At 70.2% G+C, this 225,413-nt stretch carries 228 protein-coding genes and 1 tRNA gene (2 of these 229 only partly in view); 132 read left to right on the top strand and 97 right to left on the bottom strand.

Features of this window, described 5'->3' with window-relative positions:
• From PIR02_19555 to PIR02_19530, 6 genes are all read left to right on the top strand, one after another.
• Positions 1-183: the 3' end of a heparan-alpha-glucosaminide N-acetyltransferase domain-containing protein gene (locus tag PIR02_19555; GenBank protein ID WZH36918.1), read on the top strand. It extends 939 nt beyond the left edge of the window; 183 of the gene's 1,122 nt are visible here — the last part of the coding sequence; the start codon falls outside the window, past its left edge; it ends in the stop codon at positions 181-183.
• A 59-nt stretch (positions 184-242) separates the two neighbouring features.
• The gene (gene argH / locus PIR02_19550) at positions 243-1,673 is read left to right on the top strand and encodes an argininosuccinate lyase (protein WZH36917.1); all 1,431 of its coding nucleotides are present in this window, start codon (positions 243-245) and stop codon (positions 1,671-1,673) included.
• A gap of 50 nt (positions 1,674-1,723) precedes the next feature.
• Entirely contained in the window at positions 1,724-2,371 is a 648-nt protein-coding gene (locus PIR02_19545; protein WZH36916.1) for a SatD family protein, read from the top strand.
• On the top strand, positions 2,368-3,234 hold the full coding sequence (locus PIR02_19540) for a hypothetical protein (GenBank protein ID WZH36915.1): 867 nt from the start codon (positions 2,368-2,370) through the stop codon (positions 3,232-3,234). The genes PIR02_19545 and PIR02_19540 overlap by 4 nt, the downstream gene beginning before the upstream one ends.
• Positions 3,235-3,345: 111 nt before the next feature.
• Entirely contained in the window at positions 3,346-4,659 is a 1,314-nt protein-coding gene (tyrS, locus tag PIR02_19535; GenBank protein ID WZH36914.1) for a tyrosine--tRNA ligase, read from the top strand.
• Position 4,660: 1 nt separating this feature from the next.
• Positions 4,661-5,467 (top strand): DUF4184 family protein, encoded by an 807-nt coding sequence (locus PIR02_19530; GenBank protein ID WZH36913.1) that lies wholly within the window; start codon positions 4,661-4,663, stop codon positions 5,465-5,467.
• 106 nt (positions 5,468-5,573) lie between these two features.
• On the opposite strand, the gene PIR02_19525 is transcribed toward PIR02_19530, so the two are convergent.
• A complete protein-coding gene (locus PIR02_19525; GenBank protein ID WZH36912.1) occupies positions 5,574-6,326 on the bottom strand; it encodes an SDR family oxidoreductase in 753 nt (250 codons plus the stop codon).
• Positions 6,327-6,566: 240 nt separating this feature from the next.
• On the opposite strand from PIR02_19525, the gene PIR02_19520 reads away from it, so the two are divergent.
• The 8 genes from PIR02_19520 to PIR02_19485 all read left to right on the top strand — a co-directional run bounded on the left by PIR02_19520 (position 6,567) and on the right by PIR02_19485 (position 13,798).
• Positions 6,567-7,469 carry a ParA family protein gene (locus tag PIR02_19520; protein WZH36911.1) on the top strand — a complete coding sequence of 301 codons (903 nt, stop codon included), beginning with the start codon at positions 6,567-6,569 and terminating at the stop codon, positions 7,467-7,469.
• Between the two features lie 115 nt (positions 7,470-7,584).
• Positions 7,585-8,352 carry a ScpA family protein gene (locus tag PIR02_19515; GenBank protein ID WZH39049.1) on the top strand — a complete coding sequence of 256 codons (768 nt, stop codon included), beginning with the start codon at positions 7,585-7,587 and terminating at the stop codon, positions 8,350-8,352.
• A complete protein-coding gene (scpB, locus tag PIR02_19510; GenBank protein WZH36910.1) occupies positions 8,342-8,998 on the top strand; it encodes an SMC-Scp complex subunit ScpB in 657 nt (218 codons plus the stop codon). The genes PIR02_19515 and scpB overlap by 11 nt, the downstream gene beginning before the upstream one ends.
• Positions 8,995-9,747: a pseudouridine synthase gene (locus tag PIR02_19505; GenBank protein ID WZH36909.1), complete on the top strand. Its 753-nt coding sequence runs from the start codon at positions 8,995-8,997 to the stop codon at positions 9,745-9,747. The genes scpB and PIR02_19505 overlap by 4 nt, the downstream gene beginning before the upstream one ends.
• Positions 9,748-9,799: 52 nt before the next feature.
• A complete protein-coding gene (locus PIR02_19500; protein ID WZH36908.1) occupies positions 9,800-10,933 on the top strand; it encodes a prephenate dehydrogenase in 1,134 nt (377 codons plus the stop codon).
• Complete coding sequence (gene cmk, locus PIR02_19495) at positions 10,926-11,663, top strand: (d)CMP kinase (protein WZH36907.1); 738 nt, start codon at positions 10,926-10,928, stop codon at positions 11,661-11,663. Before PIR02_19500 ends, cmk begins: the two co-directional genes overlap by 8 nt.
• Positions 11,653-13,176, top strand: a complete 1,524-nt coding sequence (der, locus tag PIR02_19490) for a ribosome biogenesis GTPase Der (GenBank protein WZH36906.1) — start codon at positions 11,653-11,655, stop codon at positions 13,174-13,176. Before cmk ends, der begins: the two co-directional genes overlap by 11 nt.
• Before the next feature lie 178 nt (positions 13,177-13,354).
• Positions 13,355-13,798 (top strand): DUF805 domain-containing protein, encoded by a 444-nt coding sequence (locus PIR02_19485; protein ID WZH36905.1) that lies wholly within the window; start codon positions 13,355-13,357, stop codon positions 13,796-13,798.
• Positions 13,799-13,851: 53 nt separating this feature from the next.
• On the opposite strand, the gene PIR02_19480 is transcribed toward PIR02_19485, so the two are convergent.
• Positions 13,852-14,265, bottom strand: a complete 414-nt coding sequence (locus tag PIR02_19480) for a GNAT family N-acetyltransferase (GenBank protein ID WZH36904.1) — start codon at positions 14,263-14,265, stop codon at positions 13,852-13,854.
• Positions 14,266-14,396: 131 nt separating this feature from the next.
• Here PIR02_19480 and PIR02_19475 point away from each other — a divergent pair, with 131 nt between their 5' ends.
• Positions 14,397-15,299, top strand: a complete 903-nt coding sequence (locus PIR02_19475; GenBank protein ID WZH36903.1) for an NUDIX hydrolase — start codon at positions 14,397-14,399, stop codon at positions 15,297-15,299.
• Between the two features lie 138 nt (positions 15,300-15,437).
• On the opposite strand, the gene PIR02_19470 is transcribed toward PIR02_19475, so the two are convergent.
• Both PIR02_19470 and PIR02_19465 read right to left on the bottom strand, forming a co-directional pair.
• Entirely contained in the window at positions 15,438-15,821 is a 384-nt protein-coding gene (locus PIR02_19470) for a S4 domain-containing protein (GenBank protein WZH36902.1), read from the bottom strand.
• A 42-nt stretch (positions 15,822-15,863) separates the two neighbouring features.
• Positions 15,864-16,442, bottom strand: a complete 579-nt coding sequence (locus PIR02_19465; GenBank protein WZH36901.1) for a GNAT family N-acetyltransferase — start codon at positions 16,440-16,442, stop codon at positions 15,864-15,866.
• A 180-nt stretch (positions 16,443-16,622) separates the two neighbouring features.
• On the opposite strand from PIR02_19465, the gene PIR02_19460 reads away from it, so the two are divergent.
• Both PIR02_19460 and PIR02_19455 read left to right on the top strand, forming a co-directional pair.
• Positions 16,623-16,696 (top strand) — tRNA-Pro (locus PIR02_19460).
• A 696-nt stretch (positions 16,697-17,392) separates the two neighbouring features.
• Positions 17,393-18,202, top strand: a complete 810-nt coding sequence (locus tag PIR02_19455) for a hypothetical protein (protein WZH36900.1) — start codon at positions 17,393-17,395, stop codon at positions 18,200-18,202.
• 394 nt (positions 18,203-18,596) lie between these two features.
• Here the strand turns inward: PIR02_19455 and PIR02_19450 are convergent, their stop codons facing one another.
• The 4 genes from PIR02_19450 to PIR02_19435 all read right to left on the bottom strand — a co-directional run bounded on the left by PIR02_19450 (position 18,597) and on the right by PIR02_19435 (position 21,306).
• A complete protein-coding gene (locus tag PIR02_19450) occupies positions 18,597-18,899 on the bottom strand; it encodes a putative quinol monooxygenase (protein ID WZH36899.1) in 303 nt (100 codons plus the stop codon).
• A 199-nt stretch (positions 18,900-19,098) separates the two neighbouring features.
• On the bottom strand, positions 19,099-19,404 hold the full coding sequence (locus PIR02_19445; protein ID WZH36898.1) for a YciI-like protein: 306 nt from the start codon (positions 19,402-19,404) through the stop codon (positions 19,099-19,101).
• A gap of 89 nt (positions 19,405-19,493) precedes the next feature.
• Positions 19,494-20,105 carry a GNAT family N-acetyltransferase gene (locus PIR02_19440; GenBank protein WZH36897.1) on the bottom strand — a complete coding sequence of 204 codons (612 nt, stop codon included), beginning with the start codon at positions 20,103-20,105 and terminating at the stop codon, positions 19,494-19,496.
• A complete protein-coding gene (locus PIR02_19435; GenBank protein WZH36896.1) occupies positions 20,098-21,306 on the bottom strand; it encodes an MFS transporter in 1,209 nt (402 codons plus the stop codon). The genes PIR02_19440 and PIR02_19435 overlap by 8 nt, the downstream gene beginning before the upstream one ends.
• Before the next feature lie 69 nt (positions 21,307-21,375).
• Between PIR02_19435 and PIR02_19430 the strand changes: the two genes are divergently transcribed.
• A complete protein-coding gene (locus PIR02_19430) occupies positions 21,376-21,750 on the top strand; it encodes a MerR family transcriptional regulator (GenBank protein WZH36895.1) in 375 nt (124 codons plus the stop codon).
• A 66-nt stretch (positions 21,751-21,816) separates the two neighbouring features.
• On the opposite strand, the gene PIR02_19425 is transcribed toward PIR02_19430, so the two are convergent.
• Positions 21,817-22,683, bottom strand: coding sequence for a LysR family transcriptional regulator (locus PIR02_19425; protein WZH36894.1), 867 nt, complete (start codon positions 22,681-22,683; stop codon positions 21,817-21,819).
• 116 nt (positions 22,684-22,799) lie between these two features.
• Between PIR02_19425 and PIR02_19420 the strand changes: the two genes are divergently transcribed.
• Positions 22,800-23,747: a DMT family transporter gene (locus PIR02_19420; protein ID WZH36893.1), complete on the top strand. Its 948-nt coding sequence runs from the start codon at positions 22,800-22,802 to the stop codon at positions 23,745-23,747.
• A 113-nt stretch (positions 23,748-23,860) separates the two neighbouring features.
• Complete coding sequence (locus PIR02_19415) at positions 23,861-24,274, top strand: hypothetical protein (GenBank protein WZH36892.1); 414 nt, start codon at positions 23,861-23,863, stop codon at positions 24,272-24,274.
• 13 nt (positions 24,275-24,287) lie between these two features.
• Here the strand turns inward: PIR02_19415 and PIR02_19410 are convergent, their stop codons facing one another.
• Entirely contained in the window at positions 24,288-24,866 is a 579-nt protein-coding gene (locus tag PIR02_19410; GenBank protein ID WZH36891.1) for a TetR family transcriptional regulator, read from the bottom strand.
• Between the two features lie 75 nt (positions 24,867-24,941).
• On the opposite strand from PIR02_19410, the gene PIR02_19405 reads away from it, so the two are divergent.
• Positions 24,942-25,349, top strand: coding sequence for a VOC family protein (locus tag PIR02_19405; GenBank protein WZH36890.1), 408 nt, complete (start codon positions 24,942-24,944; stop codon positions 25,347-25,349).
• Between the two features lie 19 nt (positions 25,350-25,368).
• Here the strand turns inward: PIR02_19405 and PIR02_19400 are convergent, their stop codons facing one another.
• Positions 25,369-25,791 carry a hypothetical protein gene (locus PIR02_19400; GenBank protein ID WZH36889.1) on the bottom strand — a complete coding sequence of 141 codons (423 nt, stop codon included), beginning with the start codon at positions 25,789-25,791 and terminating at the stop codon, positions 25,369-25,371.
• A 33-nt stretch (positions 25,792-25,824) separates the two neighbouring features.
• Here PIR02_19400 and PIR02_19395 point away from each other — a divergent pair, with 33 nt between their 5' ends.
• A complete protein-coding gene (locus PIR02_19395; GenBank protein ID WZH36888.1) occupies positions 25,825-26,415 on the top strand; it encodes a DUF6264 family protein in 591 nt (196 codons plus the stop codon).
• A gap of 64 nt (positions 26,416-26,479) precedes the next feature.
• Positions 26,480-26,815, top strand: coding sequence for a hypothetical protein (locus PIR02_19390; GenBank protein WZH36887.1), 336 nt, complete (start codon positions 26,480-26,482; stop codon positions 26,813-26,815).
• Between the two features lie 105 nt (positions 26,816-26,920).
• Here PIR02_19390 and PIR02_19385 read toward each other — a convergent pair whose 3' ends face one another.
• From PIR02_19385 to PIR02_19365, 5 genes are read right to left on the bottom strand one after another with little or no spacing between them, the layout of a single operon-like run.
• Positions 26,921-27,940 (bottom strand): ABC transporter substrate-binding protein, encoded by a 1,020-nt coding sequence (locus PIR02_19385; protein WZH36886.1) that lies wholly within the window; start codon positions 27,938-27,940, stop codon positions 26,921-26,923.
• On the bottom strand, positions 27,937-28,749 hold the full coding sequence (locus tag PIR02_19380; GenBank protein ID WZH36885.1) for an ABC transporter ATP-binding protein: 813 nt from the start codon (positions 28,747-28,749) through the stop codon (positions 27,937-27,939). Before PIR02_19380 ends, PIR02_19385 begins: the two co-directional genes overlap by 4 nt.
• The gene (locus PIR02_19375; protein ID WZH36884.1) at positions 28,746-29,855 is read right to left on the bottom strand and encodes an iron ABC transporter permease; all 1,110 of its coding nucleotides are present in this window, start codon (positions 29,853-29,855) and stop codon (positions 28,746-28,748) included. Before PIR02_19375 ends, PIR02_19380 begins: the two co-directional genes overlap by 4 nt.
• Positions 29,852-31,537 (bottom strand): prolyl oligopeptidase family serine peptidase, encoded by a 1,686-nt coding sequence (locus tag PIR02_19370; protein ID WZH36883.1) that lies wholly within the window; start codon positions 31,535-31,537, stop codon positions 29,852-29,854. Before PIR02_19370 ends, PIR02_19375 begins: the two co-directional genes overlap by 4 nt.
• Positions 31,534-32,742, bottom strand: a complete 1,209-nt coding sequence (locus PIR02_19365) for a hypothetical protein (protein WZH36882.1) — start codon at positions 32,740-32,742, stop codon at positions 31,534-31,536. Before PIR02_19365 ends, PIR02_19370 begins: the two co-directional genes overlap by 4 nt.
• A 49-nt stretch (positions 32,743-32,791) precedes the next feature.
• On the opposite strand from PIR02_19365, the gene amiA reads away from it, so the two are divergent.
• From amiA to PIR02_19330, 7 genes are all read left to right on the top strand, one after another.
• On the top strand, positions 32,792-32,956 hold the full coding sequence (gene amiA / locus PIR02_19360) for a streptamidine family RiPP (GenBank protein ID WZH36881.1): 165 nt from the start codon (positions 32,792-32,794) through the stop codon (positions 32,954-32,956).
• 77 nt (positions 32,957-33,033) lie between these two features.
• A complete protein-coding gene (locus PIR02_19355) occupies positions 33,034-33,837 on the top strand; it encodes a hypothetical protein (GenBank protein WZH36880.1) in 804 nt (267 codons plus the stop codon).
• Positions 33,834-34,808, top strand: a complete 975-nt coding sequence (locus PIR02_19350; protein WZH36879.1) for a CocE/NonD family hydrolase — start codon at positions 33,834-33,836, stop codon at positions 34,806-34,808. Before PIR02_19355 ends, PIR02_19350 begins: the two co-directional genes overlap by 4 nt.
• Positions 34,805-36,196 (top strand): YcaO-like family protein, encoded by a 1,392-nt coding sequence (locus tag PIR02_19345; protein WZH36878.1) that lies wholly within the window; start codon positions 34,805-34,807, stop codon positions 36,194-36,196. The genes PIR02_19350 and PIR02_19345 overlap by 4 nt, the downstream gene beginning before the upstream one ends.
• Positions 36,197-36,206: 10 nt before the next feature.
• Positions 36,207-37,244: a hypothetical protein gene (locus PIR02_19340; GenBank protein ID WZH36877.1), complete on the top strand. Its 1,038-nt coding sequence runs from the start codon at positions 36,207-36,209 to the stop codon at positions 37,242-37,244.
• A complete protein-coding gene (locus PIR02_19335) occupies positions 37,241-38,902 on the top strand; it encodes an ATP-binding cassette domain-containing protein (GenBank protein WZH36876.1) in 1,662 nt (553 codons plus the stop codon). Before PIR02_19340 ends, PIR02_19335 begins: the two co-directional genes overlap by 4 nt.
• A complete protein-coding gene (locus tag PIR02_19330) occupies positions 38,899-40,566 on the top strand; it encodes an ABC transporter ATP-binding protein (GenBank protein WZH36875.1) in 1,668 nt (555 codons plus the stop codon). The genes PIR02_19335 and PIR02_19330 overlap by 4 nt, the downstream gene beginning before the upstream one ends.
• A 33-nt stretch (positions 40,567-40,599) precedes the next feature.
• On the opposite strand, the gene PIR02_19325 is transcribed toward PIR02_19330, so the two are convergent.
• A complete protein-coding gene (locus PIR02_19325; GenBank protein ID WZH36874.1) occupies positions 40,600-41,076 on the bottom strand; it encodes a MarR family transcriptional regulator in 477 nt (158 codons plus the stop codon).
• A 90-nt stretch (positions 41,077-41,166) separates the two neighbouring features.
• Here PIR02_19325 and PIR02_19320 point away from each other — a divergent pair, with 90 nt between their 5' ends.
• Complete coding sequence (locus PIR02_19320) at positions 41,167-42,603, top strand: MFS transporter (protein WZH36873.1); 1,437 nt, start codon at positions 41,167-41,169, stop codon at positions 42,601-42,603.
• Positions 42,604-42,754: 151 nt separating this feature from the next.
• Here the strand turns inward: PIR02_19320 and PIR02_19315 are convergent, their stop codons facing one another.
• Complete coding sequence (locus PIR02_19315) at positions 42,755-43,825, bottom strand: signal peptidase I (GenBank protein WZH36872.1); 1,071 nt, start codon at positions 43,823-43,825, stop codon at positions 42,755-42,757.
• Between the two features lies 1 nt (position 43,826).
• Positions 43,827-44,441 (bottom strand): hypothetical protein, encoded by a 615-nt coding sequence (locus PIR02_19310; GenBank protein WZH36871.1) that lies wholly within the window; start codon positions 44,439-44,441, stop codon positions 43,827-43,829.
• A gap of 215 nt (positions 44,442-44,656) precedes the next feature.
• On the opposite strand from PIR02_19310, the gene PIR02_19305 reads away from it, so the two are divergent.
• Positions 44,657-45,124 (top strand): MarR family transcriptional regulator, encoded by a 468-nt coding sequence (locus tag PIR02_19305; protein WZH36870.1) that lies wholly within the window; start codon positions 44,657-44,659, stop codon positions 45,122-45,124.
• Between the two features lie 78 nt (positions 45,125-45,202).
• Here PIR02_19305 and PIR02_19300 read toward each other — a convergent pair whose 3' ends face one another.
• The 6 genes from PIR02_19300 to PIR02_19275 form a co-directional block, all read right to left on the bottom strand.
• Positions 45,203-46,138 carry a helix-turn-helix domain-containing protein gene (locus PIR02_19300; GenBank protein ID WZH36869.1) on the bottom strand — a complete coding sequence of 312 codons (936 nt, stop codon included), beginning with the start codon at positions 46,136-46,138 and terminating at the stop codon, positions 45,203-45,205.
• 217 nt (positions 46,139-46,355) lie between these two features.
• Complete coding sequence (locus tag PIR02_19295; protein ID WZH36868.1) at positions 46,356-47,861, bottom strand: LuxR C-terminal-related transcriptional regulator; 1,506 nt, start codon at positions 47,859-47,861, stop codon at positions 46,356-46,358.
• Positions 47,862-48,351: 490 nt separating this feature from the next.
• A complete protein-coding gene (locus tag PIR02_19290; protein WZH36867.1) occupies positions 48,352-51,072 on the bottom strand; it encodes a hypothetical protein in 2,721 nt (906 codons plus the stop codon).
• Between the two features lie 161 nt (positions 51,073-51,233).
• A complete protein-coding gene (locus PIR02_19285) occupies positions 51,234-51,821 on the bottom strand; it encodes a helix-turn-helix domain containing protein (protein WZH36866.1) in 588 nt (195 codons plus the stop codon).
• On the bottom strand, positions 51,818-52,492 hold the full coding sequence (locus tag PIR02_19280) for a DUF998 domain-containing protein (protein ID WZH36865.1): 675 nt from the start codon (positions 52,490-52,492) through the stop codon (positions 51,818-51,820). Before PIR02_19280 ends, PIR02_19285 begins: the two co-directional genes overlap by 4 nt.
• Before the next feature lie 44 nt (positions 52,493-52,536).
• A complete protein-coding gene (locus tag PIR02_19275; GenBank protein WZH36864.1) occupies positions 52,537-54,273 on the bottom strand; it encodes a 2-isopropylmalate synthase in 1,737 nt (578 codons plus the stop codon).
• Positions 54,274-54,436: 163 nt separating this feature from the next.
• Here PIR02_19275 and PIR02_19270 point away from each other — a divergent pair, with 163 nt between their 5' ends.
• A complete protein-coding gene (locus PIR02_19270) occupies positions 54,437-55,105 on the top strand; it encodes a FadR/GntR family transcriptional regulator (protein ID WZH36863.1) in 669 nt (222 codons plus the stop codon).
• 31 nt (positions 55,106-55,136) lie between these two features.
• Here the strand turns inward: PIR02_19270 and PIR02_19265 are convergent, their stop codons facing one another.
• The 3 genes from PIR02_19265 to PIR02_19255 form a co-directional block, all read right to left on the bottom strand.
• Positions 55,137-55,472: a hypothetical protein gene (locus PIR02_19265; protein WZH36862.1), complete on the bottom strand. Its 336-nt coding sequence runs from the start codon at positions 55,470-55,472 to the stop codon at positions 55,137-55,139.
• Between the two features lie 156 nt (positions 55,473-55,628).
• The gene (locus PIR02_19260; GenBank protein WZH36861.1) at positions 55,629-56,087 is read right to left on the bottom strand and encodes a hotdog domain-containing protein; all 459 of its coding nucleotides are present in this window, start codon (positions 56,085-56,087) and stop codon (positions 55,629-55,631) included.
• 29 nt (positions 56,088-56,116) lie between these two features.
• A complete protein-coding gene (locus PIR02_19255; protein WZH36860.1) occupies positions 56,117-57,037 on the bottom strand; it encodes an oxidoreductase in 921 nt (306 codons plus the stop codon).
• Between the two features lie 97 nt (positions 57,038-57,134).
• On the opposite strand from PIR02_19255, the gene PIR02_19250 reads away from it, so the two are divergent.
• The 3 genes from PIR02_19250 (at position 57,135) to PIR02_19240 (ending at position 59,517) form a co-directional block, all read left to right on the top strand.
• The gene (locus tag PIR02_19250; GenBank protein ID WZH36859.1) at positions 57,135-57,665 is read left to right on the top strand and encodes a hypothetical protein; all 531 of its coding nucleotides are present in this window, start codon (positions 57,135-57,137) and stop codon (positions 57,663-57,665) included.
• A gap of 7 nt (positions 57,666-57,672) precedes the next feature.
• Positions 57,673-58,737 carry a histidine kinase gene (locus tag PIR02_19245; protein WZH36858.1) on the top strand — a complete coding sequence of 355 codons (1,065 nt, stop codon included), beginning with the start codon at positions 57,673-57,675 and terminating at the stop codon, positions 58,735-58,737.
• Between the two features lie 87 nt (positions 58,738-58,824).
• Positions 58,825-59,517: a response regulator transcription factor gene (locus PIR02_19240; protein WZH36857.1), complete on the top strand. Its 693-nt coding sequence runs from the start codon at positions 58,825-58,827 to the stop codon at positions 59,515-59,517.
• An 8-nt stretch (positions 59,518-59,525) separates the two neighbouring features.
• Here the strand turns inward: PIR02_19240 and PIR02_19235 are convergent, their stop codons facing one another.
• Complete coding sequence (locus PIR02_19235) at positions 59,526-60,515, bottom strand: putative zinc-binding metallopeptidase (GenBank protein ID WZH36856.1); 990 nt, start codon at positions 60,513-60,515, stop codon at positions 59,526-59,528.
• 148 nt (positions 60,516-60,663) lie between these two features.
• On the opposite strand from PIR02_19235, the gene PIR02_19230 reads away from it, so the two are divergent.
• Both PIR02_19230 and PIR02_19225 read left to right on the top strand, forming a co-directional pair.
• Positions 60,664-61,647, top strand: a complete 984-nt coding sequence (locus PIR02_19230) for a hypothetical protein (GenBank protein WZH36855.1) — start codon at positions 60,664-60,666, stop codon at positions 61,645-61,647.
• A 52-nt stretch (positions 61,648-61,699) separates the two neighbouring features.
• Positions 61,700-62,053, top strand: coding sequence for a YnfA family protein (locus PIR02_19225; GenBank protein ID WZH36854.1), 354 nt, complete (start codon positions 61,700-61,702; stop codon positions 62,051-62,053).
• Between the two features lie 70 nt (positions 62,054-62,123).
• On the opposite strand, the gene PIR02_19220 is transcribed toward PIR02_19225, so the two are convergent.
• Both PIR02_19220 and PIR02_19215 read right to left on the bottom strand, forming a co-directional pair.
• The gene (locus PIR02_19220) at positions 62,124-63,422 is read right to left on the bottom strand and encodes an FtsX-like permease family protein (protein ID WZH36853.1); all 1,299 of its coding nucleotides are present in this window, start codon (positions 63,420-63,422) and stop codon (positions 62,124-62,126) included.
• Positions 63,419-64,126, bottom strand: coding sequence for an ABC transporter ATP-binding protein (locus PIR02_19215; GenBank protein ID WZH36852.1), 708 nt, complete (start codon positions 64,124-64,126; stop codon positions 63,419-63,421). The genes PIR02_19220 and PIR02_19215 overlap by 4 nt, the downstream gene beginning before the upstream one ends.
• Before the next feature lie 132 nt (positions 64,127-64,258).
• Between PIR02_19215 and PIR02_19210 the strand changes: the two genes are divergently transcribed.
• From PIR02_19210 to PIR02_19200, 3 genes are read left to right on the top strand one after another with little or no spacing between them, the layout of a single operon-like run.
• Positions 64,259-65,527 (top strand): histidine kinase, encoded by a 1,269-nt coding sequence (locus PIR02_19210; protein ID WZH36851.1) that lies wholly within the window; start codon positions 64,259-64,261, stop codon positions 65,525-65,527.
• Entirely contained in the window at positions 65,524-66,189 is a 666-nt protein-coding gene (locus PIR02_19205) for a response regulator transcription factor (protein ID WZH36850.1), read from the top strand. Before PIR02_19210 ends, PIR02_19205 begins: the two co-directional genes overlap by 4 nt.
• Positions 66,190-66,221: 32 nt before the next feature.
• On the top strand, positions 66,222-66,446 hold the full coding sequence (locus PIR02_19200; GenBank protein WZH36849.1) for a hypothetical protein: 225 nt from the start codon (positions 66,222-66,224) through the stop codon (positions 66,444-66,446).
• A gap of 8 nt (positions 66,447-66,454) precedes the next feature.
• Here PIR02_19200 and PIR02_19195 read toward each other — a convergent pair whose 3' ends face one another.
• Entirely contained in the window at positions 66,455-66,895 is a 441-nt protein-coding gene (locus tag PIR02_19195) for a DUF2000 domain-containing protein (protein ID WZH36848.1), read from the bottom strand.
• A 49-nt stretch (positions 66,896-66,944) separates the two neighbouring features.
• On the opposite strand from PIR02_19195, the gene PIR02_19190 reads away from it, so the two are divergent.
• On the top strand, positions 66,945-67,721 hold the full coding sequence (locus PIR02_19190) for an AraC family transcriptional regulator (GenBank protein WZH36847.1): 777 nt from the start codon (positions 66,945-66,947) through the stop codon (positions 67,719-67,721).
• On the opposite strand, the gene PIR02_19185 is transcribed toward PIR02_19190, so the two are convergent.
• Positions 67,718-68,620: a hypothetical protein gene (locus PIR02_19185; protein WZH36846.1), complete on the bottom strand. Its 903-nt coding sequence runs from the start codon at positions 68,618-68,620 to the stop codon at positions 67,718-67,720. The two genes, PIR02_19190 and PIR02_19185, sit on opposite strands and share 4 nt — an antisense overlap.
• A 210-nt stretch (positions 68,621-68,830) precedes the next feature.
• Between PIR02_19185 and poxB the strand changes: the two genes are divergently transcribed.
• The 3 genes from poxB to PIR02_19170 all read left to right on the top strand — a co-directional run bounded on the left by poxB (position 68,831) and on the right by PIR02_19170 (position 71,179).
• A complete protein-coding gene (gene poxB / locus PIR02_19180) occupies positions 68,831-70,555 on the top strand; it encodes a ubiquinone-dependent pyruvate dehydrogenase (GenBank protein ID WZH36845.1) in 1,725 nt (574 codons plus the stop codon).
• A gap of 8 nt (positions 70,556-70,563) precedes the next feature.
• A complete protein-coding gene (locus tag PIR02_19175; protein WZH36844.1) occupies positions 70,564-70,953 on the top strand; it encodes a ribonuclease inhibitor in 390 nt (129 codons plus the stop codon).
• Positions 70,954-71,041: 88 nt separating this feature from the next.
• Complete coding sequence (locus PIR02_19170) at positions 71,042-71,179, top strand: hypothetical protein (protein ID WZH36843.1); 138 nt, start codon at positions 71,042-71,044, stop codon at positions 71,177-71,179.
• A 244-nt stretch (positions 71,180-71,423) separates the two neighbouring features.
• Here the strand turns inward: PIR02_19170 and PIR02_19165 are convergent, their stop codons facing one another.
• The 10 genes from PIR02_19165 to PIR02_19120 all read right to left on the bottom strand — a co-directional run bounded on the left by PIR02_19165 (position 71,424) and on the right by PIR02_19120 (position 82,798).
• Positions 71,424-72,293 carry a siderophore-interacting protein gene (locus PIR02_19165; protein WZH36842.1) on the bottom strand — a complete coding sequence of 290 codons (870 nt, stop codon included), beginning with the start codon at positions 72,291-72,293 and terminating at the stop codon, positions 71,424-71,426.
• A gap of 68 nt (positions 72,294-72,361) precedes the next feature.
• Complete coding sequence (locus PIR02_19160; GenBank protein ID WZH36841.1) at positions 72,362-73,195, bottom strand: ABC transporter ATP-binding protein; 834 nt, start codon at positions 73,193-73,195, stop codon at positions 72,362-72,364.
• The gene (locus PIR02_19155; GenBank protein WZH36840.1) at positions 73,188-74,222 is read right to left on the bottom strand and encodes an iron chelate uptake ABC transporter family permease subunit; all 1,035 of its coding nucleotides are present in this window, start codon (positions 74,220-74,222) and stop codon (positions 73,188-73,190) included. Before PIR02_19155 ends, PIR02_19160 begins: the two co-directional genes overlap by 8 nt.
• The gene (locus PIR02_19150; GenBank protein WZH36839.1) at positions 74,219-75,271 is read right to left on the bottom strand and encodes an iron chelate uptake ABC transporter family permease subunit; all 1,053 of its coding nucleotides are present in this window, start codon (positions 75,269-75,271) and stop codon (positions 74,219-74,221) included. Before PIR02_19150 ends, PIR02_19155 begins: the two co-directional genes overlap by 4 nt.
• Positions 75,268-76,200, bottom strand: a complete 933-nt coding sequence (locus PIR02_19145) for an iron-siderophore ABC transporter substrate-binding protein (protein WZH36838.1) — start codon at positions 76,198-76,200, stop codon at positions 75,268-75,270. The genes PIR02_19150 and PIR02_19145 overlap by 4 nt, the downstream gene beginning before the upstream one ends.
• A gap of 183 nt (positions 76,201-76,383) precedes the next feature.
• On the bottom strand, positions 76,384-77,103 hold the full coding sequence (locus PIR02_19140; GenBank protein ID WZH36837.1) for an ion channel: 720 nt from the start codon (positions 77,101-77,103) through the stop codon (positions 76,384-76,386).
• Between the two features lie 58 nt (positions 77,104-77,161).
• Positions 77,162-78,262 (bottom strand): NAD(P)-dependent alcohol dehydrogenase, encoded by a 1,101-nt coding sequence (locus PIR02_19135; GenBank protein WZH36836.1) that lies wholly within the window; start codon positions 78,260-78,262, stop codon positions 77,162-77,164.
• Entirely contained in the window at positions 78,259-79,725 is a 1,467-nt protein-coding gene (locus tag PIR02_19130; GenBank protein WZH36835.1) for an aldehyde dehydrogenase family protein, read from the bottom strand. Before PIR02_19130 ends, PIR02_19135 begins: the two co-directional genes overlap by 4 nt.
• Entirely contained in the window at positions 79,722-80,438 is a 717-nt protein-coding gene (locus tag PIR02_19125; GenBank protein WZH36834.1) for an alpha/beta fold hydrolase, read from the bottom strand. The genes PIR02_19130 and PIR02_19125 overlap by 4 nt, the downstream gene beginning before the upstream one ends.
• Before the next feature lie 125 nt (positions 80,439-80,563).
• Complete coding sequence (locus PIR02_19120; GenBank protein ID WZH36833.1) at positions 80,564-82,798, bottom strand: LuxR C-terminal-related transcriptional regulator; 2,235 nt, start codon at positions 82,796-82,798, stop codon at positions 80,564-80,566.
• A 186-nt stretch (positions 82,799-82,984) separates the two neighbouring features.
• Here PIR02_19120 and PIR02_19115 point away from each other — a divergent pair, with 186 nt between their 5' ends.
• The 5 genes from PIR02_19115 (at position 82,985) to PIR02_19095 (ending at position 87,602) form a co-directional block, all read left to right on the top strand.
• Positions 82,985-84,181, top strand: a complete 1,197-nt coding sequence (locus PIR02_19115) for an ABC transporter substrate-binding protein (protein WZH36832.1) — start codon at positions 82,985-82,987, stop codon at positions 84,179-84,181.
• Positions 84,178-85,017, top strand: coding sequence for an ABC transporter ATP-binding protein (locus PIR02_19110; GenBank protein ID WZH36831.1), 840 nt, complete (start codon positions 84,178-84,180; stop codon positions 85,015-85,017). The genes PIR02_19115 and PIR02_19110 overlap by 4 nt, the downstream gene beginning before the upstream one ends.
• Positions 85,017-85,691 carry an ABC transporter ATP-binding protein gene (locus PIR02_19105; GenBank protein ID WZH39048.1) on the top strand — a complete coding sequence of 225 codons (675 nt, stop codon included), beginning with the start codon at positions 85,017-85,019 and terminating at the stop codon, positions 85,689-85,691. Before PIR02_19110 ends, PIR02_19105 begins: the two co-directional genes overlap by 1 nt.
• Positions 85,692-85,773: 82 nt before the next feature.
• Positions 85,774-86,628: a branched-chain amino acid ABC transporter permease gene (locus PIR02_19100; protein WZH36830.1), complete on the top strand. Its 855-nt coding sequence runs from the start codon at positions 85,774-85,776 to the stop codon at positions 86,626-86,628.
• A complete protein-coding gene (locus tag PIR02_19095; GenBank protein WZH36829.1) occupies positions 86,625-87,602 on the top strand; it encodes a branched-chain amino acid ABC transporter permease in 978 nt (325 codons plus the stop codon). The genes PIR02_19100 and PIR02_19095 overlap by 4 nt, the downstream gene beginning before the upstream one ends.
• A gap of 39 nt (positions 87,603-87,641) precedes the next feature.
• Here the strand turns inward: PIR02_19095 and PIR02_19090 are convergent, their stop codons facing one another.
• The 6 genes from PIR02_19090 to PIR02_19065 all read right to left on the bottom strand — a co-directional run bounded on the left by PIR02_19090 (position 87,642) and on the right by PIR02_19065 (position 96,443).
• The gene (locus PIR02_19090; protein ID WZH36828.1) at positions 87,642-88,505 is read right to left on the bottom strand and encodes a HEAT repeat domain-containing protein; all 864 of its coding nucleotides are present in this window, start codon (positions 88,503-88,505) and stop codon (positions 87,642-87,644) included.
• A 54-nt stretch (positions 88,506-88,559) separates the two neighbouring features.
• Entirely contained in the window at positions 88,560-89,507 is a 948-nt protein-coding gene (locus tag PIR02_19085) for a hypothetical protein (GenBank protein WZH36827.1), read from the bottom strand.
• A 57-nt stretch (positions 89,508-89,564) separates the two neighbouring features.
• Positions 89,565-90,539 (bottom strand): alpha/beta hydrolase, encoded by a 975-nt coding sequence (locus PIR02_19080; protein ID WZH36826.1) that lies wholly within the window; start codon positions 90,537-90,539, stop codon positions 89,565-89,567.
• A 185-nt stretch (positions 90,540-90,724) separates the two neighbouring features.
• The gene (locus PIR02_19075) at positions 90,725-92,473 is read right to left on the bottom strand and encodes a Na+/H+ antiporter (protein ID WZH36825.1); all 1,749 of its coding nucleotides are present in this window, start codon (positions 92,471-92,473) and stop codon (positions 90,725-90,727) included.
• Between the two features lie 115 nt (positions 92,474-92,588).
• Complete coding sequence (locus tag PIR02_19070) at positions 92,589-94,847, bottom strand: hypothetical protein (GenBank protein ID WZH36824.1); 2,259 nt, start codon at positions 94,845-94,847, stop codon at positions 92,589-92,591.
• Positions 94,848-94,994: 147 nt separating this feature from the next.
• Positions 94,995-96,443, bottom strand: a complete 1,449-nt coding sequence (locus PIR02_19065; protein ID WZH36823.1) for a PLP-dependent aminotransferase family protein — start codon at positions 96,441-96,443, stop codon at positions 94,995-94,997.
• Positions 96,444-96,462: 19 nt separating this feature from the next.
• Between PIR02_19065 and PIR02_19060 the strand changes: the two genes are divergently transcribed.
• Entirely contained in the window at positions 96,463-96,786 is a 324-nt protein-coding gene (locus tag PIR02_19060) for a hypothetical protein (GenBank protein ID WZH36822.1), read from the top strand.
• Positions 96,787-96,885: 99 nt separating this feature from the next.
• Here the strand turns inward: PIR02_19060 and PIR02_19055 are convergent, their stop codons facing one another.
• Positions 96,886-97,278 (bottom strand): DUF3021 family protein, encoded by a 393-nt coding sequence (locus PIR02_19055; GenBank protein WZH36821.1) that lies wholly within the window; start codon positions 97,276-97,278, stop codon positions 96,886-96,888.
• A 200-nt stretch (positions 97,279-97,478) separates the two neighbouring features.
• Between PIR02_19055 and PIR02_19050 the strand changes: the two genes are divergently transcribed.
• Both PIR02_19050 and PIR02_19045 read left to right on the top strand, forming a co-directional pair.
• Complete coding sequence (locus tag PIR02_19050) at positions 97,479-99,551, top strand: DUF222 domain-containing protein (protein WZH36820.1); 2,073 nt, start codon at positions 97,479-97,481, stop codon at positions 99,549-99,551.
• A 252-nt stretch (positions 99,552-99,803) separates the two neighbouring features.
• Positions 99,804-100,514, top strand: a complete 711-nt coding sequence (locus PIR02_19045) for a hypothetical protein (protein WZH36819.1) — start codon at positions 99,804-99,806, stop codon at positions 100,512-100,514.
• Between the two features lie 270 nt (positions 100,515-100,784).
• Here the strand turns inward: PIR02_19045 and PIR02_19040 are convergent, their stop codons facing one another.
• The 4 genes from PIR02_19040 to PIR02_19025 all read right to left on the bottom strand — a co-directional run bounded on the left by PIR02_19040 (position 100,785) and on the right by PIR02_19025 (position 107,045).
• A complete protein-coding gene (locus tag PIR02_19040) occupies positions 100,785-104,138 on the bottom strand; it encodes an ATP-binding protein (GenBank protein ID WZH36818.1) in 3,354 nt (1,117 codons plus the stop codon).
• Complete coding sequence (locus PIR02_19035; GenBank protein WZH39047.1) at positions 104,135-104,806, bottom strand: DUF4194 domain-containing protein; 672 nt, start codon at positions 104,804-104,806, stop codon at positions 104,135-104,137. The genes PIR02_19040 and PIR02_19035 overlap by 4 nt, the downstream gene beginning before the upstream one ends.
• Positions 104,807-104,900: 94 nt before the next feature.
• On the bottom strand, positions 104,901-106,376 hold the full coding sequence (locus PIR02_19030) for a DUF3375 domain-containing protein (GenBank protein WZH36817.1): 1,476 nt from the start codon (positions 106,374-106,376) through the stop codon (positions 104,901-104,903).
• Positions 106,377-106,421: 45 nt separating this feature from the next.
• Positions 106,422-107,045: a DUF1028 domain-containing protein gene (locus PIR02_19025; protein WZH36816.1), complete on the bottom strand. Its 624-nt coding sequence runs from the start codon at positions 107,043-107,045 to the stop codon at positions 106,422-106,424.
• Positions 107,046-107,206: 161 nt separating this feature from the next.
• Between PIR02_19025 and PIR02_19020 the strand changes: the two genes are divergently transcribed.
• From PIR02_19020 to PIR02_19000, 5 genes are all read left to right on the top strand, one after another.
• Complete coding sequence (locus PIR02_19020) at positions 107,207-108,736, top strand: ABC transporter substrate-binding protein (protein WZH36815.1); 1,530 nt, start codon at positions 107,207-107,209, stop codon at positions 108,734-108,736.
• A 97-nt stretch (positions 108,737-108,833) separates the two neighbouring features.
• A complete protein-coding gene (locus PIR02_19015; GenBank protein WZH36814.1) occupies positions 108,834-109,799 on the top strand; it encodes an ABC transporter permease in 966 nt (321 codons plus the stop codon).
• Entirely contained in the window at positions 109,796-110,794 is a 999-nt protein-coding gene (locus PIR02_19010) for an ABC transporter permease (GenBank protein ID WZH36813.1), read from the top strand. Before PIR02_19015 ends, PIR02_19010 begins: the two co-directional genes overlap by 4 nt.
• Positions 110,791-112,416: an ABC transporter ATP-binding protein gene (locus PIR02_19005; GenBank protein ID WZH36812.1), complete on the top strand. Its 1,626-nt coding sequence runs from the start codon at positions 110,791-110,793 to the stop codon at positions 112,414-112,416. Before PIR02_19010 ends, PIR02_19005 begins: the two co-directional genes overlap by 4 nt.
• 142 nt (positions 112,417-112,558) lie before the next feature.
• On the top strand, positions 112,559-113,152 hold the full coding sequence (locus tag PIR02_19000; GenBank protein ID WZH36811.1) for an XRE family transcriptional regulator: 594 nt from the start codon (positions 112,559-112,561) through the stop codon (positions 113,150-113,152).
• A 104-nt stretch (positions 113,153-113,256) separates the two neighbouring features.
• On the opposite strand, the gene PIR02_18995 is transcribed toward PIR02_19000, so the two are convergent.
• From PIR02_18995 to PIR02_18975, 5 genes are all read right to left on the bottom strand, one after another.
• Positions 113,257-113,430 carry a hypothetical protein gene (locus PIR02_18995; protein WZH36810.1) on the bottom strand — a complete coding sequence of 58 codons (174 nt, stop codon included), beginning with the start codon at positions 113,428-113,430 and terminating at the stop codon, positions 113,257-113,259.
• 217 nt (positions 113,431-113,647) lie between these two features.
• Positions 113,648-114,970, bottom strand: coding sequence for an APC family permease (locus tag PIR02_18990; protein WZH36809.1), 1,323 nt, complete (start codon positions 114,968-114,970; stop codon positions 113,648-113,650).
• A gap of 287 nt (positions 114,971-115,257) precedes the next feature.
• Complete coding sequence (locus PIR02_18985; protein ID WZH36808.1) at positions 115,258-116,652, bottom strand: aspartate aminotransferase family protein; 1,395 nt, start codon at positions 116,650-116,652, stop codon at positions 115,258-115,260.
• The gene (locus PIR02_18980; GenBank protein WZH36807.1) at positions 116,649-117,119 is read right to left on the bottom strand and encodes an Lrp/AsnC family transcriptional regulator; all 471 of its coding nucleotides are present in this window, start codon (positions 117,117-117,119) and stop codon (positions 116,649-116,651) included. The genes PIR02_18985 and PIR02_18980 overlap by 4 nt, the downstream gene beginning before the upstream one ends.
• A 164-nt stretch (positions 117,120-117,283) precedes the next feature.
• Positions 117,284-118,249, bottom strand: coding sequence for a zinc-binding alcohol dehydrogenase family protein (locus tag PIR02_18975; GenBank protein WZH36806.1), 966 nt, complete (start codon positions 118,247-118,249; stop codon positions 117,284-117,286).
• 103 nt (positions 118,250-118,352) lie between these two features.
• Between PIR02_18975 and PIR02_18970 the strand changes: the two genes are divergently transcribed.
• The 4 genes from PIR02_18970 (at position 118,353) to PIR02_18955 (ending at position 120,603) form a co-directional block, all read left to right on the top strand.
• A complete protein-coding gene (locus PIR02_18970) occupies positions 118,353-118,754 on the top strand; it encodes a MarR family transcriptional regulator (GenBank protein ID WZH36805.1) in 402 nt (133 codons plus the stop codon).
• A gap of 264 nt (positions 118,755-119,018) precedes the next feature.
• The gene (locus tag PIR02_18965; protein ID WZH36804.1) at positions 119,019-119,618 is read left to right on the top strand and encodes a hypothetical protein; all 600 of its coding nucleotides are present in this window, start codon (positions 119,019-119,021) and stop codon (positions 119,616-119,618) included.
• On the top strand, positions 119,618-120,166 hold the full coding sequence (locus PIR02_18960) for a sigma-70 family RNA polymerase sigma factor (GenBank protein WZH36803.1): 549 nt from the start codon (positions 119,618-119,620) through the stop codon (positions 120,164-120,166). Before PIR02_18965 ends, PIR02_18960 begins: the two co-directional genes overlap by 1 nt.
• On the top strand, positions 120,166-120,603 hold the full coding sequence (locus PIR02_18955) for a hypothetical protein (GenBank protein WZH36802.1): 438 nt from the start codon (positions 120,166-120,168) through the stop codon (positions 120,601-120,603). The genes PIR02_18960 and PIR02_18955 overlap by 1 nt, the downstream gene beginning before the upstream one ends.
• Before the next feature lie 88 nt (positions 120,604-120,691).
• On the opposite strand, the gene PIR02_18950 is transcribed toward PIR02_18955, so the two are convergent.
• From PIR02_18950 to PIR02_18940, 3 genes are read right to left on the bottom strand one after another with little or no spacing between them, the layout of a single operon-like run.
• On the bottom strand, positions 120,692-122,116 hold the full coding sequence (locus PIR02_18950; GenBank protein WZH36801.1) for a gamma-aminobutyraldehyde dehydrogenase: 1,425 nt from the start codon (positions 122,114-122,116) through the stop codon (positions 120,692-120,694).
• Complete coding sequence (locus PIR02_18945; GenBank protein WZH36800.1) at positions 122,113-123,498, bottom strand: aspartate aminotransferase family protein; 1,386 nt, start codon at positions 123,496-123,498, stop codon at positions 122,113-122,115. Before PIR02_18945 ends, PIR02_18950 begins: the two co-directional genes overlap by 4 nt.
• A 20-nt stretch (positions 123,499-123,518) precedes the next feature.
• The gene (locus PIR02_18940; protein WZH36799.1) at positions 123,519-125,006 is read right to left on the bottom strand and encodes a CoA-acylating methylmalonate-semialdehyde dehydrogenase; all 1,488 of its coding nucleotides are present in this window, start codon (positions 125,004-125,006) and stop codon (positions 123,519-123,521) included.
• Positions 125,007-125,102: 96 nt separating this feature from the next.
• Between PIR02_18940 and PIR02_18935 the strand changes: the two genes are divergently transcribed.
• The 3 genes from PIR02_18935 to PIR02_18925 all read left to right on the top strand — a co-directional run bounded on the left by PIR02_18935 (position 125,103) and on the right by PIR02_18925 (position 130,607).
• The gene (locus PIR02_18935; GenBank protein ID WZH36798.1) at positions 125,103-126,749 is read left to right on the top strand and encodes a PucR family transcriptional regulator ligand-binding domain-containing protein; all 1,647 of its coding nucleotides are present in this window, start codon (positions 125,103-125,105) and stop codon (positions 126,747-126,749) included.
• Between the two features lie 66 nt (positions 126,750-126,815).
• The gene (locus PIR02_18930) at positions 126,816-128,474 is read left to right on the top strand and encodes a cellulase family glycosylhydrolase (protein ID WZH36797.1); all 1,659 of its coding nucleotides are present in this window, start codon (positions 126,816-126,818) and stop codon (positions 128,472-128,474) included.
• Positions 128,475-128,591: 117 nt separating this feature from the next.
• A complete protein-coding gene (locus PIR02_18925) occupies positions 128,592-130,607 on the top strand; it encodes a glycosyltransferase family 39 protein (GenBank protein WZH36796.1) in 2,016 nt (671 codons plus the stop codon).
• 32 nt (positions 130,608-130,639) lie between these two features.
• Here the strand turns inward: PIR02_18925 and PIR02_18920 are convergent, their stop codons facing one another.
• Positions 130,640-131,437 (bottom strand): alpha/beta hydrolase, encoded by a 798-nt coding sequence (locus PIR02_18920; GenBank protein ID WZH36795.1) that lies wholly within the window; start codon positions 131,435-131,437, stop codon positions 130,640-130,642.
• Positions 131,438-131,494: 57 nt separating this feature from the next.
• Between PIR02_18920 and PIR02_18915 the strand changes: the two genes are divergently transcribed.
• The 6 genes from PIR02_18915 to PIR02_18890 all read left to right on the top strand — a co-directional run bounded on the left by PIR02_18915 (position 131,495) and on the right by PIR02_18890 (position 135,187).
• A complete protein-coding gene (locus PIR02_18915; GenBank protein ID WZH36794.1) occupies positions 131,495-132,061 on the top strand; it encodes a mismatch-specific DNA-glycosylase in 567 nt (188 codons plus the stop codon).
• A 43-nt stretch (positions 132,062-132,104) separates the two neighbouring features.
• Positions 132,105-132,527 carry a DUF2809 domain-containing protein gene (locus PIR02_18910; protein ID WZH36793.1) on the top strand — a complete coding sequence of 141 codons (423 nt, stop codon included), beginning with the start codon at positions 132,105-132,107 and terminating at the stop codon, positions 132,525-132,527.
• Between the two features lie 26 nt (positions 132,528-132,553).
• Positions 132,554-132,850: a DUF1905 domain-containing protein gene (locus PIR02_18905; GenBank protein WZH36792.1), complete on the top strand. Its 297-nt coding sequence runs from the start codon at positions 132,554-132,556 to the stop codon at positions 132,848-132,850.
• A gap of 6 nt (positions 132,851-132,856) precedes the next feature.
• The gene (locus PIR02_18900; protein WZH36791.1) at positions 132,857-133,318 is read left to right on the top strand and encodes an A24 family peptidase; all 462 of its coding nucleotides are present in this window, start codon (positions 132,857-132,859) and stop codon (positions 133,316-133,318) included.
• A gap of 80 nt (positions 133,319-133,398) precedes the next feature.
• A complete protein-coding gene (locus PIR02_18895) occupies positions 133,399-134,472 on the top strand; it encodes a YihY/virulence factor BrkB family protein (GenBank protein WZH36790.1) in 1,074 nt (357 codons plus the stop codon).
• The gene (locus tag PIR02_18890) at positions 134,465-135,187 is read left to right on the top strand and encodes an NAD(P)H-hydrate epimerase (GenBank protein WZH36789.1); all 723 of its coding nucleotides are present in this window, start codon (positions 134,465-134,467) and stop codon (positions 135,185-135,187) included. The genes PIR02_18895 and PIR02_18890 overlap by 8 nt, the downstream gene beginning before the upstream one ends.
• 91 nt (positions 135,188-135,278) lie before the next feature.
• Here PIR02_18890 and PIR02_18885 read toward each other — a convergent pair whose 3' ends face one another.
• Complete coding sequence (locus PIR02_18885; protein WZH36788.1) at positions 135,279-136,034, bottom strand: glutamine amidotransferase; 756 nt, start codon at positions 136,032-136,034, stop codon at positions 135,279-135,281.
• Between the two features lie 68 nt (positions 136,035-136,102).
• Between PIR02_18885 and PIR02_18880 the strand changes: the two genes are divergently transcribed.
• Both PIR02_18880 and PIR02_18875 read left to right on the top strand, forming a co-directional pair.
• Positions 136,103-136,330 carry a response regulator gene (locus PIR02_18880; GenBank protein ID WZH36787.1) on the top strand — a complete coding sequence of 76 codons (228 nt, stop codon included), beginning with the start codon at positions 136,103-136,105 and terminating at the stop codon, positions 136,328-136,330.
• Positions 136,327-136,971 (top strand): CYTH domain-containing protein, encoded by a 645-nt coding sequence (locus PIR02_18875; GenBank protein WZH36786.1) that lies wholly within the window; start codon positions 136,327-136,329, stop codon positions 136,969-136,971. Before PIR02_18880 ends, PIR02_18875 begins: the two co-directional genes overlap by 4 nt.
• Before the next feature lie 70 nt (positions 136,972-137,041).
• On the opposite strand, the gene lpdA is transcribed toward PIR02_18875, so the two are convergent.
• Together lpdA and PIR02_18865 are read right to left on the bottom strand one after the other, a co-directional pair.
• Complete coding sequence (gene lpdA / locus PIR02_18870; GenBank protein ID WZH36785.1) at positions 137,042-138,439, bottom strand: dihydrolipoyl dehydrogenase; 1,398 nt, start codon at positions 138,437-138,439, stop codon at positions 137,042-137,044.
• A 9-nt stretch (positions 138,440-138,448) separates the two neighbouring features.
• Positions 138,449-139,105 carry a copper resistance protein CopC gene (locus tag PIR02_18865; protein ID WZH36784.1) on the bottom strand — a complete coding sequence of 219 codons (657 nt, stop codon included), beginning with the start codon at positions 139,103-139,105 and terminating at the stop codon, positions 138,449-138,451.
• 371 nt (positions 139,106-139,476) lie between these two features.
• On the opposite strand from PIR02_18865, the gene PIR02_18860 reads away from it, so the two are divergent.
• The 3 genes from PIR02_18860 (at position 139,477) to PIR02_18850 (ending at position 141,299) form a co-directional block, all read left to right on the top strand.
• Positions 139,477-139,971 carry an FHA domain-containing protein gene (locus tag PIR02_18860; protein WZH36783.1) on the top strand — a complete coding sequence of 165 codons (495 nt, stop codon included), beginning with the start codon at positions 139,477-139,479 and terminating at the stop codon, positions 139,969-139,971.
• Complete coding sequence (locus tag PIR02_18855) at positions 139,971-140,657, top strand: MerR family transcriptional regulator (protein ID WZH36782.1); 687 nt, start codon at positions 139,971-139,973, stop codon at positions 140,655-140,657. The genes PIR02_18860 and PIR02_18855 overlap by 1 nt, the downstream gene beginning before the upstream one ends.
• A 96-nt stretch (positions 140,658-140,753) precedes the next feature.
• Positions 140,754-141,299 (top strand): MerR family transcriptional regulator, encoded by a 546-nt coding sequence (locus PIR02_18850; protein ID WZH36781.1) that lies wholly within the window; start codon positions 140,754-140,756, stop codon positions 141,297-141,299.
• Between the two features lie 580 nt (positions 141,300-141,879).
• On the opposite strand, the gene PIR02_18845 is transcribed toward PIR02_18850, so the two are convergent.
• Positions 141,880-142,692: a ParA family protein gene (locus PIR02_18845; GenBank protein ID WZH36780.1), complete on the bottom strand. Its 813-nt coding sequence runs from the start codon at positions 142,690-142,692 to the stop codon at positions 141,880-141,882.
• Between the two features lie 68 nt (positions 142,693-142,760).
• On the opposite strand from PIR02_18845, the gene PIR02_18840 reads away from it, so the two are divergent.
• The 3 genes from PIR02_18840 to PIR02_18830 are packed head-to-tail and all read left to right on the top strand — an operon-like array spanning position 142,761 to position 149,447.
• A complete protein-coding gene (locus tag PIR02_18840) occupies positions 142,761-146,168 on the top strand; it encodes a pyruvate carboxylase (protein WZH36779.1) in 3,408 nt (1,135 codons plus the stop codon).
• A gap of 46 nt (positions 146,169-146,214) precedes the next feature.
• The gene (locus PIR02_18835; protein WZH36778.1) at positions 146,215-148,959 is read left to right on the top strand and encodes a hypothetical protein; all 2,745 of its coding nucleotides are present in this window, start codon (positions 146,215-146,217) and stop codon (positions 148,957-148,959) included.
• Complete coding sequence (locus PIR02_18830; protein ID WZH36777.1) at positions 148,956-149,447, top strand: peptide deformylase; 492 nt, start codon at positions 148,956-148,958, stop codon at positions 149,445-149,447. Before PIR02_18835 ends, PIR02_18830 begins: the two co-directional genes overlap by 4 nt.
• A gap of 141 nt (positions 149,448-149,588) precedes the next feature.
• On the opposite strand, the gene PIR02_18825 is transcribed toward PIR02_18830, so the two are convergent.
• Complete coding sequence (locus tag PIR02_18825) at positions 149,589-151,415, bottom strand: long-chain fatty acid--CoA ligase (GenBank protein WZH36776.1); 1,827 nt, start codon at positions 151,413-151,415, stop codon at positions 149,589-149,591.
• A 155-nt stretch (positions 151,416-151,570) separates the two neighbouring features.
• On the opposite strand from PIR02_18825, the gene PIR02_18820 reads away from it, so the two are divergent.
• The 3 genes from PIR02_18820 to PIR02_18810 are packed head-to-tail and all read left to right on the top strand — an operon-like array spanning position 151,571 to position 154,569.
• Complete coding sequence (locus PIR02_18820) at positions 151,571-152,506, top strand: ROK family glucokinase (GenBank protein WZH39046.1); 936 nt, start codon at positions 151,571-151,573, stop codon at positions 152,504-152,506.
• Positions 152,507-152,508: 2 nt separating this feature from the next.
• Complete coding sequence (locus PIR02_18815) at positions 152,509-153,222, top strand: lysophospholipid acyltransferase family protein (GenBank protein ID WZH36775.1); 714 nt, start codon at positions 152,509-152,511, stop codon at positions 153,220-153,222.
• 9 nt (positions 153,223-153,231) lie between these two features.
• Positions 153,232-154,569 (top strand): 3-deoxy-7-phosphoheptulonate synthase class II, encoded by a 1,338-nt coding sequence (locus tag PIR02_18810; GenBank protein WZH36774.1) that lies wholly within the window; start codon positions 153,232-153,234, stop codon positions 154,567-154,569.
• A gap of 154 nt (positions 154,570-154,723) precedes the next feature.
• On the opposite strand, the gene pknB is transcribed toward PIR02_18810, so the two are convergent.
• On the bottom strand, positions 154,724-156,673 hold the full coding sequence (gene pknB / locus PIR02_18805) for a Stk1 family PASTA domain-containing Ser/Thr kinase (GenBank protein WZH36773.1): 1,950 nt from the start codon (positions 156,671-156,673) through the stop codon (positions 154,724-154,726).
• Positions 156,674-156,727: 54 nt separating this feature from the next.
• The gene (locus tag PIR02_18800) at positions 156,728-157,711 is read right to left on the bottom strand and encodes a LysM peptidoglycan-binding domain-containing protein (protein WZH36772.1); all 984 of its coding nucleotides are present in this window, start codon (positions 157,709-157,711) and stop codon (positions 156,728-156,730) included.
• 147 nt (positions 157,712-157,858) lie between these two features.
• Here PIR02_18800 and PIR02_18795 point away from each other — a divergent pair, with 147 nt between their 5' ends.
• On the top strand, positions 157,859-158,203 hold the full coding sequence (locus PIR02_18795; protein WZH36771.1) for an Rv2175c family DNA-binding protein: 345 nt from the start codon (positions 157,859-157,861) through the stop codon (positions 158,201-158,203).
• A 17-nt stretch (positions 158,204-158,220) separates the two neighbouring features.
• On the opposite strand, the gene PIR02_18790 is transcribed toward PIR02_18795, so the two are convergent.
• Complete coding sequence (locus PIR02_18790) at positions 158,221-159,312, bottom strand: polyprenyl synthetase family protein (GenBank protein WZH36770.1); 1,092 nt, start codon at positions 159,310-159,312, stop codon at positions 158,221-158,223.
• Between the two features lie 64 nt (positions 159,313-159,376).
• Here PIR02_18790 and PIR02_18785 point away from each other — a divergent pair, with 64 nt between their 5' ends.
• From PIR02_18785 to PIR02_18695, 19 genes are all read left to right on the top strand, one after another.
• Complete coding sequence (locus PIR02_18785) at positions 159,377-159,757, top strand: DUF3040 domain-containing protein (GenBank protein WZH36769.1); 381 nt, start codon at positions 159,377-159,379, stop codon at positions 159,755-159,757.
• Positions 159,758-160,087: 330 nt separating this feature from the next.
• A complete protein-coding gene (gene mraZ / locus PIR02_18780; protein WZH36768.1) occupies positions 160,088-160,519 on the top strand; it encodes a division/cell wall cluster transcriptional repressor MraZ in 432 nt (143 codons plus the stop codon).
• 96 nt (positions 160,520-160,615) lie between these two features.
• Positions 160,616-161,569, top strand: a complete 954-nt coding sequence (gene rsmH / locus PIR02_18775; GenBank protein ID WZH36767.1) for a 16S rRNA (cytosine(1402)-N(4))-methyltransferase RsmH — start codon at positions 160,616-160,618, stop codon at positions 161,567-161,569.
• Positions 161,566-162,237, top strand: a complete 672-nt coding sequence (locus PIR02_18770) for a hypothetical protein (protein ID WZH36766.1) — start codon at positions 161,566-161,568, stop codon at positions 162,235-162,237. The genes rsmH and PIR02_18770 overlap by 4 nt, the downstream gene beginning before the upstream one ends.
• A gap of 4 nt (positions 162,238-162,241) precedes the next feature.
• On the top strand, positions 162,242-164,038 hold the full coding sequence (locus PIR02_18765; protein ID WZH36765.1) for a penicillin-binding protein 2: 1,797 nt from the start codon (positions 162,242-162,244) through the stop codon (positions 164,036-164,038).
• A gap of 64 nt (positions 164,039-164,102) precedes the next feature.
• Positions 164,103-165,515 carry a UDP-N-acetylmuramoyl-tripeptide--D-alanyl-D-alanine ligase gene (gene murF / locus PIR02_18760; protein WZH36764.1) on the top strand — a complete coding sequence of 471 codons (1,413 nt, stop codon included), beginning with the start codon at positions 164,103-164,105 and terminating at the stop codon, positions 165,513-165,515.
• Positions 165,512-166,618, top strand: a complete 1,107-nt coding sequence (mraY, locus tag PIR02_18755) for a phospho-N-acetylmuramoyl-pentapeptide-transferase (protein WZH36763.1) — start codon at positions 165,512-165,514, stop codon at positions 166,616-166,618. The genes murF and mraY overlap by 4 nt, the downstream gene beginning before the upstream one ends.
• Positions 166,615-168,138, top strand: a complete 1,524-nt coding sequence (murD, locus tag PIR02_18750) for a UDP-N-acetylmuramoyl-L-alanine--D-glutamate ligase (GenBank protein WZH36762.1) — start codon at positions 166,615-166,617, stop codon at positions 168,136-168,138. The genes mraY and murD overlap by 4 nt, the downstream gene beginning before the upstream one ends.
• Positions 168,139-168,143: 5 nt before the next feature.
• Positions 168,144-169,382 (top strand): putative lipid II flippase FtsW, encoded by a 1,239-nt coding sequence (gene ftsW / locus PIR02_18745; protein WZH36761.1) that lies wholly within the window; start codon positions 168,144-168,146, stop codon positions 169,380-169,382.
• A gap of 17 nt (positions 169,383-169,399) precedes the next feature.
• Positions 169,400-170,473: a glycosyltransferase gene (locus PIR02_18740; protein ID WZH36760.1), complete on the top strand. Its 1,074-nt coding sequence runs from the start codon at positions 169,400-169,402 to the stop codon at positions 170,471-170,473.
• 259 nt (positions 170,474-170,732) lie between these two features.
• On the top strand, positions 170,733-172,139 hold the full coding sequence (gene murC, locus PIR02_18735; GenBank protein WZH36759.1) for a UDP-N-acetylmuramate--L-alanine ligase: 1,407 nt from the start codon (positions 170,733-170,735) through the stop codon (positions 172,137-172,139).
• A 2-nt stretch (positions 172,140-172,141) separates the two neighbouring features.
• Positions 172,142-173,101 carry an FtsQ-type POTRA domain-containing protein gene (locus tag PIR02_18730; GenBank protein ID WZH36758.1) on the top strand — a complete coding sequence of 320 codons (960 nt, stop codon included), beginning with the start codon at positions 172,142-172,144 and terminating at the stop codon, positions 173,099-173,101.
• A 151-nt stretch (positions 173,102-173,252) separates the two neighbouring features.
• Complete coding sequence (gene ftsZ / locus PIR02_18725; protein ID WZH36757.1) at positions 173,253-174,440, top strand: cell division protein FtsZ; 1,188 nt, start codon at positions 173,253-173,255, stop codon at positions 174,438-174,440.
• Positions 174,441-174,503: 63 nt separating this feature from the next.
• Positions 174,504-175,187, top strand: coding sequence for a YggS family pyridoxal phosphate-dependent enzyme (locus PIR02_18720; GenBank protein WZH36756.1), 684 nt, complete (start codon positions 174,504-174,506; stop codon positions 175,185-175,187).
• A 31-nt stretch (positions 175,188-175,218) separates the two neighbouring features.
• Positions 175,219-175,692 carry a cell division protein SepF gene (locus PIR02_18715; protein WZH36755.1) on the top strand — a complete coding sequence of 158 codons (474 nt, stop codon included), beginning with the start codon at positions 175,219-175,221 and terminating at the stop codon, positions 175,690-175,692.
• A gap of 6 nt (positions 175,693-175,698) precedes the next feature.
• Positions 175,699-176,001: a YggT family protein gene (locus tag PIR02_18710; GenBank protein ID WZH36754.1), complete on the top strand. Its 303-nt coding sequence runs from the start codon at positions 175,699-175,701 to the stop codon at positions 175,999-176,001.
• Between the two features lie 120 nt (positions 176,002-176,121).
• Positions 176,122-176,745 carry a DivIVA domain-containing protein gene (locus tag PIR02_18705; protein WZH36753.1) on the top strand — a complete coding sequence of 208 codons (624 nt, stop codon included), beginning with the start codon at positions 176,122-176,124 and terminating at the stop codon, positions 176,743-176,745.
• A gap of 9 nt (positions 176,746-176,754) precedes the next feature.
• Entirely contained in the window at positions 176,755-177,342 is a 588-nt protein-coding gene (gene lspA / locus PIR02_18700) for a signal peptidase II (GenBank protein WZH36752.1), read from the top strand.
• 1 nt (position 177,343) lies between these two features.
• A complete protein-coding gene (locus PIR02_18695; protein ID WZH36751.1) occupies positions 177,344-178,267 on the top strand; it encodes an RluA family pseudouridine synthase in 924 nt (307 codons plus the stop codon).
• A 6-nt stretch (positions 178,268-178,273) separates the two neighbouring features.
• On the opposite strand, the gene PIR02_18690 is transcribed toward PIR02_18695, so the two are convergent.
• Positions 178,274-178,756 carry an NUDIX domain-containing protein gene (locus tag PIR02_18690; protein ID WZH36750.1) on the bottom strand — a complete coding sequence of 161 codons (483 nt, stop codon included), beginning with the start codon at positions 178,754-178,756 and terminating at the stop codon, positions 178,274-178,276.
• Positions 178,757-178,873: 117 nt separating this feature from the next.
• Between PIR02_18690 and dnaE the strand changes: the two genes are divergently transcribed.
• The 5 genes from dnaE (at position 178,874) to PIR02_18665 (ending at position 186,848) form a co-directional block, all read left to right on the top strand.
• Positions 178,874-182,386, top strand: a complete 3,513-nt coding sequence (gene dnaE / locus PIR02_18685; protein ID WZH36749.1) for a DNA polymerase III subunit alpha — start codon at positions 178,874-178,876, stop codon at positions 182,384-182,386.
• Positions 182,387-182,494: 108 nt separating this feature from the next.
• Positions 182,495-183,943, top strand: coding sequence for a hypothetical protein (locus tag PIR02_18680; GenBank protein WZH36748.1), 1,449 nt, complete (start codon positions 182,495-182,497; stop codon positions 183,941-183,943).
• A gap of 63 nt (positions 183,944-184,006) precedes the next feature.
• Positions 184,007-185,308 carry a histidinol dehydrogenase gene (gene hisD / locus PIR02_18675; GenBank protein ID WZH36747.1) on the top strand — a complete coding sequence of 434 codons (1,302 nt, stop codon included), beginning with the start codon at positions 184,007-184,009 and terminating at the stop codon, positions 185,306-185,308.
• Positions 185,309-185,320: 12 nt separating this feature from the next.
• The gene (gene nrdR / locus PIR02_18670; protein WZH36746.1) at positions 185,321-185,812 is read left to right on the top strand and encodes a transcriptional regulator NrdR; all 492 of its coding nucleotides are present in this window, start codon (positions 185,321-185,323) and stop codon (positions 185,810-185,812) included.
• 10 nt (positions 185,813-185,822) lie between these two features.
• The gene (locus PIR02_18665; protein ID WZH36745.1) at positions 185,823-186,848 is read left to right on the top strand and encodes a quinone-dependent dihydroorotate dehydrogenase; all 1,026 of its coding nucleotides are present in this window, start codon (positions 185,823-185,825) and stop codon (positions 186,846-186,848) included.
• Between the two features lie 175 nt (positions 186,849-187,023).
• Here the strand turns inward: PIR02_18665 and PIR02_18660 are convergent, their stop codons facing one another.
• Positions 187,024-187,596: a DUF3043 domain-containing protein gene (locus PIR02_18660; GenBank protein WZH36744.1), complete on the bottom strand. Its 573-nt coding sequence runs from the start codon at positions 187,594-187,596 to the stop codon at positions 187,024-187,026.
• A 46-nt stretch (positions 187,597-187,642) separates the two neighbouring features.
• On the opposite strand from PIR02_18660, the gene PIR02_18655 reads away from it, so the two are divergent.
• The 7 genes from PIR02_18655 to PIR02_18625 all read left to right on the top strand — a co-directional run bounded on the left by PIR02_18655 (position 187,643) and on the right by PIR02_18625 (position 194,118).
• On the top strand, positions 187,643-189,037 hold the full coding sequence (locus PIR02_18655; protein WZH36743.1) for a dipeptidase: 1,395 nt from the start codon (positions 187,643-187,645) through the stop codon (positions 189,035-189,037).
• A gap of 70 nt (positions 189,038-189,107) precedes the next feature.
• Positions 189,108-189,473 carry an iron-sulfur cluster insertion protein ErpA gene (erpA, locus tag PIR02_18650; protein ID WZH36742.1) on the top strand — a complete coding sequence of 122 codons (366 nt, stop codon included), beginning with the start codon at positions 189,108-189,110 and terminating at the stop codon, positions 189,471-189,473.
• A gap of 168 nt (positions 189,474-189,641) precedes the next feature.
• A complete protein-coding gene (gene coxB, locus PIR02_18645) occupies positions 189,642-190,523 on the top strand; it encodes a cytochrome c oxidase subunit II (GenBank protein ID WZH36741.1) in 882 nt (293 codons plus the stop codon).
• Positions 190,524-190,525: 2 nt separating this feature from the next.
• On the top strand, positions 190,526-192,289 hold the full coding sequence (gene ctaD, locus PIR02_18640; GenBank protein ID WZH36740.1) for a cytochrome c oxidase subunit I: 1,764 nt from the start codon (positions 190,526-190,528) through the stop codon (positions 192,287-192,289).
• A 3-nt stretch (positions 192,290-192,292) separates the two neighbouring features.
• Positions 192,293-192,709 (top strand): cytochrome c oxidase subunit 4, encoded by a 417-nt coding sequence (locus PIR02_18635; protein WZH36739.1) that lies wholly within the window; start codon positions 192,293-192,295, stop codon positions 192,707-192,709.
• Positions 192,710-192,713: 4 nt separating this feature from the next.
• Positions 192,714-193,505: a protein phosphatase 2C domain-containing protein gene (locus tag PIR02_18630; protein ID WZH36738.1), complete on the top strand. Its 792-nt coding sequence runs from the start codon at positions 192,714-192,716 to the stop codon at positions 193,503-193,505.
• Positions 193,506-193,629: 124 nt separating this feature from the next.
• A complete protein-coding gene (locus PIR02_18625) occupies positions 193,630-194,118 on the top strand; it encodes a hypothetical protein (GenBank protein WZH36737.1) in 489 nt (162 codons plus the stop codon).
• A gap of 72 nt (positions 194,119-194,190) precedes the next feature.
• Here the strand turns inward: PIR02_18625 and PIR02_18620 are convergent, their stop codons facing one another.
• The 5 genes from PIR02_18620 to PIR02_18600 form a co-directional block, all read right to left on the bottom strand.
• Positions 194,191-194,601, bottom strand: coding sequence for a rhodanese-like domain-containing protein (locus PIR02_18620; protein WZH36736.1), 411 nt, complete (start codon positions 194,599-194,601; stop codon positions 194,191-194,193).
• Positions 194,602-194,754: 153 nt separating this feature from the next.
• On the bottom strand, positions 194,755-196,593 hold the full coding sequence (locus PIR02_18615) for a cytochrome bc complex cytochrome b subunit (GenBank protein ID WZH36735.1): 1,839 nt from the start codon (positions 196,591-196,593) through the stop codon (positions 194,755-194,757).
• On the bottom strand, positions 196,590-197,648 hold the full coding sequence (locus PIR02_18610) for a Rieske 2Fe-2S domain-containing protein (protein WZH36734.1): 1,059 nt from the start codon (positions 197,646-197,648) through the stop codon (positions 196,590-196,592). The genes PIR02_18615 and PIR02_18610 overlap by 4 nt, the downstream gene beginning before the upstream one ends.
• Before the next feature lie 39 nt (positions 197,649-197,687).
• On the bottom strand, positions 197,688-198,497 hold the full coding sequence (locus PIR02_18605; GenBank protein WZH36733.1) for a cytochrome c: 810 nt from the start codon (positions 198,495-198,497) through the stop codon (positions 197,688-197,690).
• Positions 198,498-198,513: 16 nt separating this feature from the next.
• The gene (locus PIR02_18600; GenBank protein ID WZH36732.1) at positions 198,514-199,149 is read right to left on the bottom strand and encodes a heme-copper oxidase subunit III; all 636 of its coding nucleotides are present in this window, start codon (positions 199,147-199,149) and stop codon (positions 198,514-198,516) included.
• A 169-nt stretch (positions 199,150-199,318) separates the two neighbouring features.
• Here PIR02_18600 and trpD point away from each other — a divergent pair, with 169 nt between their 5' ends.
• Entirely contained in the window at positions 199,319-200,380 is a 1,062-nt protein-coding gene (gene trpD, locus PIR02_18595; GenBank protein ID WZH36731.1) for an anthranilate phosphoribosyltransferase, read from the top strand.
• 3 nt (positions 200,381-200,383) lie between these two features.
• A complete protein-coding gene (locus PIR02_18590) occupies positions 200,384-201,376 on the top strand; it encodes a PHP domain-containing protein (protein WZH36730.1) in 993 nt (330 codons plus the stop codon).
• Positions 201,377-201,389: 13 nt separating this feature from the next.
• Here the strand turns inward: PIR02_18590 and PIR02_18585 are convergent, their stop codons facing one another.
• Both PIR02_18585 and PIR02_18580 read right to left on the bottom strand, forming a co-directional pair.
• Positions 201,390-202,319, bottom strand: coding sequence for a 5'-3' exonuclease (locus PIR02_18585; GenBank protein WZH36729.1), 930 nt, complete (start codon positions 202,317-202,319; stop codon positions 201,390-201,392).
• 173 nt (positions 202,320-202,492) lie between these two features.
• Positions 202,493-203,437 carry a hypothetical protein gene (locus tag PIR02_18580; GenBank protein ID WZH36728.1) on the bottom strand — a complete coding sequence of 315 codons (945 nt, stop codon included), beginning with the start codon at positions 203,435-203,437 and terminating at the stop codon, positions 202,493-202,495.
• 90 nt (positions 203,438-203,527) lie between these two features.
• Here PIR02_18580 and PIR02_18575 point away from each other — a divergent pair, with 90 nt between their 5' ends.
• The 3 genes from PIR02_18575 to PIR02_18565 all read left to right on the top strand — a co-directional run bounded on the left by PIR02_18575 (position 203,528) and on the right by PIR02_18565 (position 205,049).
• Positions 203,528-203,926: a YchJ family metal-binding protein gene (locus PIR02_18575; protein ID WZH36727.1), complete on the top strand. Its 399-nt coding sequence runs from the start codon at positions 203,528-203,530 to the stop codon at positions 203,924-203,926.
• Between the two features lie 72 nt (positions 203,927-203,998).
• Positions 203,999-204,382 (top strand): PPOX class F420-dependent oxidoreductase, encoded by a 384-nt coding sequence (locus tag PIR02_18570; protein WZH36726.1) that lies wholly within the window; start codon positions 203,999-204,001, stop codon positions 204,380-204,382.
• Position 204,383: 1 nt separating this feature from the next.
• The gene (locus PIR02_18565) at positions 204,384-205,049 is read left to right on the top strand and encodes an NAD(P)H-binding protein (GenBank protein WZH36725.1); all 666 of its coding nucleotides are present in this window, start codon (positions 204,384-204,386) and stop codon (positions 205,047-205,049) included.
• Between the two features lie 107 nt (positions 205,050-205,156).
• Here PIR02_18565 and PIR02_18560 read toward each other — a convergent pair whose 3' ends face one another.
• The 3 genes from PIR02_18560 to PIR02_18550 form a co-directional block, all read right to left on the bottom strand.
• Positions 205,157-205,807: an LON peptidase substrate-binding domain-containing protein gene (locus PIR02_18560; protein ID WZH36724.1), complete on the bottom strand. Its 651-nt coding sequence runs from the start codon at positions 205,805-205,807 to the stop codon at positions 205,157-205,159.
• A 164-nt stretch (positions 205,808-205,971) separates the two neighbouring features.
• On the bottom strand, positions 205,972-207,042 hold the full coding sequence (locus PIR02_18555) for an aromatic acid exporter family protein (GenBank protein WZH36723.1): 1,071 nt from the start codon (positions 207,040-207,042) through the stop codon (positions 205,972-205,974).
• The gene (locus PIR02_18550; protein ID WZH36722.1) at positions 207,039-207,413 is read right to left on the bottom strand and encodes a helix-turn-helix domain-containing protein; all 375 of its coding nucleotides are present in this window, start codon (positions 207,411-207,413) and stop codon (positions 207,039-207,041) included. Before PIR02_18550 ends, PIR02_18555 begins: the two co-directional genes overlap by 4 nt.
• Positions 207,414-207,506: 93 nt before the next feature.
• Between PIR02_18550 and PIR02_18545 the strand changes: the two genes are divergently transcribed.
• Positions 207,507-208,367: an SDR family oxidoreductase gene (locus tag PIR02_18545; protein ID WZH36721.1), complete on the top strand. Its 861-nt coding sequence runs from the start codon at positions 207,507-207,509 to the stop codon at positions 208,365-208,367.
• Between the two features lie 160 nt (positions 208,368-208,527).
• Here the strand turns inward: PIR02_18545 and PIR02_18540 are convergent, their stop codons facing one another.
• Positions 208,528-208,902, bottom strand: coding sequence for a DUF2834 domain-containing protein (locus tag PIR02_18540; GenBank protein ID WZH36720.1), 375 nt, complete (start codon positions 208,900-208,902; stop codon positions 208,528-208,530).
• Positions 208,903-208,954: 52 nt separating this feature from the next.
• On the opposite strand from PIR02_18540, the gene PIR02_18535 reads away from it, so the two are divergent.
• The 3 genes from PIR02_18535 (at position 208,955) to PIR02_18525 (ending at position 210,869) form a co-directional block, all read left to right on the top strand.
• The gene (locus PIR02_18535) at positions 208,955-209,296 is read left to right on the top strand and encodes a TraR/DksA C4-type zinc finger protein (GenBank protein ID WZH36719.1); all 342 of its coding nucleotides are present in this window, start codon (positions 208,955-208,957) and stop codon (positions 209,294-209,296) included.
• Positions 209,297-209,324: 28 nt separating this feature from the next.
• Complete coding sequence (locus tag PIR02_18530) at positions 209,325-209,540, top strand: hypothetical protein (protein ID WZH36718.1); 216 nt, start codon at positions 209,325-209,327, stop codon at positions 209,538-209,540.
• A gap of 99 nt (positions 209,541-209,639) precedes the next feature.
• On the top strand, positions 209,640-210,869 hold the full coding sequence (locus tag PIR02_18525) for an MFS transporter (GenBank protein ID WZH36717.1): 1,230 nt from the start codon (positions 209,640-209,642) through the stop codon (positions 210,867-210,869).
• A gap of 3 nt (positions 210,870-210,872) precedes the next feature.
• Here PIR02_18525 and yidC read toward each other — a convergent pair whose 3' ends face one another.
• A complete protein-coding gene (gene yidC / locus PIR02_18520; GenBank protein WZH39045.1) occupies positions 210,873-211,604 on the bottom strand; it encodes a membrane protein insertase YidC in 732 nt (243 codons plus the stop codon).
• A gap of 135 nt (positions 211,605-211,739) precedes the next feature.
• Positions 211,740-212,018, bottom strand: coding sequence for a DUF6412 domain-containing protein (locus PIR02_18515; protein WZH36716.1), 279 nt, complete (start codon positions 212,016-212,018; stop codon positions 211,740-211,742).
• A gap of 60 nt (positions 212,019-212,078) precedes the next feature.
• Between PIR02_18515 and PIR02_18510 the strand changes: the two genes are divergently transcribed.
• Positions 212,079-212,591 (top strand): ACT domain-containing protein, encoded by a 513-nt coding sequence (locus PIR02_18510; GenBank protein WZH36715.1) that lies wholly within the window; start codon positions 212,079-212,081, stop codon positions 212,589-212,591.
• Between the two features lie 17 nt (positions 212,592-212,608).
• On the opposite strand, the gene PIR02_18505 is transcribed toward PIR02_18510, so the two are convergent.
• From PIR02_18505 to PIR02_18495, 3 genes are all read right to left on the bottom strand, one after another.
• Positions 212,609-213,214 (bottom strand): RNA polymerase sigma factor, encoded by a 606-nt coding sequence (locus PIR02_18505; protein WZH36714.1) that lies wholly within the window; start codon positions 213,212-213,214, stop codon positions 212,609-212,611.
• Entirely contained in the window at positions 213,211-213,798 is a 588-nt protein-coding gene (locus PIR02_18500) for a hypothetical protein (protein ID WZH36713.1), read from the bottom strand. The genes PIR02_18505 and PIR02_18500 overlap by 4 nt, the downstream gene beginning before the upstream one ends.
• 109 nt (positions 213,799-213,907) lie before the next feature.
• Positions 213,908-214,312, bottom strand: a complete 405-nt coding sequence (locus PIR02_18495) for a DUF3054 domain-containing protein (protein WZH36712.1) — start codon at positions 214,310-214,312, stop codon at positions 213,908-213,910.
• A gap of 103 nt (positions 214,313-214,415) precedes the next feature.
• Here PIR02_18495 and PIR02_18490 point away from each other — a divergent pair, with 103 nt between their 5' ends.
• Positions 214,416-214,868: a VanZ family protein gene (locus PIR02_18490; protein WZH36711.1), complete on the top strand. Its 453-nt coding sequence runs from the start codon at positions 214,416-214,418 to the stop codon at positions 214,866-214,868.
• On the opposite strand, the gene PIR02_18485 is transcribed toward PIR02_18490, so the two are convergent.
• Both PIR02_18485 and PIR02_18480 read right to left on the bottom strand, forming a co-directional pair.
• Positions 214,847-215,986, bottom strand: coding sequence for a HAMP domain-containing sensor histidine kinase (locus PIR02_18485; protein WZH36710.1), 1,140 nt, complete (start codon positions 215,984-215,986; stop codon positions 214,847-214,849). The genes PIR02_18490 and PIR02_18485 overlap by 22 nt on opposite strands.
• Positions 215,979-216,647, bottom strand: coding sequence for a response regulator transcription factor (locus PIR02_18480; GenBank protein WZH36709.1), 669 nt, complete (start codon positions 216,645-216,647; stop codon positions 215,979-215,981). Before PIR02_18480 ends, PIR02_18485 begins: the two co-directional genes overlap by 8 nt.
• 51 nt (positions 216,648-216,698) lie before the next feature.
• On the opposite strand from PIR02_18480, the gene PIR02_18475 reads away from it, so the two are divergent.
• Positions 216,699-217,202, top strand: a complete 504-nt coding sequence (locus tag PIR02_18475) for a metallophosphoesterase (protein ID WZH36708.1) — start codon at positions 216,699-216,701, stop codon at positions 217,200-217,202.
• A 66-nt stretch (positions 217,203-217,268) separates the two neighbouring features.
• The gene (locus PIR02_18470) at positions 217,269-217,871 is read left to right on the top strand and encodes a M15 family metallopeptidase (protein WZH36707.1); all 603 of its coding nucleotides are present in this window, start codon (positions 217,269-217,271) and stop codon (positions 217,869-217,871) included.
• A 67-nt stretch (positions 217,872-217,938) separates the two neighbouring features.
• Here the strand turns inward: PIR02_18470 and PIR02_18465 are convergent, their stop codons facing one another.
• The 3 genes from PIR02_18465 to PIR02_18455 all read right to left on the bottom strand — a co-directional run bounded on the left by PIR02_18465 (position 217,939) and on the right by PIR02_18455 (position 219,760).
• The gene (locus PIR02_18465; protein ID WZH36706.1) at positions 217,939-219,093 is read right to left on the bottom strand and encodes an acyl-CoA desaturase; all 1,155 of its coding nucleotides are present in this window, start codon (positions 219,091-219,093) and stop codon (positions 217,939-217,941) included.
• 162 nt (positions 219,094-219,255) lie between these two features.
• Positions 219,256-219,459, bottom strand: a complete 204-nt coding sequence (locus PIR02_18460; protein WZH36705.1) for a cold-shock protein — start codon at positions 219,457-219,459, stop codon at positions 219,256-219,258.
• Positions 219,460-219,475: 16 nt separating this feature from the next.
• Complete coding sequence (locus PIR02_18455; protein ID WZH36704.1) at positions 219,476-219,760, bottom strand: hypothetical protein; 285 nt, start codon at positions 219,758-219,760, stop codon at positions 219,476-219,478.
• A gap of 229 nt (positions 219,761-219,989) precedes the next feature.
• Here PIR02_18455 and PIR02_18450 point away from each other — a divergent pair, with 229 nt between their 5' ends.
• Together PIR02_18450 and PIR02_18445 are read left to right on the top strand one after the other, a co-directional pair.
• On the top strand, positions 219,990-220,340 hold the full coding sequence (locus PIR02_18450; protein WZH36703.1) for a biopolymer transporter Tol: 351 nt from the start codon (positions 219,990-219,992) through the stop codon (positions 220,338-220,340).
• A 51-nt stretch (positions 220,341-220,391) separates the two neighbouring features.
• Positions 220,392-220,883, top strand: a complete 492-nt coding sequence (locus PIR02_18445) for a pyridoxamine 5'-phosphate oxidase family protein (GenBank protein WZH36702.1) — start codon at positions 220,392-220,394, stop codon at positions 220,881-220,883.
• Between the two features lie 47 nt (positions 220,884-220,930).
• On the opposite strand, the gene PIR02_18440 is transcribed toward PIR02_18445, so the two are convergent.
• Complete coding sequence (locus PIR02_18440; GenBank protein ID WZH36701.1) at positions 220,931-221,062, bottom strand: hypothetical protein; 132 nt, start codon at positions 221,060-221,062, stop codon at positions 220,931-220,933.
• 112 nt (positions 221,063-221,174) lie between these two features.
• Here PIR02_18440 and PIR02_18435 point away from each other — a divergent pair, with 112 nt between their 5' ends.
• Positions 221,175-221,330 (top strand): DUF2256 domain-containing protein, encoded by a 156-nt coding sequence (locus PIR02_18435; protein ID WZH36700.1) that lies wholly within the window; start codon positions 221,175-221,177, stop codon positions 221,328-221,330.
• Positions 221,327-222,790 (top strand): cryptochrome/photolyase family protein, encoded by a 1,464-nt coding sequence (locus PIR02_18430; GenBank protein ID WZH36699.1) that lies wholly within the window; start codon positions 221,327-221,329, stop codon positions 222,788-222,790. Before PIR02_18435 ends, PIR02_18430 begins: the two co-directional genes overlap by 4 nt.
• An 83-nt stretch (positions 222,791-222,873) precedes the next feature.
• Here the strand turns inward: PIR02_18430 and PIR02_18425 are convergent, their stop codons facing one another.
• Positions 222,874-223,089: a DUF2945 domain-containing protein gene (locus PIR02_18425; GenBank protein ID WZH36698.1), complete on the bottom strand. Its 216-nt coding sequence runs from the start codon at positions 223,087-223,089 to the stop codon at positions 222,874-222,876.
• Positions 223,090-223,272: 183 nt separating this feature from the next.
• Here PIR02_18425 and PIR02_18420 point away from each other — a divergent pair, with 183 nt between their 5' ends.
• Positions 223,273-224,802 carry a catalase gene (locus PIR02_18420; GenBank protein ID WZH36697.1) on the top strand — a complete coding sequence of 510 codons (1,530 nt, stop codon included), beginning with the start codon at positions 223,273-223,275 and terminating at the stop codon, positions 224,800-224,802.
• A 114-nt stretch (positions 224,803-224,916) separates the two neighbouring features.
• Here the strand turns inward: PIR02_18420 and PIR02_18415 are convergent, their stop codons facing one another.
• A protein-coding gene (locus tag PIR02_18415) for a hypothetical protein (protein ID WZH36696.1) crosses the window boundary here: on the bottom strand, positions 224,917-225,413 show its 3' portion. The gene runs 91 nt beyond the window's last position; only the last 497 of its 588 coding nucleotides appear in the window; its start codon lies beyond the right edge, outside the window; it ends in the stop codon at positions 224,917-224,919.

Genomic DNA, 225,413 nt, shown 5'->3' with positions numbered 1-225,413 from the left:
GGCGACACGTCGGATCTCTGGGGGATCCGGGCGCTCGGTCTGTTCGAGCCGCTCACGCTCGGCCTGATCGTCGGCTGCACCGTGTGGGTGCTGACGGTGGGCCGCGGGCCCCTGGAGACGATGATCGACGCGGTCGTGCGGTTCGTCGTCGGGCGGGATGCCGCGACGCCAGCCACGCGCTGAGCCTGCGGGCCCGTCGTCACGGCAACGGAGGTGTCGGCGGCCCTCGGTAGGCTGGGGGGATGAGCAGCGAGACCGGTCAGGCGACGAACGAGGGAGCCCTCTGGGGCGCCCGTTTCTCGGGTGGGCCCTCTCCCGAACTGGCGGCGCTGAGCCGTTCGACGCACTTCGACTGGGACCTCGCGCTCTATGACATCGCCGGTTCGCACGCGCACGCCGCCGCCCTCGAGGCCGCGGGGTACCTCGACGCCGACGAGGCCGCCGCGATGCACGCCGGCCTCGACGACCTCGCCGCACGCGTGAAGGACGGCACGCTGGTCGCCGCCCCCGGCGACGAGGACGTGCACGGGGCGTTGGAGCGCGTGCTCATCGAGACCGTCGGTCCCGCGCTGGGCGGCAAGCTCCGCGCGGGTCGCAGCCGCAACGACCAGATCGCAACTCTCGTGCGCCTGTATCTGCTCGACCACGCGCGCACGCTCTCGCGCGAGGTGCTCCGCTTGGTCGACGCCCTCGTCGCCCAGGCCGAGGCGAACGCCGGTGCGATCATGCCCGGGCGTACCCACCTGCAGCACGCGCAGCCCGTGCTGCTCGCCCACCACTTGCAGGCGTACGGCTGGGCCTTCGTGCGCGGCCTCGAACGCCTGCGCGACTGGTCGGTCCGGGCGTCGGTCTCGCCGTACGGCGGGGGAGCGCTCGCCGGAGCGACGCTCGGTCTCGACCCGCAGCTCGTCGCCGACCGGCTCGGTCTCGCGCGCCCGGCCGAGAACTCCCTCGACGGAACCGCATCTCGTGACGTCGTCGCGGAGTTCGCCTTCATCACCGCGATGATCGGTGTCGACCTCTCGCGCCTGGCTGAAGACGTCATCCTCTGGAACACGCGCGAGTTCGGATTCGTCACTCTCGACGACTCCTACTCGACGGGGTCGAGCATCATGCCGCAGAAGAAGAACCCCGACATCGCCGAGCTCGCGCGCGGCAAGGCAGGGCGCCTGATCGGCAACCTGTCGGGCTTGCTCGCGACGCTCAAGGGCCTGCCGCTGGCGTACAACCGCGACCTCCAGGAAGACAAGGAGCCGGTGTTCGACTCGGTGCGCACGCTCGAACTCGTGCTCCCCGCTTTCTCCGGCATGATCGCGACCCTGCGCTTCCACACCGATCGCATGGCCGAGCTCGCCCCGCAGGGCTTCTCGCTCGCCACGGACGTGGCCGAGTGGCTCGTCCGCCAAGGGGTCGCGTTCCGCGACGCCCACGAGATCTCCGGAGCCCTCGTGCGCGCGTGCGAGGAGCGCGAGATCGGTCTCGAAGACGCCGACGACGCGCTTCTGGCATCCGTCTCCCCGTCGCTCACCCCGGCGGTCCGCGACGTGCTCACGATCGAGGGGTCGGTCTCCAGCCGGACCGGTGTCGGCGGCACGGCTCCCGAGCGTGTGGCGGAACAGCGCGCTGAGCTCGTGTCGCGGGCGCAGGCGGCGGCGCGCACGCTTGTGGACTGATATCAGCTTTTCGCTTATCAAATACGATTGATAAGCGATACGCTTATGTCATGACCATCGCTGTCATCGCCGACATCGTCGCCTCCCGACACCTCACCGACCGTGGGGCGGCGCAGAAGAGCATCGCCGACAGTGTCACCCGTGTCCAGCGCGATCATCCTGTCGCGACGGCACCGCTCGCGGCGACCGTCGGCGACGAGTTCCAGGGGGAGTTCCCGGCGCTCGGTCCCGCGTTGAGCTGGCTGTTGCTGTTCCGCCTGGCACTGCCCGACGGCGTCGACTGCCGCTTCGGCCTGGGCGTCGGCGAGGTGCGCCCCATCGACCTCGACGGCCGGACCATCCCCGAGGGGCCAGCCTGGTGGGCGGCCCGAACCGCGATCGAGCACATCGAGCGCCTGCAACAGCGCGCCGCGCCGCTCGCGCGCACGTGGATCGAGCTCTCCGAAGGGCAGGATGCCAGCATGGCCGACGCCCTCGCCCTCGCCAACGCGTATGCCCTCAGTCGCGATCAACTGATCTCCGCCATGAGCGAGCGTGCGCGCCGGCTCACCTACGGCCGCTGCCTCGGGCATTCTCAGCGCCGGCTCGCCGAGACCGAGGGCATCACTCAGTCGGCGGTCTCGCAGACGCTCACTGCGGCGGGCTCCGCCGCGATCGTCGAGGGCTTCGCCGTCCTGACCTCGGGGGCGACGTCGTGATCGCCGCCGGACTCCTGCTGCTCGCCGTCGGAGCGGTCGATCTGTTGCGTCAGATGGTCCGCACGAGACGCTGGCTCGCCTTCACCCTCGCGGCCGTCGCCCTGGTCGTGGTGTCGGCGGGACTGGATGCCGTCATCGCGGGTCTGCTCGCCGTCGCCGTCGCGGCGATCTGGACGTGGGTCATGCCCGAGCGGGGCTCCACCCGTGCCGGACTCTGGCCGGTCGCGCTCCTCGGGTTGACCGCGGCGGCCTGCGTCGTGATCGCTCGAGGACGCCCACGCCCCGGACCCCTTGGTGAGCTGTGGGCCACCTACCGCCCCACCGACACGGTGTCGGTCGACGTGATCGTGCTCGTCATCGGATGCCTGGTGTTCCTGCTCGAGTCCGGTAACGCCGTCGTGCGCATCGCCCTGCGGTCCGAGATGGGGGAGGGCGAGACCATGACGTCGTCGTCTTCGGGGGACGACACCGACGCTCCGTCGGATGGCGACCTCGTCGACGCCGGAGAGGGCACCGGGCCGGTCGCCGCGGACGCCGGCCCGCACCCCGCCGCGCCTGCCAGCGCCCCCGCCTCGCCCCCGCATGTCGGACCGGGCACCGCGCCCACCCCCAGCCCCGTCCTCAGGGGTGGCCGCCTCATCGGCCCCCTCGAGCGCATCCTCGTCTTCGTCCTCACCCTCGCGGGCGCGTACACGCTTATCGCCGCGGTGTTTGCCGCGAAAGGCATCGTGCGTTTCCCCGAGATCTCGGCCGACGGCAAGAGCGGCAACCGCGCGGAGTACTTCCTCATCGGCAGTCTCGTCAGCTGGGTGACCGCCCTCGCGGCCGCGTTCCTCGTGTGGTGGGGCATCAACGCAGGCTGAGCGGGGTCTCCGCCACGACGGGCGCGAGCGGGGGAACGCGCGGCCGCGAGCGGTGTGGCGGCCGCTGCTCCGGCATCCGGGGTCCGACACCCCCGCTGGTAACCTGAACGCGTGTCTGCACCGATCGACGCGGCGCCCGTGCGCGCCCTCACTCCCGCCAACGACCCGACCTTCGACAACGTCTGGGACGAGCTGGTGTATCGCGGACTCGTCCACGTGTCGACCGACGAGAGCGAGCTGCGCGAACTGCTCGGCGGCGACCCGATCGTCTTCTACTGCGGCTTCGATCCGACCGCGCCGAGCCTGCACCTGGGCAACCTCGTGCAGCTGCTCACCATGCGTCGCCTGCAGCTCGCCGGACACCGCCCGCTCGGGCTCGTCGGCGGCTCGACCGGTCTCGTCGGAGACCCGCGCCCCACGGCCGAGCGCACGCTCAACACCCGCGAGACGGTGGCCGAGTGGGTGGCGCGCCTGCGCGCCCAGGTCGAGCGCTTCCTGAGCTTCGAGGGCGACAACGCCGCCCGCATGGTCAACAACCTCGACTGGACGGCGCCGCTGAGCGCCATCGACTTCCTGCGCGAGATCGGCAAGCACTTCCGCGTCGGCACGATGCTGAAGAAAGACGCGGTGAGCGCGCGCCTGAACTCTGAGGCGGGCATCAGCTACACCGAGTTCAGCTACCAGATCCTGCAGGGCCTGGACTACCTCGAGCTCTACCGCCAGTACGGCTGCGTGCTGCAGACCGGCGGCAGCGACCAGTGGGGCAACCTCACCAGCGGCACCGACCTGGTGCGCAAGGTCGAGGGCGCCTCGGTCCACGCGATCGGCACACCGCTGATCACCAACAGCGACGGCACGAAGTTCGGCAAGAGCGAGGGCAACGCCATCTGGCTGGATGCCGAGATGTGCAGCCCGTGGGCGATGTACCAGTTCTGGCTCAACACCGACGACCGCGACGTGATCGAGCGGCTCAAGGTGTTCACGTTCCTCACCCGCGCCGAGATCGAGGAGTACGAGACCCTCGTCGAGGCGGAGCCTTTCCGCCGCGCCGCCCAGAAGCGTCTGGCCCGTGAGGTCATCACGACCGTGCACGGGGCGGAGGCGACGGAGGCCGTCATCGCCGCGACCGAGGCCCTGTTCGGACAGGGTGACGTGAAGACTCTGGATGCCGCCGTGCTGCGCACCGCGCTGGAGGAGCTGCCGCACGCGACGGTCGCGCCGGGGAGCACCGTGCTGGAGGCGCTGACCGCCACCGGCCTGAGCGGGAGCTTGAGCGACGCGCGCCGCGCGATCGCCCAGGGCGGCGTGACCCTCGACGGCGAGAAGGTGACCAGCGACGACGCGATCGTCGAAGGGACCCTCCCGGGCGGTGTCTCGGTACTGCGTCGCGGGAAGAAGACGCTCGCCGGCGTGTTCCTGAGCTGACATGCCGTTCACGGTCAGCCACGCGGTCGTCGCGCTGCCGTTCCTGCGGACACCCCTCGTCCCGGCGGCCATCGCGATCGGAGCGATGACACCCGATCTGCCGTTGTTCCTCCGCGGGGTCGTGCCGCCGTACGGCGTGACGCACGACCTCGCGTGGCTGCCCGTGACGGTGGTCATGGCCTTCGTGCTGCTCCTGGTGTGGCGGTGCGTCCTGCGCCCCGCGACGCGCGAGCTGACGCCCCGGATCATCGCGGAGCGTCTGCCCGGAGGCTGGGATGCCGGTGCCCTCGCCGCCGCGCGCGAGACCATGAGCGGAGGGGTCCGCGGCATCCTGTGGCTCGTGCTGTCGCTCGCTCTCGGGGTCGTGACGCACGTCGCCTGGGACTTCTTCACCCACGAGGGAAGGGCGGGCGATGCCCTCTTCCCGGCGCTCGAAGAGCAGTGGGGGCCGCTGCTGGGCGTGAAGTGGCTGCAGTACGGCTCGGGGGTGCTCGGGCTGGCCGGGCTCGGTGTGTTCGGTCTGTGGTGGCTGTCGAAACACGCGCGGCGGTCCGTGATCCGGGTGCTTCCGGATGCCGTGCGCCTGGCGTGGTGGCTCTCCCTGCCCGTCGTGCTGGTCGTGGCGACGCTCGTCGCTCTCGCGGTCGAGGGAGGCTTTGACGCCGACTACACCCCGACCCACCTCATCTACGGCGTGCTCGTGAAGGTCGCCGCGCTGTGGGGCGTGGCGACGCTCGCGCTCGCGGTGCTCGTCCAGGTGCGGCGCGAGCGGGCAGGCTCCCCGGGCCGCGAGACCGCGTCGCGCTGACGATTCCCGCGCGCCCCGACGCGGGGGCGGCCCGCTGCCGCGCCGAGCGGCGCCCGCGCATCCGTCGACCGCGAGGGGCGGGGCCGGGATGCCTTGGCATCCGCGGTCAGACGAATCCGCCGCTCGCCTGAATGGTCTGACCGTTGACCCATCGGGTGGGACCGAGCAGGCCCAGGATCACGGCGGTGATGTCACCCGGTTCACCGAAGCGTCCGAGCGGGGTCGCCGCGAGGATTCCGGCGCCCTGGGCCTCCCCGTCGCCCCCGCCGGACGTGAGGTCGGCTGTCATCATCGCGGTGCGGGTCGGGCCGGGGGAGACGCTGTTGACGGTGATGCCGCGCGGACCGAGTTCGCGCGCGAGCACCGTCGTCAGGGCATCGACGGCCGCTTTCGACGTGGCGTACAGGGTGTACCCCGGGGGCAGAAGCCGCGTGATGGCGCTGGAGAGGAAGACGATCGCTCCGCCGTCACGCACGTGCAGGGCCGCGAGGCGCGCAAGGTGAAGGGTGCCGGCGACGTTGGCGCGGACGACGGCGTCGATGGTCTCGGGGGTCGTGTCGACGATCGTGGCCTTGTGGAAGGCCGCGGCGGCGTGCACGACCACGTCGATCCCGCCGAATGCGCCGACGACGGCATCGAACAGCGTCGCGAGCGACGCGGGGTCGCCGAGGTCGGCGGCGAAGGCGCGAGCCTGACCGCCGTGCGCCGTGATGTCGGCGACGACGCTCTCGGCCGCCGCGGAACTGTGGCCGTAGACGACGGCGACGGCGTGCCCCTGCGCGGCGAGGGCACGAGCGACGCTGGAGCCGATGCCGCCGGAGGCGCCGGTGACGAGGGCGACGGGCGTGGTGGGGGTCATGAGGATCCTCTCGTGGGGTCGTCGCGACGTCGACGACTCGCACACGGTAGGCGGGTGGTGCGCGCGGTCGGCCCGACCGCGGGGGTTTTCATCCGCCCGCTCGGCGCACTCCACCCCGGTCCGACGCACCGGCCCCTGGTCGAGCGAAGACGGCGCGCGATCCTCGTCCCCAGCCCCGCCCGCCCCTGCCCGCGGGTCACGCGGGCGGCGAGACGGGCGGCGGCTAGACTCGACGACGTTATGACGAAGGCGGGAGACTCGGTGTCGGCGAGCACGAAGGGCCAGAAGACGGGCGCAGACGAGGTCATCCTCGGACCCACCGGTCGCCCCTACCAGGGGTTCCCCACCCCGCCGGCTCTCGACAGCCACGGCCCCGCGCGCATCATCGCGCTCTGCAACCAGAAGGGCGGCGTCGGCAAGACGACGACGACCATCAACCTGGCCGCCTCCCTCGCCGGCTACGGCCGTCGCGTGCTCGCGATCGACTTCGACCCCCAGGGCGCCCTGTCGGCGGGTCTCGGTATCCAGACGCACGACGTGCCCACCATCTACGACCTGCTCCTCGACACCAAGCGCGACCCGCACGAGGTCATCGTGCAGACGCGCGTCGAGGGGCTCGACGTGCTGCCGGCGAACATCGACCTCTCGGCCGCCGAGGTGCACCTCGTCAACGAGGTCGCGCGCGAGACGATCCTCGCTCGCGTGCTGCGGAAGGTCGCGGCCGACTACGACGTCATCCTCATCGACTGCCAGCCCTCGCTCGGCCTGCTCACCGTGAACGCGCTCACCGCGGCCCACGGCGTGCTCATCCCTCTCGAGTGCGAGTTCTTCGCCCTGCGCGGCGTCGCCCTGCTGGTCGAGACGATCGACAAGGTGCGCGACCGCCTCAACCCCGCGATCCAGCTCGACGGCGTCCTGGCCACGATGTACGACCCCCGCACGCTGCACTCGCGCGAGGTGCTCGAGCGTGTGGTCGAGGCGTTCGGCGACGACGTCCTCGAGACGGTCATCGGTCGCACGGTGAAGTTCCCGGATGCCTCGGTGTCGGGCATGCCGATCACGGAATTCGCGCCCGAGCACGCCGCAGCCCAGGCCTACCTGCGGCTGGCGCGGGAGCTGGTCGCCCGTGGCGCCGTCGCCTGACGACACCCCCCTCGCCGCGGCGTCCGCCCCCGGTGGCGTCGAGGAGCGCAGCCCCCTCGCGTCCGAGGTCCCTGGGCCTGTCGACGGGACCGGAACCGACGCCGCCGGCTTCCGCGTGACCCTTCCCGTCTTCGACGGTCCCTTCGACCTCCTGCTCACCCTCATCTCCCGCGCAGAGCTCGACATCACCGAGGTCGCGCTGAGCCGCGTGACCGACGAGTTCATCGCCTACCTTCGCGACCTCGGCCCCGAGAGCGATCTCGACGAGGCATCCGAGTTCCTCGTCGTGGCAGCGACACTGCTCGACATGAAGATCGTGGGGCTGCTGCCCCAGGGAGAACTCGTGGATGCCGAGTCCGTGGCGCTCCTCGAAGCCCGCGACCTCCTGTTCGCGCGCCTCCTGCAGTACCGGGCCTTCAAAGAAGTGTCGGCGTGGTTCGCCCGGTGCCTGCAGCGCGAAGATCGCCGCCACACCCGCGACGTGCGGCTCGAGGACAAGTACCGGGCCGCTGTGCCGGAGCTGGTGTGGACGCTCAGCCTCGACGACTTCGCGGCGCTCGCGGTCGTCGCCATGGCGCCGAAACAGATCCCCACCGTCGGACTCGACCACCTGCACGCGCCGCTCGTGAGCATCCGCGAGCAGGCCGCGATCGTGGTGACGCTCTTGCGCTCCGCGGGGACGTTGAACTTCCGCGATCTCGTCGCCGGGGTCACGGAGACGGGCGTCGTCGTCGCGCGCTTCCTGTCGATCCTCGAGCTGTACCGGCACGCCGCACTGTCGTTCGAGCAGCTCGAACCGCTGGGGGAGCTGACGCTGCGCTGGACCGCCGAGAGGTGGTCGGAAGAGAACCTCGCCGCCCTGGGAGCCGACTATGACCGCTGACCCGACCTCGCCGGACGCCGTTCCCGCCCCGGATGCTGCAGGACCCGCACCCGCGCAGTCCCCGACCTCGGCTCCGCGCCCGAGCGATGCGGCATCCGTCGCCCGTCGCCTCGAGGCGATCCTGCTCGTCGTCGACGAGCCGCAGAGCCTCGTGAGCCTCGCGGCGGCCGTCGGGGCTCCGGTTCCCGCCGTCCGCCAGGCCGTCGAGGGGCTCGTCGCCGATTACGACGGCGAGACGGGGGGACCGGTCCGCGGCTTCGAACTGCGCGAGGTCGGCGGGGGCTGGCGGCTGTACGTCCGCGAGGAGTACGACGACATCGTCGGTGACTTCGTGAACACCCAGGCGCCGTCGCGGCTGTCGCAGGCGGCGCTCGAAACGCTGGCGGTCATCGCGTACAAGCAGCCCGTCACGCGCGGACAGGTGGCATCCATCCGCGCGGTGAACGTCGACTCGGTCGTGCGCACGCTCCTGGCGCGGGGGCTCATCACCGAGGTGTTCACCGACCCCGACACGGGGGCGATCCACTACGGAACCACCGACCAGCTGCTGGTCAACCTCGGCATCAACTCGCTCGACGAGCTGCCGCATATCTCGCCGTTGCTCGACGACGGTGCTGACGGATTCGACGGAGAGGTCCTGAAATGAGTGAAGAGGGCATCCGCCTGCAGAAGGTGCTGGCGAACGCGGGGGTGGCCTCGCGGCGCGTTGCCGAAGACATGATCGTCGCGGGACGCGTGCGCGTGAACGGCGTCGTCGTGACCGAGCTCGGCTCGCGCATCCACCCCGAGACCGACCTCGTCGACGTCGACGGCACGGCTATCCAGCTCGACGAGTCCAAGCGCTACGTCATCCTCAACAAGCCCACCGGCGTCGTCAGCTCGATGAGCGACGACCGCGGGCGTCCCGACCTGCGCGAATGGGCCGACCAGTGGGACGAACGCCTCTACAACGTCGGACGACTGGATGCCGACACCTCGGGCCTTCTCGTGCTGACCAACGACGGCGACCTCGCCCACGTGCTCGCCCACCCCTCCTTCGGGGTGACGAAGGTGTACATCGCGAAGGTCGAGGGGCAGGTGCTGCCGCAGACGATCCAGCGACTGATCAAAGGCGTCGACCTCGAGGACGGCCGGATCGCGGCCGACAAGGCGCGTCTGCTCGACTCGTCGCGGGGCGAGAGCCTCGTGGAACTGACGCTGCACTCGGGCAAGAACCGCATCGTCCGACGCATGATGGCCGAGGTCGGCCACCCCGTGGTGGAGCTGGTTCGGCGGCAGTTCGGGCCGCTGCACCTGGGAACACTCCCGGTGGGCAAGGCACGCGAGTTGACTACAGTAGAACGCGGCGCCCTGCTCACGCTGTCTCGTCGGGACGGCGGCACTCCGACCGAGTGAGCCTGCGGGGCGTCTCGCGGTGCGAGGGGCGCCGCCCAGGGCAGGAGACCCGATGAGCGAACCGAACGGAACGTCCGCGCGCGCGGCCGGGCCTTTGGCGACCCGCACGAGCGGCACCGTCCGGGTCGTGGGCTCGGGGCTGCTCGGGGCCAGCATCGGTCACGCCCTCACGGCCCGCGGCGTCGACGTCGTGCTCGTCGACGCGTCTCCCTCACAGCTGCGCCTGGCGATCGACTACGGCGCCGGCCGGGCCGAACGTCCCGACGACCAGCCGTCGCTCATCGTCGTGGCCACGCCCCCCGACGTGATCGCCGATGTCGTGCAGCGCGAACTCGAGGCCTTCCCGGAGGCGGTCATCACCGACGTGGCGAGCGTCAAGCTCGAGCCGCTGCGCACCCTGCGCAACCGCGGCGTCGACCTCCGGCACTACATCGGCTCCCACCCCATGGCCGGACGCGAGCGCGGGGGAGCGATCTCGGCCCGCGCCGACATCTTCATCGGCCGCCCGTGGGTCGTCTGCCGAGACGCCGAGACCTCCGCCTACGACCTGTCCCTCGTCGAGGGCCTCGCGCTCGACCTCGGCGCCACGCTCATCGAGATGACTCCGGAGGAGCACGACGAGTCCGTCGCGCTCATGTCGCACGTGCCTCAGCTGGTCGCCAGCCTCCTCGCCGGACGTTTCGTCGAGGCGCCCGACGGCTCGCTCCGCCTCGCGGGACAGGGGGTGCGCGACACGACGCGCATCGCGGCATCGGCTCCCGAACTGTGGGTGCAGATCCTCGGCGCGAACGCGGCCCCCGTGGTCGAGGTGCTCGACCGGCTCGCCGCCGACCTCTCCGATGTCGCCGACGCCCTGCGCGACCCCGACGTCCCCGGGGCGCGCCGTACGGTGGCCGACACCATCCGTCGCGGCAACGAGGGCGTCGAGCGTCTGCCCGGCAAGCACGGCCAGAACCGCCGTTTCGATACTTTCGTCGTCATGGTCGACGACACCTCCGGCCAGCTGGGTCGCCTGTTCGGCGAACTCGGCGACCTCGACGTCAACGTCGAAGACCTACGCCTCGAGCACTCGCCCGGAGCCCCCTTCGGCCTCGCCGAGATCAGCGTCGTTCCCGACGCGGTCCGCCGGGCGGTCGACGGACTCCAGCAGCGCGGTTGGCGGATTGCGAGCACCACCCATGACTGAGTCCCGGGTGAAGCCCCCGTTCGGCGTCCCCGTCGACGGCTCCTCGGCTTCCGCCCCCGTCGTCGTCGCGATCGACGGCCCCGCCGGCAGCGGCAAGTCGAGCGTGTCGAAAGCTGCGGCCACCCGCCTCGGCTACGGCTTCCTCGACACGGGAGCCGCCTACCGCGCCCTGGCGTGGCACGCGCTCGAGCACGGCGTCGACACCTCCGACGCCACGGCCGTGCTCGAGGTCTTCGGCGACTTCGACTACGCGATCTCTCTCGACACGACCGACCGCTGGGTCCGTGTCGGGTCGGCCGACGTCACGGCCGCGATCCGGGAGCCCCGGGTGACGGATGCCGTGAGCGGAGTGGCCCGCGTCGCCCCCGTGCGCAAGGCGGTGAACGAGCTGTTCCGTCGGCTCGTGGCATCCGCTGCTCTTCCGGGCGTCGTTGTCGAGGGGCGTGACATCACGACCGTCGTCTTTCCCGACGCGCCCGTGCGGATCCTCCTGACCGCCGCGCCGGAGGTGCGGGCCGCGCGTCGCAGTGCCGAGCTCTCGGATCAGGATGCCGCCAAGGTCGCCGCTTCCCTCCACCGGCGCGACGCCGCCGATTCCACGGTCGTCGACTTCCTCACCGCCGCTCCCGGCGTGCAGGTCGTCGATTCGACCCACCTCGATTTCGAACAGACCGTCGATGCCGTGCTGAGCGTCGTCGACTCCACGATGGGAGCCCGCGATGGGCGTTGAAGATGAGTACGAAGGCGGGCCCGACCAGCTCGCCGAGAAGATGGCCGAGCTGGACGAGGTCCTCGCCGAGCAGCGGGCCGAGGCACTGCGCGCGGGCCTCGAGGACTTCGACCTCGACGAGGACGATGCGGCGCTCCTGGCCGGTCTCGCCTCGGGCGAGGGAGCGATCGAGTTCCTCCCGGCGTTGCCGGTGGTCGCGATCGTCGGGCGCCCGAACGTCGGCAAGTCCGCGCTGGTGAACCGCATCCTGGGCCGCCGCGAGGCCGTCGTCGAGGACACCCCGGGTGTCACCCGCGACCGCGTGACGTACAAGGCCGAGTGGCTCGATCGTCGCTTCTCGCTGGTGGACACCGGTGGCTGGGAGCCCGACGCGAAGGGCATCGACCGCTCCGTCGCCGCGCAAGCCGAGGTGGCGATCGACCTCGCCGATGTCGTGCTGTTCGTGGTGGATGCCACGGTGGGCGCGACCTCGACCGACGAGCACGTCGTGCGACTGCTCCGCAAGAGCAAGAAGCCCGTCTTCCTCATCGCCAACAAGGTCGACGACGCCCGCCAGGAGCCCGAGGCCACGGCCCTGTGGAACCTCGGCCTCGGCGAGCCGCACCCGGTCTCGGCCATCCACGGCCGCGGTGTCGCCGACCTGCTCGACGAGCTCATGAAGGTGCTGCCCGAGGTCTCGGCGGTCGCGAAGTACGAGATCGGCGGACCCCGCCGCGTCGCGATCCTCGGGCGGCCGAACGTCGGCAAGTCGTCGCTGCTGAACAAGGCCGCGGGCGAGGAACGCGTCGTCGTCAACGAGCTCGCGGGCACCACCCGCGACCCCGTCGACGAGGTCGTCGAACTGGGCGGCAAGCTCTGGACGCTGGTCGACACCGCCGGCATCCGTCGCCGCGTGCACCTGTCGCAAGGCGCGGACTTCTACGCGTCGCTTCGTACCTCGACCGCGCTGGAGAAGTCGGAGGTCGCGGTCGTCGTGCTCGACGTGTCGCAGCCGATCAGCGTGCAGGACCTCAACATCATCGACCTCGTGCTCGAGTCGGGCCGCGCGCTCGTGCTGGCGTTCAACAAGTGGGACCGCCTGAACGACGACGACATGGAGAACCAGGATCGTCGCCGCTACCTCGAGCGGGAGATCGAGCAGGACCTCGCGCACGTCGCGTGGGCTCCGCGGGTGAACATCTCGGCCCGCACCGGCCGTCACCTCGACAAGCTCGTGCCGGCGCTCGAGACGGCGCTGGAGTCGTGGGACACCCGCATCCCCACGGGCAAGTTCAACGCGTTCCTGTCGGAGCTCGTCGCCGAGCACCCGCACCCGCTGCGCGGCGGCAAGCAGCCCCGCATCCTGTTCGGCACCCAGGCGGCGACGCGTCCGCCGACATTCGTGCTCTTCACGACCGGGTTCCTCGACCCGGGCTACCGCCGATTCATTCAGCGGCGTCTGCGCGAGATCTACGGTTTCGAAGGAACGCCGATCGTGCTGAACATGCGTATTCGCGAGAAGCGTCAGCGCTGATTCACGGGAAGGAGAGCCCCGGTCCCCGTTTGCGGGGGCCGGGGCTTTCACATTCGTTCGCGAAACAATCGCGCGAATTCGTTCAGGAATCTCCCAGGAATGGATAAAGTGCAACAGCGGTGCGATCACGGGTACCGCGCGCGTGGCATCCCGGCCCGCGAGAACCAGGGGGAGAACCATGACGAACTCGCTGTCCGAGCCGGCGCTCGACCAGCCCTATTACGGCGCGCCGTTCGGCGTCGCCGTCCGCCGTTTCTTCAAGAAGTACGCGACCTTCAGCGGCCGCGCGAGCCGCAGCGAGTACTGGTGGTGGGTGCTCGCGTCGGCGATCGTCACCTTCGTGCTCCAGTTGCTGATCGCGCTCACCGGTGCGGCGCGCATGCGCCCCGACGGCACCTTCGAGGTCGAGGGCGGCTTCGGCGTGATCTTCGTGGTGCTGCTGGCGATCTGGGGACTCGTGACGATCGTCCCCTACATCGCTCTTCTCGTGCGTCGTCTGCACGACACGAACCGCAGCGGGTTCTGGGTGTTCATCTACTTCGTGCCGCTCGCGGGTCCCATCATCCTGTTCGTCTTCACGCTGCTGAGCTCCAAGCCCGAGGGCGCGCGTTTCGACCGCTGATCCGCTCTTCATCGTGCCCCGGCTGCCCTCGCGGGAGCCGGGGCACGACGCTGTCAGCCGACGGGCGCGGGGCGGACCATCGCCGTGTCGTCGGGTTCGGAGAAGCCGAATTGGCGGTACACCTCGTGGGCGTCGCGGGTGAACAGGACCCACCGGAAGTGCGCTCCGGGGCCTTCGTCGATCATCGTGCGGACGAGGGCGTGGCCGAGCCCCTGTCCCCGGTGCCCATCGATGACGAAGACGTCGGCGAGGTACCCGAACGACACACCGTCGGAGACGGCGCGAGCGAAGCCGACGAAGGCGCCCGAGTCGCTCTGGTAGACGCCGACGACGCGCCACGCGCTGTCGAGCTGCGCGTCGAGGTCGGCGCGTGAGCGCCACCGCCCCCAGTACGCCTCGGTGCTCAGCCAGTGCCAGACGGCGTCGCGCGGGATGCGGGCGGGATCGACGTCGAATTCGTACTCCATACGAGGATTCTCGTGTCCGCCGGCCTTTTCCGCGCCGTCCAGTCGGTGTCGCGTGGACCATCCTCGGGGATTGCGGCGTCATGAGTCGTCGCGCTGACGCCGGGGCCTCGGCGTGTGCCAGGCTGGAGGGGATGACGATCGAGCCTCCCGCCCCGGGTGAACCGCGGCGCCCGCACGGTCCCCGCGACCCCGGGGACGCGTGGGTCGTCGCGCCGACGGGGGAGAAGTACTGGGGGCGTTTCGGAGCCGCCGGGCTCCTCGCCCTCGACGCCCAGCGCGGGGTTCTTCTGCAGCACCGCGTGTCGTGGAGCCACTTCGGCGACACATGGGCTCTTCCCGGTGGCGCCCGCCACGAGAACGAATCCGCGCACGACGGCGCCCTGCGGGAATCTGGCGAGGAAGCCGGTGTCCCCGAAGACGCCGTCCAGGCGCGATTCGAGAGCGTGCTCGATCTCGGCATCTGGACGTACACGACGCTCGTCGCCGACGTCACGACACCCTTCGAACCCGTGATCAGCGACCCCGAGAGCGTGGCGCTCGAGTGGGTTCCGATCGACGAGGTCTCGTCACGCCCGTTGCACCCCGGCTTCGCAGCCGCGTGGCCTGCGCTCCGCGCCGCCCTCGCCGTGCGGCCGGCCATCGTCGTCGATGTCGCCAACGTCGTGGGATCCGTGCCCAACGGGTGGTGGAAGGATCGCGCCGGCGCGGCCGGTCGGCTGCTCACGCGCCTGTCTGCCCTCGCGTCGACGGGGATGGATGCCGAGACCCTCGGCCTCTCGGCCACGCGCTGGTTCCCGTTCGTCGCGGCGGTCCTCGAGGGTGAGGCCCGCGCCGCGGATGTCGACCATGACCTCGTCGCCGTCTGGCGGGCGACCGGTTCGGGCGATGACGAGATCGTGCAGGTGACGTCGAAGCTCGTGGGGTCGTTCGACCCGGTGATCGTCGTGACGAGCGATCGCGAGCTGACGGCGCGTGTGGAGGCGCTCGGCGCGTCGGTGCGCGGAACGCGCTGGCTGCTCGATCAGCTGGGCTGAGGCGCGGCGAACCGAGGTGGCTGAGCGTGTCGAAGCCACCGGGACCCGTGGCGCCTCTGTCCCCTCGGCGAGCTCGGTGACAGCGCTTTGACCTCGGGCAAGGTGGCTGAGCGTGTCGAAGCCACCGGTCGTGCCGCTTCAGTCGAGGTCGCGACCGCGAAGCTTCTCGATGTCGCGGCGGTCGCGCTTCGTCGGGCGACCGGCACCGCGGTCGCGGACCGGGACGAACGGCATGCTCTCGCGAGAGGGTGGCGGGGGAGTGCGGTCGTCGACAGCCTCGGCGACGAGGGCGGCGCCCACCCGCTTCGCGATCGTCTTCTTCACGACGAGGATGCGGTCGAACCCCTGGATCCGGACGCGGAGCTCGTCGCCGGGCCGCACGGGCTGCGCGGCCTTCGCACGTTCGCCGTTCACCCGCACGTGGCCCGCGCGGCAGGCGGTGGTCGCGGCCGAACGGGTCTTGTAGATCCGGACGGCCCACAGCCAGGCGTCGACGCGCGCGGTGGTCGTGGCATCCGTCATGTCAGGTCTTTCGTCGGCGAACCTCCATCGTAAGACGGGCGTTCAGTCGCGCAGCGTGAGGGAGACGAGCGCGCGGTCGGGCTTCGGGCGATCGACGACGTCGAAGCCGGCGGCCTCGAAGACGGACACGGTGCCGCGGAACAGCTGATTCGACGAGCGCTTCGCGGCGGCCGGGTCGAGTGGGTAGCCCTCGACGACGCGAGCGCCGCCGTCGCGGGCGGCGGAGACAGCGGCATCGAGGAGTTTGCCGGTGAGGCCCTCGCCCCGGTGTTCTTTCCGAACGACGAAGCACGAGACCGCCCAGACATCGTCGGCGTCGAGCGGTTCGGTGGTCGACGCGGTGACGTCGCGCGTGCGCGCCAGGCGCGGCTGCGCGGTGCGGGGCCCGACCCGCACCCACCCCGCGGGCTCGCCGTCGACGTAAGCGATGAGGCCCGGCGGGCGAGTGTCGCCGAACTCGGCGCGGAACAGCTCGGTGCGGTCGGCGACGGATGCCTCTTTCCACGGGCCGTTCGGGAGGAGCCACCACTGACACTGGCAGTCGGGTCCGTCGCCGCTGTCGAGGGCGAGTTCGGCGTCGTCGAAGCGGTCACCGGTCGCGGGGAGGATCTCGATGGTCATGGGGGCGAGGCTAATGAGGGGGTCGGACACCGGCAAGGGTGTGTCTTCGCGTGCCTCCTCGGGCGGCTGCTCGCGTGGCTCCGGGCGTGGCTCCGGGGCCGCTCACACGCCCGGGGTGCGGCCGGTTCGCGGCGGGGTCCGGGAGCGGCTAATATAGGGGAGTTGCCCGCTCGCGGGCGACGGGATGTGGCGCAGCTTGGTAGCGCACTTGACTGGGGGTCAAGGGGTCGCAGGTTCAAATCCTGTCATCCCGACAGTCGAGGCCCGATCTTCCGCAGGATTGCGGGGTTCGGGCCTCTTGTCGTTTCCGGCAGTGACGCCGTGCCTCTCATGCGTCTCCCATTGCACCGGAACGGCCGGGTGGTTCGAGGGCGGCTGTGTGTAGCAGGCGGAGCCGGTGCTGCTGCGACGGCCACGCGGCGAGGCGATGGCGCAGCGTCGCGTAGCGCACCTCTTCCGCGAGGACGCGGACCTTCTGACCGTGCCGCACGTCCCACGTCATGGCCGTGTCGGCGCGACGTCACCGCTTGATCGTGCGTATGGAGCGGCGCACCATCGGCGTTTCCTCGCGGCACGTCACGGTGGCCACTGCTCAGCCGTTCCCGTCGGCGACGATGAGGCTGTTCGCGCGGAGCGGGCGCTTCTGCCCGTCTTCGAGATCCGCGCCATCGGATACCGGGAACGCGCCCGGCAGGATGACCGCGCGCGTGGTGATGCAAGGAACGCCAGTGCCTCGCGGCAGGAAGAACGTCGGGGAGCAGCCCTCGCGGTGGCCTGTCCGGGCCATCCTGCAGGGAACGTGGACGCGGGAACGTCTTGCTGAAACGTCGTCGTACCCCCAGAGTGAGACGATGTTGACAGACTCGCGCGAGCCGATCGCGTCTGCACTCGCCGCGCTGTCCGCGTCAGGGGGGGCCGTCAGAGGTTCTGCGGGGGTTTCCCGTCGTACGGTGCTGGGCGCTGCGTGGGTCGCACCCGCTGTGGCGGTGGCCGTGACGGCCCCGCGCGCCGCGGCGAGCGAGAGCTCTCAGCCGGATGCGTCGTTCTCCTGGTCGGAACCTGAAGGGGTGCAGGGGCAGTCGTCGCTCCTGACTCTGGTTGTACCGAACCTATCGCCGGGTGTCGGCAGTACCGCCACGATCGTCCTCATCGCTCAGGACGAGGGCCCGATCCCCTCGACGATCTCGTCGGGCCGGTGGACGTACACCCCTGACTTCATCGCGGGCATCGGCATCCTCGTCTCACCCACCGCGGGCGTCACCGCCGGCGTGCGCGGCTTCACGATCGACGAGTGGGGAGATCGCTCCGGCCCCTACACCGTCATCGCGACGTACAGCAACGACAAGGAGCCAGGATCGCTTTCGGCGTCCATCACGATCGGCTTCGGCCCGGAGCCGACGATGACCTGGATACCGAACCCGGCCGAATTCGGCACCACCGCCACCCTTCGTCTCACAGTTCCGCAGAACTCGTACGCGATCGGCAATCGCGGCATCATCTTCGACTACGGCACCTACCCGATGCCCGACGTTCCTCCGCCCTTCCCGGAGGGGACGACGACGGTGCTGCCCGATGGCTGGTCATTCGAGACGGACCCGAGTAGTGGGACTGTCGGTTTCGTGAACCCGGACCTGACGGAGGGCGTCTACGACTTCGAATACCATCTCGGAGCCGGTACGACCAGCATCACACCCCGAGCGGTACTGGCGGTGGGCGCGGGCATCCCCATCGAAGCGCCGCTCACGATCGTCCCAGCCTGATCCACCGCACGCCAAGACGACCGCCCGCGCAGGCGCCCGCCCGCACGCTCGGCGTTCGGGCTCTGTTCGTCGCCGCGCCGGCGCGTGACTTCCAGCTGCTCGAGCGCGCCGCGGACACCCGGGAAGCGCTCGAGGCGCATCCCATGCTCGTACGCAGGCTGTTCCGTCAGCGAGCGCAGGCGATTGTCGCCGCGAGGGGTGACAGACGAGATTCGAGGGAATCCTCGTCGGTCGTGGCGTGGTCGATTTGCGTCCCCGGTCGTGTGGTCGGTTCGCGCGCATCGTCCCGCTCCGCGCGCCGACGGTTTCGTACCTTCGCGCCGAATGGGGAGCTGTCAGCTCGGTCGCCTTCTCCGGGGTGCCCACGCCCTGGCTGCGTGACACGGCCAGCGGTTCAGTCGCGCAGCGGTGATCCCGAGACGGCGAATCGGCTTCCGCTCATCTCGCCCGACAACAGCGGCATGGCCTCGGCGATGGCCGCGCGCACGAAGTCGAGTTGCAGCGAGGCGTGGTGGGCTTCGGGAGACGTCCAGAGCTCGGCAACGAAGACGGTGTCGGGGACGGCATCGTTGATACCGACCTCGTACATCAGACAACCAGCTTCCTCCAGCTGGGGGTTGCGACGCGTCAGGATCGCCACGACCTCGTCCCTCTTACCGGGTCGAGTCCCGAGCGTTCCCACGTTCACGAAAGTCATGGCTCCACGGTAGCTGCACCCCCGACGATATGGCCCCGAGGAGAAACGATCGTCGTCAAGGCTTCGTCGTTCTGCCGGCGCTGCCTCGGGCCCGAGAGCCGCATCACGGTGGCGGTCGCCGGTTCCCCGCAACGGCCACGATCCCGCTCGGTGAGCGACTGACGACCATCGGTCGCGGGGCGACAACCGCCCGCGTCGGTCAGGGTCGAAGGGGCGTCGCGGCGTCGACGCCGACCACGGTGGCCCACGGCCGGACGGTCCACGATTTCACCAGCCCCGACGTGACGTACGGGTCTGCCGACGCGAAGGCGGTCGCCGACTGCACCGCGTCATCCCCCTGGAAGACGAGCAGCCCTTCGTACGGCCCTGTTCCGGCTGCGCCTCCGAGCAACAGCTCCCCGCGGTCGACCGCAGCCCATGCGAGAAGCAGATGCGCCGAGCGGAACTGCTCTCGAGATTCCAGGTAGTCATCGCCGTAGGTGTACTGGAGAACCGCGTGCGTCATGACACGAATCTATCCAGAGGGTGGCTGGGGCGCGCGTGGACGAAGGCTGGAGGGGCAGCCACCTCCCGAGCCGATCGAGAGCGTCTCTCTCAGCGCCCGCGAATGGCGGTCGACGCGGGCTCGATCGTCTTCGTCACGACCCATCGGTGTTTGCCGATCGATCGGGTGCGGACGAAGCCCGCACGCTCGAAGGTGGACAGCGCGCCGTGGAAGAGGAATCCCGCGGGGACGGCGTCGGCCGGTTCGGGGTAGCCCTCGACCCTGCCGCCCCCTGCTGCGGCGATCATTCGCAGAGCGCCGTCGAGAGCAAACGCAGCGACACCCTGTCGACGATGCCCTGTCCGCGCGTAGACGCACCCGATGCGCCAATCGGGGAGGGGCCCGTCCTGCGAGGCGTCGTACTGTCTCCGATTCTTGATCCGGACGACCTCGGTTGCGGGGCCGTACTGGCACCATCCGATGCAACGCCCGTCGTCGAGCACCAGGGCCGCGTGCGCCGTTCCTGAGACGACGCGCGCGTGTTTCCGCTCACGGTTGCATGTGGCATCCCGTGTGGTGCCCTCCTCGTGGAAGCCGATGCACCAGCATCCGCTCGGGTAGCTGTTGCTCGCCACGCACAGTTCCTCGAAGGCCGCCCAGGTGGAGGCGTCGAGGGGGCGTACGGTGCGCATCGGTGGGCTCGCCTTCTCACGATCAGGCATGGAGGGAATGTACAAGCCTCGTGCTGCTGAGGGCGAGTGCCAGGGCCCCCGTCGACGCTGCCAGAAGTGCGGTCAGAACGAGCGCGGTCGACCCGAGGGGGAGAACGAGCCCGCCCAGGGTGGCGCCGACGGCGACACCGAGGTTGAGGACGGTGACGATGACGCTGCCGGCGAGGGGGCGGAATGAGGGGCTGGACAGCCTCAGCACCTGCGCCTGCAGGACCGGTGGGAAGGCGCCGATCGCGAACCCCCAGGCGATGACGCCGGCGACGAAGACGGGCGGGCGGCCCTGACTCCCGAGCAGCAGCGCGAGCCCACTCGCGATCAGTGCGGACGAGGAAACGAGGGACGCCCGCGGGAAGCGGTCGGCGGCGAGGCCGGATAGCAGGACACCCGCGCCGCCGGTCACGCCGAGCGCCAGCAGCACGGAGGGGATCGCGCCCGCCGCGAGGTCGCCGAGGCCCGTGACGAGCGAGGTGACGTAGGTGAACGCGGCGAAGTGGCCGATGAGCACGAGCCCGCCACCGGCCGCGACGAACACCACACCGCGGGCGCTGCGATCCCACCTTCCGGCGGGCTCGGGGGTGGCGCGTCTGTCTGCGTGTCGGGAGCGCGGCAGGATGAGCCACAGCGTGAGAGCTGTCAGCGCGAGCATCGCCGAGAGCCCGGCGAACACCCACCGCCACCCGGCGTGCTCCGCGATGAACGCCGCGGCGGGCAACCCCGCCAGGCCCGCGAGGGTGGGCCCCGCCAGCACGATCGCCAGGGCGCGCCCCACGCGTTGCGGTGTCACGATGGTGGCCACGTAGCTGACCACCACCGCCCAGAACAGCCCGTGTGCCGTCGCGGTGACGACGCGGCCCGCGAGCGCCACCGGGAAGTCCGGGGCGAGCGCGGTGACGAGGTTCGCGGGCGCGGTCACCGCGAGGCTGGCGATGAGCAGCACTGTCCGCGGCACGCGCAAGGTGAGACGCACGAGCGGGACGCCGACGATCGCGATGGTCACCGCCCACGCGCTGACCAGCACGCCGATCGTCCCCTCGGAGACGCGGAGGTCGCGGCTCATGGCGGGCATCAGACCGGACGGCAGCATCTCGGCGGTCACCGTCCAGAAGGTCGCCGCGGTGAGCGTCGCGAGCGTCGGCCACGTCCGTCGGACGGGCACGTGAGAGATGGCTTCGGGCGCGGGAGATGCGGTCACGCTTGTACGCTAAACATTCACATCACTGTCAAGGTCAAGCGCTCGACGGAACACGAGGGAGGGCGGAGCATGCGGATCGGGGAGGTGTCGCGACGTACCGGCGTGGCGGCGAGGATGCTGCGCTACTACGAGGAGCAGGAGCTTCTGCGTCCAGCGCGGCATCCCAACGGCTACCGCGAGTACACCGACGCCGACCTGGAACAGGTCGGCGTGATCCGTGACCTCAGCGGCGCGGGTGTGCCCACACGCTTCATCAGGATCGTCCTCGACCGGCAGACGGGCGCAACCACATGGACCAGAGCGTGCGACGACATCCTCGCGGGAATGGTCCGCGATCAGATCGTCGAACTGGATGCCAAGATCGCGTGCCTGAGTACCAGTAGGAACGCGCTGACGCAGTTCCTCGCCGATGCCGGCACACGGCGTCGCGGGTCGACGTCGTGAGGGCGGACGCTGGACGGGAGGTCGGCATACGCTTTTCGACGCGTCTGCTCGGGTCGGTCGGGGGAGTCAGGGTCCGTTCTCTTCCGTCCGGATGATCCCGCAGAGCGTGCGTACGCGGGGGTGCCACGGGCGGGTGAGGGGCCCGGTGAGCACGAGTTCGCGCGTGAGGGTGTGGATGAGGGGCGTCATCGTGAGGGATGCGGGAAGCAGGGGATCAACCAGGGTCGGCATGATCGTGATGCCGAGGCCCGCGTCGACCATGGCCATCAGGGTGGTCAATTCGCGAACGCGCTGCGCCGGTTCGTAAGCGATCTCGACCTGCCGGACGAGCTCCATGATCTGCGGTTCGCATCCTGCCGTCGACACGAGGAGAGGGTCGTCGAGGAAGTCGGCGAGCGCGACCGGCGCCATGCTGACGAGCGGGTGGTCGGTGCGGGTGACGGCGCGGAACTCGTCGCGGGCCACGACGATCTGCTCGGCCGTCGAGTCGGGATTGATGAGGATGGCTGCATCGGCGGCACCTGTCTCGAGCCAGGTCGCGACCTCCACGTCGTCGCCCTCCAGGAGGCGAATACGGATGCCGGGGACCTTGGCGCGCCAGCGCGCGAGCAGGTCGGGCACGACGCGGTACCCGGCAGTCGGGGTGATCGCGAGAGTGACCATTCCTGTCACCGGGGCGGATGACGGGGTAGCGGCTTCGAACGCGTCGGCAGCCGCGAGGGTGGCGCGCGCGTGCGGCAGCAGCCGCGCACCGTCGTCGGTGACGGTGCACGGCGCTCGATGCAAAAGGGAGGCGCCGACCTGTCGCTCGAGCGTTGCGAGTGTGTGCGAAACCGAGGACTGACTCAGCCCCAGTGCGTCGCCCGCGGCAACGAAGCCACCTTCCTCTGCGAGTGCCACGAACACCCGCAGTTGCTTCAGCGTCGCTCCCATGGATCACCTCTCACATGCATTTCCTTCATCATGCCGTGCACAGAATCTCTTTGCGTCATCGACCTGAATGGGTCGAACCTGGCCAGGGGCAACGGCAGACACGGCCAGGAGGGCAGATGGCTGAAAGAGGTGGGGCATGGGTGCCGGTGCAGTTCGCTGCGTTGGCGATGGTGTGGGGGGCGAGCTTCCTGTTCATCAGGGTCGCGCTCGACGGACTCTCGCCCGTGCAGGTCGTGTTCGGACGACTGGCGTGCGGGGCGCTCGTTCTCGCCGCCATCATGACCGCGAGTAGGCGGCGCTGGCCGCGCGGACTGCGGGTGTGGGCGCACCTGGCGGTGATCGCCGTGCTGCTGTGCGTGGCGCCCTTCCTTCTCTTCGCCTGGGCCGGGCAGCACATCGACTCGGGACTGTCGAGCATCTACAACGCCACCACCCCGCTCACCACCCTCCTGGTCTCCCTCGCCGTCCTCCCCGATGAGAGGCTGACGCGCGCCCGCACCGCCGGAGTCGTGATCGCGGCTCTCGGGATCGTCATCGTGGCCTCGCCCTGGCTGATGTTCGCGCAGCAGAAAGCGGATGCCGGGACGACCTCGCTGTTCGCGCAGGCGGCGTGCCTGGGGGCCACCACGTGTTATGGGCTCGGGTTCGTCTACAGCCGCCGCTTTCTGCGCGGCTACGGCTACGACGCGACGACGATCGCCGCCTCGCAGATCGGCGTCGCCGCGATCATCACCGCCGCCATCATGCCCATCGCCGGCATGACCCCTGTCGAGCTGACCGCGCCCGTCCTCACCAGCATCCTCGCGCTGGGTGGTGTCGGTACGGGCGTCGCCTACATCTGGAACACCCGGGTCATCCAGGTCTGGGGCGCCACCCTCGCCTCGACCGTCACCTATCTGACGCCCCTCGTGGGCGTGACGTTGGGGATCCTCGTCCTCGGCGAACGCCTGCGGTGGAACGAGCCCGTCGGCGCCGCCCTCGTGCTCCTGGGGATCATCATCAGCCAGGGCCTGAAAGGGCGCCTGGTCCGGCCGACACGGCGCGAACCCGAGCGCCTGCCGTGACTCCGGTCCGAAGCGGACCGGGTGGGGGGACGTCGACGGGGGATGGCGATCGCGAGCATCCGCGCCGCACGAGATGGCTTGAAGCGGTCCGGTGAGGGCGATTGGATGAGCGGATGGGCGGTTCAGATGAGCGACGGTTCGCGATCGATGCAGTGACGGCATTGCGAATCATCCGGGACAATGTCGGTATCGGCCGACGACATCGACTGGTGGGTCCCGCGGTGCTGCGGAGCGATGTTCTTTCTCTTCTGTACCGCGACCTCCGAGCGGGAGTACTGAGCGAGGAGGAGGCGCGCGCTCACCTCGACGGGCTTGCGACGTTGAAGATCCGTCTGCTGGGCGATCGGGTGTCTCGAGCGACAGCGTGGAAGCTCGCCCGGCGAGGGGACTGGGACGATGTCTCGCTCGCCGAGTACCTGGCGGTCGCCCTGCTGCAAGCTGACGCGCTCGTCGCCGGCGACGCCGCCATCGCCGCAGCAGCCGAGGGAGTGGTGGATCTCGCCGACTACCGTGAGCTTCATCGGTGAGCCGTTCGAGGCGTCACGAGAGGTAGGCGGACAGCATCCGGTCCAGGCTCGTGTGAGCGCGTGCGCGGGCGTGCTCCACGGCGTCTTGCGAGGCGACCCACAGTGCGAGCTCGTTCATCGCGCCGGACAACTGCGCGGTGGTCGCACCGAGGAGATCGTCGGTCACCCCCGCGTCGTGCAGTGCCTCGCGGAGGTGGGCTTCGGAGTTCTCCTCATCGAGCCGCCGCCACTCTCGCCAGCCGATCACCGCGGGGGCATCGATGAGAAGAACCTGCACGGCGGCGCCGGACGTGATCGTGTCGAGGAACGCGTGCGAGCCTGCGCGGAGCTGATCACTCGGGTCGGGTCCCGCGTTCTCGGCTGCGGCGGCGACGGCCGCGGCGATCTCGGCCTGGAGTCGGGCGGCCACCGCGGTGAAGAGTGCGGCCTTGTTCCGGTAGTGGTGATAGACCGCTCCTCGGGTGACCTCTGCCGAGCGGGCCACGTCGTCGAGCGAGACGTCGGCGAAGCCGCGGGCGGCGAACAGCGACGTGGCTGAGCCGAGGACGCGGTGGGCTGTCCGGGCGGCGTCAGCGGCGGAGGCGCGAGGCATCAGACCTTCCTTTACGTACGTTGTGTAGGTATCCTGCGACTGTTTACATTCTCATTGTACGTAAAGGAGTTCATCATGTCCGTCACCAGCGTCTACCCGGTGCTCTTGTCCCGCGACGTCGCCGCCGCGGCATCCTTCTACCGCGACCTGCTCGGCTTCGAGACCACCTTCGAGGCGGACTGGTACATCAGCTTGCGTCACGACGCGTACGAGCTGGCCCTCCTGGCTCACGACCACCAGACGATCCCGGCGGGGTACCGGGCGATTCCGCAGGGGGTGGTCGTGAATGTGGAAGTCGACGACGTCGACACCCTGCATTCCCGCCTCGCGGGCAACCCGGGAGTGGAGATCGTCCTTCCGCTGCGAGACGAGGACTTCGGGCAGCGCCACTTCATCGTCGCCGCCCCCGACGGGGTCCTTGTCGACGTCATCCAGCCGACGCCACCGGGACCCGAGTTCGCCGACGCCTACATCTCCGCGTGAGCGCGTCCGCGCGAACCAGTTAGTTCTCACTCGACGGGCAGAAGAAGTCCCAGGACATGTTCACGACCACCTCGTTGGAGCGTCCCGGGACGGTCTCTTCGGCGAGAGCGGGGTTGTCAGCAGGGAGAGCCTCGATCGAGAGGCGGTCCGCCCCCGCGGCCTTCTGGCTGCAGGTGTACTCGACGGCGGCTTCGATCTGCTCATCCGGCAGGTCGACACCGTAGCTCGCCAGGAGAGGCTGGAGTTCTGCGATGAACGTGGCCGAGTCGTTCAGCGGCGACGGACTCGCCGTCGCTCCGGCCGACGAGGTGGGGGCGGGTGTCGTCGCGACCGCAGAAGGTGTCGGCACGTTGTTCGTCGGATCGGCCTGCGGTGTCGAACTGGTGCATCCGGTAAGCAACAGCAGGGCGACCGCAGACAGGGCCAACAGTCCACGCGTCATGCGCCCACCCTATCGATCCGCTCACGCGACGAGATGGTCGGCTGTTCCACGCTCTGCGGCGTCACGCGAACGCGGCAGCCGAAACCTGCTCGACAGCCATGTTCCCTGACGTCCGCGCGGGTGCGCACCGGCGATCGAGCGCAACAGAAGAGAAGGATCGCCGCAGGCGGTTCCGCCGTCGACTTCATCGAAGCACTTCGATGCGCAGACAATGGGCACATGACGACGCCGCCGCCCCAGAGCTTCGAGCCGGACGTGCCGGGCGTTCGGCCTCCTCATTCGGGCTCCCGCGGCTCCGGGGCGCGGACGGCCGACGTGACCGCTTCCGTCATCCTGCTCATCGCGGGTGTCATCGGGTTCGCGATGCTCGCCTTCGTCTCTCTGTTCTTCGCGATGATGTCGGACGGGTGCTACGGCGACAGGTGCGACACCGGCCTCATGTCGATCGGTTGGCTGATCGCGTTGATCGCGCCCCCCGTCGTCTTCCTCGCGGCAGTCGTGTGGACGATCGTCCGCCTCGTGCGTCGGAAGCTCGCCTGGTGGCTTCCCCTCGCGGGTGCGGCTGTCGCCGTCGCGGTGTGGGTGGCCGGCGTCGCGCTCATGGATGCGGGCCTCAGAAGATGACGGTCGATGTGGGCGACCGGTCCGTCGACGCCGCACATCACCCCGGAGCGCAGAGGAGACCGTCATGACCACCACGCAACCCGTTCCGGGCGGGACGAGCTACCCGGGCAAGACGCTCGGCATCATCGGCGTGATCCTCGCCGTCCCGGTGAGCCTGATCGGGCTCGTCATCTCCATCGTCGCCCTCGTCCAGTCCAAGAGGGCCGGCTATCAGAACGTCCCCGCAATCGTCGGCATCATCATCAGTGCGGGACTCCTGCTCGTCGGTACCGCCGTCGTCATCCTCCTGGTCGTCGTGTTCGGGAACATCATCGGCCAGTGCGCCGAGCTGGGCCCGGGGACCCACTACGTCGACGGCGTGACCTACCGCTGCTCCGTGTCGTCCGACGGACTCGACTGACGAGACCGGGGCCGAAGCGGCCCCGGATTCTCTGCCGACGTCGTCCCCACCTGTCCGGCTCGCTGCGGGGCTCCGCGCGGATCTCGCGGAGCCCCGCAGGTTCCGTCAGCTGAAGGAGGCGTCGGGGTAGAGCGCTTCGGCGATCTGGCGCACCACCGAGACGTTTCCGAGGGTTCCGGGGAACATGTCCGAGCTCGAGACCGCGATCAGACGCCCGTTACGCACCGCGGGCATGTCGGGGAAGGTCGCAGTCAGGTATGCGCGCACGGCTTGCTCGTGCGCCGGGTCGGTGACCGCGAACACGAGGGCATCCGGAGCCTGTGCGGCGAGAGACTCGGGGGTGATCTCCGCCGCGAAGAAGTCGGCGAACTGGGGGTCGTCGGGCGTGTAGATCGTGTCCGCGCCGGCGTGACGCAGGATGTCGTACTCGACCCCCGCGCCGATCGCGCTGAGCGTGGTGCCGTCGACGTAGATCTGCGCGACGCGGGGCTTCGCGCGGCCCTGGATCGCCGTATCGACCGCGGCCAGCTGCGCCTGCGCGTCGGCGATCAGCGCCGCGGACTCGTCCTGCACGTCGAAGATCTCGCCGAGGTTGTTCAGGTCGACGAAGAGATCGTCGACCGTGCCGTCCATTCGGCGTGAGAAGCACCCGCCCGTCGCGGTGTACGCCGCGACGCCCGCCTCGGTGAGCTGCTCGATGCTCGCGAACCCTTGCTCGGCCGTGAACTCGTACGTCGTGGGGGCGTAGACGAAGTCGGGGTGGACGGCGAGCAGGTCTTCCCTGCTCGGGGGCGCTTCGCCGCCGATCACGGGCACGTCGGCGGCGAGGGGCGCCACGTCCGCCGGAAGCTCCTGCACGGTCGCCTGGGCCTGGCCGACGAGGAGATCCGCAAGTCCCAGGCGCAGCAGGAGCTCGGTCTGCGAGGGGTGCAGACCGACCGCTGCGGTGGGGACGTGGGTGATCGTGACCGGTGCGCCGCAGTTCTCGATGACGAGGGCGTCGCCGGTGGGGGTGGCCGCATCTTGGGGCGTCACGGCGGAGCCGCAGGCGGTCAGCGCGAGCGCGCCGAGGCCGCCGGCGATCGCCATCATCAGGCGAGCGGGTCGAAGGGAGTGCTGTGTCATTCGTTTCTCTCTGTCAGGTTGTCGGATGGGGAGGGACCGCGAAGCGGACGGGGGTGGAAGGCCATGACGCGTGCGCCCGTATCGATCTCCGTCGCCACACGCGCCGTGACGCGGAAGACGCCGCCGACCAGGTCGGGGGTGAGCACGGCATCCGGCTCCCCGACCGCGACGAGGCGGCCTTCGTCGAGGACCGCGACCTCGTCGCAGAAGGCGGCAGCGATGTTGAGGTCGTGGAGGGCGGCGATCACGGTCGTTCCGAGGCCGCTGACGACTCGCATGAGGTCGAGCTGGTGCGCGATGTCGAGGTGGTTGGTCGGTTCGTCGAGAACGAGGATCTCGCCGTCCTGTGCCAGGGCGCGCGCGAGCATCACGCGCTGACGTTGGCCTCCCGAGAGCCGGCGCACGAGCCGATCCTCGAGATCGAGCACGTCCGCGGTGCGCAGCGCGTGCGTGACGATCCGGCGGTCGTCGTCGGTGTCGCGGCTGAAGGGCGGGTGGTGTGGGGCGCGCCCGACCATCACGGTCTCGCGCACCGTCAGGTCGAACTCCGAGGGGGCGTCCTGCAGCATGACCGCGACCCGGCGGGCGAGGGTGCGCGGCGGCAGCGTCGAGACGTCGACGCCGTCGATGCATACACGGCCGGCGTGCGGGCGGCGGCCCGTGAACAGGGTGCGCAGCAGCGTCGACTTGCCGCTGCCGTTCGGCCCGAGCAGGCCGAGGATGCGACCGCGGCCGACCTGCAGCTCGACGTCGTGCAGAACGCGGCGGCCGCCGAGCTCGACGCTCACGGACTCGAAGGACACCGTCATCGGTCGAACCCCGCCCTCTCGCCGCCGCGGCGCATGAGCCACAGGAAGAAGGGCGCCCCGACGAACGCGGTGAGGATGCCGAGCGGGATCTCGGTCGGTGCGGCCACGGTGCGCGCGAGCAGGTCGGCCACCATCAGGAACAGCGCACCCCCGAGTACCGCGACCGGCACCATTCGGCGGTGGTCCGAGCCCACCAGAAGCCGCGCGACGTGCGGTACGACGAGCCCCACGAATCCGATGCCGCCGCTCACCGCGACGATCACCCCCGTGAGCAGGGAGGCGACCACGAGCAGGATCGCGCGCACCCGGGTGGTGCGCACCCCGACCGCCAGGGCGGACTCGTCGCCGGCCAGCAGGGCGTTCATCGATCGCGAGAGCCCGAACGCGGCGACCAGGGCGATCACGAGCGCGATCGCGGGGATCGTGAGCGACGACATGGTGGCGGCGGACACGCTGCCGAGGAGGAAGAACATCACGCTGACGACGTTCTGCGCGTCCGTCGTCAGCGTCAGGTAGCTCGTGACGGCGCTCAGCAGGGAACCGAGCGCGACCCCGGCGAGGATCATCCGGGTCGGTGAGAGCTCTCCGCGCGTCCGTGCCAGGACAGCGACGAGCACGCACGACCCGACGGCTCCGGCGAAGGCGGCGCCGCTCATCGTCACGCCGAGGAACGCGGCGCCGCCCGAGACGATCACGAGCACGGCGCCGACGCTCGCACCCGAGGACACTCCGAGGATGTAGGGCTCGGCGAGCGGATTGCGTACCACGGCCTGCATCATCGTTCCCGCGAGGGCGAGCCCCGCCCCCGCGAGCCCCGCGAGGAGCGCCCGCGGCAGTCGGAACTGCCACACCGCCTGATCCTGCAGCGGGGTGAGCGAGCCGTCCGTCATCCACGGCATCCCGGGCACCAGGTGTCCGATCACGATCTTCGCGGCATCGATCGGCGGAACGGGCACGGGGCCGATCGCGCCGGAGAGCACGACCGTCACCACGAGCAGGACCGCGCTGACCGTCACTGTCGCGCCGAGCGGCAGGACCCGTCCGCCGTGCCGCGCGGCGCGCGGGATCGTCCGCCCGCGCGCGGTGCGCGGCGTCGTCGCGGTCATCGGATGCCTCCGCTCGTCACGTCGGCGGCGAACTCGAGCACCGTGAGACCCAGTGCGTGCAGGTCATCGAGCGCGTTGGCTCCGTGCCCCGCCGATGGAGCGGTCCACATCCGCGCGGGCGCGCCGAGGCGCTGTAGGGCCTCGACCGTGCGGCGCGTGTCGATCGCCCGGACGCGGGTGTCACGGCCCAGGGTGATCCCCAGAAAGGCGGGGAGGCCCTCGGCATCCGCTCGGTCGTCGACGAGTGCGAGGGGGGAGAGGCGGCGGAGCCGATCGTGCGACTCGGGGCTGCCGTCGTCGCCGAACTCCGATCGCCAACCGGCCCCGAGCGGGTGCTCCGCGAGCGAGAGGAGGTCGAGCGGCGCGGCCGTCGTCACGACGCCCGCACAGAGACCGGGATGCTGGAACGCGCAGCTCGCGGCGACGACCCCGCCCAGCGACGCGCCGACGAGCACGAGGAGATCGGATCGTGTGATCCCTCGGTCGATGAGGCCCCGCGCGATGTCGGCGAGGTCGTCGACCGCCTGCTGCTTGCGCGCACCGCTGCCGGCCGCGCGCCAGCGGTCGCCGCGCTCACCGCCGCCGCGGATCTGGGCGGTGACGTACGCGCCTCCGTGCGCGACCCAGGTGGGGACGGTGGGCTCGAAGACGGGGAGGTGCGGAACTCCGAAGCCCCCGTAGCAGGCGAGCAGGAGCGGCCACGGTCCGCCACCCGCGGCGGGCGCGGTGAGGTGGGCGGTGAGGGTCTCGCCGTCTCTCGCGGGGAGATCGAGGCGGCGCGTCCCGCCCGCCGGCGCTTCGGGCGCGGCATCCGTCTCCGTGACGATCCGCGGCGGCGTGAGCGGGCCCTCGACGGCGAGATACAGGATGCCGTCGTCGAGGCGCACCCCGGTCACCGTCGTCTCGCCCACCGCCTCGGTGGTCACCTCCCGGGCGCCCGCGGCGCCGACGTGCAGGACGACGGTGCGGCCGTCGCGAACTCCCAGGATGACGATCCGGTCGCCGGCGACGGTGACATCGGTGATGCGCAGCGACTGGTCGCGAAGCGTCCATCGCGTCGCGCCGGAGGGGGCGACGGCATCCAGCCCGCCGGCATGCCAGACGAGCACGCCGTCGGGGAGCGGGAAGGCGCGGTGCAGCGCGCTCCAGTGTCCGAGCAGTCGTCCCGTGCCGCGATCGAGCAGGCTCGTACCCTCGCCGCGCGTGGTGCGGGCGAGCAGCCCGCGCGTGCCGCCGGGGAACAGGCGCGTGCGATGCGCGGGTTCCAGGGGCGTGGACGTCCGCGCGCCGGTGTCGACGTCGAGCACGACGAGCGCGTCGTCTCGGCTCGCGACGACCTCGAGGGACCGTGAGTCGTCGCTCCACAGCACGGTGTCGTAGCGCAGCCGGATCTCCGGGTGCAGGCGCAGGGCGCCGGATGCCACGTCGACGATGCCGAGGATGGCATCCTCGCTCGCGTCCTCCGCCCATTCGATCGCGATGTGTCGTCGGTCGGGGGACGGACTCATGCGGTGGATGTGCCCGTCCGGGGCGATCACAGTGCGGCCGTCGGCATGCCGGAGAGCGGGGCGGACACTACCCGCCGCGCGATCGAGGACGAAGCCGCGCACGGGCAGCCCCGGTCGGGGGTGGCGTTCATGCGCGGAGAGGGTCCCGTCGAGCGTGTCGTGCAGCGCGGTCATCGGCCCACCGGATCGGTGAAGCGCGCGGGAGGGCCGGGCCATGACAGGTGCCCGCCCTCGTCGAGGGAGCCGGGCATGCCGATCGTCGTGAGGCCGTCGTCGTCGCCGACGAGATGGACGACGCCGTCGCCGCCCGCTGTCACGGCGATGACGCCGGAGCGCGGATCGATCGCGACCGCGCGTCGCTGCGCGGGGCGTCCGTCGACGCCGTCCCACGGCATCCGGCCCGGGTGCGGCGGAGAGCCGAGCGGGGGGAGGGGCACCACGCGGGCGATGTGGCCCTTCACGCGGTCGATCACGACGAGGGCATCGCCGTCGGGATGGATCACGGTGGTCGTGGCGATCCCCTCGGCCAGGGCGAAACGGAAGACGAGGCCGTCGGGAAGCGGCACGGTGCGCGCGGCACCCGAGTGCAGGTCGATCTCGGCGAAGACGTTGGTCCACTCCGTCCAGCGCGACGGGTCCGTCGGGCCGCCGCGGAGCACGCCCGTCACACGACCGGTGTCACCCGCGCGGCGGAGGTAGTAGGCACGTCCGTCGTCCGGCCACGGAATCACCCCGAGGGCGGACGGGGTGCCATCGTCGATTGCGAACCTCTCCAGACCGCGCCCCGTGGCGACGCCGACGACTCCCGTCTCGTGGTCCACCACGTCGCCGTGTCCGTCGGCGGCGATGTCGTCGCACACGGCTCCGCGCAGCACGGGCACGTGCGCGCCGAGGGCGAGAGCGCTCGCCAGCGGTATCGCTTCGATCGCGCCGGGATCGCGGTGGCGCAGCACGATCGTCGGCCGTCCGGTGACCCGGTCGGGCGCGATCACGACGCCGGGCTCTCCCGGGTGCGTGCGGAACCGCACGGAGGAATCGTGAGCGAGATCGACGACCGTCACCACGTCGTTCCAGGCCTCGTCGTTCGCGCCGAGTCCGGGGGTGACGACGACGTGGCACCCGTCCGGTGAGGCGGCGAGGTGTTCGGCGGGGATCGCGATCGGGATGCGACGGATGCCGTGGGGGCCGCAGACGACGAGAGCGCCGCCGCGGTCATCCGCGAACGCCCAGGAGTCCCGCGCGTCAGGCGGGAGCACGAGGAAGCCGGCGTGCTCGGCGAGCCAGGCGTGCGAGGCGACGACACGCCGAGAGTGCCCGTCGAGGGAGAACACGGTTCCTGCCCGGTGATCGGCGGCGAGAAGGGATGTCGCGGGGAGCATGACGGCGATGCTACTAGATATTGAGAATCATTCTCATCTAAGGTCGGTGGTGTTCACGACCGTGAACGCCGCTCCGCACCCCGCGGAGTGGACGAAACGAGAGAAGGAGAAGGAAATGGACAAGCAGATCCTGTCCGAGATCGAAGAGACCGAGCAGCTGGCGCACCTGTCGGCGACCCACTCGAACGCGCTCGTCGAGAACCCCTTCGAGTGACCCTCGAGGTCGCGTCACGCTGACGCGACCCCCGGCCGGGCGCCTCGCGCCCGGCCGGGCTTTCGGAAAGACCCTCCATGCCTCACCACCCACGAATCACCCCCGTGCCGACCACCGGTGCCCACGTCGTCACCGTCGCCGAGGATGTGCCGCTCCTGCGACTTCGCACCGGAGACCACACCGCGATCGGCGCCCCGCCGTCGGAATTGCACGGCATCCTCGACTCACCTTCCCCGGGTTCCGCAGCATCCGCGTATCGGGATCGGCTGGTCGGCGAGATCCGGGATCGAGAGAGCGCCGATGACGAACGCCGCTGGCCCTCGGCCCGCCGCCGCATCGGCGTGGTGGGCACCGGCGTGCTCGCCGACGAGATCGCGCGTGTGCTGGGGGAGTGGGGAGCACGGGTGGGGAGGGGCACATCCGCCGCCGCGTCGCCAGACTCCGTCGCGCTCGTCATCTCGGTGTCCGACGGAGCGGCGGAGCGCCGCGATCACGCCGTGCTCGACGACCTCCTCGCCGCCGGGGCCGCCCGGTTGCGCGTGTACCGGGAAGGGGAGTGCGTTCTCGTCGATCCGCTCGCGGTCGATGTCACCGACATCACGGCGACGCAGGTTGCGCGGCGACGGATCGCCGCCAGCACCGTGCCGGGCGCTCTCGACGCGTGGCAGCTGCAGGGACCTGCGGCGGATCAGCCCATGGATTCGGCCAGCGTGACCCTCGTGACGGCGCGTGTGCTCACGATGACCCTGGCCTGGGCGCAGGATGACGAGGCGCTGTCTCGACTGCGCACCACGCTCTGGAAACTCGTGCCCGCGCTCGGCCGGGTGACCGAGCACCCGGTACTGGCCTACCCGGCGCCGCACCCGGGAGTGGGCCGATGACTCCGCCGCGGGACGCCCGCCCGCACGTCTGGCTCGCCGACGACGGTGTTGCTCTCCGCGGCTGGATCTGGGAGCGCCGAACGCCGCGCGGCATCGTCGTGGTGCGCACACCGTACGGCGCCTGGCGGCACGGCGACACCGCCCGCTCCTGGGTGCGACGCGGGTACCGCTGCCTCGTCCAGGACGTCCGCGGCCGCCACGACTCCGGGGGTGAGTGGAACCCCTATCTCCACGAGCGTCGTGACGGCGCATCCGTCGTCGCCGCGCTCCGCGCGCAGGATCCGCACCTCCCGGTCGTGCTCTCGGGAGGGTCGTACGACGCCCACGCGGCGCTGGAGTGCGCCCGTGACGTCGAGGTCGATGCCCTCGTGCTCATGGTGCCCGCCCTCGGACTCGCCGAGACCGCCTGGGATGTCCAGGGTCGCCCGCAGATCTTCGACCGGATCGGATGGTGGCATCAGCACGGCCGCGGTCCCCGCTCGTTTCCCCCGTTGACGGAGGACGAGCTGAACGCGCGGGTCGCGAGCGCCGAGCGGCGGGGCGTGGAACGGGCGGCTCGGGACTGGGGGTGGACGCCGACCGTGCTCGCGGGGTGGCGGCGGTTGTGGACGACCCCACCCGTCGACCTGGACCGCGCGTACGGGGCGATCGACGCGCCGCTTCTCCTCATCCGCGGCGACGACGACTTCTTCCACGCCGATGCGGGGCGACTCGCCGCTGCCTGGGGTTCCGACGTGCACGTCGTCGACGGACCCTGGGGTCATCGCCTCGGAGCCGACATCCGCGATGAGGAGGTACGCGCTCGCCTTCGCGACTCGGGCGGGATCGGCGGCGTGCTGGACGCCTGGCTCGCGCGAACGGGCCTGCCCTCCGGCGCGGCCGGCACCCGCCACGTCGTGCCGGTCGGCCGGCGTTCGCGGTCCGCCTTCGAGCCGCGCTCCGGCCGCTGGCTCCACGAGAGGACATCATGATCCGCGACAGCATCTCGTCCCCCGCCCCGCTTCCCGTCGAGAGCCTGGTGGATGCCGAGACGGGCGTCATCCGGTCCATCCGCCCGGTTCCGCATCCTGCGGGCGCCCCGCACCGCTACCTCGCGCTGACGGCATCCGTCTCCGATGCCCGAGCCCTCGGCGAGTGGCCGGCCGACCGGGTCTCGCTCGGCACGTCGTTCGGCGACCCCGACCAGGCCCGGATCGCGGCGATCGGCGAGGGCGTGGAGCGGTACTGCGGCAACTGGCTCCCCGAGACCCTGCCGCACGACGACCTGCGTGTCGCCACCGCCGACGAGCTGCGGGCGGACGGGCAGCCGGTGATCGAGCTCGGCGATCTGCCCCGGTTCGCCGACTGGCAGCTCGCCCGGGCGGGATTCGTCTACCGAGAACTGGATGCCGCGACCCCCGCGCTCTGGGCACGCTGCCGGGACGCCGAGGGACGGCCCGTCTGGCTGCCCGACGCGCTCGTGCACCTGAACTGGCGGCAGTCGCGCTTCCGGCACCTTCCCCGGACGCACCACCTCAACTACGCCGGTATCGCCACCGGCACGAGCGTCGACGACGCCCGCGACCGTGGGGTGCTCGAGGTCATCGAGCGCGACGCGCTCGAGGTGTGGTGGCATCTCGACGGGCCGACCTTCGGCATCGATCCTGCGAGCGTCCCCGGCCTGGTGGACGACCTACGGGGTAGCAGCCTGACCGTCTGGCTGGTGGCGATGCCGTCGGAGTTCGCGCCCGCGATCGCTGCCCTCGTATATGACGCGGATCGGGGGCTCTATGCCGCGGGCTTCTCCGTCGCGCTCGACCCCGCGAAGGCCGCGCGCAAGGCCGTGCTCGAAGCCGTCCACACCTGGATCTACACGCAGGGGTGCACGGATGCCGACGGGTGGGTCTTCCGTGCCGTGCAGGCCGGGGTCATGGCGAAAGGGCTGATGTTGGACTTCCGCCCCGACGCCGACTACCTCACCGCGGCCGGCCCGCAGTTCGAGCGGGTGATCGACCTCGGAGCCCACGTGCAGGTCTGGCTCGATCCCGCCGTGCACGGTGAGGCCCGGAGGTTCACCGCGCCCGCGTTCGGCGTGCGGCCGCTCAGCGCCGTCTCCGCGGTCACGATGGCCGAGGTCCACGACCGCCTGCGTCGCCGGGGCCATCGCGTGCTCACGCGTGACCTCACCACGGCCGACGTGCGCCGGACCCCGCTCAGGGTCGTGCGCACGCTCGTCACGGGGCTCGTCCCCAATGCTCCGGCGGCCTTCTCCTACCTCGGGATGCCGCGACTGCGCGACGCGGCACAGGAGCGCGGCTGGCGCTCGGCGTGGAGCGGCGGACCCGCCGATTTCACGCTTCTGCCCGCCCCCCACATGTGAGGCGGATGACGTGATCGATCCGCGACCGACCGACCTGTGGGGGGCCGTCGACCTCGTCGACGGTGCACTCGCGCGCCTGCTCACGACAGAACCGCCGGGGGAGCCCCTGCCGCCCGGACCGCGCGTCAATGCCTGGCATCGCGCCGGTGCGGTGACGGGGAGTCCCGGGGCGGCGCTGATCGCCCTGGCCGAGGCGCTGTGGCGTCCGGGGGAACCGCATCGCACCGCGGACGGCGTCGAGACCGGCATCCCTCGCCGACCGGTGCCGTCCGCCGGGGCGTGCTACCCCGTGCAGACGCACCTCGTCGTCGACGGCTCGCGCTGGGTCTACGACCACGAGCACGGCGTCGCCCGCCGCAGGGAACCGGAGATCGAGCGCCTCGCCGGATGGCGCGGCCCAGACGCGACGGCAGACGGCACCGCAACGCTCGTCTTCACCGTGCAGCCCGGACGATCGTTCGGCCGCTACCGGCACCGCGCGTGGCCGCTGTGGATCGCCGACGCGGCCTACGCGCTCGCGGCCGTGGAGTTCCTCCTCGGACGGCTCTCGCCCTCCGTACGATTCGGTCCCTCCGCGTCTCTCCGCGCGCTGCTCGCCGTCCCCCGTGCGGCGCAGACACGCTCGTGGACAGGTCTCGGGCTCGCCCCGGAGATCCCGCTCGTCGCCGTCGACGTGCCCCCGCGTCCCGAACTGGTCCGCGACGCCGTCGAGACCCTCGCGCAACGGCGTTCGCCGCACCTGGACCTCTTCCTCGCGCACGCCGCAGCCCGTCGCCCGACGTCGCTGGTCGAGAGCGTTGCCCGCGCCTCCGGTCAAGCGTGGGTCCGTGGCGCCGCGGCGGTCCGCTCGTGGTCGGTTCCCGTCGCGTCCTCGCCCGCTGCGCTCGCCCGGGCGTTGTGGACGGGTCATCTCGCCGCTGCCCGCCTCGCGTACGCCGGGGCGCTGCGCGGCGCGGCCTCCCGCCCCGTCTCGGGTCTCGCGGCCCACGGAGACCGGTGGATCTTCCACGCCCTCGCCTTCCTCGACTCTCCGGGAGAATGCCCATGATGATCGTCCCCGCGCTCTGGCGGGAGGCGTGGCACACCCCACGACTCCTCGCCGCGAGCGTCCTTCTCCAGCTCCTCGTGTTCGCCACGCACATCGTGCAGGCCATCGCCCTCGCGGTCGCCCTCGCGGCTCTCGTGCACGGCGACGCGAGAGGAGCTCTCGTCGGGATCGGCACGATCCTCGGAACCGGTGTCGCGCGTCTGCTGCTGGGCCTCGCCCAGCGGGACGCGGCCGTGCGTCTCGGCGGGCAGGTACGGGAAGCGCTGCGGGCGCGAGCCGTCTCGGCCGCGCTCGCGCCGGAACGCCTCCACGACGTCTCCCTGCGCGACGGCTCGACCCGCCTCACGCTCGGCGATGGCATAGACGGCACCGAGGCTTACGTGTCGAAGTACATCCCGGCCGTCGCGCAGCTCGCCGTCGGCGGCATCGGCGTCATCGTCGCGATCGCGACGCTGTCTCCGGCGCTCGCCGCGGGGATCGGCCTCGCCCTCGTGCTCGCGGTCCTCGGCCCGATGGCGTGGAAGAAGATGCTCGCGCGCCGAGGATTCGCGCACTGGGACACGTACGAGGCGCTCAGCGGCGATCTGCTCGAGGCGCTCCGGGGTATGTCGACGCTGCGCGCACTGGGCGATGTTCCCGCAACGCGCGGACGCCTTCAGGCGCGCTCGGAGGCGCTGCGGCAGGCGACCGAGCGAGTGATGCGTTCGTCGCTCGCGGAGACGGCGATCACGGATTTCGCGATCCAGGCCGGTGCCGTTCTCGCCGCGGGTCTCGCGATCGTCGCCGTGCTGACAGGGCAGGCTCCGGCGACGGAGGTGTACGTGCTGTTGCTGCTGTCGTCCGAGGCGTTCCGGCCGGTGCGCGAGCTCTCGCGTCACTGGCACGCGGGCTTTCTCGGTCTCACCGCGGTGCCGGGGCTGCGCGCACTCAGCGCGTTCTCCGACGCCGACTCCGCGGACCCTCGACACCCGGCATCCGTCCCCCCTCCGGACGACGCGAACGACGCGGGCGCAGCGGGCGCGGAGATCGTGATCGACGACCTGGCGTACCGCTATCCGGGAGCCGAGTCGCCCGTGCTGGACGGCGTGTTCCTGCGCGCGGGGCGCGGCACGGTGCACGCCATCATCGGTCCGTCGGGAGCGGGCAAGTCGACGCTGTTCGATCTCATGCTCGGGTTCCTCCGCGCCGACCGGGGGACGGTCGATCTCGACGGACGGCCGCTGCGCGCCGAGGATGTCGCGGTGGTCTCTCAGCGCCCGGTCCTGTTCGCGGCGACCGTGCGCGAGAACATCGACCTGTTCGGATCGTCGCAGGGCGAGCTCGAGCGGGCGTGCGCGGATGCCGGGATGCTCGACGAGATCCTCGCCCTGCCCGGAGGTTTCGACGCGCCCGTCGCCGAGGCCGGGGCGAGCCTCTCCGGGGGTCAGCGACAGAGGCTCGCCCTCGCCCGTGCGCTCCTTGCCCGCCGCCCCGTGCTGCTGGTCGATGAGCCGACGAGCGCCCTCGACGACGCGAACGCGGAGCTCGTCGCGCGAACCCTGGAGCGGGTCGCCGCCGACCGCATCGTCCTGATGATCAGCCACCGTCCCGAGGCGCTCCGCCGCGTCGCTCACGTGCACGTTCTCGAGGGTGGCGTCCTCGTGGAGGCGGCGTCGTGAGCGGCGGGACGGCCTCGGTCCTGGCCCGCTTGATCCCTGCGCTGCGGCCCGAGTGGCGGCGCATCGTCGGCAGCTACGTCCTCGCGACCACGAGCCTGCTCGCCCTCGCGGCGATCGGCGTGCTCGCGGCCCTGGGCGTCGGCGGTGCCGTCGTGCACGGCGAGTGGCCGCCGACGGCCTGGTGGGCCGCGATGGTCGTACTCGTGGTGCTTCGGACTCTGCTCACCTGGCGAGAGATGGACGTCTCGCACGCCCTCGCGTACCGCGTGCTGGCCCGTTTGCGGGTCGCCCTCTTCGATGCCTATGCCCGCAGTGTCCCGGCCCGCCGCCGCGAGCACTCGGGAAGGGCGGCATCGGTGGCGATGACCGACATCGAGAAGCTCGAGTTCTTCTACGCGCACACCCTCGCTCAGCTCGGTGCCTCGCTGACGCTGTTCGTGGCGACCCTCGGGGTGGCGGCGACCCTCATGCCGGCGGCGGCGCTCGTCATGCTGCTCGGTGCGGTCTCCGTCGCCCTCACCGCGTGGGCGGGGGCGGGGGCGGCGCGACGCGTCGGCGAAGAGGAGCAGGGGGAGCGCGAGCGCCTGTCGGAGCGGTTGGTGGATGCCCTCGGGGCGTTGCGTGAGGTACTCGCCTACGGGCTGCAGGACCGTGTCGTCGCCGACGCCGTCGCGGGGACGCGGCGCTCGGTGCGTACCGCTCGTCGCCGCGAGTTGCTCGCGGGCATCATCGACGGGTCGCGCGAACTGATCCTCACCGGTGTCCTCGTCGGTGTCGTCGCCTCCGCCCTGATCGTCGGAGGCGTCGGCGACCCCCGGTCGGCGGCGCTGGCTCCGGCGGTGGTCGCGCTCGCCGTCGCCGGCGTCGCGGCGATCGCCGACGCGGCGCACACGCTCTCGGAGCTGCATCCTCTCGTCGCGAGCGCGGCCCGCGTGGACCAGGGGCTGCGTCGGCCACCCGTGGTCGCTCCCGTCGTCGGCGCCCGTCCCGTGCCCGCCGGTCCGCTCGGCATCCGTTTCCGCGATGTCGAGTTCTCATACGACGATCGCACGCGAGTGCTCCGCCGCTGGTCAGCCGAGGTGCGTCCGGGCGAGCACGTCGGGATCGCGGGGCCGTCCGGTGCGGGAAAGAGCACCGTGATCGCCCTCGCCGCACGGCTCTGGGACCCCGACGGAGGCGAGATCGCGCTCATCGATGGCGACGGGCAGGGGACGCCGCTCCGCGAGGTGTCGGAGGAGGATCTCCGCGCCGCCGTGGCGGTCGTCGAGCAGGACGCGCGCCTGTTCCACGGCACGGTGCGCGAGAACCTGCTGCGGGGCACGGTCGGCCGATCGGACGCGGAGCTCGTCGGCATTCTGGACCGCGTCGGTGCGCGCGACTGGATCCGTCTCGACGACGAGCTCGGTGAGCACGGCGTCCGTCTCTCGGGAGGCCAGCGTGCCCGGCTCGCCCTCGCCCGTGCGCTCTGCCGTGAGCCGCGGATCCTGATCGTCGACGAGATCACCGCGAGCCTGGATCCCGCGACCGAGAGGGCGATCTCGCAGGTGCTCGCCGAGGTCGATGCGACCGTCATCGTCGCTTCGCACCGCCGCGAGACGCTGGCACGGCTCGGCCGCGTGCTGCGGGTGGAGTCACCGGCCGGTGCAGCCGTGACCCCCGCGTGAGGCGGCCACCGCGACGAGCACCCCTGCCGCTGACTACGGCGCGTCGACCGGTCGCTGCGCCTGGTGGTCGAGGATGCGGCGCAACGTGGTCGCGAGAGTGTCGCGTTCCTTCGCGCTCAGGGGGCCGAGGAGGTCGTCCTGGATGCCGTCGAGCACACCGCCGATGTGCTCCAGTCGACGCTTCCCGCTCTCGGTGAGGGTGACGAGGTTCTGGCGCCGGTCGGCGGGATCCTGCCGGCGCTCGACGAAGCCGCCCGCGGTCAGGTCGTTGAGGGCGGCGACCATGTCGCTGCGGTCGATATGGCACCGCCGGCCGAGCTCCGCCTGGCTGGTCGGTCCGAACTCGTCGAGAGCGGCGAGCACGGCGTAGTGATAGCGGGTCGCGCCCAGCTCTCCCAACGCCGTCGAGACGAGCCGGTGAGTCAGGGTGGCTGTCTGCGTGATCAGCCAGCTCGGGGTCTGTCGCAGTCGTGCGGGCTGCTGACCGCTGGCTCCCTCGATGTCTTCCACGCCCACAGATTATCAGAACCGTTGGCGCGACCAACGATCTGATATCGTTGGCGTGACCAACATTGGCTACGCCAACGATAGGAGGACGGGATGATGGGGGAGTCAGGGCGTCACGGCGCGGGTGTCGCGCGGTGGTGGGGCCTCGGGTGGATCTCGGTGACCCAGTTGATGATGGTCGTCGATGGGACGGTGATGAACATCGCGGTGCCGTCCGCGCAGCGTGACCTCGGCCTGTCGGACGTGGAGCGCCAGTGGGTGATCACCGTGTACGTGCTCGCGTTCGGATCGATGCTGCTGCTCGGGGGGCGTGTGTCCGACCTGATCGGGCGACGCAGGGCTCTGTCGATCGGGCTGGTCGGGTTCACTCTCGCGTCGATCTGCGGGGGTCTGGCGGTCTCGGCCGAGACGCTGATCGCGGCGCGCGCCGTGCAGGGCCTCTTCGGCGCGCTGGTCACTCCGTCCGCACTGGCCCTGCTGTCGGTGACGTTCCCCGAGGGCTCCGACCGCGTCCGGGCGTTCGGGGTGTTCGGCACCATCATGGGTGCCGGCTCAGGCATCGGAGTCCTGCTCGGTGGCGCGGTCACCGACTCGTGGGGATGGCGGTGGGCCTTGCTGATCAACGTTCCCATCGCCCTCGCTGCCGGGACCGGCCTCCTGCTGTCTCTCACGGCGGATGCGCGCGGTCGGGGTCGTATCGACCTGATCGGCGGCGCGCTCAGCGCGGTCGGGCTGACCGCCCTGACTCTCGGCCTGACGACGGCGGAGTCATCGGGGTGGGACTCTGCGCTCACGCTCGGACTGCTGGTCGGGGGCGTCGTCGTGCTGGTCGGATTCGTGATGCGCCAGCGCACCGCCGCCGAACCGCTGATGCCCCTCTCGCTGTTCACCGAACGGCTCAGGTCTGCGGCCTTCGCGGCGATGCTCGCCTGGGGTGTGGCGATTCTTCCCGCCTTCCTCTTCTTGAGTGTGTATCTGCAGCAGATCGCCGGGCTCAGCCCGCTGCTCACGGGCCTGAGCTTCCTTCCCTACACCCTGGCGATCCTCATCACGGTGCGGATGGTGAGGCTCGCCCTCCGTGTGGTCCCGCCCCGCGTCTTCCTCGCCGTCGGACTCGCCCTGCTGGCAGCCGGCTTGCTCGTTCTGACGCGCCTCGAACCCGATGCGTCGTACGGGACGCACGTCCTGCCGGTCTTCGTCCTCCTCGGCGTCGGAACCGGATGCGTCCAGCCCGCGGCCAACAGCGCTGCGACGTACCGCGCGGGGCCTGCCTCCGGGGTCGCCGGTGCGGTCGCCAGCACCTCGCAGCAGGTCGGCTCCTCGCTCGGCATGGCTCTGCTCGGTGCGATCGCGGCGACCACCACGGCGGCGTCCGTGAGCGGCGGGGTGGCGGTCGATATGAACGACGCCACTCTCGAGGGGTATCGCGTCGCGGCCGTGAGCGGCGCGGTGATGCTCGCCGTCGCCGCGCTCGGCGTGTTCCTCCTCGCCGGCCGCTCGGCGACTCACCCGCCGAAGCGGACGCCGTGATCCGCTCTTCGCGGAGCGACCGGGCAGTTGCGGTCCCTCGTCTCTCCGTTCTCGCGGCGGTCCACGTCGTCCGACCGCACCTCTGCGGAAATCGGGGGTGGCCTGCGTCGAGGATGCAGGTGAGGGAGCCGACTGGCCTCCGTGCCCCGCTTCACCCGCAGCGCGCGACCCCGACCCAGAGGAGTGTGATGGTCGTGACGTTGCGGGATGTCGTCCCGGTCGCAGTCCAGGTCGGCGTGAGGTTGGTGCGGACGCGCACGACGGAGGTCGTGCCGAAGGAGAAGGGGCTGTTGGCCCTCAGGACGATGCTCCGCGCGTCGCCTCCGAGGTTCGCGATCGAACCGTGCCCGTCGACGAGGACGTCGAAGCTGCTGGGTCGCTCGCCGGAGTACGCCCATCGGAGGGTGACCGTACCGTCGAAGTTGTTCTGACAGACCAGATCGGAGGGGGCCTGCGCCGCCCCGGCTTGGAGAGACCCGGACGACTGCGTCCGGGCGGAGAAGAATGCCGCGTGGGCAGGGGCGGTCGCGCCGACGAGAGCGACCGTGAGGGCCGTGACGAGCGCGAAGGTCCGTGGTCGCACCCGCGCTCTCCGGGGTCCGTCTGTGTGTGATCGTGCCCGGTCGTCGGTGGGCCGGCGCAGGTCGGGATGATCCTCGGGCGGATCGTTCTCGGTTCGCGCGATCGCCGGAAGGAAGGCGATCGCGATGACGGTGAGGACACCGATCAGGGTCGACGCGAGGGCGAGGGCGTCGCCGTCGCGGGCATCTCGAATGGGGATGCCGATCCAGGGGACGCGGAGCGCCCCGACGCCGAGAACGTCGGCGCGTCCCACCGGGGACGAGTCCACTTCGGGATTGGCGTCCCCTTTCGTGATGAGCTCCGAGCCGTCGACGGCGTGAAGTCGGTGAAGGCGCAGTCGGCCCTGGTGATCCGGGTCGTTGACGAGGATGACCTGCCCGGGACGAAGCTCCGCCGGGTCGATCGTCCTGCTGACGACCAGATCACCCGTCTGGATGGCGGGTTCCATGGACCCTGTCATGACGGTGGTCGTGTGCCATCCGATCAGGAGGGGTGCCACCGCCCAGAAGGTCAGTCCGAAGACGACGGCGAGGGCGGCTCGCGCCGTGATGACCGTGCAGAAACGGAGCCAGGCCCGAAACGGGCGGGCGGGTTCGACCGTGGATCGCCCGCCCGCGCCATCGACGGAGGGACTCCTCACCTCACTGATTCTGCGCTTCCCAGGTGAAGTGGAAGGTGGCGGCGGCGCCCATGATCGAGGAGGGCGCGTCCGGCGACACCGTGTAGGTGATCTGGAACGTGCGCGCCTCGGGCGTGCTTCCGCCCGCGGGGGACCAGTTCCCGACCCCGCTGCGGTAGTTCGTGGAGGTGTTCACGAACGATGTCAGGGAGTTGTTGTAGATGGAGGCGTCCGAGCCCAGCGCGGAGAACCCGCTGCAGCTGCCGTTGCCGCCACCCGTTCCCTGGGAGACCGCGATGTTCACCCAATCGCCGATTCCCTGCGTCTGGGACGCGTCTGTGGCGTAGAGCTTGACCGCGGACGGAAGCGTGCCGGTGGACGTGACGGCGATGCACGTCGTGCCGGTGGAGCCCGGCTTCAGGTTCGACGCGTTGAACGCGGCGCTGTTGGGAGAGCTGTTGGAGAGTCCGACCGAACCCATCGACCAGTTGTTCGACGGGTTCGACGTCGTCGCGGAGAAGGCCGAGTACGACGCCGTGGAAACGAGGGTTCCCGCGACGATCAGAGACAGGGGGATCACGGCGATCGTCGCGATCTTTCCGAGGCGGCGCGACGGTGTGGCGGCGTTTTTGGGCATGGGAATCAGTCCTTCGAACGGGGCGGACGAGCGGGTGTGGAGCGCGTGGTGCAGGCGTGGTGCAGGCGTGGTGCAGGCGGAGCGGTTTCCGGCGCGGACGGTCGGGAGATGACCGGGAGTGCGGTGACGGCACCTGTGTGAGTGCCTAGCTGAACTATAAGTAAGGCAAACTAGTAACTCAAAATGTGAGACAAAGTGTGGACTATTCTTTTGCCATGGGGTATGCGCAGGATCCCGCGAGGGAATCGCTGCCCTCAGCGGCTTCGGAAGCGGTCGTCGCCGCGTGGTATCGAATGCAGGTGCAGAACGCTCATCTGCTTCAGCGCTTGGCCCTCGAACACGACCTCAACCCGATCGACCTCCGGGCGGTGAAGTTCCTCGGCGTCGACGATGCCCCGAGGACGCCGAAGGATCTCGCCCGCTTCCTGCAGTCCGGCAGCAGCCTCGTGAGCGCCGTGATCGAGCGGCTGGAGTCTCGGCAGTTCATCAGTCGCGCGCCGAACCCTCGCGATCGCCGCAGCACCCTGCTGCATCTCGAACCTCGCGGCACACGCCTGGTCGAGCAGCTTCGGGGAATGTACGGACAGGCGCTGTCGGGACTGCTCGGCCACGCCGATCAGGATGCCGTGCTCGCCGCGACGAACGAGATCGAGCGGGGTTTGCGCGCGGCCGCATCCTCGTGAGGGCCCGGCGTCACCGCGAGGTGGCCCCGCGGGGCTCGCGCCGAGTCCGCGCGTGGATGTCGACGACGGACACGAGGGTCAGACGCCGATGAGTGTTCGGGTCTCGGCGGGCAGGGAAAGCGCCACCACCCGCACCGACAGGTCGGCCTCGTGAGACGAGGCGACGAGGGCGCGGAACTCCCGCCGCAACTGTCGGCGACCCGAGTATCCGAGAGAACGTGCGAGCTCGTCGATCCGCTCGGTGCGGAGGGGGACGTCGTCGTGCAGCACGATGGCGGCCCGGTGCACCCGGGCTCGGCGGATCATCCCGCTCGGTGAGTCCCCGTGATCCGACAACACGGCGCGGAGGTGTCGCTCCGAGACATGGAGCGACTCGCACAGGTCGCGTACGGTCAGTCGCTCGTCGGATGCCCCTCGTCCGACGAGGCGGACGGCCTCGTCGTAGATCCGGCGGGCGTGCGGGGCGGTCTCGGCGGGGCGGGGCGCGAGGACGTCGCGAATCGCGGAGACGAACTCCCACAACCCGAGCCGCAATCGCAGCAGGCCCGGCGCGGCGATGGCCTGCACGTTGTTGAGCACTTCGTTCACCGCCGCGATCATGAGCCGCGCGTAGACCGTGGAGTCCAGTGATCCCTGGATGGAACGACCGGTGACCTCGGGCGGCAGGCGACCGAAGGCCACCTCTATCCGCCGCGCGGGGGTCCGCGCGGTGTAGGTGAGGTTCGCGTCGTCGGGGGTGATGAGGACCTGCCCCGGAGTCAAGGTGACCTCCCCGACATCGCGGGTCTCGACGACCGCACGGCCGTCGAGCTGGAACATCACCACGACGCCGGGGGCGCGGTCGTCCGGAACGCCGCCGATGGCGCGGTGGAAGGTACCCCGGTCATGCAGGATCCGCGAGACGGCGAAGCCTTCTTCCGCGGCGCTGACGACGTCGAAGATCCCGGCCCGGGAGGCGTGTGGCATCCATCCCGCGCGTTCCAGGGCCTGGGAGGCTTCCGTCGTGGCGAGCATGTCACCCCTCCAACTCGTCTCGGAGAAGCCGGGGGTCGCGTGTGGTCGGGGTGCGTCGGCGCGTCACGTCCGCTGCGCAATCCCGTCCACGGGCGTCGTCCGGGTGCGCCCTCGCTTCTGGAATGGTCTCCTGCAAAGTAGCTTCGGGCGACTGCGTTTACTGGCCGTCCCTAGTCATCGTTGAGACATTCACCTCGGGCGAAGAGCGCACGCGTGCTCAGCGATATGCCCCGATCCGCTCCGCCAACTGCTTCTTCGTGGAGATCTCCAGCTTTCGGTAGACGCGGAAGAGGTGCGATTTCACGGTGTTGGGGCTGACGTGAAGGTGCGACGCGATGTCGACGATCTTCAGTCCGTTCATGGCGAGTTCGACGACCTCGCGTTCGCGGTCGCTGAGCAGGTCGGTTCCGTACGTCCGGGTATGCGAGGGAAGCGAAAGGATGCGGTCGCCGACATCCTCACCCGACTCGGAAAGGATCTCGGTGACGCGGTAACGGACGTCCGGCGAGCTGTACAGAAGCGGCGAGTAGTGACCGTGCCACTGTGCCAAGACCGCCGCGCGGCGAAGGAACACCTCCGCGCTCTGCGTACCGTCGGTCTCGGCGGCGAGCAGGAGAGCGGGAATGAGGATGCGCGGCCGCGAGCTCTCGACGTTCAGGAGAGGCCGGACGAGTTGCCGCGCCTGATGCACGTGTCCGAGGGTGAGGAGATGGCGCGCCTGGGTGACGGCTTGCACCTGCGGGAACAATCCGGCTCGAGGTGAGGCCGGCTGCAGACTCAGCTCCTTCATCGCCTGCTCGGGCCGTTCCAATTGGCGAAGCAGCAGGTGGCGGATGATCCCGATCGCCTCGACGTGTCCGGGAGCGGCGACGCCCCACGTCGGCCGTGAATCGAGGAAGGTGTCGAAATGGGCGAGGAGTGTCTGAGGGCCTTCCCGTCCCGCCGCAGCGAGCGTCGTGCGGGCGATGTAGTACGGCACCCAGTACGAGGGCGATTCGGACACCTCGATGCGGGCGAGGATGCGCGAGGCTCGGTCGTACTCCAACCGGTCGATGTCACGCCAGGCATGCGCGATCGCTCCCGGGACCGTTGACAGGGTCGCGTTCTCTTCGTCGAGTCCGGTCGGCACGTCCGCGAGCAGAGTCTGTGCCTCTCGGCCGCGCCCGAACACCGCGTGCATCAAGGCGGCCCCGCCGGCGGACGCCCGTGCCATGCGGTCGTCGCCCGTGTCGCGGGCGCCTTCGTGCGCGTCGATGAACTGACCCAGGGCGTCGGTGAACCGCCCCGCTTGGACGAACGTCTCCGCCCATTCGTAATGCAAGGGAGGAAGGGACTGGGTCAGGCGAGGCGAGGCCTCGGAGATGTTCCGCAGGAAGGCGGTCGCCGCATCGGCACGTTTCGCCGCGACCGTGATGCGGCCGAGGGTTCGGGCGGCCACCACCTGACGGGTGAGCGAACGAAGCTCCTCGAGAGACCCTTCGCGCGACATCGGTTCCGCCTCGGCGGGGGGATTCCGATCGAGGAGGAAACGCCGGTAGTGCACGAGCTGTGGATGAGACGTCAGTGCCTCCACCGACATGGCATCCAGCGTCAGCAGGAGTTCCTTCGGATGGTCGTGCAGCAACGCGTCCCAGTGCTCCGCGAGAACGCGCAGCACGGCTTGCGCTCCGCCGGCGTCACGCGCCGCACGGAGGTGATCGAGAGCCTGGTGCTCGGTTCTCAACGGGGCCCTCCCGGTGCGGGGAGTCGTGACGCGGCCCTGTGTTCTCGCCCCCCGACAGAGCAGGACCGCGTCACGCGCTTCCGCGGACGCTTCGCGCCGCCTCCCCCTTGTGCCGGGCGATCGCCCGGATCCTTCTCCCGCTCGCTGAGCCAGAGGTCATTTCGCGCTGCCGGCGGGTGCCGCTCCTCATCGCCGTCATGTCGCGTCCCTCAGGCCCGGTGTCGCTGTGGGTGCGGAGGGCCCCGGGGGTCGCCGGCCTCGCGACGAATGTGATCGATTGCGCCTTTTCGTCGGCCATGACGTTCCCCCTCGCTGATGCGCGGACGCATTCGTGCCCCTCTCGTCACGGTAGAACCGGCGAGGAGGGGGCACTCGGCAACGGCATGGATTGATCCGAAGATGGCGGGGATCAAGCCGATTGTGGTCGGGATGGCGTGACCGACGACCCTGCCTCCCCCCCCGGGCGGGGGAGGCATCCGCGGTCGCCGGATCAGCTGTACGACCGGAGCAAGACGAGGGCGCGCTCCGCCACCCCGGCCTCGCGCTCCGCGAGCGCGTCGATCACCGTTCCCATCCGCTCGACGCGCTCGCGCCACTCCGGTCCGCGCTGCTCCCGGCGCGGGAGGGCCTCGAGCGCTTGGACCTCGCGCCAGGCGGTGAAGAGCACCGTCTCATAGAGCTGTTGGTCGGCCTCGGCCGCCCGACCGCGGTGGTGATCGGCGGTGCCGAGGACGGCGACGGCATCCAGCCGGGAAAGATCGAGGCCCAGCGCCAGGGCGTTCAGTTTGTCGCGGAGGGCGCGCACCTCCCTCCGCGTCTGACGCGACCCGGCGTTGCGCAGCAGCAGCTGAGCGAGCGACCACAGGATCATCGCGAAGGCCTGAACGCCGGTCCAGGTCGCCAGGGCCACGACCCAGAAGAGCGCGGCCGGGGTGAGGGAAGAGGCCTTGAGGTTGTTGTACTCGAGTTGACGGGCGAGGTCGATCAGTGCCGAGGTCACGACCCAGCCCGCGGGAAGCGCCCAGTCCTCTCCCGGCTCGTTGGTGAATCGGGGCTGCGTGGCCACGAAGTCGTACGCCCCGAGACGGCTGTCCGTCCCCGTGCTCAGCGTTCCCGTGAGGGCGAGACCGACGCCGTACGAGCCGTCGTCGCGAATCCAGAAGGGGAGGATCGCGTGACCGGGACGCACGTCCCCGGTCTCGGGGTCGACGGTCCCGGGGACCTCTGCCTCCACCTCCGCCTTGATGCGCGTGTACGCCTCGAGGAGGTCGAAGTAGTCGATCTTCACCCCGTTCTCGATCTCGTCGTTCGGGAGCACCGCGACGTAGTCGTCGATGGGGAGGAGGGCGACGGCCAGGTCGAGCTTGTCGGGGAACAGTGCGTCGTCGTCGCTGCGCTCCGCGGTTCGCTCCATGGCATCCCGGACGAAGTCCAGCGACAGCGTCTCGATGTTCGGGGGTTCGCGTTCGGCATCGTTCGGGTCGTTGTAGGCGGGCAGTAGTGCGGGATCGCCGACGATCCGGAGGCTGGCGAGGGGGACGTCGTCGGTGAGCTCGCGTCCGGAGGTGGCGTCGCCGCGATCCATCGCGGACGTCGCGGTGAAGCCGGCGATCAGCGCCGCGATCACGGGGAGCCCGACGACGGCGAGGGGTGTGAAATCCGGGGCGAGTTTGTCGATCGGGATGCCGCTGCCCGCCCGCCGCGGGCGGGTGCTGCCCCTCTTTCCGCCGTCGATCGCCTCGGCGATCAGGAGGATCCGCTCCGCGTAATGGGCGGGTACAAGCCCCTTCCGGGGAGTCAGGTCGAGGGAGGCGCGGAGCTCGTCCACCGTGTCCGACGACCCGCCCGTGGCCACGCGCGTCCGATCCGCGAGGCGTTCATCGAGGACTCCGGCGGCGACGTGCGACGTCGTTCCGCGGGGGATCTTCTTCTCGAGCCGGTGTTGGATCTTCGTCAGCGCCACCGCGAGGCGGCGTTCGGCGGCGCGCCATCGCGTCATCAGTTCGGCGTGACGGACGACGATCTCGGGGCCGTCGTCGCTTTCGACGGCGGTGTCCGCCTCGCGGACGAGGGCGAGGAGATCGCCGCGCTGCCTGCGCAGGTTCTCGGCCTCCGTGGCGGAGAGGAGTTCCGGGCGGGCGAGGACGTCGTCGACGGGGAGCGTCGTGGTCAGGGCGATCTGACCGAGGATCGTGCCGCCCGCGGCGTGCCCGACGCGCAGGGACGAGGCGGCGACGAGAGCGTCGGCGCGGCGGCGGAGAGCCGCGGTGCGCTTCGCGAACGTCGAGAGGTCGAGCGGCTCCTCGGGGGCTCCTCTCTCGTGCACCCGGGTCGACGGATCGAGGAGTTCGCGCGTGAGCACCTGCTCCTCGTGCGCGAGGTCGAGGCTGTCTTCACGGATCGTGGACCAGTCCGTGCGCAGCTTCTCCTTGACGTTCTTCGCGACGTTGCGGGCGCTGCCCCGGGCGCCCCGATCCAGCTCGGCCCCCGCGATGTCGACGTGCGCTTCGAGGAGGTCGAGCTCGAGCACGACGCGGGCGAGCTCCAGTCGAGCCCGGGAGAAGATCCGCCGTCGGGTGCGTTCCCGCGCGAGGTAACGCGCCCAGAGCGCCATCATGAACAGCCCGACGAGCAGCGGCAGCGCGGCGAGCGAGACCCACAGCACGGGAGACCGCGGGCCCCCGTCGAAGGAGCGGGAGGCGGCGGTCAGGGCGGCGCCCACGACGGCGTTCGGACCGTGACCCTGCGTCAGGTTGTTGAGGAAGGTCTCCCGGATCTCGGTGGCCACTCTGTAGTGGGCCATCGAGTCGCCGTCGGCCGCCACCTTCGCCACCGAGGCGCGGGAGCCCGCGGGGAGGACGAGATCGGGGTCGTCCTGATCGACACCGACGGAGAGCATGACGTCGGCGCCGTCCGGGAGTTCACCGTCGTCGTACTCCTCCCAGGTGAGTGCGCGCTCGACGATCACGATGGTGAACGGCTCGTAGCTCAGCGCGCGCCCCCGGGCTGCGGCATCCACCTTCTCCTGGGTGATGCCGTACGGGAGGCCCTCGTCGACGACGAAGGTGATCGGCTTGTCGGGTTGCGCGAGGATCCGGGCTTGCGCCACCTGGCCGAGACCCGCGGACAGAGCCGCGAGGGCGACCGCGAGCACCGGGACCACCCACCTCGTGCGGTACAGGAAATTGGTACGCCGACGTTCGTCCCCCATGAACCGATGCTATGCGGCGGCTGTGTGGGAGACGCCTGTGCGGCACGGCTCCGGGTGCGATCGGCGCCGCCGTCTGATCCCTGCGGAGCGACGAGAGCGCGTCGAGCGGCGCAGATGGGGATCAGCCCTCGTCGAAGGTCAGCACCGCGATTCCCGTCCGCTCACCGGTCACGCTCGGGTGCGGGGAGGCCGAGCGCGTCCGCGCAGATCTCGGTGATCACGGGCCGCGCCGCCTCCGCCGTCGTCTCCTCCTGGTAGGTCAGGGAGAGTGTCACGAGCACGCCCAGGGCTCCGGTCACGCGCGCACGTCGGGCCAAGGTGCTGCGGTCGTCGAGGCGGAACATCTCCGACACGAGGTCGCCGATGCGCGCCAGGCCCGGTCGGAGCCGCTCGTCGGCGATGGGCGGGATGGATGCCAGCACCACCTGCGCCCACCCGCGATGGCGGAGAGCGAGGTCGGTGAGTCCCGCGATGCTCGCTCGATCTCTCTCGGGGCCGTCGTCCAGTTCGACGACGCGGTCGTGCACGCTCTCGGTCAGGCGCACGCACTGCTCCACGGCGGCATCGAGCAGAGCGTCCTTCGAGGGGAACCGCCGGAGCAGGCCCGTCTTGGAGAAGCCGGTGGCGTCGGCCACGGCCTGCACCGAGGTCTCGCGCGTTCCGCGTCGCGCCACCAGCGCGGCGGTGGCATCCAGGATCGCCTCGTCGATCTCCGCCGGCGTGGGGCGGACGCGGCGAACGGTGGTCACGCGCGCACCCGGTCACGGCGCTCTCGCGTCGCGAGCGCCGTGATGCCCGCGAGGGCCTCCCAGACGAGGATCGCGTAGACCGCCAGACGCTCCCACGCGCCATCGGGCAGCAGGGTGATGGCGGGGGAGTTCGAGTCGACGAGGAGCATGACCAGCCCGACGAGACCGACGACTCCGAGGGTGATCGACGCCGGGCCGAGCCACCGAGGGTTGTGCCGGCGCAGCGTGAATCCCGCCACGACGGCGGCGGCATTCCCCGCGATGATCGCCATCCCGGCCCCGAGGCCATGGAACACGATGAGCCCGTTGTCGGCGTTCGTCTGACTCCCGGGGAACACGCCGACGAGGATGATCCCGACCGCGTGGACGAGCGCCAGGGCGACGAAAGATCGGCGCGCGCCGGGTCGCCAGCCGCTGCTTCGCGCGGTGAGGAGCGCCGCCGCTGCGAAGAGCACGCCGTGCAGGATGAACGCGACGTTCATGACGACGTGCAGGGGAGAGTCGATGGCACGGCCCTGGAACGTCCCGACGTCGGGGACACCGAGGTCGCTGATGTAGTTCGTCGCGTACGAGTAGCCGGGGAAGACGGTCGCGCTCACCGCCTCCGCGACGAGGTACACGGCCGCCGCGATGATCCACAGCACGGCGCTCCTGGACTGAATTGGTCGCATGCGGACCATATTAGTCCGCTGGGACGCGGTCGATCCCCCCGCCGTCATCTCGCCGCGATTTTCCGTGCCGCCGCCACCGCGTTCGCGGCGCGCACCACCGCCTCCACTGTGGCGTCGAGCACCGACCCGTCGCGTCCGGCCGCCCACGCCGTGCCGTCGGGGTGGCGGTACTCGAGGAGGGTGAGGGCCTCGGCATCCGCTCCCGCGCGCAGCGAGGTCTGGTGCAGCGACAGGATGTCGAGCTCGATCCCGCTCGCGGAGAGCGCGCGCACGAGCGCGTCGACGGGCCCGGTCTCCGAGAGGCCGTGGTGCTCGGTGCCATCGACCGCGACGTCGACGTGCGTGCCTGCGCCATCGACCCGCAGCGACGAGAGGCGGACGGCGTCGCTCGACCCGGTCAGATACGCCCCGACGAAGATCGCCCAGACGTCGGCGGCCGCCACCTCGTCGCCGGTGGCGTCGGTGTGGCGCTGCACGTGGTGCGACAGGTCGATCTGCAGACGCCGGGGCAGCTCGACGCCGTACTCCGTCTCGAGCAGATACGCGACGCCGCCCTTGCCCGACTGCGAGTTCACGCGGATGACGGCGTCGTACGTGCGGCCGATGTCGGCCGGGTCGATCGGCAGGTAGGGCACGCGCCAGGCGATCTCGCGCTCGTCGCGGCCCTCGGCGACCGCGCGGGCGCGATGCTCGGCGAAGCCCTTGCGGATGGCATCCTGATGCGTCCCGCTGAATGCGGTGTGCACGAGGTCGCCGACGTACGGATGCCGCGCGGGCACCTCGAGGCGGTTGCAGTGCTCGACGGTCCGGCGGATCGCGTCGATGTCGGAGAAGTCGATCATCGGATCGACGCCCTGCGCGTGCAGGTTCAGGGCGAGCGTCGCGAGGTCGACGTTGCCGGTGCGCTCGCCGTTGCCGAAGATGCACCCCTCGACGCGCTGCGCCCCGGCGAGGACGGCGAGCTCGGCGCACGCGACGCCCGTGCCGCGGTCATTGTGCGGGTGCACGGAGAGGATCACCGCGTCGCGGCGGGCGAGGTGCGTGTGCATGTACTCGATCTGATCGGCGTACACGTTAGGGGTGGCGACCTCGACGGTGGCGGGCAGGTTCAGGATGACGGGGCGCTCGGGCGTGGCATCCCACAGCTCGGTCATCGCGTCGCAGACCTCGAGGACGTAGTCGGGTTCCGTGAGGGTGAAGACCTCGGGGGAGAACTCGAACCGCACGTTCGGGAGGTGGCCGGCGAGCTCCCACACGTCGTGCCCGCCGCGGAGGATGAGCTCTCGCAGCTCGTCGCGATCTTTCCCCAGCACGGTGTCACGCCACGTCGGAGCCGTCGCGGTGTAGAGGTGGATGACGACCTCGTTGCGGATGCCACGGATCGAGGCGATGGTGCGTTCGATGAGGTCGCGACGGGCCGGGGTGAAGACGACGATCGTGACGTCGTCGGGGGCGATGTCGGTCTCGGCGATGAGTCGGACGAAGTCGAAGTCGGTCTGCGAAGCGGACGGGTAGCCGACCTCGATCTCGGTGTAGCCCATCCGCACCAGGAGTTCGAAGTAGCGTCGCTTGCGTTCGGGGTCCATGGGTTCGGCAAGGGCCTGATTGCCGTCGCGCAGGTCGACGGGGACCCAGAGGGGTGCGTGGGTGATCCGCCGGGTGGGCCAGCGTCGCTCCGCATCACGCAGGGGGATCTCCACGCGTGAGAACACGTCGGTGTAGCGATGGGAGGGCATGCCGGAAGGGCGCTGCCGGTTCCAGGTGGGGGTGAGGGTGGTCATGTCGGGATTCCTTCGTGCGTCGGGGGAGAGACCGGCGCGACGTTCGGCTCCACGACGGGGAGCCGGTCTGACTAGGCCCCGTCGTGGCGACGAAGAAGGAGGAATCCGCGGAAGGACATGGGGAGACGGTAGCATAAGTCCTCAGACAAGTTGAGGAGTTTGAATGCCGGACCTCAGACGGGTGCCCCTCGCCGACCAGGCGGCCGACGTGCTGCTCGAGCGCGTCCGCGCGGGGGAGTGGGCACTCGGCGCCAAGCTCCCGGGCGAGACCACGCTCGCGCCCCAGCTCGGCGTCGGTCGCTCGACCGTGCGCGAGGCGATTCGCCAGCTCGCGGGCCGCGGTGTGCTCGACTCACGGCAGGGCTCGGGCGTCTACGTGACGGCGCTCGATGCCGCCGAGGACTGGGAACATGTCCTCCGCCGCGCCGACATCGCCACCGTCCTGGAAGCGCGCACCGCGATCGAGGTCGAGACCGCGGCGCTCGCCGCCCTTCGTCGCACCCCGGCCGATCTTCGCGCGATCAGACGTGCGCTGGCGACGAGAACGGCGCCGGGGCAGAGTGTCGAAGAACACGTGGATGCCGACATGCGCCTGCACCGCGCGATCGTCGTCGCCGCGCACAACGAGGTGCTCACCGAGATGTTCGACGGATTCGTCGCGCGCGTGCGCCGGGCGATGGTCGACATGCTGCGGCTCCGTCCCGTCGCTGATCATGCCGGTGACCACGCGGCTCACGCCGACATGGTCACCGCGATCGCGGATCGTCGCCCCGACATCGCCGCCCGGGCGACGCGCACGCACCTCGACGCCTTGAAGGCCGGATTCGCCTGAGCTCGAGGCCGCCGCCGCCTGCGCCGTTCGGTCACGGCGGTGGCGACGGGTCATCGCCCAGCAGGCGACTCACATACTCGCGGATCGAGAAGATGGCCTCTTCGCGTGTGCGACCGGCGTGGGGCCGCCGGGCGAGGTCGATCGCGATCTCGGCCATGATCGCCGTCGTCAGGAAGAGATCGGCCGTGTCGGCGATGAGCTCTTCGCCCTCACTGTGCTGCCCGACCCGGACGGCGAGCGTGGGAGAGCCCAAGACGGCCGTCACCCGGGCACGCTCTTCGGCGGTCGTCTCCCAGAACGGACCTCCCGTCGCGGCGCAGCGGTCCAGAATGTGGGCGAGGAGGTCGCGGGCGTCGTCGCGAGCCATGACGTCATCCTCGCCCGCGCGCCGACCGCCTCGCGACGCGGACTCGTCAATGGGGAGACAAGGGCTCCACTTCCGTGTGAGCAGCTTCCCTTCTGCACAGCGGTGGTCAGCCGGCGACGGGCACGGGAGGGGTGCTCCGGCCGCTGACGGAGCCGCTCAGCCCACGCGGATGCTTCCCGTGGCGGGATGCTCGCGCGGCATCCGGTCGCGGTCATAGGTGATGTCGGTGTACCCGTGCGGCGTGGGCTTGCCGTCTTCGCCGACGCTCACGAACACGAGGCGCTCGATCGTGAGGATGCGTTTGCGGGTGATCATGTTGCGGACCACCGCTCGCATGGTCAGGGACGTCCGCCCGAAATGCGTGGCCGTCAGGCCCATCTCGATGAGGTCGCCCTGCAGAGCGGAGGCTTCGAAGTTGATCTCCGAGATGAGCTTGGTGACCACCCGATAGTTGCCGAGCTGGATGATCGCGTAGATCGCGGCTTCCTCATCGATCCACCGCAGCAGACTGCCGCCGAAGAGGGTGCCGTTGGCGTTGAGGTCTTCCGGCTTGACCCATTTGCGGGTGTGGAAGTTGATGCCGTCTTCCGAGGGGTGCCACTGCGATGCCGTCACTCGACCACGCTACTCCGGCTGGCCGGGGGTCACCCGGGCCCATCGCTGGTGACGGCCAACAGGGTTGCGATGACGTCGCTGAGAGGGGTGGGGATGCCGTGGCGCCGGCCGAGTCTCGACACGACACCGTTGCGGGCGTCCCACTCCAAAGGTCGTCCGGCCTCGCGGTCGGTGAGGATCGAGGTGCTCATGTCGACGGGGAACGCCTGGAAGCGTGCCACGATCTCGGCCGGGACCGTGTCGTCGAGCTCCGCTCCCTCGGCGCGTGCGACGGCGAGGCACTCGCGAAGGTACGCCAGGGTCAACTCGGCGACGTCCGTGCGGGCGAACATGCCCGCCCGACGCCCCGTCAGCGCCATGAGTCCCGCGGCGGCGTTCTGCAACAGCTTCCGCCACGCGAGAGCGGAGAAATCGGGGGCGAGGTCGACCCGGCATCGGCTGCCGCGCAGCGCCTCGACGACACGCACCGACTCCGGTGACACCGGGATGCTCAGGTGCGGCTCGCCGCGGAGCTGCACCGTCTCGTCGGGGCGCGCCTGGGCGGGGAACCAGACCACGGAGGCGAGCGATGTCGCGCCCTCGGGAAGGAAGGGGGCGAGGGCCGCGGTCTGCTCGACTCCGTTCTGAAGGATGCACACGATCGTCCCGGGACGACACACCGCCGGAAGCCACGACGAGGCGGCCTCGGCGAGCTGGGTCGCTTTGACGGCCAGGAAGACGACATCGGCGGGCGCGGCCGATGTCGGATCGGTCTCGACGGGCCCCGGGACCCGGAGGAGTTCGCCGTCGATGCGCAGCGTGAGGTCGTCGCGCCGGGATCGCCCGTACAGACGGGGTGTGCGACCGGCCTCGTGCAGGACGGCCGCGATCGTCGTGCCGATCGCGCCCGGACCGATGACGGCGATCGTGTCCGCCCCGGTTTCCCTCGCTCGTTCGGTGTCTGCACTCACCTCGACCACGTTACCGAGGCGCCGGTCTGCTGATCTCCACCCGATCCCCACCCCCGAGGTGGAGGCGCGGGAACCGTGCGCGGACGAGTCTCGAAGCATGAACCTCGACACGCTCGCGAACATCGTCCTCATCGTCTTGCTCGTCGGCTGGCTCGGATACCGCCAGACGACATGGCGCCCCGTCGAGCAGTCGCGCCTCTGGCGAACGCCGCTGATCCTCGCGGTGCTCGGCATCGTCAACCTGGCCCGCGGTGACGTCGCGATCGGCGGCCTCGACGTCGCTGTGCTCGTGATCGAGGTCGTCCTCGCCCTCGGCGTCGGCGCATGGATGGGCGCGCTCGCGCACTTCCGTCCTCTTGATCGGCCCGTCACGGGTCGCCGCGGCGAGAGCGCGGTCGTCGAATCCCGCACCGGATGGTGGGGGCTCGCGCTCTGGGCGGCTCTGCTGCTCGTACGCATCGGCGTCGACGTGGCCGCGACCGCGATGGGCGCCCACGCGGTGACGGGTGCCGGGGTGATCCTGATGGTGTTCGCCGCCAACCGGGCCGCTCGCAACGCCGTTCTCGCCGCTCGTCTCGGACACCTTCCGGTCGCCGGTGCACGCCGCCCCGGCGCCGCCGCGCGATGATGGTGCCGTGACCGCCCGCCCGACCGCCTTCGGCGCCGCCCTGACGGCGTTCGGCGTCGCGCTGTGCGCCTGGGGTCTGCTCAGCGCGCCTCGCCCGCCGTGGGCGCTCGCCCTGGGCATCACGGCTCTGGTGGCGTGGGTGCTGCGTACGGCGCTCCTCTTCGCCCCGATTCGCGCCGCGCGCCTCACCCGCGCCGCCGCCCTGTGCGCCGTCGCCGCAGGAGCGCTCGCGGCGACGGGGACCGGGGCGAACTCGCTGATCCCGGCCGCCGTCTGCGTCATGGTGCTCGTCGCCGACGAGGAGGTGTCGCTCGTCGGGGCCGCGGTGATCGCCGGCGCAGGTGTGGCGCTGACCGCCGCGGGCGCCGTGCTGTGGCCGACGTCGGTTCCTGCGCTCGGGGGCATGCTCGCCGGCGTCGTCGTCGGCGTGCTCGCCGGGTTCAGCCGGCGTCAGGGCACGCAGGCCCGGCGCCGTGACGCCCTCCTCGCGGAGCGTGAGCGAGCGCTTCGGGAGGAGGCCGGCCGCAATGCGCTCGCGCGCGATCTGCACGACGTTCTCGCGCACACCCTGGGCGGGCTCGTCATCCAACTGGATGCCGCGGACGCCCTTCTCGAGGCGGGAGAGCCGTCGTCGGCGCGCGGCCGGGTGTCCGCGGCGCGCGAGTTGGCGGCATCCGGTCTCGGCGAAGCGCGACGGGCCGTGTCCGCTCTTCGGCAGCGGCCGGACGACGAGAGGGCAGCGGCGGAGGACACTCCGGTCGCGCCACCGGAGACCGAGAAGAGTCTCGACGAGCTCGTCGCGATGCATCGCGCCCTCGGCGGAGAGATCGCCTGGGAGACGACCGGCGTCCCCGTCCCGCTCGACCGGGCGCAGGCGACGGCGTTGCAGCGCGCCCTGCAGGAGGCCCTGAGCAACGCCCGTCGTCGCGGCGGGACGCCCCGTCACGGCGAGCCTCGACTGGCAGCCGTCGGTGGTGCGCCTCACCGTGGCGAACGAGACGTCGGAGGCTGTGCCGCCGGCGCCCTCGGACGCGGGCGTGCCGGAAGGTTTCGGGCTCCGCGGCATGCGTGAGCGCGTGGAGGCTCTTCCCCGGGGCGGAACCGTGAGGGTCCGACCCGCCGGCGGCGCGTTCGTGCTCATCGTCGAGGAGGCGCTGGCGTGACCGGCGATCCGCCGATCCGCGTGGTGGTCGCGGACGACCAGGCGATCGTCCGCGACGGGCTGGCCACGGTGCTCGACCTCTTGCCCGACGTGGAGGTCGTGGGCACCGCCGCCGACGGCGAGGAGGCTGTCGCCCTCGCCGTGCAGAAGCGTCCGGATGTCGTTCTCATGGACCTGCGGATGCCGCGCACGGACGGGGTGGCCGCGACGGCCCGGCTCGCCGTCGACGTTCCGACCGCGGCCGTGCTCGTGCTGACCACGTTCGCCGACGACGAGTCCATCGCGGCCGCCCTGGCCGCGGGGGCCCGGGGCTATCTGACCAAGGATGCCGGCCGGGCAGAGCTCGCCGCGGCCGTGCGGTCGGTCGCCCGCGGCCAGTCGACGTTCAGCGCCGAGGTGGGGGCCGCGCTCGTGGGGTCGTTCGTGCGCCCCCGGCGATCGGAGGTCGCCCCCGCGGACGAGCTCCTCTCTCGCTTCCCGCAGCTCACGCGACGCGAGATCGACGTCCTCGCGCTCGTCGCCGAGGGGCTGACGAACGGGCAGGTCGCGGAGCGGCTGTTCGTCGAAGTCTCCACGGTGAAGACGCACGTGAACGCGCTCTTTGCCAAGCTCGGCGTGCGGGATCGGCGTGCCGCCGTGGCTCTCGTCCGAGGCCGTGGTCCCGACGGTGCCGCTGCGCGCTCCGAGTGACGTCCGTTCTACGCTCCGGGCCGTGTCGACGCGACGAAATCGAGCTTGTCGAGCACGGGGTCCGGCAGGGCGAAGGGGTACAGGTCGTCTTTGCCCATCGAGCGGTTGACCATGTTGAGGGCGTTCGCCAGCGGCATCCAGATCTCCGTCACGACCGACCGGAACGAGACGGATGCCGCGTCGTCGGCGCCGTGTGAGAGACCGTACGCGTGCGCTGTCTCGACGGTGTCGGTGATGTGCAGGTAGTGCGCCCATGTCTCGGCGAAGTCTTCATAGGGGTGCATGGTGGCGTAGGTGGAGATGTACCGCTCGGGCCAGTCGGACGGCGGGCCCTCCGAGTAGTGGCGGTCGATCTCGGCCTGGTAGTCGGCCCGCTCGTCGCCGAACAGCTCGCGCGCCTCGCTGATCCGCTCCGTGCCCTCGACGAGGATCCACTCGAAGTAGTGTCCGCTCTCGTGGCGGAAGTGGCCGAGCATGGTGCGGTAGGGCTCACCCAGCTGCTTCTGCACGCGGACGCGGTAGGCGTCGTCGCTCTCGGCGAGGTCGATCGTGATGACGCCCTCGTCGTGACCGATGGTCACGTTCTCGGCGACGCTCGACAGCAGGTCGAAACACAGACCGCGCTCGGGATCCTGCGCCTTGCCGACGACCGGGAACCCGAGGCGATCGAGGTCGACGAGCAGCCACCTCTTCGCGCGTTCGGCGACCGGGTACTGCGACAGCCCCTTCGCGTCGGCGTCGTTCGGGCGCACGCGTGTGAGGTCGCACGCCGAGCACTGCCCTCCCTCGACGGGCGTGAGCCAGGTGCAGCCGGACAGGTCGAGGTTGCGGCACACGTGCCACACCCGCTCATCGGCGTCGACGTACCGACCCCGGTCGTCGACGGGGACGATCTCGCGCTCCTCGCGGGAGAAACCGAGGGGGGTGTGGCACGTGACGCACACCGAGTTCTCGAAGTACAGGGGGCTGCCGCACACACGGCATCGAAACGACTTCACGTTCCTGAGCGTGTCACGACGCCGGCTTGCCGGGGGGAGGGTTGCGGACGACGGCTCCCGGCCCCTCGGATCGATGTGAGCGCGGACCCGCTTCCCTACAATCATCAGGTCGACGCCGCCGCGTCGAGGGGACGAGCGAGGGGGAGCCGTGGCGCAGATCCCGACGCGTTCCCTCGTGCGGCGCGTGCTGGGGCACCCGGTTCTCTGGGCCGTCGTGTGCATCGTCGTCGCACTGCCGCTGCTCGGGACCGGCCACGACTTCTGGGGCTTCCTGCTGTCGTCGCTCGCGGGATGGGCGGTCGCGCACGCGGTCGTGCGTGCACTGTTCCGGACCCGCTCGACGGCTCTCTCGGTGGTCGTCCACGTCGTCCTGTCGGCTCTTGCCGGGCTGGTGCTGTTCGCGGTCGTGCAGCCCGGACCGTGGCCGGTGCCGGTCCCGCCGACGCTGCGGACCGCTCTCTCGTACGCGGCGATCACCTTTGCGGGCTGGATCTGGCTCGCCCTGATCAGCCGTGCGACCGCTGCCGTTCAGGCGGCCTCCGAGCGCCGTGCCGCTCAGCTCGTCGAACCCGAGTGGCGACGCGACGGCGACGCGTGGACGCTGCGTCTGCCGGTGGTCGCGCTGCGTCGCTCGACGTATCTCACCGTGTCGGCGATGCTCGGCGTGCTGGCGGCGAGCGCGATGGCGGTCTTCCTGCTCGTCTTCACCGATGTCGCCCAGCGCGTGGGGCCGATGGCACTGCTCCTGATCCTCGGGTGGACCGTCGGGCTGCCGGTGTCCCTCGTGGTCCGGGCGGTCGCGCGGTCACGGACGGTGGAGGTGGACGTGCGGCTCGGCCCGGGCGGCGTGCGCGTGCGCCGGACGGACGGCCGCACGCTGATCGACGCGCCGCTCAACGGCATCCGGACCCTGTTCGTGTCCTCCCTGAACGCCCCCACCAGGATCGTCGTCCGCCCGGCCGAGGGCACAGGCCTGGTGCTGCTGGTGGGGATGGCGCGTCGACCGGCGGGGTCCGCTCCGACCGTCCCGGAGCTTCCACCGCGCCTCGTGCGCATGCTCGAGGGGGCGGGCCTGGAGGTGTCGTCGGCGCGACGGAACCGGACGGGCGAGGTGACACTGGCGCGGGTGTGACGCGCGGTGGGCTGCGCCCGCCGGCGCGGGTGCTCCCGCGGATAATGGCGGGATGACCACCGCCCGGATCGTCGTCCTGTTCGTCGTGGCCGCCGTGGCCGAGATCGGGGGTGCCTGGCTGATCTGGCAGGCCGTTCGCGAGAACCGCGGGTGGTGGCTTGCGCTGCTCGGCATCGTCGCGCTCGGCGCCTACGGGTTCTTCGCGGCGCTGCAGCCCGACGCGCACTTCGGGCGCGTCCTCGCCGCCTACGGAGGAGTGTTCATCGCCGGCTCGCTGGCGTGGGGGATCGTCGTCGACGGTTTCCGGCCGACGACATGGGACTACGTGGGTTCGGCGATCGCGCTCGTCGGTGCCGCGATCATCGTCCTCGCGCCCGGCCAGCAGGCCGCGGGGGAGATCTCGTGACGGATGCCATGCCCCGGCGGTCCGCGCCGGGCGGGGCGGCAGACCCGGAGGCCCGCCGCCCGCTCCGCCGTCACTCGTAGCGCAGAGACTCCACGGGATCGGCGCGTGCGGCCCGCGCCGCCGGGAGCGTCCCCGCGAGGAACGCGATCCCCATCACCGCGAGGGTCGTCACGAGGATCGACACCGGGTCGAACGCGATGAGCTGCAGCCCCGGCAGGTCGCTGAACAGGCTCGCCGCGAGCTGAGCGCTCACCGCGGTGCCCACTCCGATCGCGATGACCGCGCCGAGGGCGCTGCCCAGCAGCCCGATGAAGATCGCCTCGAGACTGAAGAGCGAGAAGATCCGGCCGCTGCCCATGCCCATCGCCTTCATCAGGCCGATCTCGCGGGTGCGTTCCTGCACCGACATGAGCAGGGTGTTCACGATGCCGAAGCTCGCCGCGAGCAGCGCGATGATCGCGAACGCGTTGAGGACCAGCACGATGCCGTTGATCACCGACTCGAACGTGCCGAGCTGATCCGCGACCGTCGTCCCCGTGTACCCCGCGTCGCTCAGCGCGGTCTTCACCTGGTCGATCTGCGCGGCGGTCGCCGTCGACGACACCGTCGCGCTCGCCGAGGCGTAGCGGTCGAGCTGGTCGGCGGGAACCCCGGTGTTCTGCAGCGAGAACAGGGTCTTCTCGAGTGCGGAGTTCGTCGTGAGCGAGGTCGTGCCGCCGAACGCGTCCTCGGTCACTCCGCTCACCGTGGCCTCGACGAGGTGCTGCGTGCGCACCGGGTCGGTCACCGCGATCGTCACGGTCGCTCCCACGGCGTCCGCCGCGTCAGCGAAGCCGAGAGGCGTCACCAGAGCGGACGGGAGCGCGACCTGCAGGGCGTCGGAGCTGTCGTCGGGTGCGGTCCCGTCGGCGATCTGCGGAGTCTGCCCGGCGACGAGGCTCCCCACCTGGGCCACGTACGGGTCGCCGCCGGCGGCCTCGACGTAGTCGATCGACACGGAGGTCACGGGCACGACCTTCTCCACGCCCGCGATCTCCGAGATCGCCGTGATGTCCTGATCGGTGAGGGCCGTCACCTCGCCCCCGCCGCCGGGGCGTCCTCCGGTCTGATGCGCCGAGGCGACGGCATCCGGGTCGTACTTCTGCGGGCCGCTGGAGGTCGTCGCGGTCGTCTTGGTCACGGTCAGCACATCGGTGGCCCCGATCGAGGAGACGGTGCTGTCGATGAACGCGTTGATGCCCGTGCCGAGGCCGTTCGTGATCGTCAGGGTGAACGCGCCGACGAAGATCGCGAGCACGGTGAGGACGGTGCGGGTCTTGGAACGGAAGGTGTTCGCTACGGCCGTGGCGACGAGGTCGAGGGTTTTCATGCGGCGCTCCGTTCGTCGGCGACGATCACGCCGTCGCGGATCTGCACGCGCCGATCGCAGCGCGCGGCGAGGTCCTCGTCGTGGGTGACGACGATCAGGGTGATGCCGTGCTCGCGGTTGAGCCGGAACAGGATGTCCTCCACGACCGCGCCGGTGGCGGTGTCGAGATTGCCGGTGGGCTCGTCGGCGAAGATCACCTGCGGATCGTTCACGAGGGCGCGCGCGATGACCGCGCGCTGCTTCTGCCCGCCCGACAGGGCGGTGGCCTTGTTGCGTGCCTTGTCGCCCATGTCGAGCTCGGCGAGCGCTGCTTTCCCGCGGCGGGCGCGTTCCGCGCGACCCACGCCGGCGATCTTCAGCGGCAGCACGACGTTGTCGAACACCGAGGCGCTGGGCGTGAGGAAGAACTGCTGGAACACGAACCCGAACGTCCGGTTGCGGGTGCGGTTGAGCCGACGACCGCGCAGGGTCGTGGCATCCACTCCGTCGAGGCGGACGGTGCCGCGAGTCGGCGCGTCCATCAGAGCGAGCAGGTGCATGAGCGTCGATTTGCCCGATCCGCTCTTGCCGACGATCGCGACGCTCTCGCCGCGATGGATGTCGAGATCCACCCCGCGAAGGGCCTCGAAGCGCGCGGAGCCGCGACCGTAGGACTTGTGCAGATCGGTGACCGAGAGGAGCGGGGGAGGAGGGTCGGATGCCATGCCCTCACCCTCGCTCGACGGTGTGCCGTGCCGCGTCCCGCCGGTGGGGCGATCGTCTACCCCGCGTGGGGGATTCGCGAATGCCCCCGTCGGGCGATGGCCGGGGGCGGCGGGACGCGCGAGACTGGAGCAGTGAGGCCCGACGAGACGAGCGAACCGGTGCCCCGTTGGCCGTGGGCGGGCCGTCCGTGGCTCATCGATCTCGTCGTCGTGGTGCTCGTCGCCGGTCCCGCCTTCGCCCCCCTCCCTTTCGCCGAGATGCGGCCCTCCAGCCCCCTCGCGTTCGCCCTCGTCCTGCTGCCCGTCCTCGCCCTCCCGTTCCGGCGCCGCCTGCCGCGGACGGTGCTCGCCGTCTGCGTGGCGGCCTGGGCGGCGGCCCTGGCACTCGGCACGCTCTCTCCGGGCGGGGCGGTGGCCATGGTCGTCGCGACCTACGGCGTGGCGCATCGCACGCAACGTCGCCCCTCGATCGTCGCCACGGTCGCCGCCGTGGTCGCGGTGCTGTCGACGGGCGTGATCGTGTCTCTCGTGACGGGCGTGGACACCCGCGTGCTCCAGGTGGCCCTCTCGCTCGCGCTCGCCGGAGCCCTGGGCGATGCGGCCCGCTCGCGCCGCGCCTACGTCGACGCCGTGGTCGAGCGTGCCCGCCGCGCCGAAGAGACGCGCGAGTCCGAGGCGCGCCGCCGCGTCACCGAGGAACGCCTGCGGATCGCCCGCGACCTGCATGACGCCGTCGCGCACCGTATCTCGGTGATCAGTCTGAACGCCGGGGTCGCGACCTCGACGCTCGAGACTCGTCCCGATCGCGCTCGCGATGCCCTCGCCACCATCCGCACCGCCTCGCGCGACGTGCTCGGCGAGATCGGCACGATGATGAGCGTGCTGCGCGCGCCCGACGATGCGCAGGTCCTGGTCCAGCCCGGACTCGCGCGGGTGCCCGAGATCGTCGAGTCGGTGCGCGTCGCCGGGTGGGACATCGTGGTGCGCGACGAGATCGGGACGGATGCCGAAGCCGCCGGCATCCCGTTGGGTGTCGACATCGTGGCCTATCGCCTCGTGCAGGAAGGGCTCACGAACGCCCTCAAGCACGGCACCACCCGTCGTGCGCACGTGCTGCTGCGCCGCGACGGAGAGGACCTGGAGGTCGTCGTGACCAATCCCATCGACCGCATGCCCGGGCCTGCCGGCGACGACCTGCCCCCGTCGGGCTTCGGCTTGGTGGGGCTGCGGGAGCGTGTCGAGGCGGTCAAGGGCACGCTGGAGGCGGGGCTCGCTCCCGGCGGCTATCGTCTCGCCGCCCGCCTTCCCCTTCCCGCGCCCGCGGGACAGCCCGCGTCGCGGCCCCGGCGATCGCCCGAGACGTCCCCCGCGCCCGCGCCCTCGGGAGAGCAGGCGTCATGACGACCGTCATCGTCGTCGACGACCAGGCCCTCATCCGGACCGCTGTGCGCGACCTGCTCGATTCGGCCGAGGGGATCTCGGTCATCGGCGAGGCGGCCGACGGCGAGGCCGGGGTCGAGCTCGCACGGCGGCTCCGTCCCGACGTCGTGGTGTCGGACATCCGGATGCCGCGTCGAGACGGCATCGAGCTGACCGCGCTCGTCTGCGCCGATCCGGTGCTGGCCGATACCCGGGTGCTGATCCTCACGACCTTCGAGGAGGACGACTACGTCGTGGCGGCGTTGCGGGCCGGGGCGAGCGGCTTCATCGGCAAGGGCGCCGAACCCGACGACATCGTGCGGGCCGTGCTGTCGGTGCACGAGGGTGGGGCGCTGCTCTCACCCGTCGCGACCCGTGCGCTGATCGAGAAGTACGTGCGGACCACGGGTTCGTCCGACGCGCCGGCCCCCGTCACCCTGGACGGTCTCACCGACCGCGAGCGGGAGGTGCTGCTGCATGTCGCCCGCGGTCGCTCGAACGACGAGATCGCCGCGCACCTCTTCATCTCGCCGCACACCGCGAAGACGCACGTGAAGAACACGATGCTCAAGCTCGGCGCCCACGACCGGGCGCAACTCGTGATCGCGGCCTACGAGAGCGGCCTGCTCGCGCCGGGGCGGTGACAGATACGCCCGCAGGGCGCGAGACTGGCCCCATGACCATTCCCTCCGGTGACCCGACGACCCGTCTCCCCGCCGTCTTGGCGGCCATCGACGCCGACCACCCGCTCAAGACGCCCCTGCACTACAACGTGGGGCACGTCGCCCCGCGCCTCGACCGTCTCGAAGCGAAGCTCGCGTACACGGCCGAATACGTCGCTTTCCTCGAGCAGCGGATCGCCGTGCTCGAGGCGAGACTCGGCGCGGGCTCGGCGGGCTGACCCGCGCCTCACACGTGGAACCGCGCTCCCTTCGCGATCCGGTCCACCGCGTTGCGCGGCCCCCGCAGCGCGACACCCACGAGGTCGAGATCCGCGGACGGGACGGCGGCGACGGCGGCCCGGTTGGCCGCATCGTGCGAGGTCGTGAACAGCTCGCGGGTGTAGATCGCGAGGGCGACATCGCCGCGCGCCGCGGCTTTGGCTCGCACACGCGAGAGCGTCTCGGCATCCGCGGTCAGCACGATCACGGGCTGACGGAGCATCGGGGAGTACTGCGTGCCGTCGGCGTCGCCGTAGGGCTCGCCGACGAGGTCGGGAGCGCTGGTCGCAATCCCGGTCATCAGGAAGGCCGTGATGTTGAGCTCCTGCCACGGTGCGAGGTCCTCGCCGAGGACGACGACCACCTTCGTGTCGAAGAGCGGGGCGGAAGACGAAGCGGCATCGGTCATGTCTCCAGCCTCGGCCCCCGGCATGCGGGGTGTCTTGTACGTTTCTTGCATGGATGAACGGGTGCGGGCGTGGCATCCGGATGTTCCGATGCTGCGCGAGGTCTATCACGCCAGCTTCGCCCACAGCTATCCGCCGCACACGCACGACGACTGGGCCGTGATGCTCGTCGATCGGGGAGCGGTGACCTACGCCCTCGACCGCGCCGAGCACCAGGCGACCCCGACCGCGGTGACGCTGCTGCCGCCCGGGATCGCGCACGACGGGCGCCCGGCGGTCGAAGGCTCGGGCTACCGCAAGCAGGTGCTCTACCTCCGCGGCGACTGGCTCGACGCGGGCGCCGCCGCGCGGATCGCGGACCGGCCGACCCTCACGAACGCGCCCGCCCAGACCGCGGCCCAGCGAGTGCACGCCGCGCTCGCCCGCCCGGGCGACGAGATGGCCGCCGAGCACTGGCTGCTCACCGTCCGCGAGGCGGTGCTCGCGCACGCCGGTTCGTCCGCGCCCGCCCGTCACGACGCGCCCCTCGCCCGGCGCCTCCGGGCCCTGCTCGACGACCGCTACACCGAGTCGTTCACGATCGCCGAGGCGGCGGCCGAACTCGGCGCCCACCCCAGCCACCTCGTCCGGGTGTTCTCGCACACGTACGGCATCGCCCCGCACCGTTATCTCGTCGGTCGACGGGTCGATGCTGCGCGGCGTCTTCTGGGGGAGGGAGGCCGACCCGCCGACGTCGCGGCGCGAACCGGCTTCCACGACCAGGCACACCTGGCCCGGCATTTCCGGCGCGTGTGGGGCGTGACGCCTGGCGCGATCCGTGCGGCCTAGGAGCGCTTCTCGTCGCGGCGCGTGTCGGCCGTGGGGGCCAGCGCGGTCATCCAGTGCTCCATGCGCTCCTGCGCGCGACTCGTGTCGAGGTCGTCGCGGAGGTCAGGGTGCTCGGACCAGAAACGGAGGGTCGAGTACACCAGCCAGGCGTGCGCCTCGAGTTCGCTGACGGGGACGTCGAACCGCTCCACCTCCGTCGCGCCGGGGGAGCGGATGCCGAGGCGGAGCCGCGGGGTGACATTGCCGCCGCGCGCCGTGATGATCGCCTCCGGTTCGATCTCGACGATCTCGTCCCACGACCAGGTGGTGTCGAACGTCACCGCGTCGAGCGAGTACAGCGTGACCCCGGAACGGCCCACCGCGAGGCCGCGCGGTCGCCGCGCGAACCATCGCGCCCGCGAGCGGACGCCGACGGTGTTGCTCCCGGCGAGAACGACGACAGCGGCGGCGAGAGCCAGGGGGACGAGGCCGATGAGGGCGAGAAGAGCCGTGCCCCCGACCTGCAGGGAGCGTGCGATCAGGACGCCGGAGGCGATGACGCTCACTCCGCCCCCGGCGATCAGCCAGAGGGCAGAGGTCAGGGTGGGAGTGCGTTGACGGAAGAAGTACACCCACGAGTCGATCGGCTGTGTCTCGGCGCGGGTGAGTGCGAGAGCGTTGATCAACTCGGGTCGTGCCCGCTCGCCCCCGGAGCGGTCGCCGCCGACCGCCATTCCCACCGAGAGAGCGAGCAGGAACAGGACGAACACGATCGCGATGAGCGCCTGATCCGCCGCCAGGGCCACCCACAGGCCGACCGCGAGCAGCACGCACGTCGCACCGAGAAGCGTGGTGGCCGTGATGGACCGCGGCCGAGCGGGGGTCGTCCTCCACGCGCGCGGGAGCGGATAGGGATCCATCGGTGAACTCACACCTCGATTTCAGCACTCGCGGTCTCCGCGCGGCGACCAGCGCACCGGCGCGCCCGGTGCCCGGGTCGTCCACCGCCGTCGAAGATCGGGGGTGCTCGCAGGGTCCGCCCACCGCCGTCGCGGCAGGCGTAGCGTGGGGCGCGGGAGGCATCACCGACACGACCGACAGCCTCCGCACCCTCGCCGAAAGGACCAACCGTGACCACCGTCGCCGAGAACATCGTCGCCTTCCTTCGCCGTCAGAACGTCGCCCGCGTCTACGGTCTCCCCGGAGATTCGCTGAACGGCTTCACGGATGCCATCCGCCGAGACGGCGTGATCCAGTGGGCGCACGTGCGGCACGAGGAGGGGGCCGCTTTCGCCGCCGCGGCCGAGGCGGAACTGACGGGTGAGCTGGCGGTGTGCGCGGGCAGCTGCGGCCCCGGCAACCTCCACCTCATCAACGGTCTCTACGACGCGAATCGCTCGCGGGTTCCGGTCCTGGCGATCGCTGCGCACATCCCGACGGCCGAGATCGGTACCAACTACTTCCAGGAGACGCACCCGCAGGAGCTGTTCCGCGAGTGCTCCGTGTACGTCGAGTACGTCGCAGACCCGGTGCAGATGCCGCGGCTGCTGGAGATCGCGATGCGCGAGGCGATCGAGAAGCGGGGCGTGGCCGTGCTGGTCATCCCGGGCGACGTTCTCCTGGCGAAGGCGAAGAACGACCGTGTCGTCGCGATCGAGCGCGCGACCCCTCGCATCCTCCCCTCCGACGACGAACTCCGCCGGACCGCCGACGCGCTCAATGCCGCCGAGAAGGTCACGATCCTCGCCGGAGCGGGTGTGGCCGGCGCGCACGAGGAGGTCGTCGAGCTCGCCGCGCGTCTGCAGGCACCCGTCGTGCACGCGCTGCGCGGCAAGGAGCACATCGAGTGGGAGAACCCCTACGACGTCGGCATGACGGGTCTGCTCGGCTTCTCGTCGGGCTACCGCGCGATGGAGGACGCCGACGTGGTGCTGATGCTCGGAACCGACTTCCCGTACCCGCAGTTCTACCCGCAGCGCGCCACCCACATCCAGGTCGACGTCCGGGGTGCGCAGCTCGGGCGGCGGCATCCGGTCGACATCGGTCTGGTCGGCACCGTCCGCGACACGGTCCAGGCGCTGCTGCCGCTGCTGACCGAGGCGAAGTCCTCGCGCCACGCCGACGAGGCGCGCGAGCACTACCGCACGACGCGTGCGAAGCTCGACGACCTCGCGGTTCCCGCGGGGCGCGGCAAGCCGCTGCACCCGCAGTTCGTGGCGCGGACGCTCGACCGCCTCGCCGCCGACGACGCCGTCTTCATCCCCGACGTCGGCTCGCCCGTCGTCTGGGCGGCGCGGTACCTGACGATGACGCGCGAACGTCGACTCATCGGGTCGTTCTCGCACGGGACGATGGCCAACGCCGTCTCGCACGCGATCGGGGCCCAGTCGGCGTTCCCCGACCGGCAGGTCATTGCTCTGGCGGGCGATGGCGGGCTCGCGATGCTCCTCGGTGAGCTCATCACGATCGTGCAGAACAAGCTGCCGGTGAAGGTCGTCGTGTTCGATAACTCGTCGTTGAACTTCGTCGAGCTCGAGATGAAGGCCGCGGGCTTCGTCACTTTCGGCACGGATCTGAAGAACCCCGACTTCGCCGCGGTCGCCGAGGCGATCGGGCTCACGGGCTTCCGGGTCGACGAGTCGGACGACCTCGAGGCGGCGCTGTCCGCCGCGCTCGCGCACGAGGGGCCCGCGCTCGTCTCGGTGAAGACGGCGCGTCAGGAGCTGTCGATGCCGCCCTCGGTCACGCTCGAGCAGGCCAAGGGCTTCACGCTCTATGCGATCCGCACCGTTCTGTCGGGGCGCGGAGACGAACTGATCGACCTCGCCGCGACGAACTTCCGTCAGCTGTTCTGACCGGCGCCGTGCAGACGCTGCGGATCGAGGGGGCGCGGATTGATGGCATCCCGGCTCTCTACCGGGAACTGAACCGCGTGTTCATGCCGGATGAGGAGTGGACGCTGGGGGAGAGTCTCGACGCCCTCGATGACCTGCTGTACGGGGGATTCGGGGAGCTCGACGGGTCTGCTCCGGTGCGCGTGGTGTGGGCCGATCACGCCGTGTCGCGCGCCGCGCTCGGTGTCGAGACGACGCGGGAGTACTACCGCGGGAAGGTCGCGCGGCCCGCGGTGTTCGCGGTGGCTCCGGCGCAGAGAGCCCTCGACGCTCTCGACGCCGGGGCCGGCGAGACGTACTTCGAGCTCGTCCGGCGGGTCTTCGCCGACCACGAGAACATCGAGCTCGTGCTCGCCTGAGGTGTCGGCGGCGCGTTCCCCCGGTGCTGCCGAAATATCGCGGTCGACATCTTCTCCCTGTAGGCCGCTCCCGGCTGCTCTGATCCTCGTGACGCTCGCTGCGACCGGGTTCCTCGCCGAGCCCTCCGCCGAGCAGAAGCTCATCGGCCTCGCGTACGCGTTCGAGCAGCAGACGCGTCACCGCCAGGCACCGCCGCTCCTGCCGGATCTGCTGTCGGCGCCCTGAGGCGCGTCTCCCGTGCTCCGCCGTGATGCGGGCGTGCTTCCGCGCCCCGGTGGCGCGGTTGCGCTGTGCGAAACTCCTGAGAAACCGGCTCGCGGTGGCGACGCGGCGCCGCTCATCCGTTCGAGGACCCGGAAACTCAGGAGTTTCGCACGCGCTCCGCGCGGCCCCGCGCCCGCGCGCGCCCCGCCCCGCGCCCGCGCGCGCGCCCGGCCCCGCGCCCGCGCGCGCCCCGCGCCGCCCGGAGTCAGCCGACCAGCGCCCCGCCCTCGCGCCAGTACCCGAGGAACGCGACCCGCTCCCGCGGCACACCGAGTTCGCGCACGAGCACACGCCGCGAGGCGGTGACCACGCCGGACTCCCCGGCGAGCCACGCGATGTCGACGTCGGGTGAGGCCCAGGCACGCACGGCGTCCTCGGTCTCGCCCCGCCCCACGACGCGCACGTCGACCCGCGCCCCGAGCTCCGCGAGGGTGACATCGTCGTCCCGATCGCGGATCTCGACGATCGCGAGTCCGCGCGCTGCCGGCGGGAGCGAGAGCGCGATGTTCCGGACGGCGGGGATCGCCGTCTCATCCGCGACGAGGAGGAACGACGTGTACTCCTCGGGCGGCTGCCAATGGATGCCGTACCCCGTCCAGCCGTTGCGGATATCCGGGCCCGTGATCACGAGCGTCTCGCCCACGCGCGCTCCGCGCGCCCAGCGCGACGCGGGACCGTCGGGGGAGTGCAGGTAGATGTCCACGTCGAGCTCACCGGCCTCGGGGCGGATCGCGGCGGGCGTGTAGGTGCGCAGGACGTTGCGTTCGTCCGGCGGCAGTGCCTTCCACCGCGTGTACCAGTCGGCGGGGTGCGGGGTCGGCTCGGCGAGCAGACCGAAATCGGCGAGGCCGCCGCTCGGCAGAGGCAGCACGAGCTTGATCCGCTGGTCGATGCCCCACGGCGCGAAGTGCTGCAGCGCGTCGCCGGCGAAGGTGAGACGCAGGAAGTTCGGTGAGATCATCTCGCGCCGGGCCACGGCGACGGGGAAGGCACTGTACTCCCACGGACGAGGAGCAGCGGACGCCGCCTCGCCGGGAGCCTCGGGCACGGTCCCCGTCTCGGCGCGCGGAGGCATCCGGTCCCCGCCCAGCGACGAAGCCTCGGCCCGGGCCGAAACCCCGGCCCCCGGCATCCGCTCCGCGCTCACGCCTCGAGCCCCGCCGCAGCCTCGGCGGCCCGCGCCGCGAACGCCCCACCACGGAGGGGGACCACCAGCGGTCCTCCCGTGACCGGGTCGTCGATCACGACGTTCGGCAGGCCGTAGACCTCCTCGACGCGTTCGCTCGTGATCACCTCGCGCGGCGGCCCCTCGGCGACGATGCGTCCCTCGCGCATGGCGATGATGTGGCTCGCGTAGCGAGCGGCGTGATTCAGGTCGTGCAGCACCGCGACGACCGTGCGCCCGCGGGCGTTGAGTTCAGCGAACAGCTCCATCAGCTCGACCTGATGCGCCACGTCGAGGTACGTCGTCGGTTCGTCGAGCAGCAGCAGGTCGGTCTGCTGCGCGAGCACCATCGCGACCCAGACGCGCTGGCGCTGTCCGCCCGAGAGAGCATCGACGGGGCGGGCCGACAGATCCGCGGTGCCCGTGGCATCCAGGGCCTCCTCCACCGCGGCCTCGTCGGCGCTCGACCACTGCCGCAGCAGCGACTGGTGCGGGTAGCGGCCGCGGCCGACGAGGTCGGCGACGGTGATGCCGTCGGGGGCGAGAGCCGTCTGCGGGAGGAGCCCGAGCCGGCGCGCCACCTCTTTGGCGGGGTAGCTCGAGATGTCGCGCCCGTCGAGGACGACGGTCCCGTCGGTGGGGGCGAGAAGCCGGGAGAGCCCCCGCAGGAGCGTCGATTTGCCACACGCGTTCGGGCCGATGATCACGGTGAACGACCCGGGCGGGACGGCGACGCTCAGCTCGGGGACGACGGTCGTGCCGTCGTAGGCGAGCGAGACGGCACGGGCTTCGAGGCGAGAGGTTTCAGACACGGCGGCGGATCTCCGAGACGATCATGACGATGAGGTACGCGCCGCCGACCGAGACGGTGACGACGCCGACGGGAAGGGTCACCGGCAGCACATGCTGCGCGATGACGTCGGAGCCCAGGAGGAGGAGGGCGCCGACCAGCGCCGACAGCGCGAGCGACAGCGACGGCGTGCGGGCGAGCCGTCGCGCGATCTGCGGGGCGGCCAGGGCGACGAACGCGATGGGGCCGGCGATCGCGGTGGCGGCGGACACCAGCACCACTCCGGCGAGGAGCGCCAGGGTGCGCACGAGGTGCGGACGCACGCCGGAGGCCGCGGCCATGTCGTCGCCGAGTTCGAGTTGACGCAGCGCCGGGACGAGGGCGAACGCGGCGACGGCGAACGGCGCCGCGCACAGCACCACCCCGGTCACCGCCTCGCCGGTGACGCCGTTGAGCGTGCCCTGCCCCCACGCGGAGGCGAACATCGCCGTCTCGAGTTCGATGCGGAGCAGCATCCACGTGTTGAGCGAGGCGAGCATCGCCGAGACGCCGATCCCCACCACGATGAGCCGGAAGCCCTGGATCCCTCCGCGCAGCGACAAGAGCCAGATGACGGCGGATGCCACGAGGCACCCCACCAGCGCCCCCACGGCCCGCGCCGGCCACGACGCCGACACGAGCACGAGGGTCAGCAGCATGCCGGTGAACGCGCCGTTGGACAATCCCAGGATGTCGGGGCTGGCGAGCGGGTTGCGTGTGACGGTCTGGAACAGTGCTCCGGCGATGGCCAGGAGCGCACCGAGGGCGACGGCGGCGAGGGTACGGGGGAGGCGCCAGCCGACGACGATGGTGGTGTCCATGGCGTCGCCGGCTCCGAACAGCGTACGGACCACGGCATCCGGAGCCACGGGATACGTGCCCCAGCCGAGAGAGAAGACGGCGAGCACGACGACGGCCAGGAGCACCGCGGTTCCGACGACGATGCTGCGCGCGCGCACCGGCAGAGCGCCGAGCAGCACCCGGCGGTAGCCGACCTCGACCGCGGTCACCGTGCGCTCGCTCGGCGTCGGCGCGCGAGCGCGATGAGCACGGGGGCGCCCACGAACGCGGTGACGATCCCCGCGGGCACCTCGGCCGGGGCGATGATCACGCGGCCCAGCACATCGGCCAGCAGCACGACGATCGGGGCGGCGAGGGCGCTGAGCGGAAGGATACGGCGCTGGTCGGGGCCGACGATCCACCGTACGGCGTGGGGCACCATGAGCCCGACGAACGACAGGGGACCGACGAGGGCCGTTGCCGCCCCGGCGAGCACGGTGATGGCGGCGACGGATGCCACCCGCACGGTGCCCACGGGGATGCCCTGTGCCCGGGCGAGGTCGTCGCCGAGCGCGAGGGCGTTGAGCGGGCGGCCGAGCACGAACGCCGCCACGAGGCCCGCCGCGATGAACGGCGCGACCGGGAGGACGATGTCGAGGCCGCGCCCGAGGAGCGAGCCCGCGTTCCACCCGCGCATGAGGTCGAAGGCGTCGGGGTTGCTGAGCATCATGCCCGAGGTGATCCCCGAGAGCACCGCGCCGACGGCGACGCCCGCGAGCGTGAGGCGGATCGGATCGGCCGGCCCCCGCCCCGACGAGCCGACGAGAGCGACGGCGACCGTCACGACGAGAGCACCGAGGAAGGCCGGCCAGATGAGCAGGAGGGAGCTCTGGATGCCGAACACCGCCACCGTGAGGGCGACGGCGAACGCGGCGCCGGCGTTGACGCCGAGGATGCCGGGGTCGGCGAGCGGGTTGCGGGAGAACGCCTGCATGAGTGCGCCCGCCGCCCCCAGTGCGGCGCCGGCGACGATCCCCGCGATCGTGCGAGGGACGCGGAGCCCCTGAACCACGAAGTCGGTGTCGGGGGCGCCCGCTCCGGTGAGAGACGCCCACACCGTCTGCCACGGTAGGGGGTTCGCGCCGATCATCAGCGACAGGGCGACGGTGACGGCGAGGACCGCCACCAGCACGAGGGTGCCGATGGCGGTCCGACCGATCCCGGGGGATCGGGGTGCGGGGGCCGTCGTCGACACCCGCGCGGGGAGAACCCTGCTCATTTCCCCGCTGTGAGGAAGGACTCGATGTCGCCGAGCACGGACTGCGCGCCCTTCGGGCCGACGCCGGCGACCCACGTGCTCGTGTCGACGAGGGTCACGACGGGGAACGAGGCGGCGTTCTGGATGATGGCGGCCGGCACCGTGGAGGGATCGTCCACGTCGGTGGTCGTGACGAACACGGCGTCCGCGGTCGCGCTCGCGATGTTCTCGGGCGAGATGTCCGCCTGCAGGCCGTCCTCCCACTCGTGGTCGGGGATCGTGTACCCGACGCACTCGAGCAGGCTTCCCGCGAACGAGACCGGGCCGTACAGGCTGAGCGTGGTCTCGTCGCGCGGGCGGATCATCTCGGCGGTCTGCCCGGTGAGATCGTGTGCGCTCTTGATCTCGGCGCAGCGCTCGTCGACGGCATCCACCGCCTTCTGCACGTCGTCTTCGCGGCCGAGCGCTTCGCCGATGAGCGCGGCGTTGTCGCGCCAGGGATCGGCCTGCGTGGCGATGAAGACCGTCGGCGCGATCGCGCTGAGCTGGTCGTACAGCGCGGAGTGTCGCGATTCGGTACCGAGGATGAGGTCGGGCTCGAGCGCGGCGATGGCTTCGAGATCGGGCTCGCTGACGGTGCCCACGGGCGTGACGCCGTCGACGCCGAGGTAGCTCGGAACGCCGTTGACCATGTTGGCCACCGCCGCACCCACGGGGGTGATGCCGACGGAGACCGCGGTGTCGAGCTCGAGCGGTTCGAGCGTCACGACGCGCTGCGGAGCGGTCGAGACCGCCGTCGTCCCGCGGGCGTGAGAGACCTCGTGGGTCGACGCGGCGCTGGACTCGGGGGCGGCTGTCGCCCCGCCCGCGCACCCCGAGACGAGGAGGGCGAGACCGGCGACGGATGCCGCGAGGGTGAGTCGGTGCGAGGAGCGGCGGCGTGAGGGCACAGCGAGATGTCCTTTCGGGAGGGGGATGCCGGGGCGAAGGCTTAGGCAAGGGTTACCTTACTCAAGATGAGGAGAGCGCGCCGACATCGCGAACGGGACGAGCTCGCGCGGGCCCGTCCGCACGGGACCGCGCGGCCGACGTCCTGCGACCGGCGGGCTGAGGCCCGGCTCGGTCGTCGGTCTTCACGCGCGCGGGATCTCGCGCAGCATCTCCTTGAGGTCGGCGATCTCGCCGCGCAGGGCCTCGACCTGCGTCTCGGTCGCCGCGGTCGCCTCTTCCGCCTCGACCGAGACGCGCTGCACGATCCACGAGGCGAGCGTGGCGGTCACGACACCGATCAGGGCGATGCCTCCGACCATGAGTCCCACCGCAACGATGCGGCCCGTGATCGTGACGGGGTAGTAGTCGCCGTATCCGACGGTGGTGATCGTCTCGAACGCCCACCAGACGGCGTCGCCGAACGTCGAGATCGGGCCGCCACCGCCCTTCTCGGCGTCGTAGACCGCGAGGGCGGCGACGAAGACGGTCATGGCCGTGGCGCCGACGGTGAACACCGCCACGCGTCCGCGGAGCATCGTGCCGGTGTTGCGGTGGATGAGCGCGATGATCGTGAAGAAGCGCATGAGGCGCAGCGGCCGGAAGACCGGCAGCGCCACGATCGCGAGATCCAGCAGGTGACGCCAGAACCACCGCCACCGGTGCTGGGCGATCGCGAGTCGGACGACGTAGTCGACCAGGAAGACGGCCCACGTCGCCTTGAGCACGATCTCCGCCACCGTCTCGACCAGCCCTTCGGGCGTCGCGAGGATCTGGGTCGCGTACGCGGCGAGGAAGATCAGGGCCGCGATGACCAGGGGCCACTCCACCGCGCGCTCCCAGCGCGCGAGTCGTTCTCCGTACATGGGGTGATTATGGCGGGAACACGGACGCCGTGCGGGACCGCGCACGGCATCCGTGACGTCAGTAAACGATGACCGGCTTCACCGTCCGACCGTGGTGCATGTCGTCGATCGCCGCCGTGATCTCGTCGAGCGTGTACCGGTGCTCGAGCTTCTCCAGCGGGAGGCGTCCCTCGGCGTGCAGCGCGACCAGCCGCGGGATGAGCTCGCGCGGATCGGCATCGCCCATCGTGACCCCACGCAGGATCTTGCCGGTGAGGATCCCCTGGATGTCCACCGCGATCTCGGTTCCGGGCGGGGGAGCCCCGCATACCAGCACGGTGCCCCGCGCCGCCGCGGCCTCGAGCGCGGTCCGCGCGACTCCGGGGTGCCCGGTGGTGTCGAAGCCGAGCGTGACCCCGCGCCCGCCGGTGAGGTCGGCCAGGCGCGTCGCGACGTCGTCGTTCGCGGCATCGACGGTGTCGGTCGCGCCGAGCTCGCGCGCGAGGTCGAGGCGCGCGGCGACCCGGTCGATCGCGATGAGCTGGGCGGGCGTGCGCAGGCTCGCGGCCATGACGGCCGAGAGGCCGACCGCCCCGGCGCCGTACACGGCGACGATGTCGGTGGGCCCGGGATCGAGCACGTTCCACATCGAGCCGAACCCGGTCAGCACCCCGCACCCGAGCGGGGCGGGCACCGAGAGGTCCGCGTCAGCGGCGACGCGCACGACCGAGCGTTCGTCGGCGATCGCGTGGGTCGCGAACGACGACTGTCCGAAGAAGTGTCCCGCGAGGCGTTCTCCGCCGCGCGTGATACCCCCCGAGTCCTCACCGCGCATTCCCCCCAGGAGATTCCGGGGGAGCCACGTGTCGCAGTAGGCCGGGTGGGCGGACGCGCACGCGTCGCAGAGCCCGCACGAGGTGAAGCTCAGGAGCACGGCATCCCCGGGACCCACCTCTCGCACCCCCGGGCCCACCTTCTCGACGCGACCGGCCCCCTCGTGCCCGATGATCCCCGGAACGGGGAAGGGGATGCCACCGGCGAGCACCCCGAGATCGGTGTGGCAGAGGCCGGTCGCGGTGAGCCGCACGAGCACCTCGCCGTGGCCGGGCTCGGCGTACTCGACCTCGGAGACGACGACGCGCCGGTCGGCCTCGACGACGGCCGCACGCCCCGCGGTCACGCCCGACCTCCCAGGTCGAAGACGATCGAGTGCGCCTTCTGGTACGACTGCAGCGCTTCGGGACCGCCCTCGCGTCCCCAGCCCGACGCCTTCACCCCGCCGAACGGTACGGCGGGATCGAGGATCGCCCAACCGTTGACCCAGGTGATCCCCGCCCGCAGGCGCGCGGCGACCCGGTGTGCCCGGGCGAGATCGGAGGTCTGGATGCCGCTGGCCAGGCCGTACCGCGTGCCGTTGGCGAGGGCGATCGCCTCGTCGTCGGTGTCGAAGGGCTGCACGGTGAGCACGGGCCCGAACACCTCGTCGACGACGACCTCGGCGTCGGGGTCGAGGTCGGCGAGGACCGTCGGCGCGTAGTAGAAGCCGCCCTCGCGCTCGACGGCATGGCCGCCCGTGACGACGCGGGCCCCCGCGGCGCGTGCGCGATCGACCATCGCGGCGACCTTGTCGAGCTGTGTGCGGCTCGCGACGGGTCCGATCACGGTCGCCGGGTCGGCGATGTCACCGAACGGCACCTGCGGAACGGCCTCCTTCAGGATGCCGAGGACCACGCCGTAGATCGGGCGCTCCACGAGCAACCGCGGACCCGCCATGCAGAACTGCCCCGCGTTGAACACGAACGCCGAGATGACGGTGTGGATGGCGCGGTCGAGGTCGGCGTCGGCGAAGAGGATGTTCGCGGCGTTGCCGCCCAGCTCGGCGGTGAACGGCTTGAGCGTCTCTCCCGCGAGGGCCGCCGCGTGGGCGCCGATCTCGGTCGAGCCGGTGAACGCGACCTTGTCGACGTCGGGGTGGGAGACGAGGTGGTCGCCCAGCGTCGACCCCGGTCCGGTGACGACGTTGAACACGCCATCGGGGACGCCGGCGTCGCGCAGCAGCTCCGCCATCAGCAGGGCGCTCAGCGGGGTGTCGCTGGCGGGCTTGTGCACGACGGTGTTCCCCGCGACCAGGGCGGGAGCGATCTTCGTGCTCGACAGGATCAGCGGGAAGTTGAACGGCGTGATGGCCGCGACGACCCCGAGCGGTTCGCTGCGCACATAGGCGTGGGCGTCGGCGGTGATCTCGCGCACTTCTCCGTCGAGGCGGTGGCCGAGCGCGGCGTAGTACTCGTACAGCTCGGCGGCGTTGTTCACGTCGACGACGCGCGCGAACGTGATGGGCTTGCCGACGTCGAGGCTCTCCGCCTGCGCGAGCTCCTCGCCGCGTTCGCGCATGAGCGCGTACGCCCGCTGCAGGATCCGCGCCCGTTCGCGACTCGACATCCGCGGCCACGGGCCCTCGTCGAACGCGCGGCGGGCAGCGGCGACCGCCGCGTCGACGTCGGCGATCGTGCCGCGGGCGACGTCGATGATCTTCTCGCCGGTGGAGGGGGCGATGACGTCCATGCGGCCGCCGTCGGCGGCATCCGTCCACCGCCCGTCGATGAACAGCCGGCCGGGGGCGGTCGTGACTGTGAGGCTCATCGCGCCACCTCCACGGGGGCCACGATGTCGGCCAGGACTCCGGCGAACCACACCGGGTCGTCTTCGAACGGGGTGTGGCCCGTGTCGACGCGGACGACGGCAGCGCCCGAGCGCGAGACGAGGTGCTCCTGGAAGGCGGTGGGGACGAGGGCGTCGCGCTCGGTGAGGACGTAGGTCGTGGGCTTCGTGCGCCATGCCACGCGCGTCACGGGCGAGGTGTACGCGCCCAGCGACTGGGGACGGAAGAGGTCGGCGAGGCCGGTCGCGAGCGCATCGGGGGACCCCGCGGGAAGGTCGGCGGCGATCATCGCGATGCGCTCCTCGCGCGAGCGCCCCATCGAGACCATGCCGTCGGCGATTCCCCAGAACTCCGGGATGCCGCCGCCCACCGCCTGCTGGAGGGTCTCGCCCTCGTCCAAGGCGAACGCGGCGATGTAGACGACCTGTTCCACCGCCGGGTGGTCGCCCGCCTGCGTGGCCGGAATCCCCCCGTACGAGTGGGCGACGAGGGTCACCGGGCCCTCCGCCGCGTCGAGGGCCGCGGTGATCGCGGCCGCGTCGGCGTACATGTCGACGGTGTCGCCGATGCTCGGCATGGCCACGGTGTCGACACGGAACCCGCGTCGGCGCAGCTCCGCGGCGAGGCGATCGAACACCCAGGGGCCGGCCCAGGCTCCGTGGACCAGCAGGATGCGGGGAGGGGAAGGGGTCATGCGTGCGCTCCTCGAACGGGGACGACCTCGGCGTCGTCCTCGCCAGTGTCGACCGCGCAGGCAGCGGCCGGTATCCGTAGGACTACCGAACGCCGCGGGGCGTCACCGACCGAACCGGGCGCGCGTCACCGCACCGTGGACAGCGTCGACTGGAACCACGCCGCGATCTGTGCGCGGGAGGTGAAGCCGAGCTTGCCGAGGATGCGCTGCACGTGCGTGTCGACCGTACGGACGGACAGGACGAGCCGTTCGGCGATCTCGCGGTTGCTGAGGCCCTCGTGGATGCCGGCGGCCACTTCGCCCTCGCGGGCGCTCAACCCCGCGGCGGGGCGCGCGGGTGCTCCGGCGAACGCCGCCGCCTCGGCGGGGGAGAGCCGCTCACCGACGGCGGAGAGGCGCTGGAATGCCTCGTCACCCAGGCGTTGCCGCACGATCGCGACGCACCGATCGTGCTGGGCGAGCATCTGCGGGCCGTGCACCGCGATGCCCGAATCGATGCGCCGCCACCAGCTGCGCGCCGCGCCCAGCAGCACAGCCGTGCGTTCGGTCGGGGAGCGCGCCGCGTCGATCCAGCTCAAGAGCTCGAGGACGAGACAGTCGCCCACGGGGTCGTCGATGCCTTCTTCCATTGCGAGGGCTTCACGCGCGTGCCGTTCGGCGTCGTCGAGCTCGCCGTCGGCGTACAGCGCGAGACCGATCGCCCAGAGCGACAGCGAGCGCAGCCACCGTTCGCCGATCGAGCCGGCGTGGTGGAGGGCGTCACGGGCGGGCCCGAGGGTATCGGAGCGCTCCGTCTGCACGAGCGCGACCGTCAGCTGGAACTGCGCGAGCAGGGCCTCCTCGGGGTGGCCCGCGGCACGAGCGAGCCGGATGGACCGGCTCAACTCTTCGCGCGCGAGGTCACCCTCTCCCGCGAAAAGAGCCCGCGTACCTCCCAGCCGTCGAATCTCGATCTCGCACTGCTCCCGTTCCTCCGTGGCGAGCGACGGCAGCAGCGCTCGGGCTTCGTCGAGGTGCCCGTGCGCTTCCTCCAACGCCCCCTGCAGGACGCAGATCCAGGCCGCGACGAGGACCGCCGGGGTGCGAGCGGAGGCGGATCCCCCCGGCAGGGCGAGAAGCCGCCGCTTCCACCGCCGCCCCTCCGAGAGAAAGCCCCCCACCGCCCAGTGATAACGCAGGTCGGAGAACAGTTCCAGCGCCGTGTCGGCGTCGGTCGCGGCGGCGGTGCGCAGCGCCGCGTCCAGTTCGGCTCGATCTGCCCGTTGACCGGCGAGGATCCGCCGTTGCGCGGGCCCGTACCAGTGGGTGCGGGCGAGATGCGCCAGACCCCGGTAGTACTCGAGGTGGCGGCGCACGAGCTCGGGCTGTTCCCCCGACTCCTCGGCGCGGTCGCGCCCGTACCCGCGGATGGTCTCGAGCAGGTGGAAACGCCCCGACTCGCGGTCGGCCTCCACCAGCGACTGGTCGATGAGCTGATCGAGGGTGTCGACGGTTTCGGCTTCGTCGCGGCCGGAGACGGCCATGGCGGCGGGGAGGTCGAACGGACCCGAGAACACGCTGAGCGCTGCCCAGAGGGCGCGCTCGGACGGGGTGCACAGCTCGTGGCTCCAGTCGACGACGGCCCGGAGCGTCCGCTGCCGCGACACCGGTGCCCGCGAGCCCGCGCGCAGCAGGGTGAAGCGGTGGGAGAGGCGGCGGGCCAGGTCCGGCACCGACAGCGTGCGCAGCCGGCCGGCGGCGAGTTCGATCGCGAGGGGCAGACCGTCGAGCGATCGGCACAGCTGCGCCGCGGCGGCGATATCGGTGGGGGCGAGGACGAACCCCGCGTCCACGGCGCGGGCGCGCGTGAGGAGGAGTTCGACGGCCTCGGCGGGCTCGTCCCCCACGGCTTCGGTGCCGAGAGGGGGGACCGGGAAGACCTGTTCGCCGTCGACGTCGAGACGACGGCGGCTGGTGGCCACGATGGTCATGCGCGGGAGTGCGTCGAGCAGGTCGTCGACGACGGACGCGGCGGCATCGATCACGTGCTCGCAGTTGTCCAGCACCAGCAGCGCCGTCTCGTCGGTGAGGGTGTCGACGATGAAGTTCAGCGGCTCCCGGGCGGAGAGGTCGCCGAACGGCAGGGCCTGAGCGATCGCGGCCACGACGCGGCGCGGATCGCTCACACCGTCGAGCCCGACGAAGTACACCGCCGTCGAGGTGCGTCGCGCCTGGGCGTTGGCCAGGCGGACGGCGAGACGCGTCTTCCCCACCCCGCCCACGCCGGTGAGGGTGATCAGGCGGCTGCGCTCGAGAGCATCGGCGAGGGCGGCGAGTTCTCGACGGCGCCCCACGAACACGCTGCGGGGCTCTTTGATCACGGGGGCTTCCTTGCGTCCGGGAACCATCATTATCCGCCGCCGGTCGATTCATCGGAATGCTTTGCGTCGCGATTACGTGGTTTCACGGATAGACGGGACGGTCGTCGCCCCCCGAACAATGACGACCGGGCCCGTTCGGGTCTTCGTTCTCAACGATGCGTTCAACGATGAACCAGGAGAAAGTCCATGCGCAGAACCGTTCCCGTGGTCGCGGCAGCCGCCCTCGTCCTCGCCCTCAGCGCCTGTTCCGGCGGCTCGACCACCGCGGCGGGTTCGTCGTCGGGTCCCGTGAAGATCGGCATGGTCGTGCCGCTCACCGGTTTCCTCTCCGCCCTCGGACAAGGGGACAAGGAGGCCGCCGAGCGCGTCGTCGCCGACATCAACGCCGCCGGAGGCATCGACGGGCGCCAGGTGGAGCTGACGGTCGTCGACGACAAGGCCGACGTCACCGAGTCGGTCAAGCAGTTCAACCAGCTGGCATCCGATCCCTCGTACTCGGCGATGCTCGCCAGCAGCTTCGTCTCGGCTGCGACCGCCGTGGGCAGCACCGCGCAGTCGGCGAAGATCCCCACGATCGCCCTCGGCTCGGTCGACGCCTTCGCCGACGGCAGCAACCCCTACGCCTTCACCTCGCCCCCGATCCCCGCCGTGTACGCTCGCGCGCTCGTCGACTATTGGGTCGCTCAGGGCGTGAAGACCCTCGCGATCGGGTACACCGGCGGCGACCTCTACGGCACCAACGGTGACAAGGCCACCGCGCAGTACGCGAAGGAGGCCGGCATCGACGTCGTCCTCGACGAGTCGTACGACCAGACCGCGACCGACTTCACGCCGCTGATCACCAAGGTGGTCTCGGCGAAGCCCGACGCGTTCGTCGTCTGGGGTGCGGGGCCGGCTCCCGTCATCATCACCAAGCAGATCGCCGGCAAGGGCATCGACACCTACTTCACCGGGGCCGAGGCGTCGGACCTCTACCTGGAGCCGGCCGGGGAGGCCGCCGAGGGGGTGAAGGCCGCGGCCACGATCGCGCTGGGCGGCGAGGCCCTGCCCGACGGCGCGTACAAGACGAAGGTCATGGCGGTCGCCGAGCCGTGGAGGGATGCCAACGACGGGGCCTACCCGCCCGAGTTCGCGTTCGGCGGGGCTTCGGGGGTCGAACTGCTCGCCGCGGCGATCGACCAGGCCGACTCCACCGACCGCCAGAAGATCCGCGACGCGCTGGAGAAGACCGATCTGCTCACCTCGAACGGCCGCTACACGTACAGCCCGACGGACCACATGGGGCTCGATGAGACATCGCTGGCGATTTTCGAGGCGAAGGGTGGAAAGTGGGTTCCGACGGAGGCCGCGACGACGCAGTTCGCGACCGAGCTTCCGAAGTGAGCGTGCCCACCGGAGGGACCCGCGCGGGGCATGGCCCGGTCGGCACGGGCTCGGCTGGTCTCGAGCTCGCGGGCCTGTCACGCCGCTTCGGCGGCGTATACGCCAACCGAGAGGTCTCGTTCCGGGTCGCCCCCGGCGAGCTGCGCGGTGTGATCGGTCCGAACGGGGCGGGCAAGTCCACCCTGTTCGGCCTGATCAGCGGACACGTCCGCGCGCACGAGGGGGTCATCCGCCTCGACGGCCAGCGGATCGACCGGCTGCCCCCGCATCGCCGGGCGCAGCGCGGGGTCGCGATCGTGTTCCAGGGGGCGCGGCTGTTCCCGGGAATGACCGTGCTCGAGAACGTCGCTGTCGGTGCGCACGCCCGCACGCGCGCGCACGCCCGCACGCGCGCCGGGGCCCTCGACGCGGCGGTGCGCTCGCCCCGGCACCGTCGCGAGGAGAAGCAGATCGTGGCGGATGCCGAGGATGCCCTCGCCCGCGTCGGACTCGCCGACTGGGCGGGGCGCGGCGCCGAGCAACTCCCGCTCGGGCAGCAGCGTCGCCTCCAAGTCGCGCGCGCACTGACCGCGCGGCCGCGCGTGCTGCTGCTGGACGAACCGGCGTCGGGTCTGCGCGCCGATGAGCGCGACGATCTCCGCGGCCTCATCCGCGAGCTGCACGACGACGGCACGACGATCCTGCTCATCGAACACGACGTCGCGATGGTGACGGCGCTCGCCGACCGCATCGCCGTGCTCGACCTCGGCCGGCTCATCGCAGACGGGACGCCGGAAGAGATCCGCCGCGATCCCGCGGTGATCGCCGCCTACCTCGGGAGCGAGGCCGCCGCGTGATGCTCGAGGTGAACGACCTGGTCGTCCGCTACGGGGCGGCAACCGCCCTCGACGGTGTCTCCGTGCACGTCGACGCGGGGGAGCTCGTCGCCCTGGTCGGGCCGAACGGCGCCGGCAAGACCTCGCTCGTCAACGCCGTCAGCGGGCTCGTGCGACCGGCGTCCGGCAGCGTGGCCGTCGCCGGTACGGTCGCGCAGGTGCCCGAGGGGCGGCAGATGTTCGGCGACCTCAGCGTCGACGACAACCTGCGCTTGGGGGCGTGGCGACGACGCACGCGCCGCACCGACGTGATCTACGACCTGCTGCCCGACCTGACGCGGCTCCGCCGCCAGCGCGCCGACACGCTCTCGGGCGGGCAACAGCAGATGGTGGCCGTGGGACGAGCGCTCATGGCCGAGCCCGACCTGCTGGTCGTGGATGAGCTCTCGCTGGGACTCGCCCCGCTCATCGCCGCCGACCTCGTGCGTCACCTCGCCGAGCTCAACGCCCGGCGCGGGACGGCCGTGCTCCTCATCGAGCAGGAGGTGGGTCTGGCCTTCGAGCTGTGCTCGCGCGCCTATGTGCTCGACGCGGGGCGGATCGTCGCCGAGGGCCCCACCGAGCGGCTCGCCGCCGCACCCGAAGTGCGCGCCGCGTACCTCGGCGGCTTCGACGGACAGGAGAACCGATCGTGAATCACCTGCGGACCGCCCGGCACGGCGGCGGGACCGTCCCCCCGCCGTCCTCTCGCCCGACCACTCGTCAGGACCGTCTCTCGTGAGCGATCTCGCGACCTACCTGCTCAGCGGCCTGGCCCTCGCCGGGTCGTTCGCCCTCGTCGGCAGCGGCATCGTCGTGGTGTATCGCGTGACCCACGTGCTCAACTTCGCCCAGGGCTCCTTCGTCGTCTTCGGGGCCTTCCTCTCGCAGACGTTCCGTCAGCTCGGACTCCCTCCGGGACTATCCGAACTCGCCGCCGTCATCGTCACCGGCCTCATCGGCTTCGTCGTCGGAGCGATCGCGATCGGCAAGCCCGGCACGCACCCGATGACCTCGCTGCTGATCACGCTCGGCATGTCCCTCGTCTCGGCCGCGGTCATCATCGCGGTGTGGGGGCAGAACCCCGTGTCGCCCGTCGGTATCACGGGCACCGTCCGCCTGTTCGGCGCCGAGATCGAGACCCAGCGTCTGCTCACCCTCGCGGTCGCCGTCGTGACGCTCGCGGCGATGAGCCTGCTGTTCACGCGCACCGACATCGGTCGCGCGCTCACCGCCGCGGCATCCAATCCGCGTGCCGCCCGCCTCGTGGGGATCGATACGCGCGTGATGGGTCTGCTGTCGTTCACCATCGCGGGCGTCCTCGGCGGTCTCGCCGGGGTGCTGATCGCCCCGACGACCGCGGTCTCGGTGACCTCCGACCTGCCGTTCGTGCTCAGCGCGCTCGCGGCAGCGGTGTTCGGGGGGCTGCGGAGCCCCTGGATGACCTTCGTCGGTGCCCTCGTGCTGGGGGTGACGGGCCAGCTCGTCGCCGGCTACGCCAACGGCTCGTACCAGACCCAGATCGCGCTCATCATGATGCTCGTCATCATGATCGCCCGATCGCGTTCCTTCACCGCCGAGGAGGCGAAATGACCCGCATCGTCATCGTCCTGGCGGCGCTCGCCGCCGCGATCGCGCCGCTGATGCTGACCGATCAGACCTTCTTCGTGCAGACGGCTGTGACCGCGCTCGTCGTCACGGGACTGTCTCTGTTCATGGGGTACGCCGGCCAGGCGTCGCTCGGTCAGGGCGCGTTCGTCGCGGTCGGCGGGCTCACCGTCGCGGTGGGGACCGTGACCTTCGGGGTTCCGCCCCTGGTCGCTCTCCTCGCCGCTCCGATCCTCGGGGCCGCGGTCGCCGCCCTGGTCGGGTGGCCGCTTCTGCGTCTGCGGGGGCACTACCTCGCCTTCGGTTCGCTCGCGGTGCTGCTCATCATCCAGACGGTCATGGCGACCGCGCCGTTGTTCGGGGCGGGCGTGGGGATCTTCGGCATCCCTCCGCTCGCGGTCGGAGGACTGGCGGTCGCGGATCAGCGCGTGTACTCCTACCTCGCGCTCGCGGCGCTCGCTGCGGCACTCGTGGTGTGCCACAACCTCGTGCGGTCGCGGTTCGGCCGCGGCATCCGGGCCCTGGCGGGCAGCGAGTCGGCGGCGGCATCGAGCGGTGTGCCGATCCTGCGGAGCAAGCTCACGGTGTTCGCGGTCGCGGGCGGTTTCGCCGGTTTCGCGGGAGCGCTGGCCGCCTTCTTCACGCCCTACGTGAGCCAGGACACGTATCCGCCGTTCGTCTCGTTCGGCTACGTCGTGATGGCTGTCGTCGGCGGTCTCGGCTCGGTGTGGGGAGGAGTGGTCGGGACGCTGGCGTTGAGCCTGTGGCTGCAGGTGCTGAGCGCGCTGAGCGCGACGCCGGGAATGCCGGCCGCCGCGGGTCCGATCCTGCAGTACGCGGGATACGGGATCGTGCTGGTGGTGTTCCTTCTGTTCGTGCCGCGGGGGATCGTGCCGACACTCGCGGGTGTGCGGCTGCGCCGTCGTGCGGTTCCCGCGCTGGCGGTGGCACAGGGGTGAGAACGCGGACCGCGGTCGGTCGAGGCGCGGGCCGGCGCCCTACAGCAACCGCGCGAGTCGCTTCTTCGCGGTGTTCTCCCGGACGATCCACGCGACGTCGGCGTCGCTGTCATCCAGGGCCCGGAACAGGGGGAGACCGGTAGAGGGATCACCGGCGACCGCCACGCTCCAGCAGTAGCCGAGGGCTTGGCGCAGCGTCCGCCACTCCGAATCGCGCCGTGTCTCGACCGCCGTGGCGACGAGATTCGCGGTGGTCGTCCGGCACGCGTCGAGCGCGGCGGCGGCCGCGGCGGGGGAGCGCAGCAGACGCGGCTCGCAGACGGCGGCGACGGCCGCCCGCTGGACGAGCGGGTGAGGATCTCGCGCCCACGCCGCAACGATCGCGAGAAGAGTGTCGGGATCGTCGTCGCCGAGGCGTTGCAACCCGAGAGCCACTCCTTCGCGCACCCGCCACCGCGCGTCGGCCGCGAGCGCGCGAAGGCTCGGCGCGGCGTGAGGGCGGGTGTGCGCACCGGCGTCCGCGTGCGTCTTCGTCTGCGCGTGTGCGTGTGCGTCTGCGTCTGCGTCTGTCTCTGGGCCCGCGCCTGTGTCTGCGTCTGCGTCGAGCGCGAGGTCTACGTCGGCGTCTGGGTGTGCGTCCGCCTCTGCCTTCGCCTCTGCGTCCGCGTCCGCGTCCGCGTCCGCGGCGTGCCGGGCGCGGATGATGGCCCCGCACATCGCGAGGTACTCGTCATCGTCTGTGGTGAGCCGGTCGGCGAGCGCTCGGTCGCCGAGGTCACCGACGGCGCTCGCGAGCGAGAGGTTTGCGCGCGGGCCGGGGAGACCCGAGTTCTCCGTCAGGAACGTCGGCCACAGCGACGGGTCGAGCCCGCCGAGCTCGATCGCCCAGTCCCGGGAGGTCATGGCATCCCGCCCGTGGTCTGTGGCGGCATCCCCTCGCGAACGGTCACGGCATCCTCACCCCAGCCTCTGCAGGAGGCGGGCGGCGAGGTAGCGGGCACGACCGCGCGGCGTCAGCGGGTCGTAGCCGAGCTGCCGGGTCCACGTGTCGTGCCGCGCCTGCAGGCTGCTGTGGTGCAAGGAGAGACGGGCAGCGGCCGCCCGGATGCTCTCACTGTCCACGACCACGTCGAGAGCCTCGATCGTGCGCGCGTCGAGCGTGTCGAGGGCCTGGAGATCCGGATGCCGCGGGCGTGCGGCATCGAAGCTCCGGGCGAGCTCGATCAGGACGCCGAGGTCGCTCGTGTCGACGACGCGGTGCCTCTCGTCGGCGAGACGGAGTGCCAGACGGGCGTCGGCGCAGGCGCGGGGGAGGTCGTCGAGGTCGCGGGCGATGCTCGTCCCGACGGGTCCGTCCGGCGGGATGACCTCGCCGAGACCGATCCAGACGGCCCCCTCGCTCGTCACGAGAACCGTCGACGCGGTCGTGGCGTGGAGCGAGTGCGGGGGCGCGGCGATGACGCGGACGCTGCCGTCCAGTCGGAGGCGTCTCGCCGCCGCTTCCCGGTCGATGCGCGAGACGTCGGCGTCGATCACGCGTTCGACGGCGCTCGTCGTCGGATCCGCCCGGGCCACGATGATCGCGAGAGCGACCTGGGCACGGTCGACGATCATCGCGTCGTTCTGATCGGGACCGCTGTGCCGTTCAAGCCAGACGAGGGGCGCCTCGGTGTCCGGGGATCCGGCAGGCGGGTGCGGTGTGATGCGGGCTCCGTCGGCGTCGACGCCGAGAATCCGACCGCGCACCCGCGCTCCGGCGGCCACGCCGCTGAGAATGGCCGCTGCCCGTACCACGGACTCCGCGCCCGCGCCCCCGGCGACGAGGGAGTCGAAGTAGTCGATGATCTTCACCGACTCGCTCGCCGCGGGATCGAGCACCTTCAGTCGTCCCACGAGCTCCTGCATGCGCTCTCCCCTTCGTGTCGCACCGTCGTCCCGATCACAGGATAGGACGGGGGATGCTCACCCCAGCAGACGGCGGATCCAGCGGTCGCGAGCGTCGATCGCATCGTGCGAGAGAGCGGCTTGGGGAGCGAAGCCCTCGAAGGCGTGGAAGCCGCCGGGCCACACGTGCAGTTCGGCGTGCCCGCCGGCAGCCCAGATGGCCGACGCGTAGGCGACGTCCTCGTCGCGGAAGACCTCCGCGCTGCCGCAGTCGATGAAGGCCGGCGGCAGGTTCGACAGGTCGGTGGCGCGCGCGGGGGCGGCGTAGATCGACACGTCGTCGGTACCGCGCCGGTCGCCGAGGAGCGCGTTCCAACCGAGGAGGTTGCTCCCGCGATCCCACACCCCGACGCTCTCGATCTGGTGCGTCGACACGGTCGCGTCCCGGTCGTCGAGCATGGGGTACATGAGGAGCTGACCGATCAGGTGCGGTCCCTGCCTGTCGCGGGCCAGGAGGGCGACACCCGCGGCGAGGCCCCCACCCGCACTGCCTCCGGCGATGAGCAGGCGTCCGTTCTCGATGCCGAGGTCGTCCGCATGCTCCGCCGTCCAGACGAGCCCCGCATAGCAGTCTTCGACGGGATACGGATCGGGGAACTCCGGGGCCAGGCGGTACTCGACGCTGACCATGACCGCGTTGTAGCGGTGGAGCCACTCGGCGAAGCCTTCGACCGCGGTGAAGCGGTCACCGAAGATCATCCCTCCGCCGTGCGTGTGGAAGATGCCGGGTCCGCGCCCCGTGCGTCCGCGCGGCTCGATGATCGAGACCACGATCTCGGCTCCCTGGTATCCCGGGATGGTCACGTCGCGCGACTGCAGCTGAGCCGTTTCGAGGATCTCCTCGCGCGTGGGCATTACCGGCAGGGCGCCCCCTCGCATCAGCGGGATCATCTCCGCCGTCAGCGTGGAGGGGACCATCGCGCCGATGACCTCGAGCATCGTCTCGAGTTCGGGGTCGAAGGGTGGGCGGTTCCGGATGCCGTCAACGGCCATGGTGACTCCTTCGTCAGGGGCGCTTCGTCGCGCACACCTCGATTGTGCGGCCGAGCCCGCTCCGGGTGTCCCGCCATGCGGCGGGAGAACCCGGGGTCGTCACCGCCGGATGGCGGAGCGCACACGCGGCTGCGTCGTGGCGCTCGCACCGTCGCGCTCGTGCCGTGCTACCCGTGCCGTGGCGCTCAGTCGCTCGCCTTCTCGATGCCGCGCGTGCGGATCTCGTCGAGGTCGAGGTTGGCGAGGATCTTCCGGGCGACGAGGTCGTCGATCGTCCCCTCGCGACGCAGGCGCAGCAGCACCTCTCTCTTGCGGTCGAGGACCGCCAGCCGCAGGCGTGTCGCCTCCTTGTGCCGGAGGAGGGGCGATCGCTGGGTCACGTCGATGTCGTCGCTGACGGCGATCATCTCGAGTCCGCCCGCCGTCTGCCGTCCGTCGTCGTCGGACGCCGCCGGGGGCACGGGACCCATGGTCGACGAGGTCGAGCCGTCGCTGTCGTCATCGAGAGAGGCATCGAGCTCTGCGAGATCGCGCTCCTCGATCGCGCGCTGGCGGGCCACCGCGCGGGCATTGGCGAGTTCGAGGCGTTCGTACCCCTCGCGCCGTGCGCGGTCACGAACCCGGTCGCTGATCCCGTGCTCGACGGCGAGATCGTCGAGCGCCGCCAGCGCCGCGCCCGAGATGGCGCGCTCGGCGAGCTCGTACTCCTCGATCGCGGCATCGTCGTTGGGCAGTTTCGCCCAGCGGATGACGACGGGAAGGAGCGGTCCCTGCACGAGGAGGGTGAGCACGATCACGCCCGCGGTCACGAACACGACGGCGTCGCGACCGGCCACGGCCTCACCGCTCGGGGTGACGATCGGCACCGAGAGGGCGATCGCGAGCGAGACGGCGCCGCGGAATCCCGCGACAGTGCTGACCACGCGCGACCGGTGTCGCAGCGACCGGGTCGAGCCCGCCGGAGGGCGGGCGAACGGGGTGAAGAACCACTGGAACAGGTAGCGCACGACGAAGAGCGCGATCCACGCGGCGACCGTGATGAGCGACAGCATCCCGATCTCCGACGGGGAGATCTCGTGCAGCACGAGCTGCACCTCCAGGCCGATCAGCACGAACAGCGCACCGTTGAGCAGATAGACGCCGAAGGGCCAGGTGGCATCCGCGGCTCGACGCGACATCGCAGTGGTGATCCGGGGGGAGACCCAGGCCACGATGAGGCCCGCGAAGACCACGGCGAGAACGCCGGAGGCGTCGATCACCTCGGCCACGAGGAACGCGACGAACGGCACGAGCAGCATCGTCAGGTTGATGGTGAGCGTGGACTGCATGCGTCGCAGGGCGAAGTACGCCAGGGCAGCGACCGCGATGCCGGCCGCGGCGCCGCCCAGGTACGACACCAGCACCATGCCCGTGATCGACCAGGGGGTGACCTGCTCGCCTACGAGGAGAGAGACGGCGATCGCGTAGAGCACGAGCGCCGTGCCGTCGTTGGTGAGGCTCTCGGCCTTGAGCTTCATGAAGGTCTTCGCGGGCAGGAGACGACCGAGGGCCGCGACGGCGGTGGCGTCGGGCGGGGCGACGGCCGCGCCGATGACCAGGGCCGCCTCCCAGGGCACGCCCATCCAGGCGGCGACCCCGGCGACGGCGAAGGCGGATGCCACGACCAGCAACGTGCTCATCGGGATGATGTACCGCAGTGAGCGGCGGACCGACCGCAACGAGGTCGTCCACGCCTCACGGAAGAGCATGACGGGCAGGAACAGCAGCAGCACCGTTTCGGGCGGCAGCTCGATCATCCGCAGCTCGGGGATGAAACCGAGAGCGAGACCGATGACGAGCAGCACCAACGGCGTCGCGACACGCAGGCGCGGCGCGAGCACCGTGCCCACCAGCATCGCCAGTCCGAGCAGGACCGTGACTTCGAGTCCCTCCATGCCTACCGCCTTCCGCCGTGACCCACAGCACACAGCGTAGAGAGGGGCCCGGACATTCCCGAGCCCCTCTCCGAGCGACCTGTGCGCCCGGACGACCGCGCGAGCGACCCCCGCGTCAGCGGTGGGAACGCGCGCGGCGTCGCACGGCCACGAGGAGACCGGCCGCGAGCGCTCCGGCGCCGAGGAGCGACAGCGGAAGCACGGCGGACCCGTCGGATCCTGTGCGCGGGAGCTGTCCCTGGGGTCCGGGCGTGGTGGTCGCCGTCGGTGTCGGCGAGGCGGTCGGGTCGTCCGTCGGGGTCGGCGTGGGCTCGGGCGTCGGAGTCGGCTCGGGCGTCGGCGTCGGCGTGGGCTCGGGCGTCGGCGTCGGTGTGGGCACCGCGGCGAGCGTGTCGACGGCGTCGATGAGTCCGCTGCCGATCACGTTGGCGTCGACAGGCCCGGTGTAGCCGGGAGGACCGTCGATCGGCCGGCCGCTCTCGGTCAGCGCGTCGCGGATGATCTGCTGCGTCGCCTGCGTTCCGGCGACCGCGCGGGCCAGCGTCGCGACGGCGGCCGCGGTGGGCGCCGCCGACGACGTGCCCGAGAACCGGTAGATCCCGGGAGGGTTTCCCTCGGCGACGAAGAAGCTCGTGCGGACGCCGTCCACCGACACGAGGTCGGGCTTCGACGTGACCTGCGGCTCGGCGAGGGGTTCCGACGGCGTCGCGTCGGCGCGCACGGGGGCGAACAGGTACGTGGCCGGTCCGACGCTGGAGAAGTTGCGCAGCAGTCTCGGCGCTCGGACGTCGGCCGCGCCCACCGAGATCGCCATCGGGTCGGTCGCGTGACCGAACACCACAGGTCCCACCGTCACGCCGTCGCGCCACGTCGCGTACTGGAGTTCGAGCACTCCGGCGCGGCGGATCGGAAGCGTCAGCTTCGAGCGGATGTCGCTCCGCTTGTCTCCGCGGAGGAGGACGATTCGGTAGTCGCTCGTCTTGTAGACACCTTCTGCGACGCCGGTCGTCCAGGTCGCCAGGGCGACGGGCATGCCCGTGTCGACCCCGCCGCCGACGGCGATGACCGCGCCATCGGCATCGAGGACGATCGGAAGGACGCCCTGGTCCTCGGTCGAGTATGCCGGGAGCGCCCAGTGCGTCAGGACGCTCGCCGACGGGCCGTAGGTGCGGATCTTGACCTGCAACTCGGCGTTCGGCTCACCTTCGGCGGCGAAGTTCATGCAGTCCACCTCGTCGGCGGGCGCCTTCGCCGCGTCGATCGCGACCTGCGGGCACGGCATCCCGGTGAAGTGCTCCGACTCCCACGACGAGGTGAACGACCCGGCCGAGGTGCCGCCCGCCTCGCCGACCGACTGGTAGTTGCCGGCGGAGCTGAGGTACGTCGCGCCGTCGGCGACCACGTCGGCCACGGCGTTGGCGACGATCCCGCGCTGGTACATCGTTTCGCCGAAGGAGACCACGTCGTCGACGATGACGTCGGCGCCGTTGGCCCGCAGGTCGTGGATCGCGTCCGCGAAGGTGGCCTGCGTGTTCCCGACCGCAGCGAACAGGAGGCGGGCGCCGGGTGCGATGCCATGCACGTTCTGGAGCATGGCGCGACCCTCGTCTCTGCCTCCGTCCGGAGAGTCCGTCACGACGGTGACCGGGGTGGTGTACCCGCAGGGATTGCCGGCACCGGGCAGGGATCCCAGGGCGATGTCCTGATCCGGCGTGGTCGCGGCGTCGGTGGAGCGGTCGAACGAGTCCGAGATCACGCCGACGGTCACGCCGGTGCCGTCGACGCCGAAGCGCTCGCGCGCTTCGTCGGAGCGCAGCACGGGGTCGGCATCGACGGGGATCTCTCGGCAGGAGGCGGCGTCGGCGACGCGGTCCGCGTCGACGGGGGAGTCGTCGGTCACCGTCGCCAGGGGCGCGGTCTCGGTGCCGGAGTCGGGACGGATGGCGGGATCGACCGCGACCGCTCCCGGCAGGACGGCGAGGGCGGGGAAGGCCGAGGGAGGCACCTGGGCGACGATCGTGGGCAGGGATCGGGTTACGGCGGTGACCGTGCCCAGAGTCGCGACCGCGTCGACGGCGGCCCGCTGCGCGTCGGCGTCGGTGAAGCGCACCGACACGGTCACGGCGTCGCCGGTGACGATCAGGCCGCCGGGGACGTTGACCGGCAGGCCGGTGGCATCGAACACCGCTGCGGATGCCGTGGGGTCGACGCCCGCGGCGGCCAGGGCGTCGAGTCGCGCGGAGAGGACAGAACCCGGCGCGGACGGCGTGGGCGACGGTGCCGCTGTCTGCGCCGTCGCGGGAACGGCGAGAAAGAGGGCGGCGGCCGAGCCGAGCGCGAGTCCACGCAGGGCGAGGTGTTTCCAGGTGGTCATCGAATGAGTTCTCCCCCGGGCCTCGGGTGAGCCCTCAGCGGTCACATTAGGGGCACCAAGGAAACATTCAGGAATGTTCGTATGGTGCGGACGAAAAACGCCGCGTCGACGGGTGGATCGACGTCGAACACGAGTGCCCCCACCCCCTCACCCGCGAGCGCTGTAGTCAGCCCACGCCTCGCCGAGTCGCTCGATCCCCGCCTCGAGCACCCGCGTGACCGAGGTCACCGGAATGCGGATGTGGTCGTCGGCATCCACATCCGAGGCGAACTGCGCCGATCCCGCCACCGAGACGCCGAGCCCCGCGGCGTGCCGTGCGAATGCCGCAGCCGATCCCGCGGGCAGTCTCGCCCAGATACAGAGGCCGCCGCGCGGGGGCAGCCACTGCCAGTCGGGGAGGTGGGTGCGCAGGAGTTCTCCCGTGACGATGGCCGCTTCGCGGTGCACGGTAGAGACATCGCGGCGGAGCGCCGGGGCCTCGGCGAAGAGGTCGAGCGCGAGCAACTGCGACGGCACGCTGGTCGAAAGGTCGCTGCTCTGGCGGAGCCCGCGCAAGCGTCGCACGAGCACCGGGTCCGCACGCAACCACCCGACCCGCAGCCCCTCCCACGCCCACTTCGACAGGGACTCGACGACGACGATCGGCGCGTCGGGTCGCAGCGCCGCGAGCGACGGCGGGGTGAACCCGTCGAACGACACGTGGGCGAGCACACGGTCCTCGACGACCATGACGCCGTGTTCGGCCGCGAGGTCGGCGATGCGCTGGCGCACCGCCGGGCTGGTCTGCAACCCGGTCGGATTGTGGTTGTGAGGGTTCAGGGCGATGAGCACGGGGCGACGCACGACGATCGCCATCTCGAGTGCCTCGACGTCGACTCCGTCGGGGGTGAGCCGGATGCCGTGGACCTGGCCGCCGCGTCGGCGCACGGCATCCGTGAGTCCGGGCCAGGCGACCTCTTCGGTGAGGACGGTGTCGCCGGGGGAGACGAGTTCGTCGACGAGGAGGCTGAGCGCCTGTTGCGCTCCGTGCGTCACGAGGATCTGCGCCGAGGTGGTCGGGGTGCCGTCGGCGGTCATGGTCTCCGCGATCACGGAGCGGAGGCGGGGAAGGCCGGCCGGGTCGGCTTCGACCGTGGTCTCGTCGAGCACGGGACGGTGACGCTGGACGATGTCGACGGCGAGGGGAGAGATCGAGGGCACCGCGCGGAGGAGGTTCAAGCTCGACGGGAGCAGGGAGTAGAGCGCCTCGCCGCGGCCTGCGGCCTGTCGCGCGGCGGTCGGGGCGGCTCCCGCGATCCGTGTGCCGCTGCCTTGGCGGCGGTCGAGGATGCCGTCGTCGTACAGCCGTGCATACGCGCTGACGACCGTGCCGCGTGACACGGCGACGGTGGCGGCGAGGGTGCGCTCCGAGGGGAGGCGATCTCCCCCGCGAAGTTCGCCCTCGCGGACGAGCCGAGCGATACCCTCGGCGAGGCTCGCAGACAGGGTCGTGTCGGTGGCGGCCCAGCGTCCGAGCCGGATCGCGAGCTGCTCGGCCGAGACGATGGCCGTGCGATGGTCCACCAGGGCGGAAGTGGCTCTGTCGACGAGGGTCATAACCCCCGATTCTGGGCCAATGAGCCACTCCGAATCTCCCGAATCCGTCTTTGTCGGTCCACTGAGCGTCGATTGGACCATTGTCCAGTTCCTCGAGTGGATCGGTGCGGACGACGACCGCTGTCACGACGAGCGGCTGCGCGGGATTCTGAATGCCATCGACCGGGCGCTTCTCTCCGACGCATTGCGCCCGCAGGGAAGCGTGGTGACGCTCGTGCGGTCGCTCGCGATACGGGCCTCGGCGGAGCCGCGGGTGGGGGAACGGACGCTGGGGGAGTTCGTCGGGGTGCGCGAGCCCGCGACGTCTGTTCCTTCGCCGGTCGGTGTTCTCGTTCCGGCGTGATGGGTGCCCGGTGTCGGACGGGCGGCAGGGGCCGCGTGGGATTCACGGTGTCGGCGGTGGGCCTCGGGCCGGTGCGCCGCGGCGGGGGCTGTGTGAGCCTTACGGCGTGGGTCGCGGGCCGGTGCGCCGCGGCAGGATCTTCGTGAACAGCACGAAGAAGAACGCCCAGAGCAGCATGCCGGCGCCCAGGAAGGTCGCGATCACGCCGATGTAGCCCCAGGCGCTGTCGAGCGTGAACCACCCGCTCAGCAGGAGCGCCGGGAGCACCGTGACGGTCATGATCGCGAAGTGGACGAGGGTCTGCTTCCGCAGACTCCAGCCGGCGATTCGGTACACGATCGATGCTCCCGACACGGCGGCCACGATCACACCGACGGCGAGCGTCGCGCGGCCGTCGTCGGTCTTGCCCTGGGCGAGGAGCGCGACGCCGATCGCGCCCATGATCGCGAGAGGGATTCCCGCGCACAGGAGGACGGCGGGGAAGGTCTTCATCGGTTCAGCATAGGCACGGTACCTTCCGTTCTCGCAGGATGCCGCGGTGAGGCCGATGTCGGCCGGAGCGTCTGCGTTCGGTTCACCAGCTCGCTGCCGGCATCCGCTTCGTCCCCCCCGGTTGCCATCGACCGGGCCCGGATCAGGGCGCCCGCGTCCGCGCCCCGGCCGATGTCGGAGCCCCTCGCTAGCGTTGCATCATGGACACCACGGCCCGCGCGAACGACCGACAGCAGTCGGTCATGTCGCCCTGGGGCGTGCCGTGGCCGAGCGACGACGACGTGCTCGCCGAGGCTGATTCGGCCCGCGCGATCGAGAGGGGGTTCCTCGATCACGATCCCTTTTCGAGCCCGATGCCGGCGATGTGCCCGGACGACACTGCGGGTCTCGCTGTCGGGAGCGAGTCACCCTTCGCGTCAGCTGAACTCGGCCCCACCGAACTCCTCGAAGAGCTCGATCATCAGGTGCGCGAACGCCACCGCGCCACCGCCGCGGAGTACCGCCTGATCGGCTTGCTGCTGCGGTCTGCGGCGGCCGACCCCGTTCCGTGGGTCGGTCCCGACCCGACGCTCGACCTCGGGGGGAGCGACTCCCGGCGTCGCACGGCCGCTGCCGTCCGCCGCGACCGTCGTGACATGGCCGAGCGCGCCGTCGTCGCCGAGATCGCGACGCGACTCCGGCTGTCGGAGCAGACCGTCCGCACGCGAGCGGCCCACGCCGAGATGTTGCAGAACCGGTGCCCCGAGGTCTGGAAAGCCTTCTCGCGGGGGCTTCTGTCCGAGCGCCATGCCGTCGAATCGGCGCGGCTGGCGACGTCGCTTCCCGACGAGGTGTCCGGGGAGACCTCGGCGGGTTCAGACGACCCGGATCCGGATGCCACGCCGCCCGGCGTTGCCGATGATGCGGACGCCGCAGGGCTCCTCGACGGGATCATGCCTTCGCCCGCCTCGTCTTCAGACGACTCCGAGGACGCCCTATCGGATCCGGAGACCCACGAGTCGTGGCGCGCGTTCGACGAGGGCGCGCTCGACCGTGCGCTACGGCTGCCGCCCGCGCGCTTCACGGTTGCGGCTCGGGCTCTTCGTGAGCGGGTGCACAGCGAATCGATCGAGGCCCGGCATCGTCGTGCCGCGCGCGACCGCGGCGTGTGGCTCACTCCCGAGCTCGACGGAATGGCGACGTTGACCGCCCTCCTTCCCGCGGACCGCGCACACGACGCCCTCGCGCGCGTCGACCGGATCGCCCGCCATCTCCGCGTCGCGCCCGACGAACAGCGGACACTCGCGCAGCTGCGCGCCGATGCTGCCGCAGATCTGCTCACGTCCGACGCGCCGATCTCCGCGAGAGCTACCATCGGCGCGGGTGCTCCGCCTGTCGCGGGTGCCCGACCCGAGGGTGCTCCGGCTGTCGCAGATGTCGGACCTGCCGCGGGTGTTGCGCATGTCACGGGTGCCGGACCTACCGCGGGTGTTCCGCCTGTCGCGGGTGCCGGACCCGCGGCGGGTGTTCCCCGTGCCGCGGGTGCCGGACCTGCCGCGGGTGCTCCGCCTGTCGCGGGTGCTCCGCTTGTCACGGGTGCCCGACCTGCCGCGGGTGTTGCGCGTGTCATGGGTGCCGGACCCGCGGCGGGTGCTCCGCCTGCAACGGGTGCTCCGCCTGTCGCCGGTTCTCCGCCAGTCGGGGGTGACCGGGTTGCCGCGGATGCGTCCGAGACCACGGATGTTTCTGCGCCCGGCGCGGCTCATGGCGAGCCCGGCCGCGAATCGCGCATGCCGACGTCGTCCGCGGTGCGTCCGGATCGCCGCCCCACCGTCGTCGTCACTGTCCCTGCGTTGACTCTCCTCGGTGCCGGAACCGAGCCCGCGACCCTCGACGGTTACGGTCCCATCGATCTCGACACGGCTCGGCGTCTGGCCGGCGAGGCGAGATCATGGGTTCGCATCCTCACCCATCCACTCACCGGAGCGCCGCTCGCCCTCGATCGGTCGACTTATCGCGTGCCCACCGCGTTGCGAAGGTGGTTGGGGGTCACCTCCCCAACGTGTGTCTTCCCTGGGTGCGGACGGCCCGCTCGCGATTGCGACCTCGATCACCTCACCGCGTGGAGCGACGGCGGCGGGACGGATGACGACAACCTCGCACCCGAATGCCGCCACCACCATCGCCTGCGGCATGAGTCGCGGTGGGGGCCGTCCCGCGACCCCGACACGGGCGAGATGCGATGGACGTCTCCCCTCGGAGCGGAGGTCGCGGAGGATCCGCCGCCGTTCTAGCCGACCCCCTCGTCGGGCGCCGCCTTCTCGCCGATGGCTGTCAGGTCCGGCTGGGGTTCGGGTCTGACCGGGGTTCGGGTCCGGCTGGGGTTCGGGTCCGGCTGAGGTTTGGTTTGGCTGGAGTCGGGTCTGGCAGGGGATCCGGGTTCGACGCGCGTCTGGTGCCGACGCGCCAGCCCACCGCGGGTCGCCCCCGCGGTGCTCGCAGCAGGATCTGCGGAATGCCCATGCACTTCTGGCTACGCTCTTCTCATGAGTTCGCGCCCCGACACCACCGGCGCGACTCGCCCCGACCGGCTGACGGGCCGGACGCGGCTGCTCATCACCCTCATCACCGTCTTCGTCGGCGTCCCGTTGGTTCTTTTCGCCTGGATCGGCGGCGTCCTCCTCGCGGTGGCATGGGGCCTCGGGATGTCATCGACTCAGGTACTCGCCTGGATCCTCGCCGCGATCACCGGCGTCGTCATCTGGCCCCTCGCACTCCGACGTCTTCGGCGCGAGCTGTGGAGCCGCCAGAACGCGGGCGTGGTACCGACACCAGTGTTCGGAGTCGGGGGCGATGCCCCTGCGTCGGGCGCCGGACGTGCGGGCGCAGCCCCCGCACCGACGCGCGGAGAGGCGATTATCCGCGCAGTGATCGTGGTCCTCGGCGCCGTCGGCATCATCGCGTTGAGCGGCCCCCTCGACATCGTGTCCGCGGTGGCATCCGCCGGGGCGACGGTCGCGATCGGCCCGCGCGAGAACGGCTTACTCCTGCAGCTCGCCGCCACGATCGTCATCCTCTTCCTCGCGGCACCCTCGCTGATCCTCACGCAGCGCGCCCTCCGCCGAATGCCCGCCGACGACCCCCACCGGGCTCTGCTGGAAGAACGGCAGAACTGGCACTTCGCGGCGGCCACCGCGTGGGTGGTCTCGCTGCTCGTCGGCTTCTTGCTCTCTCTGGCGACGCTGATCACGATGTGAGGGCGCGAGCGCACACTGAGGACGACTCGCCTGCCTCCGGTACCTCGGGTGAACCCGGGCACGGCTCGTGAGCCCGGTCGCCCTCGTGAGCCCGGCCGCTCTCGTGAACCAGGGCGCGCCTCGTGAGCCCGGCGCCCTCGTGAGCCGGGCCCTCGTCACCCCGGCCGCCAGCACCCCCGGCACCCCGACCTCGGCACCCCGACCCCCGCACCCCGGCCACCAGCACCCCCGCACCCCGGCCGCCGCCACCCTTGGCGCCGCACCCGAGGACTATCCCTCCGCGGGCAACCCGACCTTCGCCTTCGCCCACGACCGCCCACGCGTGTCCTTGAGGATGTCGTACTCGACGTCCACGTGCGGCTCGATCGCGCTGTACTTGTCGTTCGGGGCCCCGATGACGAGCTGGAACCCGAGGCCCCTCCAGGCACCGATCGCTCGCTTCGTGAAGTGCGCGTCGGCCTTGATGAGGGCCTCGTCGAGGAACACCGGCGCGTAGCGAGGCCGCTCGGCCCCGGCATCCCCGAGCTGGTACCGCAGAGCCGCACCGACGATGAAGGCGATCAGTTCCTGCGATTCGCCCCCGGACTTCTCCCCGATGTGGTCGTACAGCGCGACGTGTTCCCCCGTGTCGGCGCGGAAGCGCTCGGCGCTGACCCGCACGTGGTTGCGTACATCGATCAGGTCGGCGAAGTCGGGAGCCGTGGGGCGAATGCGATTGATCAGTCGCGCCATCCGGCCGTAGACCGCCTCGCGCTCCTCGTCCGACGACGCCGCGTCGATCGCGGCACGCACATCGCGCAACTCGCGACGGAACCGGCGCCGCACCTCCGACTGGTTCTCGCGCGGCACGATCTGGAGGCGGTGCTCGTCGTCGTAGAACGGCAGGTCCTGCATGATGTCGTTGATGGGTGCGATGCGCTCGCGGATCTCGCGCAGCGCCCGCGTCAGCGCGGAATCGAGGTTGGTCAGGTCGTTGCCCGAGAGGCGCAGCAGCGAATCGCGCCACTCCGCCTCGAGCTCGTGCAAGCCGCTCGCCTCCAGCTCGACGAGGATCCGCTCGAAGTCGCCGAGCGACTCGTCGGGGTCGGCGAGCAGGTTCGGACTCGGCCAGCGGTCGGTGAACGCCGTGAGCGTGCGCCGCAGGCTCTCGCGCTGATCGCCCCACGTCTCCTGCGCCGAGCGCTGTTCCTCGAGCAGGAGCCGCGAGGCCGATTCGAGGGCGGCATCGAAACGCGCGAGCGACTGCGACGGAGAGGCGGAATCCCCCGATGGCGTCACGAAGAGGCTGTCCAGGTACGCCGTCTCGTCGGACGACAGCGCCATCTCGGCATCCTCCGCCCGCTCGATGCGCTCGTTGGCACCGTCCACGTCGTCCGTGATCTCCGCCCAGCGGGCGGCGAGGGCCTGCTGCTCGGTCTTGGCCCCGCCGATCTCCTCGCGCAGCCGCGCCACCCGGGCTTTCGCGCCCGAGATCTGCTCCTGCAGCTCGGCGATCCTGGGGTTTCCCGCGGTGATCTCGGTGATCGTCTCGTTCCAGCGTTCGAGATCGCGCTGAACGGATGCCACATCCACCTGGTCCCACGACAGGTCTGCGATCTTCTCCAGCGCGCTGCGTCGCTCGTCGAACGCGTCGAGCGCGGCGGACGCCTCGTCGACCGCGGCCTTCGCCGACGACAGGTCGCGGCGCACCGTGACGATCTGCTCCCCGAGCTCGGTCAGCCGCACGCGCGACGAGAAGCCCAGCACACTGTGCCGCGTCGAGCCGCCGTGCGCGCCGCGCGCACCCTGGCTCGTCTGACCCGAGATGGTCAGCGCCAGGCGATGCGCGGACAGCTCGGACGACGAATCCACGCACACGAACGCGAACTGCTGCTCGAGCCGGTCCTGGAGCCAGCCGGTGAAGGGGGAGGAGCGGTACTCCAGCCGCCCCGGCAGGGTCGCCGGATCCAGGCCCGCGCGTTCGGGCAGCCCCGTCGACACGCCCTCGAACCGCAGACGTTCCGACAGCCGGACGCCGTCGATGGCGGTGCGGAAGGAGGCCAGATGCGCGGCATCCACGAGCAACGTCGTGGCGAAGCCGCCCAACGCGAGGGTGAACGCTCCGCGCCACGGCTCGAACTCCGTGCGGACGTCGACCAGCTCGGCGACGAACGGCAGGTCGGCGGCGGTGAGACCCGCGGCCTCCGCGAGCGCTTCGCGCGCCTCGTGCAGGCGCGGAGGAATGTTGTCCTCGCGCGTCTGCGTGCGGCGGTGCTCGGCCTCGAGCGCGGACAGCTGCTGACGCAGGTCGGTGTGGTGGCTGCTCGCGGCCACGAAGGCGTCGCGCACCGCGCTCTTGGCATCCGTGTCGCCGAGGGTGCGGCGGGCTTCGTCGACGAGCGACGCGAACTGCTTCTCCGTCGTCACCTCGACCGACAACACCGCGAGAGCGGCGTCGAACCGCTCGCGATCGCGCTGCATGCCCGCGAGCCGTCGCTCGAGACCGCGGAGCTCCCGCTGGGCGGCGTCGAGGCGGGCGCCGCCCGCCGCACGCAGCACGTCGCCGAGGCCCTCGCGCTCGGCCTCGGCGGCGTCGGCGAGAGCCTGCCGCTCGCGCACGAGCGCGTCGGTCGCGTGCGTGCGCTCGCGCAGCTCGTCTTCGACGGCGCCGAGCAGGTCGACCCGCCGCTGCGCGCGCCACAGCGAGGCGCGCGACTCCGGATCGGTGAAGCGTCCGAGGGCGTCGATCAGCCGCAGGCGCTCGGCGGCCTCGTCGATACGCGTCTTCATGGCGCGGATCGGCTGCAGGGCGCGCACCTGCTGTCGCGCCTCGAGCATGCGTGTGCGCGTGCCCTCGAGGCCGTCGAAGTGCGACACGACCGCCTCGGCGACCGTGAGCGTCTCGGGCTCCTCGAGCACCATCCGCTTGTACAGGTCGTCGACCGTGGTGATCTGCTGCCCGGCTTGGATGCGGGCGAGCAGGCTCATCGCCTTCGTCCCCGCGCCCGCGGCCCCGATGCCGAGCACCGCGTGCAACCGTGCCGAGAACTCGCGGTCGGTGGCGAGCGTGTCGAGACCCGTCGCCCGCACGGCGGAGTCGGAGAGGTGACTCTGCGCCGCCCGCTCGAGCTCCCGCAGGTCGAACGCGCCGTGCACGGTGGCGCGCACCTTGACGGCGTCGTCGAGTGTGCGCGCCGTCGCCGGGATGTACCACGCGCGCACCGCGGTGAAGCGGGCCCCGTCGTGGTCGGCCCACGTCATCGCGATCGCCGTCCAGGTGTCGACGCCGTCACCGCGCAGCACACGCACCTTCGTGCCCTCGTCGGTGCGCGACTCGTCGAGCTTGCCGCGGCCGTAGGAGAGGATATTGCGCTGTTCCTGGCCGCGTGGACGCCCGACGACCGCCCCGTTCGACGCGCCGTTGAAGGGCGTGGTGTGCGGCATCATCAGCGCGACGTACGCGTCCATGAGCGTCGACTTGCCCGAGCCCGACCCGCCGCACAGCAGCGTCGCGGTCGGCGCGAAGCGCACGCGGTGCGTGCCGTCGTAACCGCCCCAGTTGATGAGCTGCAGGTCTTCGGCCACCCACTGCTGACCGCGGGACGCGGCGGGGATGAGCCCGAACAGGGTCTCGAGCATGGTCATGAGAGGAGGTCTCCCTCGGCGTTTTCGGGGGAAGCGGATGCCGGCGCCTCGGGCTCGCGTGACGTGGCCGGTCCGGCATCCGCCGTCTGTTCGTCCAACCAGTTCTGAAGCTCGCGCAGGATCTCGGCGCTGAGCACGATCTCGATCAGGGGTCCGATGCGGTAACGGCCCTCGGACTCCTCCTCGATGATGCCCTCGCGATCGAGGCGCGCGATCGCGGTGCGCACGGCACGCTGCTGACTCGCGCGCGTGCCGTCGGTCTCGCTGAAGTAGGTCAGGACGGTCTGCTCGACCTCTTCGACATCGACGCGGGCGGATGCCGTGCCCGCGGTCGTCTCGCGCTGGAAGACCGTCCGCAGGTACACCAGCACGAGCGTCTCGGCGCGTGAGTACGCCTCGTCCTTCAGCAGGATCGGGACGTCGACCTCGTCGCTGCGCACCTGCTCCTTGTACGCGACACCGCGGGCGTGGTCGACCACGAGCCGCACGAACAGGTCGTTCAGGCGGGACTCGATCATCTGCTGGTGCTCGAGCAGCAGCTTCCACTCGGCGGGAGAGTTCTCCGCCAGCAGGAAGCGGCGCTGCAGGATCCTCACGAGCACGCGCCGCACGTCGGCGTCGAGTGTGCCGCGGTCGCCGGCGAACAGGGCGTCGGGGTCGTTCTCCATCGCGACGGGGGAGATGAACGCGGGGGAAGAGCCCTCCGGGTCGTCGCCGGTGTCCCGACGGGTCTCCGGCGCTGCGGTGCTCGGGGTCGTCACGTCAGTCATCGGCATCCTGTTCTGCGAAGGTGTCTGCTCTGACCGCCCCGAACGCGAAGCGCCGTGTCGTCCCGTCGGGGCGCACGGCCTCCACGATCGAGACGTCGTCCGTCTCGGTCAAGCCGCCGCGGTGCACGATCTCGAGCAGACCGACGAGGTCCACGGGGCGCCGGGTCTCGGCATCCGCCGCCGCGAACGCTTCCGCGAGGTCGAAGCCGTCGCCCAGCCGTGCGACGTAGGCCTCGAGCTCGGCGTAATGCGGTCCGCCCCACGCGCGCGTGTCGGCGTCGACGAACTCGACGTCGGAATCTCCGGATGCCAGGGGCTCGGGCGCTCCGGGAGGGCGCACGTCACTGATCGACTGGCGCAGGTGCCCCACGTCGGCGAGCGGCAGGGTGCGCACCGGCTCGACGCGGCCGGGCGCGCGGGTCTGGCTCCAGCGGTGCAGCCCCGCCATCACGCCGCGCAAGAGATCGTCGACCTGACGGTCGCGGATCGGATCGTGCGTGCGCACCTGGGCGGTGATGACGTGGGAGGCGCGCCGCTGCGCGGTCAGCACCTCCTGCACTCCGGCTTCGACGCGCCGGGCGATGGCGTCGAGCTCGGTCCGCTGCTCCGGTGTCATCAGACGCGAGAACGGCTGGGTGAGCACGGCGTGCAGCTGGTCGGTGAGGTCGTCGATGCGCTCGGGGTCGCCGATGAGCCGCAGGGCGCCCTGAAACGCCCGGCCCTCGGGGGTCGCCTGCATCACCTGGCGGCCGCGTTCGAGGTACTCGCGCAGCACCTCGCCGGTGGGGCGCACGTCGCGGCGGAGCTCGGCGACCACGTCGCGCTGCATCGCCGCGATCGACTCCGCGACGCGCGAGAAGTCGGCGGGAAGCTCGCGCGCGAGATGGATGACGTTCTCCGCCTCCTCGAGCAGGTGATCGTCGTCCGGGGGAACGACCTCACCCTCCTCGAGCGCCGCGATCTCGGCATCCAGGGCGGCGCGCTCCGCCAGCAACGCCTCGCGGCGGCGGGCGGGGTCGCTCTCGGCGTCGCGCGCCAGACGTTCGACGGCATCGAGCAGCGTGCGCACGCGCGAGCGGGAGACGCGCGCGCGTCCGCCACCGGCTCGTCCCGCGATCTCGAGGGCGCCCACCGCGTGCGCGGAGAGGCGGTACACCTCGACGTCGTCCTCGATCTGCAGGCCCAGCCAGCCCACCCGCACCCAACCGCGGCAGATGTCGCGGGCCGATCCCGCGGGGATCCGTCGGTCGTCGTCGGTGTCATACCCCGCCGCGCGCAGCTCGTCGATCGCCTCGGCGACCTCGACGTGCGCGTCGGCGACGGCGACGGCCGGGCGATCGGGGGAGAACACCACCGACAGCACGGCGACGACGAAGGGGGCGAACCGACCGTGCAGAAGATCGAGAGTGGGGTTCTTGAACGCCGTCACCGAGCGCAGGTAGGCGGCTTCGGCGCGGGTGGTGGTCACTGAGGGGAGTCTACCGGCGCGGCGGATACCGGCCGAGCGCGCGGCCTACCGTCCGGTGGCGGGCACCCCGGTGGGGACCGCGGACAGGCGGCGCAGGCGCCGGAGCTCGGCGATCGGGTCATCATGGTCGTCGACGCGGAGGTCGAGGACCGTGTCCTCCGCAGACGCGATCAGGAGCGCGCAGCTCTGCCGGCCGCGCGCGTCGCCACCGGCGGCCTCCCCGGCCCGGAGCACCTCGATGAGTCGGTCCGCGAGGTCACCCTCGCTTCGGACCCAGGCATCGCTCATCGCCTCGAGCACCTCGGGGCCGGTCAGCAGATTGCCCGCGAACACGGCATCCGTCGTCGTCGAATCACCCGCCCAGGGGGTGATCGCGTCACCCGAGCGGGCCGCCCCGGGCGACGTCCACGCGAGCGCCGCGACCTGACGGAGCGCGTGCCCCTCGTCCCAGGAGGGGACGGATGCCACGGCGTGGGCGGCCGACCGCCCTTCGCGCATCGCGGTCAGAAGGCGCCCCCGCAACGAACGATTCGTCCATGCCTGGCTGGCGACGACCCCCGCGGCGGGGTCGACGGCGATCACCGACGCGCCGACGGCGAGGGAGCGACTCGCGGTCGCGGCACCGATCAGGCCGTGACGGGCGTCACGGGCGAGGACGGTGAAGGTCATGGATGCTCCCGAGGGGTCGACGAGGGACGGGCGGCCGGGGAGGAGCGGCTTTGTGAAGATCGTGTTTCGGGGCCGCCCCCCGCTTGTGCCCGCCCCCATGCTTGCACATACTGATCGAAACATCATCTAAATGATGACCCGCTCACCCGATTGGCATTCACATGACATCGCGCACCACACTCGGCATCGCCGGCGCGCTCGCCGCGGTCCTCGCCCTCGCCGGTTGCTCGGCGGGCCAGAGCGTCGATCTCGGCGACTCCGGCTCCGCGTCCGGCCAGACCCTCGTCGCCGCGATCGGTGGAGAGCCCGATCAGCTCGACCCGCAGAAGACGACGTCGTACTTCGCTTTCGAGGTGCTCGAGAACGTCTACGACACCCTCGTTCAGCCCGACGCGAACCTCGAGATGCAGCCGGCGCTCGCCGAGAGCTGGACCACGAGCGACGACCAGCTCACGTGGACCTTCACCCTGCGCGACGGCGTCACATTCCAGGACGGGTCGGACTTCACCAGCGAAGACGTCGTGTACTCCTACCGGCGCATCATCGACGAGAAGCTCTCCAACGCCTGGAAGTTCGCCACCGTCAGCGACGTCAGCGCCCCCGATGACAGGACCGTCGTGATCACGGTCTCGCAGCCCACCCCCAACCTGCTGTCGAACCTCGGCGGCTTCAAGGGCATGGCGATCGTCGAGAAGGCCAACGTCGAATCGGGCGAGATCACGACCGCCCCCGTCGGCACCGGGCCGTTCTCGGTCAGCGACTATGTCGCCGGCGACCACATCACCCTGAAGGCGAACCCCGACTACTGGGGCGGCGCCCCGAAGCTCGGGGGAGTGGAGTACCGCTTCATCTCCGAGCCCGCCACGGCTCTCGCCTCCCTCAAGGCCGGCGACATCGACTGGACCGACGTGGTCCCGCCGCAGCAGGTCGAGCAGCTCGAGAGCGACAGCACCGTGAACCTCGGACTCACGCCCTCGAGCGACTACTGGTACCTCGCTCTCAACGAGGCGAAGTCCCCGTGGAACGACGTGCGCGTTCGCCAGGCCGTCGCCTACGCCATCGACCGGGATGCCATCGTGCAGGCCGTCAGCTACGGCACCGCCGAGAAGAACCAGCTCGCGATCCCGAAGCAGAGCGTCTGGTACACGGAGTACAACACCTACTCCACCGACGTCGACAAGGCGAAGGCGCTGCTGGCCGAGGCCGGCTTCACCGGGGGAACCCTCGATCTGCTCGCGACGAGCGACTACCCCGAGACGGTCACGGCGGCCCAGATCATCGCCGCGAACCTCGAGCCCCTCGGCATCCAGGTCCAGATCCGGCAGCCCGACTTCTCGACGTGGCTCGACGAGCAGAACTCGGGCAACTTCGACATGCTGATGATGGGCTGGCTCGGCAACATCGACCCCGACGACTTCTACTACTCGCAGCACCACACCGACGGCGCGAGCAACGCGCAGAAGTTCTCGGACCCCGAGGTCGACCGCCTCCTCGACGCGGGCCGCGTCGAGACCGACGTCGACGCCCGCAAGGAGCTGTATGCCCAGGCCGCGACGATCATCGCCGACAAGGCCAGCTACATCTACCTCTACAACCCGTCGGTGACGCAGCTGTGGTCGCCGAAGGTGTCGGGTTACGAGACCCGCGCGGACCGCGCGATCCGCTTCGTGGGCACGAGCATCGACAAGTGATGCCCGCCGCGGGGGTGCCGGATGCCGGTGCCCCCGCGGCTTCGCCCGTCCGGACGACCCCTTCCGTCTCGTCCGTTCTCACAAGGAGAGTGATTCCATGAGGGTTGCCCCCGCTCAGATGGCGCGTTTCCTCGGCGCGCGCCTGCTCTCGTCGGCCATCGTGCTGCTGGGTGTGCTGATCGTCGTGTTCGCCCTCGTGCACCTCGTGCCCGGCGACCCCGTGCGCCTCGCCCTTGGCACGCGCTACACCCCTGAGGCGTACGAGGCGCTGCGCGCGGCATCCGGTCTCGATCGATCGCTGCCCGAACAGTTCTTCTCGTACATCGCTCACGCGCTGACCGGCGACCTCGGGGTGAGCTTCCGCAACGGGCAGGCCGTGACGACCACCCTGCTGCAGAGACTGCCCGCGACGATCTCGCTCGCGCTCGTGGGCCTGATCATCGCCCTGGTCATCTCCGTCCCGGCCGGGGTGTACTCGGCGCAGCGCGAGGGCCGCGTGAGCGACGTGATCGTTCGTCTGAGCAGCCAGTTCGGCGTCTCCATCCCCGACTTCTGGCTCGGGATGCTGCTCATCTCCCTCTTCTCGGTCACCCTGGGTCTCCTCCCCGCGAGCGGATACATCGCTTTCACCGACGACCCCGGCGGGTGGCTTCGGCAGGTGACCCTGCCGGGCATCACCGTCGGCCTCGTCGCGGGCGCCATCATGACGCGCTACATCCGCGCCGCCGTGATCGACGTCGCCTCGTCGGGGTACATCCGCACCGCCGTGTCGAAGGGCCTCCCGCGCCGGGTCGTCGTCGCACGCCACATCGTCCGCGGTGCCCTCGTTCCCGTGCTCACCATCGCCGGCATCCAGCTCGCGACCATCCTCGGCGGCGTCATCGTGGTCGAGGTCGTCTTCGCGTGGCCGGGCCTCGGCCGTCTCGTCTACGACGCCGTCGCCGCGCGCGACTACCCGCTCATCCAGGGGGCCGTGCTGCTCGTGGCCGTGATGTTCATCGTCGTCAACCTGATCGTGGACGTGCTCTACGCCGTCGTCGACCCGAGGATCCGTGCCGCATGAGTGATCTCACCCCCGCTCGCCGCCCCGCGTCCGGGCCGACGCCCGGCACCGTCGGCGACCCCGGCATCGCAGCCGCCCGCCCGCGCGTCCGGTCCTGGCGCCTCCTGGCATCCAACCCCCTCACGGTGGCCGCCGCGGTCGTCCTGGCCGTCGTCGTCGTGGCCTCCGTGCTCGCGCCGTGGATCGCCCCCTACGGCGTCAATCAGATCGACGTCGCCAACGCGCTCACCCCGCCGAGTGCCGCGCACTGGTTCGGCACCGACGAACTCGGCCGCGACGTCTTCTCGCGCGTCCTGCTCGCCGGGTCGACCTCGCTCACCATCGCGGTGATCGCCGTGGCCATCGCTCTCGTCCTGGGCCTCGCCCTCGGCGTCGTCGCGGGGTACGCCGGCGGCTGGGTCGACGCGACACTCATGCGCGTGGTCGACGTGATGTTCGCCTTCCCGGTGCTGCTCCTCGCGCTCGCGATCATCGCGATCTTCGAGCCGGGCATGCTGACCACGACCATCGCGATCGGCGTGGTCTACACGCCGATCTTCGCCCGCGTGGCCCGGGCGAGCACCCTGTCGCTCCGCACGTCGCCGTTCGTGCAGGTGTCGCGAACGATGGGAACACCTGCGCCCATGATTCTCGTGCGGCACGTGCTGCCGAACATCGGTGGGCCGATCGTCGTGCAGACCTCGCTGTCTCTCGCCTTCGCGATCCTCTCCGAGGCCGCCCTGTCGTTCCTCGGTCTCGGCATCCAGCCTCCGGCCCCGTCGTGGGGAGGCATGTTGTTCACCGCGCAGGGCTTCCTCGCGCAGGCGTGGTGGATGAGTGTGTTCCCGGGTGCGGCGATCTTCGTCACGGCCCTCGCGTTCAACCTGCTCGGCGACGGGCTCCGCGACGGTCTCGACCCGCGGCAGCGCACGATCATCGAGGCGCGGCAGGGTGAGCGTCGGCGCCGGAGAACGGGGCTGGAACGTCTGGACACCACCGAGGAGAGCTCACGATGACTGTTCTGGACGTCCGCGACCTCCGCGTCGCGATCGGCGAGACCCCCATCGTCCACGGACTCGATTTCTCGGTCGAGCGCGAGCAGACCCTCGGGATCGTGGGGGAGTCCGGCTCCGGCAAGTCTCTGACGGTGCTCGCCGCGACGGGTCTCATCGATGCTCCCGGGCGCCGGGTGACCGGCTCGAGCATTCTCAGGACGGGGCCGGATGCCGCCGGTGTCGAGCTCGTGGGAGCCGCCGACCGCACGCTCCGCTCGGTGCACGGCGACGCCGTCGGTTTCGTCTTCCAGGACCCCTCCACCTCGCTGAACCCGTTCCTCACCGCAGGGCGGCAGATCGCCGAGTCCCTCGAGGCGCACCGCGGACTCACGCGGCGGGCCGCGCACACCCGGGCGATCTCGCTGCTCGAGGCCGTCGGCATCCCGGATCCCGCCTCGCGGGTCGAGGGGTACCCGCATCAGTTCTCGGGCGGTCAGCGTCAGCGCGTGATGATCGCCATCGCCCTCGCGTGCGACCCGGCGCTGCTCGTTGCCGACGAGCCGACGACCGCGCTCGACGTCACGACCCAGGCGCAGATCATCGACCTCGTGCAGCAGCTGCAACGCGACCGCGGCACCGCCGTCGTCTGGATCAGCCACGACCTCGGCGTGATCGGGCAGGTCGCCGACGACGTGCTCGTGCTGCGTCACGGGGAGGCCGTCGAGCAGAGTCCCCTCCTCGACGTGTACGCCGACCCGCAGCACGCCTACACCCGGGAACTGCTCGCCGCTCGCCCGCGCGTGGTCGCCGGGGCCGGACCGGCTCCCGAGCCCGCCGCCGCGCCCCTGCTCGAGGTCGCCGGTCTGGACGTGCATTTCGCCGTGCAGACACCGGCAGGTCGCCGCACCGTGCACGCGGTCGACGACGTCTCGTTCGCCGTGCGCCGCGGAACGACCCTCGCGCTGGTCGGCGAGTCGGGTTCCGGTAAATCGACGATCGCGAACGCCCTTACCGGACTCGTCGCCCCGCACGCGGGCACCGCGACGATGGCGGATGCCGACGGCGCGAGCGTCCGCGACGCGCTGCGCGCGAAGCGCCGCGACCGCCGACGCATCGCCATGGTGTTCCAGGACCCGTTCGCCTCGATCGACCCGCGACGCACGGTCGCCGACGCGATCGTGGAGCCGCTGCGCGTCCACCGCCTTGGCGGACGGACCGCGGCCGCGCGCACCGCCCGGGTGAAGGAACTGCTCGACCTCGTCGACCTCGACCCGGCCTTCGCGAAGCGCTATCCGCACGAGCTCTCCGGCGGTCAGCGCCAGCGCGTGTCGATCGCCCGTGCCCTGGCTCTCGAGCCCGAGCTGGTGATCCTCGACGAGGCGACGGCGTCGCTCGACGTCTCGGTGCAGGCGCGGGTGCTCGCGCTGCTGCGCCGTCTGCAGGTCGAGCAGCAGCTGACGTACCTTTTCATCGCCCACGATCTCGCGATCGTGCAGCAGATGAGTCACGACGTCGTCGTGCTGAAGAACGGATCGGTCGTGGAGGCCGCCCCGGCGGCCGAGCTGTTCGCGCATCCCCGCAAGGAGTACACGCGCGCGCTCCTGGCCGCCGTCCCGCCCGACGGCCCGCGGGTGCGGGCGTGATCTCGCTGACGTCCGAGGGATGTGCGCCCTCTCGCTTCCGCGCCATACCTCTGCCCCCGCCCCACGGTGTCCCGGGCGGTGCACGGGGATGCGGGCGAGCGGGGCACGGGCGTGACGGCGTTCTCGATACGCTGACACGGTCATGACACGAGTCACGGATGCCGACGAACAGCGTACGGTCGAGACCCTCGGGGCCGCGGTGCGCGAAGCGCGCAAACGCCTGGGCCTGAGCGTGCAAGCCCTGTCCGAGAAAGCGGGCGTCAGCTTCGGCCTCGTCAGTCAACTCGAGCGAGGTCTGGGAAACCCCTCGCTGCAGTCGCTCCAGCGCCTCGCCGGGGCTCTCGGCATCCCGGTCACCCAGCTCCTCGATGAGCCCGCCGTTCCCCTCGCCGTCGTCACCCGCGCCAAGCGGCACGTCATGGCCGTCGCGGCCGACGCACCCCCGCACCAGCGCGCGGAGCGCGAGCTGCTCACTCCGCGTGGGGAGTCGATGCTGCAGCTGATCCGCTCGACGCTTCCGCCGGGGTTCACGAACGAGGCGAGTCCGTTCCGGCACATCGGCACCGAGACGGTGACGGTGGAGTCGGGTGTGCTGGTGGTCTGTCAGTCCGACCGCCGGGTCGAGCTCCACGCCGGTGACACGGTAACCTACGGCTGCTCGGCGCCGCACTGGTGGGCGAACGGGCACGACGCCGAGACGATCGTGCTCGGAGCGGTGACGCCGTTCGAGCGGTGATTTCGGGCGCAGACGGCAGCCGCGGTCGAGTGCGGGCGAAACTCCTGAGAAACAGCGCGCGCTGCCCCCGCCGGGTGTGCCTTCGCGGGGTTCCGCCGCAGAACTCAGGAGTTCGGCTCGCCCGCCGGAACGCGGAACGCGAAGCGATCGCCGGGGGAGTGCACGAACTCGTCGTCGCACCGGTACCCGCGCAGCCACGGGACCCCGTCGATGAGCCTCAGGGAGGAGCCCGTGGGGTACTCGTGATCGGCGCGCAGGACGGGTGACGCGACGTTCACCGAGCCCGTCGGCGCGCGACCGGTGCTCAGGATGCTGTCGGGGGCGCTCGCCTGATCGAGGGTGGCGAGGCGCAGGTACGGCGCGGTGACGGCGGGACAGAGCGCGAGACCCCGACGGGCAGCCGCGTCTGATCTCCGGAGCGCGGGACACGCAACGGCCGCGACACCCCTCGGACGGGATGCCGCGGCCGAAACGCTTTCCCGCGACGACGCCGGCTCAGATCTCCGAACGCGGCCCCGGGAGCGTCTTGTTCACGCCCGTGACCGGCTCGTTCTCATCGAACGAGGCGATCGGGCGACGGAAGCCGCGCGTGAGGATCACGAGATACACCACGCCCAGAGCAGTCCAGATCAGACCACCGATGAGGGCGTGTCCGTCGAGGTTCACCCACAGCAGGGCCGTCAGCAGGAGACCGATACCGGGCATGACGATGTAGCGGACGATGTCGCCGGGCGTCTTGCGCAGACCCTTGCGGATCGCGAACCACGCGATGACCGAGATGTTCACGAACGAGAACGCCACGAGCGCGCCGTAGTTGATGTACGCCGCGATCTGCTCGAGCGTGAACGAGATCGCCAGCAGGCTCACGACCCCGACGATGATGATCGAGAACGTCGGCGTGTGGGTCTTGGGATTGATGAACCCGAAGATCCGGCGCGGCAGCACGTTGTTGCGGCCCATGACCATGAGCATGCGCGACACCGAGGCGTGCGAAGCGAGCCACGACGCCAGCGTCGCCGCGAACCCCGCCGCCGTGAGCACAGCCTGCAGCACCGGGCCGCCGACCTGCACGCCGATCTCGGGCAGCGTGCTGTCTTCGATCGCCTCCTGCGGGAACGCGGTCGAGTCGGGGAAGCGCAGCTGCGTCACGTACGAGGCGATGAGGAAGATGAGGCCACCCACGATGAGCGTCAGCACGATCGCGCGGGGCATGATCTTGGGGGTCTTGGCCTCTTCGGAGTACATCGACACCGCGTCGAAACCGATGAACGAGAAGCACACGACCGTGGCGCCGGCCAGCACCGCGCCGAACTGCACCTCGCTGTGGGCGAAGGGGGCGATCGACACCGGGGTGCCCGCCCCCGCCCCGCCCACGAGCTGCACGACGACCATGACGACGAAGACGGTCATCACGAGGATCGAGAACACCAGCAGGATCATGTTGACGTTCGAGGTGCCGCGCATCGTCAGGTAGATCACCCCGGTGACACCGGCGGTGAAGACGACGACCCAGATCCAGCCCGGGACGTCGGGGAACAGCGCCTCCATGTAGCTGCGCAGAATCAGCGCATTCACCATGGGCAGCAGCATGTAGTCGATCAGCGCCGTCCAACCGACGACGAAGCCGACCCCGGGGTGGATCGACTCGCGCGCATAGGTGTAGGCGGAACCGGCGCTCGGGATGACGCGGACCATCTTGCCGTAGCTGATCGCGGTGAACACGAGCACGATCAGGGCGACCGCGTAGGCCGCGGGCACGACGTTGTTCGTCTTCTCGGCGACAAGACCGAAGGTGTCGAAGACCACGGTCGGGGTCATGTACCCCAGGCCGAGGCCGACGATCGACCAGAGGCCGAGGGTGCGGGCGAGCTTCGCGCCCGAGTTCGTGGGTGCCGTCGCGGCACCGAGATGATCGTTCGTGGCTCCTCCTGGAGGGTGCGGGTCACGACGCGGTCGTGACGGGAGATGGTGTCGGGTACAGCATCGGAGGCACCGCTCAGGGTGGGAGCGGGAGTGTCGGCGGGGGTGGTGCCGGGAGAGCGTGGTGTCGGTGTGCGGTGGGGGAGAGGGATGCCGACAGGGGTGGCGCCGGCATCCCTCCCGGGTCAGAGGCGGGTGGATGCCTCGGTGAGGACGGAGCGAAGGATCTGCTCGATCTCGGTGAACTCGGCAGGACCGAGGGTCAGGGGCGGGGCGAGCTGGATGACGGGGTCGCCCCGGTCGTCGGCGCGGCAGTACAGGCCCGCGTCGAACAGTGCCTTCGACAGGAAGCCGCGCAGGAGACGCTCGGACTCGTCGTCGTCGAAGGTCTCCTTCGTCGCCTTGTCCTTCACGAGCTCGATGCCGAAGAAGTAGCCGTCTCCGCGGACGTCACCGACGATCGGCAGGTCGAGCAGCTTCTCCAGCGTCGAGCGGAAGACAGGCGAGTTCGTGCGGACGTTCTCCAGCAGCCCCTCTTCTTCGAAGACGTCGAGGTTCTCCAACGCCACCGCGGCCGAGACGGGGTGCCCGCCGAAGGTGTAGCCGTGCGGGAACGACGCGTCCCCGTGTGCGAAGGGCTCGTAGATGCGGTCGCTGATGATCGTGCCGCCGAGAGGGGAGTAGCCGCTCGTCACGGCCTTGGCGAACGTGATCATGTCGGGCTGGTAGTCGTACGCCGACGCGCCGAAGTAGTGGCCCAGGCGACCGAAGGCGCAGATGACCTCGTCGGAGACGAGCAGAACGTCGTACTTGTCGCAGATCTCGCGCACGCGCTGGAAGTATCCGGCCGGGGCGGGGAAGCAGCCACCCGCGTTCTGCACGGGCTCGAGGAACACCGCGGCGACGGTCTCGGGCCCCTCGAACTGGATCATCTGCTCGATGCGGTCGGCGGCCCACAGACCGAATTCCTCGGGCGTTCCGCCCCCGAATCCCGATTCCTCGGCGCGGTAGTAGTTCGTGTTCGGCACGCGGAAGCCGCCCGGGGTGACGGGTTCGAACATGTGCTTCATCACCGGCAGGCCCGTGATGGCGAGGGCGCCCTGCGTGGTGCCGTGGTACGCGATGGCGCGCGAGATGACCTTGTGCTTGGTGGGCTGCCCCTGCGTCTTCCAGTATTGCTTGGCGAGCTTGAACGCGGTCTCGACCGCCTCCCCGCCACCGGTGGAGAAGAAGACGTGGTTGAGGTCCCCGGGCGCGAGGTTGGCCAGGCGCTCGGCGAGCTCGATCGCGGCAGGATGGGCGTACGACCACAGGGGGAAGAACGCCAGCTCCTCGGCCTGCTTCGCCGCGGCCTGGGCGATGCGCCGACGCCCGTGCCCGGCGTTGACCACGAAGAGCCCGGCGAGGCCGTCGATGTAGCGCTTGCCGGTGGAGTCGAAGATGTGGTGCCCCTCGCCCTTGACGATGATCGGGACGCCGGGGCCGTCAGTCATCACCGACTGACGGGCGAAGTGCATCCAGAGGTGGTCGCGGGCTTTCGTCTGGAGGGTCGCGTTCTGGTCTGTATCGAGAAGGGTCATCGTGTTCCCCAGTTGTAGAGCTGACGGTGGAGCTTGAGATAGACGAACGTCTCGGTCGAGACGACGTCGGGAAGGGCGCGCACGCGGTCGTTCAGCAGGTCGATGAGGTCGTCGTCGCTCTCGCAGACGACCTCGACGAGCAGGTCGAACGACCCCGCGGTGGAGACCACGTAGGTCACACCCGGGAGTTCCGCCATCTCAGCGGCGACGACGCGGGTGTCTCCCGAGACGCGCACGCCGATCATCGCCTGCCGCGCAAAGCCGAGCTGCAGCGGGTCGGTGACCGCGACGATCTGCAGGATGCCGGCATCCTGCAGCTTCTGCACGCGCTGGCGCGTGGCGGTCTCGCTGAGACCGACGGCTTTGCCGATCTCGGCGTACGAGCGGCGGCCGTCTTCCTGCAGCTGCTCGACGATCGCCTTCGACACGCGGTCGAGCGTCACGGGGCGATCAGTGGCGGAACTCATGATGGGCGACGGTATCAGCGGAACAGACGGGATATCAATGATGAATTCGGAATTTAAAGCGCCGAAACACCGCGGAAACCGTCGCGACTGAGCAGGCTTCGAGGTCGTGCAGAACCGATCGGTTTCGGACCATGCAGCAACCGACGCTGAGGGATGGATTGGCGTTAGGAGTGTTCCGGGACGATGACGAGCCGGTCGCTGCTGGTTGCGGCTTCGCGCCAGGCGGCGGTGACGTCTTTCAGCGGCACGGCGCGGGCGTTGATTTCGTAGCCGCCGTGGGTGACCTCGGCGGCAAGGCCCGGGAGTTCTTGGAGGATGTCGCGGGTGGAGACGGAGCCCTGACCGCTGCCCACGATTCGCAGGTTGATGGCGCGTAGTGCCGCAGAGGGGATCGCAGATTCACGTCCCGCGACCGATCCGATCTGAATCCAGGTCAGCGGTTGGGAGTCATCGTCGCGGGCGGGCACGATCGCGTACATCGCGGCGGTCGTGGGTGCGCCCCAGAGGTAGTCGATGACGACATCGACGTCGCGGCCGGCTGAGGCGAGGTCGCGGGCGGTGACCTCTTCGTCCTGGCCGAGATCGACGAGGGTGTCGGCGCCCAGCGCGGTGAGGGGAGCGAGCTTGTCTGCGCCGCGCCCGGCGGCAGTGACATGGGAAGCGCCGAGGCGCTTAGTGATCTGCACGGCCATCCGGCCGGCGTTGCCGGTGGCGCCCATGATCAGCACCCGGGAGCCCTGCTGGAAGTCGATCCGGCGGCGGAGGGCAATCCAGGAGGACATCGCCGGGTTCATGGCCGCGGCGATCACGACGGGGTCTACGCCCTCGGGCAAGGCGACGCTGCGCTGCGGGTCGATGAGGGTCTGCTCCGCGATCGCGCCGAGGTTGGTGTCGGGGAGGATGAAGTATCGGAGGCTGCCGTCCGCGGCACGGGCGACGCCATCTACGCCGGGGATCAGCGGGAGTTCGTCGGTGCTGGTGTAGTGCGAGCCGTCCGCTTGAGACAGGGCGCGGGGAGCGATGGCGGAAGCAACGACGGTCACGAGCTCCTGCCCCTCTGCCTGCTGAGGCGTGGGGAACTCCTGGTAGAGAGGCGGCTGGTCGAATGCGGTGACGACGGCGGCGTACATGGTGTGTCCTGTTCAGTGCTGATATAGTTGGGAACGCCAATCAAACTAGTGAGGGTTACCAACTATGTCAAGCGCGCCAGCCCACCCAGCGGGAAAAGTTGCAATGTCGGCTCCGGTAGACGAACTGGCTCGGTTGTCGTTCGAGGTGATGGGACGCCTGACACGGCTTTCAGCGGAGGGGGACATGTCGTTGACGCAGCTGCGAATGCTGGCGATACTTCGGGACCGTCAGCCGCGGATGGCGGAGCTTGCTGCCGCGCTCGGCGTCGACCGGTCGAGTGTGTCCGGGCTGATCGCGCGGGCCGAGCGCCGCGAGCTGGTTACTCGGATACCTGCTGCCGGGGATGGCCGGGGCTTCACGGTCGCGCTCACCGAGGCGGGGCAGGACTTCGCGGCGGCGCTTGAGCGCCGCACCAGCGCCGCACTCGACCCTCTCCTTGCTGATTTGGACCCGTCCGAGCGACAAGCGTTGAGTGAGCTCCTTGCGAAGGTCGTCTATCGGTAGGCCTCCGGCAGTGCGAAACCGATGGGTTCCGCGCCGTCCCCCCCCGGCTCGTTCTGCCGCGCTCCGGTGAGCTGCTGCGCCCGTCGGGAGACTGCCGGCCCTCCGCCTGTGGAGAGAGGAGCCCGAGGTCCGCCGAGACGACTCCCTCGATGACGAGCTCGCCCACGAACATGGCGCGCGGGTGTTGGACAGTTTTCTCAGCTGCGGACATGTACGAGGAAACGGTGTTTCACACGGACGATGTTTCAAACGAGGGGTGCCACCATGGATGACGACGAGCTCGAGGCACGTATCCGTGCCGCTGGACCGCGGGTGACGGCGCCGACGGGCCTCGCGGCGCATCGCTCGCAGATCCTCGCCGAGGCGCGGGGGCCTCATGGGCGCCGGTTCCGGTTCTGGACATCGGCTGCGGTCGCGTCGGCCCTTCTGATCGGGGGCGGGTCCGTGGCCGTGGCCAGTGGGGGAACGGAGACACCGTGGGGGTGGGTCGCAGACAATGTGTTCTCCATCGATCGAACAGACGGCTCCGCGTGCTTCCAGGGCATCGTCGTCCAGTGGGAGGGGCTGGCCGACGACGACCCCCTCGTCCGTGACGCGAGAGCGATCGTCAGTGGTATCGACGTGCCGACGCTGGACACCACGGCGAAAGAGGCCGAGATCCGGGACGACCTTGCGGCTTCCGAGCCCGTCCGGCAGATGGACGGCGAGGTGCGGCGCATCGAGATGACGGACGCGGAGATCACGCAGCAAGCCATTCATATGCTCGTCGCCGAGCGGATGTGGGCGGGTCTCGGCGATCGTGTGAATGAGATGCGACCGGGCCGGGAAGTGCGCCTTTCGAGTCAGACAACCGATTGCAGCTGATGCGCTCGACCACGATCCAGACGTCGACGTTCGACGAGCTCATACGCCGCAACGAGGACGACCTCGCCCGATACTTCCAACGACGCTTGCCGAACGCGGCGGACGCCGCGGACGCGTTCGGGGAACTGCTTCTCACCGCGTGGAAACTTCGCCGGAGAATACCCGTGGACCCAGGAGAAGGCCGAATGTGGCTGTACGCCACTGCGCGCAATGTGACACTCAATTCTCGCCGCACCGTCGCGAGGCGCTCCGCCGCCGTGCAACGACTGGCAGAAGAGATGCAGACCTCGCCCCCATCGTCCGCCATGGACGACACCTCGATCGACGTGAGGGCGGCTATCGCGGCGCTTCCCTCCGATGACGCCGAACTGGTGAGACTCATTTACTGGGACGGGCTTCGATCCCACGAGGCCGCGGCCGTACTCGGCTTGAACCCCTCTACCGCTCGATCCCGTCTCGCAAAAGCGAAACAGCAACTGCGATCCGTGCTCGAGGAGGAGGGTGAGATGCCGTGCCGGAAGGAACACGTCGCGTGCGAAGGCGAATAGTGGGCGTCGTCGCCGTGGCAGGACTGTGTCTGGGTTTGGCATCCTGCGCGGCAGGAGAATCCGATTCCGCCGAGGATCTCACCGCGGCTACTGCTCTGGCGGGCCGCCTGGACGCGCAACTGCGCGCGGAAGGGCGTACGCCGTACGGTGGTCTGTCCGGGGGTGGCGGGGCTGCGCGAGAGGGGACCGTTCAGATCGCCGGCGATCGGGGCACGACGTCGATCTACGCGGTATGCCACGGCCCGGCAGGCGAGGCGGGTGTCAGCGTGGACGACGGGGCTGCGACAACGCTCTCCTGCAGTGATGAGCCGCAAGCGATCGTCGTGCAGGACGATTGGGTGAGCCTGGGCGTTCGGCTGAAGGTGCGTGTCGATGGAGCGCCGGCCGGGTCAGTGTGGGCCGTGACGGCCGGCGCGTCATCGTGGGTCATCGGCTGACTCGTTCGCTCGTCGCCGCGTTCGATCTTGCCGCGCCCACGGACGCGCCGGGCGCCGGCACCGCGAGCGCGCGCTCGGGGCGCGCCGCTCAGTCCAGACTCGCCATCACGTGCTTCAGGCGCGTGTAGTCCTCGAAGCCGTAGATCGACAGGTCTTTGCCGTATCCCGAGTGCTTGAACCCGCCGTGCGGCATGTCAGAGACGAACGGGATGTGCGCGTTGATCCAGACGCACCCGAAGTCCAGGTCGCGGCTGAGACGCAGGGAGCGTCCGCTGTCGCGGGTCCAGACCGACGCGGCGAGCGCGTAGGGCACGCCGTTGGCGAGCTCCAGCGCTTCTTCCTCGGTGTCGAAGGACTGCACCGCCAGGACCGGGCCGAAGACCTCCTGCTGCACGAGCTCGTCGTCCTGGCGGACGCCCGTGACCACGGTCGGCGCGAAGAAGCACCCGGTGTCGCCCACCCGCGCCCCGCCCGTGGCGATCCGCGCGTGGGCGGGCAGCCGCTCGATGAACCCTTCGACCCGTGCGAGCTGGTCGGGGTTGTTCACCGGTCCGAAGAAGGCATCCGGGTCGTCCGGAGCCCCCACGCGCACGTGCTGCTCGACGTACGTCACGAGGCGCTCGACGAAGGCGTCGTGCAGTGAAGAGTGCACGAGGAGCCGCGTCGCCGCGGTGCAGTCTTGGCCGGCGTTGAAGAACGCGGCTTCGGCGATCCCGGATGCCGCCGCCTCCAGGTCGGCGTCGGCGAAGACGATCGCGGGCGCCTTGCCGCCGAGCTCGAGGTGGACGCGTTTGAGGTCGCGGGCGGCCGAGGTCGCGACCTGCATCCCCGCGCGAACGGAGCCCGTGATCGCGACGAGCTGGGGACTGGGGTGCTCCACGAGGGCGCGGCCGGTGTCGCGGTCGCCGAGAACGACGTTCAGCACCCCCGGCGGCAGGATCTCGGCGGCGATCTCGGCGAGCAGCACCGTCGTCTGAGGGGTCGTCTCGCTGGGCTTGAGTACCACGGTGTTGCCCGCCGCGATCGCCGGACCGATCTTCCACACCGCCATGTTCAGGGGGTAGTTCCACGGCGTCACCTGTGCGACGACCCCGATCGGCTCGCGGCGCACGTACGAGGTGAAGCCTTCGGCGTACTCGGCGGCTGCTCGACCGTTCAGCTCGCGCGCCGCCCCGGCGAAGAAGCGCAGCTGATCGACCGACTGGACGATCTCGTCGGCGACGAGGCTGGCGCGCGGCTTCCCGGTGTCCTCCGACTCGAGGTCGGCGAACTCCTCCGCCCGGGCCTCCAGCGCATCGGCGAGACGGAACAGCGCGAGCTGGCGCTCGGCGGGAGTCGCCCGCTTCCACGCGGCGAACGCGGCCGCGGCGGCGGCGACCGCGGCATCCACCTCGGCGTCCGTCGACACGGGTGCCTGCGCGTACACCTCGCCGGTCACGGGGCTGACGAGGTCGAGCAGGGCGCCCTCGGAGGCGACCGACTCGCCGCCGATGACGTTACGGAGCACTCTCACGACGCGGCTGCCTCGTCGGCGACCGTGAGCGCCTCGTCGATGATGTGGAGGCCGCGCACGAGCTCCTCCTCGGTGATGACGAGCGGCGGGGCCACGTGCACGCGGTTGAAGTGCGTGAACGGCCAGAGCCCCGCCTTCTTGCACGCGGCGGCGAATGCCGTCATGGGCGCGGCCGCGGGACCGGCGGCGTTGAACGGAACGAGCGGCTCGCGCGTCTCGCGGTCGCGCACGAGCTCGATCGCCCAGAACAGTCCCCGCCCGCGCACCTCTCCGATCGAGGGATGCCGTTCGGCCATCGCCCGCAGGCGCGGCTCCACGACGCGTTCGCCGAGGTCGCGCACGCGCTCGAGGATCCCGTCGCGGGCGAACACCTCGAACGTCGCGACACCCGGCGCGCAGGCGAGCGGATGACCGGAGTAGGTCAGCCCGCCGGGGAACGCCACCGTGTCGAAGTGCGCCGCGATCGCGTCGGAGATCACGACCCCGCCGAGCGGCACGTAGCCGGAGTTCACGCCCTTCGCGAAGGTGATGAGGTCGGGCGTGACGTCGAAGGCGTCGACGGCGAACCACTCGCCGATACGGCCGAAACCGACCATGACCTCGTCGGCGATGTAGACGATGCCGTACTTGTCGCACAGCGCCCGGACGCCGGGGAGGTAACCCGGCGGCGGAACGAGCACACCGTTCGTGCCCACGACCGTCTCGAGGATGATCGCACCGATCGTGGACGCGCCCTCGAGGATGATGGTCTGCTCGAGATGCTCCAGGGCTCGTGCCGTCTCCTCGGCCTCGTTCGCCGCGTGGAACGCCGAACGATAGGCGTACGGCCCGAAGAAGTGCACGACCGAGGCGTCGGCAGGCTCGTTCGCCCAGCGGCGCGGGTCACCGGTCAGCGTGATCGCGGTCGAGGTGTTGCCGTGGTAGCTGCGGTACATCGCGAGCACCTTGCGCTTACCCGTGACCAGGCGAGCCATGCGGACCGCGTTCTCGTTGGCATCCGCTCCTCCGTTGGTGAAGAAGACCTTCGACATGCCCGCGGGGGCGACCTCGACGATGTGTCGAGCGAGCTCTCCGCGCACGTCGTTCGCCATCGCCGGCTGGATCGTGGCGAGCTCGCCCGCCTGCCGCTGGATCGCGGCGACGAGGTCGGGGTGCTGGTGCCCCAGGTTGAGGTTGACCAGCTGCGACGAGAAGTCCAGGTAACTGTTTCCCGCGTAGTCCCAGAACGTGGCACCCGAGCCGCCGGCGACCGGCAGCGGGTCGATGAGCGCCTGAGCGCTCCACGAGTGGAACACATGCCCGCGGTCGTTCGCGCGGACGCGGGCGTCGGCTTCGGGGTCGGGGGTGAGGCCGGCCGAGAGATCGGGGGTCGTGAGGGTCATGGTGGTTCCCTTTCCGGTTCTCAGTGGTTGCTGGGGAAGCCGAGGCTGATCTGGCTCTCGCTGGGGTCGGGCCAGCGGGTGGTGACGACCTTGCTGCGCGTGTAGAAGTGGATCGACTCGGGGCCGTAGATGTGCGAGTCGCCGAAGAGCGAGTTGCGCCAGCCACCGAACGAGAACGCGCCCACCGGCACCGGGATCGGCACGTTGACGCCGACCATACCCACCTCGATGTCGAACTCGAACTGCCGGGCCGTGCCGCCGTCGCGCGTGAACACCGCGGTGCCGTTGGCATAGGGGCTCGCGTTGATGAGGGCGACGGCCTCGTCGTAGCTCTGCACGCGCACGACCGAGAGCACGGGGCCGAAGATCTCGTCGTCGTACACCTTCATTCCCGGGGCCACGCGGTCGACCAGCGAGACGCCGACGAAGAAGCCGTCGCCATCGAACTGCTGTGCCGTGCCGTCGACGACCACCTCGGCGCCCTCGGCGGCAGCACCGGTGACGTAGGAGGCGACCTTGTCGCGATGCTCGCGGGTGATGAGCGGACCCATCTCGCTCGCGGCATCCGTTCCGGGACCGATGGTGAGGCCCGAGATGCGCGAAGAGACCTTCTCGACGAGGGCGTCGGCCACCTCGTCTCCGACCGCGACGAGCACCGACACAGCCATGCAGCGCTCGCCGGCTGAGCCGTAGGCGGCCGATACGGCGGCGTCGGCTGCGGAGTCGAGGTCGGCGTCGGGCATGACGACCATGTGGTTCTTCGCACCACCGAGGGCCTGCACGCGCTTGCCGTTCTCGGCCGCGCGCGCGTAGATCGTCTTCGCGATCGGCGTGGAGCCGACGAAGCTCACCGCGCGCACCGCGGGGGAGTCGAGCAGCGCGTCGACGGCGACCTTGTCGCCGTGGACGACGTTCAGTACGCCGACGGGGAGCCCCGCCTCCTCGTACAGCTTTGCGAGGAAGAGCGCCGCCGAGGGGTCCTTCTCGCTCGGCTTGAGCACGACCGTGTTGCCGCAGGCGATGGCGGAGGCCGTCATCCACAGCGGCACCATGACCGGGAAGTTGAAGGGGGTGATGGCCGCGACCACGCCGACGGGCTGCTTGACCGAGTGCACGTCGACCCCGCGGCTGACCTGCTCGGCGTGCTCCCCCTTCAGAAGGTGAACCAGGCCCGCGGCGAACTCGACGTTCTCGATGCCGCGGCTGATCTCGCCCTTGGCATCCGAGATCACCTTGCCGTGCTCGGCCGTGATGATCGCGGCGAGCTCGTCGGTGCGCTCCACGAGGAGGTGGCGGAGGCGGAAGAAGACGTCGGCGCGCTTGATGAGGCTCGTGGCCCGCCAGCCGGGGAGCGCGGCGGCGGCCGCGGCGATCGCCTCGTCGACCTCGGATGCCGTGGCGAAGGCGACCTGCGCCTGCACCCGACCCGTCGCCGGGTCGAAGACGTCTCCGGTGCGCGCGTCGCTGCCGTGCTCGGTGCCGGCGATGTGATGGCGGATCAGGGGCATGCGAGTCCTCCTCGGCTGGGGGCGACCGGACACTCCGACCGGGCGCGCACTAAGGTGTATGGGATTGATTCTTCGGGTTTATAGGGGGGAGTGCACGTGTCTGATCGTCGCGAATCGGCCCAGACCCGGACAGATCGTCCGGACGCTGTCGAACCGGGACTGCCCACCCTCGGAGAGGCACTCGCGGTCCCGGCCCTGATCGTGGGGATGCCGGAGGTCCTCGCCGGCACGCATGCCCTCGATGAGCCCGTGCGCTGGGTGCACGTGTCCGACAGCCCGGGGGTCGCTCGTCTCCTCGACGGAGGAGAGCTCCTGCTCACCACCGCCTCCGCGTGGCCCGAGCACCCCGAAGAGCTGAGAGCCCTCATCGCCGACTTCGCCGCCGCGGGGCTCGTGGGCGTCGTGATCGAGCTCGGTGCGCACTACCGGTATGTCCCCGCCGTGGTCGTCGATGCCGCGCGATCCGCCGGACTCGCGCTCATCGCCCTGCACCGCGAAGTCAAGTTCGTCACCGTGACCGAGCAGGTGCACCGACGCATCATCGACGATCAGACGACGGCACTGCGGGCCCGGGACGAGGTGCGAACGCTCTTCATGGAGCTTGCGCTGCGGGGCGCTCCCGCCGACTACGTGGTGGAGCGCCTCGCACGCACGTTGCGCGCCCCGGTGATCCTGGAGTCCCTCGCCCATGAGGTGATCGTGGCCGATCTCGCCGATGCCGATCACACCGTGCTCGAGCGCTGGGCGGAACGCTCCCGGCGGTCCGGTCGCGAGGCCGACGAGTCCCGGTCGGTCGTGCCCGTCCAAGCGCGCGGGACGCGGTGGGGATCGCTGGTCGCCCTCGCCGGTCCTGCGCACCCCGCCGGACGCGTCGCCGTGCTCGAGCAGGCGGCGACGGCGCTCGCGCTCGGGCGCCTGGCCGACGCCGATGGGGAGGACTGGTCGCACCTGGGGCGTCGCCGGCTCGTCGACGCGCTGCTCGCCGGCCGGTTCGCCTCTCTCCCCGAGGCGGCCGCGCGCCTCGACGCCGCGGGGCTCTTCTCCCAGGGCGTCGCCGTGCTGGGGCTCGCGGTCGATGCGGCCGGGGCGGCGGAGGTCGAGGCCGCCGCCGTCGATGCCGGGGGACGCGCGCTGTGCGGGACGACCCGCCGCCCCGACGAACCGGCGGAGGGGTGGATGCCGGTGCTCCTGGCTCTCCCGTCGACCACGACGTTCGCGGGAGCCACAGTCGACCGCTTCCTCTCCGTGCTCCGCGCGGGGGGCCGACGTGCCCGCCTGGTGGTGGGGCCGCGCGTGGACCCGACGGCGGCGGACACGATGCTCGGCCACACCCTCGACTCCGCACGGGAAGCGCTCGACCTCGCCGAGACCGGTGAGGTGGGGGAGTCGGGCGTGATGTGGGTGCGGCGCCATCCCTTGCGCCGCTTCGTCGCCGCATTGCGCGGTGATCACCGGCTCCTCGCCCATGCCGAGTCGATGCTCGCGCCCGTTCTCCAGGCTCCGCCCGCGCGGCGCGACGATCTCCTCGACGCCCTCGCCGCGGTGGTGGCGCATCCGGGCAATCGCACCGCCGCTGCCGCGGCGGCGCATGTATCGCGGTCGGTGTTCTACCAACGATTGGATGCACTCGAGGAGGCGCTCGGCGTCCGGCTCGATGACGGTGAGGTGCTCTCGGCGCTGCACCTCGCGCTCGCGATCCATCGTGCGCACGCGGGACCTGCGGCATCCCTTCGGCGTCCGTGACCCCGCCCCTGTCCGCGGCGACATAAGATGTGCCGGAAAGGCGGGGGCCGGGTGCACAAACGAACGATGCGGTGGTGGCGCGCCGGCGCGCGCCTGGCGACCGCCGCGGTGGCGGCGACGGCCATGATCGCCGGAGCGGTCGTGCCCGCGGCGACCGCGGCGTCGGTGCCGGGGTGGCTCTCGACCAAGGGTGCGAGCATCGTCACGGCATCCGGGTCGCCCTACACGATCAAGGCCGCCGCCTGGTTCGGTATGGAGACCTCAAACTGCGCCCCGCACGGGCTCTGGTCGATCTCGCTCGACGAGGGGCTGGATGCCATCGCGTCGATGGGTTTCAACGCCCTCCGGTTGCCGTTCTCGAACGAGTGCCTGGCGGCGAAGACGTCCAACTCGATCAACGCCGCGGTCAACCCCGGACTGGTCTCGCTCACGCCGCTGAAGCTGATGGACACGGTCATCGCGCGAGCCAAAGCCCACGGCCTGTCTGTCATCCTTGACCGGCACCGCCCCGACTCCGCCGCGCAGAGTGAGCTGTGGTACACCGCTCGGTACAGCGAGCAGCGGTGGATCGACGATTGGAAGATGCTCGCGGCCCGTTACAAGAACGAGCCGGCCGTCATCGGTGTCGACCTGCACAACGAGCCCCACGGGCCCGCCTGCTGGGGGTGCGGCGACTCGTCGCGTGACTGGCGCGCCGCGGCGACCCGCGCCGGCAATGCGGTGCTGTCGGTCAACCCCAAGCTGCTCATCGTCGTCGAAGGCATCGAGCGACAGGGCGACGGTTCGACCACGTGGTGGGGCGGTGGTCTGAAGGACGCCCGGTCCGCCCCGATCAGCCTGTCGGTGAAGAACCGCGTGGTCTACTCACCGCACGACTATCCGTCCACCGTCTATGCACAGCCCTGGTTCTCGGCCGGGAACTATCCCGCGAACCTCGAGGGGGTCTGGGATGCCAACTGGGGGTACCTGGCCCGCGAGAACATCGCCCCCGTGCTGCTGGGGGAGTTCGGCACGAAGCTCGAGACCGACAGCGACCGCGCCTGGCTGAAGACTCTCGTCGCCTACCTGTCCAAGACGAAGATCAGCTACGCATACTGGTCGTTCAACCCCAACAGCGGTGACACCGGCGGGCTCGTCGCCGATGACTGGCGGACCCCGCAGACGGCGAAGCTCGCGGCGCTGCGCCCCATCCTCACGCCGGTGGCGGCTCCCACGCCGAAGCCGACGACGAGCCCGAAGCCGACGACGAGCCCGAAGCCGACGACGAGTCCGAAGCCCACGGCGAGTCCCTCGTCGAGTCCGAAGCCGACGTCGAGCCCGAAACCCACGTCGAGCCCGAAGCCCACGGCGAGCCCGAAACCCACGACAAGTCCGAAGCCCACGTCGAGCCCGACCGCGAGCCCGAAACCCACGACGAGTCCGAAGCCCGCGGGAATCACCGCGACGTGGATTCCGCAGAGCGCGTGGGGCGAGGGCTACGTCGCCGAGGTCGAGGTGACCGCGACGGGCACGGTCTCGCGGTGGCAGGTCTCGTTCGACGCTTCGGGAACGACCGCGGTCTCGAACGCCTGGGGAATGACCTGCAGCCTCTCCGGCACGACGGTGACGTGTCGGGGTACCGACTGGGCCGCCGCGCTCTCGCCCGGTCAGACCGTCCGTGTCGGCCTCCAGGCCACCGCGACGCGCGCGCCCTCCTCGCCGAAGCTCGCGGTCGCGGCATCCTGACGCTTCTTCCAGACGGCGCCTCGGAGAGGCCCCGAGGGTGGGCCGCGAGTCCGATCCACGCCTCGCTCATAGCTTCGGTGAAGCCTGCTGTAGTGGACGGGTGCCTACGATCCGGGCATGACCGCCACCCTCGCCCCGACCCTTCCCGTCGCTCGTGACACCACGGGGGCGGCTCGGTTCCGTCCGCGGCTCTGGGGAGCAGGGCTCGTCGCGATCGGCGCCCTCGCCCTGGTGCTCACCGGCTGGCAGGTGTGGGCGGGGGCGCCCTCCGAGTACTACGCGTCGATCGCCCTGTCGATGAGCCGCTCCTGGTCGAACTTCTTCTTCGGCGCGGTGGACCCCGCCGGCACCGTCACGCTCGACAAGATCCCCGGTTCCTTCTGGGTCCCCGCGCTCTTCGTCCGGGTCTTCGGCTACTCGGCGTGGACGGTGATCCTCCCGAACGCCCTCGCCGCCACCGCCGCCGCCCTGGTCACGGCCGTGGCCGGTCGACGGCTGGCGGGAGAGCGCGCGGGGCTCCTCGCGGGGGTGATCGTCGCCGTCACCCCGATCCTCGTGGCCGTGTCGAGGTCGAACCAGCCCGAGTCCTTCTTCGTGCTCGGTCTCGCCCTCACCGCGTGGGCGTCCGTGCGGGCGGTCCAGGAGCGCAGTCCCGGGTGGCTCGTCGTGGCGGGGGCGTTCATCGGGTTGTCGTTCCAGTTCTACATGCTCGAAGCGTGGGCGGTCTGGCCGGCTCTCGCCGCCGCCTACCTGTGCACGCGGCAGTCGTGGGCCCGGCGCGTTCTGCACCTGGCCGTCGCGGCCGCGGTGAGTGCCGTCGGCTCCCTCTGGTGGGTCGCGATCGTCGCCCTCATCCCCTCGGGGAGTCGGCCCTACATCGGCAGCACGATCGCCGACAACCCCTGGGAGATGGTCTTCGGCTACAACGGTCTGGGCCGGTTCGCGGCCACCGCCGACAGCAGCGCGTACGAGTCGTTCACCCCGCCGTTCTCCGGCGACCCCGGCGTGCTGCGCCTGTTCAACGCGGAGCTGGCGGGACAGATCGCCTGGCTCCTGCCCGCCGCTGCCGTCGGCATCGTCGTCCTCTGGATGTCGCGGCTTCCCCGCCCGATCACGCTGCTGCTGACGGTGTGGACGGCGACGTTCGTCGCCATGTTCTCCGCGGTGTCGGGGATGCACCAGTTCTACACGGCGGCTCTCGCCGTCCCGCTCGCCCTCGTCGTGGGCACGGCTCTCGCGATCTCCCACCGCGACGGGAAGACCTGGCCGCAGGTCGCGATCATCGGGGTCGCCGCGGTGACCGCCGTGGTCATCGGTTTCTCGGTCGGGGGGTACAGCATCCCCGTGTCCCTCGCGCAGGCGGTCGTCGCCGCTGTCGCGATCGGCGTGCTGATCTCGCGGCATCGTGCGCGCCTGGTCACCGTCGCCGCGACGGTCGTCGGTTTGCTGCTCACCCCGGCGGTGTGGTCGGCGGTGACGATCGCCCACCCGAACTCGATCAACCCCGTCGCCGGTGGTGTCTCGGAGATGTCGGCGGGGGGCTTCGGGGGCGCCGGGATGCGAGGCCCCGGCGGCGTCGACGGGCGAGGCTCCGGGACAGCCCCCGGTGGCCAGTTCCCCGGGACGGGTGGGCAGGGCTCCGGCCCGGGTGGGTCCGGTGGCTCGTCCGCGCAGGGTGGACCGGCGACCGGCGGTACCGGTACAGCCCCGCGGGGTGGCGGTGCCCGGGGCTTCGGTGGGGGAGGAGCGATGGGGGCGAGCACGGCGAGCGCCGACCTCGTCGCATGGCTTCAGGCCCGCGACACGGGTACCACCTACCTCGCGGCCACGTTCGGGGCACAGTCCGCTGCGTCGCTCATCCTCGCCTCGGACGGGGCGTCGATCCTTCCGATCGGCGGATTCAACGGATCCGACGCGGTACCCACGCTCGACGGGTTCATCGACCTGGTCGAGTCCGGGCAGCTGCGATACGTCATCTCGGGCCAGGATCGCGGTTCGGGAGCCTTCGGGGACGGCGGCGGTGCGGCCGGTTCGGCCTCGACGGAGACGACCTCGGCGCAGATCCGCTCGTGGGTCGGGCAAAACTGCGAAATCGACTCCTCCGCGCCCGACACGGTGTACGACTGCGGCTGAGCCTGTCGCGAGGCTCCGTGTCCGCGGTGCCGTCAGGCGTCGCGCGAGAGGAACTCCACGCCCGCCTCACGGAACGTCCGCGCGCCCGGTGCGTTGACGTGGTGGCGTCCGGGGATGTCGGAGAACTCCCCGTGCGGCAGCAGCGAGGCGAGATGCTGCGACTGGTCGTGGATGGGATCCTCGGTGCCGGTCGCGATGAGCACGGGCTGCTGCGGCGGCGACGCGGGGTCGGGATCGGTCTCGCCCAGGCGCATCCCTTCCGCGATCGCCACCAGCGCGCGCAGGTCGTTTCCGGGCACACGCTCGGCGAGGGACACGTAGCGCAGGGTCGTGGCATCCTCCACCGGGGTCCCGTGGTCGAGGAACGCCCGGGCCTGGTCGACCTTCAGCCGCGCCAGCGGCCGACCGTCCGGGATGCCACCGAGCACCGCCCTGTCGACGTGCTCGGGCGCGTCGACCGCGAGCTGCCAGCCGACGCGTCCGCCGAGCGAGTAGCCCAGGTAGCGCACCGCATCGAGGAGATAGGTGTCGAGCACGGCGACGAGGTCGCCGACGAGCGTCGGCATCGTGTACGACGCGGCATCGTGCGGCTTGTCGCTCGCGCCGTGGCCACGCTGGTCGACCGCGACGACGCGGAACCCCGCGCGCAGCAGGTCACGGACCCAGCCGGTGTTGACCCAGTTGTCTCGTGTGCTCGATCCGAAGCCGTGCACGCACAGCACGGCATCCGCGTCGGGATCGCCCCACGTGTACGTCGCCAGTCGCACGTTGTCGCCGACGATGACGAACTGCGGTGCGGGGATCTCGGTGAGCGCGGGCACGGCATCCATTCCTCCGATCCTGGCAGATGCACGGGATCGGACCGGGGTAGTGGTCATAGTGGTCTCATGGGATATACGCGCGCTGAGCTCGAGTCGTTCCGGGATGCCACGATCCCCGACCTCGTCGAACCCGGTGTCCGGCTGCTCTTCGTCGGCATCAACCCCGGGTTGTGGACGGCGGCGACCGGCACCCCTTTCTCCCGACCGGGCAACAGGTTCTGGCCGGCGTTGGGGGAGGCCGGGATCCTTCCGCGGCTGCCGGACTACACCGGGACGCTGACCGAGGCGGACCGCCGACTGATCCTCGACGCGGGAATCGGGGTCAGCAACCTCGTCGCCCGAGCGACCGCGCGAGCCGACGAAGTGAGCCGAGAAGAACTGCGGGCGGGTGCCGCCGCGCTGAGCGAGCGGGTCGCGGTCTGGCGTCCGCGTGCGGTCGCCGTGGTCGGGCTGACCGCCTACCGAGAGGGCTTCCACCGGCCGAAGGCCCTCGCCGGTTGCCAGGAGGAGGCGATCGCCGGGGTCCCCACGTGGGTGCTGCCGAACCCCAGCGGTCTGAACGCGCACGACACCGTCGCGAGCCTTGCCCGCGCCTACGCAGAACCGGCTCGCGCGGCGGGAGTGCTCGAATGACGACCGCCGCCCCCTCCCGGCGATCCGATCGCCTGGGGAGAGCATGACGGTGCGGCATCGGCGGGTCGCCGCTCTCGCCGCCCTGATCGTCGTCATCGCGGCCGGTCTGATCGTCGCGCGGGCCCTTCCCGACTCGATCGCCACCGACATCGCGGGCGATGCGTTGTATGCCGTCGCGACCTACGCGGGTCTGGTGCTGGTGTGGCCGCGCGGCCACCGCGTCGTGCTCGCCGCCGTGGCTGCGACGTGGTGCGTCGTCGTGGAGCTCCTCCAGCTCAGCGGCATCCCCGCGACTCTGGCCGAGCGTTTTCCGCCCGCGGCCCTCGTCCTCGGCACGGGCTTCGACCCGCGCGATCTCCTCGTGTACCTGCTCGCGGTCGCCTCCGCGGTTTGGCTGGATGCGCGCGTGAGCGCACTCCTCCTGCACGGGGGAGAACGTCCGCCCGGTGTCGGAGGTCCCGAGTAGGGTGGCCGCGACGAGAGGATCCCGCCGTGATCGTGAGGTTCGAGGGCGATGTCTTCCGCTGGGCGGCGCGAAGCGACAGTGACTGGTACTTCGTTGCGCTTCCGCCCGAGCTGAGCGACGACATCCGCGAGACGCAGACGTACCGGCGCGGCTTCGGCGGTGTCCGAGTCGATGCGACGATCGGCACCTCCACGTGGCGCACGTCGATCTTCCCTCAGGCGGGTGGGGTGTACGTCCTCCCGCTCAAACGGGCCGTGCGCGACGCCGAGGGAATCGTTCCGGGGGCGATCGTGCAGGTCGATCTTCTCGTCCTCGACGCCTGATTCCGGATGCCGCCGCCCCTCGCCCCGGCCCTGTCGGTGTTCGCGGTGCTCAGCGCGGTGCTCGCCCTCGTCGATGTGCGCGACCGACGCCTCCCCGACGTGGTCGTCCTGCCCGGGGGTGCGGTGGTCATCCTGCTGCTGTCGATCGCCGCGGCGGCCGTCCACGAACCATCGCGCAGCGCCGGGGTCGTGCTCGGTGCGGCCGGTGCCTTTCTCGTGTGCCTCGTGGTCCATCTCGCGCGCCCCGCCGACTTCGGTGGGGGCGACGTGAAGCTCGCCGGTGTCTGCGGGGCGGTGCTCGGGTGGGAGGGCGCCGGGGGCGTGGCATCCGGGCTCTGTGTGGGGTTCGTCGCCGGGGGCATCGCCGCGGTCGGTGCCGTCCTCGCGGGCGCACGCCGGGTGCCCCTCCCGTTCGGTCCGTTCCTGCTCTTCGGCACGTGGTGGCAGGTCCTGGCCCGACCGACGTGACGATCCGGCGACGGCTGTCTCCCGCGAAACGATGGGTCAACCCCCGAGAGGCCCTTCTCGCCCGCCGTTACGCTGACCCCATGGCCGACCTCATCCGTCGCGTCACCGCGTGGGCTTTGTCGCTCCGCCTCGTGCGCGCTTTCCTCGTCTACTCGGGTGCGCGTGGGCCCATGCTGGCTGACAGCGTCACCTATCGCACCCTGTTCAGTCTGTTCGCCGCGGTGCTGATCGGCTTCTCGTTCGCCGCGCTGTGGCTGTCGGGCAACCCCGACGGGCTGAACGCCCTCGTTCAGTCCGTGAACGGTGTGGTCCCGGGGCTCGTGGGCGAGAACGGTCTCATCGACGTGCGCGACATCGAGGCGCCGGGTGGACTCACGGTCGCGGGCATCGTGGGAACCATCGGTCTCGTCGGTGCCGCGATCGGCGCGATCGGCTCGTTGCGTTCGGCGCTGCGCCAGATCGCCGGCGTCGCGACCGACGACATGTTCATCGTGTGGGTGCTCCTGCGCAACCTCGCCCTCGCCGTCGGCATCGGCGTCGCTCTCGTCGCGGCGGCGGGTGTGACCTTTCTCGCCACGGCGGGACTCACCTTCATCCGCGACCTGCTCGGCGTCTCCGCGGATTCCTGGATCACCGCGTTCCTCACCTGGCTGGTGTCGACGGTCGTCGTGCTCGCTCTGGACGCCGCGGCGATCGCGGCGGCCTTCGCCCTCCTGTCGGGGGTGCGGGCACGAAAGGGCACTCTCATCCGCGGGGCCCTTCTCGGCGGTGTCGGTCTCGTCGTGCTGCAGCAGCTGTCGGGCCTATTCGTCGGGGGTGCGAGCAGCAACCCGCTGCTCGCGACCTTCGCGGCGTTGATCGCCCTGCTTCTCTGGCTCAACCTCTCCAGCCAGGTGATCCTCATCTCCGGGGCCTACATCACCGTCGCCACGGAAGAAGACCACGATCGTGTCCGTGCGAAGTACGGGGCGACGACCATGATCCAGTTCCGCGTGCGCCGGGCCGAGAAGGCTGTGGCGGCCGCCACGGGTGAGCTTCAGGCCGCTCGCGAGGCGGAGGAGAAGGAACGCGAGACGCTCGCGACGAACGATCCCGCCGCGGCCGAGCGTGAGACCGAGGCCGACCAGCGCGCGGGGGCGGGACGAGATGCCTGAGCCCGCGGGTTCCGCAACGCCGCGCGTCGCCGCGTACACCGCCGACGCCATCCGCGCCGCGGAGGCTCCGCTGCTCGCCGAGGGGCGTCCGCTCATGCGGTGGGCCGCGCGGGCCCTCGCCGACGTCGCCGCGGCCGAGCTCCGCGTCGCCCCCGGCCGTGTCCTCGTTCTCGCCGGGGCCGGCGACAACGGCGGCGACGCCCTGTTCGCCGCCGCCGACCTGACCCGCATCGCGGATCGCGTCGACGTCGTCCTCGTCCGCGACCGCGTCCACCGAGAGGCCCTCGATACTGCCGTCGTCGCGGGCGCACGTGTGGTGTCCGCATCGGAGGTGTGCGGGCGCGTCGGAGACTATGCGCTCGTCCTCGACGGCATCCTGGGCATCGGCCGCCTCACCGACCGTCGCCTGCGAGGAAGCGCCCGCGCCCTCGTCGAGGCTCTGCGCGCCCTCGAAGTGCGCCCGCGCGTCGTGGCCGTCGACCTGCCGAGTGGTCTCGACCCCGACGACGGGACCGCGGATGCCGCCGTCCTCCCCGCCGACGTCACCGTCACGTTCGGCGCTCTCAAGGCCGGACTCGTCCGCGGTCAGGGCCCCGAGCTCGCCGGCCGCGTGCATCTGGTCGACCTCGGCCTCGATCCCTTCCTTCGGCGCGCTCATCCCGCCGTCACGGCGGCCCTCGAGGTCGTCCGGGTCGATCCGCTCGCGCGGGCGTGAGATCTCTCCCGAGAGCCGGTCTCGGGCGCGGCGGGTCGGCGCGCCGCTCTCGGACACGGCGGAGGCAGCGCGCCGCTCTCGGACGCGGGGATCAGCGGGCGTAGCGCTCGACGAAGGTGCGCAGCAGGCGCGAGGGGGCGTGCACCGGAGCGCGACGCACTGCCGCGAGGGTGAGGTCGAGCTCGTCGGCCGCGAAGTAGCCGAACGCGGCGTAGGCGTGGATGCGCGTGACGATCCCGTCGACGTCGAGCTCCGGGTGAAACTGCGTGGCGTACACGTTCCGTCCGACCCGGAACATCTGCACCGGGCATGTCGGCGACGACGCGAGCAGCGTCGCCGCCGGGGGGAGCGTCGTGATCGCCTCCTTGTGGCCGACGAAGGCGGAGAACGTGTCGGGGAGATCGGCCGCGAGCGGGTCGGCGCGTCCTTCGGACGTGAGCGATACCTCCACCACGCTGATGGGCTCGGAGTAGGTGCCGTCGATCTCGGCGTCCAGGTGCGTTCCGAGCGTCCCGACGCCGTAGCACGCGCCGAGGAACGGCAGGTCGCGGGCGACCACCTCGTCGAGCAGCGTCGCCATCTCCGACTCGACCCGGCGCTGGACGGGAGACTTCTTCTCGAGGGGATCCGAGGCGTTGAACGGGCTGCCGCCCACGAGGATCCCCGAGATCGCATCGAGGTCCAGGTCGGGCATGGCGTCGCGCTCGAGGCGGACCCGGGTCAGCCGCTCGGGCGCGAGGCCGCTGTATCGCAGGAAGAGGGCGTACTCCTCGTCGGCCGGGCGGTCCTCGGCGCGTGTGGCGAGAAGGACGAACGGGCGATCACCGGGCAGGTCCGTCGACGTCACCCGAGCGATTCTAGGCCCGCGCTGTCAAGGTGAGGGGCGGTGTCGGACCCGCGGTCTACGCTGGCGGCATGGCTATTGCACGACTGACCGGAGGCCCGCTCGACGGGCAGGTGCTCCCGCTCGAGAACGAGTCCGATGACACGCTGATCATGCCCTACAGCGAGGGACAGCTCGTCTACCGCCGTGAGGGCGGCCTGGAGCACACCGGCGAATCCGACGGCCCCACCCAGGCCGTGTTCGCGTTCGTCGAAGAGACCGAAGACATCAACCCCGACGCCGACGGGCGCGACGATTGAGCGAAGGCTCCCACGGCGCGTCGAGCGTCGAGGTCGAGTCGAAGTACGACGTCGACGACACCACGCCGCTCCCCGACTGGTCGGGGCTGCCGGGCGTGGTCCGCGTGGGCGAACCCGAGCCGCGTGACCTCGATGCACGCTATCTCGATACCGCTGCGGCCGATCTCGCGCGTGCGGGCATCGCGGTGCGTCGCCGCCTCGGCGGTCCCGATGCCGGGTGGCACGTGAAGGGTCCGGCGCAGGGTGGTGGCCGCACCGAGACGCAGTGGCCGCTCGAGGCCGACCTCGATCCGGAGGCCGAGCCCGTTGTGCCTCCGGCGGTCCAGGATGCCGTGGCCTCGGTCGCTGCGCCCCCGTTCGTCCCGCTCGCGCGCGTGCGGAACAGTCGCACCGCGTACGCCCTGCTCGACGCGGACGGGGGAGAGGTCGCCGAGTTCGTGGACGACCGGGTCCGTGCCCGCGACGAGCGCCGCGGTGCGGAATCGGCGTGGCGCGAATGGGAGGTCGAGCTCGGACCCGCCGGCCCGGCCGACGACGACGGTCGTGCCGCGTTCTTCGCCGCGGTCGACGCGGCGGTGTTCGCGGCGGGCGGGCGGCCCGCGGCATCCGGATCCAAGCTCGCTCGCGCGCTCGGGCACTGAGACCGCCCGCGCACGAACGTCGAAGGCCCGCCCGGCGAACCGGGCGGGCCTTCGACGTTCTCTGGAGGGGTCAGAGGTTGATCATGTGTCCCGTGAGGCCGTGGAACGCCTCCTGCAGACCCTCCGACAGCGTCGGGTGGGTGTGCACGTTGCGGGCCGCCTCGAGAGCGGTGAGGTCCCACTTCTGCGCGAGCGTCAGTTCCGGCAGAAGCTCCGAGACGTCGGGGCCGATGAGGTGGCCGCCGATGAGCTCGAGCGTCTCCGCGTCGGCGACGAGCTTGACGAAGCCGACGGGCTCGCCCAGACCGTTCGCCTTGCCGTTGGCCGAGAAGGGGAACTTCGCGACCTTGATGTCGTGGCCGGCGTCACGCGCCTGCTGCTCGGTGAGACCGAACGACGCGACCTGCGGGTTGCAGAACGTGGCGCGCGGCATGTTGCGGTAGTCGCCCAGGGTCTGCGTCTCCGCGTTGCCGATGGTCTCGGCGGCCACGACGCCCTGGGCCTCGGCCACGTGCGCGAGCTGCAGCTTCGCCGTGACGTCGCCGATGGCGTAGATGTGCGGCACGTTGGTGCGCATGTGGTCGTCGATGTCGATCGCGCCGCGCTCGGTGAGCTTCACCCCGGTGTTCTCGAGGCCGAAGCCGTCGACCTTCGGGGCGAAGCCGATCGACATGAGCACGCGGTCGGCATCGATCGATCCCTGCGAGCCGTCCTTGGCGGTGTACGCGACCGTGACCTTGTCGCCGTGGTCGGTGACCGACTCGACCTTGGTCGAGGTGAGGATGTCGACGCCGTAGCCCTTGTACTGCTTCTGGATCTCCTTCGAGACCTCGGCGTCTTCGTTCGGCAGGGCACGGTCGAGGAACTCGATGATGGTGACCTTCACGCCGTAGTTCACCATGACGTAGGCGAACTCCATGCCGATGGCACCGGCGCCGACGATGACGATCGACGCGGGGAGCTCGCGGTTGAGGATCTGCTCCTCGTAGGTGACGACGTTCTCCGACAGGGTGACGCCGGGGAGCAGGCGTACGGTCGAGCCGGTGGCGACGATGACGTTGTCGAAGGTGACCTGCTGCTTTGACCCGTCGGTCAGTGTCACGTCGATGGTGTGGTCGTCGGCGAAGTACCCACGGCCCTCGTACTCGGTGACCTTGTTCTTCTTCATCAGGTAGTGGATGCCCTTGACGTGGCCGGCCGCGACGGAGCGCGAACGGTCGAACGCCTTGCCGAAGTCGAAGTGCACGTCGCCGGAGATGCCGAACAGGTCGGCCTTCGCGTGGAACGTGTGCGCGAGATCGGCGTTGCGCAGCAGCGCCTTCGAGGGGATGCAGCCGACGTTGAGGCAGACACCGCCCCAGTACTTCTCTTCGATGACCGCGACCGACAGCCCCAGCTGTGCGCCGCGGACGGCGGCGACGTAGCCGCCGGGACCCGCACCAAGAATGACCAGATCGTAATGAGGCATGAGGAAATCCTATCGTCCGGTCGTGCCCGCGGAACCGCCGCGCGAGGAGTCGCGGCGACCGCGCGCGACGAACAGCCACGCGATCGCACCGGCGACGATCACGAGCGCCACGACCAGCAGGATCCACGGGAGCGGAGAGGCGTCGGAGGTGTTCTCGGTCGGCACCGGCGTGGCATCCGGGGTCGCCGTGGCGGGAGCCGTCGTCGTCGGAGCCGAGGGGGTCGTGCTGGACGTCGTCGTGGGGGTCGCGGTGGGCGTGGGGCTCGCCGCGGCGACGGTGAACGTGAAGGTGCCGTCGATCGGGTGCCCGTCGCTGGACACGACCCGCCACTTCACCGTGACGACACCGGATGCCGACCCCGCCAACGTCTGCGTCACGTCGGCACCCGAGACGACCGGGGTCCCCTCGGTGAGGGCGGTGCCGTCTGCGTCGGTGACCTCCGCGACGGCGGTGCCGTCTTCGGTGAGGATGTCGGCGCTGTAGGTGAAGGTGATCTGGCTCGGCAGCGCGTCGAGCACGGCGTCGGCCGACGGGTCGGTCGACACGAGTTCGTCGTGCGCGAACGCGGGGGAGGCGGGCAGCACGAACAGCGCAGCCACCGCCAGGAGAAGACTCGCGAGGACGGCGGAGAGGGAGCGGCGGCGGGGCACGACGGAGGAAGTCACCCTTCGACCCTAATGACGATGGGCAGGGTGGGGGCTGGGTGTCGAACGGTGACGGTTCGCGTACGAGCTTCGCGCCCGCGGTCACGACGTGGGGCGTGAAGATGGGAGAATCTCAGACGTGCGCCTTTCCGGTCACGCGAGCGCGGCGCACCGCTTCGCTCGGGAACTGTGAACGGCGTGAGTCGACGGACTCGACATGGCCGACCTGTGATCGGTAGGTTCGAGTGTCCCGTCGGGCGATCGACGTCACTCCCGCAGCGGAGACCGGCGTCGACACAAGAGCACAGACGAAGCCCCACCACCACCGCGCGAGGCCGGTTCGACCGTTCACGTCAGAACCGGCCGGGGGTGGTGAAGAAGAAGGAGAAGCCGTGGACGAGACCCGCAGATTCGAGCGTGACGACATTCGTCGCGCGGCTGACGGCCCCGCGTCGGAGCGCTCGCACGACACGACCCAGACGTTCGGCCATGACGCCGACCTGTCGTTCGTCCCCTTCGGCGCCGACCTCACCGAGGCCGAGCTCGAGGCCATCGACGCGCTGCCCTCCCGCGTCGCGCTTCTCATCGTGCGTTCGGGTCCGACCACCGGCGCCCGGTACCTGCTCGACACCGACGTCACCACGGTGGGACGCCACCCCGAGGCCGACATCTTCTTCGACGACGTCACGGTCTCGCGACGGCACGCCGAGATCACCCGCACCGGAACGTCCTTCGAGATCGTCGACCAGCGCTCGCTGAACGGCAGTTACGTCAACGGCGAGCGCGTCGACCGCTCGGTCCTCGCGAACGGGTCCGAGGTGCGCATCGGCAAGTTCCGCTTGAACTTCTTCGTCTCGCCGGTCGATCTGCCCCCGGCAGAGCACTGATGGCGGCAGCCCCCGCCCGCGGTCGTCCGGCGGCCTCGGGGCTGTTGAGCATCGGTCAGGTACTCGCGCGCCTGACGCCGGAGTTCCCCGCGCTCACCTCCAGCAAGCTCCGCTTCCTCGAGGTGCAGGGAATCGTCTCGCCCACCCGCACCGATTCGGGCTACCGCAAGTTCTCCGCCGCCGACCTCGAGCGTCTCCGCATGGCGCTCACGCTCCAGCGCGATCACTACCTGCCCCTCGTCGTCATCCGCGATTACCTCGCCGACCTCGACGCGGGGCGCAACCCCGCTCCGCCGACCTCGATGCCGTCGATGACGGCGACGCCGCGGCGCTACCGCCGCGACGAGCTCCTCGCCACAGCAGGAGCGGGCCCGCAGCTTCTCAACGACGCCATCAGCACCGGGGTCATCACGGCCGCGGAGACGTACTCCGAACAGACGGTGTCGCTCTTGCGCACCCTCGTGGCCCTCGACCGCCACGGAATCGAACCCCGTCACGTGCGCTCGCTCCGCCAGAGCGCGGAGCGCGAGGCGGCCCTCGTGGAGTCGGCCCTCTCCGCTCTTCTGCGGCGCCCGGATGCGGCATCCCGCGCACGCGCGAGCGAACTCGCGCCCGAGCTGGCGGCCCGGCTCGACGAGGTGCGCACCCTGTTCGTCCGCGACGCGATCGAGCGGATGCTGTCCTGAACGCGACACGCCGGAACACTCCGGCCGGATGTCGTTGCCGCGGACGCATGGCTGATCTAGCGTGGGGATATCGAGCCGATGAGGAGGGACGCGAGCATGACCGCTGGCGACACAGTCGGTGAACCCCGGTTCGCCACCGAACTCCTCTTCACCGACGGTCTGCCCGAGATGGACGACGACACCGGTTATCGAGGAGCTGTGGCGGCTCGCGCGGCCGGCATCACGTACCGTCAGCTCGACTACTGGGCCCGCACCGAGCTGGTCGTCCCGACCGTTCGGGGCGCGAGCGGTTCGGGGTCGCAGCGCCTGTACGGGTTCCGCGACATCCTCGTGCTCAAGCTCGTCAAGCGTCTGCTCGACACCGGCATCTCGCTCCAGCAGATCCGCACCGCCGTCGAGCAGCTGCGGGCCGCCGGCATCCGCGATCTCGCGGGAACCACGCTGATGAGCGACGGCGCCTCGGTGTACCTCTGCACCTCCAACGACGAGGTCATCGACCTCGTGAGCCGCGGTCAGGGCGTGTTCGGCATCGCCGTGGGTAAGGTCCTGCGCGAGGTCGAGTCCACGCTCGTCGACTTCGAGTCCGCGACCGCCGAAGGCGTCGACGAGCTCGCTGCCCGCCGCGCGGCCCGTACCGCCTGACCCAGACTTCTTCGGAACCCCGGATGCCACGGCATCCGGGGTTCTTTCGTTGAGTCGGCTTCCGCCGACGGGTCGCGGGAGATTCGGGGCCGACTGACGGCCGCAGGGTGCGCCGTCGTGCGGAGTCGGTGGGCGACACGCCGGGGCGGGATGCTGCGGCTGCGGCGTGGCGGCGGGTTCTCCGCGTGACGGTACGACGGGTCTTGCCATGACCGTGCGAGCACGGTCCGCGAGGGTGTGCCGTCGTGCGGAGTCGGTGGGCGACACGCCGGGGCGGGATGCCGCGGCTGCGGCGTGGCGGCGGGTTCTCCGCGTGACGGTACGACGGGTCTTGCCATGACCGTGCGGGCACGGTCCGGGAGGGTGCGCCGTCGTGCGGAGTCGGTGGGCGACACGCCGGGGCGGGATGCCGCGGCTGCGGCGTGGCGGCGGGTTCTCCGCGTGACGGTACACGTCCGACCCTGCCGCCGTCCGACCCTGCCGCCGTCCGACCCTGCCGCCGTGCGGCCCGCGCGATCGTCCCCCCGATGGACCGTGCCCGCAGATAGGCCCTGCCCGCAGATGGACCGGGGGCGGAGGGTCAGGCCTGCGGTGTCTCGTTCTCGACCGGGATACGGCCGGTGCGAACGATCCGGTCGAGCAGGGCGTCGAAGTCTGCGGCGAGCTCCTGAGCCGAGTCGCCGGGCCACACGTGGAGCGGCTTCGCGGCGCCCTGCGCCTGCTGGAGCGAGGTGCGCTCGGGCAGCTGCGGGTTCAGCACGAGGGGGCCGAACATGTCGCGCAGCTCCTTGATGCGGAACTGGTGCTCGATCGACTGCGGGCGCACGCGGTTGACGACGACGCCGAGCGGCTGCAGACGCGGGGAGAGGCCGCGGCGGATCTCTTCGATCGCGCGCAGCGCGCGGTCGGCGGCGGCGACCGAGAAGAGCCCGGGCTCGGTGACGACGATCACCCGGTCGCTCGCCGCCCACGCGGTGCGCGTGAGGGCGTTGAGCGAGGGGGCGCAGTCGATGAGCACGAGGTCGTACTCGCTCTCGATGGTGGCGAGGGCTTCTTCGAGCTTCCACACGTCGCGAACGCTGGGGTGCGGACCGTCGAAGTTGATGGCCGACGGGCTGCCGATGAGCACGTCGATCGTGCCGGGGTGGACCTTGGCCCACCCGCTGGAGGTGATCGCCTGTCGGACGACCTTCTCCTTGGGGTTCGCCAGGACGTCGGCGATGTTGAGTCGGCCGGCGACGGAGATGTCCATGCCGGTCGAGACGTCGGACTGTGGGTCGAGGTCGACGACAAGAGTGCGAACGCCACGTGCGAAGGCGGCGGAGGCCAGCCCGAGCGTCACGGTCGTCTTGCCGACCCCGCCTTTCAAAGAGCTGACGGAGAGTACGTGCACGAGCGTCTACGTTACCGTCCCCTAGGCTGTGAGCACATTCAGCTCCGCCAGCTTGACGTGAGGTGCGCATGTTCTCGAAGATCCTGGTCGCCAATCGCGGAGAGATCGCCATCCGTGCGTTCCGTGCCGCGTACGAGGTCGGTGCGCGCACCGTCGCCGTGTACCCGTACGAAGATCGGGCCTCGCTGCACCGGTTGAAGGCCGATGAGGCGTACCAGATCGGCGAGCGCGGCCACCCCGTCCGCGCGTACCTCGACGTCGACGAGATCATCCGCGTCGCGCGCGAGTGCGGGGCGGATGCCATCTACCCCGGCTACGGCTTCCTCTCGGAGAACCCGGAGCTCGCCGAGAAGGCCGCCGCCAACGGCATCACCTTCATCGGCCCTCCCGCCGAGGTGCTCTCGATGGCGGGCAACAAGGTCACCGCGAAGGAGCACGCGATCGCCGCGGGCGTCCCTGTCCTGCGTTCCACGGCCGCGTCCGACGACATCGACGCGCTCGTCGGCCAGGCCGAAGAGATCGGCTTCCCGCTCTTCGCCAAGGCCGTCGCCGGCGGGGGCGGCCGTGGCATGCGCCGTGTCGAGAGCCTCGGCGAGCTCGCCCCGGCCCTCGCCGAGGCGATGCGCGAGGCGCAGAGCGCCTTCGGCGACCCTCGCATGTTCCTCGAGCAGGCCGTCCAGCGCCCGCGTCACGTCGAGGTGCAGATCCTCGCGGATGCCACCGGCGAGACGGTGCATCTCTTCGAGCGTGACTGCTCGGTGCAGCGCCGCCATCAGAAGGTCATCGAGATCGCGCCGGCCCCGAACCTCGACGACGCGGTGCGCCAGGACCTGCACCGCTACGCCGTCGCTTTCGCGCGGTCGATCGGCTACCAGAACGCGGGCACGGTCGAGTTCCTCCTCGAGACCGCGGGTCCACGCGCGGGCGAGGTCGTCTTCATCGAGATGAACCCGCGCATCCAGGTCGAGCACACGGTGACCGAGGAGGTCACCGATGTCGATCTCGTGCAGTCGCAGATGCGCATCGCCGCCGGACAGACTCTGGCCGAGCTGCACTTGCACCAGGATGACATCCACCTGCGCGGCGCGGCACTGCAGTGCCGCATCACCACCGAAGACCCGACGCAGGGCTTCCGCCCCGACACGGGCAAGATCACCACCTACCGCTCTCCGGGTGGCGCCGGCATCCGCCTCGACGGCGGGACGACCGCGGCCGGCTCGCAGGTGAGCCCGCACTTCGACTCGATGCTCTCCAAACTCAGCTGCCGTGGTCGCGACTTCCCGGCGGCGGTCGCCCGCGCGCGGCGCGCCCTGGCAGAGTTCCGCATCCGCGGCGTCTCGACGAACATCCCCTTCCTGCAAGCCGTGCTCGACGACCCGGCATTCGTCGCCGGCGACCTGAGCACCTCCTTCATCGACGAGCGCCCCGAGCTTCTGCGCGGGCGCGAGTCGAAAGACCGCGGGACGAAGATCCTGTCCTGGCTGGTGGACACGACGGTCAATCGTCCGAACGGCGAGAACCCGCTGACGGTCGACACGGGTTCCAAGCTCCCCGTCCTCGACCTCGTGGCACCGGCCCCCGCAGGATCGCGTCAACGCTTGCAGGAGCTCGGCCCCGCGGGATTCGCGAAGGCCCTGCGCGAGCAGACGGCCCTCGCCGTCACCGAGACCTCGTTCCGTGACGCCCACCAGTCGCTTCTCGCGACGCGCGTGCGCACTCGCGACCTCGCCCGGGTCGCTCCGTACGTCGCACGGATGACCCCGGGCCTGCTGTCGGTCGAGGCGTGGGGCGGTGCCACCTACGACGTGGCGCTACGGTTCTTGGGCGAAGACCCGTGGGAGCGTCTCGACGCCCTGCGCGAGGCCCTGCCGAACGTCGCCATCCAGATGCTCCTGCGGGGACGCAACACCGTCGGCTACACGCCGTACCCGACGGAGGTGACGGATGCCTTCGTCGCCGAGGCGGCGGCATCCGGGGTCGACATCTTCCGCATCTTCGACGCCCTCAACGACGTCTCGCAGATGCGGCCGGCCGTCGAAGCGGTGCTCGCGACCGGGAGCGCCGTCGCGGAAGTGGCCGTCTGCTACACCGGCGACCTGCTCGACCCTGCCGAGGACCTGTACACGCTCGACTACTACCTGCGCCTTGCCGAGCAGATCGTCGATGCGGGCGCCCACGTCCTCGCGATCAAGGACATGGCCGGGCTGCTGCGTCCGGCGGCGGCGGCGAAGCTCGTCTCGGCCCTGCGCGAGCGCTTCGATCTTCCGGTGCACGTGCACACCCACGACACCGCGGGCGGGCAGCTCGCAACCCTCCTGGCCGCCTCGGCGGCGGGGGCGGATGCCGTGGACGCCGCCGCCGCTCCCATGGCCGGGACCACGAGCCAGCCGTCGCTCTCCGCGCTCGTCGCCGCGCTCGCGCACACGGAGCGCGACACGGGACTCGACCTCGCGGCGGTCAGTGATCTCGAGCCCTACTGGGAGGCCGTGCGGCACCTGTACCGTCCCTTCGAGTCGGGTCTCGCCGGCCCCACGGGCCGCGTCTACCGGCATGAGATCCCGGGCGGTCAGCTGTCGAACCTGCGTCAGCAGGCGATCGCGCTCGGCCTCGCCGACGATTTCGAACTCATCGAGGACATGTACGCCGCGGCCGACCGCATCCTCGGGCGCGTCCCCAAGGTGACGCCGTCGTCGAAGGTCGTGGGAGACCTCGCTCTGCACCTGGCCGCGGTCCGGGCCGATCCGTCGGACTTCGAGCAGAACCCCGAGAAGTACGACGTTCCCGACTCCGTCGTGTCGTTCATGGCGGGAGAACTCGGCGACCTGCCGGGCGGATGGCCCGAACCTTTCCGGTCGAAGGTGCTCGCCGGGCGCGACGCGAAGACCGGAGTCACCCCGCTGACCGATGACGACACGACCGCGCTGGCGGGGGAGTCCGCGGAGCGGCGGGCGCGCCTGAACCGGCTGTTGTTCCCCGGCCCCACCCGCACCTTCCAAGAGACGCGCGAGGCCTATGGCGATCTGAGCGTCCTCGACACCGCGGACTACCTCTACGGGCTCCGCGCGGGGGGAGAGCACACGGTCGAGATCGAGCGCGGTGTTCAGCTCTTCGTCGGTCTCGAGGCGGTCGGCGAGGCGGATGACAAGGGCATGCGGACCGTCATGACCACGCTGAACGGACAGCTGCGCCCGGTGTTCGTCCGTGATCGATCCATCGACGTCGAGGCCCGCCAGGCGGAGAAGGCCGACACCTCGAAGCCCGGTCAGGTCGCCGCTCCGTTCTCGGGCGTGGTGACCCTCAAAACGTCGCCGGGCGACCGGGTCGCGGCCGGGCAGGCGGTGGCATCCATCGAGGCCATGAAGATGGAAGCCGGCATCACGTCGCCGGTGGACGGCGTGGTCGAACGCGTCGCGATCGGTAGCACACAACAAGTTGAAGCGGGAGACCTTTTGCTGGTAATCCGCCCCGCGCAGTAACCTGGGAGGGGGCGCTTTCGCGCCCTCTTCCCGTTTGGAGACTGCAGTGACCCCCGACCGCACCGACGCGAACCCCGACGAGAACGCCGAGCACGGCGTGCTCGACGAGAGCGGGAATCTCGACACGGCCAGCATCACCATCCTCGGCAGCCACATCGCGCAGGTCAGTGTCGACCTGCCTGCGGCGTCGCACGATGACGACATCGACGACGATGTCGTCGAGGACGAGGTGCCGGTCGACGAAGCCGAGATCCGATTCGAGAACATCGGCCAACCGTTCACCCTCGACGGGGGAGTCGATGCTCCCGCGCTCACCTACGTGCCGGAGCCACAGACTTCTCGGGAGCAAGCGGAGGGGGATGACGCGCACGTCGAGCATCTCCCGACCGGCGACATCATCCTCGAGCCGCGCGACGAGACCGACGCGGCATGGGACGAGGCCGAGCACGATGTGCACGAGGCCGAGCTCGTCGAAGACGTCGACGCGGACGCCGATGCGGACCGCGTTGCCGAATCCTTCGACGCCGGAGACCCCGCGCCGTCGAGTGGCGAGATCCTCGTGGCGGCCTTCGAGGAGAACCGCATCGAGCCGCAGGTGATCCTGTCGACCGACGAGTTCGATCCGACCCCGTTCGAGGAGCGCGTCGTGCTTTCGACCGATGAGTTCGCCCCCGAGGAAGCCCCCGACCGCGTGGACGAGGACGTGCCGGACGACGGTGCCGCCGACGAGATCGACGACGAGATCGGCGACGTCCCCACGCCGGAGGATTCTCCCGCGGACGACGAGTCCGTGGCGGGGGAGCCCGCCGGGGAGGAGCCGGTGGTGGCGGAGGCTGCCGACGGCGTACCGGAAGCGGCAGAGCCGGCTGAGGACGGGTTCGTGGTAGCGGACCCCACCGAGGAAGAGTCCGTCGTGGCGGAGGTCGCCGGGGAACAGCGTGCGACGGAGACGGAAGAGGCCGCCGCCGACGAGCACGAGAACGAATACGACGCCCCTGACGACTCCGACGTCGAACACGGTCTCGACGACGGACACGTCATCGACGACGCGGATGCCGACGGGACGCAGACGACCGACGACATCGCGGTCGATGAGCACGACGAGAACACGCCCCACGACGAGCACACGCCGCGTGACGATGCGGCGCCAGACGTCGAGATCTCGTCCGACGACCACGACGCCGTCGCGGGCAACGACGACGACGCCGAGCCCGCCCTGACCCGCGCCCCGTGGACCGCGCGGGTCGACGAGGCGGCGGTATCCGACGAGTCCGAGACGCGGGAGGCGCAGGCCGATTCCGTCTCCGACGCATCGGCCGAGGCGCCCGCGGCCGAGAGTGCTGCGCACGACGTTCCGTCGGAGGACGTCACTGAGGTGGAGGCCCCGGCAGACGAAGCGGCATCCGACGACGCCCCGACCGCTGAGGTCGCGGCCGAGGGGGCTCCCGCCGTCGCGGCGGAGCTCGCCTCTCCCGAGACGGACGCAGAGACAGACGCCGAGACAGGCACCGAGACCGAGGCACCTGTGGCCACCGCCGCGCCGTCCTCCACGACGGGTGCCGCCGTCACGGGCGCGGTCGCGACCACGATCGGCGCCGCTCCGACGAGCCCCGCCGCGTCGCCGGACACCGGCGCGGTCCCGACCGCCACCGGCTCGATCCCGCGCACCCGCGCGGAGCGAGCCGCGACCGGCGCCATCGGCACGGTGCCGCTCACACGGCGCGAGATCCACCAGGCAGACGAGGCGGCACGCGTGGGCCGCGCGCACGCGCTCGAACGGGTCCGCACCCCGGGTCCCGACACGACCCTCACGTCGAAGCGGTTGAGCGCGATCGATGACGCCCGCGAGAGCCCCGACCTGCTCACTGCGGACCGACTCCTCGACCCGCGCCAGGTTGCGCGACCCGAACCCGAGGGGCTGTGGCAACAGCTCGTCTACTCGATGTCGGGCCACCGCATCAACCTCGGGGACGGCCGTCGGGCCCGCCAGCGCAAAGAGCTCGACCGCCGGATCGCGGCCCCTCTCCACGGCGGCGCGCGGTTCGTGCCGGTTCTGTCGCGCAAGGGCGGTGTCGGCAAGACGACAGTCACCTCGCTCCTCGGAATGGCTCTCGCCGACGCGCGCGACGATCGGGTGATCGCGGTCGACGCGAACCCTGATCGGGGCACGCTCGCCGACCGCGTGGGTCGTCCCAACGGCCGCACGGTCCGCGACCTCGTCCGCGCCCACGACGAGGTCGACGGGTACCACGACGTCTCCTCGATCGTCGCGCGCGATGCCACGCGCCTCGACGTCCTGGCATCCGATTCCGACCCGCGTGTGTCCGAGGCGTTCAGCGACGACGACTACCGCCAGGTCGCCGATGTCGCCGCGCACTACTACTCCATCGTGCTCACCGACACCGGCACGGGAATCGTGCACTCGGTGATGGAGGCGACCCTCGAACGCGCCGACTCCCTCGTCGTGGTCGCCGGTCTCTCGGTCGACGAAGCGCGGCTGGCGTCGGAGACCCTCACGTGGCTCGAGACGAACGGCTACGCCGACCGCGTGCGCTCCGCGATCGTCGTGCTCAACTCCGCGCGCCCCGGCACGCCGCTCGTGCGCGAGAGCGAGCTGGAGGCGCACTTCCGCACGCGCGTGCAGACCGTCATCCGGATGCCGTACGACCCGCGGATCGCGGCCGGCAGTGCCATCTCGTTCCGCGACCTGCAGCCCGAGACCCGCCAGGCGGCCCGCGAGCTCGCCGCGGCGGTCGTGGAGGGCCTGCGCGCTCCGGTGGCGGCGGCATGACCGTTCGACCCATCCGCCTCTTCGGCGACCCGGTGCTGCGCGCGCCCAGCGCACCCATCGACACCATCGACGACGGCATCCACGCACTCGTGCGCGATCTGCTCGACACCGTCGAACCGCCGGGCCGCGCCGGCGTCGCCGCGCCCCAGATCGGCGTGGGCCTCCGGGCCTTCAGCTACAACATCGACGGCGACATCGGCTACGTCCTCAACCCCGTGCTCGTCGAGACGCGCGGCGAGCCGCAGCTCGTGGGGGAGGGATGCCTCTCCGTCCCCGGTCTCTGGCACGAGGCGACCCGCTATCCCTGGGCGAAGGTCGTCGGCATCGACCTCGACGGCAACGAGGTCGTGCTCGAGGGGGAGGGATTGCTGGCCCAGGCCCTGCAGCACGAGACGGACCACCTCGACGGGATGCTGTATCTGTCCCGTCTGCCCGCTGAGACGCGCCGCGAGGCGATGCGGCAGATCCGCGAGAGCGACTGGTTCTGACCCCTCGCGCATGTCAGGAGAACAGGGCGTGCGACGAGAACAGGACGTTCGAGCGCCGATCGCCCTGTCGCCGTCGCCGACCCTGTTCTGGTGACGCGAAAACGGCCCGGCCCCGCGAGGGACCGGGCCGCTCTCGTGCGCTCAGGGCAGTGAGACGTTCGTGGTGTTGATGGGGACCGCGTAGATGTCCTCGATGGCATCCGCGTAGTCCTTCACGATGACGTTGCGCTTGATGCTCATCTTGGGCGTCAGGTGGCCGCTCGCCTCGGTCCACTCGAGGGGGAGGATCGTGAACTTGCGGATGGACTCGGCGCGCGACACGCGGGTGTTCGCCCGGTCGATCGCGCCCTGTACCTCCGCGCGCACCTTCTCGTTCGTCGCCGCGTCGGCCAGCGACATGTCGGCGGGAAGACCGTTGTTGGCCAGCCACGTCGGCAGCATCTCGGGGTCGAGGGTCACCAGCGCCGAGATGAACGGCTTGTGGTCGCCCACGACGACGACCTGTCCGACGATCGGGTTAGCCCGGATCGGATCTTCGAGCGCCGCCGGCGCGACGTTCTTGCCGCCCGCGGTGACGATGATCTCCTTCTTGCGGCCGGTGATGGCGAGGAATCCATCACTGTCGAACGCGCCGATGTCACCGGTCTTGAACCATTCGCCGTCGAACGCCTCCGCGGTGGCTTCGGGGTTCTGCCAGTACTCGCGGAAGACGTTGATGCCGCGCACCTGGATCTCGCCGTCATCGGCCAGACGGACGCCCACACCCGGCAGCACCGGACCGACCGTGCCGATCTTCGACTTCGTCGCGAGGTTCACCGTCGCCGGCGCCGTCGTCTCGGTGAGGCCGTAGCCCTCGAGGATGACGACACCCAGGCTCCGGAAGAAGTGTCCGAGGCGCGGGCCGAGGGGAGCAGAACCCGACACGGCGTAGACGACACGTCCGCCCATCGCTTCGCGGAGCTTGGAGTAGACGAGCTTGTCGAACAGCGCGAACTTGATCTTCAGCAGCAGGGGGATCGACTTCCCGTCCTGGAGACGCTGCGAGTGCTCGATCGCCGCGTCGGCGGCCGCGCGGAAGATCTTGCCCTTCCCGCCGGCTTCGGCCTTCTGCTCCGCCGAGTTGTAGACCTTCTCGAAAACGCGGGGCACCGCCAGCAGGAACGTGGGCTTGAACGTGCCCAGCGCGGGGAGGAGCTGCTTCGTGTCGGGCTGATGCCCGGTCTTCACACCGGCGTGCACGTTCAGCAGGGAGATGAAGCGTGCGAACACGTGCGCGGTGGTGATGAACAGCAGCGTCGATGCGCCGGGGGTCTCGACGACCTCGTGCAGGGCCTTGGCGGAGTTGCGCGCCAGCTCGACGAAGTTGCTGTGCACGAGAACGCAGCCCTTCGGGCGTCCCGTCGACCCCGAGGTGTAGATGAGGGTGGCGACGTCCGACGCTTTCGCGAGGTGGCGGCGACGCTCGATCTCTTCGTCGGTGATGTGCGTCCCGTTCGCGACGAGGGCGTCGAGCGCTCCCGAGTACATCGCCCACACGTCGCGGAGCAGGGGCAGGTCGCTGCGCACTTCGTCGAGACGCTCGGCGTGCTCAGGCGACTCGAGGACCGCCGCGATCGCACCCGAGTCCGACAGGATCCAGGAGATCTGCGAGGGCGAGCTGGTCTCGTACACCGGCACCATGATCGCGCCGGCATAGAACAGCGCGAAGTCGACGAGCGTCCAGTCGTACGTGGTGCGCGCGATGAACGCCACCTTCTCGCCGGGCTGGATGCCCGCCGCGACGAAGCCCCTCGCCAGGGCGATCACCTGCCGCTCGAATTCCGCGGCGGTGACATCGCGCCAGCCATCGGCATCGGGGATCGCGAACAGCGGGCGATCGGGGGTGGCCCGGACACGGTCGGCGAGCAGGTCGGACGTGTTGGCGTCCGGGTCGGCTGCGACGACAGGGGGGAGGTCGAACTGGATCACGGCAACTCCTTCGGTACCGGAAAAATGTCGATCGGTCCGTCGAGTCTATCCGTACGATCACCGACACCCTCGGCGAACGCGGCGTCCCGCGCCCGCTGCCGAGGGTGGCTAGACTGCTCCGGGCCGAGCCGGGTGGCGGGCCGGAGGGGAGCACGGTGCAGAACGTCGGCATCGACATCGGAGGCACCAAGATCGCGGGCGGCGTCGTCGCCGAGGACGGCACGATCGTCGAGAAGCTGCGGGTGGACACCCCGATCGATCCGGCGGCGCTGGTCGATGCCGTCGTCGATATGGCCGACCACCTGCGCCGCGCGCACGAGATCCACGCGATCGGCGTCGCCGCCGCGGGATTCATCAGCTCCGACCGCAGCACCGTGATCTACGCCCCGAACATCGATTGGCGAAACGAGCCCCTGCGTGCCCGTCTCGAGGGTCGCCTCGACGCCCCCGTGACGATCGAGAACGACGCGAACGCCGCAGGCTGGGGCGAGTACCGCTTCGGCGCGGGCCAAGGTGTGCGCGACATGGTCATGCTGACGATGGGCACGGGCGTCGGCGGTGCCGTCGTCACCGACGGCGAGCTCTTCCGCGGCGGTCACGGCATCGGCGGCGAGCTCGGGCACATGCGCTTCGTCCGGGGCGGTCATCCCTGCGGGTGCGGACAGAACGGATGCCTCGAGCAGTATGCGTCCGGCCGCGCCCTCCAGCGCGAGGCCAACGCGATCGCCGACGAAGGCGGGATCGGTGCGGCTCTCGCCGCGGTCCGTGACGAGAAGGGCGCGATTCCCGGACCCGCGGTCTCGCGGCTGGTGCTCGCGGGCGATCCTGGCGCGATCGAGGCGTTGCGCCGCGTCGCCACGGCGCTGGGCGAGGCGTGCGGTGGGTTCCAGGCCGTCCTCGATCCCGAGCTGTTCGTCATCGGAGGGGGCGTCGCGCAGCTGGGCGCCGACCTGCTCGTGCCGGTGAGACTCGCGTACGAGACCTCCCTCCCGGGGTACGGTGAACGTCCGGTCGCCGAGTTCACGATCGCGCGATTGGGCAATGACGCCGGACTCATCGGCGTCGCGGATCTGGCCGGCAAGGAGCGCTGACGATGTTCTACTGGCTCATGAAGTACGTCGTGATCGGACCGGTCATCAAGGCCGTGTTCCGCCCGTGGCTCGTGGGCCGGCGCAACATCCCGCGCGACGGTGCCGCGATCCTCGCGAGCAACCACCTCTCGTTCTCCGACTCGATCTTCCTTCCGCTGATGATCGACCGCCGGATGGCCTTCCTCGCCAAGAGCGACTACTTCACCGGCAAGGGGCTCAAAGGCTGGGCCACGCGGATGTTCTTCACCGCGACCGGGCAGCTGCCCATCGACCGCTCCGGGGGCAAGGCCTCCGAGGCATCCTTGAACACCGGTCTGGGGGTGCTGGGGCGCGGCGAGCTGCTGGGGATCTACCCCGAAGGCACCCGGAGCCCCGACGGCACGCTGTACCGCGGTCGCACGGGCATCGCGCGCATGGCCTTGGAGGCCCGTGTCCCCGTGATCCCCGTTGTGATGGTCGACACCGGTGCCGTCATGCCGATCGGACAGCGTCTGCCGCGCGTGGGCCGCGTGGGGATCATCATCGGCGAGCCCCTCGACTTCTCCCGGTTCGACGGGATGGAGGGTGATCGGTACATCCTGCGCTCGGTGACCGACGAGATCATGGTGGCCCTCCAGCGCCTCGGCGAGCAGCGTTACGAAGACGTCTACGCCTCGACCGTGAAGGACCGTCTGGCGACCGCGCAGGCGGCGAAGGCGCCCGCGTCGCGCCACTAGACTTCAGGGGTGAATCAGCAGCTCCACGACCTCGACCACTGGCGATCCCTGCCCATCAAGCAGCAGCCGCAGTGGTATGACGAGGGCGCGGTGGCCGCGGCATCCGCAGAGTTGGCGACCCTTCCGCCGCTGGTCTTCGCCGGCGAGGTCGACATCCTGCGCGATCGTCTCGCTCGTGCCGCCGCCGGTCAGGCCTTCCTCCTGCAGGGCGGTGACTGCGCCGAGACGTTCGCCGGCGCGACCGCCGAGCAGATCCGCAACCGCATCAAGACGGTCCTGCAGATGGCCGTCGTGCTGACGTATGGCGCCTCGATGCCCGTGGTGAAGATGGGCCGCATGGCGGGCCAGTTCGCCAAGCCCCGCTCGAGCGACGTCGAGACCCGCGGGGGAGTGACGCTTCCCGCCTACCGGGGCGACATCGTCAACGGCTACGACTTCACCGAGGAGTCGCGCAAGGCCGACCCCGCCCGTCTGCTCAAGGGCTACCACACCGCCGCGTCGACGCTGAACCTCATCCGTGCCTTCACGCAGGGCGGGTTCGCCGACCTGCGCGAGGTGCACAGCTGGAACAAGGGTTTCGCCAGCACTCCCGCGAACCAGGCGTACGAGGCCATGGCGACGGAGATCGACCGCGCGATCAAGTTCATGGAGGCCGCGGGTGCGGACTTCGACGAGCTCACGCGCGTGGAGTTCTACACGGGCCACGAGGGCCTGCTCATGGACTACGAGCGACCGATGACGCGGATCGACTCGCGCACCGGACTCCCGTACAACACGTCGTCGCACTTCCAGTGGATCGGCGAGCGCACGCGCGAGCTCGACGGCGCGCACGTCGACTACTTCTCGAAGATCCGCAACCCGATCGGCGTGAAGCTCGGCCCCACCACGACGGCCGAGACCGCGCTCGCCCTCATCGACAAGCTCGACCCCGAGCGCGAGCCCGGCCGCCTGACGTTCATCACGCGCATGGGGGCGGGCAAGATCCGTGACGCCCTTCCGCCCCTGCTCGAGGCCGTCCGCGATTCCGGGGCGACGCCGCTGTGGGTCACCGACCCCATGCATGGCAACGGCATCACGACGCCCACCGGGTACAAGACCCGTCGTTTCGACGACGTGGTCGACGAGGTGCGCGGATTCTTCGAGGCGCACCGCGCGGTCGGGACGCACCCCGGTGGCATCCACGTCGAACTCACGGGTGACGACGTCACCGAGTGCCTCGGCGGGGCCGAGCAGATCGACGAGGCGACCCTCGCGACGCGCTACGAGAGCCTGTGCGACCCGCGCCTGAACCACCGCCAGAGCCTCGAGCTCGCGTTCCTCGTGGCCGAGGAGCTCGAGAAGCGCTGAGTCGCGCTCACCGCGAGCGACGCCCCCGATCCGTCGTGATCGGGGGCGTCGTCGTTGGCCGTGGGTGTGGGCCAGGGCGCGGTCATCGCACGCGATCCCGGCGCGAGAGGCCGCGCCACGCCGGTGAGGCGGCCGGTGAGGCGCTCCGCCCGCGCTACAGCGTCGGCGTCAACGTGACCGTGCTGCCCTGTGGGGCGGTCGTTCCGGCCTTCGGGTTGCTGGCGCGCACCTTGTAGATGTCCCAGTACTTGAACCCGAGGGGAAGGGTGCCGTCGTCGATCCCGGCATTGACCTCGAAACCGAGGTTCTCGAGAGTCGACACCGCGTCGCGGATCGACATGCCCACGATGTTCTCCGGGATCATCACGGGCTTCGGCCCGATCGACACACGCAGGGTCACCGTGTCGCCCGGCCGCCAGTTGCCGCCCCCGTCGCGGTCGCCGATGGCGATCACGGTGCCCGAGGCGACGGAGTTGCTGTATTCCTCGCTCGTCGTGGTCGACAGGTTCACGGCCTGGAGCTCGCGTTCCGCCTGAGCCGTCGTCATGCCGGCGACGTCCGGAACAGGCCCCAGGGATGCCATGAGTGATGCGGCGTCGCCCTCGTACACGGTGCAGCCGCCGGTGCAGTCGATCGCGTCGCCTCCGGAGCGCGGGGTGATCGACGCCGAGAGAACCGTGTTGGCCTCGGCGTCCGTGAATTCCTGGCCGACGTCTCCCACGCCGACATAGGCGGCCTCGAGGATGCCGCGCACCTCGTCGACGCTCTTGCCCGTCAACTCCGGGATCTGGTGGGTCGCCGGGCCCGCGGACACGAAGACGGTCACCACCGTCTCTTTGTCGAGGCGCGAGGTGGCCGGGGGGTCGGACCCGACCGTGGTTCCGGCCGGGATCTCGCGGTCGTTGACGTCCTGAGCCTGCGCCCGCAACTGGTTCTGGGCCAGCAGGTTCTCGGCATCCGCGAAGCTCCGCTGCGAGACGTCGGGGACCTCGACGAGCGAGCCGGGTCCGGAACCGAACCACCACCCGGTCGCGGCCGAACCGCCCGCGAGGAGGAGGACGAGCAGCAGCAGCCACACACCGCGGGCCGTTCGACGGCGCGTGCGGGCTCGCAGCCGCGCGGCGTTGTCCGTGTCCTCCGTGGGGGCGTCGGGCACGGTCGCCGTCTGCGGCAGCACCTTCGTCAGCTCGCGGGACTCCGCGGGGCTCGAGGGACCGACGGTTCCCACCGACACCGCGCGCGCGACCTGTGGGGCCAGGCCCAGCTCTTTCTCGATCTCGCGCAGACGCTGCAGCATGACACCGGCGTCGACGGGGCGGTCGTCGGGTTCGCGTTCGGTCGACCACAGCACGAGCTCGTCGAGCTGCTCGGGAACGGACGGGTTCTTCGCGCTCGGCCGTGGGACCGAGTCGGTCGCATGCTGGTAGGCGATCTGCATAGGCTGCTCGCCCTTGTAGGGCTGCTCACCCGCGAGCATCTCGTACAGCATGATGCCGAGCGAGTAGATGTCGCTGCGGGCGTCGGCGGTGCCGCGCGTCACGAGCTCGGGCGCCAGGTAGGCGATCGTGCCCATGAGCTGGGCGCCGCTGGCGGTGTTGGCTGTCGTGGCGCGGGCCAGACCGAAGTCGCCGATCTTGATGCGCCCGTCTTCGGCGAGGAGCACGTTCTCCGGCTTGACGTCGCGGTGGACGATCCCGGCGCGATGGGCGGCCGCGAGTCCCGAGAGGATGGCATCCATGATCGTCAGGGTCTGATCGACGGTGAGGCGCTTGTGCTCGCGCAGGAGCTCGCGCAGCGTGATTCCCGGCAGGTACTCCATGACGAGGTAGGCCATCTCGCCGTCCTGGCCCTGGTCGAACACGTTCACCACGTGCGGGTCGCTCAGCCGTGCGGCAGAGCGCGCCTCCTGGATGAACCGGCTCTGGAACACGGTGTCGTCGCTCAGGTGGCCGTGCATGACCTTCAGCGCGACCCGGCGCTCGAGGCGCAGGTCGGTCGCGACGTACACGGTCGCCATGCCGCCGCGCGCGATACGCGCGCGCACCCGGTACCGGCCGTCGACGAGACGGCCGATCAGCGGGTCGGCCTGCTGACTCGTGCTCACAGTCCGAGTCTACGGAGCGCCCCCTGGGAGCCCCGGGAGCGGCTCACCCTCACCTCAACCGAGAACGGCGAGCCACTCGGTGGCCGGCTGCTCCCACTGCGCGTAGCGGTCGGGGTAGGCGGAGATCTGCACGGCCTGGGCCGCGTCGGCGTAGGAGAGGTTCTCCCAGCCCGCGATGTCGAGGAGACCGCGCGTGTCCGACCCGTTGGGGTCGGCCGGGCCGCCGTAGAACACGCGGGTGGAGCGCTCGCGGTCGAGAACCTGTTCGGCGGTGCCCCAGCCGGTGCTCGGGCGCTGCTGGAACAGCCCGAGGGAGTCGCGGTCGCCCCAGTCGAGGTTGCGCAACCACGATTCCTGCATGGCGGTGCCCAGGGCGACGAGGATGCCGCGATCGGAGACGCCGAGCTCACGACCGATGCGGATGATGAGCCGGGCGTTCTCGGACTGTTCCGCATCGAGTCCCGGAGCGAGCACCGGATCGACGGATGCCGGACCGGGCGCAGCCGCGGAGGGGATCTGCAGCGATTCGCCGGGGTAGATGATCGAGTCGCGTGTCAGGCCGTTGGCGGTCAGGACCGCGTCGGTCGACACCCCGTGGGCGGCCGCGATCGCGGAGATGGTGTCGCCGGCCTGCACCTCGTACGTCGACGAGGCGACGTCAGCGGGAGGAGCAGACGGCGTCGGAGCCGCGACCCCGAGGGTCAGCACCTGGCCGGGGCGGATGATGCTGGCGCCGTCGAGGCCGTTCGCCGCCTGCAGTGCGGCGGTGTCGAGACCGTAGCGCTGGGCGATCGCCCAGACGGTGTCGCCGGACTCGACGGTATGGGTCGCGGGAGCGCTCGATGCCGGTCGGATGACGGGCGCGGACCCCGCGGTCGCGGGTGCCGGGGGGAGCGCTGTGAGGGGTGGTATGGGCGGGGCGGCGTGAGCGGCGCTCTCGCCCGTGAGTGCCAGGGCGATCGTTCCGACGATCGCGGCGGGCCACACGGCGCCCGGTCGCGGCGCGGCGGGCAGGGGGAACGAGGGGAGTCGTCGCATGGTGGGGGATTCCGTTCTTCCGACTGCCGACACCGTCGCATGCGATGGGAGAGATGTCAACGCGTGGGGCTCATGTGACGGATGTGACGGCCTCGGCGCCCGCTCCGCCTCATCCGCAGGAATCGGAGGCGATGAGATAGTGGAGGGGTGAGTGAGACTCCCCGTTATGAAACCGCGTGGCTGACCATCCCCGATCTGGTTGAGATCCTGGGAGAGTCCCACGGGCGCGTGCGCCGTCTTCTCGACGAGCAGTATCTGGTCGGTTCGCGGCGTGACGGCGTCCTGCGCATTCCTGCGGTGTTCATCGTCGACGGGCGACCGCTGGCGTCGCTGCGCGGCACGATCATCGTGCTGCACGACGCGGGGTTCGACGACGACGAGACGATCGACTGGCTCTTCACCCCCGAGGAGTCGATCGGCGTCGCGCCGATCGAAGCTCTCCTCGCGGGACGCAAGAGCGAAGTCCGCCGCGTGGCGGCGACGCTCGCCTGAGGCGTCCTGCGCGGTGTTCAGGACGAGCGCTGCGTAGCCGCTCGAGCGAGATCGCGGAGTTCTCCGACCGCGGCGTTGCCGAGGTGGACCCCCGCCAGGGCGCGATCGGCGCGTCGGGAGTAGTCGGCGATGAGATCCTCGGTGCGCGACAGCGCCCCGGTGTCGACGATCGTGTTCTGCAGGGCGCCGATTTGCGCGGCATCCAGAGTCGAGTCGCCCAGCAGTTCGTCTACCGTGCGGCGGGCCGGTGCGGGGAGCGCTTCCCGGGTGAAAGCCACGAGAACCGTTCGCTTGCCTTCGCGCAGGTCGTCCCCGACGGGCTTCCCCGTGACCGCGGTGTCGCCGAACACCCCCAGCACGTCGTCGCGCAACTGGAAGGCCATTCCGACGTCGTGGCCGAATCGGGCGAGGGCGTCGAGCTGCTCGTCGTCGGCACCGGCGAGGGCGGCCCCGATCTCGAGCGGCTTCTGGATGCTGTAGCGCGCTGACTTGTACGAGGCGACACGCAGCGCACGCTCGGCGTGCGCGTCGTCGGCGTAGACGGCGTAGGCGGATTCTTCGGCCACGTCGAGGAACTGACCGATCGTGACGTCACGCCGCATCTGCGCATACAACCGTCGCGTGGCCGCAGCCGTGGCCTGATCCGTCAGCGCGTCCTCGAGGAGGTCGTCGCTCCAGGCGACGAGCAGATCGCCGAGCAGTACCGCTCCCGAGCGGCCGAACATGCCCGCGTCGCCGACCCAGCCGGCCTCGATGTGCGCCGCCTCGAGTGCGCGATGGGCCGCGGGCTGACCTCGACGGGTGTCGGAGTTGTCGATGATGTCGTCGTGAACCAGAGCCGCGGCTTGGAAGACCTCGAGGGCGGCGGCGACCGTGATCGCCGCGGCCGTGGGCGCGACGTCGCGTGCCCCGTTCGCCTCCGCCACCGCACGCCAGCCGGTGAGGCAGAACCGCGCACGAAGACGCTTTCCGCCCCGCAGGGATGCCACGCCGGCACGACTCATCGTCTCCGCCTCCGGGCCCAAGGAGGAGGCGTAGGATAGCTGGTCAGAGAGGAACTTGTCGAGTCGCTGGGAAACAGCTTCGATCGGTTCCGGGGAGGTCACCACGGGCCTAGCCTAGTGATCCACGCCCCGCGTAGAATCGTCCGTACTTAGCAACAGAGGGGGATGCATGCCACTCTCCGAACAGGAGCAGCGTCTGCTAGACGAGATGGAACGCCATCTCATGAGCCACGACGCCGACGTCGTCACTGCTCCCGGGCGCGCCCTCAGCTATCGCAACATCGTCTACGGCTCCATCCTCGTGCTGGCCGGTCTCGGTGCCCTGGTGGCGGGAGTGTCGATCGGCTTCAACACCGGGTTCCTCGGCATCGCGATCGGTGTCGTCGGGTTCCTGCTGATGGTCGGCGGCGTCGTCCTCGCGGTCACTCCGATGAAGGGGTCGCACCGGGCAGCTCCCGCGGCGAGTTCCCCCCGAGCGCCTCGTGCGTCCGGTGCCTCGTTCATGGACCGCATGAACGACCGCTGGGATCGTCGCAACGAGGAACGCTAGAACCGCACACATCCTGCAAAGCACCGGCTCTTCGGAGCCGGTGCTTTTTCGTGTGCCCGGGAGGAGATCCGCGCGACCGCGCGGGGGAGAACCACCCGGGCGAGACGTCCTCCCTTTCCCTCCACCGGACTCGTCGAATCGTGATCCCGGCCCGGTGAACCGCGCTGTTCCGCGCCGTCTCGCGGTCTTCCCCACGCCGCCGCAGCGCGAGCGGACTGTACACGAGGGGAGAGTTCGCCCAGAAGAGGGGCGCAATCGATAGCTAAGTGGAGGGTAGTGGAGTAAAGTGGGGAAAACTTCGCAGGCCGGACGAAGGGGGTGGACACCCGAATGCTGCTCGGTACGCACACCCCCAAGCTCGACGACAAGGGTCGGGTCATCCTGCCGGCGAAGTTCCGTGACGATCTCGGCGCCGGGGTGGTGATCACCCGGGGGCAGGACCGCTGCCTCTACGTGTTCAGCACCGAGGAGTTCGAGCGCGTGCACGAGCGGATCCGCGAGGCGCCGCTCAGCAACAAGCAGGCTCGCGACTTCCTGCGCATGTTCCTCTCGGGGGCCAGCGCTGAGAAGCCCGACAGCCAGAACCGCATCACCGTTCCCCCGGCGCTGCGCACCTATGCCGGACTCGGGCGAGAGCTCGTCGTCACCGGTGTGGGCGCCCACGCCGAGATCTGGGATGCGGAGGCGTGGAACTCCTACGCCGAGAGCAACGAAGAGACGTACGCCGAGATGGAGCAGGAGGTGATCCCGGGACTGTTCTGATCCTCGGCTGTGACTCCCAGCCGCATGCCCTGACGCACTTCCCCGGCGCCAGGTCGATGCGGATGGGGATCAGAGCCGAGGAGCGGCTCCGACATCATGGACATCCGCGACATCCACACCCCCGTGCTGCTCGAGCGCTGCGCCGAGCTGCTCGCTCCGGCCCTCGAACGACCGGATGCCGTCTTCGTCGACGGGACGCTCGGCATGGGCGGGCACTCCGAGGCGTTCCTCGAGCGCTTCCCGACCGCGCGCCTATTCGGTCTCGACCGTGACACCGACGCCCTGCGGATCGCGGGGGAGCGCCTCGCGCGTTTCGGGGATCGCGTGACCCTCGTGCACACCGTCTATGACGGGATCGCCGAGGCCGTGGCATCCGCGGGTGTGGGGAAGGTCGACGGCATCCTGTTCGACCTCGGAGTGTCCTCGTTGCAGCTCGACGAGGCCTCTCGCGGCTTCGCATACGCCCAGGACGCCCCCCTCGACATGCGGATGGACCAGACAACGGGTGTCACCGCCGCCGAGGTGCTCGCCACCTACGGCGAGGGCGACCTGCGGCGCATCTTCGAGCGCTACGGCGAGGAGAAGCTCGCCGGCCGCTATGCGCGCGCCATCATCGCCGCTCGCGCGGAAGCTCCGCTGGAACGGTCGGGTCAGCTCGTCGACGTGCTGCAGGCCGCGACGCCGGCCGCCGTCTTGCGCGAGCGTCATCCGGCGAAGCGCGTGTTCCAGGCGCTGCGTATCGAAGTCAACGCCGAGCTCTCGGTGCTCGAGCGCACGATCCCGGCGGCGCTGAAGGTGCTGGGCGTCGGCGGACGCATCGTCGTGCTGTCGTACCAGTCGCTGGAGGACCGTCTCGTCAAGCGCGTGTTCGCCGAGGCCACGGCATCCACCGCTCCCCGGGGGCTCCCGGTGGAGCTGCCCGAACACGCGCCGAAGTTCCGGCTGCTCGTCCGCGGCGCCGAGCTCGCCAGCGACGCGGAACGCGCCGCCAACCCCCGCGCGACGCCCGTGCGGCTGCGCGCGGCCGAGCGAACCCAGGAGGACGCATGAGTGCACCCCAGGCCATCGATCTCCGGGCTGTCCCGACCGATTTCGAACCCGACTTCCCCGCACCGATCCGCGAGCCCCGCCGCCTGCAGGCCGTTCCGACACCCGCGCGTCGCCGGGTGCCGCGCCGCGCGTTCGGCGTGATCGCGGTAGCCGGGGCGGTGCTCATCGCGCTCGTGCAGATGGGGCTGTCGATCCTCACCACGCAGAGCTCGTTCGAGATCTCCTCGCTGACCCAGCAGCAACGTGACCTGACGTATCAGAAGCAGATCCTGTACGACGAGGTGGCCGGGCTCAGCTCCCCGCAGTACCTCGCCGCGAACGCTGCCGCCCTCGGCATGGTGATCGACGAATCGCCCACCTACCTCCGCCTGAGCGACGGAGCCGTCATCGGTTCGGGGCAGCCCGCCGAAGGCGTGTCGTCGGTCGACGCCCTCGGCCGCGGGTCGGTTCGCAACGCTTTGATCTCCGGCGTGCCGCTGGCGACCAAGCCGCAGACGCCCGCCGAGCCCGCGGCCACGCCGCCCGCCTCGGCGACAGACGCGACGGCAGGCACGACTCCCGACGCGACGACTCCCGACGCGACGACTCCCGACGCGACGACTCCGCCGGCCGGATCCGCGACACCCCCGCCGATCAGCGACGGTCTGCCGACGCCCGCGACACGATAAGCCCATGACGACCTCCCTCTCTCGCTCGCCCCGGCGTCGAACGGTGCTCGCGCTGGGCATCGTTCTCATCGTCCTCATCGCGTTCGTGGTCCGGCTCGTCGACATCCAGGTCGTCAACGCGCGGGAGCACGTGGACGACTCGCTCGCCATGGGCCTGCAGGACTCCCGCACGATCTATGGCTCACGCGGGTCGATCGTCGATGAGAACGGCGTGACGCTGGCATCCAGCGTCCACCGGTACGACGTCGACATCGATCCGAGTCTCGCCGTCCAGGGCCTGACCGAGCGCACCGAAGACGGCGGCGTGAAGGTCACGCAGACGTGGACGGAGATCGCTGCACAGATCGCGGCCATCACGGGCCAGAACGCGTCCGACGTCGAGAAGATCGTCACAGACGCCCACGAGGCGAACCCGAAGTCCCAGTGGGCCTCGGTCACCAAGAACGTCTCGACGGAGCAGTACCGTGCGCTCGCGGACCTGGGCCTGCCGTTCCTCAGCTTCCCGCCGCAGGCCGGCCGGGTGTACCCCGACGGCGCCGTCGCCGGCAACCTGATCGGTTTCGTCGGCAGCGACGGTGAGCCGCTCGCCGGCCTGGAGTCCGCCGACAACGCCTGCCTCGCGTCGACCAACGGCAAGGTCGTCTACCAGCAGGGACGCGACGGAACCGTGCTCCCGGGCACCGAGGTCGAGACCGAGCCCGCCGTCGACGGCGGGACCCTCAAGCTCACGATCGACCGCGACCTCCAGTGGTACATGAGCCAGCTGATCGCCGAGCAGGTACAGAACACCGGATCGCTGCGCGGCACCATCACGGTCGTGGAGGCGAAGACCGGAAAGGTCCGCGCTCTGGCGGAGTACCCGACGGTCGACCCCAACGACCCGGCGTCCAGCCCGGTCGCCGATCGGGGGAGCGCGGCGTTCGGGGATCCGAACGAGCCCGGATCGACGATGAAGGCGATCACCGCGGCCATCGGGTTGGATTCGGGTTCGTTCACCTCGGACACGACGGTCACCGCCTCGGGCAGTGAGACCCTCGGCGGTGAGGCCCGCGTGTCTGACTCGTTCTCGCACGGCGCGAACAATTACACGCTCACGGGTGTGCTGATCGACTCCTCGAACGTCGGCATCTCGAAGTTCGGAGAGATGATCCCGCTCGACACCCGCGTCTCCTACCTGGAGAAGTTCGGGCTCACCCAGCAGACGGCGGTCAACTTCCCGGGGGAGTCGTCGGGCATCATGCGCGACCCTTCGCAGTGGGACAAGCAGACCTTCTACAACACCACCTTCGGTCAGGGCATCTCGGTCACGGTGCCCCAGCTCGCCGGGGCGTACCAGACCATCGCGAACGGCGGAGTGCGGATGCCGCTGTCCATCGTCGAGGGCTGCACCGCGGCTGACGGCACCGTCACCGACGTTCCCGACACGCAGGGCACGCGCGTGGTTTCCGAGGATGCCGCACGCAAGGTGTCGCTCATGCTGGAGAACGTTGCCACACAGGGGACGCTCGCGAAGCAGGTCGAGATCCCGGGCTACCGGGTGGCGATCAAGACGGGTACCGGTGAGAAGACCGACCCCGACACCGGCGCCTACAAGGGCGACGCCTACTTCACCACCATGATCGGTTTCGCCCCGGCCGACGACCCGCAGTACGTCGTCGAGGTCAATCTCGACGAGCCGCGGACGGTAAAATCGTCGGCGGCCACCGCCCCCGCGTTCCAGAAGGCTCTCACGCAGGTTCTCAAGACCTATCGCGTGATCCCGTCGGGAACCACGACCCCCGAACTGCCCAAGTTCGGCTGAGACACCGCCGACGCCGGTCTCGTCTCGGTAACGAATGCGACACGGAAAGGGCGTCCGCACAGCAATGATCTCCACGAGCCTCTCCCATCTCGCCGGCGTCGTCGGCGGGCGCCTCGTCGTCCGCGGGAACGACACCTCCGACACCCTCGTCGACGGTCTGGTCGACACCGACTCGCGCCTCATCGAGCCCGGCGGAATCTTCGTCGCCAAGCCCGGCGAGACGACGGACGGACACCTCTTCGTCGGCACCGCCGTGGAGCGGGGGGCGGCCCTCGCGATCGTCGAGCGCGAACTCGACGACGACGTCAGTCAGATCGTCGTGCCCGACGTCGTGGCGGCCCTCAGCGACCTCGCCCGCGACGTCGTCGCGCGCGTGCGCGCCCGGGGAGAGCTCAAGGTCGTGGGCATCACCGGCTCCAACGGCAAGACGACCACCAAGAACCTGCTCGCGCGCATCCTCGCCGATGAGGGGGAGACGGTGGCACCCCGCGCGTCGTTCAACAACGAGGTCGGTGCTCCGCTGACCATGCTGCGCGTCACCGAAGACACCCGTTTCCTCGTGAGCGAGTTCGGCGCGAGCGCGCCCGGAGCCATCGCCCACCTGGCCGGGCTGGTGACCCCCGACATCGGCGTGGTCCTCATGGTCGGGATGGCGCACGCTGGAGGTTTCGGCGGCATCGAATCCACCTTCCACGCCAAGAGCGAGCTCGTGCGCGCCACGCGTGAGGGCGGTCTCGCCGTGCTGAACGCCGACGATCCCCGCGTGGCGGCGATGGAGCCGATCGCGCGCGAGCGCGGGCAGGACGTGCGGTGGTTCGGTCGGAGCGATCGCGCGCAGGTGCGTGCGGTCGACGTCGAGGTCTCGGCATCCGGGACCCGCGCCGATCTCCTGGTCGACGGCGAGCCCTTCACCCTCACCCTGCGGGTGCTCGGCGAGCACCACGTGATGAACGCCCTCGCCGCCCTGACCGCCGCCGTCGCCCTCGGCGTCGCGCCGGCCGAGGCCGTCGCGCGGCTGGAGACGGTCGAGATCGCCGAGAGGTGGCGCATGCAGCCGCTGGGTTCGGATCGGGTGCGGATCATCAACGACGCCTACAACGCCAGCCCCGACTCCATGGCCGCGGCTCTGCGCACCCTCGCCCAGATCACGGGACCGGGGGAGCGCACGGTCGCCGTCCTCGGCGCGATGAGCGAGCTCGGCGAGTACGCCGACGAAGAGCATGACCGCGTCGGTCTTCTCGCCGTCCGGCTGCGTATCCAGCGCATCGTCGTGATCGGCCCCGAGGCGCGACGCATGTACCTCGAAGCGATCGCGCAGGGTTCGTGGGACGGCGAGGCGGTCTTCTTCGCCGACGCCGACGCCGCGTACGACTACCTCTCCACCGAACTGCGCGACGGAGACCGCGTCCTCGTGAAGTCTTCGAACTCGGCGGGACTGCGGTTCCTCGGCGACCGTCTGGGAGAGTTGTTCGCGTGAGATCACTACTGACGTCGGCGGGGATCTCGCTCGCCTTCACCCTGTTCCTCACACCGGTGTTCCTTCGATGGTTCCGGCGGTGGGGCTGGGGTCAGGTCATCCGCACGCCCGAGAACGTGCACAACCCTTCGCACGGAGCCAAGCGCGGCACGCCCACCATGGGCGGCACGATCTTCATCTTCGGCACGATCATCGGCTACTTCATCGGCTCGTACGCCGGCAACAACCCGCCGACGATCTCGGGTCTCCTCGTGCTCTGGCTCATGCTCGGCTTCGGTGTCGTCGGGTTCATCGACGACTACATGAAGGTGAGGCTGCAGAACAGTCTCGGTCTGTCGGGATGGCGAAAGATCGCGGGTCAGATCATCGTGACGGTGCCCTTCGCCATCGTCGCGCTGAACTTCCCGAACGCGTTCGGACAGACGCCGGCGTCGGGGTACATCTCGATCTTCCGCGACATCCAGGTCCTTTCCCTCTTCGCTCTCGGTCCGATCCTCGGCTGGCTGCTCTACCTCGCCTGGATCTCGCTGATCGGGACCGCGGCATCCAATTCGGTCAACGTCGCCGACGGGCTCGACGGTCTCGCCGCGGGCTCGGGGATCTTCGTCATCGGCGTCTACAGCCTCATGGCCTTCTGGCAGAACAAGCAGATGTGTGCCGACGTCCTCGACCCGACGGTGCAGGCGGGATGCTACGCGGTGCGCGATCCGTTCGACCTCGCCATCGTCTCCGCCTCCTTCGTCGGGGCGCTCGTCGGCTTCCTCTGGTGGAACGCCCCGAAGGCGAAGGTCTTCATGGGCGACTGCGGCTCGATGGCCATCGGCGGTGTCGTGGCGGCCATGGCGATCCTCACCCGCACCGAGCTGCTGCTCATCCTGATCGCGGGTGTCTACGTGATCGCGTCGGGCTCCGTCATCCTGCAGCGCGCCTACTTCAAGATCACGCGCGGTAAGCGCCTGTTCCTCATGAGTCCCCTCCACCATCACCTCGAGATGCGGGGGTGGCCCGAGGTCACCATCGTCGTGCGCATGTGGATCATCGCGGGCCTGCTCGCGGTCTCCGGCGTCGGCTTCTTCTACGTCGAATGGCTCTCCCGCGTATGACCCCCGAACGAATGGCATCCCTCACCAGCTGGTACGCCGACTGGAAGGGCCTGCGCGTCGCGGTGCTGGGCCTGTCGATCACCGGGTTCTCGGCCGCCGACACCCTCGCCGAACTGGGAGCCGACGTCCTCGTCGTGACGGAGAAGGCCGATGAGGAGTACGCGCGTCTGCTGCCCGTCATCGGGGCACGGCTGCACGTCGGACCGTTGACGGAGCCTCCGGCCGAACTGGTCGAGTTCGCCCCGGAGGTCGTGCTGGCGTCGCCGGGCTTCCCGCCATCCCACCCGGTCATCCGCTGGGCGGTGGAGGAACAGATCCCGCTGTGGGGAGACGTCGAGCTCGCCTGGCGTGTGCGCGACAAAGTCGTGCGCCCCGACGGTTCGCCGGCGGACTGGATCCTCATCACGGGGACCAATGGCAAGACGACGACGACCCGCCTGACCGCGGAGATGCTCGTGGCGGGTGGCCTGCGCGCGGTCCCGGTCGGCAACATCGGCACCCCGGTGCTCGACGCCGTCCGCGATCCGAGCGGCTTCGATGCCCTCGTGGTCGAACTCTCGAGCCACCAGCTCTGGTACCTCAACCGACAGGCGGGCCCGCACGCGCTGTCGCCGCACGCGTCCGTGTGCCTGAACCTCGCCGACGACCACCTCGAGTGGCACGGCAGCGCCGATGCCTACCGCGACGCGAAAGCGGGCGTGTACGCGCGCACCCGTGTCGCGTGCGTCTACAACAAGGCCGACCTCGCCACGCGGCGGATGGTGGAGGATGCCGAGGTCGAGGAGGGTGCGCGCGCCATCGGCTTCGACCTGGGAGTACCCGGACCGAGCGATCTCGGTGTGGTCGACGGAATCCTGGTCGACCGCGCCTTCCTCGAGGAGCGCGCCACCTCGGCGCTCGAACTGACCACCGTCGCCGACCTGGCCGAAAGGGGCCTCGCCGCCCCGCACGTCGTGGCCAACATCCTCGCCGCGAGTGCGCTGGCTCGGTCGCTCCGCGTCTCGCCGGCTGACATCCACGATGCCCTGGAACGCTTCCGGCTGGATCCGCACCGCATCCAGGTGGTCGCCGCGCACGCGGGCGTCACCTGGGTCGACGACTCCAAGGCGACCAATCCGCACGCAGCGGCGTCATCGCTCGCGGCCTACCCCGGGGCGGTCTGGGTCGTCGGCGGTCTGCTCAAGGGCGTCGATCTCAGCGACCTCGTGCGCTCGCGCGGCATCCGCGCCCGGGCCGCGATCGTGATCGGCACCGACCGGGCCGCCGTCGTGGCGGCGTTCGAGCGACACGCGCCCGAGGTGCCGGTGTTCGAGGTCGACCACACCGAGACTGAAGACGTCATGACACGCGTCGTCGAACTGGCGGCGGATGTGGCCCAGGACGGGGACACCGTGCTCCTCGCCCCCGCGGCGGCATCCTTCGATCAGTTCGCGTCGTACTCCGATCGCGGCGACCGGTTCGCCGACGCGGTGAGGACATGGCTCGCGAACGACGGCGACGGAACGAACCGACAGATCTGAGGGGGATGCGAGTGACCACGACGGCCCCGCCGCCCCGGCAGAGTCCCGACGAGCCGTCGACGCCCGGCCTCGCCGCGCGCGTGTCGCTCGGGCGGGCGTTCCGACCGGTGTCGACCGAGTTCCTCCTGATCACCTCCGCGGCGCTCCTGCTGACCGGCTTCGGCCTCGTGATGGTGCTGTCGGCGACGTCCGCCCTCGACGGCGGGCAGAACCCCTTCGAGCACGTGCTCAAGCAGGGGGTGTTCGCCGTGGTCGGCATCCCGCTCATGTTCGTCCTCAGCCGGGCGCCGATGGCGTTCTGGAAGAAGATCGCGTGGCCGGTCCTGATCTTCGCCACGATGTTCCAGCTGCTCGTGTACGTCCCGGGCCTCGGCATCGCGTCGTACGGCAACCGCAACTGGGTGCAGATCGCCGGATTCCAGTTCCAGCCCGCCGAGTTCCTCAAGCTCGCCCTGGCACTGTGGATGGGCGCGGTCCTGTATCGCAAGCGTCGCCTGCTGACATCGTGGAAGCACGTGTTCATCCCCGTCGTCCCGGTATCGGTGCTCGTCATCGGCACGGTGCTCGGCGGGAAGGACCTCGGCACGGTGATGATCCTCGTGCTCGTGGTGCTCGGCGCCCTGTTCTTCGCGGGCATCAAGCTGCGCATGTTCATCGTGCCCGCGGTGCTGGCGACGGCGGTCGTGCTGGCCTCGGCCGTCCGCAGCGAGAACCGCATGGCGCGCATCGCGAGCTTGTTCAACCCCGATGACGCCTCGTGCTACTACACCTCCTGCTACCAGTCCCTCCACGGCGTGTGGGGACTCGCGAGCGGTGGGCTGTTGGGCTTGGGCCTCGGGAACTCGAAAGAGAAGTACGACTGGCTGCCGGCGGCGGCCAACGACTACATCTTCGCGATCATCGGGGAGGAGCTCGGGCTCATCGGATGCCTCGTGGTCCTGCTGCTCTTCGCGCTCTTCGCGGTCGGTGCGTTCCACATCATCCGGCGCACCGACGACACGTTCGTGCGGATCGTCTCGGGAGCCATCACCCTGTGGATCGTCGGTCAGGCTCTCGTGAACATCGGCGTGGTGCTGCGTATCTTCCCGGTGCTGGGCGTGCCGTTGCCGTTCATGTCGCAGGGCGGTACCTCGCTGCTGTCGGTGCTCATCGCGTGCGGTGTGCTGCTGTCGTGCGCGCGGACGCTGCCTGACCGCCGCCTCGTCGAGCCGGTCGCTCCGGCACGCGCGGCGCGACGCCGCTGACGTCTAGGCTCGAACGAGTGACGACCACGCTTCTGGCCGGCGGCGGGACCGCCGGGCACGTCAATCCTCTGCTCGCCGTCGCCGACGGGCTCCGGTCGCGCGACGCCACCGACGAGGTCCTCGTCCTCGGCACGCGCGAGGGACTCGAGGCCCGCCTCGTCCCCCTGCGCGGGTACGAACTCCTCTTCGTCGACAAGGTTCCGTTCCCGCGTCGTCCCAACGGCGCGGCGGCGCGGTTCCCCAGTCGCTTCCTCCGCGCCGTCGCCCAGGTGCGCCGGATCATCCGGGAGCGCGGGGTCGACGTCGTCGTCGGGTTCGGCGGCTACGCCGCTGCGCCCGCGTACGTGGCGGCCCGTCGCGAGCGCGTGCCGTTCGTCGTGCACGAGGCCAACGCGAAGCCCGGGCTGGCGAACGTGCTCGGCGCGCGAGCGGCGGCCGGGGTGGGCGTTGCTTTCGAGGGCACGCCCCTGCGTGATTCGCGCGTGGTGGGCATGCCGTTACGTCGCGAGATCGTCGAGCTCGACGCGCCCGCGCTGCGCGACGAGGCGGCTCGTCATTTCGCCCTGGATGCCGCGCGCCCGGTGCTCCTCGTCTTCGGGGGCTCCCTCGGTGCGCAGCGATTGAACACGGCGTTCGGCGGTGCCTGGCGCGACGTTCTCGACGCGGGCTGGCAGCTGTTGCACGTGACGGGGCAGAACTCCGACCTCCCCGACCCCGATGTCGACGGCTACGCCGTGGTGCGGTACGTCGACCGGATGGATCTCGCCTTCGCCCTGGCCGACTTCATCGTGTCGCGCTCGGGGGCGGCGACGGTCAGCGAGATCAGCGCCCTGGGTCTTCCCGCCGTGTACGTTCCGTACGCGGTCGGCAACGGCGAGCAGCGTCTCAACGCGGCGGCGTCGGTGCGCGCGGGGGCGGCGCGTCTCATCGACGACGCGGAGTTCACGCCCGAGCGCGTCCGCTCCGAGATCGTGCCGCTGCTGACCGACGAAGGAGCGCGGGATGCCATGCGCTCCGCGGCCGCACGTACCGGCATCCGGGCGGGTACCGAGAACGTCATCGCGATGATCGACGAGGCCCTCTCCCGCTGAGGCCGTTCGGCCCACGCGGGTCCGAACCTCCCGTGAGGGGGCATCGCGCGGAAGGCCCCGGGTTCGTGCCGTGCCGTCACGCGGAGTCGATCGGCGACAGGCTGCTCCGCCGCCGCCCCTCGCGGCGTGTCGGGCAGGACTTCCGCAGGACGGTGCCGGGCGCGACGGGCCGCGGACCTCCGGAGAGGTCGGACACCGGATGCCGCGCGGGCGCGCCGGGGCCTTCCCGCAGGATCGGCGACGTAAACTCGCAGACGCCATGATCAGACCCGACCTGAGCCTCCCGATCCCCGAGACCATCACCTCCGCGCACTTCATCGGCGTGGGTGGCTCGGGCATGTCCGGACTCGCCCGCATGTTCCTCGACCGCGGCATCCGGGTCTCCGGCTCCGATCGAGCCGACGGCGCGGCGCTGCGCGACCTCGCCGCCCGCGGGGCCACCGTCCACGTCGGACACGACGCCGCCCACCTCGGCGACGCGGACACGGTCGTGCACACGGGCGCCATCTGGCCGGAGAACCCCGAGTTCGTCATGGCGAAGGCGCGGGGTCTCCACGTCATCCACCGGTCGCAGGCGCTGCACTGGCTGATCGGCGGCCGACGCCTCGTCTCCGTCGCCGGCGCCCACGGCAAGACCACGTCGACGGGCATGATCGTCACCGCGCTGCGCGCGCTCGAGGTCGATCCCACGTTCGTCAACGGCGGAGTCATCGCCGACCTCGCCGCCTCCAGCGGCACGGGTTCCGACGACCTCGTCGTGATCGAGGCCGACGAGTCCGACGGCACGTTCGAGCTGTACGACACCTCCGTGGCCCTCATCACCAACGTCGACCCCGACCACCTCGACCACTACGGTTCGCGCGACGCCTTCGACGCGGCCTTCGCCCGATTCGCGGATGCCGCACGTGAGGCCGTGGTCATCTCATCCGACGACGCCGGTGCCCGCGCGGTGCGGGAGCGCATCACCCACGCCAACGTCGTGACCTTCGGCGAGGATGCCGCCGCCGACGTCCGGCTCAGCGGCATCCAGACCGACGGTCCCGTCGCGTTCACGCTCACCGCGGACGATGAGAGCGTCGATGTGCAGCTGCGCGTGCCCGGTGCCCACAACGCGGTCAACGCCGCGGGCGCCGTCGCCGTCCTGCGAGTCCTCGGCCACTCGCTCGCCGAGGCCGCGCGCGCTGTCGAGGGGTTCGGCGGAACCGTGCGTCGCTTCGAATTGCACGGCGTCCAGCAGGGCGTGAGCGTCTACGACGACTACGCGCACCACCCGACCGAGGTGGCGGCCGCCCTGTCGGCCGCGCGCACGGTCGTGGGCGAGGGGCGGATCATCGCGATCCAGCAGCCGCACACCTATTCGCGCACGCAGGAGATGTTCCGCGAGTTCGCCGAGGTGCTCGAGAGCCACGCCGACCACACGGTCATGCTCGACGTCTACGGCGCGCGCGAAGACCCGGTGCCGGGAGTCACGGGAGAGCTCGTCAGCGGCGCCTTCGCCGACCCGGCACACGTGCACTACGTGCCCGACTGGCAGGCTGCGGCGGACTACACCGCGCGCATCGCCCGCCCGGGCGACTACGTCATCACGCTGGGCTGCGGGAACGTGTACCAGATCATCCCGCAGGTGCTCGAGGCGCTGTCGCGCACCGAGGCTGCGACGGTCTGAGCATGGAACGGCCGTCACCTCTGCCGTCGCCGCCGGAGCCGCGTAAGCCCCGAGCGGCACCGAGCGCGGCCACGCCCTCCGTCACGCGCCCTCCGGTTCCGGACGAGGCGACCGCCCCGGTCCTGCCGCTCATCCCCGCGGAGACGCGGACGGACGAAGATCGGGATGCCACGCCCCCCGCAGCGACGGACGACACCGGTACCGGTCTCCGTGACGTGTGGCGCGCCTCTCGTGCGCGACGGCGCGCGCTGCGCGCCGAGGTGCGGCGTTTCACCGTTCGCCAGCGTCGACGCCGCCGGATCTGGATCGGTGCGGGCATCGCTGTCGTCGTGACGGTCCTCGCGACCGTCGGTGCGGCGTACAGCCCCCTGTTCGCTCTCGAGCGTGTGGAGGTCGTGGGGACCTCACAGCTCGACGCCGCCGCGGTGACGGGGGCTCTGGATGACCAGATCGGTACTCCTCTCGCGCTCATCGACGACAGCGAGATCAAGGCTGCGCTGGTGCGGTTCCCGCTCGTGGAGTCGTACACGCTGGAGGCGCGCCCCCCGCACGATCTCGTGGTGCGCATCGTGGAGCGCACCCCGATCGGCGTCGTGCAGACCCCGGCCGGGTTCACCGTCGTCGACGCGGCGGGTGTCGTGCTCTCCACGACGCCCGAGGCGCCCGCGGGGCAGCCCGTCCTCGACATTCCCGGCGGGACGTCGTCCGAACCGTTCCGCGCGGCCGGGCGCGTGATGCGGGCGCTGCCGGACGGCATCCGGTCGCAGGTCAGCGCCGTCTCGGCGACGACGCCCGACGATGTCACTCTGACCCTCGGTGCCACCGGGACGCGGGTGATGTGGGGGAGCGCGGACCGGTCGCCCGAGAAGGCGCGCGTGCTCGACCTGCTCATGCAGAAGAGCCCGCCCGAGGGCACCCGGGAGTATGACGTGACATCGCCCGAGGCCGGCGTCATCCGCTGATCTCGAGAGCGATCCTCGGACACGCCGCGTGTCGGGCCGACGCCGAGCAGAACCCCGCCTACTTTCGACTCAAGGAATTGCATACCGGGCAATTCTTTAACCCTCAACATGAGGTTTAGAGTTTCGGGTTCGGGGACAAACGGAGGCCGGCATGAGCCACAACCAGAACTACCTCGCCGTGATCAAGGTCGTCGGTGTGGGCGGGGGCGGCGTCAACGCCGTCAACCGCATGATCGAGCTCGGCCTGCGCGGCGTGGAGTTCATCGCGATCAACACCGACGCGCAGGCGCTGCTCATGAGCGACGCCGACGTCAAGCTCGACGTGGGCCGCGAGCTCACGCGTGGCCTGGGCGCCGGTGCCGATCCCGAGGTGGGCCGCCGTGCCGCCGAGGATCACGCCGAAGAGATCGAGGAGGCGCTGCGCGGCGCCGACATGGTCTTCGTCACCGCGGGCGAGGGCGGTGGAACGGGTACCGGTGGCGCGCCGGTCGTCGCGAAGATCGCGAAGTCGATCGGCGCCCTGACCATCGGTGTCGTCACCAAGCCCTTCTCGTTCGAGGGGCGTCGTCGTCAGAGCCAGGCCGAGGCGGGTGTCGGACGCCTGAAGGAAGAGGTCGACACCCTCATCGTCGTCCCCAACGACCGTCTGCTCGAGATCAGCGACCGTGGCATCTCGATGATCGAGGCTTTCGCCACGGCCGACCAGGTGCTGCTCGCCGGTGTCCAGGGCATCACCGACCTCATCACCACCCCCGGCCTCATCAACCTCGACTTCGCGGACGTGAAGTCGGTCATGCAGGGAGCGGGATCGGCCCTCATGGGCATCGGCTCGGCGCGGGGGGCGGATCGTGCCATCAAGGCCGCCGAGCTCGCCGTCGAATCGCCCCTGCTCGAAGCCTCGATCGAGGGTGCCCACGGTGTCCTGCTGTCGATCCAGGGTGGATCGAACCTCGGCATCTTCGAGATCAACGACGCCGCGCAGCTGGTCAAAGAAGCTGCGCACCCCGAGGCGAACATCATCTTCGGAACGGTCATCGACGACACCCTTGGCGACGAGGTGCGCGTGACCGTGATCGCGGCCGGCTTCGACGGGGGCGAACCCTCCCTGCGCATCGATGCCGTCGGCGCCCAGCGGCCGGTGTCGGCGCCGGTCGTCCCGGTCATCCCCGCCGACGACGTGGCCCGCGACCTGCACGCGGCCGAGGAGCAGAAGGCCTCGACCGAGCGGGCACCCGAGCGCAAGCCCGAGCCTGCTCCGGTCGCCGCACACGTCCCCGAGAACTCTTACGACGGCGGCTTCGCCGACGACGACCTCGACGTGCCCGACTTCCTCAAGTAACACGTATGCCTCACGCAGCGGGTCCGGCCATCGCCGGGCCCGCTGCGTCGTGAAGGAGCACCCATGGACACCTCCCTCGCCGACAGGCTCGCCGAGGTCGATGCACGCATCGCGGATGCCGCCCGCGCGGCCGGCCGTGACGTCTCCAGCATCACGCGCATCGTCGTGACGAAGTTCCATCCCGCATCGCTCGTGAGAGAGCTGCACGCGCTCGGCGTGCGCGACGTGGGGGAGAACCGTCAGCAGGAACTCACGGCCAAGCGCGAGGAGCTGACCGGTCTCGACGGGCTGCGCTGGCACTTCATCGGCCAGGCGCAGACCAACAAGGCGCGCGCCGTTCGTTCGGCAGCCGACGCGGTCCATTCGGTCGATCGCCCGCGCATCGCGGATGCTCTGGATGCCGCGGGCGACGACACCGCACTCGACGTGCTTCTGCAGGTGAACCTGACGGACGACGCGGGTCGCGGTGGCGTGGCCCCGGCTGACGTCGAGGCCCTCGCCGCCCACGTCGCGGCGCTGCGTACGCTGCGTGTTCGAGGTGTGATGGCGGTCGCGCCACTCGATGAGGACCCGGCACGCGCGTTCGAGCGACTGCGACGCAGCGCGGATGATGTGCGCACGGTCGTCCCCGATGCGACCTGGATCTCGGCGGGAATGACCGGTGATTTCCCCGAGGCGATCGCAATGGGCGCGACACACCTGCGGATCGGGTCCGCAATCACGGGTCCGAGGCCCGAGCGCGGATAGCCTCGACACAGACGAGCGAACGGAGGATGCGATGTCGAACCCGCTCAAGAAGACGATGGTGTACCTGGGACTCGCCGATGAGGAGGAGACCTATGACGAGCCCGCGCCGCAGCCGGCCGCGCGCAAGCAGCCGCAGCAGCAGACTGCTCCGGTCGAGAAGGCCGCCCCGGTGACCCCGCTGCACCGACCCACCGTGGTGCGTCAGCCTGCCGCGGGTCCGGTCAGCGAGATCCTCACGGTGCACCCCAAGCAGTACCGTGACGCGCAGACGATCGCCGAGAACTTCCGCGAGGGAATCCCGGTCATCATCAATCTTTCGCAGATGAGCGACGCCGACGCGCGTCGACTGATCGACTTCGCGAGCGGCCTGTCGCTCGGTCTCTACGGACGCATCGAACGGGTCACGAGCAAGGTCTTCCTGCTCTCGCCCGAGAACATCGCCGTCTCCGGAGACGGGGCGATCGCGCAGGCCGACCCCGAGGTCGCGCCCTTCGCGCCCCAGTAAGCGATCGTGGCCGTCCTGAGCCTGGTCGGCTCCATCCTCAGCGCGCTCCTGTTCATCTACATCGTGCTGTTGCTCGCGCGCCTCGTGCTCGAGTACATCCCGATGTTCAACCGAGAATGGCGTCCTCGTGGCGCCACGCTCGTGATCGCCGAGATCGTGTACACCGTGACCGATCCGCCGATCAAACTGATCCGTCGCTTCATCCCGCCCCTGCGCATCGGGGGTATCGCGTTCGATTTCGGGTTCGCGATCACGATGTTCCTGTGCTTCTTGCTGTTGAGTGTCACGCGGTCCCTCGCGACTCTGTGACCTCTCTTGCCGCCGCCCTTCGACACCGACGAAGGGCGGCGGCTATGCTGTTCCGAAGCGGTACGCCCCGGTGCGACACCCCAACAGTTCCAACTCAGAGCTCTCGAAAGAGGAAACACCATGGCACTGACCCCCGATGACGTCGTCACCAAGCAGTTCCAGCACGTGCGCTTCAAGGAGGGTTTCGACCCCGATGAGGTCGATGACTTCCTCGACGAGATCGTCGTCGAGTGGCGCAAGACGATCGCCGAGAACGAAGAGCTGAAGGCGAAGCTCGCGGCCTACGAGTCCGGCGAGGCCGCCCCGGTTGCCGCTGCGGCTCCCGTGGCGGAGGCTCCGAAGGAAGAGGAGCCCGTCGTCGCCGAGGTGCCCGCGGCCGCTCCCGAGGCGCCGTCGGCCGAGCCCGACACGGCTCCCGCCGCGCAGAGCGCCGGCATCATCGAGCTGGCTCAGCGCCTGCACGACGAGCACGTCGCCGAGGGCAAGGCCCAGCGGGATCAGCTCATCGGCGAGGCGCAGGCCCAGGCGGCGTCGATCGTCGCCGAAGCCGAGCAGAAGGGCCGCGAAGAGCGCGCCCGTCTCGAGAAGGAGCGCGTGACGCTCGAGGGCCGCATCACCGAGCTGCGCAACTTCGAGCGCGACTACCGCTCGCAGCTGCGCTCCTACATCGAGGGTCAGCTCCGCGACCTCGACACCACCGCATCGTCGTCGGGCTCGACGCCCGTGTCGGCGATCGGCCTGTAGGCCGACTCTTTGCGCAGTCGACCTCCTCTGCGTACGGCGGCGGCCAGTACCCTCATCGCGATCCTCGCGGTGGTGGTCCTGGCCGCCGACCAGTTGGCGAAGATCATCGCCATCGACAACCTTCCTCCCGAGCGGGTCGTCCCCGTCATCGGTGAGGCGTTGCAGCTCTACCTCGTCCGGAACCCCGGCGCCGCCTTCTCGCTCGGCGAAGGTGTGACCTGGATCTTCACGATCGCCCTCGCGGTCGTCGCCGGCGTCATCGTCTTCCTGGCTGCCACCCGCGTGCGGTCGCGTCTCTGGGCGGTGGTGCTCGGTCTGCTGCTCGGCGGCGTCCTCGGCAATCTGACCGATCGCCTCCTCCGTGAGCCGGGTTTCCCTGTCGGCCACGTCGTCGACTTCATCTCCACCCCGTGGATGATGCCGGCGATCTACAACGTCGCCGACGTGTTCATCGTGTCGATGATGATCTCGGTCGCCCTCCTGGTGCTTTTCGGACTTCGTCTGGACGGAACACGAGATACCCGTGCCTCGCGCGCGGCCGAGGCCGCGACGCCCGACGACAGCGTCGACGCCTCCAGCGACCCCGGTACCCGCTGACATGGAGTCGCGGAGCCTCCCCGTCCCCGACGGGCTCGACGGAACACGCGTCGATCAGGGCCTTGCCAAGATGCTCGGCTTCTCGCGGACGTTCGCCGCCGACGTGGCGGACGCCGGGGGAGTCACCGTCGACGGGCGAGAGCTCGGTCGCTCCGATCGTCTGCGCGCCGGGGGGTGGCTCACTGTCGAGTGGGAGCCCAAACGCGAACCCGAGATCGTGCCCGTCGCCGTGGCCGATCTCGGCATCGTCTGGGATGACGACGAGATCGTCGTGGTGGACAAACCCGCCGGTGTCGCGGCACACCCGTCCCTCGGGTGGGACGGGCCCACCGTGCTGGGTGCGCTGGCGGCCGCGGGTTTCCGGATCGCGACGAGCGGCCCGGCCGAGCGCCGCGGAATCGTGCACCGTCTCGACGCGGGAACCAGCGGATTGATGGTGGTGGCCAAGACCGAGCGCGCGTACACGCTGCTCAAGAGCGCCTTCAAGGAGCGGGAGGTCGACAAGATCTACCATGCGGTGGTGCAGGGGCACCCCGACCCTCTGGCGGGGACCATCGACGCACCGATCGGTCGGCATCCCCACCACTCGTGGAAGTTCGCCGTCACCCCGGACGGGAAGGACTCGGTGACGCACTACGAGACCCTCGAGGCGTTTCCGCGGGCCTCGCTCCTCGAGATCCATCTCGAGACCGGCCGCACGCACCAGATCCGCGTGCATATGGCTGCTCACCGACACCCGTGCGCCGGAGACCCTCTCTACGGCGCCGACCCCACGCTCTCCGCGCGGCTCGGCCTCACTCGCCAATGGCTCCACGCGCATCGCCTCGCGTTCACGCACCCGGCGACGGGGGAGTGGGTCGAGTTCGAATCGCCGTATCCCGCCGACCTCGCCACGGCTCTGGAGATCCTCCGCGACGGGATCTGACGATCGTCAGGACGGCGACGGGGCCTGCTCGAAACGGGCGGGTCCGGGAGCGAGCCCCGCGCGCACGCGTGCGCTCATCGCGGCGTCGAGGATCTCGTCGAGCCGGGCGATCGGATGCCACCCGACCTCGGTCATCTCTCCGTCGACGGGCACAGGTTCTCCCGACAGCCAACGGCACGCGAAGACCAGATCGAGGTAGTCGCTCCGGTCGCCGTTGGAGTACGTCACACGCGGGATCTGGTGGACCCAGGCGAGACGTTCCGCGCGGATGAGGACCCCCGCTTCCTCCGCGGCCTCGCGCACCGCGGCATCCGCGGGTTCTTCTCCGGGGTCGACGATGCCGGTGATGGGCGTGAGGCGGCCGTTGTCGCTGCGCCGGCCGAGGAGAACCTCATCACCGCGAACGATGACAGCGGTCACGCCGACGAGCGGCAGCGGGCGCGTCCCGACGTGGCGGCGGAGCTCGAGGACGAAGTCAGGAGTGGGCACGCGTTCACCGTAGCCGAGTGGTTCTCGAGAGGGCGGCGCGACGACGCGCGCGGTCGAACTGGGGATCACCCCTGAAGGTGCGGACGCCATGTCGGAGGCCGAACGTACACTCGATACGTGGCAGCAGACTCCTTCGTTCACCTTCACGTGCACAGCGAGTATTCGATGCTCGACGGTGCCGCGCGCATCGGTCCGATGGTCCAAGAGGCCGTCAAACAGGGGATGCCGGCGATCGCCGTGACCGACCACGGCAACACGTTCGCGGCGTTCGAGTTCTACAAGACCGCGAAAGACGCGGGCATCAAGCCGATCATCGGCATCGAGGCGTACGTCACCCCCGGCACGCACCGTTCCGACAAGACGCGCGTGCGCTGGGGCTCGCCCGAGCAGCAGAGCGACGACGTCTCGGGCTCGGGCGCCTACACGCACATGACTCTGCTGTCGGAGACGACCACGGGGATGCACAACCTCTTCCGCCTGTCGTCCCGCGCGAGCATGGAGGGCTACTACTTCAAGCCGCGCATGGACCGCGAACTGCTGCAGACGTACAGCAAGGGGCTCATCGCCACCACCGGCTGCCCGTCCGGCGAGGTGCAGACGCGCCTTCGCCTGGGGCAGTATGAGGCGGCGCGCGCGGCCGCGGCCGAGTTCCAGGACATCTTCGGCAAGGAGAACTACTTCGCCGAGATCATGGACCACGGTCTGTCGATCGAGCGTCGCGTCATGAGCGATCTGTTGAAGATCTCGAAGGATCTCAACATCCCCCTGGTCGGCACGAACGACCTGCACTACACCCACCAGCACGACGCGACCAGCCACGCCGCCCTGCTGTGCGTGCAGTCGGGATCCACGCTCGACGATCCCAAGCGTTTCAAGTTCGACGGCGACGGCTACTACGTCAAGTCGCCTGCTGAGATGCGCCAGGTGTTCCGCGACAACCTCGAGGCGTGCGACAACACTCTGCTCATCGCCGAGCGCTGCGACGTCGAGTTCGACACCTCGGCCAACTACATGCCGCGCTTCCCGGTCCCCGAAGGGGAGACCGAGGGCAGCTGGATGATCAAAGAGGTCGAGAACGGCCTCCACGACCGCTACCCCGGCGGTATCCCCGACGCGGTGCGCAAGCAAGCCGAGTACGAGACCGACGTCATCTTGCAGATGGGGTTCCCCGGCTACTTCCTCGTCGTCGCCGACTTCATCAACTGGGCCAAGAACAACGGCATCCGAGTCGGGCCCGGCCGTGGTTCGGGAGCAGGCTCCATGGTCGCGTACGCCATGAAGATCACCGACCTCGACCCGCTGCAGCACGGTCTGATCTTCGAACGCTTCCTCAACCCCGACCGTGTCTCCATGCCCGACTTCGACGTCGACTTCGACGACCGTCGCCGTGGTGAGGTCATCCAGTACGTCACCGAGAAGTACGGCGACGAGCGCGTCGCGCAGATCGTCACGTACGGCACGATCAAGGCGAAGCAGGCGCTGAAAGACGCGGGGCGCGTCCTCGGCTTCCCGTTCAGCATGGGCGACAAGCTCACCAAGGCCATGCCTCCCGCGGTGATGGGGAAAGACATGCCGCTCGACGGCATGTTCAACCCGGAGCATCCGCGCTACAAAGAGGCGAGCGAGTTCCGCACGCTCATCGAGACCGATCCCGAGGCCAAGACGGTGTTCGACACCGCGCTCGGGCTCGAGAACCTGAAGCGTCAGTGGGGCGTGCACGCGGCCGGCGTCATCATGTCCAGCGAACCGCTGATCGACATCATCCCGATCATGCGTCGCGAGCAAGACGGGCAGATCGTCACGCAGTTCGACTACCCCGCGTGCGAGTCGCTCGGTCTGATCAAGATGGACTTCCTGGGGTTGCGCAACCTCACGATCATCAACGATGCGCTCGACAACATCGAAGCGAACCGCGGTCACCCCCTGGTTCTCGAAGACCTCGAACTCGACGACGCGGCATCCTATGAGCTCCTCGCGCGAGGCGACACGCTGGGTGTGTTCCAGCTCGACGGCGGCCCCATGCGGTCCCTGCTGCGGTTGATGCGCCCCGACAACTTCGAAGACATCTCCGCGGTGCTCGCTCTGTACCGCCCCGGCCCGATGGGCGTGAACTCGCACATCAACTACGCGCTGCGCAAGAACAAGCAGCAGGAGATCGAGCCGATCCACCCCGAGCTCGAAGAGCCGCTCGCCGACATCCTCGACACCACCTACGGCCTCATCGTCTATCAGGAGCAGGTGATGGCGGTGGCGCAGCGCGTCGCGGGCTACACCCTCGGTCAGGCCGACCTCCTGCGTCGCGCCATGGGAAAGAAGAAGAAGAGCGAGCTCGACAAGCAGAAAGAGATCTTCTTCGGTGGTATGACCGAGCGCGGCTATGGCGACGTCGCGCAGCAGACCCTGTGGAAGGTGCTCGAGTCGTTCGCCGACTACGCCTTCAACAAGGCGCACACCGCCGCTTACGGGCTCGTGTCCTATTGGACGGCGTATCTCAAGGCGCACTATCCCGCCGAGTACATGGCCGCCCTCCTCACGAGTGTCGGCGACTCGAAAGACAAGATGGCGGTGTACCTCAACGAGTGCCGTCGCATGGGTATCAGGGTGCTGCCTCCGGATGTCAACGAGTCGATCCGCTTCTTCGCGGCCGTCGGTGAAGACATCCGCTTCGGCCTCGGTGCGGTGCGCAACGTCGGTGCGAACGTCGTCGACGGCATCGTGGCCGCACGCCAGGACACGAAGTACGCCTCGTTCCACGACTTCCTGGCGAAGGTGCCGATGCACGTCGCCAACAAGCGCACGGTCGAGTCCCTCATCAAGGCCGGCGCCTTCGATTCCCTGGGCTCGACGCGCCGTGCGCTGCTGGAGATCCATGAGGACGCCTGCGAAGGTGCGGTGATCGACAAGCGGCGCGAGGCGAACGGCGAGGTCGGGTTCGACTTCGACTCGCTGTGGGACGAGCCGCAGCAGGTGACCAAGGTGCCGGAACGTCCCGAGTGGACGAAGAAGGACAAGCTCGCGTTCGAACGAGAGATGCTGGGCCTCTACGTCTCCGATCACCCCCTCGCGGGTCTCGAGGTGCCACTCGCCAAGCACGCCTCGACGTCGATCCACGATCTGCTGTCGTCGGAGGACGTGCAGGACGGCGACCTCGTCACGGTCGCAGGGCTGCTGACGAGCGTGCAGCACCGCGTGGCCAAACAGAGCGGAAATCCGTACGGCATGGTGACCGTCGAGGACTTCAACGGCGAGGTCACCGTGATGTTCATGGGCAAGACGTACGCCGAGTTCGCGCCGATCCTCCAGGGCGACGCCATCATGGTCGTGCGTGGGCGCGTGTCGCGTCGAGACGACGGCCTCAATCTGCACGCTCAGTCCGCCTTCGCCCCCGATCTCGAGGGGATGGACGAATCCGGGGGACTGACCCTCGTCGTCCCGGAGCAGCGTGCGAACGAAGCTCTCATCGGAGAGCTCGCCCAGACGCTGCAACGGCACGCGGGCGATACGGAGGTGCTTCTCAAGCTCCACAAAGGTGGGACCGCCAAGGTCTTCGAGGTGCCTCTGCCCGTGCGCGTGACCGCCGACCTCTTCGGTGAGTTGAAGGGACTGCTGGGCCCCAACTGCCTGGGCTGAGCTCCCCGCATCTCCGCCGTGCTGTCAAGCCCGGGACATCCCCGAGGCCCACACGGCACGCTCGACAAAGCTGGACAGGGCACCCTGGTGCCCTCGGAAAGGACCATCGTGACCGACCGCACAGAAGACTCCTCGGGGTCCACGGCGTCCGACTCGCGCGACGAGAAGACTCCCGAGATCGACGGCTTCGACTCCTCGCCTCGCTCCGCTCGTTCGAGCGGGTTCGATGCCGGCGACGGCATTCGCCGTCAGGAGCGCGACGGTCTGGAGGCCGGACGTGACGATGCCACGCTCGACCCCGGGAACGACGACCTCGCGCGGCCCGGCCGCGACAGCCACGCCGACGCCGACGCCGACGACAGGGACGACGCCCACCGCGACGGCGCTCACCGCGGTGACGTCGGCCGCGCCGACACCGTCGACCACGACGACACCGTCGACCACCACGACGCTCGCGAGCAGGTCACGGCGCGCAACCATGTCAACGGTCGAACGACGGGGCTGACACCCACCGGCTCGCACCCCACCTCATCTCCGCGTGCGCACGACGTGTCGTACGCGGTCGGGCCGTTCTCCGTGCGGGAAGTCGCGCTGGTAGGCCTCTGGGCTGTCGCGTTCCTGGTGTCGTTCTTCCCCGACAACAACGTCGCCGGCGGGGCTCGTCTGCTGCTCGGCGGCACCAACGTGTGGCTGTCGGGGCTGTGGTGGATTCCCGCGATCGCGCTTCCCACGGTGGCCGTCGGACTCCTCGTCCTTCGCCGTCTCTCGCCGCAGGGCATCCGGCGCGTCGGCTCGCTCGGCATCGACCAGTTCGCCTCCGTCTCCTTCTCGGTCGCCGCCTTCGTCTGGGTCGCGTGGGTCTGGCAGACCGTGGCGATCGCGGCCGAGACCGGGGGATGGGTTCGCGGGTGGGTCGTCTGGGTCGAGGCCGTGCTCATGCTCGCCGGCGTCGTCCTCACGGTCGCTGCTCCCTTCATCCGACCGTTCTCGAGCGACTTCGTCGGTCGCGAAGAGGTTGCGGCCCATCGCCTCGCTCGGCCGATCCGTCCCGTCGTCCCCCGTCCCCGCGCACCCCGACCGGTACGTCGATCGGCCGCGCCTTCCGACGCGGCGACGCCCGGGTCGGCCACCCCCGACACGGCGTTGCCCGGGAGCTACACCGGATCGACCGAGGTGCCGGCGTTCGCCGACACCGCGCCTCCGACCTCGGTTCTCCCGACGCACGACGACGGCACCGGACCGGTCCGAGTCGGACGGTCGTCGCTCACGGAGCACGAGGTTCCCGGGGACGACCACCCCACCGATGTGATCGCGTCCACTCACGAGGTCGAGCGGGACACCGCCCACGGATCGAACGCGCATCCCGCGGCGCAAGCGTTCTGGGCGCTCGCCCCCGTCGAGCGCGACGTGGTCGACGACTACGGCACGCCGATCTTCCGCATCGGTCCCACAGCGTGGGCGCTCGTCATCGAGGACCGGGGGGAGACGTTCGTCGTCCGTCATGACGACGGGCGCATCGGCTACCTCCACGACGTCTCCGGCGTCACCCGCGGCTGAAGACCGTCGACGAGCCGCCCCGTTCGCGGAGGGCGGCCCGCGAGCGGCCGGTAGCCTGGACTCATGCTCCGTACCATCGATCTTCGCGGCCGTGTGCTCTCGTCCGCCGAGCTTCTCGCGGTCGTCCCGCGTGCCGACAGTGCGCGCGATGAGGCGCTCATCATCGCCGCGCGGATCGTCGACGATGTCGCCGTCCGCGGCGAGGATGCCCTTCGCGAGCAGGCGGCGCAGTTCGATGGCGTGCGCGATCACCCGATCGCCGTGCCCGCCGCGCACCTCGACGAGGCCCTTGCCGACCTCGACCCGGAGATCCGAGTCGCGCTCGAAGAGGCCATCACGCGCGTCCGCGCGGCGTCCGCCGCGCAGGTTCCGGCGCCCGTGGTCACCGACCTCGGGCCCGGGGCGCGGGTGACGCAGCGGTGGCAGCCGGTCCGCCGGGTGGGGCTCTACGTGCCAGGCGGCAAGGCCGTTTACCCGTCGAGCGTCGTGATGAACACCGTTCCGGCGCAGGTGGCGGGAGTGCGTGAGATCGCCCTGGCCTCCCCGCCGCAAGCGGAGTTCGGCGGACGGGTTCACCCGGTGATCCTCGCGGCGGCGCGTCTGCTCGGCGTCACCGAGGTGTACGCGATGGGCGGCGCCGGGGCCATCGGCGCGTTCGCGTCGGGGGTGACGAGCCTCGGACTCGATCCGGTGGACGTGGTGACGGGCCCGGGCAACAACTTCGTGGCCTCCGCGAAGCGGGCCGTTGCCGGACGCGTGGGGACCGACTCCGAGGCCGGAGCGACCGAGATCCTCATCGTCGCGGACGCCGGTGCCGATCCCGACCTCGTGGCGGCGGACCTCGTCAGCCAGGCGGAGCACGATGAGCAGGCGTCCGCCGTTCTCGTCACCGACTCTTCGACGCTCGCCGACGCGGTGCGTGCCGCCCTCCCCGCCCGCGTCGCGGCGACGCGTCACCGCGAGCGCGTCTCGGCGGCATTCGAGGGGCCGCAGTCGGCGGTCGTGCTCGTCGACGATCTGGCGCAAGCGACCGCGTTCAGCAATGCCTACGCGCCGGAGCACCTCGAGCTCCACCTCGCCGACCCGCGCCCGGAAGACTTCGTGAACGCGGGTGCGGTGTTCGTGGGCCCCTACACCCCGGTGAGCCTGGGAGATTATCTCGCGGGCAGCAATCACGTCCTCCCCACCGGTGGGCAATCGCGCTACGGGGCCGGTCTGTCGGCCGCGACGTTCCTGCGCCCTCAGCAGGTCGTCGAGTACGACCGCGATGCCCTCCACTCGGTGCACGAGGCGATCGTCACCCTCGCCGAGGCCGAGGCCCTGCCCGCGCACGGCGAGGCGGTCACCGCCCGCTTCCCCGGATAGATCGGCGACATCATGCACTGCCCCTTCTGCCGCAATCCCGATTCCCGCGTCATCGACTCGCGCACGAGCGACGACGGTCTCAGCATCCGTCGGCGACGGCAGTGCCCGAAGTGCGGCGGCCGGTTCTCCACGGTGGAGACCGCGAGCCTCAACGTCATCAAGCGGTCGGGCGTCGTCGAACCGTTCAGCCGCGAGAAGGTCATGTCGGGCGTGCGGAAGGCGTGCCAGGGCCGCCCGGTGACGGATGCCGACCTGGCGATGCTCGCGCAGCAGGTCGAGGAGGCCATCCGCCAGACGGGGTCGTCGCAGATCGACGCGAATGAGATCGGACTGTCGATCCTCGGCCCGCTCCGTGAACTCGACGAGGTCGCCTACCTCCGGTTCGCGAGCGTCTACCAGGCGTTCGAATCCCTCGACGACTTCGACGCAGCCATCGCGCAGCTGCGCGCCGACCACGCCGAGCGGCGTCCGCTCACGGACAGCAGAGTCGACGACGTCCAGTAGCCTGGCGGGGATGTATCCCCTTCTTTTCCGCGCGGTCCTCTCGCGACTCGATCCCGAGTTCGCCCACCACCTGGGCGCGATCGTCATCCGCGTCGCGGGCGTCGAGCCCGTGGCATCCGCGGTCCGTCGTCTCACCGCGCCCACCCCCGATCAGCGCGTCGATGCGCTCGGTCTGCGCTTCGACTCGCCTTTCGGCGTCGCGGCCGGCTTCGACAAGAACGTGACGATGGTGCGGGGCCTGGGCGCCCTGGGGTTCGGGCACGTCGAGGTGGGCACGATCACCGCTCTTGCGCAGCCCGGCAACCCGCAGCCCCGCCTCTTCCGTCTCCTCGTGGACCGCGCGGTCATCAATCGCATGGGCTTCAACAACCACGGTGCCGCTGCGGCGGCTGCGAAGCTCCGTCGCCTGCGACGCGCACGTCGTCGGCCCGTGATCGGTGTGAACATCGGCAAAAGCCGTGTCGTCGCCGTCGAGGACGCGACCACCGACTACGTCCGCAGCGCCCGACTGCTCGCACCGCTCGCCGACTACCTGGTCGTCAACGTGTCGTCGCCGAACACCCCGGGGCTTCGCGGGCTGCAGGCGGTCGAGACCCTCCGGCCACTCTTGACGGAGGTCCGGGATGCCGCGGGCTCGACCCCGCTGCTCGTCAAGATCGCTCCCGATCTCGAGGACGACGAGGTGCAGGACATCGCCCGTCTCGCCGTCGACGCGGGGCTCGCGGGTCTCATCGCGACCAACACGACGATCGCCCGGACGGGGCTGTCGACGAACGCCGCGACGGTGGAGGCCGCCGGGGCGGGAGGGCTGTCGGGGGCCCCTCTCAAGGCGCGGGCCGCCGAGGTGCTGCGGCTGGTCCGAGCGGCCGTGCCGGAGGAGTTCGTGGTGATCTCCGCCGGGGGAGTCGAGACCGCCGATGACGTGCGCGCGCGCCTCGCGGCCGGCGCGACCCTGGTGCAGGGATACACGGGGTTCCTCTACCGCGGTCCCCTCTGGGCGCGGCAGATCAACCGCGGCCTCGCGCGCGGCCGCTGACGACACGCCCGGACGCGGGCCTCAGCGCCCGACCCGGCGGGCCGGGCGGACGATCGAGTGCGCCCGACCCTGTCGCATCCCGGATCCGTCGATGTCGCCGCGGGCGGATGCCACGACCGTCGCCGGAGACGACGACGCGGCGCGCCCGAAGGCACGCCGCGACGGGTCGACGGACTCAGACCGGATACTGGCCGCGCTTGACCTGCGCCTTGGGCAGGCGCATGAAGCGCATTTGCACGGTACGCATCGCGGCGTACCAGCCGAGCCCCTTCTCGAGCTTGCTCTCGCCGAACTTGTCTTTCGCGGCACGCTTGACGCGGATCGACGTGATGATCATGTCGCCGATCACGAACAGGATGAAGATCCACAGGGCCACGAACGCCCAGTACTGGAAGAACTGCACCGGCAGCACGGTGAGCAGGATGACCACGAGCATGAAGGGCATGACGCCCTCGCCCAGGTGCCAACCGGCGTCCACGAAGTCACGCGCGAAGCGCCGCTGCGGACCCTTGTCGCGCACGGGGAGGTACCGCTCTTCACCGGCGGCCATGCCGACGCGAGCCTTCTCGCGCTGCGCGGCGAGGTCGGCGCGCGCGCGGGCCTTCGCTTCTTTGGTGTCGGGGACGAGGGGACGCTTGCGCGCCGCCTCCTGCTCGGCCCGCGACGGCGTCGCACGGCCCTTGCCCGAACCTGTCGCCGTCGGGTCGACGGGAGTGTCGTTGGGAGCGGGGGCGGGGGACTTGGCCACGGAAAACCTCGAGAGTTCGCTGATCGGGAGATTTAAGATTACCCGCATGACCCCCGACCTGTCCTTGCAGAATGCCGTGCGCGACGCCGCGGCCGCCGGCATCCCTTCCGCCCTCGCCGATCTCGGTGCGCTCGTGCGCATCCCGTCGATCGCCTGGCCGGCGTTCGACCAGTCCGCGCTGGTGGAGAGCGCCGACACCGTGGCGGAGCTCTTCCGCGGGACCGGGGTGTTCGACAGGGTCGAGGTGAAGCGTGCGACGATCCCGGGCACCGATGAGCTCGGCCAGCCCGCCGTCCTCGCGAGCCGATCGGCCAAGAACGGCCGGCCCACCGTTCTTCTGTACGCCCACCACGACGTCCAGCCTCCCGGCGACGACGAGCTGTGGGAGTCGCCGCCGTTCGAGCCGACGGTGCGCGACGGCCGTCTGTACGGCCGGGGCGCCGCCGACGACAAGGCCGGCATCATGGCCCACGTGGGCGCGATCCGAGCGCTGGCCGACGTCGCGGGAGATGACCTCGACCTGGGCATCGCCGTCTTCATCGAAGGCGAGGAGGAGTACGGCTCGCGCTCCTTCGCGCAGTTCCTTGCCGACAACGCCGACGCGCTGCGCTCCGATGTGATCGTGGTCGCCGACTCCGGCAACTGGGACGATCGCACGCCCGGTCTCACCGTCTCCCTCCGCGGTAACGCGCGATTCACCCTGACGGTACGCACGCTCGCCCACGCGTCGCACTCGGGCATGCTGGGCGGTGCGGTTCCGGATGCCATGCTCGCCACGGTGAAGCTCCTCGCCACCCTGTGGGACGACGACGGCGCGGTCGCCGTCGAGGGCCTGCACGTCCGCGACGCTGAGACGCCCGCCTACGACGAGGCCACGCTCCGTGCCGAGTCGGGGCTGCTCGAGGGCGTCAGCCCCATCGGTCGCGACACGATCCTCAGCCGCATCTGGAACAAGCCCTCCGTCACCGTCACGGGATGGGATGCCACACCTGTCGCGTCGGCGTCCAACACCCTCGCACCGCAGACGAGCGTCGTCATCAGCGCCCGCGTCGCGCCCGGCCAGCGCGCCGAGGAGGCCTACGCCGCCATCGAGGCGCATCTGCGTGCGCACGCGCCCTTCGGCGCCCAGCTGGAGTTCACCGACGTCGACTGCGGGGATGCGTTTCTCGTGGACACGAGCGGCTGGGCCGTCGAAGACGCGCGTGCATCGTTCGCGGAGGGGTACGGCGTGGAGTCGGTGGACGTGGGCGTGGGCGGATCCATCCCGTTCATCGCCGACCTCGTGCGGGAGTTCCCCGGCGCGCAGATCCTCGTCACCGGCGTGGAGGACCCGCACGCCCGGGCGCATAGCCCGAACGAGTCCCTGCACCTGGAGACGTTCCGCAACGCGGTCGTGTCCGAAGCGCTTCTGCTCGCTCGCTTGAACGCGCGCACCGTCTGATCGGTCCGTCGGGGCGGGACGGGCGTAGAATCGTCACGTCCCCGCGACCGAACAACCGAAGGGCATCGCCATGACCGACACCACACTGTCGTCCGCCGCCGACACCCGCGAGCACGGCGTGGGTCTGACCACCGCCGCCTCCGACAAGGTCAAGAGCCTGCTGTCGCAGGAGGGACGCGACGATCTGCGTCTGCGCGTCGCCGTCCAGCCCGGCGGCTGCTCCGGCCTGATCTACCAGCTCTACTTCGATGAGCGCTACCTCGACGGCGACAAGGTCGTCGATTTCGAGGGCGTCGAGGTCATCGTCGACGACATGAGCGTGCCGTACCTCGACGGTGCCAGCATCGACTTCAAGGACACGATCTCGGAGCAGGGCTTCACGATCGACAACCCGAACGCGCAGGGCTCCTGCGCGTGCGGCGACAGCTTCCACTGAGCGCCCACCGCCGACACCGGCAGCATTTCTGAGAACCCCTGGAAACCGCGGATCACACCGCGGAATCCGGGGGTTCTCGATGTCTCGGTGCTGGACGATTGGCCAGAGAACCGTAAGAGCTTGCTCTAGACTGTCGAGAGCAACATCCACGACCCGGAAAGGTGCATTGTGCCCTCCAAACGTCGCCTCCGTTGGGCTGCCGTCCCCGTCGGGATCGCCTCCGTCGCGCTCCTGTCCGGCTGCACCACGACACAGCTCCACGGCTTCCTGCCCGGCTTCGTCGACGACGGCACCCCCGCCACCAACCACACCGACATGGTCGCCGGTCTCTGGGTCAACTCCTGGATCGTTCTGCTCGCCGTCGGTGTCATCACGTGGGGGCTCATGCTCTGGGCGGTCATCGCATACCGCCGTCGCAAGGGGCAGTCGGGTCTGCCGGTGCAGCTGCGCTACAACATGCCGATCGAGATCTTCTACACGATCGTCCCGCTGATCCTGGTCGTCGGTTTCTTCGCCTTCACGGCACGCGATCAGAACACGCTCGAGACGCAGTACGACGACCCTGACGTGTCGATCACCGCGTACGGCAAGCAGTGGGCGTGGGATTTCCAGTACAACGGCGAGAAGGAAGACAACTCCGACGCCCTGTACTCGATGGGTGTCCAGGCCAAGGCCACGTCCGACGGCTACGACCTCGATGACGTGCCGACTCTCTACCTGCCCGTCGACAAGAAGGTCAAGATCGACCTCCGTTCGCGCGACGTCATCCACTCGTTCTGGATCATCGACTTCCTGTACAAGAAGGACATGTACATCGGTCGCGACAACGAGTGGTCCTTCACACCGACCCGCGAGGGGACGTACGAGGGCAAGTGCGCCGAGCTCTGTGGCGAGTACCACTCGGCCATGCTCTTCAACGTCAAGGTCGTGAGCCAGGCCGAGTACGAGGACTACCTCGACTCGCTCCGCTCCGCCGGTGACGTCGGCGACATCAGTGATCTGTCGCGCCTGCAGAACCTCACGACGGCCGGCGCCGAAGGGAACAAGTGATCATGGCCACGACGCTTCCGCTCCAGGAGAAGGGTGCCTCGCGCCCGACGACTCTCCCTCCGCGTCAAGCCGCACTGCTGAGCACCTCGCGTGTCGAGCAGAAGGGCAACCTGGTCGTCAAGTGGATCACCTCCACCGACCACAAGACCATCGGTTACATGTACCTGATCGCCTCGGTGGTCTTCTTCATGCTCGGTGGCGTGATGGCGCTCATCATCCGCGCGGAGCTCTTCGAGCCCGGGATGCAGATCATCCCCACGAAAGAGCAGTACAACCAGCTCTTCACCATGCACGGCACGATCATGCTGCTCATGTTCGCGACGCCGCTTTTCGCCGGTTTCGCCAACGCGCTGCTGCCGCTGCAGATCGGCGCTCCCGATGTGGCCTTCCCGCGTCTGAACGCCTTCGCGTTCTGGTTGTTCCTGTTCGGCTCGACGATCGCGGTGTCCGGCTTCCTGACTCCGCAGGGTGCGGCGGGCTTCGGGTGGTTCGCCTACCAGCCGCTCGCGAATGCGAGCTTCTCCCCGGGTGTCGGTGGAAACCTCTGGATGCTGGGTCTGGGGATCAGCGGATTCGGCACGATCCTCGGTGCCGTCAACTTCATCACGACGATCCTCACGATGCGCGCCCCTGGCATGACCATGTGGCGCATGCCGATCTTCTCGTGGAACACGCTGATCACGAGCATCCTGATCCTGCTCGCCTTCCCGGTTCTCGCTGCGGCGATCTTCGCTGCTGCGGCTGACCGCGTGCTCGGTGCCCACATCTACAGCCCCGAGAACGGCGGTGTCCTGCTCTGGCAGCACCTGTTCTGGTTCTTCGGTCACCCCGAGGTGTACATCATCGCGCTGCCGTTCTTCGGCATCGTCTCCGAGATCTTCCCGGTCTTCAGTCGCAAGCCGATCTTCGGATACAAGACGCTCGTCTACGCGACCATCGCCATCGCCGCCCTGTCCGTCGCGGTGTGGGCGCACCACATGTACGTCACGGGTGGCGTCCTGCTGCCGTTCTTCGCGCTGATGACGATGCTCATCGCGGTGCCGACCGGTGTGAAGATCTTCAACTGGATCGGAACCCTCTGGCGAGGATCGGTGACGTTCGAAACGCCGATGGTCTTCGCCCTCGGCTTCCTCGTGTCGTTCGTCTTCGGTGGTCTGACCGGCGTCATCCTCGCGTCGCCCCCGCTCGACTTCCACCTGTCCGACTCGTACTTCGTGGTGGCCCACTTCCACTACGTGGTCTTCGGCACGGTCGTGTTCGCGATGTTCGCGGGCTTCTACTTCTGGTGGCCGAAGTGGACGGGCAAGATGCTCAACGAGCGTCTCGGCATGGTGCACTTCTGGATGCTGTTCATCGGCTTCCACATGACCTTCCTCATCCAGCACTGGCTGGGCGTCGACGGCATGGTCCGCCGATACGCGGACTACGCCGCTGCGGACGGATGGACCTGGGAGAACCAGCTGTCGACCGTCGGCTCGATGATCCTCGGCGCGTCGATGATCCCCTTCCTGCTCAACGTGTGGATCACCGCGCGCAAGGCGCCGCGGGTCACGGTCGACGATCCGTGGGGTTATGGAGCGTCGCTCGAGTGGGCCACCTCGTGCCCGCCGCCGCGTCACAACTTCACCTCGATCCCGCGCATCCGTAGCGAGCGCCCCGCGTTCGACCTGAACCACCCCGAAGCCGGTATCCCGGTCGGTGTGGGCCCGGCCAAGGACGCCCCCGATACGCCCGTCGTCGACGCGGCCGCTGGAGAGGTCAAGTAAGACATGCGCACCAACGTCGGACTCTGGTGGCTCCTCGCGGGCTTCGGATTCTTCATCGCCGTCGTCTACACCGCCTGGAGCCTCATCCAGCACGGGGGCGTCGAATGGGTCGGAACGGTGGCCCTGGTCTTCCTCGGCCTCATGTCGTCGATGATTGCTTTCTACGTCGGCCGCGTCCTCAAGGCGCAGGGCGGCGAGCTCCCCGAGGACTCGCTGACGGCGGACATCGATGACGGCGACCCCGAGATGGGCGAGTTCAGCCCGTGGTCGTGGTGGCCGATCGTCCTGGCGGCCTCGGCGGCGATCGCGGTGATCGGCCTCGCCGTCGGCAGCTGGATGGTCCCGATTGGTTTCCTCGTGTTCGTCGTCGCCATCGTCGGCTGGGTGTACGAGTACTACCGCGGGTACTTCGCGCGCTGATCCTGTGCCCCTTCGGCTGAATACGGCCGCCGTCTCCGACGCCGGCGCCCACCGTCCCACCAACCAGGACGCCGCGTTCGTGGCGTCCTGGGGTGCGGCGGTGGCTGATGGCGTTGGCGGCGGACCGTCGGGAGACCTCGCCTCGGCCGCTCTCATCCATCGCCTGGTGGCGACGAGGGGAAGCGCCATCGACGCGGACGGTCTCCTCGTCCGTATCCGCGAAGCGAACTGGGACATCCGCGCTCACGTCGAACGGGATCCCGCCCTACGAGGGATGGCGACTACGTTCACCGGGCTGTTCCTCGGCACGGGTGGACAGCTGCTCCTCGCACACACGGGGGATTCGCGGGCGTACCTGCTGAGGCAGGGCGAGTTCACGCGCGAGACGCGAGACGATTCGTACGTGCAGGCGCTGGTCGATCACGGCATCATTCCTCCCGAAGCGGCGGCCGCCCACCCGCGACGCAACATCATCACCGCTTCGCTCGGTGGAGCCGAAGGCGATGTCGTTTCGGTCGCCGAGCGCCCACCGATGCTAGGCGACCGATGGGTCTTGTGCAGTGACGGACTGACCGACTATGTCCCCGAGGCGGATGTGGCACGCCTCGTCGCCGAGGCCCCTGACCCGCGCTCAGCCGCGGCGTCGGCGGTCGCCCTCGCTCTCGAGGCCGGCACGCGGGATAACGTGACGGTTGTGGTCTGTGACGTGGTCGACGACGACGAGCCCATCGTGGGCGAGCCCGTGTTCTCGGGCTCCGCGGCCCGCTGGTTCGCCGAGGACGTCGAGACGGCCTGACGCGGCCTGTCGTCGTGTTCGCCTGCTCGGACGAAGCCTGCGGGACATGAGGGGCTTCGTCGATCGCGTGACGTGCTTCGAGGGCACTGTCCGCTGGTGAGCGGCGCGGATAGAGTTCTCTCCTATGGGTTTCAGCATCATGTTCATGAGGCTGGGGGGCTCGGAGATCCTCGATGCGGATCGCGCCGGTCTGGCGGCGTTCCTGGCATCCGAGGGTCTGGTCTCTTCGGGAGGATCGGGCGAGCTCCTACGTGTGTCCGACGGTGCGCCGTTGGCGTTCGACGGCTACTGGACGGACCTGCATCTGGACGACGTAAGCCAAGAGGAACCTGTGTCCGGCGGTATCGACCACGCGACCTTGAGCCCCGACGAGGTCTCGTTCATCTTCCACCTGTGCGTCGCCGGGAAGATGCTGGTGATCAACCCGCAGGGAGACCCGCTCTACATCGTCCCTGACGGCACGCACGAACGGGACGACGTCCCTGACCCGGACGATGTCGCCTGGGTACAGACGCCGGAGGAGTTCGCCCATGCGTTGGGCGTCAGTTTCGGAGCATTCGCGAGCTTCCGAGACCGCGTTGTCGAAGGATCGGCTACCGACGCCGCAGAATGAGTCGTCCCGGCTGCGTCCTGGCGATCGGGAGACGACCGATCCTCCACGACCATCGGCACGGACGCGAGGCGATCAGCTCGCTCGGACGACCATGACGGTGGGGTCGAACACGCGATCGCAGGGCCCCTCATCGTTCTCGAAGGGCTGGCCCTCGCGGACCCAGTACTCGTAGCCTCCGATCATCTCCCGCACCTGGTAACCCAGCTGAGCGAACGCGAGCGCACCTTTCTGGCCCGCGTTGCATCCGGGACTCCAGCAGTAGACGACGACCGGCATGTCCAGAGGAATCTCGGTGGGGGCGCGTCCGGGGATCTCGCGGTAGGGCATGTGTACGGCGCCCGTCACCCGACCCTGCCACCAGGCCTCGTCGCCGCGCACGTCGACGAGGATGAAGCGCTCACCGGCCGTCTGCGCCGCGTATACGTCCGACGGGTCCGTCTCGGCGGCGAGGCGAGCGGCGAGGTACTCCTGGGTGCTGATCATGCCTCAGACGCTACGTGCCGCGCCCCACCGCGGGGGAGGGACAGGACGCCACAAACGGGCGACATCCTGCCAACCGTCGCTCTGTGCCGCGGCGAACCACTGGTTCCGGAAACGACGAAACCCCGGTGCCGAAGCACCGGGGTTTCGTGGGGATCACTCGCTCTTGTCGTCGTGAGGACGGTTCTTCTCCTCGAGACCCTTCGGAGCGGGGAACTCGACCTCGGCACGCTCGCCCACCGCGTTACGCGGACGACCGTCTTCGTCGGCGCGAGCGTTCGCGCCGACGATCTCGTCGGTCTCCTCGTGGGCGATGTGATCGAGCTCGTGGTGCTGGTGCGCCACGGCCGCGTCGACCTCGGCCTGCGTGAGCGGAGCGAGCCGGTCTTCGAAGAACCAGCGCGACACACCCGCGCGGAAGTTCGCGTACCAGGGGATCTCACCCTTCGCGTTGGGGCGGACCACCAGCGGCTCGTACGTCTCGTTGTCGATGAGCTTCCAGCGCTCGTACTCGTCGACGGGCTGGTGCACCTCGATGTACTCGCCACCGGGAAGGCGGACGATCCGACCCGACTCGTAGCCGTGCAGCGCGATCTCGCGATCCTTCTTCTGCAGCGCGATGCAGATGCGCTTGGTCACGAAGTAGGCGAGGATCGGCCCGAGGATCAGCAGGGCCTGCAGGGCGTGGATGACACCCTCCATCGTGAGGTGGAAGTGCGTCGCCATGATGTCGGACGATGCGGCGGCCCACATCACGGCGTAGAACGTCACGCCGGCCGCACCGATCGCGGTACGGGTTGCCGCGTTGCGCGGGCGCTGCGCGATGTGGTGCTCGCGGGTGTCACCGGTCACCCACGCCTCGATGAAGGGGTAGACCAGCACGAGGACGATGAACAGACCCAGGACGCCGACCGGGATGATGATGTTCCACGACCAGGTGTGGTCCCACAGGACGAACTCGAGGTGCGGCGGGATGAGGCGCAGCATGCCGTCGGCGAAACCGATGTACCAGTCAGGCTGTGTGCCGGCCGACACCGGCGACGGGTCGTACGGGCCGTAGTTCCAGATCGGATTGATCGTCACGAGGGCGGCGATCAGAACGATCACACCGAACGTGATGAAGAAGAAGCCACCCATCTTCGAGGCGTAGACGGGGAGCATCGGGTAGCCCACGACGTTGCTGTTCGAGCGGGCAGGCCCGGCGAACTGCGTGTGCTTGTTGATGATCATCAGCATGAGGTGCACGGCCAGGAGCGCGACCAGGATGGCCGGCAGCAGCAGGATGTGCAGCGTGTACAGGCGGCCGACGATCGCCGTGCCCGGGAACTCGCCGCCGAACAACAGGAACGACGTCCAGGTGCCGATGATCGGCAGACCCTTGATCATGCCGTCGATGATGCGGAGACCGTTGCCCGAGAGCAGGTCGTCAGGGAGGGAGTAGCCCGTGAAGCCCTCGGCCATCGCGAGGATGAAGAGGATGAAGCCGACGACCCAGTTGAGCTCGCGCGGCTTGCGGAACGCGCCGGTGAAGAAGACGCGGAGCATGTGCACACCGATGCCGGCCACGAAGACCAGGGCGGCCCAGTGGTGGATCTGGCGCACCAGGAGACCGCCGCGGAGGTCGAACGAGATGTGCAGTGCAGATTCCATGGCGGCCGACATCGCGATACCGCGCATGGGCTCGTACGCGCCGTTGTAGTGCGTCTCGACCATCGACGCCTGGAAGAAGAACGTCAGGAAGGTGCCGGACAGGAGCACGACCACGAAGCTCCACAGGGCGATCTCACCCAGCATGAAGGACCAGTGGTCGGGGAAGATCTTGCGGCCGAGCTCCTTGACGATGCCCGACATGCTCGTGCGCTCATCGAGGTAGTTCGCCGCGGCGCCGACGAAGCGGCCCCCGAGGGGCTTGCCGTCACGACCCGCGGGCTGCGGGCCGGACGAGACGGCGGGTTCGGTCGTGACGTTCTCGGTGGGATGAGTACCGATGCTCATTTGCGCTCCCAGAAGCTGGGGCCGACGGGCTCGTGGAAGTCACTCTGCGCGACGAGGTAGCCCTCGGCGTCGACGGTGATGGGGAGCTGCGGCAGGGGACGGGCGGCCGGGCCGAAGATGACGGCCGCACCATTGGCGACGTCGAACTGCGACTGGTGGCAAGGGCATAGGAGGTGGTGGGTCTGCTGCTCGTACAGCGCCACGGGGCAGCCGACGTGCGTGCAGACCTTCGAGTACGCGACGATGCCGTCGTACGACCAGTCCATGTTGTTGGTCTCGGGGTTCAGCTGCTCGGGCTGGAGGCGCATGAGCAACACGATCGCCTTGGCCTTCTCTTCGAGGTAGCCCTCGTCGTGGCCGAGTCCGGCGAGCTCCTCCGGGATCACGTGGAACGCGGAGCCGAGCGTCACATCGGCCGCGCGGATCGGGCGACCCGAGGGGTCGTGCGACAGGCGCGAGCCCTCTTTCCACATGGTGTGGCTGAGCAGCTTCACGGGGTCCTGGTCCTGCGGTGCCAGGCCGCGGAACAGCGTGATACCGGGGATGACCGAGGCGGCAAGAGCAGCGAAGAGCGAGTTGCGGATGATCTCGCGGCGACCGAAGCCCGAGTCCTTGTTCGCCTCCACGAAGACGTTGATCGCGCCTTCGCGGGTCTCGTCGCGTCCACGCGTGGCGTGGCGGTCCTCGATGTACTCCTTGTCGGACATGACCGACTTGCCCCAGTGAATGGTGCCGATGCCGATCGCCAGCAGCGCGAAGCCGATGCCGAGTCCGATGAACAGGTTGTTGTAGCGGATGTCGATCAGCGCGCCCGACTCGATCGGGAAGATCATGTAGGCGATGCTCGCCCAGATGCTCGCCGCGACGGAGAAGTAGAACAGCGTGTAGACCGTGCGGACCGCACGCTTCATCGCCTGCGGGTCCTGATCGGTCATGCGGTGGCGGTGTCCCGGGAGACCCGGGTTCTCCACGGAGTCGGGAACGGCGACAGCGAGCCCGGCGGAGGGCTTCCACGAAGCCCTCTCGTGCTCGAGTGCGTCTTCCTCGTGTGCCATGGTGCTCCTCGTGCGTTTACGTAATGTCGATGACGACGGTCAGTTGGACTTCGCCGTGATCCACACGGTGAGCGCGATGAGCGCCCCGATTCCGAAGATCCAGATGAACAGGCCCTCGGAGACCGGACCGAGCGAACCCAGCGAGAATCCGCCAGGGGACTCCGACTTCTGAAGGAACATCAGGTACGAGATGACGTCGCGCTTGTCTTCGGGGGTGAGGTTCAGGTCGTTGAAGACCGGCATGTTCTGCGGACCGGTGACCATGGCCGCGTACATGTTGACGGGGGTCACGGTGTGCAGGTCGGGTGCCCACTTGCCCTCGGTGAGCGCACCACCGGCGCCCGCGACGTTGTGGCACATCGCGCAGTTGATGCGGAAGAGCTCCGCTCCGTGGGACACGTCGCCCTCGCCGTCGACGAGGTCAGCGCTCGGGTAGCTCGGGCCGGGGGCCGAGGACTGCACGTACGCGGCGATCGCGTCGATCTGCTCCTCGGTGAACTGCACCGGCTTCTGCGGCGCCTGCGGGCCCTGAGCCTGCAGGGGCATGCGGCCGGTGGACACCTGGAAGTGAACCGACAGCTCACCGACGCCGAACAGCGACGGGCCCTGCTGACTGCCCTCGAGGTCGAGGCCGTGGCAGGTGGCGCAGTTGGCCTGGAAGAGCTTCTTGCCCTCTTCGACCGCCGTGGCGGACGAGGCGCTGCTCGTCGGAGTGTCGGTCGCCGCCATGGCGGCCGACGCACCGGCGTACACGCCGCCGGTGAGGAGCAGGCCGATGCCGATCAGGGCAGCGGCCGCCAGGGGACTGCGACGCCCGGAGGCGCGACGCGGCTTCTTCTCTCGTGCCATGTGAGGTACAGCTCTCTTACTTCAGGAAGTAGATGACGAAGAACAGGGCGATCCAGACGACGTCGACGAAGTGCCAGTAATAGGACACGACGATCGAGGTCGTCATCTCTTTGCGCCCGAAGTTCTTCACGGCGTAGGCACGGCCGATGACGAGAAGGAAGGCGATCAGACCACCCGTCACGTGCAGGGCGTGGAAGCCAGTGGTCAGGTAGAAGGCCGATGCGTAGGGGTTGGCGCTGATGGGCATGCCTTCCGCCACCAGCGTCGCGTACTCCCACACCTGACCCGACACGAAGACCGCGCCGAGGATGAAGGTGAGGTAGAACCACTCCACCATTCCCCATTGGACGAAGCGGAACGGCTTGCCGGTGCGGTATGGCTGGTACCGCTCGGCAGCGAACACGCCCATCTGGCACGTGACCGAGGACAGCACGAGGATGATCGTGTTGACGGTCGCGAAGGGGACGTTGAGCAGCTCGGTCTCCTGCGCCCACAGGGACGCGGACGTGCTGCGCAGAGTGAAGTAGATCGCGAAGAGGCCGGCGAAGAACATGACCTCGCTGCCCAGCCACACGATGGTGCCCACGGCGACCGGGTCGGGTCGCTTCACGGCACGCACGGCCTGGGAATACGTCGCTGAGGTCGTCACCATCCCATTATGCGCGATCCGACGGGCCGATATTCCCATCTCGAGCCTGAGATATTCCACGGTCGAGACTTAGGGAAACCTAAGAATCCGCAAGGAATCCCCGGTGCGGCCGGGGTTCCGTCGTGCGGTCCCGCGCATCCGCCGAGCAGAGGCGGTGTGGGAGGATCATGGCATGGCGGAACGCTTCACCTGGCCCGACGTGCTCACCTTGCTCCTCGAGGGGAAAGACCTCAGCGTGTCGGAGTCCACGTGGGCGATGCGGCGTGTCATGGCGGGAGAGGCAACGCCGTCGCAGCTGGCCGGATTCCTCATCGCGCTGCGCGCCAAAGGCGAGACGGTGGAGGAGATCGTGGGATTCCGCGACGCCATCCTCGAGGCGGCCGTCCCGCTGCCCGTCCGTGCGGAGGTTCTCGACATCGTCGGGACCGGCGGGGACCGGTACGGCACCGTGAACGTCTCCACGATGGCGGCGGTGGTGGCGGCGGCATCCGGAGTCCCGGTGGTGAAGCACGGCAACCGCGCCGCGAGCTCGGCATCCGGATCCTCCGACGTGCTGTCGTCGCTGGGGATCTCGCTGACCCTCGATCCCGCGCACGTCGCGGAGACCCTCGAGCGCACGGGCATCACGTTCGCGTTCGCCGCCGCGTTCCACCCCGGCTTCCGCCACGCGGGGCCGACGCGCGCAGAGCTCGGCGTGCCGACCGTCTTCAACTTCCTCGGACCGCTGTGCAACCCGGCGCGCGCCGAGGCCAACGCCGTCGGTGTGTCCCAGCTCGACCGCGTTCCACTCATCACCGGCGTGTTCCGCACCCGCGGAGCGACCGCGCTGGTGTTCCGCGGCGACGACGGACTCGACGAGTTGACCACCACCGGACACAGCCGCGTGTGGGAGATCAGCCGCGGCGACGTGCACGAGCACGACCTGGACCCCCGGGATCTCGGCATCCCCGTCGTGGAGATCGACGCTCTTCTCGGCGGGACGCCCGATCACAACGCCGAGGTGGTGCGCCGGACGTTGGCCGGAGAGACCGGTGCCGTCCGCGACATCGTGCTGCTGAACGCCGCCGCCGGGCTGGTGTCGTACCGGTTGTTCCAGGATGCCGCGCAGGTTCAGCGACCCATCCTCGAGCGGCTGCACGAGGCGATGATCGACGCGGCCGCGGCGATCGACGACGGGCGGGCTTCGGCGAAGCTCGACGCGTGGGTCGAGACCACGCGGGAGCTGGCGGAGTAGATCGTGCGCCCGCTGGATGCCCTCGTCGAGATCGCCTATCTCCTCGAGCGCGAGAGGGCCTCTCGGTACAAGTCGAAGGCGTTCCGCACAGCGGCCGCCGCCATCGAGGGGCTCAGCGACGCCGACCTGCGGGACCCCGGTCTCCGTCGGCGTCCGGGGATCGGCGAGTCGACCTTCACCGTCATCCAGCAGGCTCTCGCAGGCGAGGTCCCGGAGCGACTGGCGGCGCTTCGTCAAACGGCTCGAGCAGTGGGCGGCGATGCGTTGCGGGCGGTGTTGCGGGGCGATCTGCACAGCCACAGCGACTGGTCCGACGGCGTGACGCCGATCGAGGCGATGGTCGAAGCGGCCCGCGGGCTGGGCCACGAGTACCTCGCACTCACAGATCACTCGCCGCGCCTCACGGTGGCGAACGGCCTCTCGCCCGAGCGACTGCGTGCGCAGCTCGACGTGGTCGGGGGAATGAACGGAGGCGGGTTCACCCTCCTGTCGGGAATCGAGGTCGACATCCTCGACGACGGTGACCTCGATCAGGAAGACGCGCTGCTGGGCGAGCTCGATGTGGTGGTGGCATCCGCTCATTCCAAACTCCGCATGGAGCGAGCGCCCATGACGCGCCGACTGGTCGCCGCCGCCAGTGATCCGCGCGTCGATGTGCTCGGGCACGTGACGGGGCGTCTGGTGGAGGGCGCGCGAGGGACGCGGCCTCCCTCGGAGTTCGACGCGCGCGCCGTCTTCGCTGCGTGTGCGGCGTCGGGCGTGGCGGTTGAGATCAATGCCCGGCCCGAGCGCCAGGATCCACCCGACGACCTCATCGCCGTGGCTCTGGAGGAGGGTTGTCTCTTCTCCATCGACTCCGACGCGCACGCGCCCGGACAGCTCTCGCTCCTGGACTACGGGGCGGCGCGGGCCGAGGCGGCGGGTGTTCCACCGGAGCGCATCGTCACGACGTGGCCGCTGGAGCGATTGCGGGAGTGGCTGCAACGCCGGCGGTGAAACCGGCCCGCGTTCAGCGGGGGAGAGCCGCCACGGCGCGCGTCATCGACGTACCGAGGTTCCAGCGGTCGGCGAGCGCCGCCGCCGCGGCAGCCCGCTCGTCGTCGAGGGGGCGAAGGAGATCGTCTGCAGCGTCGAGATCGAGGTCGCGGACGACGCGCACCACCGTCGGGGCCACGGCGAGATAGTCGGCGGCCGCCAGGATCTTCGCTCGCTGTGCGGGCGTTCCCCCCGTACCGGCCTCCGCCGCCGCGAGGATGCCGTCGAGGTCGCCGTGCGCGGTCAGCAGGGAAGCAGCCGACTTCTCCCCGATGCCGGCGACGCCCGGCAGGCCGTCGGAGGGGTCACCGCGGAGCACTGCGAAGTCGGCGTACTGGGCCGCGTGGATCCCGTACTTCGCCACCACGGCCGCGTCGTCGACGAGTTCGAGGTTGCTCATGCCCCGCGCGGTGTAGACGATGCGCACACCGCTTTCATCGTCGGTGAGCTGAAACAGATCGCGATCGCCTGTCACGATGTCGACCGCGACGTCGGCCCGCGTGGCAAGTGTGCCGATGACGTCGTCGGCCTCGTGTTCGGCGGCGCCCACGACAGGGATGCCCAACGCGGCCAGCGCCTCCCGGATGAGAGGGATCTGCGCCAGGAGGAGGTCAGGGGTCTCTTCCCGGTCGGGCCCGGTGGCGACGGCCTCCACCACGCGATGCGCCTTGTAACTCGGAAGGAGTTCGACGCGCCACGCCGGGCGCCAGTCATCGTCCCAGCACGCCACGACGCGCGTCGGCTCGTAGGTCGTGACGAGCTTCGCGATCATGTCGAGGAGGCCTCGCACCGCGTTGACCGAGGTCCCGTCCGCGGCCCGCACCTTGTCGGGCACCCCGTAGAAGGCCCGGAAGTAGAGCGAGGCGGTGTCGAGCAGGAGCAGCTTTTCGGGACGGGATGCCATGTGCTCAGGGTAGTGACGCCATCGCCGATCGGGTGCGTCGTCCGGTCTCCGCTATTGCTCAGCTCAGCCAACGCCCGCTCCCGCCGCGCGTCAGCGCGAGAACACGGAGACCGATGCGGTGTCGGGGAGCAGGGGCGGTCGGTCACGCCGGCCCGTCCCGGCACGGCGCGCGCTCAACCGCCCGTCGCCCCCCAGGACACGGAGTCGCCGGAGTACAACCACACCTCGGAGCGGCCGGCCGCGGCATCCGCGATCGGGACGTCTCGCACGTCGTAGAACGTGACCGTCTCTCCGGGGGCGATCGGCTCCACCAGGTCGTAGCGGCTGGGGTAGTCGCGCATGAGCGCGGGGTCGTACACCCCGTCGGTGATGCTCCCGTCGGCGACGTAGTAGTCGGTCGAGAAGCGCAGCTGCCACCCGTCGGGGTCGATGGTCGATCCGCTGAGGTTGGTCAGTTCGATAGGGATCGCGACAAGGGAGCCGGAAAACGACACGGGGCCGGGGCTCGCTCCTGTGGCCTCGGACGTCACGTCGAGGGGAGCGAGAGCCTGTATCGACCAGACGTCGTCACCCGTGTCGGAGTCGATGATGGTCTGGGGCGTCCCCCAGCTCAGTTCCGCGGAGGACCCGACGCGGTCGTCGGGGCCGATCTCCAGGCGCTGAGCGAGGGTATAGGTGTCGGTCTCGGGGTCGGGGACCGGGTCCGCGATCGACCGCGACGACGACGTCAGTCCCGAGATGATCGCCGCGCCCAGGACGATGACGACGCCGAAGCCGACGACGACGAAGGCGATCACCGCGGGAACGCGAGACGCGCCGCGGCGCGAGACCTGGACGATCGCGAGGACGAACGCCGTGAGCAACAGCAACCAGGCCACCGTCTGCGACCCGAACGCCGACAGGGTGCCGACGCACGCGACGACGAGGGCGGTGATGCCGAGCCCCCGCCGAGGGCCGCGAGGACTCGGGGGCGCGCCGGTGCCCGGGGAGCCGGGCGTCATCTGCCAGGACGGCGAAGGGAGAGGAGCGGGAGGGGCAGCGCGGGGACCGTATCCGGCCGATGCCGGGCCGTAGGCAGCGAACGGAGGACGCTGCTCGTGCGATACCTGATTCGTCATGACGCCTCCCGGGTCCATGCTACGAAGGGCGGGGTCCGCGCGACGACATCCTGTGGAAAGCCGACGACGCGAGCGTTCTAGAGTGGCGGGATGTCCTTCGGCTCGACCTCCGCGCGCCCGTCGTCCACGGCGGCCTGCCCGTGCGGCGGGGGAGAGTTCGGCGGGTGCTGCGGGCCGATCCTCGATGGAGCGGCTGCGCCGTCGGCCGAACGTCTGATGCGCTCCCGCTACACCGCATACGCGGTCGGTGATGTCACGCACCTCGCGCGGTCGTGGCATCCGCGTACGCGCCCGGACACTCTCGAACTCGACGCCGAGACGGTGTGGGAGGGCCTCACGATCGACGAGGTGGACGAGCAGGCGGATGCCGCCGTCGTGGCGTTCCGCGCCGTCTGGCGCCTCGATGCGGAGCGTCACGTGTTGTCCGAGCGCAGCCGATTCGTGCGTCGAGCGGGCCGCTGGGTATACGTGGACGGGGACGTGACCTGAGGCCGTCAACCCGCGGGCGGGTGTCGGATGGCGCGCGTAGGGTCGGACTCGATCCCTGACGAGAGGACACGCATGATCCCCGACACGCTCCGCGATCTGCTGGAAAAGCCCTATTACGGCGCGCTGGGCACCGTTCGGCCGGACGGTTCCGTGCAGGTGAATCCGATGTGGTTCGAGTTCGACGGCGAGCACGTGCTGTTCACGCACACCGTCACGCGGCAGAAGTACCGCAATCTGCAGCACAACCCGTCGATGAGCCTGATGGTCTACGACCCCGACCAGCCCTACCGCTACATCGAGGTGCGCGGTCGTCTGGTCGACGAGGTCGCCGACCCGGAAGGCGCGTTCTACGTCCGACTCGGCCAGCGGTACGGCAATCCGGGGCAGGAGGCTCCGCCGGACCGCGCGAACCGCGTGATCCTGAAGATGTCGGTCGAGAAGGTCGGAGGGCAGTGAGATGGAACGCATCGTGATCATCGGCGGGCACGGGAAGGTCGCGCTGCATCTCGCGGGCCTTCTCGCGGAACGCGGCGACGAGGCGGTGTCGGTCATCCGCGACCCCCAGCAGGCCGCCGATGTCGAGAAGGCGGGTGGGACCCCGGTGGTCCTGGATGTCGAGAAGGCCGATGTCGATACACTCGCGGACGCCTTCGCCGATGCCGACGCGATCGTCTGGTCCGCGGGTGCCGGCGGCGGCGACGCGGCCCGCACCTATGCCGTAGACCGGGATGCCGCCCAACGCGCCGTCGATGCGGCCGTCGCCGCCGGGGTTCGACGCTTCGTCATGGTCTCGTGGATCGGATCGGTGCCGGACCACGGCATCTCACCGGACGACTCCTTCTTCGCGTATGCCGACGCCAAGCTCGCGGCCGACGATCACCTGCGCGCCAGTGATCTGGACTGGACGATCCTCGGTCCGGGAACGCTGACCCTCGACCCGCCGACGGGACGCATCACGACGGCGCCGCACGGGGCGGCGGAGGTCGGCCGTGCCGACGTCGCCGCGGTGGTCGCGGCGGTTCTGGTGCAGTCCGCGACGATCGGGCGGTTCATCCGATTCGGGGCGGGCGGCACTCTCATCGCGGAGGCGATCGTCGACGACGCGGCCCCGGGGGACGAGTAGGGCACGCCGCGGCGTCGCCGACGCATCGCCGTCGGCGGCGCCGACCCCTCGCGTGCCCGGTACGAAGACACGGCAGGCGAGTCGCAACGGCCTCGGACGACCGGCGTCTAGTCCCGGTCGTCGGTGTCGTCGTCCATCACGATGACGCCATCGGGGATGGGCTCGCTCAGCAGAGGCTCCGCGGCCAGGGTGAGGTCGATGGTCGCGCGAAGCAGTCCGCCCACGGTCGCCGACCGCAGCAGCTCGATCTGGTCGAGTTCTCCGAGAGGCGCGATCGCCGCGACCTGCCACGCGCGTTCGAGGGGGTCTTCCGAGAGCTCGATCTCGGGGTCCCACCGGCTGCCACCGAATTGGGCTGCCCGCCCGAGCACGCGTCGCACGATTCGCTCCGCCTCCTCCAGGACGGGAACGAGGGCGTCGTTCCACTCCAGGTCGGGGAGGGCGCGGACGTCGGCGCGGGGGTACGGGTCGTCGTCGAGCCACGCCACGATCTCGAATCGGTCGGTGCCTCGGGCGACGATCTGCAGGTGTTCCGCCTGCGGGAGGACGTGGCTCAGTCGCGCCATGGTGCCGATCGCGAAGCGCTGGTCGCCACCACCGGTCTCCGTACCGCGCTCGATGAGGACGACGCCGAAGGCGGGGTCGGTCTCATCGAGCAGCCGCCCCAACATCACGAGGTAACGCTCCTCGAAGATCCGCAGCGCGAGGGGCGTGTGCGGGAAGAGGACGGCTCCCAGAGGGAACATCGCGGTACCCATCGCCCCAGTCAACCAGGGTGGGAAGCGGACCGGGTCGTTGCGGGGGAAGTCACGAGGGCCTCGCAGGTCCGCGATCCGCGGGTGCGTCCCGCGGCGCGCCACGGCACCCTCGTCGCCGAGCGGGTGGGGGTGCCGTCCGACGGGCGGCTTTCGGGAGCACAGCGTCAGGCCGACTCGACGGCTTCCTCGTCGCGCAGGGTCTCGTGTACGCGGTGCAGATCCATCAGCAGCGACCCCACGAGGACCCAGTGCGCGGCCGACGGAGCGCGGATCTGCAAGGGGCGTGTCAGTGCAGGCTCTTCGGTCGCGAGGGACCGGTCGGCGCCCGTGTCGATCGTGAAGGCGCGCCGGACGTCGTGTGCCGCTCGGTGCAGCTGCTCGGCGATCGCGCGCACCGACGGCTCCTCGACGATGGTCGCGTCGTAGCCGTCGTAGACGGCCCGTGTCATGCCGATGGCCTGGGTCACCACCGGGGTGAAGCGGTCCAGCAGATCCCGCATCGCGCGCAGGTCATTCCGGTGGCGGCTGCTCCGTGGGTTGAGGGAGAGCGAGTCCGCCCCGTCCGCGATGGCGTTCGCTGCGGCGTCACGCACGGGACGCAGGAGGCGCGCTTCGAGAAGAAGCCCCTCCAACGACGCGGGGGTCTGGGGCGTCTCGAGCGCGTCGGCTAGACGTTCCAAGGCCGCCGCGAGCTCTCGCCCAAGGACCTCGAGCTTCTCCCGTGCAGGAGGAACGAGAACCGGTGGAACGAGCGCGACGTTGATGATGATGCCGACGAGCGCCCCGATCAGGGTCTCCAGCACACGGTCCAGGGCGTAGTTCGGCGTGGCGGTCCCGAGGGCGAGCACCAGGATGGCGCTGATGGCGACCTGGTTGGTCGCGCCCGGAGACATCCGCAGCGCCCACGCGATCACCAGCGCGACGCCGGCGGACAGGAGGATCACCCAGGTCGGCGTGCCGAGCGCGATGCCCAGGAGCGAAGCGATGACGACACCGACCACCACCCCGACGCTGCGCTCGATGGCCCGGGTCAGTGACTGATTGATGCTCGGCTGGACCACGAGGAGCGCGGCGATCGCGGCGAAGATCGGCGGCGGCCCCTGCACCAACCACCCCGCGACGAGCCACGCGGCCACGGTGGCGATCGCGGACTTCGCCACCTGCAGGAACGGGGCGCGGCGTTTCGTGCGGAACGACAGGCTCTCGCGCATGAGTCGAGAGTACGTCGTGGTCACGCAGGCACCGGCCGCGCCACGATCGCCGTGGCGTTGTCGGCCACCCACTCCATGAGGGGGAGGACCCGCTGCATGAGATCGCGGCCGAGGTCCGTGAGCGCGTACTCGACCCGCGGGGGCACCTCCGGGTAGGCGGTTCGGACGACCAGGCCATCTGCCTCGAGGGTCTTGAGGGTGCTGGCGAGCATCTTCTCGCTGATCCCCGAGACGTGACGTCTCAGCACGCCCCACCGTTGGGTGCCCTCCGACAGCGCCATGAGCACCAGGATGCCCCACTTGCCCATGACGTGATCCAGCACGGTGCGGGTCGGGCACCCATCGGCGAAAACTCCCGGGTGCTCGGCGCGGATTTCCGCAAGACTGACGCTCATGTGAGTACCTAACCAGAAAGTGGGTACCCACATTCCGGAATGTGGCCGACAACGCCGCGTTGTGGTGCGTGTACCGATCGAAAGGACACTCCCATGACCCTCCTCGTCACCGCCGCCTCCGGCCAGCTCGGCCACCTCGTCGTCGAAGCCCTGCTCGAGCACGGCGTCGCGGCATCCGAGATCGTCGCCGGCGCGCGGACCCCCGCCAAAGCCGCCGACCTCGCCGAGCGCGGCGTCCGCGTCGTCGAGTTCGACTATGCGCGCCCGGACACCCTCGCCCCCGCGCTCGACGGGGTGACGCGCGTGCTTCTCATCTCCGGCACCGATGCGGACCGGGTCGCCGGCCATCGCAACGTCATCGACGCAGCGCGCGCAGCGGGCGTCGAACTCCTCGTGTACACCAGCGCGCCGCGCAACGACCAGGTCGACTACGCCCTCGGCGCCGATCACAAGGCCACGGAGGCCGCGATCGCGCAGTCGGGACTGGATGCCACGGTCCTGCGCAACAACTGGTACACCGAGAACTACCTGGACACGGTCGCGCGTGCCGCCGAGACCGGTGAGATCGTCGCCGCCGTCGGCGATGCCCGCGTGGCCAGCGCGAGCCGTCGCGACTACGCCGAGGCCGCCGCTGTCGCGCTCACCGGAGACGACCTGCGCGGTCAGACGCTCGAACTCGGGGGAGACGTCGCGTGGAACTACGACGAGCTCGCCGCCGCCGCCGCTGAGGTCGTCGGTCGTCCGGTGACCTACACGGCCGTCACGGCCGAGCAGCTCACCGAGGGGCTGGAAGCAGCCGGACTGGATGCCGGGACCGCCGCGTTCGTCGCGGGTATGGACGTCGCGATCGCCCGAGGCGCCCTCGGGGAGACCGATGGAACCCTCTCGCGTCTCATCGGTCGCCCGACCGTTCCGCTCGTCGACGGCCTGCGTGAGGGTCTCGCCGCGCGCTGACTCGCGCCCGCTCCCCGCGTGAGTCGCCGGGACTCGTCGCCGCCGCCTCCGGTCGCGTCACGAATCCTGGTGACTCACGCGCGGCAGCACCCGGCGTGCTCTCGCGGGCTCAGAGGCGCACTGCGCCGACCAGCGCGCGCGGCTGCAGCGTCGTTCGCGCTCACGCGCTGCCGGACGGGAGCTCGCTGGAGGCCCCACGAGCGCGAGCGGTGAGGCGCCGCTGGCGCATCGCGAGGAACAGCGGGAACGTGAACGCGAACGCCGTGACGCCCGACAGCACGACGTACAGCCACGCGAAGCGCATGCCGAGCCTGCGCGCTTCGACGACGATGAACACGCTCCCGGCGATCGCCACGACGAGAAGGTCGACCGTGATCGACGAGACCGCGGGACCGCTCGACACGAGGTCGCCCACGAAGTCCCTCATCTGCACGATCGCGAGAGCGTTGAAGCTCCAGGTGCCGATCAGACCCGCGATCGCGAGGGCGAGCAACAACACCGCGGTCGGGGTCCAGTGACGTCGAAGCTCGCTCATGCCTCGATCTTGCCGCAGCGCCGATGTCAGGGGCAGGGGCTAGCGTCGGAGCATGGATGCCGCACGAGCGGAGCGCATGCTCGACGACCGCGAGCGCGAGGTCGATCATCGTCTCGCCCGCCTTCGCGAAGACGAGGCGAGCCTCCGGCACGATCGAGCGGATGCCACGGCCGACGACGAGCACGACCCCGAGGGGTCGACGCTGTCGGGTGAATGGGCGCAGGTCGACGCACTGCGCCGGGGCGCCGAAGCCGAGCAGGGCGAGATCCGGGCGGCGCGGGAGCGGGTGGCATCCGGAACGTTCGGTGTCTGCGAGAAGTGCGGTCGGCCGATCCCCGACGCCCGGTTGGAAGCACGGCCGTTCGCACGTCGCTGCATCGCGTGCGCGGTCTGAGTCCGGTCCCGGAACCTAGGCTGGGAGGATGGAACCCGTCCTCATCGTGCTGCTGTTCGCCAACGCCGTCTTCAATGCCGTCGTGTGGCCACGCTTCTACGTGCGGGTCGCGAAGGACCCCCGGGCGAAGAACGCCGCGGGCAAGGCGACGCCGTTCCTCATCGTGCACACCGTGCTCATCGCTCTCGCGCTGGTGCTCGCTCTTGCCTCGCTGATCGCCGCGATCGCCGCGCTCGTTTCCTGACCTTCGGTAGAATCGACGGTGCGGTTCGCCCGCCGCACGCAGTGCATCTACCTACCGGCTCGGCAAGGCGGCACCTTCCCTGCCCCCGGAGACCGTTCCATGACCCTGCCCGTCGTCACCCGCCGATCGCTGATCCAGCACACGGGTCTGTGGTACTTCCCCGCGGCGTTCGTCGCCCGTCTGCCGTTCGCCATGATGACGGTGGGGGTGCTCGCGCTCGTCGTCGCGGCGCGCGGCTCGGTGGCTCTGGGCGGACTCACTTCCGCCGCGGTCGGAGTGGGTGTCGTCGTCGCGGGCCCGGTGCTCGGGGATCTCGCCGACCGGTTCGGGCAGCGCCGGGTGCTGGTCCCGGTGGGCCTGGCCAATGGCATCCTGCTCTCGCTCTTCCCTCTGGTGGTGGCGGCGTCGGCCTCGGACGCGCTGTTGATGGCCTCCGCGGTCGCGATCGGGCTGACCGGCCCCCAGACCGCGGCGATGTCGCGGAGCCGCCTGATGGCTCTCATCGGTGAGAGGGTGGATCCGCAGCAGCGCGAACGCACGTTCTCTCGGGCGATGGCGTACGAGTCCGCCGCGGACGAGACCGCGTTCGTCATCGGACCGTTCGTCGTCGGGCTCCTGGCCGCTCTCGTCGCGCCCTGGGCGCCGATCGCCGGGGCGGCTGTGCTCAGTTTCGTCTTCGTCACGGCGTTCGCCCTGCACCCCACCGGCCGGGCCGTGCCCGAACGTGCCGAACGGGCAGCCATGGCGCCTGTCCGAGAGCTCCTGCACCCGCGACTGCTCGTGCTGGTCGCCTCGGTCTTCGGGGTGGGACTGTTCTTCGGCTCAACGCTCACCTCGCTCACCGCCTTCATGGAGGCGCAGGGCGCGCCCGAGGCCGGGGCCTTGCTGTACGGCGTCATGGGGGTCGGATCGGCCGTTCTGGCCCTCGCCGTCGCGATGCTTCCCGCGCGCTTCGCGCTGCGGTGGCGGCTCGTGGCGTTCGCGAGCATCCTCACCGCGTCCGCGGGCGCCTACACGGTCGGCGGATCGGTGCCGACCGTGACTATGGTGCTGTGCCTCATGGGCATCGGCGTCGGCCCCTCCCTGGTGACGTTGTTCAGCCTCGCCGGACACCGGGCCCCGCGCGGTCGGACCGCCTCGACCATGACGGTCCTCGCTTCGGCGCTGACGCTCGCGCAGGCGTTGTCGTCCGCCGTGACGGGTGCGATCGCGGAACGGGTGTCCGTCGAGACGGCGATGCTGCTGCCGACGGGGGCGGCGCTCCTCGTTCTCGCGATGGCCGGGGTGAACGCCGCCCGGTCCGAGCGGTGGGACCGCCGCGCAGCCTGAGCCTCACACCGGCAGCGGGTATCTCCGCCGCAGCACGACGCGCTGGACGAGCGTCCAGATGGTCGTGACGGTCAGGTACAGCGCGGCTGCGAGGGGGACGAACAGTGCCACGACCGCGGTCGTGAACTGCAGCGCCCCCACCATGCCCGTCATCCACGATGGCGCGGACGGGTCGGTCGCGGGTCGCAGCAGCCGCCGGGTGAGCTCGGCGACCCCGGCGATCACGACGACGAGGGTTCCGAAGACGGCGAGGGTCATGGCATCCACAGTTCCCGAGGTCATCGCCCCGAGCAGGGTGCTCCCGAGAGGGACGCCGAAGAGGTCATGGGTGAGCAGGGTGTTCGCGTGGCCCCCGACGGTGGGGTGGAGGAACACGGCGTAGAGCAGCCCCACGACCGGGGCCTGCGCGAGCAGCGGGAGGCATCCGGCTGCGGGGGAGGTGTTCTCATCGCGGTAGAGCTGCATCGTCTCGCGCTGGAGACGTTCGGGGTTCTTCCGCCAGCGTTCCTGCAGAGCCCGCAAGCGCGGTGCCAGGCGTGCGCGGGTCTGCTCGGCGCGAGCCTGCGAGACGCCGACCGGGATGAGGAGCAGGCGGACGAGAAGGGTGACCGCCACGACGGCGAGAGCTGCTGCCAGCCCGCCCGCGAGTGGCGAGAGGGCGGACGTGAGGGAGAGGAGAGCGGTGGTGGTGAGGTCGAGGAGGAAGGCGAGCGGGGGAAGAGCGAAGAGGTCCATGACGTGTCCGTTCGTGGCGGTGATCGAGGGATCATCGGCCACGGCACCCGGGAGCGGGGTACCGACGGCCGGCGCCACCGGCCCCTCCGGAACGGATGCCACAGACCGCCGTCGGGAGACGGCGTGGGGCGAGGGCTAGGCGGCGCGGGCCACGAATCCCGGCGCTCGAGGGCGCGGGTGCCCCGCCGCGTCGGGATCGCTCTGCGTGAGGGGAGCGGACGGATCGATCGGCCGCGGTGTGCGGGGCGACGCCCCGGCGAGAAGAGCCGGCAGCACGACGAGCACGATCGCGACGGTGACGACGACCGCCGCGGCCAGGACGACGGCGAGCAGCGGCGCTCCGGTTCCGGGGGTGAGCGCGAGCTCGGCGGTCGCGAGGAGCAGGTTCAGCAAAGCGATCAGCGATGCGATCATCGGCGTCCTCCCCTCGACGTTGCCCCCACGCTAGCAGGGGACCGTCTGTACGCTGTGGCCATGACCACCCTCGTCTTGACCGTCGTCGGCGATGACCGCGCGGGCCTCGTGTCGTCGGTCGCCGACATCGTCGATGCCCACGGCGGCAACTGGGAGAACAGCGAGCTCGCCGAGCTTGCCGGTGCGTTCGCCGGGATCGTTGAGGTGTCGGTCGGCGCCGACCAGGCCGAGGCGCTGCGCGCCGCGCTCGCGGGCATGGCCGGTACCCTCTCGGTGACCGTGCACACCGGAGCGCCCGAGGGCACGGCGTCCGCCCCGCACAGCGTGACCCTCGACGTGATCGGCAATGACCGACCGGGCATCGTACGTGAGGTCTCGGCGGCCCTCCACGCCCGCGGAGTGAGCATCGAGCGCATGTCGACGCAGACGACGGATGCCGCCATGGCGGGCGGGCGCCTGTTCGAGGCGTCCATCACCGTGGCCCTCGTCGACGGGGTCGAGGCCGATGATCTGGTCACCGAACTCGAGCGGCTCGCGACCGAGATCCAGGTCGACGTCTCGCTCGCCGACTGACCGTTCCGCGGGGATCGTCACGCGTCCTGCGCGTCGGGGCCGGACCCGCGTCGAGCATCGCGCGCGCCGGTTTCCCCGTATGCCGGGAGAGACCCCGCCCGATGCGGTGCGAGGGAGACGGCGAGGCGCTCCTTCGCCCGTCCGTAGCGTGTCCTGGCCGTGGAGGGATTCAGCCCGAGGAGCTCGGCGGCGTCGGCGAGTGAGAAGCCGTCCCAGTGGACGAGGACGATCAACTCCCGGTCCGCGGCGCGGAGACGACCGAGGGCCGCGCGCACGTCCCGATCGCGCTCCCGCTCCTCCGCCGCCACCGCGGGATCGGTCGGAGGTTGCGCGGCGACATCGACGTGTGACGTCAAGGCGTCCTGTAGGCGAACACGGCTGCGCAGCCTCCGGTGGTGTCGCCGCGAGACATTGCGCGCGACACCGAAGCTCCACATCCGCGCGTCGACGGGATTCGTGGGCAAGCCGTCGCGTCGTCTCCAGATCACGGCAAGCGTCTCGTGGAGCAGATCACCGGCGTCCCCCGGGTGTCGACGAGCGAAGTAGCGCAGGAGGTCAGCGCCGTTGTCGGCGACGACCGTCGATGCCCACGCCTCGGGTCCAGGGTCCGCGGAGCGGCTCACCGGTACGGACCCGTGCAGTCGCTGGTGCTCGCCCAGGAGGGCTTGAGAGCGACGATCTCCGGGGGAAGCCGCCGCTCGATCACGGGAGTCACCGCGATCCGGAAGGACAGGGAGTCCCGTACCTCGGGAGTGTCGTTCGTCCAGACCTCACCCGGCTGAGGGCCACGCGGATTCGCGATCGCCCTGTCGTAGATCTCCTGGCCGACGCCTTCCCAATCGGTCTGCGCCAGCGCCCGTCCGATGCGCGCGTCCTGTGCGGTGCGATCCGCATCGCCGACCCGCACGGCCCAGACGCAGTGCACGGTGACACCGCTGCGTGTCGTGTAGGTGATCGGGATCCGTGCGTCAGGATCGACGGGCGTCGCCTCCTGCCCGACGCCGAGCCAGATCGGGGCCGCCAGGGCGGCGCCCGTCGACAGGGCGACGACGGCGATACCGGCGGGGAGGACCACCCGCCCGCGCCGCCGAGGCGGTGCGGACGTCGTCGCTCGCACGCGATCCCAGATACGTGTGACGACGGCCTCGGCGCGCACGTCATCGACATGGCGCGCAGGATCCGCGCGCGGTAGTTCGTCGTCCATCATCGTCGGGGAGCACCTTCCGGGTGAGTCGGTCGTCTGTCTCTCACCCGTACCTGCCGACCGGTGCCGCGAGCGTCTCATTGTCGTCGGCCGATCGTCAGGGGGACGTGTCTCAGACCTGTCGACGGCTCCGCGACCGCAGCTGCGCAACGATCCGCGCGACCCCGCGCCACCCGATCAGGAACACCGCCAGCGTGATCGACGCGACGATCACGAACGCCACGGCAACTCCCTGGCCGTCGAAGGATCGCAGCACCATACCGACGGTGACCGTCACTGCCCACACGGGGAGTCCTGTGCGCACCGGGGCGAGCGGAGCGTGCCACGCCCGCGACACGAGCCAGCCGACGAGCAGAGCTACGAGGAACGGCCATGCGGTGCTGGCAAGACCCGAACCGGCAGGACCCAGGACGTCCCCGTCGTGCGTCGCGCGCCCGATCGCGGCGAACACCACAACGAGAACGGCGTCGACGAGCAGCGGGAGTATGGGGCGGGTGCGGGTGGTCACGGCATCCATTGTCCGTCGAGGCGGGGCATATCGTGCGCGTATGCGCGGGCGCAGACGGCGTCGCAACGTGGCGCGGTGTGGGCTGGGATCCCGAACACCTCAGGAGGTCCCCGTGTCGAACAGTCAGATCCTGACGCCCACCCGCGTCTTCGTCGCCGCCGCGGCGCTCGCCGTCGTCGGCGTGCTCACCTTGGCGCCTCGCGCGCTGGTCCGACCGGTCCAGGAGCGCGTCGTCGACGTGCTCTTCCTCGTCACCGAACGATGGGGCGGTGTGGTCCTCGCTCAGCACAGCGAGATGATGTTGAACATCGCGCTGTTCGTGCCGCTGGGGATGGCGGTCACAGCCCTTCTTCCGTCGCGCTGGGCACCCGTGACCGTCCTGTTCGGCGCGGCGGTCTCGCTGTCGGTCGAGACCGCACAGGCGCTCGTTCCCGGCCGCGTGCCCGACGTCGACGACATCGTGTTCAACACCCTCGGAGGTGCGGTGGGAATGGTGTTCGTCCTGGCCCTGCGGCTCGTGGCCCTGGCCGCCGTGCGGGCGTCTCAGCCGGTGCCGCGCGGCTGAGCCGCCACCGCACGGGGGAGCCGCACACGTGCGTACAGCCCGCCGCCTTCCCGAGGCCACAGATGGAGAGATCCCTCGTGCGCCCGGACGATGGCGACCGCGATCGCGAGCCCGAGTCCTGTCCCGCCGTCGGTTGCGCGGGTACGGCCGGCCGCGCGGACGAAGGGTTCGGGCAGGGTCGCGACGAGCTCGCGCGTGAGGACGGCGCCGGTGTTCACGACCTCGATGACCGCTCCCTCGTCGTCCGCCGTGACGACGACATGCACCTCGCGGATCGCGTCGCGCCCGTCGACGGGGGCGACCGGTCCGCTGTAGAGGATCGCGTTGTGCACGAGGTTCGTCAGCATCTGACGGACGAGCGTCTCGTCGGCGAGGGCCTCGGCGGGTCCGGTGACGGTCAGCGTGAGCCGGACGGATGCCGTGGCCGCGCCCGTCGCCTGCTCTCCGCACACGTCTGCGGCCACCGCGTCGACGGCGACGGCGGTGCGCGCGATCGCACCACCCTGCGAGGCCCGCGACAGCGCGAGGAGGGCCTCGGTCAGACGGATCGCCCGCTCGTTCGTCTCGTCGAGCCGGGCGAGAAGCCGCGCGATGTCGACGCTCTCGGGGTCGGCGCGCGCGACCTCGAGCATGGTGCGCATCGTCGCGTGCGGGGTGCGCAACTCGTGCGACGCGTTCGCGGCGAAGCGGCGCTGCTCCTGCACCGTCTCGGCGATCCGGGCGAGCATCGCGTCGAACGTGTCGGCCAGGTCGGTCAGCTCGTCGCGGCGCCCGGTGAGGCTCACGCGGTGGTCGAGGTCGCCGTCGCGGACGGCCCGGGCGGCGTCGGTGATCCGGGTGAGCGGGCGGAGCATGACCCCGGCGACGATCCACCCTCCACCGAGACCGATCACCGCGAGACCCGCCACCGCGAACCACGCATACTTCACGAACGCATCGGCGAGGTTCTGGCGCGCGGGGGTGAACAGGCCGCTGTCGGCATAGAGGTTGCCCTCCGGGAGGAAGCGGAGCACCAGGAAACCCACCGCGAAGAGCGCGATACCGACGATCACGACGAAGACGGCGTAGCTGAGGGTCAGTTTGATGCGGACCGAGAGCCCGGCCGGACGCTCACGCATCCGCGGGGCCGATGCGGTACCCGACGCCGGGGACGGTCTGGATGAGCCAGGGCTCACCGAGGCGTTTGCGCAGCGTCGAGATCGTGATGCGGACCGCGTTGGTGAAAGGGTCGGCGTTCTCGTCCCACGCGCGTTCGAGCAGCACCTCGGCGCTCACGACACCACCACTCGCACCCATGAGGACCTCGAGGACCGCGAACTGCTTGCGGGTCAGTGAGACGTATCTCCCGTCGCGGTAGACCTCGCGGCGGAACGGGTCGAGGCGGATGCCGTCGCGTTCCAGGATCGGGGGAGTCCCTGCGGCCGGACGCCGCGCCAGCGCTCGCACGTGCAGCACCAGCTCCTTCAGGACGAACGGTTTGGTGAGGTAGTCGTCGGCACCGCTCTCGAACCCGGAGGTCTTGTCATCCAGCCGGTCGGCGGCGGTGAGCATGAGGACACGCGGTGCGGCAGATTGAGCCGCGAGATGCCGGGCGATCTCATCGCCGTTCGGACCGGGGATGTCGCGGTCGAGGATGACCACGTCATAGGCCGTGTAGCCGAGCTGTTCGAGGGCGGAGTCGCTATCGCCGGCGATGTCGGCCGCGATCGCTTCGAGACGAAGTCCGTCGCGAATCGCCTCGGCGAGATAGGGCTCGTCCTCGACGATCAGCACGCGCATCCCGTCATCGTAGGCGGGCCGGCATATCGCGGGCGTATGTAGCGTGGACGTATGGCGACCCGACTGCTCCTCGTGGCCGACACACATGTGCCGAAGCGGGCCCGGACGCTTCCGGATGCCGTGCGGCGAGCGGCATCCGGGGTCGATCTCATCGTGCACGCCGGTGACTGGGTCACCGAATCGGTGCTCGACGAGCTCTCCGCTCTCGGGCCCGTGCTCGGGGTGTGGGGCAACAACGACGGCGCCGACCTGCGCGCCCGCCTTCCCGAGATCGCCCGTGCCGAGATCGAGGGCGTCCGTGTCGCGGTGATCCACGAGACCGGCGCGGCGACGGGGAGGGAGAAGCGAATGGATACCGCCTTCGCCGATGCAGACCTTCTCGTGTTCGGTCACAGCCACATCCCCTGGGACACCGTCACCCCGGGGGGTCTGCGTCTGCTCAACCCGGGGTCGCCCACCGATCGGCGACGCCAACCTCGCTGCACCATGATGACCCTCGCCCTCTCGGCGGGAGAGGTGCGGGACGTGACCCTGCACGAGGTCGATCGCGGCTGACGCGTATCGCCGGCGTATGCGTCGCACCATACGGTCTGGCAACGAGCGGGCCGATGGACTGCGGTCATGGCCGTTCTCTCACGCCCCGCTTCGCGTCACCGCCCGCTCCTGTTCCTGCTCGCCACCGCGGGTGGGATCGTTCTCCTCCTCACCGCCGTGATCGCCCTCGCCGTCACGGTGACGTTCACATCGTTCGCCTCGTCCGTGCGGCCGGCCGGGGTCTTCGTCCCGACGGAGGCCGACGGTCTCGTGCCCTCCGAGGCGCCGCTGACGGTCGACGATGACACCCACCCCGCATTGGCCCGATTGGATCCCGAGCTTCTGGAAGCCCTCCGCGGAGCGCAGGCTGCGGCGGACGCCGACGGCATCCGGTTCGACATCACCAGCGGATGGCGCAGTGTCGATCTGCAGCGGCGGCTCCTCGCCGACGCCGTACGCACGTACGGCAGCGAGGACATCGCACGCCAGTACGTCGCGACGCCAGAGACATCGAGTCACGTGACCGGCCGTGCCGTGGACGTGGGAACCCTCGACGCGCAGTTGTGGATCATCGACCACGGGCGGCAGTGGGGGCTGTGCCAGACATACGCGAACGAGCGCTGGCACTTCGAGCGGGCGACCGAAGCCGGCGGGGAGTGTCCCGCGCCCAAGCCCGACGCGCGCGGCTGATCCCGTCAACGCGAAAGGCGTCGCGACCGGGATCCCGGTCGCGACGCCCTCGACGTGGAGTGTGCGGTCAGACGCGGCGAGCCGTCGACGTGAGCGGGCACTCGAAGGGGTCGCGAGCTGCCAGACCGACCCGGTTCAGGTAGGCGATCACAATGCCGTACGACTGGAACAGCGTCGTCTCGACGTAAGGGACGCCCAGTGTCTGGCAGTGCTCGATCACGATCTCTCGTGCACGGCTGAGGTGCGGACGAGGCATGTTCGGGAACAGGTGGTGCTCGATCTGGTAGTTGAGCCCGCCCATGAGCCACGTGGCCCACCAGCCGCCGGAGATGTTGCGCGAGGTCCGTACCTGCTTGCTGAAGAAATCGAGCTTGGCTCCCGGGGCGATCACCGCCATGCCCTTGTGATTGGGGGCGAAGGAGGCCCCCATGTAGACACCGAACACCGCGAGCTGCACACCGACGAACGCGAACGCCATGCCGATCGGGAGGAAGACGAAGACCGGAGCGACGAACACGGCGAAGCGCAGCGCGATCAGCGCGAGCTCGGTCCAGCGTCCCTTGACCTCTCCCCGCGACACCAGGTGGCGAATGGCCAGCACGTGCAGGTTCAGGCCCTCGAGGGTCAAGAGGGGGAAGAAGAGCCAGCCCTGGCGCTGGGTGATCCAGCGCTGGATGCCACGGGCCTTCGCCGCGTCCTCGTCGAGGAACGAGATCGTGTCGATCTCGATGTCGGGGTCTTTCCCGACGCGGTTGGGGTTGGCGTGGTGCCGGGTGTGCTTCGATGCCCACCACGACTGGCTCATGCCGACGATGCCGTTGCCGATCCACAGTGCCAGACGGTCATTGGCGGGACCGGAGGCGAAGATCTGTCGGTGGTTCGCCTCGTGGGCGAGGAAGGCGACCTGGGTGAACAGGATGCCGAGGGCTGCAGCGATCAGCAGTTGGAACCAACTGTCGCCGAGAAGGATGAAACCCGTGACGCAACCGGCGAAGACGAGGACGATCGCGGTACCGACGAGGGCGTAGAAGACGCGCGTACGGACGAGGAGCCCGCTTTCGCGGACGACCTGGGAGAGCTCGGTATAGGCCTTCGCGATCGGGGGGAATTCGGTGGTGCCGGAGTAGGTCTGACGGACGGGGCCGAGACGGGACTCGACGATGGTGGAGGCGATGAACTGCTCCTCGGATCGGGGTGACCGGGGTCGGGAACCGGGAGGCATCCCCGGGTCAGGCCCACCCTACGTGCCCTCGTATGGGCGCTCAGGAATACGTTCACATGTGCAGGAACCTCACTGGGAATGCACATCTGAGGAAATCCGGGAGATGACGAAAGCCGGGCCCGTCGCAGTGCGACGAGACCCGGCTTTCGCGGTGGGCGGAGCTTAGAGGGGGCGGATGTTCGCCGCCTGCATGCCCTTGGGGCCCTGCTCGGCGTCGAATTCGACCTTCTGTGCTTCCGTCAGCTCCTTGAAGCCGTTGCCCTGGATCGCGCTGAAGTGCGCGAACAGGTCGGCGGAGCCGTCATCGGGAGCGATGAAGCCGTAGCCCTTTTCAGAGTTGAACCATTTCACGGTGCCAGTGGCCATCGTGTTCTTCCTTTATTCATGTTGGGCCGCAGAAGCGACCGTGGGCGCCGTTCCGACGAACGCGGAGCGGACGGGGACGCCGCGACACCGAAGTGGTGACGCGTACGCGGTGCCCGTCGACGGCGGCCTGAGCCGCCCCGACGGACGTGTGGATGCCGAGGTTCTCGCCGAGCGGACCTTGGGCTTCGTAGCCCGAGGTGGCCGCGCCGACGAAACCGGCATAGTCGGATCCGGCCGTCGCGACGAAGACGTCGAGATCGGCCTGGCGCCACGACAGTGGCGAAGGGTGAAGCGAAGACACAGAAACTTTCCGCGAGTGCGACGCGAGGACCGGAGCCGTCGAGCGACGCACGCGATGATCAGGGGTGGGATTGCTGTTCGAAACGGCTCGGCGCCGTGCGCCCGGCATCTCAACGATGAGGCGGGCGTCGATGAAGCAAGTCCCAGAACGAATATCTCTACGGTAGCACGAATGCCCCCCGCTCGCCCGGGAGATTCTCGGGGCCGCCGCGACCGGGTGCACTGGGGTCATGGCATCCGGAGAGAACAGCGACGTCCAGGCCGAACGCTGGTTGGTGATCGACGGTCGACGATGGCGGCGTACTGATCCCGCACTCCCGGAAGATCTCGCGGCGCGCCTGCGATCGCACCTCGGGCGTGCGCGGTCGGGCGTCCGCAGCGGGAAGAGGGTGGGCGACGACGACGCCGTCGCCGATGCGCGGCATCGGGTGGGGTTGGCGAAGACGGGACTCGGGGAGCGGGGACCGCGATGGTGGGACGACGAGGTCGCCGCCCGGATCGCCCGTGCGCGGGAGGCGGTCGCCGCGTTGGATCGCCTCGCGCCTCCGAGAGCAGACGACGATGCCGACGTCAATACGTAGCGCGAGACGAAGGGGGCGCGATGGGCTGAGGGCTTCGACGAGAGGAACACCATGTCATCCACTGAGTCCGCGCTCGACACGCTGAACGAACTACTGAAGAAGTTCCGCTTCGCGATGGTCACCACCCGCGCCGAGGACGGCGCGTTGCACGCCCATCCGCTGACGGTGCAGGAGACCGAGAGCGATGGCGACCTGTGGTTCATCGTCGGCACGCACGCCTCCGCGGTCGAGCACGTGCGGCGCGACCCCCACGTGGGACTGTCGTTCAGCGGCGACAGCGCCTGGCTCTCGCTCGCGGGCGAGGCCGAGATCGTCGACGACCTCGCGAAGCTCAAGGAATTGTGGTCGACGACCGTCGAGGCGTGGTTCCCCGACGGCCCCGAGTCCCCCGACGTGACTCTCCTGCGGGTGGACGCTCTGAGCGGGGAGTACTGGAGCAGCGCCGGCGGTCGCATCGCGACGGCCATCGCCCTCGTCACGTCGAAGGTCACGGGCGAGCGTCCCCGCGGAGGAGAGAACGAGAAGTTCGACCTCCCCGCGTGAGGTGATTCGAGCGGCCCCGCCCGCAAGGGCGGGGCCGCTTCGCATGTTCACCCGCCGGAGGGGTTGTCGACGGGGGTGTCGCCGTCGTCGGTCGTGTCGGGGATCTGCGGGGCGTCGGCCCTTTCGAGTTCGTCGGGCTCGTCGGCGGTGTCGTTCGTACGGTCTGATGTCGTATCCATGGCGCCACCCGACCACGAGGGCGCGGCACACCGCGCGGGCCTTGCGCGAACCCGATGGTCGTGCCAGCGCAAGCCCCCGAACGCCGGAGAGCCGTTTTGCGACGATGACGGCATGCCACGACCCGAGGTCCGCTCCAAGCCCTGTGCGTACTGCGGTCGCCCCTTCTCCGACCGCAAGCGGTGGAACGGGCGCGACCAATGGGATCAGGTGCTGTACTGCTCCCGCGGGTGCCGAGCGCACGCAGCGAAGCAGAGGCGGCGCGCATGAAGGCCGCGCTCATCCTCGCGACGCAGCAATTCGCCGAGCATCCGGCTTACGACGACGACGAGGTCGACGAATTCTTCTTCATCGAGTCGGCGCCCCGGTTCGCCAAGCTCCCGTACCACCGGCACAAGATCGTTCTCCTGATCTCGGCGATGCGGCACACGGCCGCGCGGCTCGAGGCCGAGGGCAGAACGGTGCGTCGCATCACCCTCGACGACGATCTCGGTTTCAAGGCGGGACTCGAGCGTCTCCTGACGACGCACCGGGTCACCGAGCTGACGTGGATGAGCGACCCGAACCGGCCCGTCGATGAGCGCGTCGCCCGCATCTGCGCGGACCATGACGTCGACACCGAGGTGCTGTCGGACGGGCTGTTCCTCACGCCCGAGGAAGACGTCGACGGCTGGTTCGCCGAGCACCCGACGCCGCTCATGGAGGACTTCTACCGTTGGCAGCGTCGGCGTACCGGCATCCTGATGGACGGCGGCAAGCCCGCGGGTCGCCGGTGGAACTTCGACGCCGACAATCGCAAGGCGCTTCCGAAGAAGGGTGTCGAAATCCCTTCGTTGCCGCAGATCGAGCCCGATGACCTCACTCGCACGGTGATGGCCGAAGTGGATGAGCTGTTCCCGGAGCATCCCGGCGCGGCCGAGCAGTTCTGGCTGCCGGTCACACCCGAGGACTCCCGCGACTGGCTCGACGTCTTCGTCGCGGAGCGCCTGCACGACTTCGGTCGGTTCGAAGACGCGATGAAGGCCGATGAGCCGTTCCTCTTCCACGCGATCATCTCGCCGATGCTGAACATCGGGCTGCTGACCGTCGAGGAAGTGGTCGCCGCAGCAACGCGGACCGATGCGCCGCTGGCATCCGTCGAGGGGTTCATCCGCCAGGTGATCGGCTGGCGGGAGTACATGCGCGGCATGTATCGCGCTCATCCGAAGCTCGAGCACGTCAACGCGCTGCATCTCGACGGACGCGTCGAGAAGTACTGGTACTCGGGGAAGCGGATGCCGAGCGACCTGCCGATCCCCGTGCGGACCGTCCTCGAGCGCGTGCACCGGTGGGGCTACGCGCACCACATCGAGCGGTTGATGGTGCTCGGCAACTGGTTCCTGTCGCAGGGGTACGCTCCGCGGGAGGTCAACGCGTGGTTCCTCGCGTTGTTCGTCGACGCGTACGACTGGGTCATGGTGCCCAACGTCATGGGCATGAGCCAGTTCGCCGACGGCGGTTTCGTCGCCACGAAGCCGTACGTGTCGGGTGGGGCCTACCTGCAGAAGATGGGCTCGTGGTGGCCGTCGGCACAGGACGCCAAGGACTCGGCGTTCACCGACGCGTACTGGGGGTTCCTCGAGCGGCACGAGGACGTGCTGGCGGGCAATCACCGGCTCGGGTTGGCGCTCGCGCAGATGCGGAAGCGGCGGGAGGCGCGGGACGCGGACGGCGGCGGGCCGAACTCCTGAGAAAGTCGCCGCGAACCCTGCCGCGGACCCGCATGCGGGCCGCAGCTCGCAAGATCTCAGGAGTTCGGCCCGGTCGGCGTGGCTCAGCCCTTCAGCTTGTTCAGCGCCGAGCCCTTGTGCGCCGCGGTCGAGCCCGACTTCTCCGACTTCACGATGTAGGCGGGCTCGTCGTCGGACGCGGTGAACTTCTGGCCGTCGTGCTGGAAGTCCTTCGTCTTCTTCTCGACGACCTCGCCCTGGGTCTTGCCCTGCGGGGTGTCCCAGCTGACCCGGTCGCCTTTCGACAGATTCTTCGACATGGTCTCGTTCCTCTCGTTCGGTCCCGCCATGGTGTCGAGGGCGTGCGGGACACATCGGGGGATTGACACGATCCCGGCCCTAGGCGGTCGTCGAGGGATCCGCAATGCCTCGTCGATGGCGGACCCCCCGCGTAGCGTCGTCGGTGGGCCTTTCGTTTCCCGGCCCACGACGTGAGGAGAGCCATGACCGAGCCGACCACCGCCAACAACGGAGCGCCCGTCGCCAGCGACGAGCACTCCCAGAGCGTCGGGGCCGACGGCTCGATCGCTCTCACCGACCACTACCTCATCGAGAAGCTCGCGCAGTTCAACCGCGAGCGCGTTCCTGAGCGCGTCGTGCACGCCAAGGGCGGGGGTGCGTTCGGCACGTTCCGCACCACGGGCGACGTCTCGGCGTACACGCGGGCGGCGCTGTTCCAGCCCGGCGTCGAGACCGAGATGCTCGCGCGCTTCTCGTCGGTGGCCGGCGAGCAGGGCAGCCCCGATACGTGGCGCGACCCCCGCGGGTTCTCGCTGAAGTTCTACACGACCGAGGGCAACTACGACCTCGTCGGCAACAACACCCCCGTCTTCTTCGTGAAGGACGGCATCAAGTTCCCCGACTTCATCCGCTCCCAGAAGCGCCTGCCCGGCAGCCACCTGCGCGACAACACGATGCAATGGGACTTCTGGACGCTGTCGCCCGAGAGCGCGCACCAGGTGACGTGGCTCATGGGAGACCGCGGCATCCCGGCATCCTGGCGCCACATGAACGGGTACGGCTCGCACACGTACCAGTGGATCAACGCCGAGGGCGAGCGCTTCTGGGTGAAGTATCACTTCCACACAGACCTCGGCCACAAGACGCTCACCCAGGACGAGGCCGACCAGATCGCCGGACAGGACGCCGACTTCCACATCCGCGATCTGTACGCGGCGATCGAGCGGGGGGAGTTCCCGACCTGGACCCTCAAGGTGCAGATCATGCCGTACGAGGATGCCAAGACGTACCGGTTCAACCCGTTCGACCTGACCAAGGTGTGGCCGCACAGCGACTACCCCGAGATCGAGGTGGGCACTATGGAGCTGAACCGCAACCCGGGCAACTACTTCGCCGAGATCGAGCAGGCGGCGTTCGAGCCGTCGAACTTCGTGCCCGGCATCGACGGCAGCCCCGACAAGATGCTGCAGGCCCGCATCTTCAGCTACGCCGACGCGCACCGCTACCGCGTGGGCACGAACTACCAGCAGCTGCCGGTGAACCGACCCCACACCGAGGTGCACTCGTACTCGAAGGAAGGCGCGATGCGCTACGAGTACAACCCGCCCGAGGTGCCGGTCTACGCGCCGAACTCGGCGGGAGGACCCGCGGCCGATCCACGCCGCTCCGGCGACGGCGGATGGCAGAGCGACGGCGACCTCGTCCGCTCGGCTGCGACGCTGCACCCCGAGGACGACGACTGGGGTCAGGCCGGAGCGCTGGTGCGAGAGGTCATGACACCCGACCAGCGGGATCGCCTCGTCGAGACCATCACCGGGCATGTCGGGGGAGTGACCCGCGCCGACGTGCGCGATCGCGCCGTCCAGTACTGGAAGAACGTGGATGCCGAGATCGGCTCCCGCCTCGAGGCGGGACTCCCTCCGCTCGACGGGTCGACCGCGCCGGGCGAGCAGCTCAGCGAGCCCAACCCCGACGGCGACCTCGTCGGGCGGGACGTCGCGGGCAGGATCTGATCGCGGCGGCGTGGCGTCGGGGGCGCGGTTCGCCGCGTTCCCGACCCCACGCCGACGGACGGGCGCTACCGCGACAGGTGGGGATCTCCGCCGGGACCGGCGGGAGCCCCGCCGCTAGAGCGGTGCGCGGTCCTCCCGCGTCAGACGGAACCGGGATGCCAGGATCCCGGCGACCAGGGCCCCCAGACCCCCCGCCATCATGTCGCCGATGGTGTCGTCGTACGTGACGAAGATGGCATCCGTGATGAAGCGATAGCCGAACCACTCGACCATCTCCCACACGGCGCTGAGGGCGAGGCCGCTGATCGTCGCGACGACGATGGCCGTGCGCCGGAGCTTCGAGGGAGCGATCACGCGCGCGTCGTCGAGCAGCACCAGGGCCACGGCTGCGAGAACACCGGTGCAGGCGAGGTGCACGATCAGGTCCCAGCCCGTCCATGCCCGGTAGAGATCCAGCACGTTGCTGCCGGCGGCCACGAACACCGTGACGCATGTGACGAGGTCGAGCCCCGATCGCAGGCCGATCATCCGCGAGAGCATCACCGCCGGTAGCGACATCGACAGCACCGCGAAGTCGGTGAACGGCAACGTGAACAGCGAGACGAGGACGA

This window comes from Microbacterium enclense (assembly GCA_038182865.1).
Lineage (GTDB): Bacteria > Actinomycetota > Actinomycetes > Actinomycetales > Microbacteriaceae > Microbacterium > Microbacterium enclense_B.
The sequence above is the reverse complement of the archived record's forward strand: the minus strand, read 5'-3'. Positions and strand labels throughout refer to the sequence as shown.

Excerpts from the sequence above, each read along its gene's own strand:
- argH (WZH36917.1), top strand. The coding sequence starts at position 243 with ATGAGCAGCGAGACCGGTCAGGCGACGAACGAGGGAGCCCTCTGGGGC.
- PIR02_19545 (WZH36916.1), top strand. The coding sequence starts at position 1,724 with ATGACCATCGCTGTCATCGCCGACATCGTCGCCTCCCGACACCTCACC.
- PIR02_19530 (WZH36913.1), top strand. The coding sequence starts at position 4,661 with ATGCCGTTCACGGTCAGCCACGCGGTCGTCGCGCTGCCGTTCCTGCGG.
- PIR02_19525 (WZH36912.1), bottom strand. The coding sequence starts at position 6,326 with ATGACCCCCACCACGCCCGTCGCCCTCGTCACCGGCGCCTCCGGCGGC.
- PIR02_19520 (WZH36911.1), top strand. The coding sequence starts at position 6,567 with ATGACGAAGGCGGGAGACTCGGTGTCGGCGAGCACGAAGGGCCAGAAG.
- scpB (WZH36910.1), top strand. The coding sequence starts at position 8,342 with ATGACCGCTGACCCGACCTCGCCGGACGCCGTTCCCGCCCCGGATGCT.
- PIR02_19505 (WZH36909.1), top strand. The coding sequence starts at position 8,995 with ATGAGTGAAGAGGGCATCCGCCTGCAGAAGGTGCTGGCGAACGCGGGG.
- PIR02_19500 (WZH36908.1), top strand. The coding sequence starts at position 9,800 with ATGAGCGAACCGAACGGAACGTCCGCGCGCGCGGCCGGGCCTTTGGCG.
- cmk (WZH36907.1), top strand. The coding sequence starts at position 10,926 with ATGACTGAGTCCCGGGTGAAGCCCCCGTTCGGCGTCCCCGTCGACGGC.
- der (WZH36906.1), top strand. The coding sequence starts at position 11,653 with ATGGGCGTTGAAGATGAGTACGAAGGCGGGCCCGACCAGCTCGCCGAG.
- PIR02_19485 (WZH36905.1), top strand. The coding sequence starts at position 13,355 with ATGACGAACTCGCTGTCCGAGCCGGCGCTCGACCAGCCCTATTACGGC.
- PIR02_19480 (WZH36904.1), bottom strand. The coding sequence starts at position 14,265 with ATGGAGTACGAATTCGACGTCGATCCCGCCCGCATCCCGCGCGACGCC.
- PIR02_19475 (WZH36903.1), top strand. The coding sequence starts at position 14,397 with ATGACGATCGAGCCTCCCGCCCCGGGTGAACCGCGGCGCCCGCACGGT.
- PIR02_19470 (WZH36902.1), bottom strand. The coding sequence starts at position 15,821 with ATGACGGATGCCACGACCACCGCGCGCGTCGACGCCTGGCTGTGGGCC.
- PIR02_19465 (WZH36901.1), bottom strand. The coding sequence starts at position 16,442 with ATGACCATCGAGATCCTCCCCGCGACCGGTGACCGCTTCGACGACGCC.
- PIR02_19450 (WZH36899.1), bottom strand. The coding sequence starts at position 18,899 with ATGACTTTCGTGAACGTGGGAACGCTCGGGACTCGACCCGGTAAGAGG.
- PIR02_19445 (WZH36898.1), bottom strand. The coding sequence starts at position 19,404 with ATGACGCACGCGGTTCTCCAGTACACCTACGGCGATGACTACCTGGAA.
- PIR02_19440 (WZH36897.1), bottom strand. The coding sequence starts at position 20,105 with ATGCCTGATCGTGAGAAGGCGAGCCCACCGATGCGCACCGTACGCCCC.
- PIR02_19430 (WZH36895.1), top strand. The coding sequence starts at position 21,376 with ATGCGGATCGGGGAGGTGTCGCGACGTACCGGCGTGGCGGCGAGGATG.
- PIR02_19425 (WZH36894.1), bottom strand. The coding sequence starts at position 22,683 with ATGGGAGCGACGCTGAAGCAACTGCGGGTGTTCGTGGCACTCGCAGAG.
- PIR02_19420 (WZH36893.1), top strand. The coding sequence starts at position 22,800 with ATGGCTGAAAGAGGTGGGGCATGGGTGCCGGTGCAGTTCGCTGCGTTG.
- PIR02_19415 (WZH36892.1), top strand. The coding sequence starts at position 23,861 with ATGGGCGGTTCAGATGAGCGACGGTTCGCGATCGATGCAGTGACGGCA.
- PIR02_19410 (WZH36891.1), bottom strand. The coding sequence starts at position 24,866 with ATGCCTCGCGCCTCCGCCGCTGACGCCGCCCGGACAGCCCACCGCGTC.
- PIR02_19405 (WZH36890.1), top strand. The coding sequence starts at position 24,942 with ATGTCCGTCACCAGCGTCTACCCGGTGCTCTTGTCCCGCGACGTCGCC.
- PIR02_19400 (WZH36889.1), bottom strand. The coding sequence starts at position 25,791 with ATGACGCGTGGACTGTTGGCCCTGTCTGCGGTCGCCCTGCTGTTGCTT.
- PIR02_19395 (WZH36888.1), top strand. The coding sequence starts at position 25,825 with ATGGTCGGCTGTTCCACGCTCTGCGGCGTCACGCGAACGCGGCAGCCG.
- PIR02_19390 (WZH36887.1), top strand. The coding sequence starts at position 26,480 with ATGACCACCACGCAACCCGTTCCGGGCGGGACGAGCTACCCGGGCAAG.
- PIR02_19385 (WZH36886.1), bottom strand. The coding sequence starts at position 27,940 with ATGACACAGCACTCCCTTCGACCCGCTCGCCTGATGATGGCGATCGCC.
- PIR02_19380 (WZH36885.1), bottom strand. The coding sequence starts at position 28,749 with ATGACGGTGTCCTTCGAGTCCGTGAGCGTCGAGCTCGGCGGCCGCCGC.
- PIR02_19375 (WZH36884.1), bottom strand. The coding sequence starts at position 29,855 with ATGACCGCGACGACGCCGCGCACCGCGCGCGGGCGGACGATCCCGCGC.
- PIR02_19370 (WZH36883.1), bottom strand. The coding sequence starts at position 31,537 with ATGACCGCGCTGCACGACACGCTCGACGGGACCCTCTCCGCGCATGAA.
- PIR02_19365 (WZH36882.1), bottom strand. The coding sequence starts at position 32,742 with ATGCTCCCCGCGACATCCCTTCTCGCCGCCGATCACCGGGCAGGAACC.
- PIR02_19355 (WZH36880.1), top strand. The coding sequence starts at position 33,034 with ATGCCTCACCACCCACGAATCACCCCCGTGCCGACCACCGGTGCCCAC.
- PIR02_19350 (WZH36879.1), top strand. The coding sequence starts at position 33,834 with ATGACTCCGCCGCGGGACGCCCGCCCGCACGTCTGGCTCGCCGACGAC.
- PIR02_19345 (WZH36878.1), top strand. The coding sequence starts at position 34,805 with ATGATCCGCGACAGCATCTCGTCCCCCGCCCCGCTTCCCGTCGAGAGC.
- PIR02_19335 (WZH36876.1), top strand. The coding sequence starts at position 37,241 with ATGATGATCGTCCCCGCGCTCTGGCGGGAGGCGTGGCACACCCCACGA.
- PIR02_19320 (WZH36873.1), top strand. The coding sequence starts at position 41,167 with ATGATGGGGGAGTCAGGGCGTCACGGCGCGGGTGTCGCGCGGTGGTGG.
- PIR02_19310 (WZH36871.1), bottom strand. The coding sequence starts at position 44,441 with ATGCCCAAAAACGCCGCCACACCGTCGCGCCGCCTCGGAAAGATCGCG.
- PIR02_19305 (WZH36870.1), top strand. The coding sequence starts at position 44,657 with ATGGGGTATGCGCAGGATCCCGCGAGGGAATCGCTGCCCTCAGCGGCT.
- PIR02_19300 (WZH36869.1), bottom strand. The coding sequence starts at position 46,138 with ATGCTCGCCACGACGGAAGCCTCCCAGGCCCTGGAACGCGCGGGATGG.
- PIR02_19290 (WZH36867.1), bottom strand. The coding sequence starts at position 51,072 with ATGGGGGACGAACGTCGGCGTACCAATTTCCTGTACCGCACGAGGTGG.
- PIR02_19280 (WZH36865.1), bottom strand. The coding sequence starts at position 52,492 with ATGCGACCAATTCAGTCCAGGAGCGCCGTGCTGTGGATCATCGCGGCG.
- PIR02_19275 (WZH36864.1), bottom strand. The coding sequence starts at position 54,273 with ATGACCACCCTCACCCCCACCTGGAACCGGCAGCGCCCTTCCGGCATG.
- PIR02_19270 (WZH36863.1), top strand. The coding sequence starts at position 54,437 with ATGCCGGACCTCAGACGGGTGCCCCTCGCCGACCAGGCGGCCGACGTG.
- PIR02_19265 (WZH36862.1), bottom strand. The coding sequence starts at position 55,472 with ATGGCTCGCGACGACGCCCGCGACCTCCTCGCCCACATTCTGGACCGC.
- PIR02_19250 (WZH36859.1), top strand. The coding sequence starts at position 57,135 with ATGAACCTCGACACGCTCGCGAACATCGTCCTCATCGTCTTGCTCGTC.
- PIR02_19225 (WZH36854.1), top strand. The coding sequence starts at position 61,700 with ATGACCACCGCCCGGATCGTCGTCCTGTTCGTCGTGGCCGCCGTGGCC.
- PIR02_19220 (WZH36853.1), bottom strand. The coding sequence starts at position 63,422 with ATGAAAACCCTCGACCTCGTCGCCACGGCCGTAGCGAACACCTTCCGT.
- PIR02_19215 (WZH36852.1), bottom strand. The coding sequence starts at position 64,126 with ATGGCATCCGACCCTCCTCCCCCGCTCCTCTCGGTCACCGATCTGCAC.
- PIR02_19205 (WZH36850.1), top strand. The coding sequence starts at position 65,524 with ATGACGACCGTCATCGTCGTCGACGACCAGGCCCTCATCCGGACCGCT.
- PIR02_19200 (WZH36849.1), top strand. The coding sequence starts at position 66,222 with ATGACCATTCCCTCCGGTGACCCGACGACCCGTCTCCCCGCCGTCTTG.
- PIR02_19195 (WZH36848.1), bottom strand. The coding sequence starts at position 66,895 with ATGACCGATGCCGCTTCGTCTTCCGCCCCGCTCTTCGACACGAAGGTG.
- PIR02_19190 (WZH36847.1), top strand. The coding sequence starts at position 66,945 with ATGGATGAACGGGTGCGGGCGTGGCATCCGGATGTTCCGATGCTGCGC.
- PIR02_19185 (WZH36846.1), bottom strand. The coding sequence starts at position 68,620 with ATGGATCCCTATCCGCTCCCGCGCGCGTGGAGGACGACCCCCGCTCGG.
- PIR02_19165 (WZH36842.1), bottom strand. The coding sequence starts at position 72,293 with ATGCCTCCGCGCGCCGAGACGGGGACCGTGCCCGAGGCTCCCGGCGAG.
- PIR02_19150 (WZH36839.1), bottom strand. The coding sequence starts at position 75,271 with ATGAGCAGGGTTCTCCCCGCGCGGGTGTCGACGACGGCCCCCGCACCC.
- PIR02_19140 (WZH36837.1), bottom strand. The coding sequence starts at position 77,103 with ATGTACGGAGAACGACTCGCGCGCTGGGAGCGCGCGGTGGAGTGGCCC.
- PIR02_19130 (WZH36835.1), bottom strand. The coding sequence starts at position 79,725 with ATGAGCCTCACAGTCACGACCGCCCCCGGCCGGCTGTTCATCGACGGG.
- PIR02_19125 (WZH36834.1), bottom strand. The coding sequence starts at position 80,438 with ATGACCCCTTCCCCTCCCCGCATCCTGCTGGTCCACGGAGCCTGGGCC.
- PIR02_19115 (WZH36832.1), top strand. The coding sequence starts at position 82,985 with ATGCGCAGAACCGTTCCCGTGGTCGCGGCAGCCGCCCTCGTCCTCGCC.
- PIR02_19105 (WZH39048.1), top strand. The coding sequence starts at position 85,017 with ATGCTCGAGGTGAACGACCTGGTCGTCCGCTACGGGGCGGCAACCGCC.
- PIR02_19095 (WZH36829.1), top strand. The coding sequence starts at position 86,625 with ATGACCCGCATCGTCATCGTCCTGGCGGCGCTCGCCGCCGCGATCGCG.
- PIR02_19090 (WZH36828.1), bottom strand. The coding sequence starts at position 88,505 with ATGACCTCCCGGGACTGGGCGATCGAGCTCGGCGGGCTCGACCCGTCG.
- PIR02_19085 (WZH36827.1), bottom strand. The coding sequence starts at position 89,507 with ATGCAGGAGCTCGTGGGACGACTGAAGGTGCTCGATCCCGCGGCGAGC.
- PIR02_19080 (WZH36826.1), bottom strand. The coding sequence starts at position 90,539 with ATGGCCGTTGACGGCATCCGGAACCGCCCACCCTTCGACCCCGAACTC.
- PIR02_19075 (WZH36825.1), bottom strand. The coding sequence starts at position 92,473 with ATGGAGGGACTCGAAGTCACGGTCCTGCTCGGACTGGCGATGCTGGTG.
- PIR02_19070 (WZH36824.1), bottom strand. The coding sequence starts at position 94,847 with ATGACCACCTGGAAACACCTCGCCCTGCGTGGACTCGCGCTCGGCTCG.
- PIR02_19065 (WZH36823.1), bottom strand. The coding sequence starts at position 96,443 with ATGACCCTCGTCGACAGAGCCACTTCCGCCCTGGTGGACCATCGCACG.
- PIR02_19060 (WZH36822.1), top strand. The coding sequence starts at position 96,463 with ATGAGCCACTCCGAATCTCCCGAATCCGTCTTTGTCGGTCCACTGAGC.
- PIR02_19055 (WZH36821.1), bottom strand. The coding sequence starts at position 97,278 with ATGAAGACCTTCCCCGCCGTCCTCCTGTGCGCGGGAATCCCTCTCGCG.
- PIR02_19050 (WZH36820.1), top strand. The coding sequence starts at position 97,479 with ATGGACACCACGGCCCGCGCGAACGACCGACAGCAGTCGGTCATGTCG.
- PIR02_19045 (WZH36819.1), top strand. The coding sequence starts at position 99,804 with ATGAGTTCGCGCCCCGACACCACCGGCGCGACTCGCCCCGACCGGCTG.
- PIR02_19040 (WZH36818.1), bottom strand. The coding sequence starts at position 104,138 with ATGACCATGCTCGAGACCCTGTTCGGGCTCATCCCCGCCGCGTCCCGC.
- PIR02_19035 (WZH39047.1), bottom strand. The coding sequence starts at position 104,806 with ATGGAGAACGACCCCGACGCCCTGTTCGCCGGCGACCGCGGCACACTC.
- PIR02_19025 (WZH36816.1), bottom strand. The coding sequence starts at position 107,045 with ATGACCTTCACCGTCCTCGCCCGTGACGCCCGTCACGGCCTGATCGGT.
- PIR02_19020 (WZH36815.1), top strand. The coding sequence starts at position 107,207 with ATGACATCGCGCACCACACTCGGCATCGCCGGCGCGCTCGCCGCGGTC.
- PIR02_19015 (WZH36814.1), top strand. The coding sequence starts at position 108,834 with ATGAGGGTTGCCCCCGCTCAGATGGCGCGTTTCCTCGGCGCGCGCCTG.
- PIR02_19010 (WZH36813.1), top strand. The coding sequence starts at position 109,796 with ATGAGTGATCTCACCCCCGCTCGCCGCCCCGCGTCCGGGCCGACGCCC.
- PIR02_19005 (WZH36812.1), top strand. The coding sequence starts at position 110,791 with ATGACTGTTCTGGACGTCCGCGACCTCCGCGTCGCGATCGGCGAGACC.
- PIR02_19000 (WZH36811.1), top strand. The coding sequence starts at position 112,559 with ATGACACGAGTCACGGATGCCGACGAACAGCGTACGGTCGAGACCCTC.
- PIR02_18990 (WZH36809.1), bottom strand. The coding sequence starts at position 114,970 with ATGACCCCGACCGTGGTCTTCGACACCTTCGGTCTTGTCGCCGAGAAG.
- PIR02_18985 (WZH36808.1), bottom strand. The coding sequence starts at position 116,652 with ATGACCCTTCTCGATACAGACCAGAACGCGACCCTCCAGACGAAAGCC.
- PIR02_18980 (WZH36807.1), bottom strand. The coding sequence starts at position 117,119 with ATGAGTTCCGCCACTGATCGCCCCGTGACGCTCGACCGCGTGTCGAAG.
- PIR02_18975 (WZH36806.1), bottom strand. The coding sequence starts at position 118,249 with ATGTACGCCGCCGTCGTCACCGCATTCGACCAGCCGCCTCTCTACCAG.
- PIR02_18970 (WZH36805.1), top strand. The coding sequence starts at position 118,353 with ATGTCGGCTCCGGTAGACGAACTGGCTCGGTTGTCGTTCGAGGTGATG.
- PIR02_18965 (WZH36804.1), top strand. The coding sequence starts at position 119,019 with ATGGATGACGACGAGCTCGAGGCACGTATCCGTGCCGCTGGACCGCGG.
- PIR02_18960 (WZH36803.1), top strand. The coding sequence starts at position 119,618 with ATGCGCTCGACCACGATCCAGACGTCGACGTTCGACGAGCTCATACGC.
- PIR02_18945 (WZH36800.1), bottom strand. The coding sequence starts at position 123,498 with ATGACCCTCACGACCCCCGATCTCTCGGCCGGCCTCACCCCCGACCCC.
- PIR02_18940 (WZH36799.1), bottom strand. The coding sequence starts at position 125,006 with ATGCCCCTGATCCGCCATCACATCGCCGGCACCGAGCACGGCAGCGAC.
- PIR02_18930 (WZH36797.1), top strand. The coding sequence starts at position 126,816 with ATGCGGTGGTGGCGCGCCGGCGCGCGCCTGGCGACCGCCGCGGTGGCG.
- PIR02_18925 (WZH36796.1), top strand. The coding sequence starts at position 128,592 with ATGACCGCCACCCTCGCCCCGACCCTTCCCGTCGCTCGTGACACCACG.
- PIR02_18920 (WZH36795.1), bottom strand. The coding sequence starts at position 131,437 with ATGGATGCCGTGCCCGCGCTCACCGAGATCCCCGCACCGCAGTTCGTC.
- PIR02_18915 (WZH36794.1), top strand. The coding sequence starts at position 131,495 with ATGGGATATACGCGCGCTGAGCTCGAGTCGTTCCGGGATGCCACGATC.
- PIR02_18910 (WZH36793.1), top strand. The coding sequence starts at position 132,105 with ATGACGGTGCGGCATCGGCGGGTCGCCGCTCTCGCCGCCCTGATCGTC.
- PIR02_18900 (WZH36791.1), top strand. The coding sequence starts at position 132,857 with ATGCCGCCGCCCCTCGCCCCGGCCCTGTCGGTGTTCGCGGTGCTCAGC.
- PIR02_18895 (WZH36790.1), top strand. The coding sequence starts at position 133,399 with ATGGCCGACCTCATCCGTCGCGTCACCGCGTGGGCTTTGTCGCTCCGC.
- PIR02_18890 (WZH36789.1), top strand. The coding sequence starts at position 134,465 with ATGCCTGAGCCCGCGGGTTCCGCAACGCCGCGCGTCGCCGCGTACACC.
- PIR02_18880 (WZH36787.1), top strand. The coding sequence starts at position 136,103 with ATGGCTATTGCACGACTGACCGGAGGCCCGCTCGACGGGCAGGTGCTC.
- lpdA (WZH36785.1), bottom strand. The coding sequence starts at position 138,439 with ATGCCTCATTACGATCTGGTCATTCTTGGTGCGGGTCCCGGCGGCTAC.
- PIR02_18855 (WZH36782.1), top strand. The coding sequence starts at position 139,971 with ATGGCGGCAGCCCCCGCCCGCGGTCGTCCGGCGGCCTCGGGGCTGTTG.
- PIR02_18850 (WZH36781.1), top strand. The coding sequence starts at position 140,754 with ATGACCGCTGGCGACACAGTCGGTGAACCCCGGTTCGCCACCGAACTC.
- PIR02_18840 (WZH36779.1), top strand. The coding sequence starts at position 142,761 with ATGTTCTCGAAGATCCTGGTCGCCAATCGCGGAGAGATCGCCATCCGT.
- PIR02_18830 (WZH36777.1), top strand. The coding sequence starts at position 148,956 with ATGACCGTTCGACCCATCCGCCTCTTCGGCGACCCGGTGCTGCGCGCG.
- PIR02_18815 (WZH36775.1), top strand. The coding sequence starts at position 152,509 with ATGTTCTACTGGCTCATGAAGTACGTCGTGATCGGACCGGTCATCAAG.
- PIR02_18800 (WZH36772.1), bottom strand. The coding sequence starts at position 157,711 with ATGCGACGACTCCCCTCGTTCCCCCTGCCCGCCGCGCCGCGACCGGGC.
- PIR02_18785 (WZH36769.1), top strand. The coding sequence starts at position 159,377 with ATGCCACTCTCCGAACAGGAGCAGCGTCTGCTAGACGAGATGGAACGC.
- mraZ (WZH36768.1), top strand. The coding sequence starts at position 160,088 with ATGCTGCTCGGTACGCACACCCCCAAGCTCGACGACAAGGGTCGGGTC.
- rsmH (WZH36767.1), top strand. The coding sequence starts at position 160,616 with ATGGACATCCGCGACATCCACACCCCCGTGCTGCTCGAGCGCTGCGCC.
- PIR02_18770 (WZH36766.1), top strand. The coding sequence starts at position 161,566 with ATGAGTGCACCCCAGGCCATCGATCTCCGGGCTGTCCCGACCGATTTC.
- PIR02_18765 (WZH36765.1), top strand. The coding sequence starts at position 162,242 with ATGACGACCTCCCTCTCTCGCTCGCCCCGGCGTCGAACGGTGCTCGCG.
- murF (WZH36764.1), top strand. The coding sequence starts at position 164,103 with ATGATCTCCACGAGCCTCTCCCATCTCGCCGGCGTCGTCGGCGGGCGC.
- murD (WZH36762.1), top strand. The coding sequence starts at position 166,615 with ATGACCCCCGAACGAATGGCATCCCTCACCAGCTGGTACGCCGACTGG.
- ftsW (WZH36761.1), top strand. The coding sequence starts at position 168,144 with ATGCGAGTGACCACGACGGCCCCGCCGCCCCGGCAGAGTCCCGACGAG.
- murC (WZH36759.1), top strand. The coding sequence starts at position 170,733 with ATGATCAGACCCGACCTGAGCCTCCCGATCCCCGAGACCATCACCTCC.
- PIR02_18730 (WZH36758.1), top strand. The coding sequence starts at position 172,142 with ATGGAACGGCCGTCACCTCTGCCGTCGCCGCCGGAGCCGCGTAAGCCC.
- ftsZ (WZH36757.1), top strand. The coding sequence starts at position 173,253 with ATGAGCCACAACCAGAACTACCTCGCCGTGATCAAGGTCGTCGGTGTG.
- PIR02_18720 (WZH36756.1), top strand. The coding sequence starts at position 174,504 with ATGGACACCTCCCTCGCCGACAGGCTCGCCGAGGTCGATGCACGCATC.
- PIR02_18715 (WZH36755.1), top strand. The coding sequence starts at position 175,219 with ATGTCGAACCCGCTCAAGAAGACGATGGTGTACCTGGGACTCGCCGAT.
- PIR02_18705 (WZH36753.1), top strand. The coding sequence starts at position 176,122 with ATGGCACTGACCCCCGATGACGTCGTCACCAAGCAGTTCCAGCACGTG.
- PIR02_18695 (WZH36751.1), top strand. The coding sequence starts at position 177,344 with ATGGAGTCGCGGAGCCTCCCCGTCCCCGACGGGCTCGACGGAACACGC.
- hisD (WZH36747.1), top strand. The coding sequence starts at position 184,007 with ATGCTCCGTACCATCGATCTTCGCGGCCGTGTGCTCTCGTCCGCCGAG.
- nrdR (WZH36746.1), top strand. The coding sequence starts at position 185,321 with ATGCACTGCCCCTTCTGCCGCAATCCCGATTCCCGCGTCATCGACTCG.
- PIR02_18665 (WZH36745.1), top strand. The coding sequence starts at position 185,823 with ATGTATCCCCTTCTTTTCCGCGCGGTCCTCTCGCGACTCGATCCCGAG.
- PIR02_18655 (WZH36743.1), top strand. The coding sequence starts at position 187,643 with ATGACCCCCGACCTGTCCTTGCAGAATGCCGTGCGCGACGCCGCGGCC.
- erpA (WZH36742.1), top strand. The coding sequence starts at position 189,108 with ATGACCGACACCACACTGTCGTCCGCCGCCGACACCCGCGAGCACGGC.
- ctaD (WZH36740.1), top strand. The coding sequence starts at position 190,526 with ATGGCCACGACGCTTCCGCTCCAGGAGAAGGGTGCCTCGCGCCCGACG.
- PIR02_18635 (WZH36739.1), top strand. The coding sequence starts at position 192,293 with ATGCGCACCAACGTCGGACTCTGGTGGCTCCTCGCGGGCTTCGGATTC.
- PIR02_18625 (WZH36737.1), top strand. The coding sequence starts at position 193,630 with ATGGGTTTCAGCATCATGTTCATGAGGCTGGGGGGCTCGGAGATCCTC.
- PIR02_18620 (WZH36736.1), bottom strand. The coding sequence starts at position 194,601 with ATGATCAGCACCCAGGAGTACCTCGCCGCTCGCCTCGCCGCCGAGACG.
- PIR02_18615 (WZH36735.1), bottom strand. The coding sequence starts at position 196,593 with ATGAGCATCGGTACTCATCCCACCGAGAACGTCACGACCGAACCCGCC.
- PIR02_18610 (WZH36734.1), bottom strand. The coding sequence starts at position 197,648 with ATGGCACACGAGGAAGACGCACTCGAGCACGAGAGGGCTTCGTGGAAG.
- PIR02_18605 (WZH36733.1), bottom strand. The coding sequence starts at position 198,497 with ATGGCACGAGAGAAGAAGCCGCGTCGCGCCTCCGGGCGTCGCAGTCCC.
- PIR02_18600 (WZH36732.1), bottom strand. The coding sequence starts at position 199,149 with ATGGTGACGACCTCAGCGACGTATTCCCAGGCCGTGCGTGCCGTGAAG.
- trpD (WZH36731.1), top strand. The coding sequence starts at position 199,319 with ATGGCGGAACGCTTCACCTGGCCCGACGTGCTCACCTTGCTCCTCGAG.
- PIR02_18585 (WZH36729.1), bottom strand. The coding sequence starts at position 202,319 with ATGGCATCCCGTCCCGAAAAGCTGCTCCTGCTCGACACCGCCTCGCTC.
- PIR02_18580 (WZH36728.1), bottom strand. The coding sequence starts at position 203,437 with ATGACGAATCAGGTATCGCACGAGCAGCGTCCTCCGTTCGCTGCCTAC.
- PIR02_18575 (WZH36727.1), top strand. The coding sequence starts at position 203,528 with ATGTCCTTCGGCTCGACCTCCGCGCGCCCGTCGTCCACGGCGGCCTGC.
- PIR02_18570 (WZH36726.1), top strand. The coding sequence starts at position 203,999 with ATGATCCCCGACACGCTCCGCGATCTGCTGGAAAAGCCCTATTACGGC.
- PIR02_18565 (WZH36725.1), top strand. The coding sequence starts at position 204,384 with ATGGAACGCATCGTGATCATCGGCGGGCACGGGAAGGTCGCGCTGCAT.
- PIR02_18560 (WZH36724.1), bottom strand. The coding sequence starts at position 205,807 with ATGGGTACCGCGATGTTCCCTCTGGGAGCCGTCCTCTTCCCGCACACG.
- PIR02_18550 (WZH36722.1), bottom strand. The coding sequence starts at position 207,413 with ATGAGCGTCAGTCTTGCGGAAATCCGCGCCGAGCACCCGGGAGTTTTC.
- PIR02_18545 (WZH36721.1), top strand. The coding sequence starts at position 207,507 with ATGACCCTCCTCGTCACCGCCGCCTCCGGCCAGCTCGGCCACCTCGTC.
- PIR02_18540 (WZH36720.1), bottom strand. The coding sequence starts at position 208,902 with ATGAGCGAGCTTCGACGTCACTGGACCCCGACCGCGGTGTTGTTGCTC.
- PIR02_18535 (WZH36719.1), top strand. The coding sequence starts at position 208,955 with ATGGATGCCGCACGAGCGGAGCGCATGCTCGACGACCGCGAGCGCGAG.
- PIR02_18530 (WZH36718.1), top strand. The coding sequence starts at position 209,325 with ATGGAACCCGTCCTCATCGTGCTGCTGTTCGCCAACGCCGTCTTCAAT.
- PIR02_18525 (WZH36717.1), top strand. The coding sequence starts at position 209,640 with ATGACCCTGCCCGTCGTCACCCGCCGATCGCTGATCCAGCACACGGGT.
- yidC (WZH39045.1), bottom strand. The coding sequence starts at position 211,604 with ATGGACCTCTTCGCTCTTCCCCCGCTCGCCTTCCTCCTCGACCTCACC.
- PIR02_18515 (WZH36716.1), bottom strand. The coding sequence starts at position 212,018 with ATGATCGCATCGCTGATCGCTTTGCTGAACCTGCTCCTCGCGACCGCC.
- PIR02_18510 (WZH36715.1), top strand. The coding sequence starts at position 212,079 with ATGACCACCCTCGTCTTGACCGTCGTCGGCGATGACCGCGCGGGCCTC.
- PIR02_18500 (WZH36713.1), bottom strand. The coding sequence starts at position 213,798 with ATGATGGACGACGAACTACCGCGCGCGGATCCTGCGCGCCATGTCGAT.
- PIR02_18495 (WZH36712.1), bottom strand. The coding sequence starts at position 214,312 with ATGGATGCCGTGACCACCCGCACCCGCCCCATACTCCCGCTGCTCGTC.
- PIR02_18485 (WZH36710.1), bottom strand. The coding sequence starts at position 215,986 with ATGCGTGAGCGTCCGGCCGGGCTCTCGGTCCGCATCAAACTGACCCTC.
- PIR02_18480 (WZH36709.1), bottom strand. The coding sequence starts at position 216,647 with ATGCGCGTGCTGATCGTCGAGGACGAGCCCTATCTCGCCGAGGCGATT.
- PIR02_18475 (WZH36708.1), top strand. The coding sequence starts at position 216,699 with ATGGCGACCCGACTGCTCCTCGTGGCCGACACACATGTGCCGAAGCGG.
- PIR02_18470 (WZH36707.1), top strand. The coding sequence starts at position 217,269 with ATGGCCGTTCTCTCACGCCCCGCTTCGCGTCACCGCCCGCTCCTGTTC.
- PIR02_18465 (WZH36706.1), bottom strand. The coding sequence starts at position 219,093 with ATGCCTCCCGGTTCCCGACCCCGGTCACCCCGATCCGAGGAGCAGTTC.
- PIR02_18460 (WZH36705.1), bottom strand. The coding sequence starts at position 219,459 with ATGGCCACTGGCACCGTGAAATGGTTCAACTCTGAAAAGGGCTACGGC.
- PIR02_18450 (WZH36703.1), top strand. The coding sequence starts at position 219,990 with ATGGCATCCGGAGAGAACAGCGACGTCCAGGCCGAACGCTGGTTGGTG.
- PIR02_18445 (WZH36702.1), top strand. The coding sequence starts at position 220,392 with ATGTCATCCACTGAGTCCGCGCTCGACACGCTGAACGAACTACTGAAG.
- PIR02_18440 (WZH36701.1), bottom strand. The coding sequence starts at position 221,062 with ATGGATACGACATCAGACCGTACGAACGACACCGCCGACGAGCCCGAC.
- PIR02_18435 (WZH36700.1), top strand. The coding sequence starts at position 221,175 with ATGCCACGACCCGAGGTCCGCTCCAAGCCCTGTGCGTACTGCGGTCGC.
- PIR02_18430 (WZH36699.1), top strand. The coding sequence starts at position 221,327 with ATGAAGGCCGCGCTCATCCTCGCGACGCAGCAATTCGCCGAGCATCCG.
- PIR02_18425 (WZH36698.1), bottom strand. The coding sequence starts at position 223,089 with ATGTCGAAGAATCTGTCGAAAGGCGACCGGGTCAGCTGGGACACCCCG.
- PIR02_18420 (WZH36697.1), top strand. The coding sequence starts at position 223,273 with ATGACCGAGCCGACCACCGCCAACAACGGAGCGCCCGTCGCCAGCGAC.